Below are 230,686 nucleotides of genomic sequence, written 5' to 3'. Positions count from 1 at the left end.
CGATATGCCCAATCCGGCCAATATGCCCACCGGCTGCCGTTTCCATACCCGCTGCGCCTACGCCACCGACGAATGTCGACTGGTTGAACCTCAACTTGAAACCGTTACTGATAACCGCATGGTGGCCTGCCACCGCTGGAGCGAACTGCAACGCGACCGCACCTCGGTGCTGGTTCCGCCGCCGTCCGCTGCTTTCACCTTACGGCGTGCGCTGTTTGAACAAGCAAGCCAGACGCGGCTTTCACTTTCCATCCCAACCTCAACCCAGGGAACCCGACCATGAGATTTGCACCCCGCTTAACCGCCTGCCTTCCGGCCTTAATGTTGCTGACATCTGCGGGCCTTGCCCATGCGGAAAGTACCCTGCGTATCGGCCTTGGCAGTGATCCTGACATGCTGGATCCGGCCACGGCGCGCACCTATTACGGGCGTTTCGTGTTCAGCGCCATGTGCGAACGCCTGGTGGATGTCGATCAGCATCTGCAAATCGTACCGGGTCTGGCGAAAGACTGGGCCTACAGCGAAGACGGTAAAACGCTGACCATGAATTTGCGTGAAGGCGTGACTTTCCAGGATGGCGAAAAATTCGATGCGCAGTCGGTCAAATACAACATCGAACGCTATCTGACGCTGCCGGGTTCTTTGCGTAAAAGTGAGCTGTCCTCGGTTGAATCCGTGGAAGTCACCGCGCCCTACACCGTGGTTTTCCATCTGAAAACGGCGGATGCCGCGCTGCTGATGCAACTGACTGACCGCGCGGGCACCATGATGGCGCCGGAGGCGACCGCGAAAGGCAACGTGGCGGCGCATCCGGTCTGTTCCGGCCCGTACGAATTCGTCAGCCGCGTTCAGCAGGACCGCATCGTGCTGAAACGGTTTGAAAATTACTGGAATAAAGCGGCCTATCACTTCGATAAAGTGGTGTTCCTGCCGATCCCGGATGCGTCCGTACGCCTCGCTAACCTGCGCGCGGGTGATTTAGATCTCACCGAAGGTATTGCCGCCAGTGATACCGCCACGGTGAAAGCCGACAGTAATCTGCAACTGGCCAGCACCACCGGTCTGGGGTACATGGGGCTGACGATTAACATCGCCAACGGCACCGCCAATACCAATACTCCGCTGGCGAAAGATGCCCGTGTGCGCCAGGCGCTGTCGCTGGCAATTGACCGCGACGCACTGAATCAGGTGGTGTTCCAGGGGCAGTACACGCCGGCGAATCAGGCCTTCTCGCCTGCCAGCCCGTATCACGCTGACATTCCGGTGCCAAAACGCGATATCGAAAAGGCCAAAGCGCTGCTGGCCGAAGCCGGTGTGAAAACGCCGCTGACCATTGATTTCCTGGTCGCCAATAACCCGACCTCCCAGCAGGTTGCGCAGGTGCTTCAGGCGATGGTCAGCGAAGCGGGCATTAACCTGAATCTGCAAATGACTGAATACGCCACGCTGCTGGATCGCCAGCAAAGCGGTGAATTCAAAATGAGCATGTCCGGCTGGTCAGGACGCCCGGATCCGGACGGCAATATTTTCTCGTTCCTCAACACCAAAGGTGGCCTGAACGACGGCAAATACAGCAATCCGCAGGTCGATCAGTGGTTGCAGGAAGCCCGTCTGACCAGCGATGTGGAGAAGCGTAAAGCCCTCTACAAACAGGTCGTCGTCCAGGAAAACCTCGACGATCCGCTGGTGTATCTGTACTTCGAACCGCGCATTTTCGGTATTAACAAGAAAGTGACCGGTTTCGTGCCTTACGCCGACGGGCTGATCCGTTTGCAGGGTCTGGCGCTGAACAAGTAATTGCCTGAGGAAAGACGATGTTAGAACTGGTGGTGAAACGGCTGATTTCAGCCATACCGACGCTGTTTCTGGTCACGCTGATGGTCTTCTCCCTGCAGAAATTACTGCCGGGCGATCCGATCACCGCGATGGCCGGCGAGGAACGGGATCCGGCGGTAATTGCGCAGTTACGCGAGCAATATCATCTGAATGACCCGATCCCCAGCCAGTATTTCCACTGGGTCGGCAACGCACTGCGCGGTGATTTCGGCACCTCGTTGCGCACACAGGAACCGGTATTACAGCTGATTGCCAGCAAACTGCCGGTGACGCTGGAACTGTCGCTGCTGGCAATGATTGTCGCACTGGTCATCGGCATCACCATGGGCGTGCTGGCGGCGGTCAACAAAGGCACCTGGATAGATAACGGCACTAATTTTCTGGCGCTGTCGGGGATTTCGATCCCCCATTTCTGGCTGGGTGTGCTGCTGATTATGCTGTTCTCAGTGAAACTGCACTGGCTTCCGGCGTCCGGTTACGTGCCTTTCTCAGAAGACCCGCTGCAAAACCTGAAAACCATGTTGCTGCCTGCAGCGGTGCTCGGTACCGGACTTTCTGCCACACTGATGCGCCACACCCGTGCGGCGATGATCGCGGTGCTGAAAGCCGATTACATCCGTACCGCGCGCGCCAAAGGGCTTCTGCCGAAAAAAGTGATCATGAAACATGCGCTGCGCAATGCGCTGGTGCCGATCATCACCCTGACGACGTTGCTGTTCGGCGAACTGCTGGGCGGCGCGGTGCTTAGCGAGCAGGTTTTCACCATTCCGGGCTTTGGCAAAATGATTGTCGATTCAGTGTTTAACCGTGATTACGCCGTGGTTCAGGGCGTGGTGATGGTGGTTGCGGTCGGTTTTCTGCTGATGAATCTGCTGGCCGACGTGCTGTATGTGCTGGTCAACCCACGTATGCGGAGAGCCTGAGATGAGCGTTTCTGTGATTTCCGTGACAACGTCACTTCCTGCACGCGAACCCAGCCGCGTGCTGCGCAAATTTTTGCGTAATAAAAGTGCGGTGACTGGCGCGGTACTGGTCGTCACCTTCGCCTTGCTGGCTTTACTTGCGCCGTGGATTTCACCCTTTGATCCGATTAAGGCCGATTTCATGGCCGTGCGTAAAGCGCCATCCGCCCTGCACTGGCTGGGTACCGACGAACTGGGCCGCGACATTTTATCGCGCCTGTTCTGGGGGGCGCGCACCTCGCTGATGGCAGGTTGTGTGTCGGTGATGATTGCGATTGTGATTGGCGTGCCGCTCGGCCTTATTGCGGGTTTCTGGCAGGGCTGGCTGGACAGCGTGATTTCACGCGTGGTGGAAGCATTGCTGTCATGTCCGTTTCTGGTGCTGGCGATTGCGCTGGGTGCATTTCTCGGCCCGAGCCTCGGCAATGCAATGATCGCCATCGGTCTTTCTGCGATGCCGATTTTCGCCCGCCTGACGCGAGCGCAGGTGATGAGTATCCGCAATGAGGAATATATCGAAGGCGCGCGGGCGATTGGTCTGCCCGACCGCTGGATCCTCTGGCGCTATGTGCTGCCGAACGTGCTGTCACCGATTCTGGTGCAGGCAACACTGGCCATTGCCTCGGCGATCATCACCGAAGCGAGCCTGTCGTTTCTCGGCCTCGGTCAGCAACCACCGGACGCGTCCTGGGGGGCGATGCTCAATACTGCACGCAGCTTCCTCGAGCAGTCGCCGTGGATGTCGATTTTTCCCGGTCTGGCGATTTTCCTGACCGTACAGGGTTTCAATTTGCTGGGTGACGGGCTGCGTGATGCGCTCGATCCGCGTTCTGAATAAAACATTTGCCGCTTTTTTAAGGAAGAAACATGTCTGAGAATTACGATTTTAACGTAGCTTATCCGACCCTGCGTCCGTCAATGATGGGTGCCAGTGCGGTGTGTGCTTCGCAGCCGCTGGCCGCGCAGGCCGGTATGAAAATGCTGATGCTGGGCGGTAACGCTGCCGATGCCGCCATCGCCACTGCTATCGCGCTGACCGTACTCGAACCCAGCGGTAACGGCGCAGGCAGCGACGCGTTCGCCATTATCTGGGACGGTAAAAAAGCGCACGGGCTGAACGCCTCAGGCCGTTCACCCGCAGCGTGGACACCCGAATATTTCGCGGACAAAGGCTTAGATGCCGTACCGACTTACGGCTGGGACGCCGTCACCGTGCCTGGCGCAGTCTCGGGCTGGGTGGCACTGGCAAAACGCTTCGGCACCTTGCCGCTGACCACGCTGGCTCAACCGGCGATTGATTATGCCCGCAACGGCTTCCCGGTATCACCGCTGATTGGCCGCCTGTGGCAAATCGCGGTCAAAAAGCTGCATAACCAGCCGGGCTTTATGGCATGTTTCGCGCCCGAAGGTCGTGCGCCGAAAATCGGGGAAATCTTCCGTAATCCGGCGCTGGCGGATTCATTAGAGCTGATCGCCAAAACCGAAGGCGAAGCGTTTTATCGCGGCGAACTGGCCGAAAAAATGGTGGCGCATTGTCAGGCTCACGGCGGCGCGCTGACGCTGGATGACCTGGCGAATCATAAAGCCGACTGGGTGGAAACCATGCAGCAGTCTTTCGCGGGCGGCTCGGTTCACGAACTGCCACCGAACGGTCAGGGCATCGCAACGCTCATCGCGCTGGGGATCCTCGACAAACTGGATATCGGCAGCCAGCCGGTGGATTCGGTAGAAACCACGCACCTGTGTATTGAAGCGATGAAACTGGCGCTGGCGGATTTGGATCAGCACGTCACCGACAGCGAGCATATGTTCTTCGATCCTCAACTGTTCCTGAATGATGATTATCTGGCAGAACGCGCGAAACTGATCGACCGCACCAAAGCCAGCGACGTGACCTACGGCGCACCGCGTCCGGGCGGCACCGTCTATCTGACAGCGGCCGATGCCAGCGGCATGATGGTCTCTTTCATTCAGTCGAATTACATGGGCTTTGGTTCCGGCGTCGTGGTGCCGGGCACCGGTCTCAGCATGCAAAACCGTGGCTGCGGATTTACGCTCGACACGGCGCACGCCAACTGTGTCGCACCAAACAAGCGCACGCTGCATACGATCATTCCCGCCTTTGCACAGGACGCCAAAGGCAAACCGCTGATGTCATTCGGCCTGATGGGGGGGCCGATGCAGGCACAGGGACATCTGCAACTGGCGTTGCGCGTGATGCTGTATAAACAAAATCCGCAGGCGGCCATCGATGCGCCACGCTGGCGGATCAACGGCGGCCGTCAGGTGGCCATCGAATCGACGTTCAGTCACAACACGCTGGCTGCACTGCGCGCGATGGGTCATGAGCTGATCGTCGAAGACCCGCTCGGCGGCCATTCGTTCGGTGGCGCGCAGGTGATTGTCACCAATCCGGCAGGCGGCTATCTGGCAGGCACCGAATCACGCAAAGACGGTCAGGCGCTGGTGATGTAAGTTTTGGTTTTACTCTGCACCGCGAGTGTGTTTTGCCCTGCTCCTCCCCCTGCAAAGGGGGAGGACGTTACCCCCGCCTTTGTGACCTCCCTTCCAAATCTACGCTAAATCTATGTAATTCGATCCCATCGCTATAAAAAATTGAAACAGCGTTCTATAAATGGAGTGTTGAATACTTTGCACTTTTATATGGAGAACGAATGTATGACCAGTCCACTGTTTCATGGCGTGATCCCACCTGTTGCGACAATCCTGAATGAGAACGAGCAGCTTGACCGTCCGGGCATGGCGCGTCTGATTGATTTTGTCATTGAAGGCGGCGTTAACGGCCTGTTTTTCCTCGGCAGCGCGGGGGAATTTGCCCATATGTCTCAGGCGTTGCGTCATGAAGTGGCAGAGTTTTGCACGAAGCACGTTGCCGGGCGCGTGCCGGTGCTGATTGGTGCTGCGCATCCGGGAACGGCAGAAACGCTGGCGTTCGCACAGCATGCGAAAAGCGTCGGTGCAGACGGCGTGGTGGTGGTGAATCCTTATTACAATCCGGTGACCGAAGAGGCGCTGTATCTGCATTACCGCACGATTGCTGAAAGCGCGGGTTTACCGGTCATCATGTACAACTACCCAGGGCTCACCGGCCAGCCGTTGCCAGTGAGTTTGATCAAACGCCTGGCACTGGAATGCCCGAACATTGTCGGCCTGAAAGACACCGTTGACAGCCTGAACCACATCCGCGAAACGATACAGGCCGTAAAACCTGAGCGCCCTGATTTCGCCGTATTCTCCGGGTACGATGAATATCTGTTCGGTACGTTGATCCTCGGTGGCGACGGCGCCATTCCTGCCAGCGCCAATTTCGCCCCGCAACTGACCTGCGGGATTTATCGCGCTTTTAAAGAGAAAGATTTTGCCAGCGCCGTCGGACTGCAACAAAAGCTGTCATTCCTGCCGCCGCTCTACACGCTGGATACGCCGATTTACAACGTCATCAAATACGCCATTTCACAGGTCATCCCTGAAATGCCGGTGTATTCACTCAAACCGGCGTTGCCGCTGAGCAATGACAAACAGAAAATGGTGCGTGAGATTTTGAAACAGGCTGGCGTCAGCGTCATCTGCTAACCCGCCTCAGACCTCCTCCTTCGCAGAGGGAGGAGTAAACCCGACACAGTTGCCTCAATCTAAATCGAAATCATTACTATTCCGCTTTAATATTCGTTACTCTATTCCCATGATTTACCAAGCCGAATGACTTCATAACGCAATGATGCAAACATTCCTCGACAGTTTCCGCGAAACGCCTGTGAGCTGGGTCGCAGACACTTTCAAACCGATGTCGCCGCTGGTGACTAACGCCGTGCCGATGTCGCATCTGACAACGGTGGAAGGCTGCGCCAGCGTGCTCAAACGCTATCTGGACGCCAATGCGGCCGATGCCGCGAAGTGCGATACGCGCCGGGCACGGATCTCGATGTGGTCACAATGGTATTTCGCCACCCTGCTGCCAGCCTGGGTGATCGTCTCATTGCGCCATGGCTGGCAGTTACCTATCGCCGCTGAAAATGTCTACCTGTGTATGCAGGAAGAAGGCTTACCGGCGCAGATTTATCTGGATGGCGAAGGCGAAGCGCTGACATCCACCGAGCCTATGGCGCGTTTCGATGTGATGATCGAGCAGCAATTGCGTCCGGTTTGCGAAGCGCTGGCCGAATTCTCCGGTCTGAAACCGGGCATTTACTGGAGCAATGCCGCGATACGCGTTGGCTGGGGCGTAAAACAGGCAGAACTGGCCAATGCCGATATCTCTGACGGTATGCAACTGATGGAATCGCGCGAGCTGCGTTATGGCGGCAAAAATCCGTTATTCCAGCCGCTGCGCGCGGAAGATCCCTCCGACCCCGACAGCCCGCAGTACCGCAAACAATGCTGTCTGCGCTACGATCTTGCCGATCACGCCATGTGTCCTTCCTGCCCGTTATTGCTAGCAGAGCGGAAATCCGGCAAAAGACGCAAAACTCTCGCGGAGTAATTTGCAGATCTGCCAGCCACTTACAAAACCTGAATAAACTTAGCGTAAAAAATGATTGGATCTTAGCAGCGGATAATTATAAGAATTGGGTTATATAGACCAACGAGGTATTTATCATGACTATGAAAACACCGAAGAGCTGGCCCTCCGCTCTTAACTCGCTGGCCTCAGAGGTGATTGATTCTCTGGCGCAACCCGTTAACCGCGTATGGAATACGTTAACCGGCAAGCAACAACCGCTCAGAGCAAGGATTGTTCATCGCTACGCGATTCCGTCTTCCCGTACGATCAGCGTCACGGAAGGATTCTTCGGGTTTATTCCGGTGGAATCTTATGAGAACGAACGTTTTATTCTGGAAGTCGCTTACGCTGACAAACAGTATCAGGTAGAAGTCCCGCGGGCTTACTACCAGAAAAGCAATATCGGCGACGGCATCGACATCCACACGCTGTAATCGCTGTGCGTTAACAGGCTGCTCCTTTCGAGGCGCAGCTTTTTTTATGCCAAAAAACCTGCCTGACCCCACACTTCCCGCTTTTATTTTGTTCAATTCATGAAAATTATTGACATAATAATCACCGAAATTTAGAAAATTATTTACATCTTATTTTGCCCGCCCTTTCCTTTTTCTTGTGAGGTTTATGATGACCCGCCAGGTTTCTCCCGCAATGCCCAGCGCCAGCCAGTCACGTCGCGCGTTAATCGCCGGTTCGGTCGGCAATTTTATTGAATGGTATGAATTCGGTGTCTACGGCTATCTGGCGACGATCATCGCCGGTAACTTTTTCACGCTGGAAGGCCAGACCGGCATGACCGGTTTACTTCTGACATATGCATCATTCGCTCTGGCATTTTTCTGCCGCCCGGTTGGGGCGATTATTTTTGGTCGCATCGGTGACCGCATTGGCCGCAAGCCGACGCTGATTGCCGTCGTTCTGCTGATGACAATCGCCACGGCGATCATTGGTTTACTGCCGACGTACGCACAGATTGGCGTGGCTGCGCCTTTACTCTTAACGCTGATGCGCATGTTCCAGGGCTTGTTTGCGGGCGGTGAATTTGGCGGTGCAGTCTCCCTGATGACCGAGTTTGCACCGAAAGGTAAACGCGGTATTTACGGTGCGTGGCAGTCTTTTACCGTATCGTTGGGTTTGCTGACCGGCGTGGCGCTGGTGGCAATTTTAGTTCAGACACTGCCTGAAGCGCAGATGAAAGACTGGGGATGGCGTATTCCGTTCCTGCTGGCGCTGCCGATGGGCCTGGTGGCGCTGTATCTGCGCCTTAAACTCGACGAAACGCCCAACTTTGTCGCCAGTAAAAAAGCCGAACCTAAAGTGCAAAAAACGGCGGCAGAAAAAGCCTCTGCCATTGCGACCGCGAAGGCCATCGCACTGGGGATTGGCCGCATGATGGGCTGGTCTGCGGGCGGTTATACTTTCCTGGTGGTCATGCCCTCTTATCTGCAAACCTCGCTGCACGCCACGTTTTTACAGGCGCTGGTGGCCACCGTGCTGGCGAACGTGGGGTTCGCGCTGGCTATTCTGCCTTCCGGCTGGCTGAGCGATAAAATCGGCCGTAAAAAAGTCATGATGATCGCCGTTTTTGCAGTGATTGTGCTGAGTTTCCCGCTGCTGCATCTGCTGCAAAACCCTGAAAGCAGCCTGCTGGCAAAAGGCATTGCAGTGCTGATTGCCGGTGCGACGATCGGGATGATTGCCGGTCCGGGTCCGGCGATGCTGGCGGAAATGTTTCCGACCCGCGTGCGTTATACCGGTCTGGGATTATCCTATTCATTGTCGAACGCTGTGTTCTCCGGCTGTGCGGGCCTTATCATCACCGGCCTGATTAAAGAAACCGGCAATCTCGATATTCCGGCGTATTACGTGGTCGCCACCTGCGTGGTCAGCCTGTTTGCACTGATGTCGTTGCGCAAAGACGACCATTTACGCGATCTGGACGAATAACCATGAGTGACACTCATTTGCAGGCGCGACTGAACGCATTACAGGGCAGCTTTTCTCCGGCGGAAACGCGCATCATCACGATGATCCGGCTCGACCCACCGGGCGTCGCCAAAATGGGGGTGACGGAGCTGGCAAAGTACGCACAAACCAGCACCGCCACGGTGGTACGCACCAGCAAACGGCTCGGTTTTACCGGCTATCCGGCGCTGCGGCTGGCGTTAGCGGCAGAATCTTCCAGCCCGATGCCTGTCGATATGCCGCTGGCTGCGAATATCGGCGAGAACGATTCCCCCAAACAAATCCTGCAAAAGCTGCTGGAATTTGAAGTTAAAGGGGCGAATGAAACGACGCAATTACTGAGCGCGGCGACGCTCGAGCAGGCTGTCAGTGTTCTTTCGCAGGCCAGACGGATTGATATTTACGGTGCCGGTGCGTCGGCGCTGGTCGCGCAGGATTTCTGCCAGAAACTGCGGCGCATCGGCGTTGTTGCCCAGACTTACGGAAGTACCGATGAAAGTCTGGTGAGCGCCTGTCAGCTTGCTGCCGGGGACGTCGCGCTGGCAATTTCTCACTCCGGTAAGACCGCCGGAGTGGTGGAAGCCCTGTCACAGGCCAAAGCCGCCGGCGCAACCACGCTGGCGATCACCGCCAATGGCCGTGCTGCCCTCGCCCGCAAAGCCGATGTTGTGTTGCGAACCAGCAATCGGGAAATGGGTTTTCGTGCCGCCGCAATGGCCAGCCGTACCAGCCAGTTACTGATTATCGACTGCCTGTATATCGGCGTGGCGCAGCGTCTGCCGGGCGCGCGTGAGGCATTGCGCAAAACTCACGATGCGGTACAACAGTACCGCCGCTGATATTCTTCCGTTCCGCGGCGCGCCTTCTATACTTCATAAAACACTCCGGTTTATGAGGGCATGCATGTTCACCCATCGTTTGGTATTCCCTGCCAGCGTCCTGCGCGGACGCGGCGCCATTAAACATCTGGGCGCGATGTGCGGGCGTTTAGGCCAGCGGGCAATGTTAGTGGGCGGCAAACGCGCCATTGCCAGCGTCGAGGCGAAAGTCGCCGATCAGCTTGAGCAGCAGATGGTCAGTTATCTCGGCAGTGAAATCTTCGGCGGAGTGTGTTGTCAGGATGAAATCAACCGGCTGGCCGACGTATTCCGCACACAAGGTGTGGAAGTGATTATCGCCACCGGCGGCGGTAAAGCGCTGGACACCGCCAAAGCGGCAGGCGTGGCCTGTAATATTCCGGTGGTAACATTACCGAGCATTGCGGGCACCTGTTCAGCAGTGACATCGCTGGCGTTCCGGTATCATCAGGACGGTGAATTCCGCGACATGATGCCGTTGCCCTGCGGCCCCGCAGCAGCGGTCATCGACGCAGATTTACTGGCGACCGCCCCGCTGCAATGGCTCTCGGCGGGTATCGGCGATACGCTGGCAAAATGGTATGAATATCGCGCCATCAGCGATCTCAGTCAGCTCACCGGCCTGGCGGGTGTCGCCAGAACCAACAGTGAACTCTGCTATACGCTCATCGAACACTTCGCTGCCGACGCCTGTTTCGCGGTGCAAGACGGCAAAGCCAACAACGCTCTCGAACAGGTGCTCGACGCTATTTTCCTCTACGCCGGACTGACTTCCATCATGAGCAACGGCGCACACACCGGCGCTTCGCATGCATTATATGAAGGTTTCACCGCCTGCCCGAAAACCCGCCACCTCGCCCATGGTTTGCTGGTCGGCTACGGAAACCTGTGCCTGCTGGCTCTGGAAAAACGCAGCGACGAGGAGTTACTCACGGCTATCGCCCTCGCCCGCGCCAGCGCCGTTCCGACACAGCTTTCGCATATCGCGACAGGGCTGACCGATCAGGATCTGGCGGTGATTATCGACCGGAGCCTGAGCACGCCGGATATGGCGAACATGCCAGGCGATATTACATTTGAAGATGTCAGGAAGGGAATTGAGAGGGTTGAGGTGCTCGGGGCAAAAATTAATTAGTTTTTTTGCGCATGCTGTGCAAACTGGCCTTAAGGTCAAGGTCATGGGCGTCGTCCCACACCGACCAGAGACCCGGTAACGCGCGGGCCTCTGGACTCCGCGCTTTTTTCACTGCGCGCTATCGCAGGTAAAAGGGACATGTCCTGTTGCATCAGTGAGTGGCGCAAATCCAGGTGCTTCGCACTGCCTTCTCTCGGTCTTCGAGACCAGAGGCTCGAAGACCGAGAGAAGGAACCGCGCAGCGGCAAGATTTCCAGCCTGTCGCCGTGCTATCTGAAACATAGCCAGCGAGCGGAGCGCGCAGTGAAAGAGCCGGAGATTCCTAAGAGGCGCGGCGATAGGCGCCTCTTAGGGCCAGTTTGGGTGGCAACCCAAGGTTTGAATTTGAATTTGAATTTGAATTTGAAATTAAAAACCTAAACGGGATTTAAAGGCCCCCTTTAACTCCCCCACTTTTTGTTTTATCAGCTGCCTCAGCCTCAGCGAGGCCTGCGATGCCGGCTGGTCCCGCCTGCTCAGCAGAATCACCTCAAACGGCAGCGGTTCTGCCACCGGCACAATCTTCAGCTGATCGACATACCGCCGGGCGGTAAAGGTATCGACCACGCCGACACCGCCGCCGGCCAGCACCATATCGGCGATCACCGAGTAGGTTTTGATGAACAGCGCAGAATGCGGCATCAGGCCGTTTTCGCGCAGGACGCGGTTGAGCACCTGACCCAAGGGATCCTGCTGCTGCAACATCAGCAGATCGTTTTCACACAGCCACGCCAGTGAGACCGGCCCTTCAACGTCCGCATCTTTTGGCAGCAGCGCCACCATATTGCCCTGATAAATCGATTCGGCGACCAGTTCCTGCGTGGCCTGCTCGCCGAATGCCAGCGCGAAATCCATTTTGTATTGCAGCAAATCCTGACTCAGCGTGTTGAAATGTCCGGTCACCAGTTCGACGCTGCCGCCGGGCGTCTGACGGCGAAAATCCACCAGCACCGGTGCCATCACACTGTGCCCCAGCGCGTGCGCCGAGCCGATACGCACATGCTGGCCTTCGCCCTGTCGCAGCTGTTCCGCCAGTTCGCTGATGGCCTGTATATGGCTGAACAACGCCTCGACCTCCGGCATTAACCGCCGCCCTTCCGGCGTCACGATTAATCCCTGCGGCGTGCGGTCGAACAACGTAAAACCCAGTTGTTGCTCAGCGTGATTCAGTACGCGGCTGACGTTGGGTTGCGACACGTTAAGCAAACGCGCCGCGCCGCTGACGCTGCCCGCCTGTAAGACAGCCTGAAACACTTCGATATGGCGTAAGCGCATTCCTGCCCTATTTCTGCGTGGTTGCTAAGTACGAGAAGGCACTTAACAGGCTGATAATTCCGGCAACGGTCGGGCTGTGATAGCCGACAGTGACCGCATCAAGACGCTCAACGCCCGGAATCAGGCAGAATAAATCCGCCAGCACCGGTCTGGCGGTCATCAGCTCGAGATGATAGGGAGCACTGAATCTTGCGGCAGTGAGCGGCGCAGGTTTGCTGACGGCAATCGTTGCCTGTTTGCGGATTTTTGCGCAGGCGATAGACGGACTGTCAGACTCAGCCGCATTGGCGGAAATCGCGCGTTTGACGCAGACGTATTGGGATTCAGGGTAATAGCGGCGGATCCAGGTTTCGAGGTGATCGTCGCCCGTCACCAGCCATAACGGCACATTCAGTTCCGCACCGGCAGCGGCGTATAAATCGCTTTCGCCCACTACGTTGCCGTTAAGTTTGACGCGGTAAAAAGCGCGGCCATTAATGGTATGCGCCAGTACGCCGTTTTCGCCCGCGGCGGTGTGATAGCCGACAAACATCAGGCCGTCGTATTGCTGTTGTTGCAGCCCTTCCACCATCGACAATCCGCGCGGTTTGCCCTGTACCAGACGGGCACGCGGATCGATTTTATCAGCGCGCAGGTTTTGCATCATCGCGTGGCTGTCTGCCACCGTCACTTCCATCGCACCACCGGCAAATGCGCCGTCGATGGCGGCGTTGACTTCCCCTTCCATCAGCGCGCGGGCGGCGTCGTAATCGGGATTTCCAGGGCTGCACTGCTCCGGACGCATGACGCCGGCAATGCCTTCAATATCCGCAGAGATAAATACTTTCATCAGTCGTTCCCTTTTTGGTTTGGTTACCAGACGGAGGCTAAACCCACACCCCATCCCAGCCTTCCCCTCGTGAGAGGGGAAGGTGCCAGGCTAGTTCGCCAGATTATCTAATATTTCACTCAACCCCAGCCGGTAATGTCCGTCGAATCCGCAGACGGTTTCTGCACTCATCAAGGCATCAATAATAGCGTGTTCTGTGGCATCTGCCGCCAGCGCCAGTAAAGGTTCCAGTTCGGCATCCGGTAATGTGACACCGTCACGTTGGGTGGAAAACGCCAGCGCGATATCCCCTGAGCCATGCCCCCAGTAACTGCCGAGACGGCCTAACCCGGCACCGGCGCGTTTGGCGATGCGTCCGAGCTGGCGGCTGTCGAGATAATGGTCGCAGGCCATCACAATAATGATTGAACCCGCATCAGCCTGCGGGGCCAGTTGCGTCTGGATTTGGGCGACAGCGTCTCCGGCACGTACGCCATCGAGGGTCAGTTCAGAGAGTTTGCCAAAGTTCGCCAGCACCAGTACGCCTAATGTCGCGTTAAGCGTTTCACACCAGCGCGAGGCCGTGCCGATCCCCCCTTTTAATCCGAAGCAGCTCATGCCCCGTCCGGCACCCACGCTGCCACGGGCGAAGGTTTTTGTCGCGCCGTCGAGTGCGGTCAGCGCATCATCTTCACTGACGGCCATCGCCTGAATATCGTTTAAATAAAAATCGTTGCACTCGAGGATAACAGGATTGATGGTCGAGTCCGGGCGGCCGATTTGCGGAAACTGCTGGCAGCTGCGTTTTACCAGCGCATTGAATAATGTACCGGTGGCGAAGGTATTACTAAGCAGCACCGGCGTTTGCAGTTCGCCCAGCTCCATCACCTGAATCAGCCCCATCGGTTTGCCGAAACCGTTTAGCACCGCCACGCCGCACGGCAGCGGTTTTTCATACAAATTGTCGCCCGGCGGCACAATGGCGGTGACGCCGGTCTGCACATCTCCGGCGGCCAGCGTGCTGTGTCCGACCGTCACACCCGCAACGTCAGTCAGTGAATTGCTGGCGCCACAGGGAAAACGCGGGCGGAATATCTGGCGCGTGGTGCGCCAGCGTTGCAGCAAAGCAGACAGCGCCTGCTGCTGAAATTCATCTTCATGTTGTTGCGGATGCATCAGTTTTCCGTTTCAGCTGTTCAGTGACTGTTACTTTTTCAGTTTAGGATCCAGCGTATCCCGCAGCGCGTCGCCGAGCAGATTAAATGCCAGAACCGTGAGAAATATCGCCAGCCCCGGGAACACGCTGACGTTCCATTTGCCCGCCATCATCATATTGCGGCTCATCGCCAGAATATTGCCCCACTCCGGCACATCCGGTTCCGGCCCCAGACCGATAAAACTCAGGCTGGCGGCCGTCAGAATACTGGTGCCGATACGCATGGTGAAATAGACGATCACATTCGACAGCGTACCCGGCAGAATATGGCGCAAAATCACCACCCTGTCCGGCGCACCAACGCAGCGAACCGCCTCGACATAAGCACTTTGTTTAATCGATAACGTGGCGGCTCGCACGATGCGGGCAAATACCGGCACGCTGAATACCGCGACCGCGATGATCACGTTGTTCAGCCCCGGACCGAGAATAGCCACGACGGCGATTGCCAGCAACATGCCCGGAAAGGCAAATAAGACGTCGGAACCGCGCATAATCAGCATGTCGAGCCAGCGGCCATAATATCCGGCCAGCAGTCCGAGCAATACACCGGCGATCATGCCGAGCGTCACGGAAAAAATGCCGACGTAAAGAGATATGCGCGCGCCATAAATGATGCGGCTGAGAACATCGCGACCTAAGTCGTCGGTGCCAAACCAGTGCTCCGGCGTGGGGCCGACACCGAGCGCCATCCAGTCCGGCGTCATCGGATCAAAGGGTGCCAGCCACGGCGCGAATATTGCCACAAGCACCAGCAGCAGGATAAATCCGCCGGACACCAGCGCCATCGGATGGCGAAGAAACGTGTGGAAAAAGTCATACCACGGCGAACGGATATCGTGGTTTTGCGAGGCTACCGCAGCCGGTGTAGTTTCTTCCAGCACAGAGACAGGATCGGTCATGAGCAGCTCCTAACGCAGACGGATTGCCGGATTGACCACCGCATAAAGCAGGTCAACCAGCAGGTTTATCAGAATAAATTCAAATACAAACAGCATCACCAGCGCCTGGATTACCGGCTGATCCTGCGTCTTGATCGATTCAATCAGTAACCAGCCGAGGCCCGGCCAGCTGAACACACTTTCGACGATAATCGAACCGCCAAGCAGAAAGCCAAACTGTAAGCCAAGCATGGTGATTATCGGGATCAGCGCATTGCGCATGATGTGTTTCCACGTCACCAGGCGCGAGCGTAATCCTTTGGCGTTGGCGGTACGCACGTAATCCTCCTGCGCCACATCGAGAAACGCCGAGCGGGTGAAACGCGCCATCACTGCCGCCACCGAAGAACCGAGGGTGATCGCCGGTAAGATAATGTCGGCGGGCGAATTAAAACCGCTGACAGCGAAGATCCCGAACGGCATAGCGACAAACTGAATCAGCAGCAATCCGAGCCAGAACGGCGGCATGGAAATTCCGCCGACCGCCATGCTCATCAGTGTCCAGTCCTGCCATTTTCCACGTTTGAGCGCAGACACCACGCCAATCACCAGCCCGAGCACCACCGACCACGCGAAGCCTGCCAGCGCCAGCAGCAATGTCGGCATAAAACCGCTTTCAATCACACTGAATACCGGCTGACGGGTTCGGTAAGTCGTGCCGAGATCGCCGTGAACCATGCCGTTCAGCCAGTGCCAGTACTGCGCAGGCAAGGGATCGTTGAGGCCAAGCAGTTGCCGTGCTGACTCAACCGCCTCAATCGGCGCATCCTGACCGGCGTAAATACGCGCAGGGTCACCCGGCAGCAGCTTGATAAAGCCAAAAACCAGTAACGATACCACCAGTAAAACGGGGATCATTTCCAGTATCCGGCGGATAAAGTAGGTCAGCATAAAAGTGATTCCCTGAATTCGGTAAACTCCCTCCCCTGCGAAGGGGAGGGTTGGGGTGGGGTATTAATGACAACTCTGGATCTGGTGTTGCCTGCTAAACCCCCTCCCAGCCTCCCCCTTCGCAGGGGAGGAGCAAAAAATTACTTGAATTGTGCCTGATTAAAAATCAGCGAGCCGTCGGCCAGCATGTAGACGCCGGAAAGGGATTTGCTTTTACCGACCAGATTGTCCGGTACGCCGAGATAGGCCACCGGTGCATCGGCCCACAACAATTTTTGCGCGTCGGCATAAGCCGCTTTGCGTTTTTCGATGTCAGCGGTTTGCAGACCGGCGGTGATCGCCGCATCCACCTGTTTGTTGCTGTAATAAGAGACGTTATACGCCGACGGGATCCAGGATTCGGTGGCGAACAACGGACGCAGCGCCCAGTCTGCATCGCCGGTGGAGGCCGACCATGCGCCGTAATACATTTCCACTTTCGCATCTGCCGGTTTTGGAGTGCTCCACAGACGCTGCGTCAGCGTGCCAGAATCCATCGGCACCAGTTTGACGCGCACGCCAATCAGGGAAAGCTGTTGTTTCAGGAACTGCGCGCTGCGGATACGGTCGGTCTTGTTCGAGCTCCACATTTCAACGTCAAAGCCCTTTTCATATCCGGCTTCTTTCATCAGCGCTTTGGCTTTGGCGATGTTGTAGCTGTAATCCGGCGTGGTTTGTTTCTGATAAAACTGGACATTTTTCGGCAGCGGCGAAGTGGACGGCGATCCCAGACCGGCGAAACCGACTTTCAGCCACAGATTGCGGTCGATAGCGTAGTTAATCGCCTGACGGACGCGCACATCCGAGAACTCTTTTTTCTGCGTATTAAAGGCGATGTAATACAGGTAGATGCCCGGATCCTGCGCGATATCCAGCTTCGGATCGCTTTTCACGGTTTCCACCAGATCGGACGGCAACGGGTAGACCGCGTCCACGCCGCCGGATTTCAATTTTGCTACCTGTGTGGAATCTTCCGGCGTCGGATACAGCGTGACGGAATCCACTTTCGGCCAGCCTTTCTGCCAGTAGTTGTCGTATTTCACCAGCTTGACGTCTTTACCCTGCTGCCATTCGACAAACTTGAACGGGCCGGTGCCGACCGGATGCACACTCAGATCCTGCTCATTGGGATATTGTTTCAGGGATGCCGGGCTGTGCATGGCCGCAGAAGGATGCGCGAGGGTGTTGATCATCGCGCCGAAAGGCTTGTTCAGGGTGATTTTCACCTGATACGGGCTGACGGCTTCAACGGATTTAATCATGCTGAACAGCGAGTTACGTTTCAGGTGACTGGCAGGATTGGCCAGACGATCAAGGTTAGCTTTGACAGCATCGGCGTTGAACGGTGTACCGTCCTGGAAGGTCACGTCGTGGCGCAGATTGAGGGTGAATTCGGTGGCATCGCTGTTACTGGTGTAATCGGTCGCCAGCACCGGCACGACGGCCATCTTGCTGTCGAACTGGAACAGGCGTTCAAAGATGCCGCTCTGAATGGAATAACTCAGCGTATCGGTGGTGTCGTGCGGATCGAAACCGGTCACGTCGGCATACATGGAAATACGCAAATCTTTGGCCTGAGCCGACGCCGCGAAACATAGCGCCAGTCCGGCGGCAAGCAGGCTCTTACGCAGTAAAGTCGAATGCATGGTGTTCTCCTGTGTGTCCCAAAAAAGAAAGTTGAGTTATCCCTGTGCGACCCAGTGATGTTCACTGACGCGGGAATATTTGAGTTTTTCTATCTGTATACCCGCCGGATGCACCGGCGATTTCACTTCCACATCATCGAACTGATGCAACGCACGCTGCGTCGGATCCGCCACCGGCACCGAACTGAGCAGGCGCCGGGTATATGCGTGTTGAGGATTGCTAAACACGTCGTCACGCGGACCAATTTCGACAATCTGCCCGCTGTACATCACCGCAACGCGGTTGGCGATACGCTCCACGACGGCCATATCGTGCGAAATAAACAGCCACGCCACGCCGGTATCGCGTTGTAAATCCATCATCAGATTGACCACCTGCGCCTGAATCGACACATCCAGCGCTGACACCGCTTCGTCAGCAATAATCACCTGTGGTTGCAGCGCCATCGCGCGGGCAATGGCGATACGCTGGCGCTGGCCGCCTGAGAATTCGTGCGGATAACGCCGCGCATGGGAAGGTTCCAGCCCGACACTTTTCAGCAGCTGATTGACCACCGGCGTGGCGTCGGCCAGCGACTTTTTCAGGCCATGCAGTAATAAAGGTTCTGCTATGGAAAACCCGACAGTCAGGCGCGGATTGAGTGAAGCGTAGGGATCCTGAAACACCATCTGGATCTGACGACGCACCGCCTGAAACGGCGTGTCGCGCATCAGGGTAATTTCTTTGCCTTCGAGATGAATACTTTCGGATTCGCTGCCAACCAGCCGCAAGATTGCGCGACCGGTGGTGGATTTGCCGCAGCCACTCTCGCCCACCAGCGCCAGCGTTTCGCCCGGCCAGATGGAGAAGTCGATTTGTTCGACGGCGTGCACTTCTTTGGTCACGCGGGACAAAACGCCGGAACGGATCGGATAACAGACGCGCAACCCGCGCACATCCAGCAGCGGCGGCGCAGCGTAATTGGCGGTTTTCTGTTCGTCATCCGCAGGCAGAGTGTTAGGGAGATCACCTGCAACCGATTGCTTTTCGGGTGAAATATTTTGACCGGTTTGGGCGGCCAATAACGGGAAACGGCGCGGCCATTTCAGCCCCTGCATATCGCCCAGTTTCGGCACGGCGGCCAGTAATGCGCGGGTATAAGGATGCTGCGCGTTGGCGAAAATCTCGTTCACGCTGCCCTGCTCCACCACTTTGCCCTGATACATCACCACCACGCGATCGGCGATTTCCGCCACCACGCCCATGTCATGCGTAATAAACAGAACCGACATATCAGTGCCCTGTTGCAGGTCGCGCAGAATTTGCAAAATACGCGCCTGCACCGTGACATCCAGCGCGGTTGTCGGTTCGTCGGCAATCAGCAACGCCGGATCGCAGGCCAGCGCCTGCGCAATCATCACGCGCTGACGCATGCCGCCTGAAAGTTCGTGCGGGTAACATCTGAGGATGCGTTCGACGTCAGGAATACGAACCTGTTTCAGCAACTCGCGGGCTTTATTCAGCGCCGTGGCTTTACTGGCGATGCCATGGTCCCGCAGTCCTTCGGTCAGCTGATCGCCGACGCGCAGCACCGGATTGAGCGAGGTCATCGGCTCCTGAAAGATCATCGACATTTCCTGACCACGCAGCTTGCGGCGTGATTCTGCTGACAACGCGGTCAGCGCATGACAGGTGCCGTTACGGCCAAAAAATTCGATACTGCCCGCGTCAATGTGCGCCGAATCCGGCAGCAGCCCCATGACGCTCAGTGAGGTCACGGACTTACCGGATCCGCTTTCGCCGACCACCGCCACCACTTCACCTTTATTCACCGAGAAGGAAACGCCTTTCAGCGCCTGCGTTTTGCCTTGCCGGCCGGAGAATGTCACCGACAAATCGTTAATCTGCAAAATGGGCACTGTCATCAATAAACGCCTCCTTAATAGGCTGAACTGTTAAAGCCAGACTTCACCGTTTTCATAGCGCAATGCCGGTTCGGCGTCCTGCGCCAGCCAGATTGGCCCGTCGAGATCGACACGTTCCGCCTGCACCGCCACCGGCAGCGCGGCTTCCATCGCAATGGAAGAACCAAGCATACAACCGACCATGATCCGCAAACCGGACTGCCGCGCCACGTCAGTCATCGCCAGCGCTTCGGTCAGGCCACCGCATTTGTCGAGCTTGATGTTGATCATCTCGTAACGGTCGCGCAGCCCTTCAATATCGGCACGCTCATGACAGCTTTCGTCGGCGCAGACTGGAATGGGATGCAAACAACGCACCAGATCGCTGTCATTACCGGCAGGAAGTGGCTGTTCGATCATCGCCACATTGAATTCATGCAGCGCCTCAAACACACTGCCGAGATCTAAACCGAGCCAGGCCTCGTTAGCATCTACCACCAGCGTGGCGTGAGGCGCAGCCGCGCGGATAGCCGCCACTTTCCCGAGAATCTGCTCACGGTCGAGTTTGATTTTCAACAACTGCGCGCCAGCGGCGACGGCCACTTCTGCCGCTTTCGCCATGTTTTCCAGCGAATCCAGGCTCAGTGTTTCCGCGGTAATGACGGAAACAGGCTTCGGCATATCAAGCAGTTGCCACAGGTCTTTGCCCTGTTTTGCCGCATCGAGACGCCACATTGCACAATCGAGGGCATTACGCGCCGACCCCGCGGGCAACGCCTGCTGTAATGCCTCCCGGCTCAGCCCCTGCTCCACCTGCGGGCGGATCAGCTCGAGTTGTTCGCACACGCTTTGCGGCGATTCCTGATAACGGGCGGTCGGCGTACATTCTCCGACTGCGGTAAATTCACCGTCGGTCAGGGAAACGCGCACCACCGTGACGGCAGTGCGTGTACCACGGGAAATCGCAAACGGCTTTGCCAGCGGCAGTTCAACGGACTGGAAAGTCATCTGAGTCATCAGCCGTTATCCTTAATCCATTGCGCGATATTTTTGATACCGAAACGCACCGGATCAGTGGCAGGCACGCCAAATTCTTCGCTGATTTCTGCCAGCGCAATTTTTGCTTCTTCTTCACTGACCGCCGAGGTATTCAGCGAGAAACCGGCGATTTTGACCTCCGGGCTGGTCAGGCTGGCAGCGGCCAGATTGGTATCAAGGCACTGACGCAGCGTTGGCATAAACTGATGGGGCAGATGGCGCATGTGCGGACGACCAAGCTCATGACACATCACTAATAAATGTGCCTGAGCGCCGTGGATAAGCCCCATGCTCACGCCGGCAAAAGACGGGTGATACAGCGAGCCCTGACCTTCAATGATGTCCCAGTGATCGTCGTCATTGGCCGGAGACAGCGCTTCAACCGCACCGGAAATAAAATCGGCAATCACCGCATCAATCGCAATGCCTGCCCCCGCCACCAGCACACCGGTCTGACCGGTTGCGCGGAAATCGGCTTTTAAATCCAGCTCACGCATGGCCGCTTCCAGCGCCAGCGAGGTATACATTTTGCCAACGGAGCAGTCGGTACCGACGGTGAGAATACGTTTGCCGCTGCGTTTTTTGCCGGTGCCGGTATCAAGTTCCGGTTGCATATGACGCACGTCAAACAGCTCTACGTGATGTTCTTTAGCCAGCTCAACCAGTTCAGGGATGTCGTTCAGCCCCTGATGCAGGCCGTTGGCAACGTTAAGCCCGGCGCGGATCGCCGCTTTGATCGAATCCAGCCAGTGTTTCGGTAATTTGCCGCCGGAGTTCGCTGTACCCAGCACCATGGTTTTTGCGCCCTGCGCTTTGGCCGTTTCGATGTCGAGTTCAGGCAAGCCCAGTGACACAGAATCCGTCGCCAGACGGATTTGCCCGACGCAGGCTTCAGGGCGCCAGACGTGAATGCCGCGCGCGGTTTTCGCGGCCAGCGGATCCATCACATCACCAAGGAATAAAAGATACGGCTTTGGAATTTGCTGCATGTCAGTTTCTCCGGGATTCTTTTTTTAATGAGTTTTAATAAGACACGGTCAATATTCCACGGGAGAAAGCGGCTGACGAATACTTGTTTGGCTTTGGGGTATAACCTGCGGCTATAGGTTTAGCTGCATGAATTTATTGTGGTTATTTGGAAATGAGGAACACGGTCAGGGAGGGACAAATGACAGGCACAAAAAAAGGCAGAGCCAATGAAACTCTGCCTTTGCGATTACCTTTTTCAGACACAGAATGGGGTAATAATTTAGTTCACTAACTTAGAAGCGGTAAGTCAGTGCGACAGCAACGATGTCATCAGAGCTTACGCCCAGTTTGTTGTTGTCATCGATCTGGTTGATCATGTAGTCAACATAGGTGTACATGTTTTTGTTGAAGTAGTAAGTCGCACCGATTTCGAAGTATTTAACCAGGTCTACATCGCCGATACCGTTTTCAACATCTTTCGCTTTAGACTGAACGTAACCGATTGACGGGCGCAGACCGTTTTCGAACTGGTACTGTGCAACTAACTCATAACCCTGAGTTTTGTTCGCGTAGCCGCCTGGGATTGGTGCCAGATTACGGGTTTCGTTATACATTGCAGACAGATAAATCTGGTTAGCATCGTATTTCAGAGCGGTTGCCCATGCAGACGCTTTATCACCGCCGCCGATAGCGGAGTCAGTTTGTGCATTAGTACGGTCAGATGAAGAACCTGCGATAACAGCACCGATGCCGGAACCTGCGATATCTTCATAATCGATGGATGCGCCGTAACCGTCGCCGTTCGCTTTAGTAGATGCACGACCGTCGCCTTCGTTTTTACCCTGGTATTGCAGGGCAATGTTCAGGCCAGTGACCAGACCGAAGAAGTCCTGGTTACGGTAAGTGGCCAGGCCGCCTGAACGACCTACCATGTAGTTATCAGAGTTCGCGGTATCACCACCGAACTCTGGCAGCATATCGGTGAAGCCCAGTGCGTCGTAAACCACACCATAGTTGCGGCCGTAGTCGAAAGAACCGAAATCTTTCACTTTCAGGCCAGCAAAGCCCAGACGGGTTTTGTTACCCAGGTCGCCCTGAGATTCTGCGTGGTTAGCCTGAATGTTATATTCCCACTGGCCATAACCGGTCAGTGTGTCGTTAATTTGAGTTTCGCCTTTAAAGCCCAGACGCGCATAGGTCATGTCGCCGTCAGAACTTTTGTCATCGGAGAAATAATGCTTAGCGGTTACGCGACCGTAGAGGTCCAGTTTGTTACCGTCTTTATTATAAATCTCAGCTGCATTCGCGGTAGAACCCACTGCAATTAAAGAGACCGCTAAGGCCAACACACTGCGCTTCATCATTATTTAAGTTTCCTTGATTTTTTTATAAAGGAGTTCTCATGCCCGTTCTTTTATAGGACTGAAATATCGGGCTGTGAGTATTTGTACATGTTTTAAAATGCGTCTGTCTGTAAAACGATTTGAACCTTAACACTGAGCACGAAAAGTTAAAATGGAAAAGTTCGCCTCGATAAGTCTTTTTTAGGTAAAGAGTTGTAACATTATGTTTCTATCATAAGACGCTAACCCCCTGATTATATGCGGTTTTCGCATAACAATTTGCACCACCACGGTGCAATGCACCATTTGCGTGCAAATTGTTTGCAGGTTTGTAAAGTAGTTGCAAGCGAGATCACCTTTATCAAAAGGTTTTTAACTGTTAACAATCGTTAAGGAATTCGTGCTATCTGAAAAGGCATTGCATTTAAATAGTGCATAGCATGGTAATTATTTTGATGTGAAGCTCGTTATCTAATAAATAGAAAAAGCAGCCATAAGATTTTTGTACTACGCAATTTTTTAGCGTTTAGGATTATTAATAAAGATATTGAACAAAATAAAACCAAATTCAGAGAGAAAATAATTACCTGCGTGATTGAATTGAACGTAGTTGAATATTATAAATTGACCGCATTGAGTTATTTTTATTCAAAACGGGCTTAAATTAAAAAAGGGAGAGATTAAAGGCAACAGCCTGCCTGAAGGGGAACTGGACATTTCGGGGAGTAATTTACTGTCGGGTGACGATTTAAACCGCAATCCGGTCCTCCCCGTTACCAGGGAGGACGCTGAAGATTAGCGGAACTGCGCGGCGTGAAGTTGTGCGTAACGGCCCTGCTGAGCAAGCAGAGACTCATGCGTGCCCTGTTCAACAATACCTTCTTTATCGACCACGATAATGCGGTCGGCATTCTGAATCGTTGCCAGGCGATGAGCAATAACCAGCGTGGTACGCCCCTCAGAAAGTTCCGCCAGTGACTGCTGGATGGCCTGTTCGGTCGCCGTATCCAGTGCAGACGTCGCTTCGTCGAGGATCAGGATCGGCGGGTTTTTGAGGAATATCCGCGCGATCGACAGACGCTGTTTCTGACCGCCGGAAAGCTTCACGCCACGCTCACCAATCACGGTGTCCATCCCCAGCGGCAGCGCGTCAATTACGTCATCAAGGCGTGCGCGACTGGCGGCCAGGCGAATTTCCGCTTCGCTGGCATCCAGTTTACCGTAAGCAATGTTCTCGCGAATTGTGCCTCCAAACAGAAACACATCTTGCTGCACAATGCCGATGTTATGACGCAGCGAGGTCTGGGTCATGTCGCGGATATCAATGCCATCGATGGTAATGCTGCCGCTGTCCAGCTCATAAAAACGGGGCAGCAGCGAACACAAGGTGGTTTTCCCCGCACCGGAAGGCCCGACGAACGCCAGCGTCTCACCGGCATTAATAGACAGCGTGATGCCGTTGAGGATTTTTCCGGCGGGCGTGTAGCCAAACGTCACGTTGTCGTAATGAATGTCGCCACGCAGATGGCTGACGTTCTGCGCGCCGGGGCGATCCACGATATCCGGGGCGGTATCGATAAGTTGCGTAAAGCGTTTAAAACCGGCAATCCCTTTCGGATAGCTTTCCAGTACCGAGCTGATTTTCGCCACTGGCCGGAAAAACACTTCCACCAGCAGCAGGAAACCGACGAATCCGCCGTAGGTCAGCTGGTCGTTAATCACATACCAGGTTCCGGCGATCATCACGATGATCTGCACCAGACGGGTACTGAGGTAACTGAGCGTCAGACTTGCGGTCATGATTTTGTAGGCTTTCAGCTTAGTGATGCGGTAGTTATTGTTATCCGACGCAAACAGCTTTTGCTCATGATCTTCGTTGGCAAAGGCTTTCACCACACGGATACCACCGATGCTTTCTTCTATACGTGCGTTGAAATTACCCACCATCCCGAACAGGCGCCGCCAGGTGTCGGTCATCTGCGCACCATAACGGCTGACCATCCAGGTCATTGCCGGAACAATAATGATGGTCATCAGCGCCAGCTGGACATGTACCGTCGCCATCAGGATAAACGCACCGATAAAGGTCATCACTGCGATGAACACATCTTCCGGGCCGTGATGCGCAATCTCCCCCACTTCTTCCAGATCTTTGGTGACATGGGTAATGATGTGGCCGGTTTTAGTGTTGTCGTAATAACGGAAAGACAGTTTCTGTAAATGGCTGAACGCCTGAGCACGCATGTCAGTTTCAATCCCGACGCCCAGTGCGTGTCCCCAGTAGTTCACAATCGCCATCAGTAAGGTATTGATCACATAAATCAGCAGCAAACCGACGGTCGCGCCAATGATCAGCACCCAGTCGTGTGCGGGCAGCAACTTATCAATAAAGGTTTTGATCGCCATCGGGAAACCCAGTTCCAGCAACCCGGCCAGAATGGCGCATCCGAAATCGAGGAAGAACAGCTTTTTATAAGGAACGTAATAAGAGAAGAAACGGCGGAGCATCAGGCATCCTCACAGAAACGACCCGAAGGCGGGCAAGTCCGTCAGTCTAAATGAAAATGGTTATCGATAAAGATAATTTTAGACCCGCCCCGCCGGAAGACCGTTTTCACACAAGTTTGCGTACACCGTTCAAAATTACGCTAAAGGCTGCATTCAGTGCCTGCCAGGCGATTTCCTCGGTGATCGCTTCGTAGGTCGCCAGCACCGCCACAAAGGTGGATTTCTGAGTCGCCAGCAAAGATTCATATTCTCCCGACCGGAAACTGCCTTTACCTTTTTCAATCTCCCAGGTCAGCTGAAGTAAGGCTTCAATCTGCGGAACGGCACTGTTTGCCACCGTATTCCAGTTTGTCCCCAGTGAAGCTTTTGCCGCATTGATTGCGCTGTCTCTTAAATCGAAAATATCACTCATCCTGTTCACCCTGAATATTATTGTGATGTGCCTGTACCATTTTCTAATACCCCTTCATACGTCAGCATCGACTGCATAATCACAGCAACCTGTTTACGCTGAAGAGTGATATACGCCGGAGAATCCTGCTGCGAACAATGCTGCCTTTTATATTTAATCTGATAGAAGATATTTCTGAGGCCAGATATCTGCTGATCAATAGCAGGATTGTTATTTAAGATTTTGGTGCGGGATTCAATCAGCGCTAAATCCGTTTCAGCGGAATTAAAGAACGCACTGTCGGGTTCCGAAAGGGGTGAAATCAGCAAAAGCGGTTGCCCTGCGACCACGGGCGCCGCCTGACAGGCGACAACCGGCGAGGCGGCTTGCGTATTGTCAGTCATTGCCTGCGCAGTCCAGGCTACAAATTGACGGTCGGCTTTACTCTGGAAGTCAGTAATTTGTTTATCTAAAGCAGGGTCATACTGATGCGTGGAACAACCGGTCATCGTCACCGCGACAATAAATATCGCGATCCCGGCTTTCATTATTGATTTCAAAATGCCTCTCCTGTGACTGATTCCGAAGGTGGACATTATTCCATTGTCCCTGCCATCAGAAATTAGTCACAAGAGAAGACTGGCGCAATAAACCGGTAAATCATTTTCGATAAAACAATCAGGTCATTTTTATCATTAAAATAAAAAACCTGTGGATGATTATTTTAATTTCTGGCTGGCTTGCCATCGCGTACCATTATCATTGATAACGTCGTATTCCACTTTATCTGACAGGTTTTTCCCTGCCGGAATTTCCACCCGCTCTGAAGTGAAAGGCGCCACCATCACACCGGATAACTCCGTCTCTCCCGAGCGAAGTGAAGAAAGCGTCAGGTGCCACGGCGTCGGATTTTGTATCAACAGTGTTTTACTGCCCGCCTCACGGTCGATGCTGAACTGCAATTTCTGTGCATCACTTTCCTTAAGCTCCCCCACTTTTTCCGGCCTGACAAACACCTTCATGCGGATTTTTAACGGCAGCACGACGCGTTTTTCACCTTTATGCTGCGTTTCGGTATTTGGCGGAATTTGATAAATATTCAGCCAGTAAAGACTTTCGCGATCCTGTGGCAGACTTCCGGCTGAAACCATCAACAGCCGGATATTGCGCATTTCCCCCGGTTTCATTTTAAATACCGGCGGATTGATCACAACCGGCGTATGGACCTTATCCGGGCTCACCGTCGGGTCACCGTTATCCGTCCAGACCTGCACTACCACCGGTTCTTTCTCTGAATTCACTAATGACAGTGATTCCGCGATGCTTCCCGAGTTGAACACCACGCGGGTCTTTTCTGCATTAACCACCGCGCTGGCGTGAAACGCCGTGCAACAGAGCATAATCCCCGCCGAAACGGTAACTTTATTGAAAACTGACCACCACTTGTAACTGCGCATTGACGCTCCCCGCTGTCACTGTTTCGCCACTGATTGCCTCCAGAGACGCCGTAAAATTTCCGGTGTACGTTGTGACACCGTCCGTAGAATCGCCCTGACTGGTGGTCAGATCTTTATAGGCGTACCAGCCGCCCGCATTTCCAGTCGCGGTAGTTGTTTTCGACAACAGATTCAATGCCGTGCCACTTTCGTTATAAATACGAATCCCCACACCGGATGCAACACCAGAGCTACCATAATTGGTATCAAGTAAATAAGTCACACCGTTAGTTGACGTCAGGCCTAAATTACTCGCGGCTGTAACCGCTGTAGCCTCATTAACTAAGAATCCCATCGCAACATTGGCTGATGTCGTTGTAGATGCACTCACACTGGATACGGCTGTATCTTCACAGCTTAAAGTTATACTAAATGACTGTTGGCTGACCTCACCATTAACTATTTCCGGGACACTGATTGAGGGCAATATAACTATGGTTGGATAATCTTTAACAGAACACATTGCTCCCCTGACAAATGTAACCCCCCGATAGAGTGAAAAGGCACCAGGCCAATTTGCATACCATCCGGAAGTTCCACTGCCGCCATCGGATGAGAGACCATCAGCAAGTGAAGCGCTAATCCCTGGCCCTTGAAATGCAATATATCCAGCCGGGCCAGCATAACTATAATAATACGCATTTCGGGAGTTAGTAGAATTCCTATAGTAAGTTGTATCGTTGATTTTAAATAGTTCAGCGTATACATCACTGAAAGCACTGGCTGGAATATAAATATAAGTACTATCTTGCACCCAGTCGTCGGACGTCAACGTTCTTGACTGCCAATATTTTGAGAAGTAATTTCCAGTTTTAACGTTAGTCAGACGAATTGCAACATTTGCCATGGCTGTATAATAAGCCCCCTCAACTTCTTCCGTTTCGTATCGACCGCCAGTGTCATCATCACCATTCGTTGCGTAGAATTCCAGCAGGGAACCTGCATCGGCAAGTGCACAGCGATATAATATTTGGTTGGCAGCATATCCCGTACTGTAGCCACCGGTGAGGAACGTTGCCGTACTACTTGCGAGCAGTGTTCCGGAAGGCGTGAAGGATGAAGTACTTAAACTAATCGTTGCGGGGAATCCCAGATTGCCTGAATTAGCATCTGATCCCCCGGACCAACTCGTGGCAGTATATCCCGCAGCAATAATTTCACTGGATAACCATGAGGTGCTTGTAACTCTGTAACAGGTAGCATTAGATGGAATGGATACCGTTAACAGCATAAGCATAAAAAAAATTTTTAATTTAAGCATAAGTTTATTCCAGAATCACATTTCACATGGCAAGGTTAACTGAACAAATTCATTATCTTCAGTTGCTGCTGGCAGCTGATAATTAATACGACATTGTTCTAAATCACTTTCCCCCCAGGAAACAAATAACACTCCTGAACGCTCGTTAATTCGTGCATAAATTTGCCCTGCCTGTCCGACCATGCCTAAATTCGTACCGTCCTTATCAGTTACATCTGCACCCATCGGGATCATTCGATTATTTTTCAGCGTTGAATTAATCAATACCTGCTGGCCAAACACGGTTTCAAAATTAATCTGCACGATGGCTCCGGCATAGGGTACAACACGCTGGCTTCCTCCCTGAATATCCACTTTGGAATCTAAGCCTTTAGGATCCAGACTTACCTGGTTATAACGGTAAGGGGATAAAGACGGCATAATGGCGTAGCCAAAACTGTCTATTTTTGCGCCCTGAGCGTTTTTAATCTCTGCCCCTTTGGCGCCTTTGGCTTTCACCAGCGCAAACGTATCACTGACATAAGGTCCGTAGGTTACTCCCCCCGGATGAATAAGCAGCGTACCCGATGAACCCAATCCATACTGTTTATAACCCGTGCCCTGCGAATAAGATCCCCGGAACGTTCCTTTAGAGGTATTTTGTTGCAGTGAACCACCCCAGGTCATTTTATTACCGTTTTCCTGGTAATTTTCTACACCGCTGTATACAGAATAAGAAGAATTACTTTTCTCACCGAAGCTGCCCGATACGCTGGTAGTCGCGGACTCAGAGCTTTTATTTTTCGCCACGTTGAATGCTACATTCGAACGTGAATCCCCCCAGTCCAGCGGCATTGAGAAACCGATTGAAATGGTGTTCTCTGTATATTTCTGACGATTATCACTGTTATCCACTTCACTGTAGTAGTTGCTGCGGGTACTGTAACTGGTGCGCTGTCTGCCAATGTTGATGTTATAACTGATCTTTTTAAAGCTATTGCTGTAGCCCAGCTGCATCTGAGTAATACGTGAATTATTACTGTAATAATCTGAAGTGCTGGCATTCAGCGAAAGTGACCCGAACGTATTAAAACTTTGGGCGATGGTCGCGCTGAACTGATTTTTCTGATTCAACGTATCCGAATAGTAAGTGGTGGTATTTTCAGCGGCCCGCCTTACACCCAGCACATCCTGCAAATCACGGAAACCTTTAGTCGAGTAGCGGTATGCCGCCAGCGTCAGATTAGTGCCGGTTGTAAAGGTTTTGCTGTAACTGGCTTCCGCACGCCAGCCGGATTGGGTTTTATTATTTTCAGCGACGGCATATGAATAAGTGGTATTGAGTCCGATAGTCCCAAATTGTGTTGCCATGACGCCACCCAGCAAATATGCCTCGTAGTCTTTCGCCAGACGAATACCGGCATTACCCGTGAATCGATTGCTTATCCCCCGTTGCAGGACACCTTCTACAAATTCATTATCCACACTGTAATACTGCCGCACTTTCCCAAGGGCAAGTTCATAGTTCCATGAGCCAGGGCGAATAGAATCTGGCACCGCAGAATAGGGAACGGTAAAAGAGGATGTCTGCCCGTTAGCTTCAATGACCGTGACCTGAAGATCGCCCTGGCCTTTGGTATTAGACAAATCGTCGATAATAAAGGGACCTGGCGAAACCACGGTTTCATAAATGGTTTTTCCGAGCTGGCTGACCACAACGCGCGCAGTGGTACTGGCAACGCCGCGAACTTCTGGCGCATAGCCGCGTTTACCCTGAGGCATCATTCGGGTATCACTGGCGAGTTTGACGCCATTGAAAGACAGGCTGCCAAACAGGCTGCTGTTGGTATAACTGTCACCCAGCGTCACCAGGGAATTAATTGATGGCAGAGGTCGCTGTGCATTGGTGCGCACGCTGGTCCATTTATGACTGGTGCGACCGTTATTATCGGTATAGCGCAGATTTGACTGATTTCTTAATTGCCAAAGACCAATATTGGTGCCGCTGTTCAGTCCGCTCCACAGATTTTTAGTTTTATAACCACCGGTGCTACTGGTCTCATAATAGTTGGTATTGTGCTTAACAAATAACCCCAGGCCGCCGCTGTCCCACTGAGATACCGGAATATAACCGCGTGGCTGACGGTAAAGTAAGCTCTGCGGGATCAGCAGTTTCAGTTTCTGCGTTGACTGTTCCAGTTCCCATGATGAGGCTTTTGAGAGATCGGAAAACCACATACACTGTTTACCAACAGGTATTAAGCTGACTGCGTCCACTTTTAACTGAATCAGTTTTATATCTTCAGCATTCAGGCAAGGCTGAACAGCGACATTATCACCCTCAGATTTACGGCTAAAGGTGATCTCAGTATTTTCTTTAACGAGCTTATTATTGACATAGAGATCTACGCGATAGGTTCCCGCATCCGCCGAGACAATTTTTTCGTTAAGTTTATCCAGATTCACTGATACGCCAGAACCCTGCAGCAAGCTGGGATCAAAATAGAAATCTTCCGCTAACGCCACGGGACTGTAATTAGAGAGAATACATAAAGTTAATAGCGATGGCGTCAGTATTTTATGATTAGTGACTAATTTCATATTCGTGGCTCATCCTTGCACCCTGATCATTGAGATAATCAACAATAACTGTCGCACCTTTAATATCCTGGATTTTTTTGAACAGAACGCTTCCTTTAGAAAACGGTGCAATCATTTCCGCTTTTTGTTTATAAATCTGTTTTCCGTGTTTAATTCTCACATCAATCACTGATGCATAAAATGGAGAGTGATTTTCAATATTGATGACTGTCCCGCCATTTTTTAATTGAGAAGTGACATTAATTTCATCAAAAAATGTTTTACTTCCGGAGGCAATGGCAACGGGTCTGTAAAAAACCTTCACACGGTTTTTTAACATGATTAGCATTTTATTCTTTTGTTGAGCACTTACTTCACCCGCATTCACCGGGGGTATTTGCAGAAAATTAAAGTAAAAAACAGATTCCCGGTCCTGCGGCAAATTCACGCTGCCATTAAAGGCAATACGGAGCACCTGTCCGCCGTTTGCTGCAATTCGAAAGAGTGCCGGCGAAGCAAAAAACGGAGCCTTACCTGTTGTGGGTGTTGACTCAGTATCTCCATCATCCAGCCATGTTTGCACCGCATAAGGAATGATATCTTTATTACGAAATTCAACGTCTACTGAAGCGTTATCTGAGGGATAAATAATCCGGTTGCCAATCATAGTGACACTGGCAGATGCCATTACAGAGAGTAGTGATAATATTAACAACAGAAATAGACCAGTTGTTTTTCTAATCAGATTGCGATTATTAAACATATGAACATTAAACTTATAATTTTATCGGATATTAGTAGCACGCCGAATGATATAAAATAAGATGGCAGCGTTCTGCCATCTTGCGATTATTTAACGATTACTGATAAGTCACTGCATATTGCAGTGAAGCCGCAACAGTACCTGCTGTAGCAACATCAGTCGCATAATATTGAGCGGTATATGTCGCGGTCGAAGCAGTGTCACCTGCAGCTAAAGTCAGATCGCCTTCGGCCGTATAGGTTGAACTTAAGTCAATCTCAGTGCCTTTAGTATCCAGAATTTGAACTGTTACGTTTTCTGCTGTACCGGTATTACCTAAAGTGCCATTGGTCGTTTCAACCAAATTGCCGACAAATACCGTGCTAATAGCTGTTGAGTCAGTACTACCTGTGCAACCACTGACACCCATTTCGAACGTCGTCGCGCCCGCTACGTCACCTGACGCAGATAAATCAGACGTTGAGACAGTAGGTAATAAGATAATTGGCGCAGTGTCATTACCATTTACGGTCAATGAACAGGTTTCATCAGTGACTTCACCCTGAAACGAAATAGTGTTATCAGATACAGCAGACGCTGTCATTGAATAACCCGCCACCAGCAAACCACAAGCCACTAAAATTTTCTTATTCACGCGTCTTTTCTCCGTTAGATTAATTTCCTTCTGGCAGGTCCCATCGCCGGGTACGCTGCCAGTGCTAGTCACTATAAAGTCACGACCTTTTTCGGCAATCAATCTCGTCAAAAACGCATAAATTAGTGAATTATTCTTCTGATATGAGTTATTTCATGCACTAATCCACTAAATTGATGTAGATCCGTTTTCCTGCCAGAGAAATAATCTGCAATTTTCATTAACATCTCGAAAACATATTCCAGCCTTACGATTTCTTAACTAGGAATATTCTAAATATAATTAAACGCTCGCCTATAAACTGCGCCATTAAGATGATTAACAGATCGCAAAATAATCATTCGGCGTGTTATTTAACCGGAAAATATCAATTACCACCCGATTAAATATTTTCAGAATGATATTTATGTCAGTACTGAGTAAATATTGATGTCGCTCAAGAATCACTAAAAACGTTCAAAAGGGAAAACCATGGCGACAGTGATGTGCTTTAGACAAGCAGATGCGAGATAGAAGATGGAAATCATGAGAGATGAAAATAAAGCGGATTGACCTGATGGTGAAGATACAAAGAAAAAGGGGCACAAGGCCCCTGTCTGACACGCTCAGGAAGTGATTTTATCAATATCCACCGGCCTGCCGTAAAACCAGCCCTGTCCGACAATGCGGGGATATTCTTTCAGGAAGAAGTCCGCCTGATGCTGTTCTTCTATTCCTTCCACAATAATGGTCGCACCGGTCTGGGCGAGCATTTCCAGCATCATTTTCAACATTTTGAAACTGACTGACTGGCTGCCAACAGAATCGGTGAAGATCTTGTCAATCTTAATAAAATCAAACGATAACTTGCTCAGATAATCCAGATTGGAATAACCGGTACCGAAGTCATCCAGCGCAATGCGGTAGCCGTAATCTCTCAGCCGGGCTAATGACTCTTTGAGCAGCCGATGGTCTGCCGTCGAACGTTCCGTGATTTCTAAGACGATTTGCTTACGGTGAAGCCTGCTTTTATCGACCTCTTCTTCGAGAAACATCCTGAAATCTGCCTCAGTCACATCCGCGGTAGTGATATTAATACTCACAAATAGAGCTTTATTCTCCCGCAGGAGTGGTGCGATTTCTGTCAGCGTCCGCGTGACGACAGACCGGGTGAGCGCCCTAATCTGATGTGTCGACTCAGCCAGTTTGATGAACACATCCGGTGATATATTGTCGCCGTTTACCTCTTTCCAGCGGGCCAGCGCTTCGTACCCAATCACCCTGCCGGTATCAATATCCACAAAGGGTTGATAGTTGATATAAATGTCATCCCGGCTGATCGCCATCCTGAGTTTATTCTGTAATGAACGGGTATTACTGATGTATTGCAGGAGTGCGAAGGTAAACATTCCACCGGCTGCTAATGCTGCCAGAATAATAAAGACAGTCGCCGTGGCTGAAAGAGAGAAAAGTCCGATCTGAGTATTTCTGGCCATCACGCAAATATCATATCGATTACTGCATTCCGTGAACCGGGCTTTGTGCCACCACGCAAAACCCTGGATTTCGTTAACATCCCGCACCAGTCCATCGGTGTCGCCAAACAGCCTGAAGACATGGTCGTGCCGGTGGTTGATCAGCACGGCACCGAAGCCGTTGTATGGAACATAAATGTCACGAAATGCAGCCGGTGTCGGGAAAAGCAGAACGTTCTTCGATTCCATCATATCGGCGGTGATCCGCGGGTCGACAATGCCGCTGAAGGATGTCCATATGCGCTGACCATAACGGGTGATGGCATCGGGCACCGACATCGTCACCGGCTCCGGTAAACGCCCGCGCATCGCCGTACATTTCAGCTGGTGATCACGGGTATAGCCAATGTCTGAGATAAATACCGAGGTAAATGAGAGATAACGAATTTCATCAAGAAATTTATCACTGCATGTTTCATCGCGTATGGCATTCACTTTACTGACGATTTTACCGGACTCATCAGCAACTTCCAGTCCGCGCGTCATGATGTGTCGGGCATAGGAAGCCAGATAGTCGCGATCATACGTCGCGATGACGAGATGTGTGACAATCAGGATAAATGTGGCTATCAGCAGTGTACCCGACAGGAATAATAAAGGCTGGCCAACAGATTTTGCGGTTTTCATGGTGTGCCTGAAATGAAAGTGTTGATGCAATATTATTTTAAAGAAACCGGCGGATAGTCGCCAAATTTGCTTCCGGCAAGTGCCATGAACTGACTGAATGCCACATTATTACTCACTTTCAGTTTATGCATAATGATGTGCTTCACCCGACTGATGCGTCGATATTGGGTTTTCATTTTCGTCGCAATTTCAGTAATGCTCATTTGCTGGCTGAACATAATCAGCACTTCCCATTCATAGTCACTCAGCATTTCGAAATCGTAACGAAGTTTTCTGTCTTCGTAAAAGAGTACGCTCACCATACTCGTTGCGTTAAGGATTTGCGCTGCAGAAGCGCGGCAGCCTTCAACACCTAATTGTTTCATATAGATAGCATCTGCATTACTTTGAATCAGCAAAGCAGGAATTTCAATTTCAGTATGAATAATCATATCAATGGCGGGGAATTGCGCTTTAAGTTTTCTTAAGCAATCCAGGCCTTCAATAATAGACGTATTGGCATCATAAACCTCACTGAAAACCACATCTAATTTTCGTAATTCCAGCAAAGACTTGAGGGATAAGAAATTAGAAAGTGCCCCTTCAATAATAATGTCACCCTCTTCCCTCAGGATCTGCGACATTACATCGCTGACCATAGAAAGTGGCTCCATAATTGCCACTTTCTCTCTTCTTTTCCACGCCATTAATTATTCCTTACTTTGATTAATTCCTCGCTTTATTTTATCAAGCCACTTTTGGAAATTTGATCTGGGAATAAATTTTAAGATTAGGTTAATAATTTCGAAAAAACCAGCGACCGTGGGCAATATTCTGAATAATGTCAGTTGTTTGTATTATTTCAGGACAAAAATCTGCCGGGATCCTGACAAAACAAAGTTTAAACAAGATAGCAATAGATTAGCAACTAAGAATATTCTTATTGAAATTAAACCAGAGAGAATTTTTTTCTGAGCAAGCTGGCCTCAGCAGGCCAGTTTGGGTGTGAATCTTGACAGTGAGCGGGTCGGCTGACCCCTCAGCGAATTAACTCAGAACAACTCCCTTTGCCATATGTACAGCTCTGTCGCACATATGGTCAATCACGTCTGCATCATGGCTCACCAGAATCATGGTCAGGTCACTGCTGGCTTTAAGGTCATTGAGCAGGTTAAGGATTTCTGCCTGCACTGACATATCGAGCGCTGATGTGGGTTCATCGAGCAGCAACAGCTTAGGTTTAAGCAACAGCGCCCGCACGATCGCCACGCGCTGACGCTGGCCGCCGGAAAGCTGATGCGGATAACGGTGCATCAGCGCCGGATCCAGCCCGACCTGTCGGAATCCTTCGGCAATCTTTTGTTCGATATCCTGCTCTTTGAGGATTTTTAATGGTTCAGCCAGCGTACGCAGCAACTTGTGTTTTGGGTGCAGCGAGGCGTACGGATCCTGAAACACCATCTGTACGTCACGGCGCAGACTGCCGGTGAACGGCTTGCCGGGTTTTACTTTATGATCAAGCAGCGTCAGGCCGCCGTCCCAGTGACCGTTCAGCCCTGCCAGTACCCACAAAAGAGAAGATTTACCACAACCGGACGGCCCCACCAGCCCGAAGCACTCACCTTTATTAATCGTCAGGTTGACGTTATGTACCACGGTGCGGACTTCTACGCCCTGACGGTGGGACACGCTCAGCTGATGCAGTTCAGCAATTGCCTCACTCATGATTCGGCTCCTGTTTTAAAGAGGCCAGCAGCGCGCGATCCAGCACCGGCAGGCGTTCGCCGTGGGTAAACTTGCTCGGTCTGCACGACCATAACGTGTGGGTATACGGATGCGTGGCATGTGCCAGCTGATCCGCAGGCAGTTCATCGAGCAGTTCGCCTTTGTACATTACCAGCACGCGCTCGCAGTAGTGCGCCACCTGTTGCAGGTCGTGGCTGATCAGGATCAGTCCCATGTTGCGCTGTTCGACCAGACGCTCGATTAAGCCCAGCACCTGTTCGCGCATGTCAAAATCCAGCGCTGACGTCGGTTCATCGGCAATCAGCCACTGCGGATCGTTGATCAGCGCAATCGCCAGCATCACGCGCTGGCCCATCCCGCCGGAAAGCTGATGCGGATATTGCTGTTGCAGAAAAGCCGGATTGGGCAAACCGACGGCATTCAACATGTCGGCTACTTTTTCCTGACGCTCTTTACGCCCGAGACGGGTATGCAATCGCAGCGGTTCTTCGACCTGCTTGCCAATTTTTTGCGTCGGATTCAGCGCATGTTTCGGATCCTGCATCACCATCGAAACACGGTTGCCGCGAAGTTTGTTCCATTCGCGTTCCTTTAACGTCGTCAGGTCGTGATCGCCCAGCGTCAGTTGCGAAGCACGCAGCTGACACGGATGCGGCAGCAGCCCCATAAGCGCGCGCGCGGTCAGGGATTTACCGGAACCGGATTCGCCAACCAGCGCCACGCGTTCCTGCCCGACGCTGAGTGAAAGGGATTTCACCAGTTCCAGCGGACGTTCCCCCGGCAGGTAAATGGTGAGATCTTTCGCGACAAGTTTGTCGGTATTTAAGGAATCAGTTGCCATGTCGTGGATCCATTTTGTCACGCAGGCCATCGCCCAGCAGGTTGAAAGCCAGACTGGCAAACAGAATCGCCCCGCCCGGTGCAGCGGCGACCCACCACTGGTCGAAAATGACTTTACTGCCTTCGGCAACCATCGAGCCCCATTCCGCGGTCGGCGGCTGAATACCCATGCCGAGAAAGCCCAGACCGGCGGATGCCAGAATAATGCCGCCGAGGCTAAGCGCCGCGCGAACCACCGCGCTTGGCAAACACAGTGGAAGAATGTGGCCGAACATCAGGCGCAATCCGCCGATGCCCTGCATACGCGCGGCGGCCAGATAATCACTGCGGCGCAGTGCCAGGGTTTCCGCTCTTGCCTGACGTGCAAACGGTGGCCAGCTGGTAAAGGCCAGCGCCAGCGCCCCGTTCATCAGGCCGGGACCGAGAATAGCCACCAGCGCCAGCGCCATCACCAGACTGGGCAATGACATCACGATGTCGGTCAGACGCATCAGAATGCGCTCGAACCAGCCACCGATATAACCGGCGCTGATGCCGATCAGCAGGCCGACCGGAATGGTCAGTACCAGAATCAGTGACACCAGCAGCAGCGTCGGACGCGCGCCGTAAATCACACGGGACAGCAGGTCGCGGCCAAAACCGTCGGTGCCCAGCCAGTGCGTATGTGAAGGCGGCAGTAAGCGCAGTTCGATATGCTGAATGTTCGGATCAAAAGGTGCCAGTAAAGGGGCGAGCAGCGCGGTCAGCACCAGAATGGCGACCAGCACCAGACCGACGCTCAGCGTGGTAATACGACGCGCAGGCTTCCAGACGTGAGTCTCGATTTCGACCTGCGCAGGTTGTTCAGGGATCATTTGTTGTGTCATAAGCAAAAACTACCGGGTCCGCGGATCGAGCAAATAAGTAAGGGCGTCAGCCAGTGCGTTCAGCAGCACGAAACAGGTACCAATCAGCAGCGTCGCGCCAAGGATAGCTGGCGTATCTGCCGCGAACAGCGCGGTAGTCAGATAACGTCCGACGCCCGGCCAGGCGAATACGGTTTCGGTCAGTACTGCGCCTTCGAGCAGGCTGGCGTAAGAAAGCGAAAGCACGGTGATCAGCGTTCCAAGCACATTCGGGAAGACGTGGCAGAGTAAAACCCGCGCCCTGCCCGCGCCTTTGGAACGCGCCAGAATCACGTATTCTTTGTTCATTTCACCGAGCATGGAGGCGCGCAGCAGGCGGGTAATGCCCGCCATCGACAACATCGCCAGCACGGTCACCGGCAGCCACAAATGGCTGATGGCGTTGTAGAACATCTCGCGGTCACCGGAAAGCCAGGTATCAATCAGCACAAAACCGGTGCGCGGCGTCATGGTGTACATATACAAGTCGTCCAGTCGTCCCGGACCGCCCGCCCAGTGCAGCACGGCGTAAAACAGCAAAAGACCGAGCAGGCTCAGCCAGAATATCGGCACGGAATACCCGAGCAGCGACACCATTCTGGCGACGTTATCCAGCCAGCTGCCCGGTTTCCAGACCGCCAGCAGCGCCAGCAAAATGCCGAGCGATCCGCCAAGCAAAATGGCACAGGTGGCCAGTTCGACGGTCGCCGGGAATGTCCGCATTAAATCGCTGGCAACAGGCTGCGCGGTGATGCGGGAAATCCCCATATCACCGTGCGCCAGGTGATCCAGATAACGGGCGAACTGTACCGGCACCGACTGGTTGAGACCTAAATCACGACGCACCTGCGCATAGGTGGCTTCACTGGCGTGATCGCCCGCCACCTGAAGTGTCGGGTCAATCGGTGCCAGATGGGAAAGTGTAAAGGTGAACGCCAGCAGGCCGAGCAACGTCAGCGCCAGCGAAATCACGCCGGTCAGCAGACGGCCTGACCAGCGCCAACCCTGCCGGACGAATCCGGCGGGTGTTGAACTGTCTGTCATTACTTGGTGACCTTGCTGTAGAAGACCATGTCAGGGTTGATGCCCTGCACATAGCCCTTGATGTTGTCACGCACGGCAATCAGGCTTTTGGCCTGTAACCCGATGACAAACGGTGAGTTTTTCTGCACTTCCAGCTGCAGCTGACGATAATCTGCCACGCGTTTAGACTGATCCGGCTCGGCAATCGCCGCCAGCGTCAGTTTATTGAGCGCAGGAATCGACCAGTTGGCGCGCCATGCCAGCGTTTTGCTGCCATCTTCCGGGTTGAAAGCAAACGCGGAAGCATTGGTGTTCGGGTCAAAATAGTCCGGGCCCCACGAAGACATATAGGCGTCGTAATCGTGCGATTTCACTTTGGTGGAAATTTGCGAGCTTAAACCCGGATCCAGTTTTACCGTCACACCGCCCTGCGCAAAGCTGGCCTGCAACGCCTGAGCAATGTCCAGATACGGCGGCTGGTTGGCGGTAGAGAGCGTGAAGCTGACGTTGGTCAGGCCGGCTTTCGCCAGAATCGCTTTCGCTTTGCCCGGATCATAGGTATATGGCGTGTCGTTCAGCGCGCCCAGATAACCTTCCGGCAGGAAGGCCTGATGCACCTGGAACTGGTTTTTCATCAGGTCATGCGCGATGTGGTTGTAATCGAAGAGATAACGCGCCGCTTCCCAGAACGCCGGATTCCCGAGCGCCGGAGAGGCTTTGGCGTTGAACTGCATGAAATACAACGAGGCGTATGGCACGGCCAGCGGTTTGACACCTTTTTTGCCTTCAAGCGCCGCCATCTGGTCTGAACCCAGATTACGCGCCATATCCGCATCGCCCTGCTCAATCAGCAGACGGCGCGCAGCCGGATCCGGTACGTTTTTAATCAGAATGGTTTTCAGCTTCGGCGCGCCTTCAGGAGACGTCGGGTTAGCGGAGAGGATCACCACTTCATGCGGAATGTAGTTACGGATCTGATACGGACCGGAACCGGCAGAATGGTTGCTCAGCCACTGATGACCAAGGTCGTCGGCCGTCGCATTAGTTTTCACCAGTTTGCTGTCAACAATCGAGGAAACCGGCGCTGACAGCAGGCTCAGCACGAAGGACGGGCTGACATCGGCGGTCCAGCTGACTTTCACATGCTGATCGTCGATTTTCGTCAGGAAGGTATCGACGTTTTTATCGGTCCAGCCGAGCTGGGTCAGAATGAAAGAAGGCTCGAGATTGAGTTTCACCACGCGCGACAGCGAGAAAATCACGTCGTCGGCAGTCAGCGGATTACCGCTGGCAAAGGTCGCTTTTGGCGACAGCGTAAACGTCAGGCTGCGGTTATCTTTGCCCGCTTCCCAGGAGCTTGCCAGCGTCGGTTTTAAATCAATCGGATTATTAGGATCGGACTGGACCAGACGCTGATAAATATTGTTGAAAGCCTGAACCGTGGTCAGCTCAAAGCCCTGCGCCGGGTCAAAGCTGGAGGTGTCATCAATGGACTGGGCAATGACCAGCGTGTCCGGCGGTGTGGCGGCCTGAACCGCGAAAGTAGCCGCAATAGCCGTAAACAGGACGGACGGTAATAAAGCTTTCATCAGGTCAGACTCTCCAAAGTAGCGAAATTGCTAAAGTTTTGTTGAGTGTAAAGTTTCTTCAACTTCCCAGAAAGTCTGATAAATACTATCGTTATGCGAATTTTGAATAACGTTATCTGATTGGTTATTAAAGCCGCAGGACGGGCTCTGGCGGGGCATTGTTACTGTACAAAGGGCGAGGCGACAGGGCAAAGTACAGACGCCGGTACGGCTGCCATCAGCGGCTGATTATACGGGGGACCTGAGTGATTTCAGCAGCCAAATCCTGCGTTTTTGGCATACACTTCATTCCTAAATTTCATACTGAGTTATGTGGCGCAGATCACATCTTAATTGTATGATGAATGCATCATTCAACTGGGTGAAACACCATGAGCAATGCAACTTCTCTGGCATTCCAATATATCCGGGCATTTATTCTGATTTATCTGTGTTTATTCGCCGGGAATGCCATTTCATCTCTACTGCCGCTGACTATTCCGGGCAGCATTATCGGAATGCTGATCTTATTCGCCCTGCTTTCCACACAAATTCTGCCGTTTAAATGGGTTAAACCCGGCTGCAACGTGCTGATCCGCTATATGGCGCTGCTGTTTGTGCCTATCGGCGTCGGGGTGATGAACTATTACGAGCAGCTGCGCACGCAGTTCGGCCCGCTGGTGGTGTCCTGTCTGGTCAGTACGATTATCGTGTTACTGGTTGTCGCGTATTGTTCCCACTATATCCACGGTGAACGCGGCGTGGTGACAGACAAAGCGGAGAAAGAAAATGATTGATATTTTGTGGTCGCTGCCGCTGACCCTGCTGGTCTTTTTCGCCACCCGCAAACTGGCCATCAAACTCAAAATGCCGCTGCTGAATCCGTTACTGATGTCGATGGTGGTGATTATCCCGTTGCTGCTGGTGACCAATATTCCTTACGCCCGTTATTTCGCCGGCAGTAAAATTCTCAATGATTTGCTGCAACCGGCCGTCGTGGCTCTGGCGTTTCCGCTTTACGAGCAACTGCATCAGATCCGCGCCCGCTGGAAATCCATTATCAGCATCTGCTTTATCGGCAGCATGGTGGCGATGACCACCGGCACCGCCATTGCATTATGGATGGGGGCAACGCCGCAGATTGCCGCCTCGGTCCTGCCGAAATCCGTTACCACACCCATTGCCATGGCGACCGCCCAGTCGATTAACGGCATTCCGGCCATCAGCGCGGTCTGCGTGATTTTCGTCGGCATCCTTGGCGCAGTATTTGGTCACACGATCCTGAATATATTAAAAATCACCACCAAAGCTTCACGCGGACTGGCGATGGGCACCGCCTCACACGCCCTCGGCACCGCCCGCTGCGCAGAAATGGATTATCAGGAAGGCGCATTCAGCTCCCTGGCGCTGGTCATCTGCGGGATCATTACCTCCCTCCTCGCCCCGTTCCTGTTCCCCGTCCTTCTCGCCCTTTTCGGTCATTAAAAAACGTACTCATCTTCCCCTAAATAGTTCGTGCCGGATCAAAGCGGCAAGTCTGTAAGTCCCGATGAGCTGACAATAAGTCAGTGATTCGGGCGAGCAGACGCAGCCAACGCAGAGACAATTCGAAGCAGGACGAGTAAAGATTCCTCTAACTGTTTCGGATTGTATCAAGGCGGTAAGTCTGTAAGTCCCGATGAGCTGACAATAAGTCAGTGATTCGGGCGAGCAGACGCAGCCAACACAGAGACAATTCGAAGCAGGACGAGGAAAAAGTGTATGTCGCCAAACCTTAGAAAGACGACATACAAAGCTGAAAGTACCCGGTTTAAGTACAGTCAGAAAAATGCCTGCCTGCCCGCATTTTTGCGAACTGGCAGCAGATGAGGAAGAGGGTAAAACAGGCGCGCGATGCTGGCGCGCCGGGGGATTACGAGTTCATCTGGAACAGCGACATGCCTTGCATGGAGCTGTAGGTCTTGTACGACGCCTGAAGTGCCACCTGTTGCAGCGTGTAGGTGGAAATCGCTGAAGTCCATTCGGTATCGACCAGATTGCTGAGCTTGGTGGAGTTCGTCACGTCGCGGTTATCGCCCAGCGTATCAAGGCTGTCGAGCTCACTCATTTGCGTACCGAGCTCAGAGCGCACGGACAACACGTTGTTGAGTGAGTTGCTCAGGCCACGGTTAGCTTTATCAATAGCGTCGGAATATTCGGTATCCGACGTGTAATCCGCTGAAGGCGTTTTCAGTGCAGTCAGCGCGCCGTCAATGGTCTTGAAGATGTCCGATTCGCTGGCAGAACCATCAGGCTCTTTCTTCGCATCACCGGTTAAGGCGTTGAAAATCTGATTACCGTTATGGTTGATAGTCATGGTACGGCTGGCGTCAACCTGCTGGGTGATCGCCGTGTCTCCGCCGGAATAGGTCACCGCACCGGTGGTCGGATCCTGCGTGTAAGGCGCGGTATCACTTTTATAACCGGCAAAGATGTAGCGCCCGTTACCGTCGGTGCTGTTTGCCATATTCACTAACTGCGATTTCAGACTTTCCAGCTTGGTGGCCAGAGAAGAACGGTCGTCATCACTGAGCGAGCCATCACCGGCCTGCACGATCAGCGTCTGCGCATCCTGAATGGTGGACGTCACGCTCGACAGAATCGATTCTTCCTGACTCATGCTCTGGTTAGCAAAGGTACGCGCAATAGAAAACTGGCTGTTTTCAGACTGCGCCTGACGCACCAGCACGGCCTGTGAAGCCGCCAGCGGATCGTCAGAAGGCTTACTGACTTTGGAGCCGGTAGACAACTGTAAACCGGTCGCCTGGAAACGGTTCTGCCCATCCAGCACCGCATCCATGTTTTGTTGGTAAATTATATTGGTACTAAGGCGCATGGCATCAGTTCCTTATCAGTTCAAAGATCAGCGAAGATTAATAATGGCGTCAAAAATGGTGGATGCGGTCTGCACCACCTGCGCGTTAGCCAGATAATATTGCTGATAACGTTGCAGGTCGCCGTATTCCTCATCGAGGTTTACCCCGGAAATAGACTGCTGTTGCGTCGTCAGTTGCGTCACGATATTGCTTTGTGCGGTATTGGTGGTCGTCAGCGTCGCCACCTGGTTCCCGACGTTGCTCACCAGACTGGCGTAAGCGCCGGACAGCGTTGACTTGCCTTCCACCACTTTAGCGGTCTGCAAATTCAGTAATTTCTGCGCGTTGGTATTATCACTCACACCGCTGTCTGCTGCGCTGGCAGCGGCAATCAGTGAGGAGTCGGTAATAGCCACACCCATACTTCCCGCCACGTTGCTGACGGTTTTGACGGTGAAGCTGTCATTGGTGGATGGCGTGCCGGAGACGGAAACCGATAACCCGTCGAATTCCATGGTCGGATTGCCGCTGCTGTCAGTGCCTGCCGTTGGCGTGATTTTGGCGCCATCGGATACGCGGGTCACATCCCAGCTGGTACCGTTATAGGCCATGGTGTAATCGCTGGCTTTTACCGCAGTGGTGTCTTTGTATGCCACGCTGACATCAGCGGTGCCGGTGTTTTTGGTGTTACCTACGGTTGTAGCGCCGGTATAAGAGAAGAAATCTGTCCCTGCGTCACCGTTGAGGTCAAAACCGGCTTTGTTGGTGCTGTTGAACGCGTCGGAGAAGGTCAGCGCCAGTTGCCCGAGCTGGTTAATGGCCGGTTCGAGGTTGTCTTTGCGAAATGCCAGCGTGCCGCCGAGAGATCCGGTGGTCAGACGGCTTTCCTGAATTTCAGAAACGGTGCCGTCAGGCTGGGTCATGCCAACAGTCAGTTTGGACGGATCTTCGCTTGAAGCCACCGCCACGACCGTTTTAGAGTTGCCGCCGCTCACCAGTGGCGTGCCGTTAGCAAAGGAGACGTTGTACGTATCGCCGTCCTGCTGAGTCACGGTCACACCGGTAATGTTGTTCAGCTGGCTGACCAGCTGGTCACGCTGATCGAGCAGTGCGTTAGGTTCCTGACCGGTGCTGCCACGGGTTGCCGTGATCTGCGTGTTCAGTTTGGCAATCTGCGCCGCATAGGTGTTGATCTGATCAACGTTTTGCGTGATCTGCTGATTCACCGCCGTGTTCATGTCGTTCAGGTATTTCGCTGAACTGTTGAACTGCGCGGTTAAGCCCTGCGCTTCGCCCAGTACCGCCTGACGTGCCGAGCTGTCGCTGGCATTGCTGGTCAGGGTTTGCAGGCCTTTGAAGAAGGTGGACATGGTGGCGTCGATGCCGGTGGAGCTGTCGCCCAGCAGGTCATCAATCGAGCTTGCCTGATCCAGTTGTGTTGAGAGCGCGCTGCCGGTGGCGCTGGCGCCAAGCAACTGAGTCACCACAAAGGAATTGTATTCACGGTTCACACCCGTCACCGTCACACCGTTACCGATGTAACCGGCAGAAGTGGAGTTGCCGTTACTTTGGGTGATGATCGCCGTCTGACGGTTATAGCCCGCCACACTGACGTTAGCGATGTTGTTCCCGGTGGTACTGAGCGCGGCCTGCGCTGCGTTCAGTCCGCTCATTGCGGTATTAATTAAGCTACTGGACATGAGTGACCTTTTGTCTGCCGGTGACTTTTTTTACCACCGTGTAATTAAGGGAACTGAATCGGGGCTTTCCCCTTTTCCCATTCTGATCTGGTTATCGGCCTGCACCGCCAAAACTTGAGAAAAAAAACGAGGATTTGGGGATCTAAAAGATATCTTTTAAATCATGGCCATACGCCTTAACCGCCTGCTCGCCTGCCCCTTTAATTTTCTGAATAACGCTGACCAGTTTGTCGGCATAATTCGGGTCGGTGGCATAGCCTGCTCGTTGCAGTTCATGCGCGGCTTGTTCAGGGGTATTGGCGGAGGCGACCTGGGCGTAACGCGGGTTGCTGGTCAGCAGTTTGATGTAGTCGCTGATGGCTTCCACGTAAGAACCGTAAACGCGGAAACTGGCCTGGACTTTTTTCGCCACGCCGTTGGTGTATTCGGTGGTAGTGATATTGGTGGTCGGGCCGTCCCAACTGCTGCCCGCTTTGATGCCAAACAGGTTGAAGCTGCGTTTGCCATCGGAGGTCGGAATTTCGCGCTGTCCCCAGCCGGATTCCAGCGCGGCCTGCGCCATGATCAGCTGATGTGAAATCCCGCTGTCTTTACTGGCCACCTGCGCCGGAATACTCAGGCTGGACACAAACTGTCCGCTGTCGGCAGGTAAAGGCGCACCGCCGGTGGTCCGGTCCGGAGCAGACGGAATGACTTTACGCAGATACTGTTCCATCGCCTGCACCGGCATGCTTTTCAGCACTTCACCGTCAAGCGCCATCGGCACCGTACCGGACAGTTCGGATGGCTGTTTAGAGCCGCCGGTCAGCTGTTCCACCATCATATCGGCCATGCCCAACCCTTTGTCGGACATGTCCTGCGCAATTTGCTGATCGTACATCGATGTATAAAGTTTGGTGGACTGGTTGTCGAGGATCCCCCCCTGCGGCAATGCCTGACGCATACTTTTCAGCATCATCTGGACAAATACGCCTTCAAACTGTTTCGCTACTTCTTTGAGATGCGCCTGCGGATTTTGCCCCACATCCCGCTTCAGTTTGTTGAGGGAATTGGCATCGTACGCCGCTCCTTGCGGGTCGAAAGCACCGGACATCGACATCAGATCGCTCATCAGATAATTTCCAAATCAGCACGCAGGCAGCCGGCTGTTTTCATGGCCTGCAGGATGGACATCAGATCGATAGGCGTGGCGCCTAACGCGTTCAGGGTACGGACCACGTTGTTCAGGCTGGCGCTGGAGCGCACCTGCTGAATAGAACCGCCGGACTGACGCACGGAAATATTGGTGTTAGGTGTCACGACGGTCTGACCGCCACCGAACGGTGTGTTTGGCTGGCTGACATCGTTCTGACGATCTACCACCACAGAAAGATTGCCCTGAGCGACCGCACAACTGTCGAGCGTCACATCACGGTTCATGACCACCGAGCCGGTACGGGAGTTGATGATGACTTTCGCATCCATTGGCCCGACGTTGACTTCGATATTTTGAATCTGCGCCAGAATGCGCACCTGAGAAGTGTTACCACGCGGCACGATAACCTGAATATTACGGGAATCGAGCGCTGACGCCGTGCCCATCCCCTGACGGTTGATGGCGTCGCTGACCTGCTGCGCCAGATTGAAATCTTCATCATTAAGTTGCAGGTTGATCACGCCTTCCGTGCCGAAGGTACTTGGCAGTTCGCGCTCGATGGTCGCACCGCCGGTAATTCGACCGCCGGACACCTGGTTAACCGTCACGCTGCTGCCACCGGCAGACGCACCCGCCCCACCGACCAGCACGTTACCCTGTGCCAGTGCGTAAACCTGGTTATCCACGCCTTTCATCGGCGTCATCAGCAAGGTGCCGCCGCGAATACTTTTGGCGTTACCCATGGAGGAAACGACGACGTCAATCGCCTGACCGGCGCGCGAGAATGCCGGCATTTTGGCGGTCACCATTACAGCGGCCACGTTTTTTAGCTGCATGTTGGTCCCGGCCGGAACGGTTATCCCTAACTGGGACAACATGTTGGTCAGGGTCTGAGTGGTGAACGGTGTCTGCGTGGTCTGGTCACCGGTTCCGTCGAGGCCGACCACCAGGCCGTAGCCGATCAGGGCGTTATCACGCACGCCTTGTACCGTCGTCAGATCACGAATACGGTCGGCGGATGCGGGCAGTACCACCAGGGCGGACATCGCCAGACAGATAACACCGGAAAGTAGTTTTCGCATGATTGCCTCGTTATAACGGCGATAAGTTTAGGAAGAACCGCTGCAACCAGCCCATGTTCTGCGCTTCATTGATGTAGCCGTTACCCACGTATTCGATGCGCGCATCTGCCACCTGCGTGGAGATAACGGCGTTTGAACCACTGATGGTGCGCGGGTTGACCACACCGGAGAACCGGATGAATTCGGTTCCCTGATTAATTTCGATTTGTTTTTCACCGACAACTTTCAGGTTGCCGTTAGCCAGCACTTCCGCGACCGTCACGGTCAGCGTGCCGCTGAAGGTGTTATTCGCCGCTGCGCCACCTTTACCGGCGAAGGTATTGCCGCCGGACATATCCAGATCGGCGCGGGCATTGCCGAACAGCCCTTCCAGATAACGCGGCGTAGTGGCCGCACCAAAGGTGGTTGATCCGTTGCGGCTGGCGTTCGCCGAGGAGCTTTTGCTCGCACTGACGTTTTCCTGTAAGACGATGGTCAGAGTATCCCCGACGTTACGTGGACGGCGGTCTTCAAACAGAGGCTGATAACCATAGTTCATCGGCTGAACGGACTGGAAAATCGAACCGTTAGGCACCGGCGGTGCGGCGGGCGCAGGGGTCGCTGTGGTGGTTCCGGGTACCAGCGGGGTATGCGGCATATACGCGCAGCCGTTCGCCAGTAACGTGATTAACAGCGGCAGCACCAGCTTGCCTGGTCGGTCTGTATAAGAAGTCATTACCGACGTTATTTTTTTGCTCACCACAGTTTCGCCTTAAAAAAATCGACCTGGTAGGGATCTGAACCGGTTCAGGACTGATGCCGTCAGGCCCCAGTCCTCTTGTTTTTTGTGGCTGCCCGAACCTGCGACAGCCACTTTCACTTTGTTATTACGTACAAAAAGAAATGACGTACTAGAAAGTTATGACGTACTAAACACTTACAGCTGCGAAAGTTTCTGCAGCATTTCATCCGAAGTCGACACGGCTTTACTGTTGATTTCGTAAGCGCGCTGCGTCTGGATCATGTTGACAAGCTCTTCCGCCACGTTGACGTTCGAGGTTTCGACATAACCCTGATACAGCAGGCCGGCACCGTTAAGTCCCGGAGTACTTTCGGTTGGCGCGCCGGAGCTCTGGGTTTCCTGATAAAGGTTTTCACCCATGGATTCCAGACCGCTGTTGTTGATGAAGGTGCTCAGCGTCAGCTGGCCGACTTGTTGTGCCGCCGTCTGGCCCTGCTGGGTCACGCTGACGATACCGTCACGACCGACCGTCATGCTCAGCGCATTGGTCGGAATAGTGATCGCCGGGATCACCTGATAGCCGCTGGATGTCACCAGCTGACCGTTCTGATCCACCTGGAAAGAACCGTCGCGGGTATACGCGGTGGTACCGTCCGGCAGCTGCACCTGGAAGAAACCTTCGCCTTTGACAGCGATGTCTTTACTGTTGCTGGTCTGCGACAGGTTGCCCTGCGAGAACAGACGTTCAGTCGACACCGGACGCACACCGGTACCAATCTGCAAACCCGATGGGAGGTTGGTCTGCTCAGAAGACTGCGCACCTGGCTGGCGGACAGTCTGGTAAAGCAGGTCTTCGAATACCGCACGCTGGCGTTTAAAGCCGTTGGTGCTGACGTTCGCCAGGTTGTTGGCGATGACGTCCATGTTGGTCTGCTGGGCATCCAGACCGGTTTTCGCAATATACAGCGATGGGATCATGTCATTACTCCTCTGCCATCATCAGCTCATTGACAGCAGATTGTTGGCACTCTGTTCATTTTCATCGACGCTGTGGATGACTTTCATCTGCATCTCAAAGCGACGGGCGTTGGCAATCATGTCAACCATGGTCGACACCGGATCCGCGTTACTGCCTTCAAGTGTTCCCGGCATCACGTGAATGGTCGGGTCGGCCTGTAAAGCGGCACCACGCGCCAGCGCCGTGGCCGGGGTCGGACGGAACATGCCGTCGTCGCCACGGGTCACTTCGCTGTTCGCGGCTTTCACCAGCTTGAGCTTACCGAGCTGCCCCATGGTGTTCGGGTCAGCGCCGGCTTCGAGCACGGCGATAGTGCCGTCCGCAGAAATCGTGAGCTGTGAATTCGGCGGAACCTCGATCGGGCCGTTGTCCCCCATTACCGGATGACCTTGTACGGTCAGCTGGTTAGTCGGTGACACCTGCATGTCACCGTTACGGGTATAAGCTTCAGTGCCATCAGGCATCTGCACCGCAAGGAAACCGTCCTGCTGTAAAGCCACATCCAGCGGACGGCCGGTGTAGTTAAGTTTGCCTTGCGTCATATCAGCGCCCGGCGTGGACGCCGTGACCAGCGTACGGGTCGGCAGGCTTTGACCTTCCACCGGCACCGCGCGCATGGCTAAAAGTTGCGAGCGAAAGCCGGGTGTATTGGCGTTAGCAAGGTTGCTTGACGTGACCGACTGCTGAACCAGTGTCTGGCTCGCGGCGCCGCTCGCGGTGTAGATAGCGTGATCCATAGTGCTGCCCTGTTCTCAAAGTAAAAAAGAGCGTCTTAACGCAGGTTAACCAGCGTGTTCAGGATGGAGTCCTGAGTTTTGATGGTTTGCGCATTCGACTGATAGTTACGCTGAGCAACGATCATGTTCACCAGTTCGGCACTCAGATCGACGTTGGAAGATTCCAGCGCGCCACTGGTCATGCTGGCGAAACCACCCGCACCCGCCACGCCGTTCACGGCCTGACCGGAGGAAGAGGTTGCCGTCCACACGTTGTTCCCTTCAGATTGCAGACCTTCCGGGTTAGAGAAGGAGCTCAGGACAATTTGTCCCAGCAGCTGCGTTTTCTGGTTGGAGTAAGTTCCGGTGATGGTGCCGTCATCATTGATGGTGTAACCGGTCATCTGACCTGCGGCGTAACCGTCCTGCGTCAGGGAACCGATGCTGTCGCTGCCGGTGCTCTGCTGGATACTGCCGGTGAAGTTCAGGCCAACAGACTGCGGCGTCACGGTGCCGTTGGTGGAGGTATTCATCACGATTGGCAGAGAACCGTTGGCGTTGACCGTACCGTCAGCCTGGGTTGCGCTGGCGAGTGCGCCGCTGGTATCAAATTTCAGCGTACCCATTTTGGTGGCGGCAGAACCGGCCACGCTGCTGTCGAGGGAGTACAAATCCCAGGTGTTAGACGCGGTTTTCACGAAGTACACGTTGTTATCGTGCGCGTTACCCTGAGAGTCATAGGTGGTGATGCTGTTGACGTAGTTGTACGTGGTGTCGTCGTTAGCATTGAACGTCTTCGCCGCCGGAATAGCCGTGTCGGTAGAGTTCAGGTTAGCGACCATGGTGGCTGCGGTAGTGGCTTTCGCACTCATCATGGTGGTCGGAACGCTCAGCGCGGTAGGCTGCGCACCGGCGGCGATGGTCGGTGGTGTACCCGTTGCCGGATAACCCGTCACGCTCAGACCCTGCGCGTTCACCAGATTGCGGTTAGCATCAAGGGAGAACTGGCCGTTACGCGAGTAATAAACTGTGCCGCTGCTGTCGGCCAGACGGAAGAAACCGTTGCCGCTCAGAGCCACGTCCAGGCCACGTGAGGTGTTGGTCGTGGTGCCATCGTTAAAGTTTTGCGTAACAGCCGCGACTTTAACGCCCATGCCTGCCTGAGAACCGGCAAACATATCGGCGAATGAAGCGGTCGCTGTTTTGAAACCCACGGTGGCGGAGTTGGCGATGTTGTTACCGATCACGTCCAGGTCGGTGGATGCCGCGCTGAGACCGCTGACTGCTTGTGAAAAGCTCATGTTAGCTCCATTTACTGTGTGTAGTGTTTTCAGCTCCTCTCCCTGCAAAGGGGGAGAGAGCGGTCTTAGTGTTTCGCTTACAAGATCTGGCGAACTGAATCGACGGAAGCGGTTCCCCGCACCCCGAGATCCAGCGCTGTGGTGCCTGATGAACTGGTGGTGACACCATTGACCAGCGCATAGTTAAGCGGTGTCGCGACCATTTGCTGACCGTTGTTCAGGGCATTGATGCTGAAGGTGTAGCCGCCATCCGGTGCTTTGGTGCCATCGTCCTGCGTGCCGTCCCAGGTATAACTGTGAACACCGGCGGTCTGACCGCCCAGCGAGATGGTTTTCACCACTTTGCCGGTAGAATCGCTGACGGTGGCCGTGGTGGTATCCGAGGCTGTTTCCAGCTCGAAACCGAATGGTGTGGTGCTGACGGTGCCGTCTGTATCGCTGCCGACCAGAATGGCGCTGCCGGAAACCATCACGCCGTGACCAATCAGGGAGCTGGCCTGTACGGAAGAACCGCTGGTGATTTGTCCCGAAATGCTGCCGAGTGTGGTATTGAGTTTTTCAATCCCGCTCACGGTGCTGATCTGTGCCAGCTGGCTGGTCAGCTGACTGTTATCCATCGGGTTGGTCGGATCCTGGTTTTTAAGCTGTGCAACTAACAGCGTCAGGAAACTGCTGGATAAATCATCGGCAGAACTGGCACCTGTGGTGGACGAACCGCCGGAACTGGTGCCGGTGATCGTGGTGTTGTCTGTGGTGTCATTAATCGACGTGGTTATGGCCATGGTTCGCTCCGCTATTGCCCCAGAGTGAGGGTTTTCATCATCAACGACTTGGTGGTGTTAAGCACTTCGACGTTGGCCTGATAACTGCGGGAAGCGGAGATGGTGTTCACCATTTCGCTGACCACATCTACGTTTGGCATCTTCACATAGCCCTTGGCATCCGCCATCGGATTGCCCGGCTGGAAGACCAGGCGATCCGGAGACGGATCATCAACGACCTGCGCCACTTTCACGCCGCCCGTTTCCTGACCAGGTGCCGCATCCACCTGAAAAACCACCTGCTTCGCTTTGTACGGCTGGCCATCAGGGCCGGTCACACTGTCGGCGTTGGCCATGTTACTGGCGCTGACGTTCAGGCGCTGAGACTGCGCGGCAAGCGCAGAACCGGCGATATCAAAAATACCGAGCATTGACATGGGTTATTATCCTTGCAGCACCGACATCATCCCTTTGATTTGGCCGCCGAGGACGGTCAGATCGGTCTGATAGCGCACGCTGTTATCCGCGAAATTAGTACGTTCACGGTCCATATCGACCGTGTTACCGTCGGCTGATGGCTGGTCAGGGATCCGGTACATCAGATCCATATCTGCAGGCTGGACGTTCGAAGCCGGAATATGGCGATCGGATGTCAGCGCTAAAGACATACCGCTGCCACTCGCGCGCCCCTGCTCCATCACCTTCTGCAACTGACTGGCGAAATCGATATCGCGCGCCTGATACCCTGGGGTGTCGGCGTTGGCAATATTGGCTGAAAGTATTTCTTGCCGCTGGGCACGCAGGTTGAGCGCTTCCTGTTGGAACTGTAGTGCGGCGTTCAATTTGTCGAGCATGCGCCCTCCGCAAAGTGAGATTTTGGAGTCGACAGCATAAATGCGAGTGTCAACTGCCTATCGTCTGAATAAGCGCAAAATCGTCCGCTATTTGTTCCTTTAGGAATTGAAAAGTACGCGTAGACTTGTCGCCAGTAGTAAGTTGGCACAAAGGTAAATTGCGTATGAACAGGCAGAGAATCCGTCGTTTGGGTATCACACTGGGCTGCATCTTTCTGGGTGCGACATCCGGTGCGGTGAGCTATGCACAGTCTTTGCCCGTGAAAAACGAGCAGGTCAAAAACGTGCCAGCTTCGGCACACAGCGATACACTGCTGTCTTCGCAAATCCAGCAGTTCTTCCGCCAGCAATATGCGCAAAGCGGAATGCAGGTGACGGTGCTGATAAGCACTCCCGCGGCGCGGCAGCCACAGTGTTTGTCACCACAATTTATGCTTTCGCCTAACAGCCGTACCTGGGGCAATGTTTCAGTCGCGGTGAACTGTAACGGGCAAAAGAGTTACGTGCAGACCAAGGTGCAGGTCAGCGGCACCTACTGGGTCGCGGCGAAGAATGTGCCGTCAGGTGCGCATCTGGCAGAAACGGATTTGCAGCAAAAAACCGGACGTTTGGATTTGTTGCCACCGAAGGCCATTCTCGACAGCAAACAGGCGATTAACGGGATTACGCTGCGCAATATCAGCATTGGTCAGCCGTTAACGCTTTCGATGTTACGGCGTCCGTGGATGGTACATGCAGGACAGGAAGTGCAGGTTCAGGCAACAGGCAGCGGATTTAATGTGTCGGGTTCCGGAAAGGCGATGAATAATGCAGCAGCGAATGACTCGGTGCGGATCAGAATGCCGTCAGGCGTGATTGTGAACGGGATGGTCGGCCCGGACGGCTCTGTGACAGTGGAGATTTAGCCCTGTATTGCAACTCCTTTTAGACAAGAAGTTGCAATAAAGACTAAAGTTATTTCGCCACATGTCGATAACAAACGTATCAGAGTCGTCTCACGACGGCATTTTTAGGGTTTTTGTGTTAATTAACCGCCCTGAATACCCTAACCGGAGAAAAGATTATGGCTATCGATCGCACGCAAGGTGTTTCACCTTTAACTTCGATCCAGCAGCGCGACCCTTCTGAAGCTTCTGTTCAGACCGCGCGCAAAGAAGGTACTGTTTCTGGCACCACCACCAGCGGTACGGCGGTGACCCTGAGTTCAGCGCAAGCGTCTCTGACTCAGTCCAGTGCTCAGGACATCAACACGGCACGTGTCGACGAACTGAAACAAGCTATCCGTGATGGCAAACTGACCATGGATACCGGCAAAATTGCCGATGCTTTGTTGCAGGACACGCAGGATTATCTCAAAGGTCTTTAAACTGAGGCTTCAGGATTAAAGACGATAGTTGGAAGGTATTAAGGCCCGATGAAGAACTTTATCAAGACCATGACTACCTTGGTTGAAACGTTGCAAGCTCTGGATCAAGTGATTAATCACGAACAAACGATACTTTGCTCGGGCCGCGTTAATGGTGCTGCCCTGCAACATATCACCGAGCAGAAAAGCTCACTGTTAGCTACGGTAGACTATCTTGATAAGCAGCGTCGTCAGCATGACGAGCGCCTGAAACAAAATGCGCCTTACTTAGATCCACAAGGGCACCGTCAGCCGGAAATCACGGCAATGTGGGAAGAAGTCGTGCAACTGACCAGTAAGCTGAGTCAGATTAACCGCCATAACGGCATGTTACTGGGCAAACAGATTGTCTATAACACCGAGGCTTTGGCTATCCTCAATGCCAGCCAGACGCAGAAATTCTACGGACCGAACGGGCAGGAAACCGTGTCGGGGCAAACCGTACGCAAGATCTCTGTGTAGAGCATAACGGGGGGAACGCTTTCCCCTCAGCACTTCTTCCGCACTCTCATCCAGATACGCGATATCTATACCAAACCCGCCAGCCGCTCTAATGTCGCCGGGTCTTTTTCGACCAACTTTATCAGCAAAATGGCCTGCCGGTTAGGTTTCGCTCTGCCCTGCTCCCAGTTCTGATAGGTTGTCAGTGCTGTTTGCAGGTAATAAGCAAAAACCGCCTGCGAAATATTCAGGGGGTATAAGATTGCGCGGAGGACCCGCGCAGTTTGAATGAGGCAGAATTCTTTAACTCAGGCCGGGCACATCAAAGCCGGGAGTGACCGACAGCAGCATCCGCACCTGTTTCACCAGTTCGCTCATACAATCATCACGCATTCCGTAATTGTTGAGCTCTTTTTCCAGGGCAAACAAATACTGCGCGTTGGTGCCAAGCGGGCCACTGGCCTGAGCAATCAGAGGGGCAATAACCTGATAATCGGTATCCGCTTCATACTGAGGGTGTGAGGAGTCCATGATAAACACCAGCGCGGTCACCGTGCGGCCATCATCGAGCTCTAACTCGCACCAGGTCGGACGATAGCAGCCGGTCAGCATTTCACGCTTCCACAGCAATTCGAGTTCTTCGTGAAGTTTGTCTTCCGGCAGACGGAACGCCAGCCCGGTGGTCTGACCGCCATCACGCAGCGCCAGCATACGGCCCGGTTGCGCATGAGTTCCCCGCCCTGAAGTCAGACGTAAACAGAAAGCACGGTGATAGCCGCGCAAAATGGCAGGCCGCGCCTCTTCGGAATCGAAAACCGGATTCCACATCAGCGAACCGTAGCCAAAGATCCAGACCGGGCTGTTATCGGGGCGACGCGCCAGCGTACAGCTCAGTGAGGCGGCACGTTGTTCAGGGGTCAGGAGCATCGATTCGTCAATGCTGCCAAATGCTGTTTTACAATCTGCGTTACGCAGGAAATCTCGAGTTAACATTCATTCCCCCTTCGGTACGACTTACTTTTGAACATGCCATGCTGTTGACGCTGTGTTCTCCGCTATCGTGGTTTTGGACTGATCAAGTTATCGGACGGTTTTCGCCTTAACTTGAGGCGCTGGCAGGCTTGATTCGGAATTTTGTTATCACCCTGCCTGATGAAACCTTATTCGTTTCTTTCGTTGCAATCAAGATTGAGAGCGATCACAAAACGAAAATAAAATGATTATTTTATGAACATTGTAAGAACATTGACATTTAAGAGGGAAATAACACCAAAACAGACAGAATAAATGCGGGGGATGTGAGAGATAACGGGTCAGGCGTCCCCCGACCCGCGGCGGATATCAGGATTTTTTAGGATGCCATTTGTCGTCATCGCCTTTTTTATAGCTGTGTTTTACCGCGGCCCACGCCACTTTATGCGCGGTCTCTTCGCGGGAATCATCGCCCTGACGATCTTTTGGCTTTGCATACTCATCCCAGGCGCTGTTAAAGGCTTCTTTATAAATGTCCTGGGCATGTGCCGGCAGGACATTGCGAACAGAGTCAGGCAACGCTGAGCGGTTCTGATAAGGCATAACTTACTCCTTTTTCATGACGTTCATGATCGTTACATTTTAAGTGTGCGCTGCGGGCACACAGGCCTAAGTCTAGCTGCTAACCTCAAAACACTCAGCCAGATTATTCCAGATCTCAGCCATCAGACGTAAAAACGCCAGATTCATCCGATTTTTCATGTGGGTATAGGGATGATTTACAAAAATTGACGGATCATCCACATAAAACCATTATTGAAAATTAACTTATTGTTTTTATGTATTTTAAATAATTAACAATGAAAATTAAGTTGAGTGTAAACTGACATTTTTTTGATTCATGCAATAAAAAACAGCTGTCATATCAGTTTTTATTGATGAGTCATGATAATAAACTGTTAACAGATTAATTTATCTACTATACTTAACGAGTTACAACTTTATGCTGCTATGCATTTTGCTTACAACCGACAGACAGGCGGTTGTAAATTCGTGAGTGTTTATAAGGAGAATAATCATCATGGTGTCTTCACAGGAACATCCAAAAGTAAAAACCCGCCATCAGGAATACTCCCTGATTTTCCCTATTGCTGCACTTATCGTTCTCGTCCTCTGGGGCAACAGCAGTAATTTTGCCTCAGTCGTCGGCATCAATTTAATCGCGCTGGTCGGTATTCTCGCCAGCGCCTTCAGCGTGGTACGTCACGCCGACGTACTGGCACACCGTCTGGGCGAACCTTACGGCTCACTCATCCTCAGCCTTTCAGTGGTCATCCTCGAAGTCAGTCTGATTTCGGCCCTGATGGCGACAGGTGACGCCGCTCCGGCGCTGATGCGTGACACCTTATTCTCTATCATCATGATTGTTACCGCAGGTCTGGTTGGCGTTGCGCTGCTGCTCGGCGGCCGCAAATTCGCCACGCAGTATGTCAATCTTGGTGGTATCAAACAGTATCTGATGGCGATTTTCCCGCTGGCGGTGATCGTCCTCGTTCTGCCAGCCGCGCTGCCCGCTGGCAACTTCTCCACGCCACAGGCGTTGTTCGTCGCGGTAATTTCAGCGGCGATGTACGGGGTGTTTCTGCTTATCCAGACCAAAACCCACCAGAGCCTGTTTATTTACGAGCATGAAGACGAAGGCGAAGAAGACGGCCATGGAAAACCGTCATCGAAAAGTAATCTGACGCACACGCTCTGGCTGATTGTCCATCTGGTGCTGGTCATTGCGGTCACCAAATTCAATGCCAACCCTCTGGAAAGTCTGCTGACCGAACTGAACGCGCCTGCGCAGTTCACCGGCTTCCTGGTCGCGTTGCTTATCCTTTCACCGGAAGGTCTGGGGGCACTGAAAGCGGTACTGAAGAATCAGGTACAGCGCGCCATGAATTTGTTCTTCGGTTCCGTGCTGGCGACGATTTCACTGACCGTTCCTGCGGTCACCGTGATTGCCACTCTGACCGGTCAGGACCTGATTTTCGGCCTGGCGCCAGCCAACATTGTGGTCATGCTGGCCGTCATGATCCTGTGCCAGATATCGTTCTCGACGGGGCGTACCAATGTACTTAATGGTACTGCGCACCTGGCGTTGTTCTGCGCGTATATGATGCTGATAATGCTGTAATAATAAGACCTTGGGTTGCCACCCAAACTGGCCTTAAGGTCAAGTTCAAAACCTTGGGTTGCCACCCAAACTGGCCTTAAGGTCAAGTTCAACACCTTGGGTTGCCACCCAAACTGGCCTCAAGGTCAAGGTCGTGGGCGTCGGCCCACACCGACCAGAGACCCGGTAACGCGCGGGCCTCTGGACTCCGCGCTTTTTCACTGCGCGCTATCGCGGTTATGACGGACATGTTCTGGTGCATTGGTGAGTGGCGCAAATCCAGGTGCTTCGCACTGCCTTCTCTCGGTCTTCGAGCCTCTGGTCTCGAAGCCGCTCCGTTCAGCTGAATTTTGAGCACGCCAATCAACTTTTCTAAAAGATGAAAAACAGTCTGCCGTTGATTTTAAGGTCGTGCGGGCGATTCAGAAATCTTGCTGAACGGAGCGGCCTGGAGACCCAAGGCTCCAGGACCGAGAGAAGGAACCGCGCAGCGGCAAGATTTCCAGCCTGTCGCAGTGGTCACTGAAACATAGCCAGCGAGCGGAGCGCGCAGTTAAAGAGCCGGAGATTCTTAAGAGGCGCGGCGATAGGCGCCTCTTAAGGCCAGTTTGGGTGGCAACCCAAGGTCTTGTCGGTGTGGGCCGACGCCCACGACCTTGAATTTGAATTTGAATTTGAATTTGAATTTGAATTTGAATTTGAAGTTGAAGTTGAATTTGAAGTTGAATTTAAGGTTAATCAACCTCAACTTCAACCTCGCCCTCAGAGCTCCCCTTTCTTCTTCTTGTTCCTGATCACCAGCCAGCTGATCAGCGCCATCACACAGCCGATAAAGATAAACCAGATGCCCAGCATCAGTTGGGGTGCCATTTCTCCCGGCGGGGTCTCAGGGCTGCCGACCACTAAACCGTGGAGGGTGGCAACAATGCCGATCACCAGCAAAATCAGGCTGTTGCGAAGTAAACGACGGGCTACGGTCATGGGTTGTCTTGGGGTGGCCATCAGATGCGTCCTTGAGCAATAAAAAAAAGATAAGGGCGCATCATAGCGCCCTTCGTTTTTATGTCAAAACCGTCAGTTCATAATCCGTGAAGGTCAATCAGCGACGATTACGTACCAGCTGATAACGACGGGTCAGATATTCCACCGGCGCGCTCCAGATGTGTACCAGACGGCAGAACGGGAACAGCAGGAATAAGGTCATCCCCAGCACCAGATGTATGCGAAAGATAAATGCCACACCGTCCAGATGCGCGGCCGCACCGCCACGGAATGTCACGACTGACTGCGCCCAGCCAACCAGTTTCATCATTTCACTGCCGTCCATATGCTGCGCGGAGAAAGGAATGGTGCTCAGTCCCAGCGCACATTGCACCACCAGCAGAATGATGATCATGATGTCGCCAAAACTGGAGGTCGCCCGCACGCGCTCGTTGCTCAGACGGCGCCACACCAGCATACCGCCGCCGATCAGCGTCATCACACCGCACGCGCCGCCCGCCCACATCGCCATCTGCTGTTTCACCGGCACCGGCAGGAAGGATTCGTACATCCAGTGCGGCGTCAGCATCCCGAAGGCATGACCGGCGAAAATGCCGAGGATACCCACGTGGAACAACGGCGAAGCGATGCGCAGCGTTTTCTTCTCCAGTAACTGGCTGGAGCCCGCGCGCCAGCTGTACTGGCCATAGTCGTAACGCAGCCAGCTGCCGACCAGGAATACCGTGCCGCACAGGTACGGATAAATATTGAAAAAGAAGTTGTTGAGGAAGTCGGTCATTTGCGTGGTTCCCCCGCAGGCGTTTCATCAAGGTTCAGATACTGTGGTGCGACCGCACCGGCAAAGCGTTTCTGGTGCGCGGCTTCTTCACCCGACGCACAACTTTGCTCACCGAGGAACTTGATTTGCTCCTCTTCCCATACCGCGTCCAGCGCAGCAGGCGTGTCATCACGGGCTTCCTGTTTAATTCCTTCGCGCACCGTTGCGGTGGCGATATCACTGCCGGACAGCGCCAGCAGTAAATCAAACAATTCGGCGTAATGGCTGTCACGCTCCTGCAAACGGGCACTCAGTAAAGCCAGGATCGGCGCGATATCCCGCAGGCCCTCGCGGGCCTGATGTTCGTCACGCGCGGTAAGATATTCCAGATACAACGGCAGATAATCCGGCAACTCACGGCTGTCAATCTCCAGCCCGGCCTCGCGGTATTGCTCCATCAAATCAACCATCGCCTGACCACGGTCACGGGATTCCCCATGCACGTGTTCGAACAACAGTAACGATGTCGCGCGGCCACGATCGAACAAACCGGTATACGCCGACTGCACATCCAGCAGATCCCTTTTACAGAAATCTGTGATGTACAGCGCCAGATCCAGACGCTGTTCTGCGTTCAGTTCAGCAGACTGGGTGACCGCCTCGAGAAGCTCCATCTTGTGTTCCCACAAGTCTTCGGACGGATAATCCAGCAGCAGGCCGATGATGCGTAAACTGTTCATTAGCCTTTCCTTTCTGTTTTCGCGCCGATGTCGATGGCATCAATGCGTTTGCTGTTAAACAGGTTGAATTTGCTGTCGCTGCCATGACAACCGTCACCGAAGCTAAAACCACATCCTTTAGCTTCCGGGAAGGCTTCCCGCGCCTGTTCACGATGGCTTGAAGGCACCACGAAACGGTCTTCGTAGTTGGCGATCGCCAGATAGCGATACATTTCTTCCGCCTGCGCCGCAGACAATCCAACCTGTTCCAGCGCGCTGGTGTCCGTGATGCCATCCACCGTTTCAGCACGTTTAAAGTGACGCATCGCCAGCATACGCTTGAGCGCTCTCAGCACCGGTGCAGTGTCACCCGCCGTCAGCAGGTTCGCCAGATATTGCACAGGAATACGCAGGCTCTCGACGTCCGGCAGCACGCCGCTGTGCGGTAAGGCACCGGCGTCAGCAGCAGACTGAATCGGAGACAGCGGCGGCACGTACCAGACCATCGGCAGCGTGCGGTATTCAGGATGCAGTGGCAGTGCCAGCTTCCATTCAATCGCCATTTTATAGACCGGCGACTGACGCGCAGCGTCCATCACAGAAAGCGGAATGCCGTCCTTTTCAGCCTGAGCGATCACTTCAGGATCGTTCGGATCCAGGAAGATGCCCATCTGGCTTTCGTAGAGGTCTTTATCGTTCTCAACTGACGCGGCTTCAGCGATACGGTCGGCGTCATACAAAACCACGCCAAGGTAACGAATACGACCAACGCAGGTTTCGGAACAGACCGTTGGCTGGCCGGCTTCGATGCGCGGATAACAGAAAATACATTTTTCTGACTTGCCGCTTTTCCAGTTGAAGTAGATTTTTTTGTACGGACAGCCGGTCAGGCACATGCGCCAGCCGCGGCATTTGTCCTGGTCGATCAGCACGATGCCGTCTTCGCCACGCTTATAAATCGCACCGCTCGGACAGGTCGCCACACACGCCGGGTTCAGGCAGTGTTCGCACAGACGCGGCAGGTACGCCATAAAGGTGTTTTCGAACTCGCCGTACATCTCTTTCTGCATGTTGGCGAAGTTCTGATCGGCTGAACGTTTGCTGAACTCGGTGCCCAGATCGTCTTCCCAGTTCGGGCCGCCGGTAATTTTCTTCATACGCTTGCCGGTCAGCAGCGAACGCGGACGGGCTACCGGCTGATGTTTGCTGTCTTTCGCGGTGTGCAGATGCTGATAATCAAAATCAAATGGCTCGTAATAATCATCGATTTCCGGCATGTGCGGGTTAGCGAAGATTTTATGCAGCAGGTTGGCTTTGTTGCCCATACGCGGCTGCAGTTTGCCGTTGATTTTGCGGATCCAGCCGCCCTTCCATTTTTCCTGGTTTTCCCAGTCGTGCGGATAACCCAGACCGGGTTTGGTTTCCACGTTATTGAACCACGCGTATTCCATCCCTTCACGGCTGGTCCAGACGTTTTTACAGGTCACGGAACAGGTGTGGCAGCCAATGCATTTGTCGAGATTCAGCACCATGCCGACTTGTGAACGAATTTTCATTTGGCTTTCTCCTGTTGCACGGCGTCCTGCACGTAGTCATTGCCTTCATCGTCTAACCAGTCGATGCGGTTCATTTTGCGCACAATCACAAATTCATCGCGGTTAGAACCGACCGTGCCGTAGTAGTTGAAACCGTAGGCCAGCTGCGCGTAGCCGCCGATCATATGGGTCGGTTTCGGGCAAACGCGGGTAACGGAGTTGTGAATACCGCCGCGCTGCTGACTGATTTCCGAGCCCGGAATATTCACGATACGTTCCTGTGCGTGATACATCATGGTCATCCCCGCCGGTACGCGCTGGCTGACCACCGCACGGGCGCTCAGTGAACCGTTGGCGTTGAAGGCTTCGATCCAGTCGTTATCTTCGATGCCCAGTTTTGTCGCATCGTCTTCACTCAGCCAGACAATCGGGCCGCCGCGACCTAAGGTCAGCATCAGCAGGTTGTCGCTGTAAGTGGAGTGAATGCCCCATTTCTGGTGCGGCGTCAGGAAGTTCAGCGCCATTTCCGGATTACCGTTCGGTTTCGCATTCAGCAACGGCTGCGCCGCGCGGGTGTCGATTGGCGGACGGTACACCAGCAGGCTTTCACCGAAAGCACGCATCCACGCGTGATCCTGATAAATCTGCTGACGGCCGGACAGCGTGCGCCACGGGATCAGCTCGTGTACGTTGGTGTAACAGGCGTTGTATGAGACGTGTTCATCTTCCAGTCCGGACCACGTCGGGCTGGAGATGATTTTGCGTGGCTGTGCCTGAATATCGCGGAAACGGATTTTTTCGTCTTCTTTATTCAGCGCCAGATGCGTATGGTCGCGGCCGGTATTTTCACTCAGGGCCGCCCAGGCTTTCACTGCCACCTGACCGTTAGTTTCCGGTGCCAGCGTCAGGATGACTTCTGCCGCATCAATCGCGGTGTTAATCATCGGCTGGCCTTTGGCGGTGCCATCCGGTTTGGTGTAATTCAGTTTTTTCAGTAAACCGACTTCGCTGTCGGTATTCCAGCTGATGCCTTTACCGCCGTTACCGAGTTTTTCCAGCAACGGACCCACCGACGTGAAGCGCTCGTAAGTATTCGGATAATCACGTTCAACGGCCATCAGATGCGGTGCGGTACGCCCCGGGATCAGGTCGCATTCGCCTTTTTTCCAGTCTTCCACGCCAAACGGCTGCGCCAGCTCAGCAGCGGAATCGTGCTGGATAGGCAATGTCACCACATCGGTTTCGACGCCAAGATGACCGACGCAGACGCGGGAGAATTCTTTGGCGATGCCTTTGTAGATTTCCCAGTCGCTTTTCGAATCCCATGCCGGGTCCACAGCCGCAGACAACGGATGAATGAACGGATGCATATCCGACGTATTCATGTCGTCTTTTTCGTACCAGGTCGCGGTTGGCAGAACGATGTCGGAATACAGACAGGTGCTGGACATACGGAAATCAAGCGTCACCACCAGATCCAGTTTGCCTTCGCCGCCCTGCGCCTGCCATTCGACTTCTTCCGGCATCACGCCGCCCTGAATGCCTAAATCATCGCCCTGGATACCGTGTTCAGTACCCAGCAGATATTTCAGCATGTACTCGTGGCCTTTACCGGAAGAACCCAGCAGGTTGGAGCGCCAGACGAACAGGTTACGCGGGAAGTTCTGCGGGTTGTCCGGTTGTTCTGAGGCGAAACGTACGCTGCCTTCTTTCAGCGCCGCCACGGTGAAATCTGCCGGAGATAAACCGGCGGCTTTCGCCTGTTCTGCGATGCGTAACGGGTTAACGCTCAGCTGAGGCGCAGACGGCAGCCAGCCCATGCGCTCGGCGCGCACGTTGTAATCGATCATGCTGCCTGTGAATTTGGATTTATCCGCCAGCGGGGAGAGCAGTTCCTGCGGCGCGACGGTTTCGTAACGCCACTGGCTGGAATGGTTGTAGAAGAACGAGGTGCTGTTCATCTGGCGTGGCGGACGCTGCCAGTCGAGGCCAAATGCCAGCGGCTGCCAGCCGGTTTGCGGACGCAGTTTTTCCTGTCCGACGTAGTGGGCCCAGCCGCCGCCGCTCTGACCGACGCAACCACAGAAGATCAGCATGTTGATCAGGCCGCGGTAGTTCATGTCCAGGTGATACCAGTGGTTCATCCCGGCACCGACGATGATCATCGAACGACCGTGGGTTTTGTTGGCGTTATCGGCAAATTCATGGGCGATACGCTCGATGTTCTGCTGAGAAACACCGGTAATTTTCTCGGCCCAGGCTGGCGTATACGCTTTGATTTCATCATAGCTTTGCGCGCAGTTTTCATCGTTCAGGCCGCGTTCAATGCCGTAGTTCGCCAGCGTCAGGTCATAAACGCTTGCCACCAGACCGGTGCTGCCGTCTGCCAGTTGCAGGCGTTTGACCGGCAGTTTGTGCATCAGGATTTCATCCAGCGCTACGCTGTTGAAATGCTCACTGACCGCGCCACCGAAGTACGGATAACCGACGTTGACCACTTCATCGTGATCGTCGAGCAGGCTCAGCTTCAGGCTGACGTCTTTATGATCTTTCCCTTCGCGGGATTCCAGATTCCACTGACCTTTTTCGCCCCAGCGGTAACCAATAGAACCTAACGGTGACACCAGTTCGCCGGTGTTTTCGTCAAAGGCGATGGTTTTCCACTGCGGGTTATTTTCCTGACCAAGATTATCCACCAGATCAGACGCACGCAGCATACGGCCTGCCGCATAGGAACCGTCTTCGCGGGGTTCGAGCATCACCAGCATCGGCATGTCGGTATAGCGACGCACGTAGTCAGTGAAGTACTGGCTTGGATTATCGATATGGAAAGATTTGAGGATCACATGGCCCATTGCCAGCGCCAGTGCGCTGTCGGTGCCTTGTTTCGGTGCCAGCCACTGGTCGCAAATCTTAGCGATTTCGGCGTAATCCGGCGTAATGGCGACCGTTTTTGTGCCTTTGTAACGCACTTCGGTAAAGAAGTGAGCATCCGGCGTACGGGTCTGCGGAACGTTAGAACCCCAGGCGATAATATAAGAAGAGTTGTACCAGTCTGCCGATTCCGGCACGTCGGTCTGCTCGCCCCAGGTTTGCGGAGAAGCCGGTGGCAAATCGCAATACCAGTCGTAGAAGCTCAGACACACACCGCCGATCAGCGACAGATAACGTGCGCCGGACGCATAAGACACCATCGACATCGCCGGGATTGGCGAGAAACCAATGATGCGATCCGGGCCGAAAGTCTTGGCGGTATAAACGTTGGAGGCTGCAATCAGCTCATTCACTTCCTGCCAGCTTGAACGTACAAAACCACCGCGTCCGCGTGCGGCTTTATATTCTTTGGCTTTTTCCGGCTGATTAATGATCGAGCCCCAGGCATCCACCGGATCGCTGTGTTTCAGTTTGGCTTCACGCCACAACTGGATCAGCTTTTTACGCATCAGCGGATATTTCAGGCGATTGGCGCTGTAAAGATACCAGGAATAGCTGGCACCACGCGGGCAACCACGCGGCTCGTGATTCGGCAGGTCCGGACGGGTGCGCGGGTAGTCGGTCTGCTGGGTTTCCCAGGTGACCAGACCGTTTTTAACGTAAATCTTCCAGCTGCATGAACCGGTGCAGTTCACACCGTGGGTGGATCGCACCACTTTGTCGTGCTGCCAGCGGCTGCGGTAGCCATCTTCCCAGTCACGATTGGTATCCAGCGTCTGGCCATGGCCGTCAGCGAAAGGTTCAGCTAGCTGTTTGAAATAGCGAAACCGGTCAAGAAACTTGCTCATCCGGAACTCTCCTGTGCAAAGGCTTATTTGCGCTTTGTCATTATGTGAATGGCGGGGAATACAACTTCATTGCTCGTGCCCGAAGTAATTGGAATTGCAGCAAGGCAGCAAACGAAGGAATCCCGATGAGCTGACACAAGTCAGTGATTCGGGTGACTGAGTGCTGCTAACGCTGCTGCTATTTCAAGTACAAAGGGGAAATTGGCCTCAGGGTATGCACGCGCGGGAGCGGCCTACTTGATTGCGATCAAGGCCGCTCCGTCGTGTATTTTTTTACATAACGATAAATACCCCCAAAGAGGTATTAGCGAGAGGATTTCTATCTTATTGATTTACAATATTTAATTTTAAAACGGGTAAGGCATTTAACGCAGGAAGAAAGGATATGGAAAATGAGGGGTATTTCAGAAAGCAGCCGGTTTTCTTTGAGAAAACCGGCTGTAAGTCAGAGGAAATCTTTGGCTTTATTCAGCAATGAGGCTTTGGTGATCACGCCAAGTAACCGCCGCGATTCGGCATTTTCCAGCACCGGTAAACGTTCGAGCGGCGAGTTGCTGAACATCGCCCACGCCTGTTCGTAGCTGGCTTGCTGGAAAATCGTCGTGAACTCCTGTTCGATAAACGGGTCAATCGGGCTGTCGGATTTCACGCTGCCATCAATAAGACCAGCCGCCACCACGTTAGTCGGCACCACGCCAAGAAAACGCTCTTCCCGATCCACCACATACACATAACGCGTGCGCTGTTTCAGCCCTTCGCTGACCACTTCAGACAGCGAAGCATCAACGTACATTTTCGAGCACGGCGAAATCAGCGAGGCAACGGTACTGTATTCAAAGGCATTTTTCGCTGCAAACCGTGCATTGTGCCGCGTCAGCACCGGATAGGTTCCGCCGACTTTAAGACGTGAAGCAACCACATAAGAGATCGCCGTTGCCAGCATCAGCGGGAACAGCAGCGAACTGTTGAGGGTCATTTCGAACGCCATCATGATCGACATCAGCGGCGCGTGGCTGGTCGCCGCCAGCAGCGCACTCATGCCAATGGCCGCATACAGGCCGACCGGACCGGGATCAAACCCCAGCCATTGCAGGAAAGTACAGACCAGCGCCCCACCCGCCGCACCAATCAGTAACGATGGCGTAAACAATCCGCCCACCGCGCCGGAACCGATGGTGATGGCCGTGGCGACAATTTTCAGGATCAGCAGCACCAGCAACGATGTCTGTAAATCGCCGTTGTTAAGAATTAAGTCGATCACCTCAAACCCGTTACCGAGCACCAGCGGCGACATCATTGCAATCAGCCCGACACCCAGCCCGCCGAGCCCGAGACGCAGCGCAGGGTGCGAAATGGGTTTCATCCACTGACGGACTTTATCGATAGACGAGAGGAATAAGGGCCCGAGAATACCCGTCGCCACGCCAATAATCAGCACGGTTAATGTGGCACCCAAAGACGGAGTGAAAGAGACAGAAGAATAGAGATAGAGCGGCGCGTAATCCGTCAGTGAACGCACGGTGAGCACGGCAACCGACGCCGAGATAAACAGCGGGATCAGCCGCTGCACGGCAGTGACGCCAAAGGCGATTTCGGCCACAAACAGCGCACCGGCAAACGGGGCGTGATACACCGCCGCCAGCCCGCCAGCAGCGGCCATCGCGATAATGTCCGACTGATGAACGCCTTTAAAACGTGAAAAGCGCCCGAGCAGACTGCCGCTCAATGCCGAAAGCTGCACCATCGCCCCTTCCCGACCAATTGAACCGCCGCTGGCGATACTGGCCAGTGACGACAAACCACGCAGCACAGTGCTGATAACCGGAATGCCCGGCAAACGCTGATCAATCACATCCAGATAATCGGGCATCTTGCCGTGTTTGTTTTCGTAACGCAGCGCCAGGATCAGGATAAAACCCGCAATCACGCCACCGGCGGTGGTGATCAGCGGCCAGATGAGTTTCGGGTATTCGTTGAAAGCTTTGGTGATGTCACTGCCGTCCGTGAACATCAGGCCGTTGACCCCCGAAATGGCGCCGCGAAAAGCGATCGTTACCAGCGCGGCGACTATCCCGGCAGGAATGGCAATCAGCAGGTTTATCAGATCGCTCTTTTGCAGGGATTCAGGATTAAGGGCTTTCAGCGTCATAAAATCTCATCATGGAAACAAGGGGCGCGGATAAGAGTATCAATTTACAACAGAACTGTGAAAGTTTAGGTCATCGGTGATGAGAACAGAGGGAGGCCGTGCACTGGAAGCGGATTACCCCCAGCGGTCTGCAAAGGGAGCAGATCAGACACTCTGTGGGTTTGCTGTACCCCTCCCCCTGCGCGAAGGGGGAGGCTGGGAGAGAGTTTTAGTTAGTGGGCCAAAAACTTCTCGAGGAACTGTTTTGTGCGGGCGTGTTGTGGATTCGAGAACAGCTCTTTCGCGGGTCCCTGCTCCACGATCCGGCCCTGATCCATAAAGATCGCCCGGTCCGCGACATCACGTGCGAAGCTCATTTCATGGGTCACGATCACCATGGTGCGATGCTCGAGCGCCAGTGCGCGGATGGTGTTCAGCACTTCGCCGACCAGCTCCGGATCCAGCGCAGAAGTCGGTTCATCGAACAAAATCACTTCCGGATTCATCGCCAGCGCGCGGGCAATAGCCACTCGCTGCTGCTGACCGCCGGAAAGGCGTCGCGGATAGGCGTTTTCTTTGCCGTTTAATCCGACCTTTTCCAGCAACTGACGTGCGGTGGCAATGGCCTTTTCTTTCGGCTCGCCCTTCACAATCACCGGACCTTCAATGATGTTTTCCAGCACCGACCGGTGCGGGAACAGGTTGAAGTTCTGGAAGACAAAACCAACCTGTTTGCGCAGTTCGCGCACTTTATCTTTTTGCTTGCTGATTGGCTTACTGGCATCAATTTCAATATTGCCGACTTTGATGGTGCCGCCATCCGGCTCTTCCAGCAGATTAATACTGCGCAGTAACGTGGTTTTACCGGAACCGCTCGGCCCGATAATCGCCACGACTTCTCCGGCGTTCACCTGCAAATCAATACCGTGTAACACCGTCTGCTTGTTGAACTTTTTAGTCAGTTGCTTTACGTCGATAGTACTCATGAAGGCTCCTGATCCTGACGGTTAACACGGTCTTCCAGACGGTTTTGCAGGAAGGATAAAACGGTTGCCAGCACCCAGTAGATAACGGAAGCGGCCAGATACATGGTAAAGACTTCCAGCGTGCGCGAGGTAACCAGCTGCGCCTGACGAAACAGTTCCGGCACCTGAATGGTGGCGGCCAGCGAGGTGTCCTTCACCAGACCGATAAAGCTGTTGCCCAGTGGCGGAAGTGCCGTTCGCGCGGCCTGCGGTAAAATCACGCGGCGCAGCGTCTGCCACGGGCTCATACCAATACTTGCTGCCGCTTCCCACTGCCCTTTTTCGATGGACGAAATCGCCGCTCGCAGGGTTTCAGAGGTATACGCCGCCGTGTTGAGTGACAGGCCTATCATCGCCGCCGGAATAGGATCCAGCTCGATACCAAATTGTGGCAGACCGTAGTAGATCATAAACAGCTGAGCGATCAGCGGCGTGCCACGGAAAACCGACACGTAAAAACGTGATAACCATGACAGCGGCCAGAAATGCGAAAGGCGCATCAGCGCCAGTATGAAGCCCAGAATTAACCCGAACACCATCCCGCCCAGACTAAGCTGAAGCGTAAACAGTGTCCCTTTCAATAAAAATGGTGCTGAATCCAGCACCAGTTGAATACTTTCTTGCATCTAAGACCTTTAGATTTTCTGGATCTTTGAGATATTCACATATGCTCTAAATAAATGAACTTGCATCAAGGCAGCAAGTGCGCGAGTCCCGATGAGCTTACACAAGTAAGTGATTCGGGCGAGCAAGCGCAGCTAACGCCGGGGCAAGTTCAGTTATGACGAGCATTATTTTGTGACGTCAGCGCCGAACCACTTCTGTGAGATCTTCGCGAGCGAGCCATCTTTCTGCATTTCAGCAATCGCTTTGTTGATTGCGGCCAGCAGTTCAGGGTTGTCCTTGCGGATCGCTACGCCGGATTCCTGACGGGAGAACGGTGCGCCTGCAACCGCTAAGGTATCACCGGTTTTCTTCACCAGATCCAGTGCAGCCAGACGGTCAACCAGAATCGCGTTGATACGGCCTACGCGCAGATCCTGATATTTGGTCGGGTCATCATCATAAGTACGGACATCAACACCTGGCACGTTCGCACGCAGCCATTGTTCATAGTTAGTACCCAGACCCACGCCGACTTTTTTGCCTTTCAGATCTTCAGGTTTGGTAATCGAGCTTTCTGCGCCCTTCTTCACCAGCGCCTGAATACCGGATACGGTGTATGGCGTAGAGAAATCGTATTTTTTCTGGCGCTCAGGAGAAATGGTCACCTGGTTGATAACCACATCAATACGCTTGGATTCCAGTGAAGCCAGCATACCGTCCCATTTGGTCGGTTGCAGTTTAGCTTTCACGCCCATGTGCTGTGCCAGCGCATCAGCGAACTCCACTTCAAAGCCGGTCAGTTTGCCGTCTTCACCCTGGAAACTGAACGGAGGATACGTGCCTTCAAGACCGACGATCAATGTGCCGCGATCTTTGACTTTCTTCAGTAAACCTTCATCCGCAAAGCTGTTGCTGATAAGCCCGGTGGATAATGTCACGGCCACTGCCCCGAGGACTAAACGACGACGTAACGCTGAAAAACCCATATTCACCTCAATTATTGTTCATTATAAAAAGTTATATGCCTTACTGATTTGCGCACAGTAGCACCGGTCGCATCAGTTATCAGGAATATAATTCTATAATCTTAGCTCAAAAAAGCATAAGCGCATTTTAGGCGATCAAACTTGCGGATGATATGCAAACAGTGCCGGTGCGCCACCGGTATGAATAAACAGGATCGGGCCTTCATCAGGGAATAAACCGCGCTCTATGCCGTCGAGCAATCCGGCCATCGCTTTGCCGGTATACACTGGATCCAGCAGCATGGCTTCCTGTTCGGCCAGCAATTTTACTGCCGCCATACCTGCTTCATTTGGTTCACCGTAACGCGGAGCAAAATACTCATCCCACAAAATAACCGGCGGCGCTTTGTCATCTGACTGAAGGTTATCAAAGTGAAGTTCATCAAACTGTAGCGATGTTGCCACTTCACGGGCAATGGCTTCCACTTTAGGACGTTGGTCCTGCGCACTACGTGACACCGTCACGCCAATCAATTGGGTGTCCGGCATTAAATGATGCAGTGCCACCGCCAGCCCGGCGTGCGTACCGGCACTGCCGGAAGCCACCACGACGGCGCTGAAATCAACAAAATTGGCTGAAGACTGCTCGGCGATTTCGAGCGCGCACTGCACATACCCCAGCGCACCCAGCGAATTCGAGCCGCCGACCGGCACAACATACGGACGGAACCCTTGCGCTTCCAGACGTTCGGCCTGTTCTGCCAGCTGCGCCATCGGGTCATGCAGTGCGTCGCACATCACCACTTCCACATTAAATAAATCGAGCAGAAGACGGTTACCGTTGGTCAGATAATTGGCTTCGGTGGTGCCAATTGGGTTTTCCAGCAACGCCACGCATTTCAGACCCAGTTTGGCTGCCACGGCTGCCGTCTGACGCACATGGTTAGACTGGATCGCACCGGCGGTCACCAGCGTATCCGCGCCTTCTGCCAGCGCAGCGGCAGCCAGATATTCCAGCTTACGCAGCTTGTTGCCGCCCAGCGCCAGCGGGGTGATGTCGTCGCGCTTAATGTAAATGTCGCGTCCGGTGAATTCCGAGAGACGATGAAGTTTCTCCAGCGGCGTCGGGCTGCTTAAGAGTTCGAGACGGTCAAAGGCTTCCAGCCGGGTTTTAAGCAATGAAATTTTAGCAGGCACAATGTTCCCCTGACGCACAGACGTGTCGCCGTGCGAAGTCGTTATAGTCGAAGTTGGGTAGAGTCTGAAGAATGGTAATAAAGTCAGTATATGAAGAATTTATACTTTGCGCAGAGCGGGATGCAAGACAAAAAAACAGGCCCCCGCAGGAGCCTGTTTGTGTGTTGCGTTATGCAGATTTCTGCCAGGCCAGATACTGGTCGTATTTGCGCAGGGCAATACGGTAGTTGTCATGGCCCGCCACCGGCAAATCACTGATGATCCGCTGGTGGATACTGTCCCCGGAAAGTTTATCCAGAGGATAGTTATTGGCAGAAAGGATTTCATCCAGACGGCGGAGGCGGACAACGTACTCGCGCACCGTGCTGTGATTCATCTCAGTCTGTTCGAACAGATATTGCTTAAACGCCATAATGTCGAAATAAGACGAATGGCTGTTACAGCTTATCTCACTGCAAAAACGACACAGTGCGGTCAGTTCCTGCGACAGGTTGTGCCACACGTCATCATCAATAGGCTGGTCCATCTTGGCGATGGCCTCTTTATTGATGATTTGCCCGCGAAACACCAGTGCCATCCTGTCGAGTTCTTTCGCACACTGTGAGCAGTGAGTCTGACTGTGTTTAAAATCTTTAAGATAACGGCTTAAAGGCCTTGTTTTGATTCCCGCTGGCATAAATTTATTCCTGATAAGGGATATAAAATGTATAACCGGCCAGGAAAAAGCGGATCAGTGGTCGTTTGCCAGGCGCGTGCGCAAGCGCTTAATCGCCTGACTGTGGAGCTGGCTTACCCGGGATTCCCCGACATCCAGCACCGCCCCGATCTCTTTTAAATTCAACTCTTCCTGGTAGTAAAGCGTAAGTACCATCTTTTCCCGTTCTGGTAACGCATCGATAGCTTCCATCACCCGGTGGCGTAAATTGCCCTCCAACAGATGATGTAACGGGTTGGCCTCTTCGTGCCCTTCCATCAATGCCTCGGCAGAATCGCCGTGCTCTTCACGCCATTCGTCATAAGAAAACAACTGGCTGCTGTTCGTATCCATTAATATCTGCCGGTATTCCTCAATGGGAATATCCAGCGTCTGCGCCACCTCTCCTTCACTCGGTGGTCGCCCTAATTTTTGTTCTGCGCTATGCATCGCCTGAGACACTTCGCGCGCGTTACGTCTGACGCTGCGTGGTACCCAGTCGCGGCTACGCAATTCATCAAGCATCGCACCGCGGATACGCTGGACGGCATAAGTGGTAAACGCCGTTCCCTGCATCGCATCAAAACGCTCAACCGCATTTAACAGGCCGATCCCTCCCGCTTGCAGTAGATCATCAAGCTCTACGCTGGCGGGAAGCCGCACCTGCAAACGCAGGGCTTCATGGCGCACGAGCGGAACATAGCGCTGCCACAAAGAATTTTTGTCTATCACGCCGTCGGCGGTATACAGATCGCTCACTGTCGTAACCTGGCAAATTGAGGGTCAGTATCATTGTGCCAGTGCTATTTGCTGTTCAATCGGCTGAATAAGGCCAGAAAAGCGCGGTTATTTTGATTATGTCTCGCACATTCTGTTTTTGACTGCCCATCACGACGCGCAAAGGATTGTATAAAAATCAACCATAACATAAAGATTATCCTAAATTATACCAGCGAATGGTTTTCATTTATCCCAGAGAATCGTAAATTTTAGTTAAAAAAAACCCCGCCGAAGCGGGGTTTAAGCTGTTTATGACCGGACTGCGTAATTTGTCTGCGAAGACAATTATTGCAGCAGGGACAGTACAGACTGAGGAACCTGGTTAGCTTTAGACAATACTGAAGTACCCGCCTGCTGCAGGATCTGTGCTTTAGACATTGCTGAAACTTCTGTTGCGTAGTCAGCATCCTGAATACGGCTCTGTGCAGACTGCAGGTTAGTGGTGGTGTTCGCCAGGTTAGTGATAGCAGAATCGAAACGGTTCTGAATCGCACCCAGTGAAGAACGGAAATCATCAACCTGGCTGATAGCTTTGTCGATAGCTGCCAGCGGATCAGTGGTAGAAGTTTTGATAGAAGTCAGCGTCTGAGTTTGCAGGTTTGCGCCAGACAGGTCAGATGCTTTATAGGTTTTGGTATTTTCACCAGAACCGACAGTCACAACTTTAGTCAGACCATCAGTGCCACCCAGAGTCACGTTTGCACCGGTCACAGTAGCGCCATCTGCATCAGTGTAGTTCACTTTATCAAGAGTCACTTTACCGGCAGTATCAACAGAAGCTGAGTACAGTTTGTTATCAGTACCTTTAACCGCATAGGCAGTGTCGCCTGCAGCATTGGTAACCTGATAAAGTTTAGCGCCAGAAACAGCGGTGACAGAAGCATCAGTCATATCGATAGCTTTGTTAACAGTTACAGCAGTCTGTGCAGTGGTATCAGTTGCTTTAACAGAAGACTGATCTGTGATCTGGGTACCCAGTGTAGTTACGCCAGTGCTGTTATCGATAGTGACAGAATAATAACCATTTTTAGTCGTATCAGTTGAAGCAGCCAGTTTCGCGTAGTAGCTTCCGTCGTCTGCTTTAACAATACTTGCTGTTGCTGTTGCATCGATTGCAGTTGCAGCAGTTGCCAGAGCGGTGTTATCCAATGTTACACTTGTAGGCACAGTAGTCAGTGCTTTACCGGTTGACACGTTGGCAGTTTGTACGTTCAGACCGTTCAGACCCAGGGTGTTAGAGTCAATTTTCTGCAGGTCGATGTCGATGGTTTCGCCGTCGTTTGCGCCAACCTGGATAGACATAGTCTGGTTTGAAGCCAGTACTTTTACGCCGTTGAACTGAGTCTGACCTGATACACGGTCAATTTCGTCCAAACGGGAAGTGATTTCGTCCTGGATTGACGCCAGGTCAGAATCGGAGTTGGTGCCGTTAGCAGCCTGAACCGACAGCTCACGAATACGCTGCAAGTTGTTGTTGATTTCGCTCAGTGAACCTTCAGTGGTCTGCGCAACGGAGATACCGTCATTGGCGTTACGTGAAGCCTGGGTCAGGCCGTTGATGTTAGAAGTAAAACGGTTAGCAATCGCCTGACCAGCAGCGTCGTCTTTTGCGCTGTTGATACGCAGACCGGAGGACAGACGCTCGATAGCGGTGCTCAGCGCGGACTGGGATTTGTTCATGTTGTTCTGAGTCATCAGAGACAGCGTGTTGGTATTGATAACTTGAGCCATGAGTGTATTCCTTCAAATCTGGTTAAGGGTTCGGGCTTATTGCCCACGGCGTTCATCACCGTCCAAACTTGTATCGGCGCTACACCCGCAACCTTTAGAATTATTTCTCAAAAAAGATCGATTTCTTACTTTGAGAATTACCCTTCCTTATACCGCCTATTCACGCCATTACTTTTTGTTGCATTCCATTAAACTTTTTCTCCGTCGTGCCGATAGGGCTTAAAGACTCTTTTATGCCTAACGTGGTTTGAGTTGCAGTAAAGCGGCGAGTGAATCCTCCCTTAAGCTGATATTTATCAGTGAAGGCGGTGAACAAAGCATGTGCGGCTGCAAATTCAGATCTTCAAGGCAATCAAACGGTAAAGGATAATTATGGCTACTGTATCTACAGGCACTGTTTCTTCATTAGGTATCGGCTCAGGTTTACAACTTTCTGACCTGCTGGATAGCTTGACGACTGCAGAGAAAGCGCGTTTAACCCCGATCAGCACAGCACAGACCAGTTACAGTGCTAAACTGACAGCATATGGCACGTTGCAAAGTTCCTTACAATCCTTTGCGGATGCGACGGCTGCGCTTAACAGTGCGGATGTCTACGCGACAACTACCGCAACATCCAGCAATACTTCCGCGTTTACTGCCACCACCGCGGCAGGGGCGGCAGCCGGTAAATATACGGTTAATGTGACGCAACTGGCGCAGGCGCAAGTTTTAGTTTCTGGCACCGCCACTAACACCAGCACTGCGCTGGGTGCGACTTCCACCTCAGGTACTCGTACCCTTTCGATTACTCAGGGTGATGGAAAGCCGGTCACGATCTCTCTGACCGATGCTCAGACATCGTTAGCTGGGCTGCGTGATGCAATTAACGGCGCAGATGCAGGCGTAACAGCCAGTATTTTAAAAGTGTCTGACGGCAGCTATCAGCTGATTGTTTCTGCTGACGATACCGGTACTGATTCCCAAATGACCCTGAGTGTGACCGGTGATGACACACTGAATGCTTTTATTGGTTATGACTCAGCAACAAATACCGGCGGCATGACGCAAAACGTTGAGGCAAAAAATGCCCAGTTAAGCGTGAACGGTATTTCTCTTGAACGTCAGAGCAATGAAGTCACTGATGCGCCAGAAGGTATTACGCTAAACCTGCTGGCGACCACCGACAGTGCAGCAACGCTGACAGTGAAAAAAGATACCAGCGATGCAAGCACTAAAATCCAGGCTTTTGTTACTGCCTATAACGCATTGCAGACCACATTCTCAAACCTGACAAAATATACAGCGGTTGATAGCAATACCGACGCACAAGATACGAGTAACGGTGCGTTATTAGGTGATAGCGCAATGCGTACTATCCAGACTCAGTTGAAATCGGCAATTTCATCCGCATTCAACTCAAACGGTATCAGCACTCTCTCAAGTTTAGGGATTACTACTGACCCTGATACCGGAAATCTTGAAGTGGATACCACCAAGCTTGATGATGTTCTGGCAAATAGTACCAGCGACGTAAAAACCATGTTGCTTGGTGATGGTTCGACGACCGGTGTGATAACAAAACTCAATAACCTCAATGTCAGTTTCCTCGATACAGACACGGGTACCATTGCTAACGCAAAGACCTCGGTCAATACCACACTGAAAAGCCTCACTGAGCAGTACAACAAGGTTAATGACAGCATCAATACCACCATCGCCCGTTACAAAACGCAATTCACGGCACTTGATGTCTCAATTCAGAAGCTCAACAGTACGGCTGATTATCTGACGCAGCAGTTCGAAGCCATGTCCTCATCAAGTTCAAGCTAGTAAGGAAACTGATTATGTATAACGCTAAAGGAACTCAGGCCTACGCACAGGTAGGTCTTGAAAGTGGCGTCATGAGCGCCACACCATACCAGCTGGTCACCATGTTATTTGACGGGGCGCGCAGCGCCCTGATCCGTGCCCGTATTTTTATCCAGCAGGGCAGCATTGCCGAAAAAGGCAAATCATTGTCTATGGCGATCAATATTATCGACAGCGGATTAAAAGCCGGATTAAGTCGTGAGAAAGGGGATCCTGAATTAGTGGATAACCTGGAAGCGCTTTATTCCTATATGGTCCGTCGTTTGTTGCATGCCAATTTACACAACGATCAAGAGGCCATCACGGAAGTGCTGGCCTTGCTTGAAAACATCGCCGATGCCTGGCGGCAAATCGGCCCAAACTATCACCCGTCGCAGGACCAATATAATGGATCAACATCAGTATCTGGTTAATGAATATCAACTGATCCTGTCTTTAAGCGAGCAGATGTTGCGGCTGGCGAACGAAGAAAAATGGGATGAGCTGGTCGAGCTCGAAGTCAGTTACGTTAAAGCAGTAGAAGCAACGACTAAATTGCCGATGTCAGAACAGACATCGATAATGGTTCAGAATGATATCCGCCGTTATCTGCGTATCATTCTGGACAATGAAAATGCGGTTAAAATATTATTACAGGCCCGGATGAAAAAACTCACCGAGCTTATTGGCCAGTCGGCAAAACAACAACAAGTGAATATGACTTACGGAAAGATTGATCTCCGTACGATCGCATTTGGCGATCGCCAATAATTATTAATATCTGCAAAACGTAAAGTTAAGTTTGTTTTATTTTTTTCAATATTTCTTGTGCGAAAAGTTTTCAGAGGCAGAGAGCGCCTGGCTGCCAGGGCTGGCACTCTCTGGTCTTCTCTTGTGACACACGTACCATCCGGCAGCCTGTTTGTATCAGCATAAGCGGGAAACTTTATATCAGGCAGCAAGCAAAACATTGCGGTCGTCTTTTTTCGGGCATCATCAACATGGTTCGTAAAATAAAAGTGACACCAGGGATAGGAACTATTTCACTGCTTATTCAGCACAGTGAACTTTTTATTCATGATGTTTATATTAATAAGCCACAGTTGATCCTTGTTCAGAATGGCAGTCTTTCAATACACTATCAGGAACAACAGGTTACGCTGCAATCCGGCGAAATGCTGGTCCTTAACAGCGGACAAACCCTGAGCCTGACACACCATCTTTCCGATAACGGCCCGTTTAGCTGCGCCATCATGGCGTGGGATCATCAGTTACTCAACGATGCAGGACTCCATGCCACAGGCTTCAGTCCGCCGCTTATCTCTGTCGAAAACTTGCAGGTTATTCCGCATATCCCCACCGCCTTTAAACAAAGTTTCACCGACACGCACAGCGCCATTCTCTGGCATCACGGCCTGCCCGCAGCCATTACCCGCCACCGCATGATCGAACAACTCTTATGGTTATCACAGCTCGGCGTGCGTTATTCGCTGCAACACCCTGAAACCGTCACAGAACAGGTACGCGAACTGCTGATCAATAATCTGCATAAATCATTTACAGCGGCAGAAGTGGCCGAAAATTTGATGATGAACGAGGTGATGCTGCGAAGGCGTCTGGCGGCAGAAGATTGTGTCCTGAGAAATCTGATGATTGATGTACGCATGACCCATGCCCTGCGGCTTTTGCAATGTACAGATCTGGCGATTTCGCATATTGCCCATCAGGTCGGCTATGAAAGTGCTTCACGTTTTGCGGAGCGTTTTCGGAAACGTTTTGGCTTCGCCCCGACCGCCATTCGCGGACATTTGCGCCCTCTTTCGGCGCATACGCAAGGCACAATCGAAGAAATATAACAATTGACACCAAAGCGCCACACAATAAAACCTTGAGTAACATCACACAATAATTGATTACCAGATGTTAACGGAATATCATACCCGCCGTCATTTTTATCCATATTCAGGGGTTGGTTGTGCACGTTTGGTGGGAAGTTATTAAGACGATTTACTGGGGCGGCCTGGGCATTGCGGTGCTGTTTACCCTTCTGGTGAGCCGTGACACGATTAAAATAAGATTGTTAACCTCCGGCATTATCGGTTTCACCTGGCCGATGAGCCTGCCCGTGGTGATGTTGTTCTCTCTGTTCTGACTGTTTTGAACACTTCGCGGCTTCGCAAGACTGATGCCAAAAGAAAACCCGGCCTGACCTGAAAAGGTCTAAACCGGGTTCTGATTAAGTTTTGAATAAAGCGCTGTTTATTGACGGGTCTGGCAGGCTCTTTACGGGTCATAGTCATAACTGAAAAGAACCGGTCATAACCCAAAAGCTTATTTACGCGTCTGAACCCAAAAGCCGTGGATCAAGCCCGGCAGATAACCACACAGTGTCAGAACGATGTTCAGCAGAAACGCACCGCCAAAACCATTACCTATCAGCACGCCCAGCGGCGGCACCAGAATGGTGATTAACACTCTCCAGAATCCCATACTTATCTCCCTTTGGTTATCATTGACTTAATGATAGACCATTGCCGTGCACCCCGGACATCAGATGAAACCTAATTGATCAGTTCAAGCATGATTTCTACGTCACGGCGTGCTTTATCCAGCAACTGTACATCCCCGTCGCGATACTCCGCGTCGGTGACCTGATGAATCTGACGCATCTGCCATCTCACCTGATTTTTTTGTTCTTCGGTCATGCTGCGGCACATCACGATGATAAAATTTCTCAGCATCATTTGTTGCATGGCAGTTTCTTCGGCGTGTTTGTTGACCGTCATGACCAAATCTATAACATGTTTTTCTGCCATTGCGGGATCCTGCCGGGTTCAGTGAATCAGTCAGGTCAGATTAGCACGCGGGCATTGTTGCTAACGGCTGAGCTGATAGGGTTTGACCCGCTATTTCACCGTGTAGATTTTAAACGGACAAATGACGATGTTTTCCATTGATCCAGTTTTTCAGCGTCTGGCGGCCTCTCCTTTTCGCCAGCGCTTCCATCTTGGCCCGAAAGAATACGGGTATTGTCAGGATAAAGGTGCGGCAGATATCAGTCGCCACGCTGCAGATTTCGTTGCCAGCCGGCTTGCGCCATCCGAACCGCAAAATGATGGGAAACAGACACCTATGCGCGGCCATCCGGTATTTATCGCGCAACATGCGACCGCAACCTGCTGCCGTGGATGCCTGGAAAAATGGCATCACATCCCCGCGCATACCGAAATGTCAAAAATACAGCAAGATTATACCGTTACGATAATCATGCACTGGCTGAATATCGAAATGCAGCGCCCTGCTCCGGTCGCTAAGCCGCGAAAACCTAAGCAGAAAAAGCCCGATCACGGCGATGAATCACAACAACTCAATTTGTTGTAAGAGGAATGTCACACTCAGAGAAAAATAAAAAGTGACTTTCATCACATATTTTTAGCTTTCACCAGCCAGTCCCGCATCGTGCTCTATAATTTTAAGGAATTTAAAAAAGTGTCACGGGTAGCCCTTAGTGCACCCTTTCAGCAGTGCTTCTTGTGCAGTCTTTGAGATGGTCTTTTCCAGGTGAAACGAGTTTGAAACTTGTTGTCAGGATAATTGCCCACATTGGGAAAAGGAGCATGTATGTCTGAGTATCATTATTTACTGGTTGGAGGAAGTCGCAACGGACAACGGCATGTCGATAAATGCCATCAGTTTTCGTTGTGCTTCTGGGAAGATGCATCTAAGCACGCAGAGCGCGAATTTTACGGTAAGCAAAACGAGCGCTACAAAGTGAATCCGGAAAAAGGGGCTGACGGGAACTGGTATCTCGTTGGCTATTGCGGAAATTGTTCGAAAATCAAGGCAGATGAATTAACAACTCAGGCGCAGACCAAGCACGTCAAGCCCCTGATGTAACCCGCAACACATTATGATGAAGTCATCAAACCCCGCCCGTTTCGCGGGGTTTTTGCTTTGTATGTCCGCCAGACATTTTTGTGCTCAGTTACGCTGCCATACCCTGAATGTTTCTGGCAAAGAAAGCGACGTGACCACCCAGCGTAAAGTGCGCTTCATGATGCCCCAGCCGGCCCAGGGGTGCGATGCGCAGGATTTCGCCTTCAAATTCGCCGTCCTGAATGCTGGTGATCATGACATCCAGCTGGTAACTGGCCGGATGAACGCCCACCGGAAACGTAAGTAATTTTACCCGGTCGCCAACCTGAAAACGTGTAAGCAACGGCAACGGCGCCTGTTCAAACAGATCCTGATCCATATGTGACTCCTTGTTTTCCAGTGAGATTAATTAAAGGATAGAATATGTCACCGCGTCCTGCCGGATACCGGCGTGAAGCACTTCTCTCTTTCAGCATTTATTGTGCTTATAAACATCATAAGGATTGGCCGTGAAAAAATTAACGCCACAGCAATGCATCATACTGACCGGTTTTACCGGCATTCTGCATGGCGAATTTGAGTGGTTTCACGAGGATTTGGAAAAACGTCTGGGCCGCGAAGTTCAGACGTCTGAACTGGGGTACCCGGAATTTATGCAAGAATGCCGGAGTCTCTACGAAGAAGATTTTAACAACCTGATGCCTGATTAACTTTTTATCCTGTAAATAAGAAAGGCCGGACAGTGTTGCCTGTCCGGCCTCTGATTTTTTAGGTTTAATGTGTTGAAGTTTAGGGTTTTATAATTCCCCGAATGAAGTTTTCATTCACCCGGATCACATTCCCGGTCTCCACATTCATGACCTGATATTGCACCGGCGTAAGCTCATCCAGCACAGCGATAACTTCAAATAAACCTGGTGTAAAAGTAAGCGTGACAAAAACGCCAACAGGATAGACAGCCATATTTTTATCCTTAGAATCAATTTCTTATATTTTACTTCTTCACACCCTGAGTGATCATGCGCCTTCTATTAATCACACAGAGTTATTTCATTGTATACATTAATCACATCGGATAAATGTTACTGAAATGAATTAGGTATAACGTATAAAACGAGCGCACTGGTTGAAAATCAGACAACTCTGGCAGACGTTTCCAGAACATCATTAAATTTTACAATCTTCCTCCGCCAGTGCAGCGTTCAGGCCACAGTTCCCTCCTTTGCTCCCTTGTTTTTGGTGTAATTCCGGTTAAGAATACTTGTCCATTTTGTTGCAATGAGAGCCCACGCTGTGAGTGCCCAGATTTTTGAAACCGATGCCACCCACCCGCATTTAACCCGGCTTATTGCAGAGCTGGACGCGTATCAATACCCGCTTTATCCGCCTGAATCCTTTCAGGGGATTAACATTACTGAGCTGGATGAAGGTGAAATCACCTGTTTTATGGCGAAGGTGGATGACGACTGGGCCGGGTGTGCCTGTTTGTACATTACTCGACAGGGCCTGGCTGAAATGAAACGGGTTTATGTGAGTCCTTTGTTTCGCGGGCAAGGTATCGCATCACTGCTGATCGCCGCAATGGAAAAGAAACTGAAAGCGCTGGGGCACCGGGAGCTGTTTCTGGAAACGGGAGTATTTCAGGAAAAGGCCATTACCCTGTATGAGAAACTGGGTTATTCGCGTACGCAGCCATTTGGGGATTATCAGCAGGCACCGGATCCGCTGAGTGTCTATATGATGAAAGCGGTGGCGTAAAGCGTTACAGGCAGGAAAACAAATATCTCCATAACGCTGCCTTCTGACAGTGTTATGGAGACGCGAGAAGCCATTACATCAAGACGTTGCTTTTCGTTGCAGTGAGATCATTGGAAGGAATGGCCCACTTTTTAAAGGTGATGACAAAGTATTCTTTGCCCTTGGTGATTTTCGCACCCCGGTCACCGCATTCCAGCGCGAGTTTAAAAAACTCATCACTGTTAATATTAAAAGCCAGTTCGACTTTTTTCACTATACCGGAATTAAGCAGGTCTTCGGCTTCGTGCAATGATTTGGCCTGAATGACTGACATAAATACCTCGTGAGAACGGATTGGATTGGTGTTTGCCCCAATAGGTTATTTCACTTTTGTTTCGTAATTATGACAGTCCTGTGAATATTAAGAATTTTGCCCATTCATTGCACAAAAAATGTTCATTACGTGCAATTTGTCACATCTAGCTAAGACGGAAATGTTTGTCCGGCACTGGCGTATCCGGCAACTGTGTCTGGTTGTTCATTTCAAGCAGGTTAATCTCGATATTGGTACACATTGCATCCATCGGCAGGTGGTTATTGGCATAACCAAATGGCATTTCCAGCTCTTCGGCCAGCGTGTCCAGCGACAGGAACGAGTACGAAATAAAGCCTGACACCAGCAACGTCATGTAATGCAGATCAACGACCAGCGCGAACGGCAACAGACTACAGAACAAATAGACCGTGCGGTGCAGCAACAGACCGTAAGCAAAAGGGATTGGCATGCTGACGATGCGCTCGCACCCGCCGACTACCTGAGAAAGCTGTAAAAGCGTGGTATCCATGTGCGCATACACGACATCTGACAGCTCGCCGGTACGGCGACGTTCAGCCAGCCATTGAGACAGACGCAGCTGCACCATATTGGTCGGGGCGCGACGCGAAAGAATGTCTTGCGCATCCTCACCCAGCAAACGTTCAAGATCCGGACGCGGATCGCTGTGGCGCAGCTGATGTTTTAGGCTGAAACAAAATGCCAGCAAGAGTGCCGTTACACGTTGCGCCTCCCCCGGACAAACGGCCATCACCTGGCTTTGCAACGTACGGCAGGCAATCAGCAACCCGCCCCATAGCTGCCGCGCTTCGATATAGCGTGAATAGGCCACACTATTTCGAAAACCCAGGAAGATAGCGATGGAAACCCCGAGCAGGCTGAAAGGCGCAAGCGTGAGCTTAACACCCAGCGTCTCGTACCAGGGCAGACTGAGGATGGCAGCCAGTGACATCAGTAAATTAAGACTCAGGCGGAACAAAATACTGGGCAGGACTGAGCCATGCCAGGCGAACAAACGCAAGAACCAGTGACGGGGAGGACGGATTATCATTTTGTGCAGGTGCTTTAAGCAGGTGAAGCGATTTTTTTTGCGATTCTTGCAAATAAACCCGCACATGCAAAGGACAATTTTGTGACATCGGTAACATTTTTTCTTGAAAGCACTAACATCACATTACACTGTAATAATAACGTAACTAAACAATTTGCAACAATTCTCCCCCGCCCCTCACGTTGTGGTTACTTCGTGCCGATAATAGTATTGAGCAACGATGAGTATATTCCCTGAAGGGTGTTCATTTGCCGCTGTAGTGGTTCAACTGCCGCTCTGGTTGGATCACCGGTTCAGTAAATGGCGACAGTCCACGGCGACCTTCCAAATACAATGAAGGATGAGGGCTTTGACAATTTTACTTATTACTCTGGTTGTCTTTATTCTGCTGGCAGCGCTGGTGGCATGGAGAGTAATGAAATCAGCGGCTAAAGACGCTGAGGACAATTATTAATCGTTTTTACCGACTTTTTTCAAATACGTGTTTTGAGACATTCATTTTCAAAATTTAAACCACTGTATTGGGTGGAATTAAATCATTTTCATTCCCAAATACAAATAAACTGCCCCTGCGAATCCTTTCGGATTACAGGTTCAATTTAGTTAATGGTATTGAGAAATTTGAAAAAATAACTTAAACCGACATATTCATCACATCCTGATACGCCGCCACCAGTTTGTTTCTGACCTGAATCCCCAATTGCAGTGAAATCGACGATTTTTGCAGATCGACCATCACATCGTTCAGGCTGACGCCGGGAACGCCCATCTCGAGCTTTTCAGATTGCAGTTTCGCGTTGTTCTGCGTTTCGCTGATCTTACCTAATGCCGCTTTTAATTCGCTGGCGAAACCGGCTTCTGAAGCGGTATCGGTCTGCGGTGCCGCGCCTGCCTGGATCGCCGTGGCCTGCATCTGCTGTAAAACGCTCTCAATGCCTTGAATTGACATGTTTTCTCCGTCTTTCGGGGTGTCACGGTACAAATGGCCTATTTCATGGAATGACACCCTATCACATCAGTTTTTTCCTAAACGCGATAATTGAACCTAAAAACCATGGCTTATCGGGCCATTAACTTTGCCTTGAGGGGCAAATAATGGCTCACCTAGAAAATAGGCCTGCCTTTACGGAGGACTGAAAAATGTCACGCTTCAACGATTGCGCCACCTGGGAGTCTGTTTTGTTAAGAGACAACATGAACACCACCATCCAACAGCTAAATAGGGATCTTGTATGAGTTCCGCAATAGCCGGCGCAGAAACCCCTCGAAGCGGTTTTACTGCGTTGCTTAATCGCCTGCGCGCCAACCCAAAAATTCCTATCGCCATCGCTGCTGCGGCCGCCGTGGCTATTGTTGTTGTTATGATGCTGTGGGCCAAACAGCCTACTTATAAGGTGTTGTTTAGCAACCTCGGTGACCAGGATGGCGGCGCCATCGTCACCCAGCTGACTCAAATGAATATTCCTTATCAGTTTTCTGATAATGGCGGCGCGCTGCTTATTCCTGCCGATAAAGTGTATGAAACGCGTCTGAAACTGGCGGCTGCCGGTTTGCCAAAAGGCGGCGCAGTCGGTTTTGAACTGATGGATCAGGAAAAATTTGGTATCAGTCAGTTCAGTGAGCAGATCAACTACCAACGCGCGCTGGAAGGTGAACTCTCCCGCACCATCGAAACACTCGGTCCGGTGTCCAGCGCCCGTGTGCATTTAGCTATTCCTAAGCCTTCCCTGTTTGTCCGCGAACAAAAAAATCCTTCAGCTTCCGTGACCCTGAATCTGCAACCGGGCCGCGCGCTGGATGACGGTCAGATCAACGCCATCGTTTATATGGTGTCGAGCAGCGTTTCAGGATTGCCCCCGGCTAACGTCACCGTCGTTGACCAGAGCGGTCACCTGCTGACGCAGTCCGACAATAACGGCCGCGACCTTAACGCTTCCCAGCTGAAATACGCCAACGAAGTGGAAGGCCGCCTGCAACGTCGTATCGAATCCATCCTGCAACCGGTGGTGGGTAACGGTAATGTTCACGCGCAAATCACCGCGCAGATTGATTACGCCAGCCGCGAACAAACGGATGAGAATTACCAGCCGAACGGTTCACCGGATAAAGCGGCGGTGCGTTCACGTCAGTTAAGCACCAGTGATCAGATTGGCGCTTCTGCTGTTGGTGGCGTGCCGGGCGCACTGAGCAATCAGCCTGCACCGGCTGCAACCGCGCCGGTGACCAATCAGCCAGCGGCTAATAATGCCAACGGCACACAGAATCAGGCCGGTAATAACGCGCAGAACACTGCCAGCAATACCAGTTCTTCCGGTCCTTCTAACCGTCGTCGTGATGAAACGACTAACTATGAAGTGGATCGCACTATCACTCATACCCAGCACAGCGCCGGTGCGGTTCAGCGTCTGTCTGCGGCAGTCGTCGTTAACTATCAGGTCGGTACGGACGGTAAAGCCAAACCGCTGACTGACGATCAGCTGAAGAAAATTGATGATCTGGTGCGTGAAGCGATGGGCTTCTCGCAGGAACGCGGCGATACGCTGAACGTGGTGAATACACCGTTCAATGAAGCGGCAGATGACACCGGTGAATTGCCGTTCTGGAAACAACAGGCGTTCTTCGATCAGTTACTCAATGCCGGTCGCTGGTTACTGGTGCTGATTGTGGCCTGGCTGCTGTGGCGCAAGATGGTTCGTCCGATGCTGCGCAAACAGCAGGCAGAAAAAGATGCCGCAGCTGCAGCCGCTCTCGCAGCGTCCTTGCCGCAGCCTGAAGGCAGCAAACCGGTCAAACTCAGCAACGACGAGCTGGAGAAACGTAAGCGTTCACAGCAACGCGTCAGCGTCGAAGTGCAGACTCAACGTGTTCAGGAGCTGGCCGATAAGGATCCTCGTATCGTCGCCCTGGTTATCCGCCAATGGATGAGTACCGAACAACCATGACTATGACCGGAACCGAAAAAAGCGCCATTTTGATGATAACCCTGGGCGAAGACCGCGCGGTGGAGGTGTTCAAGCACCTCTCCCCTCGTGAAGTCCAGCAAATCAGTGGCGCGATGGCCAACATCCATCAGATTTCTAACAAGCAACTGGCGGAAGTCCTTAACGAGTTTGAAGACGAATCCGAGCAGTACGCGGCGCTGAGTGTGAACACCAGCGAATACCTGCGTGCCGTTCTGACCAAAGCGCTCGGCGAAGAACGCGCCTCGAGCTTGCTGGAAGACATTCTGGAATCGCGCGAAACCACCAGCGGCATGGAGACACTGAACTTCATGGAGCCGCTGATGGCGGCCGATCTTATCCGCGACGAGCATCCGCAGATTATCGCCACCATCCTTGTCCACCTCAAACGTGGTCAGGCGGCGGATATTCTGGCGCTGTTCGACGAGCGTCTGCGTAACGACGTCATGCTGCGTATCGCCACCTTCGGCGGTGTCCAGCCGGCAGCGCTGGCGGAACTGACCGAAGTGCTGAACAACCTGCTCGACGGCCAGAACCTCAAACGTTCGAAGATGGGGGGTATTCGTACTGCGGCAGAAATCATCAACCTGATGAAAACGCAGCAGGAAGAAGCGGTTATCGAAGCGGTTCGCGGTTACGACGGCGAACTGGCACAGAAAATTATCGACGAGATGTTCCTGTTCGAAAACCTGGTGGATGTGGACGACCGCAGTATCCAGCGCCTGTTGCAGGAAGTCGAAGGCGAATCGTTACTGGTGGCACTGAAAGGGGCGGAACAGCCGCTGCGCGACAAGTTCCTGCGCAACATGTCCCAGCGTGCAGCCGATATCCTGCGAGACGATCTGGCGAACCGCGGCCCGATGCGTATGTCTCTGGTCGAGAACGAACAGAAAGCCATCCTGCAGACGGTTCGCCGCCTGGCAGAATCCGGCGAAATGATGGTTGGCGGCGGCGAGGATTCCTATGTCTGATAACCCGATGTCCGACAAACCTGCGCCGCAAAAGAAAACTTCTGAAGAGCGCAATGCCGAACGTATTAATGCATTGCCATGGCAACCGTGGAGACCGGGCGACCTTGCAGTTCCTGTTTTCAGCAAACCCGATGAACCTTTGCTGGCTGACAGCGAAGAGGAACCGGACAACACACAGCCCAAACTTCAGGTCGATCAGAATGAATTGCTGAATCTGCAACGTCGCGCTGAACAGCAGGGTTTCCAGCAGGGTCTGGAAGCCGGGCAAAAACAGGGCTACGCCGCCGGTTTCCAGCAAGGTCAGGAAGCCGGACAGCAACAGGGTTTACAGGAAGGTCAGCAACAGCAAGCCGTGCTGACCGAACACTGGCAGCATATGGTGTCGGATTTCCAGCAAACGCTGGATGCACTGGACAGCGTGATCGCCTCGCGTCTGATGCAGATGGCGCTGACCGCCGCGAAACAAATCATCGGTCAGGCGCCGATCTGCGACGGTTCTGCCCTGCTTAATCAGATTCAACAGCTGATCCAGCAGGAGCCGATGTTTAAAGGCAAACCGCAGCTGCGTGTAAATCCGGCCGATTTCGAGCGCGTAGAGCAACAACTTGGCGCCAGCCTGAGCATGAACGGCTGGCGTTTGCTGGCCGACAGCCAGATCCACAGCGGTGGCTGCAAAGTCAGCGCGGAAGATGGTGATATGGACGCGTCACTGGCTACCCGCTGGCATGAGCTGTGCCGTCTTGCGGCACCGGGAGATCTCTGATGACCGCCCGCCTGAGCCGCCTGCTGAAAACGCTGGATGACGCGGAAAAACGCATGGCCCGCACGCCTTCGGTTCGCCGTTACGGTCGCCTGACGCGGGCAACGGGTCTGGTACTTGAAGCCACCGGCCTGCAGTTACCGCTCGGCGCGACATGCCTGATTGAGCGTCACGACGGGCCAACGGTGCAGGAAGTCGAAAGCGAAGTGGTCGGATTTAACGGACAAAGTCTGTTCCTGATGCCGCTGGAAGAAGTCGAAGGAATTTTGCCGGGTGCGCGGGTTTATGCCCGTATCGCCGCGGATGGTCAGAGTGCAGGCAAACAATTGCCGCTGGGTCCGCAACTGCTGGGCCGGGTACTGGATGGCAGTGCCAAACCGCTCGATAGTTTGCCGCCGCCGGACACCGGCTATCGTGCCGCACTGATCACGCCGCCGTTTAACCCGCTGCAACGTACACCGATAACCGATGTTCTCGACGTCGGCGTGCGCGCCATTAACGCCCTGCTCACCGTGGGTCGCGGCCAGCGTATGGGTCTTTTTGCCGGTTCGGGTGTAGGTAAATCTGTGCTGCTCGGCATGATGGCGCGTTACACCAAAGCCGACGTGATCGTGGTCGGGCTGATTGGCGAACGTGGCCGTGAAGTAAAAGATTTTATCGAAAACATTTTAGGTGATGAAGGTCGCGCCCGTTCGGTGGTTATCGCCGCACCGGCTGACGTTTCACCTCTCCTGCGTATGCAGGGTGCGGCCTATGCCACGCGTATCGCCGAAGATTTCCGTGACCGCGGTCAGCACGTGTTGCTGATCATGGATTCCCTGACTCGTTATGCGATGGCGCAGCGTGAAATCGCGCTGGCCATCGGTGAACCGCCGGCCACCAAAGGCTATCCGCCTTCCGTGTTTGCCAAACTGCCTGCGCTGGTTGAACGCGCGGGTAACGGCATCAGCGGCGGTGGTTCGATCACCGCATTTTATACCGTACTGACCGAAGGCGACGACCAGCAGGATCCGATTGCCGACTCCGCCCGCGCGATCCTTGACGGGCACATCGTGTTATCACGCCGTCTGGCGGAATCGGGACATTACCCGGCGATTGATATCGAAGCATCAATCAGCCGCGCCATGACATCGCTGATTGATGACGCGCAGTACGGGCGCGTGCGTAATTTCAAACAACTGTTGTCCAGCTACCAGCGCAACCGCGATTTGGTCAGCGTCGGCGCTTACGCCGCAGGCAGCGATCCGATGCTCGACCGCGCGATCAAACTGTATCCGCAAATGGAGAACTTCCTCCAGCAGGACATCATGGAACGCAGTACCTACGAAGACGCCTGTCTGGAACTGAACATGTTGTTCCCGGGCTAACTTTTTAACCGATAAAGGTAAATCAGATGGAAAACGCATCACCATTGATCACCCTTTGTTCTCTGGCGCAAAAAGCGCTGGATCAGGCCACCAGTCATCTGGGGCAAATCAGGCAGTCACATCTTCAGGCTGAAGAACAGCTCACCATGCTGCTCAATTATCAGCGTGAGTACCGGGAAAAGCTCAATACCACCATGACCGGCGGGATTGCGGCGAATACCTGGCAGAACTACCAGCAATTTATCGGCACGCTGGAAGTGGCGATTGACCAGCACCGCAAACAATTACAGCAGTGGGATCAGCGGCTCAACGCCGCCGTTAACCAGTGGCAGGACAAGCAGCAACGGCTCAATGCCTACCAAACGTTGCAATCCCGGGCCAGTGAGCAACAGCGTTCCCTGGAAAACAAGCTCGATCAAAAGCAGAACGATGAGTTCGCCCAGCGCAGCGCACACAGGAAGAAACAATCATGAATCTGAATATTTTGCCTGCTGCCGTGAACACGGCAAAGACCACCGCGAGCGCGGCGTCCGGCAGTTCCTCAACGGCAACCGCTTCCGGTGCTGACACATCAGTGATCAGTGATGCAACAGCGACCTCTCCGGCCGGTTTCGCCAGCCAGCTTGAAGCGCAGCTTGGTTCGAAACTCGACCCTAAACTGACCAGCACGTTAGCCAAACTCGGCCAGCAAATTTCAGCCAAAGGTGAAACCGTCGATAAAGCCACGCTGACTCAGGCGGTCACCACCGGCGAGAACGACGGCAGCCTGATGCTCGATGAAAGTGATTTGAGTAAAATGATCGCCGCCATCCAGGTATTGCCGAGCGGCAGTCTGAAAGGCAGCGATGCATCGGCGGTAAAAAACGCCGGGCTGAGCGATAAAGATAAAGACAGTCAAAAAGACGATGCTAATACACTGCCGTTGCAGGCACTGTTCGCACAGTTAGCCGCACAGCAACAACCGGCACAGCAGGTGCAAACCGCCAGCGCCGTGGCAACGCAAACCAGCAGCGATGACGCCACCAGTGCAGACAAAAAAGCCTCGCTGCTTTCCGGGCTGACGGCCTCTTCTTTACTGACCGGTGATGGCAAAACTGCTGTGACGGATACCGATCCTAAAGCGGCAGCTGCTGCGAATGCGACGACAGCATCATCGCAACATGCCGCCAGCAAAGCCACGACTGCCAATACGCCTGATTTCAGCAGTGCGCTGGCTTCAATGAGCGCCGCCAGCGGCAATGCCGCAGCGTTACAGCAGAACGACAACAGCGCGCTGGATCACAGCACACAGTCACTGAATCAGCTGAACACCGCCGCCGTTGCCGTTTCTTCTGCGCCGGTGTCCACCACACCGACGACAACCACAGCCGTTACCGCCCCGTCTACCCCGCTGCTCAACGCGCAGCTCGGCACGCCGGAATGGCAGCAGCAACTCGGTCAGCAGGTGATGATGTTTAACCGTCAGGGACAACAAACCGCCCAACTTCGCCTGCATCCTGAAGATTTAGGTTCGATACAAATCAGCATGAAGATTGAAAACAATCAGGCGCAACTGCACTTTGTTTCCGGCCACAGCGCCGTGCGTTCTGCGATTGAAGCCGCGTTACCTGATCTGAAAACGGCGCTGGCTGACAACGGTATCAGCCTTGGTCAGAGCAGCGTCGGCAGCGACAGTTCGCAGTGGCAACAGGCACAGCAACAGAGCGGGCAGTCCGGTTCACAACAAGGCAATGCAGCCAGCTGGGCGGCATTTAATGGCGGCGGTACGGCATCTGCCAGCGACGCCCTGCCGGTTCCCGCCTCTATTGCACAGCGGATCGGTGGCAACAATAGCGTGGATATCTTCGCATAATCGTTACCTGATGTTTCAGCCCTGCCTGCGCGAACTTAATTCAAACGGCAGAGCTGACCTTATTTTTCCCGCCTATTCTGACTATTGAACAACAGGATAAGCGGGATAATCATTGTCAGAATTGACTCAGCAGCTTCGCGGTTCCCTCGCAACTCTGCTCATACTTACAGGAAATCGCCCCATCCATGTCTGACTCTGCTCTCTCGGCGTCGCGTAAGAAAAAGCGCCCGTTAATGATGATTCTGCTGTTACTGATTGCCATCGGAGCCTGTGGTGCAGCCGGTTACGCCTGGTGGATGTTGCACAAACAACAGTCCGGAAATGGAGCACAGACGGCGGAAGTCAAAAAGAATGAACCGCCTGCGGCCCCGATTTTCCTGGCGCTTGACACCTTCACCGTTAACCTGCAAACGCCGGATAACGACCCGGATCGCGTGCTGTATATCGGCCTGACCCTGCGTCTGCCGGATGAAAAGAACCGCGCTACGCTTAATGAATATCTGCCTGAAGTCCGCAGCCGCCTGTTGTTGCTTCTGTCACGTCAGAAAACGTCTGATTTAGTCAGCGAAGCCGGTAAACAACAGCTGGTTCAGGACATCAAACAGGTTCTGGATGCGCCACTGGTCAAAGGTCAGCCACCTCAGGTGATCAACGACGTGCTTTTCACTGCTTTCATACTGCGATAAACAAATTATGGGCGACAGCATTCTTTCACAGGCCGAGATCGACGCGCTGCTCAATGGTGACAGTGACAGCGCACCCGATAATACGGCAACCGCACAGGCCGCCGCGTCTGATGACGGTGTAAAACCTTTTGACCCCACGACACAACGCCGCGTTGTTCGTGAGCGGTTGCAGGCGCTGGAAATCATTAACGAGCGATTTGCCCGTCATTTCCGTATGGGGCTGTTTAACCTGTTGCGCCGCAGCCCGGACATCACCGTAGGGCCAATCAAAATTCAGCCTTACCACGAGTTTGCCCGCAACCTGCCGGTACCGACGAACCTCAACCTGATCCACCTGAAACCTCTGCGCGGCACGGCTTTGTTTGTGTTTGCGCCAAGCCTGGTGTTTATCGCGGTGGATAACCTGTTCGGCGGCGATGGCCGTTTCCCGACCAAAGTCGAAGGACGCGAGTTCACCCATACCGAACAGCGCGTCATCAAACGCATGCTCACCCTGGCACTGGATGCCTACGAAGATGCCTGGAGCGGTGTTTACAAGCTGAGCGTGGAATATGTCCGTGCGGAATTGCAGATTAAATTCACCAACATCACCTCTTCACCGAACGACATCGTGGTAACGACGCCGTTCCACGTGGAAATCGGTGCACTGAGCGGTGATTTCAACATCTGTATTCCGTTCAGCATGATCGAACCTTTGCGTGAGTTGCTGACCAATCCGCCGGTTGAAAACTCACGTAATGAAGAAAGTCAGTGGCGCGAAAACCTGGTCACTCAGGTTCAGCAGTCCGAGCTGGAACTGGTGGCGAATTTCGTCGAAATTCCGCTGCGCCTTTCGCAGATCCTTAAGCTTCAACCGGGCGATGTTTTGCCGATTGAAAAACCAGATCGTCTGATTGCCCATGTCGATGGCGTGCCCGTGCTGACCAGCCAATATGGCACCTTAAACGAACAATACGCCCTGCGCGTTGAACATTTGATCAACCCAATTTTAAATTCTCTAGATGAGGAACAGCCCCATGAGTGACACCAATAAACCGTCTGACGCCGGATCGGATAACGTTGACGATTTATGGGCTGATGCGTTTAACGAACAACAGTCTGCGGGCGGCGCGAAAGCGTCAACTGACGGTGTTTTCGCCGCGCTGGGTGCCCAGGACGGAACCGGCAGTTTGCAAGATATCGACATGATCCTCGATATTCCGGTGAAACTGACCGTGGAATTAGGTCGTACCAAAATGACCATCAAAGAACTGCTGCGCCTTTCGCAGGGTTCCGTGGTGGCCCTCGACGGTCTGGCCGGTGAGCCGCTGGATATCCTGATCAACGGCTATCTGATTGCGCAGGGTGAAGTGGTTGTCGTCGCCGATAAATACGGCGTACGCATCACCGACATCATCACGCCATCCGAACGTATGCGTCGTCTGAGCCGCTGATGAGCCAGAATACCGCGACGGATTCACCGTACATTTCCGGCCCGGTAAACCATGCCACCGCGCAGGCAACGCCTCAGGCAATGCCCGCCGGTTCGGTGCTGACGCAGGTCAGTTCCGTGCTTGGCGGCATTCTGTTGCTGATCCTGTTTATCGGCTGGGTGGTGAAGCGCGCCGGTTTCGCGCCACAGTCTAAAAATAACAAGCTGCTGAAAGTGACTGCCAGCGTGCAGGTCGGCCGCAGCGAAAAAGTGGTGATTGTTGAAGTGGATAATACCTGGCTGGTGCTGGGTGTGACTGCGCAAAACATCACCCCGCTGCATACCCTGAGCGCGCCGCCGGTTGAACAGACGCCGGATTCAGGCAATCCCAATAACGCGCCCGCTGATTTCCGTCAGCTGATGCAGAAAATGTTGAAACGTCCGGGAAAGCAGGCATGACTCTGTCCGTCGTGAAGAAAATAATGAAATCCCCTCTTACCTTTTCCCTGCCGCTGCTGCTGTTAATCAGCCCGGCGGCGTTCGCGCAACTGCCCGGGATCATCAGCCAGCAGATGTCCAACGGCGCACAAAACTGGTCACTGCCGATCCAGACGCTGGTGTTTATCACCACGCTGACGCTGTTACCGGCAATGTTGCTGATGTGTACCAGTTTCACCCGAATCATTATCGTGCTTGGCCTGCTGCGAAATGCGCTGGGTACGCCCTCTGCGCCACCGAACCAGGTATTGCTGGGACTGGGTCTGTTTCTGACCTTTTTCGTCATGGCGCCGGTATTCGACAAAATTTACAGCGATGCCTATCAGCCGTTTACAGAAAACAAAATCACCATGCAGGAAGCGATGGACAAAGGCGCTCAGCCTTTACGCCAGTTTATGCTGCGCCAGACCCGTGAAAGCGACCTTGCGCTGTATGCACGACTGGCTAACATCCCTCCGCTGGCCGGTCCGGAAGCGGTGCCGATGCGTATTTTGCTGCCGGCCTACGTGACCAGCGAACTGAAAACGGCGTTCCAGATTGGCTTCACCGTTTTCATTCCGTTCATGATTATCGATCTGGTGGTTGCCAGCGTGCTGATGGCTCTCGGGATGATGATGGTGCCACCGGCCACCATCTCGCTGCCGTTCAAGCTGATGCTGTTCGTACTGGTCGATGGCTGGCAACTGCTGCTCGGATCACTGGCGCAGAGTTTTTACAGTTAATTCAAAACGCAAAATTTAATGGGCGTCAGCGTCGCAGCCAGTTTGTTCGCCGCCAGCGCGGAGCACCCGCAGCGTACATAAGTACGTGAGGAGTGCGAGCACTGCCGGAGGACAAAATGGCAAGTGAGCTAGCCCAGGCAGGTTCGCATTTTACGAGAATCTTATGACTCCTGAATCGGTAATGGCATTAGGCAATGAGGCGATGAAAGTGGCATTAGCCGTTGCTGCGCCTTTGTTGCTGGCGGCGCTGGTGACCGGACTTATTGTCAGCCTGTTGCAGGCAGCGACGCAGATCAACGAACAAACGCTGTCTTTCATCCCTAAAATTCTGGCCGTGGTGGCGACTATTGTTATCGCCGGTCCGTGGATGCTGAATCTGCTGCTCGATTACATGCGCACGTTGTTTTCCAACCTGCCGTATATCATCGGGTAATCTATGGTTTCCTTCGACAGCACCCAGCTCGCCGGATGGCTGAGCATGTATTTCTGGCCTCTGCTGCGAATTCTGGCGCTGATCAGCACTGCGCCGATCACCAGTGAAAAGTCAGTCCCAAACCGGGTAAAACTCGGTCTGGGGATGATGATTACCTTCCTGATTGCCCCCTCTCTGCCACCGGTGGACACGCCGATATTTTCCACGCCTGCGCTGTGGCTGGCGATGCAGCAAATCATGATTGGCACGGCGTTAGGCATCACCATGCAGCTGGCGTTTGCGGCTATTCGTATGGCGGGTGAGATTATGGGTTTGCAGATGGGGATTTCTTTTGCCACGTTTTATGACCCGAGCAACCGCCTGAACACCCCGCTGCTGGCGCAGTTTTTAAACCTGCTGGCGGTGCTGTTGTTCCTGACGTTTAACGCGCATCTGTGGCTGATTTCGCTGCTGGCCGACAGCTTCCATACCCTGCCCATCAGCCATAATCCGGTCAATGCAGAAGGGTTTATGGCTGTCGCCAAAGCCGGCAGTATCGTGTTCAGCGGCGGCATGATGCTGGCATTACCGATCGTGACATTATTGCTGACACTGAACATGGCGCTCGGCCTGTTAAACCGCGTCACGCCACAGCTTTCCGTTTTCGTTATCGGTTTCCCGCTGACCCTCAGTATCGGTATTCTGGCTATCGGGCTGATGATGCCGATGCTCGCCCCGTTCAGCGAGCATCTGTTCAGTGAGATCCTGGATAAGATCGTGCTGATTATGAATCAGCTGGCGATGGATTAAGCATCTTAACGACGGGTCAGCAGCGCCATTACTTCGTAATGCGCGGTATGCGGGAACATATCGAAAAGCTGGACGCGCAGAATGTGATAATCCGGCAGTAACGCCAGATCCTGTGCCATGGTTTTTGCGTTACAGCTGGAATAGAGAATAGTGTCGGGCGCCATGTGGCTCAGGTACTCACACAACGCTTTGCCGATGCCGCGACGTGGCGGATTCACCAGCACCAGATCCGGCACCTCGCCTTTGCCGGTCGCAAAACCGGTAGAATCCAGCGCCTGAAATTCAACATTTTGCAGGCCAAGACGTGCCGCTGATTCTTTTGCACAGGAAATAGCTTCGGCGCTGATTTCGATACCGGTCAGTTTCATCTGCGGCGTTGCGCAGTGCAGACCAAAACCGCCCACGCCGCAGAACAAATCCCACATGCTTTGAATATCACCCCGCGCCCTCACCCAGTCACGCGCCGTGGCATAGAGTTTTTCAGCCACCACCGGGTTGGTCTGGAAGAAACTCTGCGGACGGATAAACAGCGGCACATGGTTAAACTCCTCTTCCAGACGCTGTACGTCCGTCAGCGGAATTTCGGTATCGCCTTCGAGGATCGCCATATGTACCGGCTGGATGTTGGCGGAAATCACCCTGAGCTGCGGCAACTGTTGTTGCAGCCACGGCAGCGCGGCGTGCAGTTGCGCCAGTTTGGTTTCCGAACGCAATACGAAACGCAGCATCATGCCGCCGTCTTTCTGGCTTTCGGTCAGTAACAGGAATTTGAGCTCACCACGTTTACGCGCGACGTTATAAGGCGTAAGTCCGGCGCGTGCAATAAAGGTTTTGAGGACAGAAAATACCGCGGGAAAACTGGCCGGATACAGCGGACATTCGCACAGATCGACCGGCGTACCGTCGCGGTGCAACATCCCCAGTAAAGGACGTTCAACGCTGCCGCTGACCACCATTTTGGCTTTATTACGAAAGGCACTTTCCGCGCCGGTGACCGGTTCACACCATTCACCCACCGGCAAATCTGACAGCAAATCACTGAGATCCTGCTGCTTGTCGGTTAACTGTTGTGAATAAGGTTTGTCGAGCCACTGGCAGGAACGGCAGGTTCCTGCGGTGTAAAGTGCGCAATGCATGAAAAAGTCCGGTCAGATTATGCGAAAAAAACTGGCGCGCAGTTTACCACTGCGCGACGGGAAAGGCTCACTTACGCTTTGGCTATTTGTGACGAGCTGCTTTTCTCGTTCGCCTTTTTACGCGAGAAATATCTGCGGCTGCTGGCAGGCGCATACAACAGGAAAAGCACCACGATATCGGGGATTTTTTGCATCAGCAGCGCGTAGAGAAATTCGCCCTGGGTTTCGACGTTAAAGCGAAAGATGCGTGGTCCGAACCAGTCAAATGACGCCAGCAGCATGTAACCGACCACAATCACCTGACAACCGATAAACGCCCGGCGCCCCCAGCGGCGGCCGCGCATCATGGCATAGGCAGCACGACATTCGACCAGAATAATCAGCAAGCTGGCCAGCATGATGAAACAGTTCAGCCAGGACTCTGCACTGACTTCGATAAAACTCATCAGCCCTGAAAAGCCCATCGCGTCGAACAGTAATATGAATTCGAGTAAGCGCGTCGCGACAATTGCCGACGCACCTATCATCACGGGAACAGGGATAAATGCCAGTTTCATAAATCCGTTTGGGCTCTCCATTTACGTTCAGGGCGGAATACATCCGCCCTGAAAATTATCTTAAAATTTAAGCTCGTTGAGCGCGCTGTATTTCTTTACGCCGTTGTTTCTCGGCACGCGCCATAAACCACCAGGCAATCATGCCGATGATGCCAACCACCAGCAGGATCAACGTCGCCAGCGCGTTTATTTCAGGGTTGACGCCCATACGTACGCTGGCAAAGACCAGCATCGGTAACGTGGTCGAACCCGGTCCGGCGACAAAACTGGCAATAACCAGATCGTCGAGCGACAACGTAAACGCCAGCAGCCAGCCGGAAATCAGCGCCGGTAAAATCATCGGCAGCGTGATAATAAAGAACACTTTCAGCGGCGCTGCACCCAAATCCATTGCCGCTTCTTCAATCGACCGGTCCAGTTCACGTAAACGCGCAGAGACCACCACGGCAACGTACGCGCTACAAAACGTCACGTGCGCCAGCCAGATGGTGAACATGCCGCGCTCCGCAGGCCAGCCAAAAGCATGCCCCATCGCCACAAACAGCAGCAGTAATGCCAGACCGGTAATGACATCGGGCATGACCAGCGGCGCGGTCAGCATAAAGGCAAAACCGGTTGAACCACGAAACCGCTGAAAACGCACCATCACTACCGCTGCCAGTGTGCCGACAATCACCGCCATGGTGGCAGCCGCGGTGGCAATGGTCAGACTGGTCCCGACCGCACTTATCATCGCGGAATCGTGAAAAAGCTGAGTATACCAGCGGGTAGACCAACCCGCCCAGACCGTTACCAGCTTGGAGCTGTTAAACGAGTAAATAACCAGCATCAGCATCGGGGCATACAAAAACGTAAAGCCGAGCACCAGAATAAGAATTCGCCACGGCGAACGGACAACCGGTAACTGATTCATTCTTTGTCTCCCAGCTCTTTGTTTTGGTATTTCTGGAACCACAGGATGGGCATGATCAGCAGTAACAGCATGACCACTGCCACGGCTGAAGCCACCGGCCAGTCGCGGTTATTGAAAAATTCCTGCCACAGAACACGACCAATCATATTGCTGTCCGGGCCGCCGAGCAGTTCCGGGATCACGTACTCCCCTACCGCCGGAATGAAGACCAGCATGGAACCGGCAATAATCCCGCCTTTGGTCAGCGGCATAATCACTTTGAAGAAAGTTTTCATCGGACGAGCACCCAGATCCTGCGCCGCTTCCACCAGCGAGTAATCCATGCGGGTCAGCGCGGTATAAATCGGCAACACCATAAACGGCAGATACGAATACACAATGCCGATATAGACCGCCAGATTAGTGTGCAGAATCACCAGCGGCTGATCGATAACATGCAACCAGAGCAGCACGTTATTCAGCACGCCGTTATCTTTGAGGATCCCAATCCAGGCATAGACGCGGATCAGGAACGATGTCCACGACGGGAGGATCACCAGCAACAACAGAATATTACGCGTCGAGGTACGGCTGTGCGCCACCGCCCACGCCAGCGGATAACCGATCAGCAGACAAAACAACGTGGAAATCGCCGCCACTTGCAGGGATTGCAGATAGGCATCGATGTACAGCGGGTCCTGCGTCAGACCGATGTAGTTGGCGATGTTAAGCGCGATATCCAGCATGCCGTCTGACCAGGTGACCAGATCGGTGTAGGGAGGAATAGCCCGCGCCATTTCTGCAAAACTGATTTTGAAAACAATCAGGAATGGCAGCAAAAACAGCAGCAGGAACCAGACCAGCGGCAGCAAGATAACCAGTTTGCGGCCATGGCGTTGTTGCAGACGACCGGTGAACGCTTTAAATCCGCCCGGAGGTTTACTGGCCGGCGCTTCGGAGATTACAGACATTTTCATCCCCCTTAAACAGTCAGCACGACACAGCTGTCGGCTTCCCAGCACAGGCGCACTTCGTCGCCCCAGGTTGGCATGCCTTTGCGGAAACGATGACCGTTCTGCAATTGCGCGGTGATCATCTGCCCGCTGTGCAGCCGGACGTGGTAAATCGACAGGTCGCCGAGATAAGCGATGTTTACCACTTCACCGACCGCAAAGTTGCAACCGTCTTCCGGCACCTCCTCGCACAACATGATTTTTTCCGGACGTAGTGCGACAAACACCGGCACACCGTCGACCACGGAGACATCCGGATCCACTTTCAGCGGGTGTTTAAGCCCCGGCGACGTCAGTACCAGCGCATCATCCAGACGCTCTTTCAGCACGCCCTCGAAAACATTTACAGAGCCGATAAATTCGGCGCTGAAGCGGCTGGTCGGATGCTCGTAAATTTCTTCCGGCTCGCCAATTTGCACGAACTTACCGCGGTTCATGATGGCAATACGCCCGGCCATGGTCATCGCTTCTTCCTGATCGTGCGTAACCATGACGCAGGTCGCGCCAACGCGCTCAAGAATATCCACCACTTCCAGTTGCATGCGGTCACGCAGCTTTTTATCCAGCGCGCCCATCGGTTCGTCGAGCAGCAATAATTTTGGCCGTTTTGCCAGACTGCGGGCTAACGCCACACGCTGACGCTGTCCGCCGGAAAGCTGATGCGGCTTACGTTTAGCGAATTCCTGCATGTGAACCAGCGTCAGCATTTCTGCTACGCGGCTTTTGATTTCTGCCGACGGCAGTTTGTCCTGCTTGAGGCCGAACGCGATATTTTGCTCGACCGTCATGTGCGGGAACAAGGCGTAAGACTGAAACATCATGTTGATCGGACGCTGATACGGCGGCACCTGCGAAAGATCTACGCCATCCAGGACGATTTGGCCCTGCGTAGGCTGCTCGAAACCGGCCAGCATACGCAACAGGGTCGATTTCCCACAGCCGGACGCGCCGAGCAGTGCGAAAATCTCGCCTTTATAAATGGTCAGGCTCACGTCATCAACGGCGGCCTGGCCATCAAAAGATTTGGTCAGATTACGGATTTCCAGCAAAGGCGTGAAACCCTTCTGGGACTTAGGCTGCGGGCGGGGGATAGCGTCGTTCACTCAGAGAAATCTCCGGTATCAAAATGAAGCAATTCAAATAAGCATAACAGTCAGGGGGAAAAGTGCCTGATGTGTATGCCCAAAATACAGCCGGAAGCAAAACGTCAGCGGCCCCGCCATGATTCTGCGGAGCCGCTTACGATTGAACCCTAAATAATTCGAGTTACAGGAAGGCGGCAAGTGAGCGAATCCCGATGAGCTTACACAAGTAAGTGATTCGGGTGAGCGAACGCAGCCAACGCATCTGTAGCTTGAAGTATGACGGGTTTATTTGCCGGTTTTAACCTTGGTCCATGATCTTGTGATCACACGGTCGATCTTCGGATCCTGAACTTTCAGGGTGAAAAGCTTCGCCTGAACGTCTGCCGGTGGATAAATGCCCGGGTTGTTACGCACGTCTTCGTTCACCAGTGGCGTCGCAGCTTTGTTGCCGCTGGCGTAGTAAACGGTGTTACTGATTTGCGCGATAACTTTTGGTTCCATCAGGTAGTTCAGGAACTGATAGGCTTCATCGAGATTTTTGGCATCCGCAGGAATAGCAAATACGTCGAAGAAGGCCAGTGCCCCTTCTTTCGGAATGCTGTACGCCACGTTTACGCCATTTTTCGCTTCTTTCGCGCGGTTAGACGCCTGCATCACATCCCCTGCCCAGCCGATAGCTACGCAGATATCGCCATTCGCCAGATCGTTGATGTACTGGGAAGAGTGGAAATAACGAATGTTAGGACGCAGTTTCAGCAGCAGATCGTTGGCCGCACCGGTGTAATCGGACGCTTTGGTACTGTTCGGATCCAGATGCAGGTAGTTGAGCACTGTGGCGTAAATTTCCGCCGGTGCATCAAGGAAGGAAACACCGCAGCTTTTCAGTTTCTCTAAGTTTTCAGGTTTGAGGACTAAATCCCAGCTGTCGACCGGCGCATCTTTCCCCAGAACCGCTTTCACTTTATCGACGTTATAGCCGATTCCGGTGGTCGCCCAAAGATAAGGAATTGCGTATTTGTTGCCCGGATCGTGCTGCGCCACCATCTTCAGCAGATCAGGATCCATATTTTTGTAATTAGGCAGTTTGCTCTTGTCGAGTGGCTGGAAGACGCCTGCCGCCAGCTGACGCTCAAGGAAACTGGCCGATGGCACCACCAGATCGAAACCGGTGCTGCCTGCCATGAGTTTGCCTTCCAGCACTTCGTTGGAATCAAACACGTCGTAAACCACTTTAATGCCGGTTTCCTTCTGGAAATCAGGCACGGTATTTGGCGCGATATAATCGGACCAGTTATAGATGTGCAGCGTTTTTTCTTCCGCAGACGCTGTGACGGACGCAGCCATAACCAGGCCGGCGACAACACCCGATAACCACTTTTTACGCAGGGTGAACATCCGTTACTACCTCCAAGACAGGGGAATATAAAATTGAATTTGTATCACTGGAACGGATACAAAACCTTTCACACTAAAGCCAACTGCCGTCCACGAATGTGCATAGGCATTCAACGTTGACGCATACGCTGCCTGCGAATTAACCGTTTGGTTTTACGACGTAATCACGCGTGATGCAGAGTCAGAAGCATAGCGCCTGCAACACCCGCGCACCAGCCTCCTGAAGCAAAACCGGCGTTTATCGATTAATTATGCAGATTTAGTCTATACCGTCTGGCATTTTGCCTTTTAACAAAGTGAAATATCTGGCAACAATGGCACCCTGCCAGCATAACTTATGGCGAAAGCGAATAAAGGCAGCGGAGCCGCAATAAACACGGCTCGCAGAAAAGGATCTTCACAGGGGAAAATGTCGTTACAGAAATAACCGCCATCAGGGAAATGGCAGATGACACAAAAATCAGTGCAGCAAAGGTAAATTCACGGAAGTGACCGGCGTACCTTCTTCTTCATCACCCAGGAACAGCAGGTCATTGGCGTGCGCTTCGAGAATAATCATCGACATCTGCTCTTCTGCCTGTTGCAGGAAGAAAGCAAACTGCTCTTCGGTCACGCCGACCGCAATAGTCAGCGACTGGCAGACAATCAGTTTCGGCAGATTATCATCCTGAATATCGACAAACGCTTTGATGGTCAGCGAGCTGGCATTAATTGAGCTCAGGTCAGCGACCAGCGGGATGAGCGCCGTCGGTTTTACTTCGGCCAGCGCAGAGAACAAAATAACGTTGTCTACGATATCGAGTTTGGCATCAAAAATGCCATCAAAATTCTGCATATGCGGCAGATGGAGAGCCTGACAGGAATCACACTCGAAAAAAGAGATGCCCAGCTGATCCAGCCAGCGCCGGAGCTGCGCTAAATCAGGGACGATGAGCGAATCCATAGAATGCCTCACGAGTTCAACACAACGGAAAAAACAAACCCTTCGTAACGCTATCGGCATTACGAAGGGGTCATAGCTTACGGAATAATGCCGGTAAGCGCTACAATCAATACCGGATTGATGGACATTAGCGCGGCTAAATAAGAATTAGCCGCCGGATTTCAGACGAAATCCGGGACGTGCCCGCTGCTCGATGTAATCAATCATCATACCGGCGATATCCAGCCCGGTCGTCGTTTCGATACCTTCCAGCCCTGGCGACGCATTGACCTCCATCACCAGCGGACCCCGGTGTGCCCGCAGAATATCCACACCGGCGACGTCGAGCCCGAGCGTCAGTGCAGCTTTTACTGCAATTTCTTTCTCTTGTGACGTAATTTTTACATGGGTCGCCGTGCCGCCGCGATGAAGGTTAGATCGAAAATCACCCGGTTTGGCCTGACGCTCAATCGCCGCCACCACTTTCTTCCCCACAACCAGACAGCGGATATCGCGCCCCTGCGCTTCGCTGATATATTCCTGCACCAGAATATGCGCGTTCAGGCCACGAAATGCGTCAATCACGCTTTCCGCCGCCTGACGGGTTTCCGCCAGCACCACGCCGATGCCCTGCGTGCCTTCCACCAGTTTAACCACCAGCGGCGCACCACCGACCAGCGCAATCAAATCCGACGTATCATCCGGAGCATTGGCAAAACCGGTAATCGGCAAATCGATACCTTCGCGGGCCAGAATCTGCATAGAGCGCAATTTATCCCGCGCACGGGTAATCGCCACCGATTCATTAAGCGGAAAACTGCCCAGCATTTCAAACTGGCGTAAAACCGCGGTGCCATAAAAAGTGATCGCAGAACCGATACGCGGGATCACCGCGTGGTAAATATCGAGCTGACGTCCGCGATAATGCACACTGGGCGCGGCCGGATTAATATTCATATAGCAGGAAAGCGGGTCAATAATGTCTATCTCATGCCCGCGGGATCCCGCTGCTTCCTTCAGACGTTTACACGAATACAAAGACCCGTCACGGGAAAGAATTGCAATTTTCATCCGACACTCCGTCGCCGTTTTAGCGTTTTGCCCAACCTTGCTTATGCAACGCGTCCAGCATAAACGGACGCTGTTCCTTTTTCAGCGTGCGCATAATCAGGTCGCTCCAGGTATCGCGACGCGCATTGCTGTCCCGTTGCAGATAATACTCGCTTAATTGTTCGTCGTACTCTGCCAGTACCGCTTTATCCAATGGCTGATAACTGTTTTCGTGAACCAGCATAGACTGTGGCATACGTGGCTTCACCTGATGATCCTGCGCTGGCGTACCGATGCAAAAACCAAACAGCGGCATGACAAATTTTGGTAATTTCAGCAGCGTGACAACATCTTCGACCTGATTACGGATCCCGCCAATAAATACGCCACCCAGACCGAGCGATTCTGCCGCCGTCATGGCATTTTGTGCCATCAGTGCGGTATCCACGCAACCCAGCAGCAACTGCTCGGCCAGCCCGAGTTCTGCCTCAGGATTAATTTGCAAATTACGGTTGAAATCGGCGCAGAAGACCCAAAACTCTGCCGCACTGGCGACATATTTCTGGCCGCCAGTGTACTGGACTAACGTCTCACGAAGCGAAGGATCGGTAACGCGGATAATCGACGAGCATTGCAGAAAGCTGGAAGTCGACGCGGACTGGGCCGCGGAAATAATAGCTTCGCGTTGCTCATCCGATACCGGTTGGTCGGTAAAAGCACGGATGGAGCGATGTGAGCGCAAAAGATCGATAGTCGGCGTCATTAAAAAATTCCTGAGCGTTATAAGTAAGTAGAAATCTGTGCCAATCATTCATGCAGTGAGCACCGTTTGCAAGGTTTGCGGCATCAATTGGTGCAACAATGTGTGGCAGCCAAAAACAGTTGCAGGTTCATTTGGATAGGTCAAAGGTATCGGACTGACAGGTAATTCCTGCTTTTTTTTATGGTTTGCAACAGGCATAGTAGCGACATCAAAAAGGTGATGTGGATTACAAAAAAATCACTCCCCTTTCATTTTATCTTGCTGGTATTAACAAAGGAGTCTCCATGTTTGCAGTAATTTTCGGGCGTCCTGGCTGTCCTTATTGCGTTCGTGCTAAAGAGTTGGCTGAAAAACTGACTGAAGAACGTGATGATTTCAACTTCCGTTACATCGACATCCACGCGGAAGGCATCACCAAAGCCGACCTGGAAAAAACCGTAGGCAAACCGGTTGAAACGGTTCCTCAGATTTTCCTGGATCAGAAACACATCGGCGGTTGCACTGATTTTGAAGCCTATGCGAAAGAGCATCTGGCGCTGTTCAGCAACTGATCCGCATAAAAATAAAGACATACACACAGCAGAAAGGCGCTCAATGAGCGCCTTTTTTATGGCTTCAACATCATCACCTGTCAGTGTTGCCGGAACTGCCGGTAAGCAATGACCAGCAGTTGTACGAGCATGGCTCCTAAAACACACCAAAATATCGCGCTGGTGGCATAAGCCAGTTCCTGAACAAGCGGACGAACGCGCGGATAAAAGGCCATGCGTAATAAGAAACAGACAGGTATGGACACCAACCCTCCGACAAAGGACGAAAATATCGCCGAGTCGCGGGAAATCAGTGACGTTACCATGCCGGGGACTAAAAATAATAGCAGGCCATATTCCGGGCCCGGCGCTACATTTCTAACAATAATCCAACTATTCTTTAATAAGAGAAATATAATTAAGAATATTATGCAACAAATTAAGGGCGCGACCACTTTTCGCCAAATTGCCATTTTACTTCCTCCTTAAAGTTGGCGAGATTTCACAGGTTATCTGCAGCATAAATGTGTACGTTCTTACCTGTCAGAGCCTTCTGGCTCATTTCCCTGAAGTGTCACGCAATCCCGCGAAACACAAAAAAAGCTTTCGGAACATTTATACGGGCATTTCTCTGGCTGAACTGGCGTTCTGTGACTAAAATGACGCCCGAAACCCAATTTCCACTTCACCGGGCTGTTCAGACAGTGCCAGCCGGAGTAGGAATTTTCCGTTTCTGAATTTATCCTTTACATTCTCCTATATCAAGAATTTGTTGGTAAACAATAAGTTATCCTTGTGAATATAAACGTCGCTAGTTTGTTAAACGGGAATTACATCCTGTTATTATTTGTGGTTCTGGCACTCGGTTTGTGTCTCGGAAAAATTCGTCTGGGTTCTGTCCAGCTCGGAAATTCTATTGGCGTATTAGTGGTTTCGCTGCTTTTGGGTCAGCAGCATTTCAGCATTAATACCGAAGCCCTGAACCTCGGCTTTATGCTGTTTATTTTCTGTGTCGGTGTGGAAGCCGGACCGAACTTTTTTTCGATTTTCTTCCGCGACGGCAAAAATTATTTCATGCTTGCACTGGTGATGGTCGGCAGCGCCATGTTACTGGCTCTCGGACTGGGGCGCTTGTTCGGCTGGGACATCGGCCTTACCGCCGGTATGCTCGCCGGTTCCATGACCTCAACGCCGGTTCTGGTCGGCGCGGGGGATACGCTGCGCAACACCATGGGCGGTAATAATCTTCTCGGTTCTGAGCTGGATAATCTGAGTCTCGGTTACGCCCTGACTTATCTTATCGGACTGGTCAGCCTGATTTTCGGCGCGCGCTATCTGCCGAAACTACAACATCAGGATTTACCGACCAGCGCCCAGCAAATTGCGCGCGAACGCGGGCTGGATACTGACAGTAAACGTAAAGTCTATCTTCCGGTGATCCGCGCCTATCGCGTCGGACAGGAGCTGGTGGCCTGGGCGGATGGCAAAAACCTGCGCGAACTGGGTATTTATCGTCAGACCGGATGTTATATCGAACGTATCAGACGTAATGGCATTCTGGCGACACCAGACGGCGACGCGGTATTACAGGTCGGCGATGAAATCTCACTGGTGGGTTATCCGGATGCGCATTCGCGCCTGGATCCGAGTTTCCGAAACGGTAAGGAAGTGTTTGACCGCGACCTGCTCGACATGCGCATTGTGACCGAAGAAGTGGTGGTCAAAAACAACCACGCCGTCGGTAAACGTCTGAGTCAGCTGAACCTGACCGATCAGGGCTGTTTCCTGAACCGCGTGATCCGCAGCCAGATTGAAATGCCGATCGACGACAGCATCGTACTCAATAAAGGTGATGTTTTGCAGGTTAGCGGCGATGCAAAACGCGTGAAAAGCGTGGCAGAGCGTATCGGTTTTATCTCCGTACACAGCCAGCTCACCGATTTGCTGGCTTTCTGCGCCTTCTTTATCGTCGGCCTGATGATTGGTCTTATCACCTTCCAGTTTAAAAACTTCAGCTTTGGTATCGGCAATGCGGCAGGCCTGCTGTTCGCCGGTATCATGCTGGGCTTCCTGCGGGCCAACCACCCTACTTTCGGCTATATCCCGCAGGGTGCGCTGAATATGGTGAAAGAGTTTGGCCTGATGGTGTTTATGGCGGGCGTCGGCCTGAGTGCCGGGGCAGGTATCAATAACGGCCTAGGCGCGGTTGGCGGCCAGATGTTGCTTTCCGGCCTGATCGTCAGCCTGGTGCCGGTAGTGATCTGCTTTCTCTTCGGGGCGTATGTCTTGCGCATGAACCGCGCGCTGTTGTTCGGCGCCATCATGGGCGCACGAACCTGCGCCCCTGCGATGGAAATCATCAGTGATACCGCACGCAGTAACATTCCGGCACTGGGCTACGCAGGAACTTACGCCATTGCTAACGTATTACTGACACTCGCCGGTACATTGATCGTTATCATCTGGCCAGGGGCATGACGTAACTCGTTGAACTGTAATGTGTCAAAAAAAAATCAATAATTTTTTTAAATTTTTGCCACATAGAACGAACTTTTAAAGTGAGCAGTAGTCTTAATTAGTGCCACTGCTTTTCTTTGAAGTCCCCAAATTTGGAGAGCCCGTCAATCCCGCCTCGTTAGGTTCAAGATTGCCGGGTTTTTTCTTTTCTGCTTTATGAACAACCGTCTACAACCCCACCACTTGCTCAACCTCATGCTGAAACACATAAGGGTCGGACAGCAGTTCAAACTGTTCATCGTCCTGATAGGTCAGGGCAACATGATAGTCTTCACCAGCAAACGCTTTCACCGCGTCGATGTCCTGCCAGTAGGTTGCCAGGAAAAAATGCTCCCAATTGCCTTGTGAAACTCTTTTAATCAAAGCGCCCAAATTGCCTTCGATACCCTGAGAATGTTGTACTCCGGTCATTTGCAGATGTTCAGCAAATCCTTCTGCGTGTTTTGCGGGCACACATCCGTGCCAGGTTCTTACAATCATGTCTTCATCTCCTTAATGGTCGTCACATCAATAACATAACGAAGATTTAGCACGAGATGAAGAGCATAAAGACAGATGCTATTGCTTATTTATCATTCTCAATCACCCGCACCAGCGTGCCATCGATATCAATCATCACTCCCATCTTCATCCCGTCCGGATGAGTTTGAGGCAGATGGACGCAGGGACGTGAATGGGGATCTTCGCCGATACCTGCGGCCGTAAAGGCAGCGAACATGGCATCGGCATCATCGACGCGTATACAGCAGCTGAACCAGCTTGTCTGCGGATCAAGATCTGTGTGCAGGAAGAATTCCAGCGTCAGGGTTCCGCGGGTCATGATCAGCCAGCCGTCATCGACATAGGTCGTGGTGAAGCCAAAACTGCCATAGAAATCTTGTGTCGCGCTGAAGCTTCGTGAAGGAAGATTGGGTGTGGCGAAATCGGTCATAGCGGCTCTCTGTCGTCGGAGGATGTCGTTAAACGTTCACGCCATCATGCCTGAGCCATTAATGTGAAGAAAGGAAGAACTTAAACGAAAATCCCCCACCTTTCGGCAGGGGATCCAGACACATGAGACGCAGGTGCCCTCAATAAGGGCAGCGTCGGTTTATCAGAACTGATAAACCAGACCAACAGCCACAACGTCATCGGTATTGATGCCGGCATCGCGGGTCAGACGGGTGTCGTCCATCAGGTTGATTTTGTAATCAACGTAAGTAAGCATGTTTTTGTTGAAGAAGTAAGACGCGCCAACATCAACATATTTGGTCAGGTTTTGGTTGCTGTAACCCGGGATATCACGTGCGTGAGAGTGAACATACGCGATAGACGGACGCAGACCGAAGTCGAACTGGTATTGCGCAACAGCTTCAAAGTTCTGCGCTTTATCCGCGTAACCGTAAGCGGTGCTGCCTGCTTTACCGAAGCGGTTTGCGTTGTAGCTCTGGGTGTACATCGCGGCCAGATAGATGTTGTTCGCATCGTATTTCAGACCACCGCTGTAGGCCGTTGCTTTATCGCCGTTACCAATGATTGCCGGATTGTTGCGGCCATTTTGCTCGTTGGTACGGTCGGAAGCCATCATAGCGGCTGCCGCGCTGAAACCTTCGCCCAGGTCATAAGACAGGGACATGCCGTAGCCGTCACCGTTTTGAGCCAGAACGTCACGGCCGTTGTTGGATTCGGTCGCGCTGCCGTTTTTGCCCTGATACTGAACAGCAACGTCCAGGCCATCAACAACACCGAAGAAATCTTTGTTACGGTAGGTCAGCACGCCGTTAGCACGCTGGAACATGAAGTTGTCTGCACCGTAAGTATCGCCGCCGAACTCAGGCAATACGTCGGTCCATGCCGCGACGTCGTACATCACGCCATAGTTACGGCCGTAATCCAGTGAACCCCACTGGCCGAATTTCAGACCTGCAAAACCAACACGGGTGAAGTTGTTATTATCAGCGCTTTCCGCAGAATTCAGGGCGGCCTGATATTCCCACTCACCGTAACCGGTCAGTTCGTTATTAATTTGAGTTTCACCGCGGAAACCAAAACGCATATATGACTGGTCGCCATCCGTGCTGTCATCGCTGGAGAAATAATGTAAGCCATCGACTTTACCGAACAGATCAAGTTTGTTGCCGTCTTTATTATAAATTTCGGCAGCGCCAGCAGTGCCGGCCATCATCAGAGCAGGAATTACCAGAGAAAGTGCGCGTAATTTCATCATCAATATCCTTGATTATTTGGAAGCTATCTAAATTGCCATCCGGCAAGTTAATTCTCAGCCCGCCGTGAAGTTATATTTCTTCTTAGGGTCTGGAACTGATGGGCGTCAAAATAATCCAGGATAAGTTCCGTTGCAACCGGAAAAAATTTGGAATAGTTTTCGTTTGGTATTTGTTTAAGTTTAAAAAATCATCACACATTAATAATAAAACCTTAAAAAACAGATAATTAATAAGACTTACCCCCTCCTAAGATTACTATTATCTGCGCACTAATATCTGATGATAATAATGATTTCACTGCGGGACTATGGCATGAAAACATAACCTGGATATTGAAACACCTAATGTAATGTTTTGTATATCTGCGGAAGCAGGGTTGCAATTTTATCCAAAAAAAAGCCTCCGCAATGGAGGCTGATGCGTTTATTTGTACAAATGTTTATTACATTATACGTTCGAGATGTTGATCTTTACCGCCTAAACGTCCGTCGGTCTGACTCCATTCATTTTGGTACGCCTGATAGGCAAATACAAATGCCTGATGCCCGTCTTCAAATAACTGATCCGGGCGTTTATGCCAGCCAGAATATGCGTCGTAACGCAAAATTTCATAGCCGCCTTCTACCGGATGGAAAAGGTAAGTGTAATGTTCACAATATTCCGGTGCGTAAGGAATATCTTCTCCCGCTTCCAGTGTAATAAACAGGCCGCCCAGGCGTATTTTAATCATTGATATCCTTTTTCATTACCCATAATTTAGTCGTCTGTGTAGCCGTCACATAGGCGATCTCAGCCACCTGATGCATCCCCTGCCGTTGATAAAATCCGATGGCAGGCCGATTACTTTGCAGTACGTCCAGCCAGAGAACCGGTTGCCGGTGTTCTCTGGCAACGCGTTCTGCAGCTGCGAAAAGTTTCGCCCCAAGTCCCCGCGAGCGGCTTTCAGGCAAAAAATACAGTTTGCATAGTTTTGCGCCAGCCTCGGTCGGCGCGACGCTGTCGGGCTGAGTATTAAAGTCGAGCCGCGCAAATCCGACCGCCCCGCCGTTTTCCTCCGCCACCAGCCAGCAACTGTGCGGACTGTTCAGACTGAGGCGCATCACGTCATCACCAAAATCATCTGCCAGAAAAGCATCCAGCTCGTCACTATTTTGTCACAAGCTACCAAAATAATGGCGATAGGTCTCGCACGCGAGACGCTGTAATACGCTTAAATCGGCATAAACGGCCTCACGAATCTCCATTTCATTGCTCTCTCATAAAATAATTCACTACACTATTCAGGCCAAAATGAATTGGCAGTTAAGACTATTTTTATAGGAGTCATTCTCATGACGCAAAATATTTACGATGATCAGGCCTTTTTCGATGGCTATGCCCAGCTCGGACGCTCGCAGTTCGGGCTGGACGGCGCCCCTGAATGGCCTTCCCTGAAAGCATTGCTGCCGGACATTAAAAACGCCCGCGTGGTGGATCTCGGTTGTGGCTACGGCTGGTTTTGCCGGGCTGCACGTGAAAGGGGCGCAGGTGACGTTCTCGGCCTGGATGTCTCGGAAAAAATGCTGGAAAAGGCCCGTGCCATGACCCCGGATACGGCTATCCGCTATGAAAGACGCGACCTGGAAACGTTGATCTTACCCGAAGCCGCTTTCGACCTTGCCTACAGTTCCCTGACCCTGCATTACATCGACGCCCTGCCCGCGCTGTTCCGTACTGTTTATCAGGCGCTGAATGCAGGTGGTCATTTCGTATTCTCAGCAGAACATCCGGTATATACCGCGCCTTCTGAGCCGGGCTGGAAGCTGAACGGACAAGGTCACAAAACCTGGCCGGTGGACGGTTATCAGCGCGAAGGCCAGCGCGTCACCAACTGGTTTGCAGATGGCGTGATTAAGCAGCACCGGAAGCTCGGCACTTATATCAATTTGTTGATTGAAGCCGGATTCGTTATCCGTCATCTGGATGAATGGGGCCCTTCTGCTGAGCAAATTGCCGCTTATCCCGACCTCGCTGAGGAAGCCGAGCGACCAATGCTGTTCCTGATGTCAGTGCAAAAACCGCGTTAACTCTTAACCGCTAACTTCCCCTCGTTCAGAAATCTTTTCTTTCATTTTTCCAGTCAGGCATCGCTGCCGGGAGGCTCGTCCTCCCGCCTGCTTAAGGCTTCCTTAAGTTCTTCTGTTTACACTTCATTTCATCGCGAAACTATACCGTTGCTCAATGACTGCGGATATTCAGACGACGTCCACTTTACCTCTGTGGCGACGCAATTTAACGTATCCGGCGTTTATGAAGGTTTTGTGACGGATTGATAGGAATTTTTTGAAGGCTATTTTGGCCTGTTTATTCGAGGGTAGTTTAATGGAACAGCTGAACCATCTGGTTTTTCTCTGGATTAACGCTACGCCGGCCTCGCCGGAGACGCTGATCAAGTTTGCCTCATTTCTGGCAAATGATCTGATCATCATTGTCCCCCTGATGATTGCCGGATTATGGCTTTGGGGGCAGCGCGAGAACATCGGCCAGCAGCGTGTTCTGGTCAGCAAAACAGCCATTGCCCTCCTTTTTGCGATGGCGACAGCGAAGTCGTTATCTTTGTTATTCCCTCATGCACGCCCTTTCGTGGAAGGCTTCGGACATACCTTCATTCAGCACGCCCCTGACAGTTCGTTCCCGAGCGATCATGGCACCGCCATCTTCACCTTCGCCCTGTCATTCCTGTTCTGGCATCGCCTGTGGTCCGGCGCATTACTGATGGTGACCGCTGTGGGCATTGCCTGGTCACGTGTCTACCTGGGCGTTCACTGGCCGCTGGATATGGTCGGCGGTTTCCTGGTGGGAATGCTCGGCTGCCTGTTTGCACAACTGGTATGGAACCTGTTCGGTGAACAGATTAACGCGCTGATGTGCAAGGTTTACCGCTTCGGATTTGCCTTCCCGATTAAGAAAGGCTGGGTGCAGAACTAACAACGGAAACAACCCTCTGAATCATTCGGGTTGCATCAAGGCGGCAGGTGTGTGAACCCCCGGAGCTTACATCAGTAAGTGACCGGGGTGAACAAACGCAGCTAACGCAGGGTCAGCCTGAGGGATGACGGGGTTTTATTTCCCAAAAATACTTGCCCATAGACCGCTGATTTTCATCATCACGAAGTCCCAGATACGGCCAATAAAGCCGGTTTCCTTCACTTCCTGCAATGCGACCAGCGGACGCTGTTCAATCACTTTCCCGTCCAGACTGAAATCTACTGTCCCTACCACCTGATTTTTCGCCAGAGGCGCTTCAAGCTGTTTATTGGTCAGATTAAAGCTGGCTTTGAGATTCTTCAGCTGGCCTTTCGGCATGGTCAGCGACGCATTTTCTGCGACACCCAGCGGTACCATTTTTTCGTCACCAAACCAGACGCGCTGGCTGGTAAATGCATCACCGGCTTTAATCGGCGTCAGCGTCTCATAAAAGCGGAACCCCCAGGTCAGCAGGCTTTCGCTTTCGCTGAAACGGATACGGTCGCTTGGCGCGCCCATGACAACGGCAATCAGCCGCATGCCCGTTGAATCACTGGCCGAGGACACCAGATTATAGCCCGCGCCTGAGGTGTAGCCGGTTTTAATCCCGTCAACGTTCAGGTTTGAGCTCCACAACAGACGGTTACGGTTAATCTGTTTGATATGGTTAAAGGTAAATTCTTTCTCTTTGTGCAGTGCATATTCGTCCGGCGTATCACGGATCAATGCCTGTGAAAGCAGCGCCATATCGGTGGCGGAGGTGTACTGACCATCCGCATCGAGCCCGTGAACCGTTTTGAAATGCGTGTTTTGCAGTTTCAGCTGTTCTGCGTAACGGTTCATCAGATTAACGAATGAATCCTGGCTGCCCGCGACGTAATCGGCCAGCGCGATACTGGCGTCGTTACCCGACTGAATGACGATACCTTTATTGAGTTCGGATACCGGCACGCGGTCGCCGGGTTTAAGGAACATCAGTGAGGAGCCACGCAATACCGGATTGCCGGTCGCCCAGGCATCATTGCCGACAGAAACCAGATCGTCAGATTTAATTTTGCCGGATTTGATTGCCTGCCCGACCACGTAGCTGACCATGATTTTACTCAGGCTGGCCGGATCAAGACGGGCATCAGGGTTAGATTCGGTGATGATTTTTCCGCTGTTGTAATCCATTAACACCCAGGATTTGGCGTTAATCTGAGGGGCGACGGGGCCGTTATCCGCCTGTGCGGCGGGAAGCGCCAGCAGGAATATTCCACTGCCCAGCGCGTAAATGAAAGTCCGTTTGAATTGGGAAGAAATTGTCATAGGTATCAGCGCTTTTGTCCGGGTAACTGAAATTTATCTTATCTTTCAATCAGATTGTGCAACTCTGTCAGGTGTAAAACCTACTGCTTTCCGGGTCGGGAATAAACCTAAATAGTGTAAAGATCTTAAGAATAGTAGAGTTTTCCGCTGGTTGCGCAGATTCAACTGGCGATAAAAACAGCAGTCAGTGCTTGACCATTTCACGCATGTGCGGCAGTTTGGCATAGCAATGCATATAAAATATCTATAACAATAAACGGTTTATTCACAACGGGACGTCAACGTTTTGAACTGATGGCAGGGGCAGAAATGGCAGGTTTGATTTTTAAAGCGCTGATCGGCGCGCTGGTCGTGATCCTGATCGGAATACTCTCGAAAACACGTAACTATTACATTGCCGGTCTGGTGCCATTGTTTCCCACCTTCGCCCTGATTGCCCATTATATTGTCGGCACTGAACGCAATATCGAGGCACTGCGTACGACCATCATTTTTGGTCTGTGGGCCGTCATCCCCTACATGGTGTATCTGCTTTCTTTATATTTTTTCATTGCTTCGATGAAATTACCTTACGCTCTGATTGCCGCCGTCGCCTGCTGGTCGCTGGCCGCCTGGGCACTGATTAGCCTGTGGAGCCGTTTTCACGCTGGATAAAACGCTTTATTAAGTTTACGTGGCAATTCGGTCACAAAAAACTCAACCCCAAAAATTGCGCTACGCTGAATGAAGACTGTCAGATGAGGGAATCTGTACCATGGATCTCGCAATTTTTGAGCTCGACCATACCCTGATTTGCGATGACAGCCACAACCTGTGGCTGCACTGGCTGATTTCTCAGGGTTATGCCTCTTCGGATGAACTCACTCATTACCGTCTGCATGCCCTGCCTGCGCAGTTTTCCCCGCACAACATCGCGCATTACAGTGATTACCTTACCCGTGCCTTTGTACCGATGAGTGGCCTGAGCTGCCCGACCGTGGCGAACTGGGTTCAGCGGTTTATTCACCGCGATATCCTGCCACGTGTTTATCCTCAGGCACGTGAAAAGCTGGAGTGGCACCGGACTCGGGGGGATGAAATCCTGATTATTTCGGCTTCTGGCGAACATCTGGTGAAGCCGGTGGCCAGGCGTCTCGGCGCACATGCAGGTATCGGGCTGCAGGCCGGCGTCAGCAACCAGCGTTTCAGTGGTGCAGTGGAAGGCAAACTGACGTTTCATCAGGGTCGCGTCGACCGTCTGAAACTCTGGCTGGAAACCCGCAGGTCCCCTGCTTACCAGCAAATATTTGCCTACTGCCACACGTTATACGATCAGCCTTTGCTGGAATTCGCCGACGTATCAACGGTCATCAACGCCAGCGAAGCGCTGCAAAATATCGCGGCCGCACAGGGCTGGCATTCTCAGCACTGGTCGCGTTATCCGCATCTGCAACAGGCCGCCTGCTGAGGAAAGAGGTTTTCCGCTATAAACCAAAATCACGAATAAATGCCTCGCTTTCACGCGCTATTTCATCACGGACAAACTCGATGAATTGTGTCAGTGCAGCGGAACGCCGTTTTCCCGCTGGTGATTGCAACTGTAACGTTCGCTGATTCAGCTGTTCAATGTTGACCGGTTTGACCCGCAGATTGTCGCGGCGCGCTTTGTACATAATTGAAAAATGGCTGCATGCCGCAATCGCGCCGGGGGTATGCACCATAAAATCGTATAACACAGAGAAACGGTTACAGCTCACCGCCGGTTCGAGAAAAACTCCGCTCATCCTGCATGACAAATCAAACAGCTGACGGATGGTGCTTCCCTGCTCGGTCATCGCCAGCGGATAGGGATGCAAATCCGTCAGCTGCACATGGCTTTCAGCCAGCGGATGGTCCGGTCGCATAACCATCCGCACCGGCGCCGGGAAAGAAGCCATGATATCCACGCCCCGCTCGGCCACCAGGCTGAACTGCAGGGCGAAATCCACTTCGCCGTTATGGATCATTTCTGACACTTCCACCGCCGTGCCGACATTGAGATAAAACATCACGCCGGGGTGATCGTGCCTGAACTGTGAAAACAACTGCGGCAACAGGTCAAACGCCAGACCGTCGGTGCAGGCCATGCGGATCACCGTGCGACGTACCGCATTCAGCCCCTGAATTTCCGCTATCGCATGTTCCATATCCATCATGCTTTTACGCACGTGGTTTTCCAGTATCTGCCCGGCGTCATTAAGTACCATTCCGCGCGCATGGCGTTCAAACAGCGGTGCGCCGATGCGCGCTTCGAGACGCTGGATCTGACGGCTGATGGCAGAAACGGCGACGAATAATTGCTTACTCGCCCCGCTCAGTGACCCCGTATTCGCAACCGCCAGAAAATAGCGGATCTCTGAACTTTGCATGACCTTATTGCCTCATAACTGTGCAGATGAGCATTACAATAAAAGCAACGCTAAGTTGCAATTATTATTATTGTGGCAACGCTTGCACAGCGCTTAGAGTGAAACTGCTAAAAAAACCAACAATAAATCCTCAAAACAATTACAAGCAGGTTTCATATGACAGCGGAAAATATCGTTGAACAGGCGTTAGCCTGGTTCGATCAGGGTGAATATAAACGAACGCTGGCACGCAGGGTCGCTATTGCGACTGAAAGCCAGAGTAATCAGCGCGACGCAGAACTGGCGCGCTATCTCGATGAAGAGATCAAACCGGCACTTTCCGCGATGGGTTTCAGCCTGCTCAGCGTGGAAAACCCTCATGCCGCCAGCCGTCCTTTTCTGATTGCCACGCGCATTGAAGACCCCGAACTGCCTACCTTACTGAGTTACGGTCACGGGGATGTGGTGTTTGGTGACGATGAAAACTGGCGTCAGGATTTATCGCCATGGGAGCTTAAAGAAGAAGGTGACCGCTGGTACGGACGCGGCAGCGCCGACAACAAAGGCCAGCACAGCATCAATATTGCCGCGCTGGAGCAGATTTTCAAAGTACGCGGCGGTTACCTGGGGTTTAACTGCAAACTGCTGTTTGAAATGGGCGAAGAAATCAGCTCTCCGGGGCTGGCTGAACTTTGCCGTGATTATCATGAAGAACTGAGCGCCGATATCTTTCTGGCTTCGGACGGTCCGCGTCTGAGCGCAGAACGCCCGACATTATTTCTCGGCTCACGGGGCGCGGTGAATTTCCGTCTGACGATTAACGCACGCGACAACGCTTATCATTCCGGCAACTGGGGCGGTTTACTGACCAATCCGGGTACGCAGCTGGCGAATGCGCTGGCGTCGCTGGTCAATCAGCACGGTCAGTTACAGGTTACGGCACTGAAACCGCCTGCGGTCAGCGAGGCTATTCGTGAAATTCTCAGTGATGTGGATGTGGGGGGTAGTGCCAGCGATCCGCAAATCGATCCGAACTGGGGCGAAGCGGGCCTGACGCCAGCGGAGCGTTTATACGCGTGGAATACGCTGGAAGTGCTGTCGTTCCTGACCGGCAATCCGCAGCGCCCGATGAACGCTATTCCCGGCCACGCCACGGCGGTCTGTCAGCTGCGGTTTGTGGTCGGTACCGACTGGCAGAACCTGGCGGAACACGTGCGCGCACATCTGGATGCTCACGGTTTCCCGCAGGTCGGTGTGGAGTTTGTACGCGGTTCACCGGCCACCCGTTTTGATCCGACCGATCCGCTGGTCGGCTGGGCGCTGGATATCATGCAGCAGACAACCGGTAAAAAACCGGCACTGCTGCCCAATCTGGGGGGATCGCTGCCTAATGATGTCTTTGCCGACATTCTCGGTTTGCCGACGCTGTGGGTTCCGCACTCTTATCCGGCTTGCGGCCAGCATGGCGTCAACGAACATATGCTGATTTCCGTGGCCCGCGAGGGTCTGGCCATCATGACTCATCTTTTGTGGGATCTCGGTGAAAGCGGTACCCGCTTGCTGGAACAGCATCTTGCCCACGCCGGAGGTGCCCAATGAGCCAGTTAAGCGCCGCATCTCAACACGCAGGCACGGCGGCAGAAAAGCCCAGCCTGATGAAAACCCTGTTCGCGACCTGTATCGGCAACGCACTGGAATGGTTTGATATCGCGATTTACGGCTTTTTCGCCAGTTATATCGCCCATGCGTATTTCCCGACGTCCGACCCGACCGTCTCCCTGTTGCTGGCATTTGGCAGCTTTGGCGTGTCATTTTTGATCCGCCCGCTTGGCGCCATTGTTCTGGGCGCTTACGCCGATAAACACGGTCGCAAAGCCTCGTTGCTGATGTCCATCAGCCTGATGATGGCCGGCGGCCTGATTATCGTCATCACGCCGTCTTACACCACTATCGGCATGGCGGCACCGCTGCTGATACTGGCCGCCAGGCTGATTCAGGGGTTTTCCGCAGGCGGGGAATTCGGCAGTTCGACGGCGTTTCTGGTGGAACATTTCCCGGAGCGTAAAGCGTTTATCGCCAGCTGGCAGTTCGCTACGCAGGGTGCCAGCACGCTGCTGGCCTCGGCTTTCGGGCTGGGATTATCCGCCGTTCTGAGCGAAACGCAGTTACAGGACTGGGGATGGCGGATCCCGTTTATTTTCGGCCTGCTGATCGGTCCGGTCGGGTTGTATATCCGCCGCCATATCAAAGAATCCGAAAGCTTCAGTAAAGCTGAAAAGACCGCCTCTCCGCTGAAAGAAATTGTGCGTTCACAGAAGGGGTTGTTCTTTACAGCCATCGGTCTGATGGTCGTGTCTACCGCCATTAACTACATGCTGAACTATGTTCCGACGTACGCGACCAAAACGCTGCATCTGCCTGCTTCTGCCGGATTCAGTGCCACGCTGGCAGCCGGAATTATCCTGACCGTCGTCACGCCGTTTATGGGTCTGTGGGCGGAGAAAATTGGCCGCCTGCCGCTGATGTGGGGCTCATTGATTCTGTTGCTGCTGACCATTTATCCGGCGTTCTGGTTGATGCTGCAATACACGTCGGCGATGTCATTGCTGCTGCTGATTAGCTGGCTGGCACTGCTGAAATCGGTATATTTCTCTACCGTGCCTTCGATGATGGCAGATTTGTTCCCGATAACCACCCGCGCCAGCGGCATGGCGATCAGCTACAACGTTGCGGTGACTGTTTTCGGTGGTTTTGCACCGTTCATCTGTACGCTTCTGATCTCCGCCACCGGCAGCAGTCTGGCACCGGGTTATTATCTGATGGTTGTCGCCCTGCTCAGCGTCTGGTCACTGTTTAAAGCGCAAAAAACTCAGCGCTGATTTCCTCACAATGACATTCAGCGACAGAACCTGCTGTTGCTGAGTGTTACTTTTTTCACTTCGCTTAATCACTGGCCGTGGCCTATAGTCTTAGCCAGAAAGATGTACGCCTTCTGTTTTCCCGTATTAAAAACAAGGAGTTCCGGATGCTCACCCTATGGGGCCGCGAAAATTCAAGCAACGTGAAAAAAGTGCTGTGGCTGCTCGATGAACTGAATGTGACCTTTCAGCACATCAATGCCGGCGGCGTGTATGGCAAAAACAATGAACCGCTTTATCTGTCACTTAACCCGAACGGGCTGGTGCCTTGTCTGCAGGACGACGATTTCGTGCTATGGGAATCCAACGCTATTCTGCGCTATCTGGCAGAACGGTCTGGGAAAGAAACCTTCTGGCCGGACAATCTGCAACAACGCGCGGCGGCAGATAAATGGCTGGACTGGTGCAGTAACTCGCTGACCGTGCCGTTTCGTCAGGTGTTCCTGACGCTGGTGCGCACGCCGGAAGCAGAACGCGATATGTCGGTGGTCGCGGCGGGTATGGCGGCATTTGAGAAATACTGGGCAATTGCCGACGCCGTGCTCGCGAAGCAAAAATGGTTCTCCGGTGAACAATTCGGCATCGGGGATATTCCGGTTGCCTGCTACGCCGATACCTGGTTCCGCCTGGATATTGAACGTCAGTCGCATCCGAATCTTGAACGCTGGTATCAGCAACTTCAGCAGCGTCCGGCCTTCTGTAAACGCGTGATGCTGCCCCTGAGCTGACCGGTCTTCGCGTCGGTTAATCCTGCAATGCAAAAGGCGGTCATTTCTGACCGCCTTTTCTCATCAAATGACCTCAGCTTTGCGGTGCAATTTTCAGTAACTTGCCATCGCTCTCATCCGTCAGCACATACACAAACCCGTCGCTGCCGACCTGCACCTCGCGGATACGCTCTTTACGATCGCTGAGCAGCCGTTCTTCATGGGAGACTTTATCGCCCTCAAGCGTCAGTCGGATCAGGGATTCCCCTGCCAGCGCGCCGACGAAAAGCGAGTTTTTCCACTGCGGGAATTTCTGCGCGTTATAGAACGCCATTCCGCTTAGTGCAGGCGAAATCTCCCAGTAGTAAACCGGATCTTCCGCGCCCGCCAGCGTCGACCCTTTCGCTTCAGGGATTGGCTGACCGGAATAGTTAATCCCAAACGTTGCCAGAGGCCAGCCGTAGTTTTTCCCCGCCTGCGGCAGATTAACTTCATCGCCACCGCGCGGTCCGTGCTCGGTTTCCCAAAGCGCGCCGCTCCACGGATTAATTGCCAGCCCCTGCGGATTGCGGTTGCCGTACGTCCAGATTTCAGGCTTTGCATTCCTGTCGTGCACAAACGGATTATCCTGCGGTACGCCGCCTTCCGGCGTCAGGCGCAAAATCTTGCCCTGTAACTGATTGAGATGCTGGGCGTTGATGCGCTGATTGTTATCGCCGCTGGAAAGAAAGATATTGCCCTTATCATCAAACGCCATGCGACCGCCAAGATTGATACCGCTTTGCAGGGCCGGTTGCTGAATGAAAATCACTTTAAAATTGCTCAGCGCTTTATTATCCGCCGACAATGTACCGTAGCCGAGCGCCGCATGAGGTTCGCCCTTTTCACCCGGCTGCGCAAACGTCAGATACACCCGACGATTGCTGGCAAAATCTGGCGATAAACGCACATCCCACAAACCTGCCTGTCCGCTGACCCAGACGCGCGGCACGCCTTTCAGCGGCGCCGAAAGTTCACCCTCCGGTTTCCACAGACGCAACTGCCCGCTGCGTTCGGTGATCAATGCGCCCTGATTATCGGGTAAAAAGGCCAGCGACCAGGGATGATCCAGTCCTTTCGCCAGCTCCGTCACTTGTGCGCCAGTCGGGGGTGGAGGCACAGGGGATTTCGGTGCGGCACCCGCCTGACCGGTCATCAGGGCAAGGATAAAAACAGGCAATAATGTGTCGCGGAAAGAAAAGGACATAAGGCTTCTCCCGGAGGCTGTATTGGGGTGAACGTTCGACGTAAATATCACAGACAAAAACTCAGTTTAGGCCATGTGCCTGTTTTTGCTCACAGGCTGCGCATCCACTATAACCAACAGGAATAACAACGGGGCTAAATATAATAACAACAAAGCATTCCCTCTTTCGTAACATACCGGTAAACTGCCCCGACAGAATAGACGTCTGGACAGACAGACTTCTGTACATCCTCAATTAAAAATGACACCAGAAAAAATCGCGTCCGACGGACCTCTTTAGTCACCAGAGCAATATAATGAGAGCAGTATAATGAAAAAAATATCCGCATCCTTGCTGGCATTGAGCCTGTTTTCAGCTGTACCCGCCTTCGCTGCCGGTGAAACGCCCGCCCCCGTTCCGGCGGCCATTGCCCAACACAACGGCCCTGTCCGCATCGCTATCGTGCGCAATCTTGGTTCTGACGACAACACCACCCAGTTTCTGGCCGGTGCCATCAAACAAGGCCGTGCGCTTGGGTTTAAAGTCGATACCTTCCTGAGCAACGGTGATGACGCTAAATTCCAGGATTTCGTCAATCAGGCCATCAGTCAGAAATACGACGGCATCATCCTTTCTCAGGGGCGCGGACCTTATTCCGAAGCGCTGGTTAAACGCATCGCCGCGGCAGGTATTGCGGTTTCTGCCTTTGATACTGAAGTACCGGAAGATATTCCGGGCGTGACGGTCACCCGTCAGGACGATGCTTCGCTGGCAAAAGCCTCTGTGGGTCAGCTGGTGAAAGATTTCAACGGTAAAGCCAATATCGTCAAATTGTGGGTAGCCGGTTTCCCGCCAATGGAACGTCGCCAGAAAACTTACGAAGCCATTCTGAAAGAGAATCCGGGTATTCATCAGCTGGAGTCTATCGGCGCGGTGTCTTCTGACGTTCAGGGCGATACCGCAAACAAAGTCGGCGCGATACTGGCGAAATACCCGAAAGGTCAGATTGATGCGATCTGGGGTGCATGGGATGCGTTCAGCCAGGGTGCGTATAAAGCCCTGAAAGAGAATGGCCGTACTGAAATCAAACTCTACAGCATTGACGTGTCGAATCAGGATCTTCAGCTAATGCGCGAAAAAGGCAGCCCGTGGCAGATGACCGCCGCTGTCGATACTCAGCTGATCGGCGCCGTGAACCTGCGTATCGTGGCACTGAAAATTGCCGGCGAGAAAACGCCTGCCACTTACGAATTTCCGGCGCAAACCATCCCTCAATCCCTGCTGCTTAGCCAGCCGGATGGCGTCAACGTGACCGGCCTGAGTAAAATCATTCCAGGCTGGGGAAAATCTGAAGATTTCAGCGCGCCGTGGTTTGCGACGCTGGAAGCAAAATACAAAAAGTAACCGCCTCACAGACCTCCCGGTAACGGGAGGTTTTTACTCCGCTGTTCAGTCCTTCGCCCGTTTGTTCCGCTCAACTTTTCCCCGTTTGCCCCGCGCGATCACAGAAATAAAGAAACATAATTTCAGAAACAAAAATCTCAATAGCCCCAACGCCTTGTAAACGTTAAAACCTGTACTCTCCCATTTCATACGGACATTGAAGCAATGAGTACTGAGATCCTTTCGGTCAAGGAAAAGATTGGATATGGATTAGGCGATGCGGCCAGTCATATAATTTTCGATAACGTCATGCTTTACATGATGTTCTTTTATACCGATATCTTCGGCATACCGGCCGGTTATGTCGGCACCATGTTCCTGCTCGCCCGCGCGCTGGACGCAATTTCTGATCCCTGTATGGGATTACTGGCCGACCGCACCCGCACCCGCTGGGGGAAATTCCGCCCTTACGTACTGTTTGGCGCCATTCCATTCGGTATTGTCTGCGTCTTTACCTACACAACGCCAGAGCTCAGCATGACCGGCAAAATGATTTACGCCGCCATCACCTATACGCTGCTCACGCTGATGTACACCGTGGTGAATATTCCGTACTGCGCGCTGGGCGGCGTGATCACCTCTGACCCGACACAGCGTATTTCGTTGCAATCGTACCGCTTCGTGCTGGCCACCGCCGGCGGGATGCTGAGTACGGTGCTGATGATGCCGCTGGTGAATTATATCGGCGGTGAAAACAAGGCACTCGGTTATCAGGGCGGGATCGCGGTACTGGCGATTGTCGCCGCCATCATGCTGGCGATTTGTTTTGCGACCACCAAAGAGCGTATTGATCCGGGTAAACCGACCGGCACCATGCGCGAAGATTTGCGCGATATCTGGCACAACGATCAGTGGCGCATTGTCGGCCTGCTGACCATCCTCAATATTATGGCCGTCGCGGTTCGCGGTGGCGCCATGATGTATTACGTCACTTATATTCTCGGAAATCCGGTGCTGTTCGCCTGGTTCCTCGGCGTCTATTCCGTCGGCAACCTGTTCGGCAGCGCACTGGCTAAGCCACTCACCGACTGGAAATGCAAAGTCAGCGTGTTCTGGTGGACCAACGCCATTCTGGCGGTACTGAGCATGGGTATGTTCTTCCTGCCGGTGAACGGCAGCGTGCTGATGTTTATCTTCATCTTCGTCATCGGCGTTCTGCACCAGCTTGTCACTCCGATCCAGTGGGTGATGATGTCCGACACCGTCGATTACGGCGAATGGAACGACGGCAAGCGTCTGACCGGTATCAGTTTCGCCGGTACCCTGTTTGTGCTGAAACTCGGTCTGGCACTGGCCGGCGCGATGATCGGCTGGATGCTGGCGGGTGCCGGTTATCAGTCCGGTGCCACGACTCAAAATGCGGCCACCATGACCAGCATTATCGCGTTATTCACTCTGGTTCCGGCAGTCTGCTATCTGCTGAGCGCCATCATCTGCAAACGCTATTACATTCTGCGCACCCCGCTGCTGCGCCGCATTCTCGATGAAGTGGCTCAGGGCATCCGCCGTAATCAGCAAGAGTTTATGAAATGAATTTGTTTTTTAAAAACTGAAATTGATTTAACTGAACATGCCCAAAATCATTCGTGCTGAATCAAGGCGGCAACTGAGTAAATCCCCGGGAGCATACACAGGTATGTGACCGGGGTTGGCGAAGGCAGCCAACGCAGAGTCAGTGCGAAGGATGAAGGGCTAAAGGAGGAATTCATTATGAAGATCAGTGACGGTAACTGGTTAATCCAGGACGGTCTCACACTGACGCACCCGCTTCAGGTGTTTGAAGTACAGCGTTCCGGCAACGAAATGGTAATTTACGCCGCGCCGAAAGATGCGTCAGAGCGCGCCAGCCAGCTGGATTCACCGCTGTTTACGCTGCGATTTTTCTCGCCGCAAACCGGTGTTATTGGTGTGCGTATTACTCACTTTGATGGTGAAACAGATAAAGGCCCGCACTATCCGCTGCTGCAATCCGACACACCCGAATTGCGGTTTGAAGACAACGAGGAATTCGCTGCTTTGCACAGCGGTGACCTCTGCGTACGCGTCACCAAAGGCAATAACTGGACGCTGGATTTCCTGCGCAATGGCCGCCGTATAACAGGCAGTGTCGCCAAGTCTAACGGCTATGTGCAGGATGCAAACTCGCAAAAAACCTACATGATGGAACGTCTGGATCTCGGCGTCGGCGAAACGGTCTACGGTCTGGGTGAGCGTTTCACCGCACTGGTTAAAAATGGTCAGACTGTCGAAACCTGGAACCGCGATGGTGGCACCAGCACTGAGCAATCCTACAAAAACATTCCGTTCTATCTCACCAACCGCGGCTATGGCGTGCTGGTGAATCATCCTGAATGTGTCTCTTTTGAAGTGGGATCAGAGAAAGTCTCTAAAGTTCAGTTCAGCGTGGAGGGCGAGTATCTGGAATATTTCGTCATTGATGGTCCGACGCCAAAAAAAGTGCTCGACCGTTACACCCGTCTGACAGGCCGCCCTGCGCTGCCGCCCGCCTGGTCATTTGGCCTGTGGCTGACGACCTCCTTCACCACTAATTACGATGAAGCCACAGTGAACAGCTTTATCGATGGCATGGCGAAACGTCAGTTGCCGTTGCATGTTTTCCACTTCGACTGTTTCTGGATGAAAGCCTTCCAGTGGTGCGATTTCGAGTGGGATCCGCAAACCTTCCCGGATCCGCAGGGCATGTTGCAGCGCCTGAAAGCGCGCGGGCTGAAAATCTGCGTGTGGATCAACCCTTACATCGGCCAAAAATCACCGCTGTTCCATGAAGGCAAAGAAAAAGGCTATCTGCTAAAACGGCCGGACGGTCGGGTGTGGCAATGGGACAAATGGCAGGCCGGAATGGCCATTGTCGATTTCACTAATCCACAGGCCTGCGAATGGTATGCAGGACATCTGAAACGTCTGGTGGATATGGGCGTGGACTGTTTCAAAACGGATTTCGGCGAGCGCATTCCAACCGACGTGGTCTGGCATGATGGCTGTGATCCACAAAAAATGCACAACCATTACGCGTTCGTATACAACAAACTGGTATACGAAACATTGCAGGACAAACTCGGCGCATCGGAAGCCGTGCTGTTCGCCCGCTCAGCATCGGTCGGTGCCCAGCAATTCCCGGTTCACTGGGGCGGTGACTGTTACGCCACCTACGAATCGATGGCAGAAAGCCTGCGCGGCGGGTTATCTATCGGATTGTCTGGCTTCGGTTTCTGGAGCCACGATATCGGCGGATTCGAAAATACTGCTCCGGCGCACATCTACAAACGCTGGTGTGCTTTCGGTCTGCTTTCAAGTCACAGCCGTCTGCATGGCAGTAAATCCTATCGTGTACCCTGGGTCTATGACGATGAGGCCTGTGATGTTGTGCGCCAGTTTACGCAGCTTAAATGCCGCCTGATGCCGTATCTGTATCCCGCGTCTTCACAGGCGGCCAGCCACGGAACGCCGGTCATGCGCGCCATGATGCTGGAATTCCCGGAAGATCCTGCCTGCGACTATCTCGACCGCCAGTATATGTTGGGTGATGATTTGCTGGTTGCGCCGGTCTTCAGCGAAGAAGGCGACGTCGATTTTTATCTGCCGCAAGGGCGCTGGACGCATCTTCTCAACAACGACGTGGCAGAAGGTTCGCGCTGGCATCGTCAGCAGCATGGCTTCGACAGCCTGCCGTTGTATGTCCGTCCGAATACCTTGCTGGCGCTCGGCAGTAACGACCAGAAGCCGGATTACGACTACAGCCGGCAGACCGAATTCCACCTGTTTGAGCTGGAAGACGGTGCGGTGGCAGAAAGCGTCATTACGGACCTGAGCGGGAAGACAGTCTTCACCCTGCGTGCTTGCCGCAACGGCAACAACATTAGCCTGACCAGTGAAGGCAACGCGCCTGACTGGACCCTCTGTTTGCGCAATATTGGTCACATAATCGGTTTCAGTCAGGGTACGTTCTCGGCTCAGGCGCTGGGTGTGGTTCTTACCCCAGAAGCAGGGTGTCGCGAATTAAGTATTACGCTATAAAAATTATCATTATCCTGCCCCACGGTCTTTATTGATCGTGGGGCTATTTATTAACTCACTACCCTCTGCATAACACCGCCCCTCACTATTCTAAAATACCTCATTACTTTACTACTCAGCCTATTTTACGTGTACAAAAAACAGATTAAGAAAAATAATAATCAAGACGGAATAAGATATTCAGAAAATAATCAAACGCGGTCAATTCCGTCCTGTGGTGTACTACAGGACATGGATGAATATCATTTATGAAGAAAGAAATTAAAATGCAATGATTAATTTCGGATACATAAAACCTGTCTGAATATATAGCCCACGTTATTTAAAGGATAATAAAATGAAACCTCTTCTGTATTCCTCAGTGTTGCTCGCCTGTGCAGCGGGATTACCAATATCTGCAGCACAAGCCGCTGATGCACAAGCCAACGTCGACTGTAACTTCAGTCATATGAAGCCCGATGATGCCATTTTGATGCCCGATATGCCGGGCATGGCAATGTCGCATGATTTTGTAGGTAATCGCTCAACGGATGCCTTTTCTACCGCCGAAAGCCTGTTGCTCCATTCCGGTACGACCTGCGACAACGCCGCCGACAGCACCGGCTACTGGGTGCCCACCATGTAATTACCCGATGGTGAAATCGTCAATCCGACTTATATCAACAACTACTATCAGGCTGACAATGTCGAACAATACCCGATTAGCGGATTTCCCCATGGTCTGCAACTGCTGGCCGGTGACCACCGGGGTTCAGGACCCAATCCGCGGGTGAGTTTTTTGTGCGCCAACGGCAACGGCTACACCAATACAGCAGATCAGATCTGCGGGTTACGTTCCAAAGGGGATGCGGTGCAGTTCAACATCGGGATCATGTTCCCCGACTGTTGGGATGGTAAAAACCTGAAAGCCAAAGGCACCAAAAATGCAGTATACAGCGACAGTAATGGCCAATGTCCCGCAGACCATCCGGTGAAACTGGCGAAAGTGAATATGAACATCGCCTACGTTTTACCCCAGTTAACCTCTCTGGATGTTAGCAAAATTCAGCTTTCGCTGGACCCTCAGATGATCGACGGCCAACTGACACCGCTGTGGGGGAGCATTTATACCGCACATGGCGATTTCATGAACGCCTGGACTGATGATGCAGCTAAATTCATGGCTGAACGTTGTATGAATTACACTATGGATTGTGGCACAAACATTCCTTACAGCTATTCCGATGCTGAAGCAGATACTTATGTCAGTAACCAGAATGATGCTGATACCAATTATGGCACTGCGCCCGTCTTATTAGTGCAAGATGACTGGCGTAATTCCGGGCGAGACCAGAACAAACAAATACTGGCATTAATGAAATTCAAGATCCCTGCACTTCCTTCAAATATTGAGGATTACCCTGGTGTTACCTTCCAGTATAAAATACGCGTATACAATGGCAATACCAGTGATAATACGGGAGTCTCTATCTTCTTCTATCCTACCGACCCTGATTCATGGGAAGAAATACTGTAACCTGGAATAATAAACCGTCCTTTAAATACTCCGCAGACGGCAGTATTTACATGGATAATATTCAACAATTCCGTTATGTAGATGTCGACAGTGCCGTTCGGGCAGCCATCGCAGCAGGAAAAACCGAAGTAGCATATTACATCGGTGGCGAACGAAATGGCCGGACGATCACCGTTAATTCAAAAGAAAGTGGTAAAACCCCGGTCCTGATGTTAACCGGTTATCAAAAGGTGATTGAACCTTAATAACATCGATTCACTTGTCTGCTCAAAATAACTTTTTGAGCAGACATTATCTGGCACAAAAAAATAAGGATATAACATGACTAATATCAGTAACTGGATTGAAAAAGGTCAGATAGTATCTCAGTCTGATGCGATTTCCGGAGAGAGAGTTAATGTATTTGCAATTAACCCTGATGAAGACTTTGAAGCCAGTATCTTGTGTCCTATCCCTGAGGATAGGCTCGATATGTATTCATGGCCAAAATACCTCGCAGATTTTATAAATGGACGTGCAGATGTGCATTTGAAAGCCGGTGAGCGAAGTGAAAACGGGGAACTGAATACACTCGGAAGTAGTTACCGTAATTTCATCTGGGTTCCCGCAGAAGACAGCGAGCTGAAAGTATTTACCACCTGTCCATACCTCGACAACTGGATATCAAATCAAAACATTTCTTCAGCAGGAGATTTGCCATCAGGAACAACTGTTAAAATCATTATCGAAAGTGCGTCTGGAAGAAAAAAATATGAGGAGTTAACCTTAAATATTAATTCCCAAAACAATACTATGTATGACTGGCCATCTAGAATAGCTAAAAAAATCAACCAGGAAAGCAACTTCCTTAAAGCTGGCGAAAAAAAATAAAGAAACCAGTCTGATAAGCCCCCTCGGTTCGAGCTACAGGAATATTATCTGGACTCCTGCCAACTCCGATCTTCTTGTTAAGTTGGAGTATAACTATCCTGAGGAATTTCTTAAAGATATAGAAAGTACATACTCAAAAGTTAAAAATGCAAACCTTTCATCGCCGATCCCCAGTTCGAGTGATGTTGCACATTGGTATTCTCTGTTTAATAACGGTAAGTTTTCTGATATTACCTATCCGGATAAAAACCAAAAAGTGACAAATAGTACGCCTTTGTACTCTCATTTATCCCGTACTAAATCAATAGCAAGCTATTTAGTTAAATCATCAGTGCAAGATGCAAATTATATAAACATGGCTTTTAGCGCACTTAATTTCTATGCGTCCCAAAAATACAATATAAGCAGCTGGTGGGACAGGCAAGTTGGACTTGCGAAGGATGCAGCTATTAGTGCAATGTTGATTTGTAAAATGATTCCAAAAAACAACCTTTCAGATGTGTTTTTACCTTACATAATAGAAACCACGAATACAACTATGGGCGAAACGGGGGCTAATCAGGCTGATTTCGCTACCATACAATTATTTTGGAGTCTAGCGGGATGGGAAAATACACAAGAGGATAAGTACATTCAGTACATGCTGGCGTCTTTGTCAGCAATGAATGAGCTATGTTACATTGTCGACCGCACCGGGGTTGAACACGGAGAAGGAATTAGCAGTGATTACTCAATCAGCCAACACAATCCGAAGAATGGTACAGTTTATTGTTCACAATTATATACATGCTCCTATGGAACAGTATTACTGTCCAATATTTTCAGTTTTATTAAAAACTTAAGTGGCTCACTGAACTTAGCTGAAGATGCAATTAGTAATCTGATTGATGAACTCACGGAAGGTCTGGGGTGGCATACCTACGCCGGAATGATCGATATACATCCTCAGGGAAGAGCGATTAGTCGCGGTACCATGAGCCAATCGGGATGGGCTAGCTGGACTGATATCCTCATGCCATATTGTTCTTCTGCTAAACAACCTGCGCTGTTGGAGCTGAAAAAACGTTTACAGACGAAGGATGAACACAACAATAATATCTTTATCGGGGCCAGAGCCTTTTGGGTAAATGATTATCTTGTGAATTTCTCAGATAAATTCTGTTTCTGGAATAAAGCGATTTCTACCCGTACAGCGGGTTCAGAGACCGGGAATGGCGAGAATACTAAAGGATATTATATCGGTAATGGCAGTTATTGGGTCACTTCAAAGGGTAATGAATATTATAATATTCAGCCGGTTTGGGATTGGGAAAGAATACCGGGCACGACAGTAGAGTTGCATGCCTACCCTGGTTATCCAACCTGACCTAAAATGGAATGGGGTTCCGGAAGTTGGGGAAGTCATGATTTTGTTGGTGCTATCAGTGATGGAACAACGGGCGTGCTGGCAATGACGCTATCTAAAGTTCATATCTCCGGCGCCAGAAAAACAAATATTGTTAGTTCTTCACAAGTAAATTGTCTGGCAACCTGTATCGATACGTCTAAAACGTCGAATACTGTACTCACGAGCGTTGCTCAGGATCTTTTTTGCGGGCAGGCGGTCATTACATATTTTGACAGTACACAACAAGTTGTTTCAGATAACGAAAACATTACCAGTAAAACTATACTGTCTGTAAGTCATAATGGTCTGACCTATGATTTTTCAGAGTATCCTGGACAAAATATTACTGTTAAAACGGCTAATCAGACGGGGCGTTGGTCAGATATAAACACGTCAGGAAGTACAACGCCCATTACACAGAACATTTTTTCAGTCTGGATAAATCACGGCAAGAGCACAAGTGAAAGCTATGGTTACAGGATATATGCGCATGATGAGATGAATATTGATGATATCCTCACCTCCAGGAGCGAAAATCACCATCTCATATCATCGAATGACAAAAAATTGCTGGCAGGAACAATTTATCAAATTGATCCCGGCACAAAATTTTCTCTCTATGGGGGTATTACTTTGGAGCCTTTATCTGCCACTTCTTTCGTGGCAAAAGCTGATGACTCTGAGCTAAAAATTACCAGTACAGATATTTCTCAAAAAGGAAAACAAATTGAATTCAATGTTTCATGGCAAAAGAACTTTTCCATGGTAACTCAAAGAGTTTGTTTCCCTGTACAAACTGGAAATGAGGCAGGCAGAAGCACCACATTAACGATTAATTTCCAGTAATAATAACAACTCCCTTAGCCTAAACATTGGCTAAGGGAGTATCAATATTCTTCTGAATTATGTTTAATTACTAGCCAGGCACCCTGCATAAACGGTTGATAAGATATTTTATCGTGTCACGATACTCTTCAGATACCTTGATAAACACTTTCACCATGAATACTGCGGTATTCCTTTGGCGTCATTTCGTAGCCTTTCTTGAACACCGAATAAAAATATTGCAGCGATGGATAGCCACACATCTGCGAGATCTCATTAATTGATATCGACGTCGCCGCCAGCAGGTTACGCGCGCGATCAAGTTTTTCTTCGTGGATCACGCCATGAATAGTTTGCCCGGTTTCATCTTTAAAACGTTTTTCCAGATTGGAACGAGACATGCCAATGGCGTCGAGAACCTGTTCAACCTTGATGCCCTTACAGGCGTGATAACGGATGTAATGCATGGCCTGGATGACCGCCGGATCGCGTAAAGAACGGAAATCTGTTGAACGGCGCTCAACCACTTTCACCGGTGGCACCAGAATACGCTGTAACGGTAAATCGCGCTGATCCAGCAACTGATGGAGAAGTTTTGCCGCCCGGTATCCCATCTGCCGCGTACCCTGAACTACGGAAGACAGCGCCACGCGCGACAAATACCGCGTCAGTTCTTCGTTATCAATGCCAATCACACTGAGCTTTTCCGGCACCGGAATATTCAGATGCTCGCAGACCTGCAACAGGTGCCGCGCGCGCGCATCCGTCACCGCGATAATTCCGGTTTGCTGCGGGAGTGTTTGTATCCAGTCGGCCAGCCGGTTTTGCGCGTGCTGCCAGTTTTCCGGCGCGGTTTCCATTCCCTGATACACCACGCCCTGATATTGCTCTGCTGATACCAGTTTTTTGAAGGCATATTCGCGTTCCTGCGCCCAACGCTTTCCGCCCGCATCCGGTAAACCGTAAAATGCGAAGCGGTTGATGCCCTTCTCTTTAAGGTGCATAAAGGCCGCTTCAACCAGCGCGTAGTTGTCTGTGGCGATATAATGTACCGGCGGATAATCCTCTTCCTGATGATAAGAACCGCCAACGCCGACGATCGGAACGTTAAGATCCTTAAGCAACGTCTCGATTTCCCTGTCGTCAAAATCGGCAATGACACCGTCGCCAAGCCAGTCTTTAATATTATCTATGCGGCAACGGAAATCCTCTTCAATGAAGATATCCCAGTCGCTTTGTGAGGCCTGCAAATACTCACCTACTCCTTCTACTACCTGACGGTCGTAGACTTTATTAGCGTTAAATAACAGAGTGATCCGATAACGTTTCTCAAACATGCCTGTCTCTCACCGGTTTCTAATAGACTAAGCCTCATTCATTGCGCTAACTGAATGAGGCTGATTGCGTTGGTCAATAGCACACCGCAATGGCTTAGGTTGATTTGGCATAGTGATTATGTGAGGTTCCTCAGGTTTTCCCTCACCGCTCTTCATAATCACCGCCACAGCGGCGGATTTATGCGCGTCTTTTGGTGGCAGAATCCATCCACACCGCCAGCAGCAGAATCGCGCCTTTAACGATGTACTGCCAGAACGTAGGCACGTCCAGCATACTCATGCCGTTATCCAGAGACGCCATAATGAATGCGCCCATTACGGCCCCCGCCACACTCCCTACCCCGCCCGCCAGGCTGGTTCCGCCAATGACGCAGGCGGCAATAGCATCCAGCTCAGCAATATTTCCCGCCGATGGCGAACCTGCACCCAGACGTGAACTGAGGATCAACCCGGCGATTGCCACCATCAGACCGTTTATCGCAAATACCGCCAGTTTGCTGCGCTCAACGTTAACTCCGGATAACCGCGCTGCTTCAATGTTGCCACCAATGGCATAAATACGACGACCAAAAGAGGTGCGGGACGCCATAAACATGCCGCCGAGCATCAGCGCGACCAAAATCAGTACCGGTGTCGGCACGCCGCGATAATCGTTAAGCAGATATATCGCACCCAGCGCAATGATGGCCGTCAGCGCCTGACGGGTGACATCATTTTTTGCCGCAGTTACCGGCAGCCCGAGAGCTGCACGCTGTTTGCGCCGCCGCCACTGCCAGCCAATAAACAGCGCCAGAGCCACTGCACCAATACCGAAGCCGAAAGAATCCGGCAGATAGCTTTGACCAATCAGCGACATCGCGGGCGTTGTCGGTGACACCGTGGTCCCGCTGGTGATGCCGATCAGAATGCCGCGAAACGCCAGCATCCCGGCCAGCGTGACGATAAATGATGGCACTTTGCGGTACGCCACCCACCAGCCGTTCCATGCGCCAAGCAATAATCCGAGCGCCAGCGTCACCACGATGGTCAGTGGCAACGGCCAGCCGAGCCAGACGTCAAAAATCGCCGCCACGCCACCGAGCAACCCCATCATAGAGCCGACGGACAGGTCGATTTCAGCAGAAATAATCACGAATACCATGCCGACGGCCAGAATGCCGGTAATGGCGGTCTGGCGCAGCAGATTAGATACATTACGCGCGCTGATGTACGCGCCGTCGGTGGTCACGCTGAAAAACACGATAATCACCGCGATGGCCGCCAGCATGACAAAAACCTGCAGGTTGATACTTTTTAGTTTTTTGACTGATAGCATGGCCTCTGACCCGTTCTCATTGACGGCGGCGGCAGGGGTTCCTGGCTGGGGAAATTTAGACATAAGCTTCACTCCTCAATGCGGCTTCCATGACCTGTTCCTGACTTAAATTGTTATTTTCCAGGCAGGCTTTCACCTGCCCAAGATGCATCACCACGACGCGATCACTCAGCCCGAGCACTTCGGGTAACTCTGATGAGATAACGATGATTGCCATCCCCTGTGCCGCAAGCTGGCCGATCAGTTTGTAGATTTCATGTTTTGCCCCCACATCAATTCCGCGCGTGGGTTCATCAAGAATTAAGATTCTGGGTTTAAGCAGCAGACAACGCGCCAGGATGGCTTTTTGTTGATTGCCGCCGCTGAGCCTTCCAATTGCCAGCTCGGGAGAGGAGGTTTTGATTTTGAGTTGTTTTACCGATTCGCTGATGGTGTGCTGTTCCTGTGCTTCGCGCAGAACGCCGCCACCGCTGAACTGGCTCAGGGCTGCCAGCGTGATATTGCTGCCCACCGCCATCATCGGCACGATGCCGTCACGTTTTCGGTCTTCCGGTACCATCGCCAGGCCACGGCGCATAGCATCGCGACAATCAGTTATCTGCACTTTCTGACCTTCCAGCCAGACCTCTCCAGACCAGCGCCCGGGATAAACCCCGAACAGACACTCCATCATTTCTGTTCTGCCTGCACCGACTAAGCCTGCGACGCCCAGCACTTCGCCCTGACGCAGGGTAAATCCGGCGTTATCCACCCGCTTTATGTGGCGGTTCACCGGATGCCACGCGGTGAGGTTTTCAATACGCAAAATTTCATTGCCAATCTGCCGCTCACGCGCAGGAAATAACTCCGTGAGTTCACGGCCCACCATCATGGCGATGATTTCTTTTTCTGACGTTCCGGCCGCATTGCATGTGGCGATATGACGTCCATCACGAATGACACAAAGCTTGTCGGAGATAGCTTTCACTTCGTTCAGTTTGTGAGAAATGTAAATGCAGGCGATATCGTGATGGCGTAAATCGCGAATAATATCGAGCAAAATAGCGGTTTCGCTTTCAGTGAGAGACGCCGTGGGTTCATCAAGCACCAGCAAACGCACCTGCTTGTTGAGGGCTTTAGCAATTTCAACCAGTTGCCGCTGTCCTAATCCCAGTTCGCCCACCAGCGTGTGCGGGTCAATATCGAGTTTGACCTGCGCCAGCATGCGCTGACAACGAAGGTACATTTTATCGGTATCGAGCATGCCAAAACTGCCCCATTCGTTACCCAGGAACATGTTTTCCAGCACGCTCAGCTGTTTCACCAGCGCCAGTTCCTGATGAATTATCGCAATCCCTTTTTGTTCTGTATCACGAATCCCTTTTGCCGTAAGTCTTTCACCTGAAAAATAGATTTCCCCGTCAAAAGATCCGTGAGGGTATATTGCGCACAGCACTTTCATCAATGTCGATTTTCCAGACCCGTTCTCTCCGCACAGGGATAACACTTCGCCCGCGGCCAGTGTCAGACTAATATTATCAACCGCTTTTACCGCACCAAATTTCTTGGTAATATTTCGCATATCCAGCAGGGGTAATTTTTCATATTGTTCTGGCATCTTTACCTCCAGAAAAAACAACACCTCAAAAAGAAGCGTTGTTTTTCTAGAAAAATATTGAAAAATTAGAGATCAGATTTCTTATGGAAACCGTCAGCTACTACGGTGCTATCAATATTATTTTTATCCACCTGAACAGGTGTTAATAAATACGAAGGCACTTCTTTTTTACCGTTATTTAATGTCGCATTAGATTTTGGCGTTTCACCTTTACCTAACTGCACGGCAATTTCGGCAGCGTCATTAGCCAGTTTAGTGATAGGTTTATAAACGGTCATGGTCTGTGTGCCGGCTTCAATGCGTTTAATTGCCGCAAGGTCGGCATCCTGACCCGAGATCGCCACTTTACCCGCCAGACCCTGCGCAGATAACGCCTGAACCGCACCACCGGCGGTCGCATCATTGGAAGCGACGACGGCATCGATTTTGTTGTTATTCGCGGTCAGTGCATTTTCCATAATCTTCAGGGCATTTTCTGGCAACCAGCCATCCGCCCATTGATCACCCACCACTTTTATCTTGCCGTCTTTAATTAACGGATTGAGCACCTTCATCTGACCGGCGCGGAAAAGCTTGGCATTGTTATCTACCGGCGAGCCACCCATCAGGAAATAGTTGCCTTGTGGTACGCGTTCAACCAGGCTTTGCGCCTGAAGTTCGCCCACCTTTTCATTATCAAAAGAGATATAAAAATCAATGTCGGCGTTGTTAATCATGCGGTCATACGCCAGCACTTTTATGCCTTCCTGTTTGGCCTCGGCAATCACATTACTTAGCACTTGTCCGTTATACGGAATGATCACCAGCACATCGACGCCACGGTTGATCATGTTTTCAATCTGCGCCATCTGAGTTTCTTCATTACCATTCGCAGACTGAACAAAAACATCTGCACCGAGAGTTTTGGCTTTAGCCACAAAAATATCACGGTCTTTTTGCCAGCGTTCTAAACGTAAGTCATCAATAGCCATACCAATTTTAATTTCTTTCGCCAACCCTGACTGGCTGAAAAGCACTAATGCGGCACAGGCAGAAAGAATTATTTTATTCATTTTCATCATGTCAGACCTTTTATAAGAATAAGTAGAGGCAGATACAGAAGAGTTCGTACAGCAATGACACAAGGATTGTTGTCGCTGGATAATTAATCGGCAATTGCAGATTTTAATCACTCCATTATGATTTTTTGTTTATTTCAGGAATTATGATGGGGATCATGGTTTGTCTGTAATACGCGCACGATAAGACTTTTTATTATCGAGGCATCGTGGAAGTTGAATAAAAACCCAGAAGAAAACGGCTTATTTATGCGATCTACCGCACACTTAATAATTCTATTAAATTGAGTGTGAAATAACGTAATTGTGGGATTTAACATCTCCTCCGAAGATAGAGCCTCAGCCTCCCAGTCCCGCTGGGCCCGTTTTCAAGGAGTTTTCAATGCACGCATATTTCGACAAGCTTGACGCCGTTCGCTACGAAGGTGCTAACAGCACTAACCCGCTGGCATTCCGTCATTACAATCCTGAAGAAGTAATCCTCGGCAAAACGATGGCTGAGCATCTGCGTTTCGCAGCCTGCTACTGGCACACATTCTGCTGGAACGGCAATGATATGTTCGGCGTGGGCGCATTTGATCGCCCGTGGCAACAACCCGGCGATGCGCTGGAGCTGGCGAAACGCAAAGCGGATGTAGCTTTCGAGTTCTTCCAGAAACTCAATGTTCCTTACTACTGCTTCCACGATGTCGATGTCTCGCCGGAAGGCGCAACGATTAAAGAGTACGTGAATAATTTTGCCGCGATGACGGATGTTCTGGCGCAAAAACAAGAATCCAGTGGCGTAAAACTGCTGTGGGGCACCGCAAACTGCTTTACTAACCCACGTTACGGTGCGGGTGCGGCAACCAACCCAAATCCTGAGATTTATACCTGGGCTGCAACGCAGGTGGTTCATGCGATGAACGCCACCAAACAGCTGGGCGGCGAAAACTATGTGTTGTGGGGTGGCCGTGAAGGTTACGAAACCCTGCTCAATACCGACCTGCGTCAGGAACGCGAACAATTAGGTCGCTTCATGCAAATGGTCGTTGAGCACAAACACAAAATTGGTTTCCAGGGTACCCTGCTGATTGAGCCAAAACCGCAGGAGCCGACCAAGCATCAGTATGATTATGACGTTGCTTCGGTTTACGGGTTCCTGAAACAGTTTGGTCTGGAAAAAGAGATCAAAGTAAATATCGAGGCAAACCACGCGACGCTGGCAGGTCATTCCTTCCATCATGAAATTGCCAACGCCATTGCCCTCGGTATCTTCGGCTCCGTCGATGCGAACCGCGGCGATCCACAATGTGGCTGGGACACTGACCAGTTCCCGAACAGCGTGGAAGAAAATGCGCTGGTGATGTATGAAATCATCAAAGCGGGCGGTTTCACCACCGGTGGTCTGAACTTCGACTCTAAGGTGCGTCGTCAGAGTACCGACAAATATGACCTGTTCTACGGCCATATTGGTGGCATGGACACCATGGCGCTGGCGTTGAAAGTCGCGGCCCGTATGATTGAAAGCCGTGAACTGGATAAACACGTTGCACAGCGTTACGCAGGCTGGAATACCGAACTGGGTCAGCAGATCCTGCAAGGCAAAATGTCTCTGGAATCCCTGAGCAACTACGCGCAACAAAACGCGCTGGCACCTCAGCACCAGAGTGGTCAGCAGGAACGTCTGGAGAATCTGGTTAACCGTTATCTGTTTGGTTAATCTTGTAAAATAAGCTGACGCCCTGCCCGCTTTATGCGGAATCGCAGGGCGTAAATCTTTCTGGAAACGGGTTAACAGATAAGGGAAAAATATGTATCTCGGAATAGATCTCGGTACGTCTGGCGTCAAAGCCATTTTGCTTAGCGAAGAAGGTCGGGTGGTCGCCAGCCACAGTGAGGCGTTAACCCTTTCCCGTCCCCGTCCTTTATGGTCTGAGCAAAATCCGGCCGACTGGTGGGCTGCAACCGACCGTGCGGTTTCTGCATTGTCTAAGCAACATGCACTGCAAAGCGTAAAAGCCGTCGGTCTGACGGGCCAGATGCATGGCGCCACGGTTCTTGATGCAAAGCATCAGGTTCTGCGTCCGGCAATTTTATGGAACGATGGCCGCAGTTTCAGCCAGTGCGGGAAACTGGAAGCGGATGTCCCTGACTCCCGCCAGATAACCGGCAACCTGATGATGCCCGGTTTTACGGCACCAAAACTGCTCTGGCTACGTGAAAACGAACCAGAGTTGTTCGTGAAAATAGATAAAGTATTACTGCCCAAAGATTATCTGCGCTGGCTGATGACCGGCGTTTTCGCTTCTGATATGTCTGACGCGGCAGGCACGATGTGGCTTGATGTGGCGAAACGCGACTGGAGCGACAAAATGCTCAGCGCAACCGGCCTGGAGCGCAAACACATGCCGGATCTGTTCGAAGGCAATCAGATTACCGGTCAGTTACTGCCGGAACTCGCTTCCCGCTGGGGAATGGATTGTGTGCCGGTAATTGCCGGTGGCGGCGACAATGCTGCCGGCGCAGTGGGAGTCGGACTATACAAAACGGGTCAGGCGATGCTGTCCCTGGGTACTTCCGGCGTGTATTTCGCGGTCAGCGACGGATTCCTGAGTAATCCGCAGCAGGCGGTACACAGTTTCTGCCACGCGCTGCCGGACACCTGGCATCTGATGTCGGTGATGCTCAGTGCTGCATCCTGTCTGGACTGGGCCGCCAATCTGACCGGCACCGCCTCAGTGGGTGAACTGATCACTCTGGCTCAGAAAACTCAACCGGCGGACTCTCCGGTCTGGTTCCTCCCGTATCTCTCCGGTGAACGCACGCCGCACAATAATCCGAATGCCAAAGGAACGTTGTTTGGTCTGACACATCAGCACGGCCCTGCCGATATTGCCCGCGCGGTACTTGAAGGTGTGGGATTCGCCCTGGCAGACGGTATGGACGTGCTCCACGCAACCGGTCTGAAACCGCACAGCATCACTCTGATCGGTGGCGGTGCCCGCAGCCCTTACTGGCGGCAAATGTTGGCAGATATCAGCGGTAAGACGCTGGAATACCGCACCGGCGGCGATGTCGGTCCGGCATTGGGCGCAGCACGTCTGGCGCAAATTGCAATGAATGCAGGTAAACCGCTGGAACAGTTCCTGCCGGAGCTGGCACTTGAGCAAGTGCACCAGCCAGATGCAGAACAACATGCTGCCTATGTGGAGCGAAGAAAAGTGTTCAGGGAGTTATATGTGAGGCTCGAGGGGTTAATGTAATTGCCCCTTACAGGGGAGATTTAATCAACATTAGATCGAGAAGATTTCGGTTTCTCAAGTGCAGCGGTCACCTGACGCGCAGTGCCGAAACCGACCAGAGGGGAAAGGCTTTTCCCCTCTGAACTCCCCTCGCTTTTTCAAACACGTGATCCGCGCGTTGACTATGTTTCAGGTATCGCAGCGACAGGCTGGAAATCTTGCCGCTGCGCGGTGCCCTCTCTCGGTCCTGAAGCCTGAGGTCTTCAGGCCGCTCCGTTCAGCAAGATTTCTGAATCGCCCGCACGATCTTTAATTCAAAAGAGGACTCTTTTTCATCTTTTAGAAATGTGGATTGGCGTGCTTAAAATTCAGCTGAACGGAGCGGCTTCGAGACCTGTGGCTCGAAGACCGAGAGAAGGAAGTGCGAAGCACCTGGATTTGCGCCACCCACTTATGCACCAGAATATGTCCTTCATACCCGCGACAGCGCGCAGTTAAAAAAGCGCGGAGTCCAGAGGCCCGCGCGTTACCGGGTCTCTGGTCGGTGTGGGCCGACGCCCACGGTTTTGAATTTGCAGTTGCAGTTGCAGTTGCAGTTGCAGTTGCAGTTGCAGTTGCAGTTGCAGTTGCAGTTGCAGTTGCAGTTGCAGTTGCAGTTGCAGTTGCAGTTGCAGTTGCAGTTGCGGTTAGAAATTACAGGTCAAGGGTAAATCCCCTTGAAAGTTGTCTTCTTCCTCGGCTCCGACATAATCCCCTCCAGCGCTTCAACGCATTTCAGATAATGCGGTGTTTTCTTATGCGCCAGCACGGCATCATTATCCTGATAGGCTTCGTAGATAAAGAATCGGGTCGGCACCTTCTCGTCCTGCAACACATCAAACCTTAGGTTTCCCGGCTCTTTCACCGCACCTGAATGATTGGCGTGAAACACTTCCAGGAACTCATCCACCTTTTCCGGCTGAACATTAATTTCCACCAGTGTCACTTCCATGGTTTACCCCTTTTCGCTAAGGAACAATTCGTATGCGTGCGCTACGCTGGCGTTTTCATGTACCACCGCTTTCACGGCTTTCAGCATGGCGACCGGCGATTCGGACTGGAAGATGTTACGCCCCATATCCACACCGGATGCGCCCTGATCTATGGCTTTAAAACACATTTCCAGCGCTTCGCGTTCAGGCAGTTTTTTACCGCCCGCTATGACAATCGGTACCGGACAGCCCGCCGCGACGCGCTCAAAACCTTCATCGACGTAATAGGTTTTGATGATGTTCGCCCCCATTTCAGCGGCAATGCGGGTTGCCAGCGAGAAGTAACGCTGGTCACGCGCCATGTCTTTTCCGACGCCGGTTACTGCCATGGTCGGCATGCCGTAGCGCATCCCCTGATCGACCAGCTGAATAATGTTTTTGATCGACTGATGTTCGTATTCACTGCCGATATACACCTGCGCAGCCATTGCTGCGACGTTCAGGCGCAGCGCGTCTTCTATCGCGACAGCGACGGTTTCATTGGAAAGCTCGGTCAGAATCGAGTTACCGCCTGAGGCACGCATCACCACTGGCTTATTGACCGCCGCCGGAACCACGCTGCGCAGCACGCCACGGGTACACATCAGTACATCGGTATGGGCAAACAGCGGCGCAATGTTGATATCGATACGCTCAAGGCCAGTGGTCGGGCCCTGAAAGTAGCCGTGGTCGAACGCCAGCATCACCGTACGCCCGGACTGCGGATTGAAAATACGCGCCAGTCGCGACTGCATGCCCCAGTCCAGCTGACCGCTGCCTTTGAGGAAGAACGCATGATTATCCTGTGGAGTGCCGATGCCGAAGTTCTTACCGTCTCTGATATCGTCCAGATCTGCCATTTTCCTTTCTCCTTAATCGTCAGAAGTCATATTTGCCAATGTTGTCTTTGGTGAAGACCACGCGTTCCGGCAGTAATACGATGCCGTTGCCTTTGGCCTCATACTGGTAGCCCTGTACGCTGTTCGGCACCACTTCCACCGTTCCGACGTTTGGCACATCCAGTTTGTCACCCACGTTGAGTTCGCCTTTTTTCAGTAACTGATCGGCGACGTAAACCGAAATTTTGCCCTGACTGACCACGTCCCACAGACCGAACTGTTTGACCGTGCCGCGCTCAACATACGGGCGCATGACGTTTGGTGTACTGAAGCCGACGATGGTCACGTTGGTGCGTTTGAGGTTTTCCGCCGCCTGTGCGGCAGCCGGTAAGGCATTGGCGTCCGGCGCAATAATGGCGTCAAGATCGCCATAAGATTTCAAAATTCCTTCGGCGGTTTGCAGCGATTTTGTGGCGTCGTTATAGCCGTACTGCGTGGTCACGATTTCCCAGCCCGGATGTTCTTTGGCGATTTTGGCTTTCGCCTCTTTCACCCACTGGTTTTGGTCAGTCACCGTCGGGCTGGAATAGAAAAACGCCACTTTGGCTTTTTCTTTCTTCACCTGGCTGGACGTCATGTCTACCAGCATCGACCCGAGCTGTTGCGGCGTGCCCTGGTTGATGTAAATCGAGCGGCATTCTGGTTTGGTGTCAGAATCCCAGGTCAGCACTTTCACGCCGCGTTGCATGGCGCGTTTAAGTGCGGGGCACAAGCCATCCGGTGATACAGCCGCGACCACAATCGCGTTGTATCCCTGATTGACGAAGTTGTTGATCATCTGCACCTGCCCGGAAACACTCGGTTCGGTCGGACCGTCATAAGTCACGTCCACACCCAGTTCTTTGCCCGCAGCCGTCGCGCCATTGCCGCCGCTGGTGAAATAACCGACACCCACAAGTTTGGGGATAAAGGCGATACGTTCAGCCGCCTGCGCACTCAGGCAGGCGAGGCTTACGGCACTGGCAATCAATAAGGTTTTCATTGTGTTGGCTTTCATCATTAACCCCGGCTTATTTAGAAGACGTCAAGGAAGGAGAAGGCGCAGACCAGCGCTGGCGATAACGCTGGAAAACACTGCGGATAAGACCCCGGTTGAGGCTGGCGGAACGGCCAATGACGACCAGGATCAACAACGCGCCGGACAGCGCACTGGAAACCTGGCTGGAGACGCCGACCATCTGCAAGCCCTGCTGGAGATACCCGATCAGCAGCGTCGCCAGCGCTGTGCCGAGAATGGAACCCGAACCGCCATAAATATTGGCACCGCCGAGCACGACCGCTGTGATAGCGGGCATCAGTAAAGCGTTGCCGAGATCAGAACGGGCTGAGCCGAAATAAGACGTCATCAGGATGGCGGCGACCGCGGAGGCCAGCCCCGTCATACCGTAAAGGGCAAACACCGTACGGCTGACCGGCAGTGCGCCATAACGTGCCACACGGGCATTCTGGCCGATGAGGAAAACGTTGCGGCCGGTACGACTGCGGTGCATCAGCAGCCAGAAAAACAGCGTCGCCAGAAGGAATATCATCAGCGGCATTGGCAGGCCCAGCACCAGCTGATTGGCAAAATTGGTAAACGCATCGGGGAAATTACCGATACCCTCGAAACCCGTCGCGCCCGCCAGTCCGGAAAGCAATAAGGCACTGCCGCCGAACAGATAGAGCGTGCCCAGCGTGATGACCAGCGGATTCACGCCGGTATAGAGAATCAGCGCGGCATTGAGCAAACCACAGGTTGCGCCCAGCGCCAGCGTGAGGATGATCGCCAGTGCCAGCGGAACGCCAGCCTGACAAAGTACGCCGAGTGCGATAGCGCACAGGCCGATGGTCGAACCGAAGGAAATGTCGATGCCGCCGCTGACAATCACCAGCGTCAGCGGCAATGCCACAATCCCGATGGTGATGAAATCGCTGGTACTGAACAGCAGCGTATTCGCATCCAGCATGCGCGGATTGGCAAAACCGAACAGCAGGATTTCGATAACCAGCAGTGCCAGCAGCGCGGCCTCCCAGCCATATTGTTGGAGTTTGTTCATCACACTACCCCGCTCTTTTTGCCGGTACTTAGCCGGCGTGTGAGATTTTTTTGCTGCTGAGATTTTCGTTCAGCGGGTTTCTTCTGAGACGGCGGACTGGCCGCCAGGAAGCGTGAATACTTCTGACGCCGCAGGTTTTTCTCCAGCGCCTGTCGCAATCGGCCATCGAAGACCAGCACCGCCAGCAGCACCAGTCCGGCAATAAAATCGTTCCACCAGGCCGGAAGGCGTAACAGCACCAGCACGCTGTCGATTTGGGTCAGGAAATACGCCCCCAGCACCGCGCCGATGATTGAACCGGTACCGCCCAGCAGGCTGATCCCGCCCAGTACGCAGGCGGCGATGGCTTTCATTTCCAGCCCGCTGCCGGTCTGGTTAGGCACGAAGCCGATTTGCGACGCGAAGACAATCCCCGCGATGGCTGCCATCATGCCGTTGATGCCGAACGCCAGAATTCTTACGCGATTAACGGCCACGCCAAGCTGACGCGCGCCCTGCAAGTTGTCGCCCACCGCGTAAAAACTGCGGCCAAATGCGGTGCGGCTGAGCATCCAGAACATTGCCACCAGTAAAACAATCACCAGCCAGCCAAGCGATGAAACGCTGAGAAACACCGGTTCGGACAACGATTTCAGTCCGGCAGGTAAGCCTTCAATCCATTTGCCGCCGGTCATCAGCAACATCAGACCGCGGTATAAACCCAGGGTGCCCAGGGTGGCGACAATCGCAGGAATGCGCAGCCAGGCCACCAGCACGCCGTTGAATAATCCCGCCAGCAATCCGGCGCCAAGTGTTGCCAGGCAGGCCAGTGGCAGGTTCATGCCGCTGTTAAGCAAAACCCCCAGCGTCACGGCGCACAGGCCGGTAACAGAACCGACGGAAACGTCAATATTGCGGGTCAGCATCACCACCGTTGCGCCCATCGCCAGCAACATCAGAATTTGGGCGCTGCCGAAAATCATGCTCAGCGTCTGAAAGCTGAAAGACTGGCGATCCATCACGCCGAGCAGGGCAAAGAGCGCAATAATCGCCATCAGCGCAGTCAGTTCACGGTTATTTTGTATCCGCTTCAGCATGAGGATCCTCCGGTTGCCGCGCTCTGGGAGTGATTACCAAACGCGATGTGCATAATGTTGCTGACGTTGATATCGCTGCCCTGCAACTCCCCGCTCATTTCGCCCTGATGCATGACAAAGACCCGGTCGGCCAGCCCTTCTATTTCATCCAGATCAGAAGAAATCAGGATCACCGCCACATTCTGTTCAACGACATTACGCAGCAGCTGATAAATATCCGCTCGCGCAGAAACATCCACACCGCGCGTCGGTTCATCGACGATCAGTACCGCGGGCTGGGCTTCCAGACATTTAGCGATCAATAATTTCTGCTGATTCCCGCCGGAAAGCGTGCGGGCAGTTTGCGACCCGTCGCGATATCTGATACCCAGTGCACGGTGATAACGCTCAAGCACCGCCGCCTCACGTTTGATATTCAGCCACCAGCTCTGCCGGTTAAAAGTCAGGGAGGTCGTGTTCCAGCTCAGCGGCGCATCCAGATAAAGGCCCGACGCCTGCCGGTCTTCCGGCAGATACACCAGCCCTTTTTTCAGGCGTTGTAAGGTGCCCAGCCCGCTGATGTCTTGCTGCATCAGGAAAACCTGACCGCTTTGTGCTTCCCGCAGGCCATACAGGGTTTCAGCCAGTTCGGTTCGCCCTGCCCCGACAACGCCTGCCAGCCCGACGATTTCCCCGGCGCGGGCGCTGAATGAAATATTGATAAAGCCTTCACCGGTGAGGTTTTGCACCTGCAATACCGGCTCGTTTCCTGACGGATTACGCCGTGCTCCCGGCAAATCCAGCCAAAGTTTTTGTTCAGCAGGCAGCGCCGTTACCTGTGCCTGCGGCGTGATAGCAGCAATCAGCGCATCGTTATCCAGCGCCGAAAGCGCGCCGCTGAGCGCAATTTTACCGTCGCGCATTACGCTGACCCGGTCGGCAATGGCGCGGATTTCCGGCAGCTTGTGCGAGATGAACACCACACCGACACCCTGCGCCGTAAGATGGCGAACCTGGGTAAACAGCCGGGCAGATTCAGCAGGTGTCAGGGAAGCTGTCGGCTCATCGAGGATCAACAGTCGTGCATCACGCATCAGCCCGCGCAGGATTTCCACCAGCTGCTGATCGGCGACTTCCAGCGTACCCGCCAGTGAACCGAGAGGCAGATTGCAGCCCAGTTCAGTGAGCGACTGTTGCAGTTTTTTCTCGCTGGCCTGATGTGCGGGCAGACGAAAAAGAATGTTTTCACGCACGCTGAGGCTCGGAAACAGCATCGGCTCCTGCGGCACCAGATAGATACCCGCCTGATGCGCTTTTGCTGGCGTCAGCGCCACCAGCGGCGCGCCGCTGAGGAACATTTCACCACGATCGGCAATCTCGACACCGGCGATGATTTTCATCAGTGTCGATTTCCCCGCGCCATTCCCGCCCAGCAGTGCATGGACCTCACCGCGTTGCAGGCAGAAATCGATATCTTTCAGCACCGCAACACCAGAAAAGCTTTTACTGACACCACTGACCTGCAACAGCAGTTCAGTGGCTGGCGCGCCTGCTGATGAGTTTTCGCTGGACGGCATAGGCTGGCCTCGGGTGAGATACATTAAATGAACAAATGTATTTATTGTTTAACAATGTTCATAAAGCTAGTCTGTGGTGACGCGGAAAACTTTTGCCCTGATCACAGTTTGTTCAACTCATATACTCTGCGTTATGATTCGGGCAGTAATCATTTGAAATTTGCCAAACACATCACAGTTAACAACATTTCGTTAACGAACAATTGATCTACATTTTGATAAGTGTTCACTATGAATGACAAAACAACGCTTTCCGATTTGACTAACCATCCGGAATTCAGCATGGGTGAAGAGGAACTGCTGGCACGCACCGCGTGGTTCTATTACCACGACGGCCTGACCCAGAATGAGATTGGTGAACGGCTCGGACTGACGCGGCTTAAAGTGTCACGTCTGCTGGAAAAAGGCCGGCAATCCGGGGTGATCCGCGTACAAATCAACTCGCGCTTTGAGGGCTGTTTGTCGCTGGAAAACACGCTGCTTGAGCGATTTGGTTTGCAGCAGGTTCGTGTGCTGCCCCAGCTTGCCGATGGTTCCCTGAGCGCACGTCTGGGCGTCGGCGCGGCGCATATGCTGATGACGATGTTAAAGCCTGCGCAATTACTGGCCGTGGGATTTGGCGAAACCGCCATGAGTACCTTGCAGCATCTGAGCGGGTTCATCGCCTCTCAGCAGATCCGTATGGTGACCCTTTCCGGCGGAGTCGGTCCTTATATGACCGGCATCGGACAACTCGATGCCGCCTGTGGTGTCAGCATCATTCCGGCACCGCTGCGGGCTTCATCAGCCAGCGTGGCGGCCATATTTCGCCAGGAGCGCAATGTACACGACGTGATGCTGGCGGCCTGTGCTGCGGATATTGCGGTGGTCGGTATTGGTTCGCTCAATCAGAAGCAGGAAGCGACCATTTTGCGCTCCGGTTATATCAGTGAAGGCGAGCAGTTGTTATTTGGCCGTAAAGGCGCAGTCGGCGACATTCTCGGATTCTTTATGCAGCGCAATGGTGAGCTGGCAGAAAACATGGCGATCCATGACGAACTGATTGCCGTAGCGCCGGACGAACTGGCGAGCATTCCGACCGTATTAGGCGTGGCGGGCGGCGTTGAGAAGGCTGAAGCGATTGTCGCCGCACTGAAAGGTAAACGAATAAACGCACTGGTTACTGAAGAGAGCACAGCAAGAGCCATGCTGGCGTTGCTCGGCTGACCCGCAGGGAGTGAGGGGCGTGGCGGTCAGGTAAACGGTGCCCGATAAACTGGCACGAGAGAACATCACGATGACCTCTACCCCGAACTCTGACGACGATCGTAGCTATTTAATGGCACTGGATGCCGGTACCGGCAGCATCCGGGCGGTAATTTTCAATCTTGAAGGTGAGCAGATTGCCGCCGGACAAGCTGAGTGGATCCATCTGGCCGTGCCGGATGTCCCCGGTTCAATGGAGTTTGATCTGCAAAAAAACTGGCAGCTGGCCTGCCAGTGTATTCGTCAGGCGCTGCATGAAGCGCATCTTCCTGCTTCCGCTATCCGTGCCGTCGCCGCCTGTTCTATGCGCGAAGGCATCGTGCTGTACGACAAATCCGGAGAACCTATCTGGGCGTGTGCCAATGTTGATGCCCGCGCCAGCCGTGAAGTCTCCGAATTAAAAGAAATCCACGATTTCGAATTTGAACGTGAAGTCTATGAATGCTCCGGCCAGACGCTGGCGCTGAGCGCAATGCCGCGTCTGTTGTGGCTGGCGCATCATCGTCCGGACATTTACCGACAGGCTGCCACCATCACTATGATCAGCGACTGGCTGGCGTATATGCTCAGCGGCGAGCTGGCGGTGGATCCGTCCAACGCGGGGACTACCGGCATGCTGGATTTAGCCACCCGCAACTGGCGCCCTGAACTGCTGGATATGGCCGGTCTGCGCGCCGATATGCTTTCTCCGGTGGCAGAAACCGGCACTCGTCTCGGATATGTCACTGCCCGCGCCGCGGATGCCTGCGGACTGAAATCAGGTACGCCGGTCGGTATGGGAGGGGGCGATGCGCAGCTTGGCACGCTCGGCCTCGGGCTGGTGCGCCCCGGCCAGACCGCGGTTCTTGGCGGGACATTCTGGCAGCAAATCGTCAATCTGCCGCAGGCGGTCACAGATCCGGAGATGAATATCCGCGTTAATCCGCACGTCATCCCCGGCATGGCGCAGGCTGAATCCATCAGTTTCTTCACCGGCCTGACGATGCGCTGGTTCCGCGACGCGTTTTGTACAGAAGAAAAAACCATGGCGCATCGTCTTGGCGTTGATGCCTACAGTTTGCTGGAAGACATGGCGGCACGGGTGCCTGTCGGTGCCTGGGGCGTAACGCCGGTATTCTCCGACGCGATGCATTTCAAGAACTGGTATCACGCCGCCCCGTCGTTCATCAATCTTTCCATCGATCCGGAGAAGTGCAACAAACCGGTACTGTTCCGCGCACTGGAAGAGAACGCCGCCATCGTCTCGGCCTGCAATCTGGATATGATCGCTGCATTCTCCGGCGTAAGAGCCAAATCGCTGGTGTTCTCCGGCGGCGGTTCGAAGGGGAAATTATGGTGTCAGATTTTAAGTGATGTGACCGGCGTTCCGGTCAATGTGCCGGTGGTTAAAGAAGCCACCGCGCTGGGTTGTGCGATTGCCGCGGGTGTCGCGGCAGGCGTGTATTCGTCTCTTGCCGACACAGGAGAAGCGCTGGTGCGCTGGGAACGGGAATATCAGCCGGATGTGGCGAACCATGCAAAATATCTGGTGCAGAAAGCCAACTGGCAGGAAGTGTACGCGGATCAACTGGGGCTGGTGGACCGGCAACTGACGACGTCGATGTGGAAAGCGCCAGGACTTTAGGGATAATTTCGGACTGCTCCCCCCTGCGAAAGGGAGGAGTAATTCAAATCTGGCGTTATTTGACACTCGCCATCGGCGGGTCCATCGCCACTTTGCCTTTCACTGCTTTGTTTTTCACTCTCCTTGACCACATCGCTGTCAGGATGGGCACCAGTACAGAGGTGACAATAACCGAGGTAGCGACCAGCGCCGTGGCAGCAGGAGCAATAGGTTTGAACTGCGGGACCATTTCGGCAATCAGTACCGGCGTCGCCACGGCGGCACCCGCGGAGCTGGAGGCGGCAATCCCTGCTGTGCCGTCACCGCCACCGATGAATTTGTCAGCCAGGATCAGCGGGATGCCGGTGATCACAATGACTGACACACCCAGAAGCACGCCTAACAGACCGGTTTGTGCAATGACAGTCAGGTTGATGGTGTTACCGAGGGCGAAGGCGAAGAACGGGATCAGCGTTTGCACCGCTTTGCTAAAGAACTCGCGCAGTTCAGGATCCAGATTGCCTAAGCCGAAACCGACCAGGAATGGCAGCACGGCACCAACGAAAACATGGGGCTCAAAGGACGCAATCCCTGCGGTGCCGAGGATAACCATCGTCATCAGCGGGCCGGACTCCAGAGACATCAGGACGAAAGCGCCCGCCTCTTCTTTTGTCCCGTATTGCTGCATTACTGACGCATACAAACCGCCATTGGTCATGTCCATCGACGCGACCAGCGCCAGAACCGACAGCCCGGCGAAGAAGCCAAACTCCACACCATTTTCAGGCATGAAACGCGAAACCACCGCCGCGACAATCCAGGCCACCGCGATTTTCGTGACCACCAGCGTGCCGGACTTGCGTAAAACAGTTCCGGTCGCACTCAGTTTGATCGAGGCTCCCATGCAGAAGAACCACACGGCCAGGATCGGTACGGTGCCCGTCATCAGTCCGTTAGTGAAAGAGCCAAAATACTTGCCCGAATCAGGCGCGAAGGTATGGCACAGCGCACCCAGAAAGAGAGGCACTAACATCATCCCGCCAGGGATTTTTTCTATCGCTCGTTTAATGTGCATGTTTTTCACCTGATTAAATGTAACGGACCACTGAATGCCGCTACGTTATCCATTTATCAGGTGTATAAAAGTGATTCACTTCATAAAATGAAACGATGTTTCTATTTTTTAGATCGGTAGTTTTAATAATTTACACCGTCAATATTTAATTTCTGAGCGCAATCACATTTTCAGTTTTTATTATCCTGACTGAATCTTTTAAAAAATAAAAAACCCGCAGCAGTTACCTGTGCGGGTTGGGAATTGCAGGATTAAAGTCAGCTGATTGACGTAGTTCCGAAAGCCTGGCGCCAGTCGGCATCAAATTTTTCAACTGCCGCCTGCACCGCAGGTGTATCGAGCAGTTGTTCCGCAACATCAACCGGAAGAGTGATTGACTGGCAACCGGCCAGCAGGCAATCCATCGCCTGTCGTGGCGTTCTGAAACTGGCGGCCAGCACTTTTGAATGCGGCGCATGAAGATTGAGCAGGGTCTGCAACTCTTTTACGACGGCAATACCATCACCGCCCTGCGCGTCCAGACGGTTAACATAAGGCGCGACATATTCAGCGCCAGCCAGTGCCGATAACAGCCCCTGGCCCGCCCCGTAAACTGCGGTGCCGAGAGTCGGAATATTCATCCCTTTCAGTTTTTTAATCGCAGCCAGACCTTCACGGGTTACGGGGACTTTTACCACTAAACCTGAAACGCGCTGCGTCAGTAACAGCGCTTCGGCTACCATCTGTTCAGCGTCAGAGGCCATCACCTGCGCGAATAATTTGCCATTCCCGCCCAGCGCATCCCGCAATGCAGGCAACACTTCCCACAGCGGTTTACCTTCTTTCGCCACAATGCTGGGATTGGTCGTCACCCCCTGCAACGGCAATATGCGTGAAAGACGTTTGACCGCAGCCACATCAGCAGTATCGAGATACAACTCCATAACCTCTCCTTAAAACTTGTGAGCAAATGCAAAGTTCAGTGAGTGTACGCCTGCAAGCAGAAGGTTTGTTGATCATCATCAAAATCACTTTCGAATGAAAGCATGTAAATTACGAAAGAAGAAAAAGACACAAAGGAGTGTCGAGATGATTTTCAATGTGCAGCGTTATTCCACACATGATGGTCCTGGGATCCGTACGGTCGTGTTTCTTAAAGGCTGCTCCCTGGCATGCACCTGGTGCCAGAACCCGGAAAGTCGCTCCGCCAGCCACGATATTTTGTTCGATACCCGCCTGTGCAGCAGCGGCTGTGACTATTGTGCGCAGGTATTCCCGCATGCAGTCAGCGTTGAGGAGGGCAGGATCAGCGTCCGGCAGGAAAATTTTACTGCGGCAGATTTATGCCAGATAGAACAAACCTGCCCTTCCGGCGCGCTGAGCGTGTGCGGCAGTGAGGTGGATGTTGATGCACTGATGCAGCAAATTTTGCGTGATAAGCCTTTTTATCAGCGTACCGGCGGAGGCGTAACGCTTTCCGGTGGTGAACCTTTTATGCAGCCGCAAACGGCACGCACGTTACTGCAACGCTGCAAACAGGAAGGCTTACACACGGCAGTGGAAAGCTGTCTGCATGTGCCCTGGAAATACATTGAACCCTCTCTTGGTGCACTCGATCTCGTGCTGGCGGATTTAAAACATGTCGCCAGTGAACCCTTTAAACGCCTGACCGGCGGCTCGGTAAAACGCGTGATGGATAATTTTCATCGGCTGGCCGCTGCCGGGCAACGGCTTATCGTGCGCGTTCCGTTAATTCCCGATTTCAATGCTGACCGAACGTCCATCCGTCAGATTGTGGATTTCGCAGCGGCAGAAACCGGCTGCGAAGCCATTCACTTTTTGCCGTATCACACACTTGGCATCAATAAATACGCCCTGCTCGGGCAACCTTATCTGGCTCCGCGCCAGCCATTAAATGACCCTGACCTGCTGACGTTTGCCGAAGAATACGCCGCACAAAAAGGGCTATGTTCACAGTTAAGAGGATAAGAATAATGACCCAGCTGAATCTGATTACCCTTTCCGCCCGGATCCGCTCACACAAAGAAGCCCTGATCCATATCGTAAAACCGCCGGTCTGTACTGAACGGGCGCAGCATTACACGCAGATTTATCAGCAACATGCCGACAAGCCGCTGGCCGTGCGTCGCGCACTGGCGCTGGCTGAACATCTGTGCCAGCGAACTATCTGGATCAAGCATGATGAGCTGATCGTCGGTAATCAGGCCAGTGAAGTCCGCGCCGCGCCGATTTTCCCGGAATACACCGTCGGCTGGATCGAAAGTGAAATAGATGCGCTGGCGGACCGGCCGGGTGCGGGGTTTGCCGTCAGCGAAGCCAACAAAAAAATTCTGCATGAAATCTGTCCGTGGTGGCGTGGTCAGACGGTTCAGGATCGTTGCTACGGGATGTTTACCGACGAACAGAAAGCGCTGCTCGAAAGTGGGATCGTGAAAGCTGAAGGCAATATGACTTCAGGTGACGCGCATCTGGCGGTGAATTTCCCGCTACTGCTTGACCTCGGCCTTGAGGGTTTACGTCATAAAGTCGACGAACGCCGCAACCGCCTTCAGCTAACGGACTGGGCAGATCTGCATAAAGAACAACTTCTGAAGGCCATTGATATCACGCTGAACGCCGTGAGCAGTCATATTCTGCGCTTCGCAGAGCTGGCACGTGAAATAGCCATGTCGGAAACCCGTGAGAACCGCCGGGCGGAATTACTGACAATGGCAGCGAACTGCGAAGTGATTGCCCACCGGCCACCGGAAAATTTCTGGCAGGCACTGCAGTTATGCTATTTCATTCAGCTGATTTTGCAGATTGAATCCAACGGTCACTCCGTTTCGTTCGGGCGTATGGATCAGTATCTCTATCCGTTCTACCGTCGTGATGTGGAACTGGAACAGACGCTGGAACGCAGTCAGGCCATTGAGCTGCTGCAAAGCTGCTGGCTGAAACTGCTGGAAGTGAACAAAATCCGTTCGGGCACACACTCAAAAGCGTCGGCGGGTAGCCCGCTGTATCAGAACGTCACCATCGGCGGTCAGACTTTGCATAACGGCGTGGCCGCCGATGCGGTCAATCCGCTGTCTTACGCGGTGCTGGAATCATGCGGACAACTGCGTTCGACCCAGCCGAACCTCAGCGTACGTTATCACGCCGGAATGAGTAATGATTTCCTCGATGCCTGCGTACAGGTGATCCGCTGCGGCTTTGGGATGCCTGCGTTCAACAACGATGAAATCGTGATTCCGGAATTCATCAAACTGGGCGTCGAAAAGCAGGATGCCTATGATTATGCAGCCATTGGTTGTATCGAAACCGCCGTCGGCGGCAAATGGGGATACCGCTGCACCGGCATGAGTTTCATCAACTTTGCCCGCGTCATGCTGGCAGCGCTGGAACAAGGTAAAGACGCGAAAAGTCATACCCGCTTCCTGGCCCAGGAACGCGGTTTGTCGCAGGGTAATTTCGATAACTTCGATCAGGTCTTTGCACAGTGGGATGAACAGATCCGTTATTACACCCGCAAATCTATCGAGATTGAATGCGTGGTGGATACGGTGCTGGAAGAAAACGCGCAGGATATTTTGTGTTCCGCGCTGGTAGATGACTGTATTGAGCGCGGCAAAACCATTAAGCAAGGCGGCGCGAAATATGACTGGGTATCCGGTTTGCAGGTTGGGATTGCCAACCTGGGTAACAGTCTGGCGGCGGTGAAAAAACTGGTCTTTGAACAAGGGACTATCGGTCAGCAGGAGCTGGCTGACGCGCTGGCTTCCGATTATGAAGGACTGGACGGCGAACGCCTGCGTCAACGCCTGATTAACGGCGCAGAGAAATACGGCAACGATCATGACGGGGTGGATAATCTGCTGGTGCGCGCGTATCAGTGTTATATCGACGAGCTGTCGAATTATCACAATACCCGCTTCGGACGCGGCCCGATTGGCGGCACGTATTATGCCGGCACGTCGTCAATTTCCGCGAATGTGCCTTTCGGGGCAGCCACGACAGCAACGCCGGATGGTCGCAAAGCCTTTACCCCGCTGGCTGAAGGCGCAAGTCCGGCATCGGGTACCGATCATCTCGGTCCGACCGCTGTATTTAACTCGCTGGGTAAATTGCCGACTGAAGCGATTCTAGGCGGGGTATTGCTGAATCAGAAGCTGAATCCGGCCTCGCTGGAAAACGAAAATGACCGCCAGACGTTAATGCTGATGTTGCGTACGTTTTTCGAAGAGCATCGCGGCTGGCATGTTCAGTACAATATAGTTTCCCGCGAGACATTGCTGAAAGCCCGTGAAGAGCCACAGAACTATCGTGACCTTGTGGTTCGTGTGGCCGGATATTCCGCTTTCTTTACGGCCTTATCGCCGGAGGCTCAGGATGATATTATCGCCCGTACTGAACACTCACTTTAATGTTCTCAACTGATTTTTCTTTTTTTTGGGCGGTTCCGGCCGCCCTTACTTTCGGGCGATTATGAACGACAGACAACAAATTATTCTGCAATGGGTAAATGACAAACAACGTATCAGCGTTTCTGAGTTGTCACAGATTTGCCAGGTTTCCGAAGTCACGATCCGCCATGATCTGACCCAACTGGAACAGCGTCATTATCTGCGCCGCGCCCACGGTTTTGCCGTCGCGATCCAGACTGACGACGTGGACACCCGCATGATGTCTAATTTTGCGCAGAAACAGAAACTGGCGAGATTTGCTGCATCATTGATTCAGGACGGGGAAACGGTATTTTTTGAAAGTGGCAGCAGTATCGCCCTGCTGGCGCAATATCTGGCTGACAAAAAGAATCTGACCGTGATTACCGTCAGCAGTTATGTGGCGTCATTATTGAAAAGTATGCCGTGCGACGTCGTTCTGCTGGGCGGAATGTATCAGAAAACCAGTCAGACCGTGGTCGGTCCGCTGACCAGACTGTGCCTGCAACAGATGAATTTCAGTAAGGCATTTATGGGGATTGACGGCTTCACAGTGGCGACGGGTTTTACCGGTCGCGACATGTTGCGCGCCGATGTGGTGAACGCGGTGGTAGAGAAAGGCGCGGAAAATATTGTCCTGACTGATTCATCGAAATTCGGCCAGATCAATCTCAATCCGCTCGGCCCTGTCAGCGCGTTCAGCCGGGTGATCACTGATGACAAACTTACAGAGGAGTACCAGCAACAGCTTTCTGCCGCTGGCATTCAGGTCAGCCTCGTTGGCTGACCTTTGGCATCAAAAGGTTTACTGCCCATAATAGGCGTTTTTTCCATGCTTGCGAAGATAGTGCTTATCTAATAGTTGCGGCTGCATATCCGGCAGCTGCGGCGATAACTGGCGCGAGAAAATCCCCATATACGCGATTTCTTCCAGTACGACGGCATTATGCACGGCGTTATCTGCATCGGTTCCCCAGGTAAACGGTCCGTGTGAATGCACCAGAACCGCCGGGATATCCGCCGGTGACAGGTTTCTTTCCGCAAAGGTTTTGACGATCACTTCGCCGGTTTCCCATTCATAACGCCCTGCGATCTCCTCTTCCGTCATCCGGCGTGTGCAGGGAATATTGCCGTAGAAATAATCCGCATGAGTGGTTCCCCAGGCCGGAATGTCCAGACCCGCCTGCGACCAGATGGTCGCGTGGCGTGAATGCGTATGAACAATACCGCCCGCTTGCGGGAAATTAAGGTACAGCACCCGATGGGTATCGGTATCAGAAGACGGCTTTTTGCTGCCTTCTACGATTTTGCCGGTTTCCAGTTCCACCACCACCATGTCGTCTGCGCCCATGTGGTCGTATTCCACCCCTGACGGTTTAATCACGACCAGCCCGAGCGCGCGGTCCACTGCGCTGACATTTCCCCAGGTAAAGGTCACCAGATTGTGGCGCGGCAGTGCCAGATTGGCCTCTAATACCTGCTCTTTCAGTTGTTTCAGCATCTTGGTTCCCTCATATTGCGATGCTTTATTGTCTGGGGCGCGGAGGTGTGCAGGTATGGGGCAAATCGCTAAAGAGTGCGTACAGATCTGCTGCAAACGCAAAAGTGCCAGGCGGGCGAGATTTGGGATGAAATGTCACCAGGCTTTAGTCTTTTGTGCTCCGGTGAAGCTGCGCGCTGGTGAATTAAGATTATTCACCTAGTTTATGAATGGTGGTTTCACTATTTTAATTCAACGGATGCAAAAGTGCGTCCGGATGATACGAAATATAAATAAAGGTTCCGAACAGCCAAAAAATTTGTAAGTAGTGTGAAGGATTACAAGGTGAAATTCGGTGAGAACGCTGCAACTTACCTATACTTATAAATGATGCTGAACGTTAATCCTTTGAGGAAGATAACTATGATGCTCGTAAATAAACGCGTTGCCAGTATTGCACTGGTTCTGACTCTTGCGATGTCTGTTACCGCGTGCGGTAACTGGTCTAAACGTGACCGTAACACGGCAATTGGTGCCGGTGCCGGTGCATTGGGTGGTGCGGTTCTGACTGATGGCAGTACTTTAGGTACATTAGGTGGCGCAGCAGTCGGTGGTATTGTGGGTCATCAGGTCAGCAAATAAAAAACAAAATCAAAAAACAGTAAGACGCTGCGCTGTCGACCGGCGCAGCATCTTGTTTACATGAGCCTTGTTTACCTCAGCCGCCAGCCAGCTTCACTTTCATTCCTTTCGCTTCCAGCAACTGTTTCAACAGGTCACGTTTATCGCCCTGGATCTCAATCACGCCCTCTTTCACCGCCCCGCCGCAACCACATTTCTTTTTCAGTTCTGCCGCGAGCTTTTCCAGCGCTGCATCGTCAAGATCAACGCCTGTGATCAGACAAACGCCTTTGCCTTTACGACCGCTGGTCTGGCGCTGAATACGCACAATACCATCACCTTTCGGGCGCGCGACGACGGCTTTCGGCTCATCAATCCTGCCGCTGTCGGTTGAATAGACCAGACGGCTGTTATTGTCATTACTCATAGATTTCCCTCTTAACGCAGTGATGCGCGGATATCACGCAGGGTCTGCGCCGGATCGGCTGACTGCGTAATCGGACGGCCAATCACCATATAATCCACACCCGCGGCCAGCGCTTCCTGCGGTGTCATAACGCGACGCTGATCATCCGCTTTGCTGCCCGCCGGACGAATGCCCGGCGTCACCAGTTGGAACGCCTGCCCCAGCGCGGATTTGAAGCGCGTCGCTTCCTGAGCGGAACATACCACGCCGTCCAGGCCACAATCGCGGGTCAGACGTGCCAGACGCTCAGCGTGATCCGCAGGTGAAAGTGTAATACCTAAATCGGCCAGATCACTGCTTTCCATGCTGGTCAGCACGGTCACCGCAATCAGCAGCGGGGCATCTTTACCAAAGGGTGCCAGCGCTTCACGGGCGGCGGTCATCATGCGTGCACCGCCGCTGGCGTGCACATTCACCATCCACACACCCAGATCTGCCGCAGCGGCAACGGCACGCGCGGTAGTGTTAGGAATGTCATGAAATTTCAAATCCAGAAAAACGTCGAAGCCGCGGCTTTGCAAATCTTTGACCATCTGCGGACCAAAATGCGTGAACATCTCTTTGCCCACTTTCAGGCGGCAATCACGGGGATCAATCTTATCGGCAAACGCCAGCGCTGCGGATTTATCGGCATAGTCAAGTGCGACAACAATCGGTGATGTATTTAAGTCATTGTTGTTAATATTATTTTCAGACTTCATATCGTCAGCCTCTTGTGTAAATTCAAGTCAGTAAGGGGAAATAATTTTTTTGCCGCCCGCATTTTACATGGCAAGACGCTGAATTCACAGCTACACATAATGTGACAGATTTATTAAATTTTTGTGAATCACTAGACGATGTAACAAGGCTGGCATAGCTTGTTACTTTTACTCTAAGGAAAGGCTGAAAAATGAGTGAGATAACAACCCTGACCGTTAAAATCCCGGTTGAATTGAAAGAATTAATCAAAAACGCCGCTGCTGAAGCGGAACATTCATTAAGTGCAGAAGTCGCAGCACGCCTGGAACAGAGTTTTAATCCCGCCGCACCAAAAAGCAAAAAGGCCGCCAAAGCGACCGAACACGAGATTGATAATCAGCATCTGGCTGAAGACAGCGAACCTGCGCTGACGGCCAAAGAAATCAAGAAATTACGCACCTTACTGAGCACCCGTAAGACGAGCAGCAAGAAGAAGTAACACTGATAATCAGAACAAGACAGCCGGAGGGACAGCGAGTCAAAAGATCACTGTCCGTCCAGTCCTCTGATAGGCTTGATCGTCGCCCAGCCACGGCATGACGGGCAATGCCAGTACAATGAATGCGCGGTGAAGCCGCATTTATGGCACCGGTAACGCGGTTTGGTACGGATTTGCTCGCCGACCATGTCGCGCAGTAAGACCAGGCTTTCCTTCGCACGTCCCTCTTCTGCATCAGCCAGATGGTAATCCATCAGATGATGAAACACGCGCATAGTCGGATGACGTTGCAACTGGCGGTTAATGTAGTTCTGCGCCGTTTCACGCCCTTCCTCATTATGAATGATTTCAGCCAGCATCAGCTCAGCGGCCGCGCCGGTATTCTCATCCACACAACGTTTGAGGAACTCCGCCCAGCCGAGCGTATCTTTCAGGTTCTGGTAGCATTCCTGAAGCATTGGCAAGGCTTCGCTGACCAGCTCTTTATCCTGCTCCAGCACGCGCTGCAAGGCTTCCGTCGCTTTACGGTATTCACCCTGCGCCAGTAAAATCCGCCCTTGCATGATAGAGACGCGGGCGCAGAGTTTATCCGCAGTCGCCGCTTTCTTCAGCAGTCCCATCGCTTTATCAAAATCATCGGCAACTATCGCCTGTAAGGCCAGTTCGCACCAGAAATGCGCAATTTCTTTACGGCGGTTTTCTTTGCCCAGTTTGACCAGCCGCTCAGCCACGTCGATGGCATTTTGCCAGTCGCTGGTTGCCTGGTGGATGATCAACAACTGCTCAAGGGCAAACAGCTGGAAATCCTGCTCTTTAACCAACTGATTGAACATGTCTTCGGCGCGGTCATAAAAACCGGCAGCCATGTAGTCACGTCCCAGTTGCTGAACGGCAAGCAGGCGTTGTTCGAAGGTCAGTGAGGCGCTTTCCATCAGCGACTGGTGGATGCGGATTGCGCGATCCACTTCGCCACGGGAGCGGAACAGGTTGCCCAGAGTCAGGTGCGCTTCGACTGTGCTGCTGTCCTCTTTTAACATCTCAAGGAACAGGTCGACCGCTTTGTCCTGCTGATTGGAAAGCAGGAAGTTAACCCCCGCTACGTATTCACGCGACAGGCGGTTAGCATTTTCCTGTTTATCCTGCTGAGAACTTCTGCGCCCCATGTACCAGCCATAGGCGGCCGCAACGGGCAACAACAGAAACAGCAGTTCTAACATAGAGGATTATTCCTTGCTGACATCATAAGATGCTGCTGGCGGCGTAACGACAGCCGCAGGCTCAATTTGTTGTTCAAGACGTTTGATTTTACGTTGCGCGCGCCCCAGTGACAGACGGACGCGAAGATAGAACAACCCGCAAATGACCCAGCCGAGGATAAAACCGGTGGCAAACAACACAGCAAGCAGTGTGGAAACGCGATAGTCACCCTGCGCCAGCAAATAGTTGAAGGTCACAGTCTGATCGTTATGGGCACCCAGAGTGATAGAAATCACAACGATGACCAGCAAAAATAAAAAAATCAGCAGATATTTCACATTCGTTCCTGTAATGCCGGATGTTCCGGATGAATTATGCCAAAAACTCTCGTCCCGACCTAATAAGTTAGCATTTCCGAACAAAGCTGGGAAATATTGCAGCGGCTTTAAATGCAGTCTGTATCAACTTCGACCAATTTTGATGAACATATCCGAAGTTGCGCTTATCACTGCAATCAGGCCAATGAGATGTATATGGGGATTAAGTAGGTGGAATTAAAGGGGCGCGGCGAACGCCCCCCTTTTGGTGACAAAGGCTTACAGGTTTTGTCCGATCATTCGCGCTCGCGAATTTCCTGATTTTCTGCCGGCGGTGGCGTCAGCGGGCCGACATATCGCTCCGTCAGCCAGCAGCCCAGCGTCACCAGTATCCAGCTGATCCCCACGGATGCCAGCAGGTCGCGCGGCCAGTGCATACCCAGCATCAGACGACTACCCATGACCACCATCGCCCACACCATCAGCACCGTGACCGTTTTGTAGTGCTTACGGCGCCATAACAGCCCGATGCCTAACAGAGCCCAGGTAGCGGCAAACATGGTATGACCAGAAGGAAACGCGTAACCGGTATCGTTCTGCCAGCTTTTGTTCAGCCAGTGCGGAATTTGTACGTCATCACCGAGAATTTCTTTCACCTGTTTGCCACGCAATTTGCTTTTCTGCGCATAAAACTCACTGACGTTCATTTGGTGATCGGTACCCAGCCACGCCACATAAGGCCGCGGCTCACGCACTTCGCCCTTGATAAAATCTTTGACGTATTGCCCGACCAGCAGCGAGGCCACAATAATCACCCCCAGCCCGATGGCGGGTTTAAGACGAAAGCGCAGGCACCACAGGAACCAGCCGCAAAGAATGACCGTCGTGAGAATACCCCAGGGCTCGCTCACCGTTTCCGTCACCCAGAACAGCGGGCGCAATAAGGCAGGATTTTGTCCCGGCACCCAGAGCCAGCCGCTTATCCATACCGCTGCGGGCATCAGCATTAAAATGACAGCCCCGAGTGCGGTGCGTTTGGCGATATCAAACATAGTTGTCCTTTCCGTCAGTCGTAAAAAAGAGTTGGAGTGTAGCAACGTTGTCACCGCATCACATTCTCAACGCTTCGATTGTTGAGGATGCAGTTATAATTCATATCTTATGAACTAATCGTTCAAATATTCCCGCTAAAATGAACAGCAAACTGTGGCAAAATGGTGCCCTGGCATGATGGAAAGGCACCGATTCCCTATCCACAGGCCGCATCCGAACGTAGGATGCGCATCAACAAGTAAAATACTCACTGTGAATAAAGACTATTTGTGGTTTTTTTGGAGCATAAAATGCAGCTGAAACGGGTGGCAGAAGCCAATCTGCCAACACCTTGGGGCGATTTCCTGATGGTGGGTTTTGAAGAATTGGCCACCGGGCACGACCACCTGGCGTTAGTTTTTGGTGACATCAGCGGTGAAACACCCGTTCTTGCGCGAGTTCACTCTGAATGTCTGACCGGTGATGCTTTATTCAGCCTGCGCTGCGACTGTGGTTTCCAGCTTGAAGCAGCACTGAATCACATTGCTGAGGAAGGCCGCGGTATCCTGATGTATCACCGTCAGGAAGGCCGTAACATCGGCTTGCTCAATAAAATCCGTGCTTATGCGCTGCAGGACAAAGGCTACGATACCGTCGAAGCTAACCATCAGCTTGGGTTTGCCGCTGACGAGCGTGACTTCACGCTGTGTGCGGACATGTTCAAATTGCTCGGCGTTGATTCCGTTCGTTTGCTGACCAACAATCCGAAGAAGGTCGAAATTCTGACTGAAGCCGGAATAAATATTACCGAACGTGTCCCGTTGATCGTGGGCCGTAACCCGGAAAACGAACGCTACCTGTCGACTAAAGCGGCCAAAATGGGTCACCTGCTCGAGAAGTAAGAGTTCTATAGTCCGATGAAAATATTAAGGGCACCTTAAGAAGGTGCCCTTTTTTAATGGCAGAAGACCAGGTTTACAGCATTTTGCGGATCACGTAATGCAGAATGCCGCCGTTCTGGAAGTACGTCAGCTCGTTGCCGGTATCGATACGGCAACGGGCATTAACCGTTTCTTTATGGCCGTCCGCGTAAACGATATGCACCGCCACGTCCTGCCCTGGCGTCAGGGTTTGCAATCCGCTGACACTGATCTGCTCGTCGCCGGTCAGTTTCAGCGTTTTACGGGTGACGCCCTGCGGGAATTCAAGCGGTAGAATCCCCATCCCGATCAGATTCGAACGGTGAATACGTTCGAAAGATTCGGCGATAACCACCCGTACGCCCAGAAGACGCGGCCCTTTTGCTGCCCAGTCACGGCTTGAACCCGAACCGTACTCTTTACCCGCAATCACCGCAGTCGGCACACTTTCATGCTGATAACGCATCGCGGCATCGTAAATCGCCAGTTGATCCTGCGACGGAATATGACGGGTATAACCGCCCTCGACGCCCGGCACCATTTCGTTTTTGATACGGATATTGGCAAACGTCCCGCGCATCATCACTTCGTGGTTACCGCGTCGTGAACCGTAAGAGTTGAACGCTTTTGGTTCGACACCATGCTGTTTAAGATACAGACCCGCCGGACTTTCCGCCTTAATATTACCGGCTGGCGAGATGTGGTCGGTAGTGACAGAGTCCGCCAGAATCGCCAGAATACGGGCATCTTTGATGTCTTCGAGTGCATCCGGCTCGGCTTTCATATCGCTGAAGAAGGGCGGATGGCGGATGTAAGTAGAATCTTCCTGCCAGGTGTAGGTCGGCGTGCCATCAACCTGAATCGCCTGCCAGCTGGCATCACCGTTGAAGACTTCGGCATATTCTTTGTGGAACATTTCCGTCGTCACCTGCCCGACCGCGTTGGCAATGTCATTGGCGGAAGGCCAGATATCTTTCAGATATACCGGGTTGCCGTCTTTGTCCTCTCCCAGCGGATCGGTCGTCAGATCGACATTCATGTTCCCCGCCAGTGCGTAAGCCACCACCAGCGGCGGTGAAGCCAGCCAGTTGGTTTTAATCAGCGGATGAATACGTCCTTCGAAGTTACGGTTACCGGAAAGTACCGCCCCGACGGTCAGATCACCGGCTTTAATGGCCGATTCAATCGGTTCAGGCAACGGCCCTGAGTTACCGATACAGGTCGTACATCCATAACCCACAAGATTAAATCCGAGTTGTTCCAGATACGGCATCAGACCGGCGGCATTAAGATAATCGGTCACCACTTTAGAACCCGGCGCCAGCGAAGTTTTCACCCAAGGTTTACTGGTGAGGCCTTTTTCTGCGGCATTTTTAGCGAGCAAACCGGCCGCCATCAGCACGCTTGGATTCGAGGTATTGGTACAAGAGGTGATGGCAGCAATGACCACCGCACCGGTGGTCAGGGCATAATGCTGGCCGTCCAGTGTGAATGTCTCTTTATCGCTGCGCCCTGCTTTATTGTGACCCAGCTCCAGTTCCGTTGCCGCTTTAAACGCTTTAGGGACATTGGGCAGCGCCACGCGATCCTGCGGACGTTTAGGCCCGGCCAGGCTTGGCTCGACTTCCCCCATGTCCAGCGCCAGCGTACTGGTAAAGACCGGCTCATCACCGGCATTACGCCACAAGCCCTGCACCTGAGAATAGGCTTTCACCAGTTCGATTTGCTCGTCGCTGCGGCCACTGAGTTTCATGTAGCTCAGGGTGACGTCATCCACCGGGAAGAATCCGCAGGTTGCGCCGAATTCCGGCGACATATTGGCAATGGTGGCGCGGTCGGCCAGCGGCAGGTCAGCCAGTCCGTCACCGTAGAATTCAACAAATTTGCCCACCACGCCGTGTTTGCGCAGCATCTGTGTGACCGTTAACACCAGGTCTGTCGCGGTGATGCCTTCGCGTAATTTACCCGTGAGTTTGAACCCGACAACATCAGGGATCAGCATGGAAACGGGTTGTCCGAGCATTGCTGCTTCTGCTTCGATACCGCCGCAGCCCCAGCCTAAAATGCCCAAACCGTTGATCATAGTGGTATGCGAATCGGTGCCGACCAGTGTGTCGGGATAGGCGACCGTTTTGCCATCCTGTTCTTCGTGCCAGACAGTTTGCCCGAGATACTCAAGGTTGACCTGATGACAGATACCGGTGCCAGGCGGGACCACACGAAAACGGTTGAAGGCTTTTTGTCCCCAGCGCAGGAACTGATAGCGTTCGTTATTACGCTCCATTTCCAGCCGGACGTTTTCGTCAAAGGCCTGATCATCACCGAATTCATCGACCGTTACGGAGTGGTCGATGACCAGATCAACCGGCGATAAGGGGTTGACCTGTTCGACATTGCCGCCAAGCCGTTTGACCGCCTGACGCATCGCCGCCAGATCGACCACAGCAGGGACACCGGTGAAATCCTGCATCAGAACACGCGCCGGACGGTAAGCAATTTCCCTGTCCGCATGGCCGGTTTTCTGCCAGCTGACCAGTTCCTGTAAATCACTTTCCGTGACGGTATCGCCATCAACATGGCGCAACAGATTTTCGAATAACACTTTGAGGGATTTGGGCAGACGCTGGATATCACCCAGCGTTTTGGCTGCGAGTGGCAGGCTGTAGTAGTGGAACTCCTTGTTCTGGACCGCCAGCTTATCCAGACTGTTCTTGCGAATAGACGACATAGCTTCTCCTTTAGCGCTCAGCGTGGCCGTAAGGAATAACCCGCTGGCTTATAAGTGCATAGTTAAAGATAACACAAATAATTGTTAACATTCCGATAACAGCTCAAAGTGTTCAACAGGCAAAAAAAATCCCGCAGCATCATCAGAGGCGGCGGGACTGGCGGTCAGCAAAGAAAATGTTGCGGTTTATTTCACCGGCAATTTGATGTCTTTAAACATCTCTTCAATATCTTCGTTTGAGCGCAGGGAAATGGCGGTGTCCACCACATCACGCGTCAGATGCGGTGCAAAGCGCTGAATGAAATCGTACATGTAACTGCGCAGGAAGGTGCTGCGGCGGAAACCGATTTTAGTGGTGCTGTAGGTGAAGATATCACGCGCATCTACGGTGACCAGATCCGGATCCTGCACCGGATCCACCGCCATACTGGCGATCACCCCAACGCCGAGCCCCAGACGTACATAGGTTTTGATAACGTCGGCATCGGTGGCGGTAAAAACAATGCGCGGCGTCAGACCTGCACGGTTGAACGCGGTATCAAGCTCTGAACGGCCGGTAAAACCGAAGGTATAAGTGACGATAGGATAAGCGGCCAGTTCTTCGATGGTGACTTTTTCTTTGCCCGCCAGCGGATGATCCGGCTGAACCACCACCGCACGGTTCCAGTGGTAGCACGGTAACATCACCAGGTCATCGTACAGATGCAGGGCTTCTGTCGCGATAGCGAAATCGGCATTCCCTTTGGAAACGGCTTCAGCGATTTGAGTCGGAGAGCCCTGATGCATATGCAGCGAAACGCGCGGGTAACGCTCAATAAAGCCTTTAATCACATTCGGCAGAGCATAACGCGCCTGCGTGTGCGTGGTCGCCACATACAATGAACCTTTGTCGGGATAGGTGTGCTCACCGGCCACGGCTTTAATGGCATCAACTTTAGACAAGACTTCACGGGCGATACGGATAATTTCCTGCCCGGCGGGTGTGACCTGCGTCAGATGTTTGCCGCTGCGCGAAAAAATCTGGATCCCCAGTTCATCTTCCAGCATGCGAACCTGTTTACTGATACCCGGCTGCGACGTGTACAGGCCTTCTGCCGTCGAACTGACGTTCAGATTGTGATTAACAACCTCTACGATGTAGCGCAGTTGCTGCAATTTCATATCTCATACCACCCTGGTTTCAAACCCTGTCGCCATCCCTGTTCATCCGTTGGCTGAACAGACTGGAAATGATTTTTATATCGAATACCGGAAGTCTGTGAACGCACCGTTTTTATGCCCCAGACGCATTAACTTATTACTTAAGTGCATAAGAATAAATTTTATATAACAATTATATCAATTATTAATGTCATGTATACCCGAAGAACATAACGATAATCGCGGCCTGTCTCAGACTGATAATAAAAACACGCAGAACTCAGCGATGATAGATCTTAATGCAATAAAAAAACCAGCCCGGAGGACTGGTTTTTTACAACTGCGCAACAGAATGCAGTAATTCGGTTATCGCCTAAATAATTCAAATTGCAGGAAGGCGGCAAGTTGAAGTATGACGGCGATAATTATTTTTTGCCTTCGACCCATTTACCGTCAACAAAGAACGCCGTCCAGCCAGTGGCTTTACCGTCTTTCTCGGAGGAAACGTACTGCTGTTTGGTCTTGCGGCTGAAACGTACCATCGATTTATTGCCTTCCGGGTCTGCGACTGGTGCATCGGCCAGATAGCTCAGTTTTTCCGGCAGACGATCTTTAAAGCGTTTCAGTTCTTCCACCAGCGGCGCACGGGTTTCGCGCGATTTTGGGAAAGTGTTGGCAGCCAGGAAGACACCGGCCGCACCATCACGCAGAACGAAATAGGCGTCTGACTTCTCACACGGCAATTCTGGCAAAGGAACCGGATCTTCTTTCGGCGGTGCAACGTCACCGTTACGTAAAATCTTACGGGTGTTTTTACACTCGTCGTTGGTACAACCCATGTACTTACCGAAACGTCCCATTTTCAGGTGCATTTCAGAACCACATTTTTCGCACTCAACAATCGGGCCGTCATAGCCTTTGATGCGGAACTCACCCTGCTCGATGTCGTAGCCATCGCATTCCGGGTTATTACCACAGACATGCAATTTGCGCTGATTGTCGATGAGGTAGCTGTCCATCGCCGTGCCGCATTTGCCGCAACGACGTTTTGCACGCAACGCATTGGCTTCGGCTTCGTCGCCTTCCAGAATGTTAAGCACTTCTGCATCAGCAATCAGGTTGATGGTGGTTTTGCAGCGCTCTTTCGGCGGCAATGCATAACCGGAACAACCCAGGAACACGCCGGTGCTGGCGGTGCGGATCCCCATCGGACGGCCACAGGTCGGACATTCGATGCTGGTCAGTACCATTTGATTCGGGCGCATACCGCCTTCTTCAGGATCTTTCTCGGCGGTTTCTAACTGTTTGCTGAATTCACTGAAGAATTCATCGAGAACCGCTTTCCATTCCGCCTTGTTATTGGCGACCTGATCCAGACCGTCTTCCATGCGTGCGGTGAAATCGTAGTTCATCAGTTCGCGGAAGTTTTCTTCCAGACGATCGGTGACGATTTCACCCATTTTCTCGGCGTAGAAACGGCGGTTTTCAACGTGAACGTAACCGCGGTCCTGAATGGTCGAAATGATCGACGCATAAGTGGACGGACGGCCAATGCCACGTTTTTCCAGCTCTTTTACCAGAGACGCTTCGCTAAAACGCGCTGGCGGTTTGGTGAAGTGCTGAGTTGGCAGCAGTTGTTGCAGTTCCAGTTCCGTGCCGACTTCTATCGCCGGTAACGTTCTGTCTTCGTCGCCTTTACGCAACGCAGGCATCACTTTGGTCCAGCCATCGAAACGCAGCGTACGACCTTTAGCGCGCAGGGAATAATCACCGGCTTTAACCGTCAGCGTAGTGGAATCGTACTGGGCTGGTGTCATCTGACACGCTACAAACTGGCGCCAGATCAGCTGATACAGACGCTGTGCGTCCGCTTCCATATCTTTGAGCTGTTCGGAAACAACCGCCACATCAGAAGGACGAATCGCTTCGTGCGCTTCCTGAGAGTTCTCTTTGTTGCTGTATTGCAGCGGGGCTTTCGGCAGATATTTATCGCCGAAATTCTCGCCAATATAGCCACGTACCATTTCCACCGCGTCCTGGCTCAGGTTAGTGGAGTCAGTACGCATATAGGTGATATGACCGGCTTCGTACAGACGCTGGGCCATCATCATGGTTTTCTTCACACCGAAGCTCAGACGCGTACTGGCCGCCTGTTGCAACGTGGACGTAATGAACGGCGCACCCGGTTTGCTGCTGGTCGGTTTGTCTTCACGATCAACAACGGTGTAGCGCGCTTTCTCAAGCAGCGAAACGGCTGCATGAGTCTGTTCTTTATTGACCGGCTTGAACGGTTTTTCCAGGTGATGCGTCACTTCCATTTGCAGCGCAGTGTCTTTCTTCGCCAGCAAATCTGCATGCAATTCCCAGTATTCTTCCGGAACGAACGCTTTGATTTCTTTCTCGCGTTCCACGACCAGACGCACTGCCACGGACTGAACACGGCCAGCGGATAAACCACGGGCAATTTTCTTCCACAGCAGCGGGGACACCATGTAACCCACCACGCGGTCCATAAAGCGACGCGCCTGCTGAGCATTCACACGATCAATATTCAGTTCGCCGGGTTCTTTAAAGGCGTTCTGAATCGCGTTTTTAGTAATTTCGTTGAATACCACGCGGCTGAAACGCTTGTCATCACCGCCAATCACTTCCCGCAAATGCCAGGCAATCGCCTCTCCTTCGCGGTCAAGGTCGGTTGCGAGATAGATGTGGTCAGCTTTTTCCGCTAACGCTTTTAACTCAGCAACAACTTTTTCTTTACCCGGAAGTATTTCGTATTGGGCAGCCCAGCCATGAAACGGATCGACACCCATGCGATTAACCAGCGCAGTTTTCTCATCCTTTTTTACTTTTTTCTTTGTTTTTTCTTCGGTTGAGGCGGCGGTCTTTTTAGCAGCGGATCCACTGGTCGGTAAATCACGGATATGACCGACGCTGGACTTAACCACGTAGTCATTTCCTAAATATTTATTAATCGTTTTGGCTTTTGCCGGGGACTCAACTATTACGAGAGCTTTGCCCATAATTACCTTTACCTGAATGATTCTTCATCAGCTGAAGAAGATTTTGTCTAGTTATGCCGCGGCACAATATCACGTCTTTTTTTATATTGCGGCAGTGAGTCAGAACGTCAACCTATTTCTTTCAAACAAGGCGAGAACTGACTTCCAGAGGTTCAAAACACTGATTTTGCGAGGGATTAACCAGACAGGGCTCAGCAGAATGCGCCCGTTTTTAAGTCAAATAATGACCAAGCGTAAACAAAACATTCCACCTGAAGCCACAAAATCCCACACTCTACCTGATAAAAATCGTCACGCAAACTAATTAACACCTAAACGCTCTTTTCGCCAATTCACGTAAACCCTTTACTGTTTCGCACAATTAATAATCAACCGTCCGGGCGGATTACCCACAGCAGATTTGCGGTTTTCTCCGTGGCGGGATTACAATAACGTCAGCAATTATAGTGGGGAGTAAATATCATGCACGAAAATACATCGGCAATTAGTCGTGAAGCTTTACTGATCGAAGCGAATAAGGTTATCCGTGAGCATGAAGATTACATGCACGGAATGCTGGCGACAGAGGTTGAGCAGAAAGGCAATGTGCTGGTTTTCCGCGGAGAGTTTTTCATGGATGAGGACGGTTTACCGACCAGAAAAACCACGGCGGTATTTAATATGTTTAAACACCTGGCTCATCTTTTTTCAGAAAAATACCATCTCGAAGACTAAGCATAAAAAAGACTAATAAAGGTAAGCGTTCCCGATAAACTCTTGCAGTAAATCGGGACAGTAAAAAAGGGACATCAGTCCCTTTTTTACTCTTCATGCTCGGCCAGAACGTCATGCTCCGCCAGAACGATTCATGCCCTGCCAGTTTCGCGTTACAGCAACGGTTTCTGGCTGCGCTGCAACCAGCGCAGGAACAGACGATCCGCGCTTTCTGCTGCGCTGCCGGTAAACCGGTCCATCATGCGTTTACGGCGGCTGTAACGCACCGCGATCACTTCATGATTTTTCATTTCGGCAATCAGCAAATCGTCACTAGTACCAATCGCATCAATCAGACCATTTTCTCGTGCCTGGGTACCGAACCAGTGCTCACCTGTCGCTACCGCATTAATATCAAGTGAAGGACGGTTTTGATGTACAAACTCCTTGAACAGAACATGCGTTTCGTTCAGGTCTTCACGGAATTTTTCGCGCCCTTCTTCGGTGTTTTCACCCAGCAACGTCAGCGTGCGTTTAAACTCACCCGCCGTATGCAACTCAATATCAATGTCGTTCTTTTTCAGCAGACGGTTAAAGTTCGGGATTTGCGCCACAACACCAATGGAACCAATGATGGCAAACGGTGCGGCAACAATACGGTCTGCCACGCAGGCCATCATATAACCGCCGCTGGCGGCCACCTTATCCACGGCAACGGTCAGTCGGATCCCGCTCTGACGCAGGCGAACCAGTTGAGAGGCAGCCAGGCCATAACCGTGTACCACCCCGCCAGGACTTTCGAGGCGCAACAGCACTTCGTCTTCCGGTGTCGCCACCGCCAGCACCGCCGAGATCTCTTCACGCAGCGAAGTCACTTCATGAGCGTCCATACTGCCTTTAAAATCGAGCACATACAGGCACGGTTTGCTTTTCGTGCCACCCGTTTTTGCCTGCAGTTTTTTCTGTTTAGCTTCCGCTTTATCTTTTTTCTTCAGTTCCTTGCTACGAATTTTCTGCTCAGCCGGATTCATACGCGCACTGCGCATTTCACGTTGCATTTCGCGATATTGCTCGCCTAAGTCGATCAGCTGTAACTCACCTTTACTGTGAGATTTACGGTGACGAAGGCCAACCACCAGAATTACCAGCGCGCCGATGGCGATCACTACGGTCACAACTTTGGCCAGAAACAGCCCATAAAGAGAAAGTAAATCCACAAAACCGCCTTATCTATGTGGTCATAAAACCGTGGTCAGAAAGATGTTGAACATTCTAGTCAATCGCCGCCGCGACGTCTTGTTTGAATATGACATTGTCAATCGTACGTAAAACTGAGTGCGTCCGTGTTCCAATTTTGTTACAAAAGAGCTGTCCGTTTTTCGGTTAATCATTGAAACTCATGCCCATTTGAGGCATATAACCGGTGATCACTGCCGAAATACCCCAAATTTTCACCAAAATGTCGGACTCCGGTCGAGCGCCACTTCTCCCGTTCCCTGCATTTTTTGATATTAAGAGCGCCAGATGTGATGACGGCCATTTGCCGCTACATCGCGCCCCGTATGAGAGGACTGACTGTGCATTACCATCCTAAATCTGATTTGCTCAACAACCGCATTATTCTCATTACCGGTGCCGGCGACGGCATTGGTCGCGAAGCTGCTCTGACCTATTCCCGCTTTGGTGCGCAGGTGATTTTGCTGGGGCGTACTGAGAGCAAGCTGGCCAGCGTGCAGCAAGAAATTGCGGCGAAAAATCTGCGCCCGGCTTTCATTTATTCTCTGGATTTACTGACCGCCAGCCAGCAGGATTGCCAGCGCGTTGCCGATCAAATCGCACAATGGGTACCGCATCTCGACGGCGTATTGCACAACGCCGGTTTGCTGACAGACATCACGCCAATGGCGCAGATTAAGTTGCAGGACTGGATGAACGTTATGCAGGTCAACGTCAATGCGACCTTTATGCTGACGCAGGCCTTACTGCCGTTAATGCTGAAATCCGCCAGTTCTTCGCTGGTCTTCACCACCTCCAGCGTGGGTCGCGAAGGTCGCAGCGGCTGGGGTGCATACGCGGTATCCAAATTTGCTACCGAAGGCATGATGCAGGTGCTTGCCGAAGAACATAAACATACCGGTCTGCGCGTGAACTGTATCAATCCCGGCGGCACACGCACCAGCATGCGGGCCTCGGCGTTCCCCGATGAAAACAAAGATAAGCTCAAAACACCGGCTGATATCATGCCGTTGTATCTTTACCTGATGGGCGATGACAGCCGCCGTAAAACCGGTATCAGTTTTGATGCCCAGCCGGGGCGTAAAGCCGGTCCGGCAGAATAATCACGGAGTCACTGATGACCGAAGATCGCCACAAGCAGCGCCAGCAAAAGCTGAAAGAACAGGTTGATGCACGTATTGATGCTGCCAAAGAACAACGCGGCATTTTAATTGTATTTACCGGCAACGGTAAGGGCAAAACCACGGCGGCCTTTGGTACCGTCACCCGTGCTGTCGGACACGGCATGCGTGCGGCGGCGATCCAGTTTATCAAGGGTGAATGGCCGAACGGTGAGAAGAATCTGCTTGAGCCGCATGGCGTGGAATTTCAGGTGATGGCAACCGGTTTTACCTGGGAAACGCAGAATAAAGAAACCGATACCGAGGCCTGTCAGGCCGTGTGGCAGCACGGAAAACGCATGCTGGCCGATGCCTCGTTAGATCTCGTGGTGCTTGATGAACTGACCTACATGGTCAGTTTCGGCTATCTGGATTTACAGGACGTGGTGGATGCCCTGAATGCCCGTCCGGCGCACCAGACTGTGATTATTACCGGACGGGGCTGTCATCGTGATCTGCTGGAAATGGCCGACACCGTCAGCGAACTGCGGCCGGTAAAACACGCCTTTGACGCCGGTATTATGGCGCAACAGGGCATCGACTGGTGATCTCCTGTTTTGCGGGTTAAAGCTCTATCTGGCATTCCGCCAGCGTTGCCATTTCGTTATGAATAGCGCAGGCGGCATCAATCAGCGGTAACGCAAGCGCAGCGCCGCTGCCTTCTCCCAGCCGCAGATTCAGATCAAAATACGGCCGGAGGCCCAGCGCTTCCATTGCCAGTGTCGCGCCCTGCTCTGCCGAAAGATGCGAAGGAATGAGATAGGGTTTGAGCGCAGGTGCAATCTGACACGCGGCCAGTGCCGATGCGCAGGAAAGAAAACCATCCAGCACCAGCGGAATACCGGCAGCCGCCGCACCAATCATTGCACCTGCCATCGCCACCAGTTCAAAACCACCTACTTTTGCCATCACATCCAGCGCATCAGACGGGTCAGGCTGATTAACGGCAATAGCTTTTTCAACCACGCTGATTTTATGTGCCAACCGGTCCGGCGGCAGATTCGCGCCCAGCCCGACGGTTTGTGCAGGCTGAGCGCCGGTCAGCACCGCCACCATCGCCGCTGCGGGCGTGGTGTTTGCCATACCGAGTTCGCCCACAGCCAGCAGCGATAAACCGCTTTCAGCTTTGGCGATTACCCGTTCCGCACTCCAGACCAGTAATGACTCAGCCTGTTCACGCGTCATTGCCGGACCGGTGGCAATATTGCCGGTCCCCTGCGCGATTTTATGGTTGAGCGTGCCGGGGATATCCGGGCCGATTATTCCGCAATCAATCAGCGTAACTTGCGCGCCGGCAGCCCGTGCCAGCACAGAAACTCCGGCTTTCCCTTGCACAATATTCACAGCCTGAATGGCCGTTACGACCTGCGGAGACGGCGTGACACCTTCCTGCCATACGCCGTGATCGGCCGCCATCACCAGCACTTCTTTGCTGGGAAAATGCAACGGCTGATTGCCACGAATTGAGGCCAGCTGGACTGCCAGTTGTTCCAGGCGGCCAAGGCTGCCCAGCGGTTTGACCAGACTGTCGAGCCGTTCTGCCGCTTTCTGCGCGGCCTGCGCATCGGGTTCAGCAATCTGACGGAGGATATTTGCCAGCGAAGCCATCGGGTTTTCCTTACTTGTTTAAAAAGTTAAATACCGCTGTCGTTAAAACGCTGAATCACACAGGCGCCGTGACTGAGGTCAATTTCACACAGGCAGCCCTGCTTAAACGGGAAGCGCCACATGTCGGAAGGCGCCAGTTTGAGCATCATCGCCAGCAACAGGCTGAGCGATCCCTGATGTGCGACGATCGCTAACCGGCTTTCCTGCGGGCGAAGATGCAGCTGCTGCAAAGCCTGGCGGATACGCCGGGTGAAATCTGTAAAAGACTCGCCCTGCGGGACATCGGCCTTTTGCCAGTCCTGACACCATGCCTGATAACCTTCAGCCTGTGAGGCTTCCAGCTCCTTGTGATGGCGCATTTCCCATTCGCCAAACGCCATCTCCTGTAACAGCGGCTGAGTTTCCATCGTCAGCTCGCGCCCGTGAGCAATAATAGCCGCCGTGTCCCGGCTGCGGCGCATATCTGTGTGGATCAGCGCATCGAGCGGCACAGACGCCAGCTGGCGGCCGACGTGCTGCGCCTGCTGCTCACCTTCGGCAGTCAGCGCAATGTCGCTGCTGCCGCAAAAAAACCCCTTAACGTTAGCCTGAGTTTGTCCGTGCCTTATCAGATACAGTTTCATGATTGTGTCCTTTATCTCAGTGCCATAGCAGGAAAAACAGGAAGACCAGTTCGCTTAATTCACATGCTGCGCCCAGGGTATCACCGGTCTGCCCCCCAATGCGGCTGGCGACAAAACGCCGGAAACCTAAGACAAACACCAGCGTCATCAGCAATGCAAACAGGGATGATAACCCGCCAATCAACAAGACCAGCGCTGCCATCAGCAGCAATGTGATATAAAACCGCCCTTCACTGATTTTACCGATAAATAAGTTGCCCATTCCCGACTCGCGGGCATAAGCCTGACGGTACATCATTACCGCCATCATGCCCCGCCCGACAACCGGCGTGACGATAAGTAACGCCAGCACCGGCAATACGTCAGCGCTCATCTGATAGATCAGCGCTGTACGCAGCACAACGGCCACAATCAGCGCCAGCGCGCCATTTGTGCCGATGCGGCTGTCGCGCATGATTTCCAGGATCCGCTCACGGCTGCGCACGGAAAACAGACCGTCGCAACTGTCGGCTAATCCGTCGAGATGCAGACCGCCGGTCAGCATGATATGTGTGATGACCACGGCGACTGCCGCGACAAGCGAGCCAACGTGTGGGATGAAAATCCACCCTGCCAGCGCGGTCAGCAGACCAATCACCAGCCCGACCAGCGGAAAACAGACAATCCCGCGGGAATAGTCTTTCAGTTCAATGCCGTCGCACCATCTTTCCCTGACCGGAATGCGGGTAAGAAATTGCAACGTCGCCAGAAACAGACGCAAAAAACCCATAATCAATTCCCTTTCTGAATGGTTTTATTCCGATGTTTTCACCGGTAACGGAATACCGGAGACGATCAGGTAGACATCGTCCGCTGCAGAGGCCAGTTGCTGATTCACCCGACCGGCGATATCACGAAAACGCCGCGCCAGCTGGTTGTCCGGCACAATGCCCATGCCCACTTCGTTGGTGACAATAATCACTTCAGATTCAGGATGTTGCGCAGCTTCCATCAGTTGTTCAACTTGCGCAAAAATATGCCGCTCTATGGCGTCAAAATCCATATTTTCCGGGGATGTTTCACCGGCAATATCAAACAAAAGATTGGTGATAAGCGTCGTAATGCACTCGATAATAATGGTCGGAAACTGCGCCTGATGCGCACGCACGACGTCTCCCAGATCGCGATAGCTTTCAAAAGTATGCCAGTGAGCCGGACGTTGTTGCTGGTGATAGCGGATCCTCTCCGCCATTTCTGCATCGGTCACGATTGAGGTGGCGATATACAGCACCTCGCCGCCACGTTTTTCAGCTATCTGCTCGGCAAAACGGCTTTTGCCGCTGCGGGCACCGCCGGTGATCAGCATCATAATCGGTTCCTTGCTTTCCGTTTGTTAATTCAATATTCGTCTGAAATGACGTTATGCCCTGAATTTTGAGCAAAAAAAACCGCAGTCACTGACTGCGGTTTATGAGCATAGACGCAAGTGCCTCGCTTGTCAGCGATTAACCCCGTTTTGCCGGTCCGGTTGTACGACGTGCCGGAGCAACCTGAGTGTGGCGCTTAACAGCACGACGGATCTGGTTAGCTTTCACACGACGACGGTCACGTTCAACCGGCAGTTTGCTGACGGTTTCTTCGGTCATATCAACCAGTGTGCGCAGATAGTTGATGTCTGGCAGATCCAGCTCTTTATAGCCGCCACGAGGCAAGCCTTTAGGCAGATTCAGATCACCATAACGTACACGGATCAGACGACTCACCTGCACGCCAACGGCTTCCCACAAACGGCGAACTTCACGGTTACGCCCTTCTGTCAGGGTCACGTTGTACCACTGGTTCAGGCCTTCCCCGCCCTGGAATTTGATCGAGCGGAAGGCCGCAGGACCGTCTTCCAGCTGCACACCACGGCTCAGTTGTTTGATTTTTTCATCATCAACCTGACCGAACACACGTACGGCATATTCACGCTCAACTTCACGGCTCGGGTGCATCAGGCGGTTAGCCAGTTCACCGTCGGTGGTGAATAACAGCAGGCCGGAAGTGTTAACATCCAGACGACCTACCGCAATCCAGCGTGAACCGCGCATTTTTGGCAGGCGGTCAAAGACGGTCGGACGGCCTTCCGGATCGCTGCGCGTACACAACTCGCCTTCCGGCTTGTAGTACGCCAGCACGCGGCAAACGGTGTCCTGCGATTCCATCACTGACAGAACGTGGCCATCAAGACGAATTTTGGTGCCGCCGGTGACTTCCACGCGGTCGCCCAGTGTGGAAATCTTACCGTCAACGCTGACGCGGCCAGCCTGAATCATTGCTTCGACTTCGCGACGTGAACCATGACCTGCACGCGCAAGGACTTTTTGCAGCTTTTCGCTTTGCCCTTCGGTGCTGTCCAGTGCGTTCTTCGGCTTCTGGTATTTCACTTCTTCTTCGTCACCGTTTTCATCAAACAGTGTTTCAGCTTTAGGTTTGGTACCACGCGGTTTCAGCGGCGCGCGAGGTTTTTCTCCGCGGGCATTTTCCGGACGACCCGGTTTGCCTGTACGTGGTTTTTCTATACGGGAGTTTTCGGTGCGTGAATCGCCGCGGCCTGCGTCAGAACGTGGTTTGTCTGAACGCGGCTTGTCGCTGCGTGGTTTATCTGTACGTGGTTTGTCAGTACGTGGCTTTTCGCCGCGTTTTTCAGCCCGTGACGGTTCCGGACGGCTTTTTGCTGCGCCGGAATTTCTGCCACTTTTTGGCTTGTCACCAGATGGACGTGCCGGTTTGGCTTTATCGCTGGTGTGCTTCTGGGAATTATACTTCTCGCTCATTGAGCAGCCTCATTTGTCGCCTTCACAGGCGTCGGGGGGAGCCGGCAGCATGACGTGATTCGCCATCTGCCCGCCAAAATTCAGTTATTGCGTAGTGATACAACGACTTACAAAAAAGTCAGCCCGCCATTATACACATTTATCGGTAATTTGTATCCCGCTAAGGACTTTACGGGCTGATTATTTTTCAAACAAAATGCAAAAAATGTCTCACGGAAAGATCAGCGGAAAGGCGCCGGATCCCCCGCACCTTCACGAATCACTTCCGGTGACGCTTCGGTCAGGTCAATCACCGTCGTCGGTTGCTGCCCCAGGGATCCGCCATCAATGACCAGATCCACCAGCTTGCCTAAATGATCTTTGATGTCTTCCGGATCAGATTCTGCAAAGTCATTGCCCGGCAGCATCAGCGTGGTGGACATCAGCGGCTCACCCAGTACGTCCAGTAATGCGACAGCAATCGGGTTTGACGGCACGCGCAGACCAATCGTTTTACGTTTCTCACTCATCAGGCGACGCGGCACTTCTTTGGTCGCTTTGAGGATGAACGTGTAGTTGCCTGGCGTGTTATTTTTGATCAGACGAAATGCCGAATTATCAACGTAAGCGTAGGTGGACAGCTCAGAGAGGTCACGGCACATCAGGGTAAAGTTGTGGTTTCCGTCTAACTGACGGATGCGGCAAATGCGCTCCATCGCGTTCTTTTCTTCCAGACGACAACCCAGCGCATAGCCTGAGTCCGTCGGATAAACGATCACATTCCCCTTGCGCAGTAATTCAACCGCCTGATTAATCAGACGTGGCTGCGGATTCTCGGGGTGAATATAAAAATATTGACTCATTGTTCCCTCTTAATTCTTCTTCTGCGGTCGGGCTTCAGACCGGTTCAATTTCAGGCTGTTTCCCGGCGACCGGCCAGTGTTGCCATACCGGTTCAACGCCTGCGGGTAGCCAAAGTTTGCGCCCCAGCTCAATCCACGAACAGGGCTGATGGAAATCAGAACCCTGCGAGGCGAGCAGATTATAGTCACGGGCGTAAGTCGCCAGTTGCGCACGCTCATTGGGGGCCTGCTGACACTGCGCGACTTCCATGGCATCGCCGCCCTGTTCTGCAAAGAACGCGAGCAGGCGTTTCAGCCATTTTGTGGACAAGTCATAACGCCCCGGATGGGCGACTACGGCCTGTCCGCCAGACTGATGAATTGCATCAATCGCTTGTTCTATTGTACACCACTGTGGCGGAACGTAGCCGGTCTTGCCTTTAGCGAGGAATTTTTTGAACACCTGGGCGATATTGTCAGCCACACCGAATTCCACCAGATAGCGGGCAAAGTGCGCCCGGGTGACGGCACCGCCGTCGGCCAGACGCAGCGCGCCTTCCCATGCACCTTCGATACGCGCTTTTGCCAGACGGCGGCCCATTTCCTGCGCACGTTGCTGGCGCAAATCGGCCTGCACTTTCAGCAGTTCGATCATCGCCGGATGCGAAGGGTCGATGCCCAGTCCGACAATGTGAATTTCATGGTTTTCCCACAATGTAGAAATTTCAACACCGTTCACCAGTTGCAGCGGCAGCTGATTTTCAGCAATGGCCTTTGCCGCCCGCGCCAGCCCTTCCGTGCTGTCGTGATCGGTGATCGCCAGAATGCCCACCCGCATTTCTACCGCACGCGCGACCAGTGCTTCAGGGGATAAATAGCCGTCCGAAGCCGTGGTATGGCTGTGAAGATCGTAGATCGTGAATGCAGTGCTGGTGGTCTGATCGTCTGCTGAAGATGAAGTGTTTATGGGTAAAGTCGTCGTCACGTGGGGAATTAACCTGTTTTGAATGCAGCACTCATCATAACGCGTTAGTGCTTCTCACGTTAGGGATGATTTCCCCCCTGATGCTACGCACTGTAACGGTGCGATAACACTTTTTGCATAATACAGCCGCACTAAAGGGGGGAAGTGCATGAAAAAGAGGGTTGACTTTACATCGCTGAACTAGTTTACTAGTACGCAAGTTCACGGGACAGTTCAGCAATGAACAACGTGACAAACCGATTCAGAAAGCTTACGTTTCAAAGACGTTAGCTTCATAAACAAACAAGAGTGTCTGATGATGAAAACACACATGATGGCGGTTCTCAGCGGGTGGCGTACTTCCCTTTGGCGGGCGGAATAATCACGCATAGCTGTCATCAGACGCTGCAAGATTTCCGAAGCCCGCATAATGCGGGCTTTTTTGTGGCCGTCTATTTGAAATCCGTTTTACAGAAACGTTGAGAAAATTTCAGGAAGCAAAATGACTATTCAGAAACCACGATTAGAATTGCTGACCGCAGAAGGATGTTACCGCGGCGACCCGACGGCCATTTTCCACCAACTTTGCGGCGCGCGCCCGGCCACACTGCTGCTCGAGTCCTCCGAAGTGACGAGCAAAGAAAACCTGAAGAGCCTGTTGATTGTCGACAGCGCCCTGCGCATTACCGCGCTGGGTTCCCGGGTTTCGATTCAGGCACTCACCCCCAACGGCGCTTCTTTACTGTCACTGATTGACGCCGCGTTACCGGCTGAAATTCGCAATGATGTCCGCCCGAACGGTCGCGAACTGAGCTTCCCGTCTATTGATCAAATGCAGGACGAAGATGCGCGTCTGCGTTCGCGTTCTGTGTTTGATGCACTGCGCAGCATTCTGACTTCGGTTGAAACGCCTGCTGATGAGCGCGAGGCCATGTTCCTCGGCGGTCTGTTTGCTTATGACCTGGTCGCCGGTTTTGAAGATTTGCCACAACTGCCTTCTGACCAGCGCTGCCCGGATTTCTGTTTCTATCTTGCAGAAACCCTGCTGGTGCTTGACCATCAGCACCGCTCCTGCCGTCTTCAGGCCAGCCTGTTTACGCCTTCCGCTGAAGAGAAACAGCGCCTGCACGAGCGTCTGGAACAGTTGCAACATCAGCTGCAGTTACCGGCGCACACCATTCCGCATCAGAGCGTGCCGGAAATGCAACTGAGCGTGAACCAGAGTGATGAAGTGTTCGGTGCCGTTGTTGAGAAAATGAAAGTGGCGATCCGCGCCGGTGAAATTTTCCAGGTCGTGCCTTCACGTCGTTTCTCACTTCCGTGCCCTGCCCCGCTGGCCGCGTATGAAACGCTGAAAAACAATAATCCGAGTCCGTACATGTTCTTCATGCAGGACAACGATTTCACGTTGTTCGGCGCATCGCCTGAGAGCGCGCTGAAATATGACGCGACGAATCGCCAGATTGAAATCTATCCGATTGCCGGAACCCGCCCTCGTGGTCGCCGTGCTGACGGCTCGCTGGATTTAGATCTCGACAGCCGTATCGAACTGGAAATGCGTACCGATCATAAAGAACTGGCTGAGCATCTGATGCTGGTGGATTTAGCGCGTAACGATCTGGCACGTATCTGCGAACCGGGCAGCCGCTACGTTGCCGACCTGACCAAAGTTGACCGTTACTCTTTCGTGATGCATCTGGTGTCCCGCGTGGTCGGCACACTGCGTCATGACCTTGATGTGTTGCATGCTTATCAGGCCGTTATGAATATGGGCACGCTGACCGGCGCACCGAAAGTACGCGCCATGCAGCTGATTTCGGGTTCCGAGCAGACCCGTCGGGGTAGCTACGGCGGCGCGGTAGGCTACTTCACCGCTCACGGTGATTTAGATACTTGCATCGTGATCCGCTCTGCGTATGTCGAAGACGGCATCGCTACCGTGCAGGCCGGCGGCGGCGTAGTGCTGGATTCCATCCCGCAAGCTGAAGCCGATGAAACCCGTAATAAAGCCCGTGCAGTGCTGCGCGCCATCGCCACCGCCCACAATGCGAAAGAGGTATTTTAAGATGGCCGATATCTTACTCATCGATAACGTCGATTCCTTTACTTACAACCTCGTCGATCAGCTGCGTTCAAGCGGTCACAATGTGGTGATTTACCGCAATCAGATCCCAGCTGACGTGATTATTGAAAAACTCAGCCAACTGGAAAAACCGGTGCTGGTGCTTTCTCCGGGTCCGGGTACGCCTTCCGAAGCAGGTTGCATGCCTGAACTGCTGAAACGTCTGCGCGGCCAGCTGCCGATTATCGGCATCTGTCTGGGTCATCAGGCGATTGTGGAAACCTATGGCGGGTTTGTGGGTCAGGCGGGTGAAATCCTGCACGGTAAAGCGTCTTCAATTACGCATGACAACGAAGCAATGTTTGCCGGTATGAATAACCCGCTGCCGGTGGCCCGCTATCACTCGCTGGTCGGCAGCCAGATCCCCGACGGTCTGACCGTTAACGCCCGTTTCGGTGACATGGTGATGGCAGTGCGTCATGAAGAAGATCGCGTTTGCGGTTTCCAGTTCCATCCGGAATCCATCTTAACTTCACAGGGCGCCCGTCTGCTTGAGCAGACACTGGCCTGGGCTTTGGCGTAAGGAGAACTGTCATGCAAACGCAAACTATTCCCGGCATTCTCGAAAATCTGTTTCGCGCTCAGACGATGACGCAGGAAGAAAGCCAGCAGTTATTTACCGCCATCGTGAATGGCGAACTGGAACCGGCGCAGCTGGCCGGTGCATTAATCAGCATGAAAGTGCGTGGCGAGCAACCGGCTGAAATCGCCGGAGCAGCTAAAGCCTTACTGGCACACGCCGAACCTTTCCCGCGCCCTGATTACCCGTTCGCAGACATCGTCGGCACCGGTGGCGACGGCACCAACAGCATCAACATTTCTACCGCCAGCGCCTTCGTGGCGGCGGCGTGTGGCGCTCGTGTTGCAAAACACGGTAACCGCAGTGTATCGAGCCGTTCGGGCTCGTCGGATTTACTGGCTGCTTTTGGCATACGTCTGGATATGCCTGCGCAAGAATCCCGTGCAGCACTTGATGACCTGAACGTGTGTTTCCTGTTCGCACCGCAATACCACACCGGCTTTCGCCATGCGATGCCGGTACGAAAAACGCTGAAAACCCGCACGCTGTTTAACGTGCTGGGCCCGCTGATTAATCCGGCACGTCCGCCGCTGGCGCTGATTGGCGTGTACAGCCCGGAACTGGTGCAGCCGATTGCTGAAACTTTGCATGCGCTGGGTTATGAACGTGCGGCAGTGGTTCACGGTGGCGGAATGGATGAGGTTGCTATCCACGCAGCCACACAAGTTGCCGAGCTGAAAGACGGTAAAATCACCACTTACGAACTGACGCCACAAGACTTTGGTCTGGATAATTATCCGATTGAATCCTTGCTGGGCGGCGAGCCGGAAGAAAACCGTGACATTCTGGCACGCTTATTACAAGGTAAAGGAGATCCGGCCCATGAAGCCGCGGTAGCCGTCAATGTGGCGATGTTACTGCGTCTGTTCGGTCAGGAAGATTTAAAGCAAAACGCACAACAGGCTTTGGCCGTCATGCGCAGCGGTGAACCTTACCAGCGCGTGCTGGCATTGGCAGCAAGAGGATAAGTGATGCAGCAGGAAACCGTGCTCCACAAAATTGTTCGCGATAAGGAAGTTTGGGTCGCGGCACGCAAAGAACAACAACCACTGGCCAGCTTTCAGAACGAAATAACTCAGAGCCAGCGTAATTTCTACCATGCCCTGCAAGGTGCAAGAACCGCCTTCATTCTGGAGTGCAAACAAGCCTCTCCGTCGAAAGGCAAGATCCGCGAGAATTTCGATCCGGTAGAAATCGCCAACGTTTATAAAGATTACGCTTCTGCCATTTCGGTATTAACCGATGAGAAATACTTCCAGGGCAGCTTTGATTTCCTGCCACTGGTGAGCAAAACCGTCACACAGCCAGTGCTGTGCAAAGATTTCATTATCGACCCGTATCAGATCCATCTGGCCCGTTTTTATCAGGCCGATGCAATTTTACTGATGCTGTCAGTGCTGGATGACGATCAGTATGTTCAGCTCGTCGCCGTCGCTCACAGCCTTAACATGGGCGTGCTGACCGAAGCCAGTAATGAAGAAGAACTGGATCGCGCTGTTAAGCTGAAAGCTAAAGTGGTAGGGATCAATAACCGCGACCTGCGCGATCTATCCATCGACCTGAACCGCACCCGTGAACTGGCACCGCGCGTGCCGCATGGTGTCACCGTCATCAGCGAATCGGGCATTAATACTTACGGGCAAATCCGTGAGCTCAGCCGCTTCGCGAATGGTTTTCTGATTGGCAGCGCGCTGATGTCGGAACAAGACTTGTCCGCTGCCGTGCGTCGTGTGCTGCTCGGCGACAATAAAGTGTGCGGTCTGACCCGCGCGCAGGACGCCAAAGCGGCGTACGAAGCCGGTGCCATCTATGGCGGTCTGATTTTTGTCGAAACCTCACCGCGTTTCGTGACACAAACGCTGGCTAAAGACGTGCAGAACGGCGCACCGCTGAAATATGTCGGCGTGTTCCGCGATGATGCCGTCAGCAATGTGGCACAAACCGCACAGGCACTGGAACTGACCGCCGTGCAACTTCACGGCGATGAGAATCAGGCATATATCGATGAACTGCGCGAAACGCTGCCGGAAGCAGTGCAGATCTGGAAAGCGCTGAGTGTCAAAGACACATTGCCAGCCCGCGATCTGAATCATGTAGATCGTTACGTGCTGGACAATGGCAAAGGCGGCACCGGTCAGCGGTTCGACTGGAGCAAACTGGCTGGCCAGGATTTAGGCAACACGTTACTTGCCGGTGGCCTGAGCGCTGATAACTGCGTCGAGGCCGCACAACTCGGTTGTGCAGGACTGGATTTCAACTCAGGTGTAGAAAGCGAGCCGGGCATCAAAGATGCCGAAAAAATTACCGCCGTATTTCAGACATTGCGGGCGTATTAAGCCGCACGCAATGACGCAAAAATTGACAGACAGGACGGAATAACATGACTTTACTTAATCCCTACTTCGGCGAATTTGGCGGCCAGTATGTTCCGCAAATTCTGATGCCTGCGCTGATCCAGCTGGAAGAAGCCTTTGTCAGCGCACAGCGCGACCCGGAGTTTCAGGCTGAATTTATTGATTTGCTGAAAAACTACGCAGGTCGTCCGACAGCCCTGACCTTGTGCAAAAACCTGACCGCGGGCACCAAAACCAAGCTTTATCTAAAACGTGAAGATTTGCTGCACGGCGGCGCTCATAAAACTAACCAGGTGTTGGGTCAGGCATTGCTGGCAAAACGTATGGGCAAAACAGAGATTATTGCTGAAACCGGTGCCGGACAGCACGGCGTGGCATCGGCTCTGGCCTGCGCCCTGCTCGGTCTGAAATGCCGCATTTATATGGGCGCCAAAGACATTGAGCGTCAGTCGCCAAACGTGTTCCGTATGCGCCTGATGGGTGCGGAAGTGATCCCGGTACATAGCGGTTCATCCACGCTGAAAGATGCCTGTAATGAGGCACTGCGTGACTGGTCCGGCAGCTATGAAACAGCCCACTACATGCTGGGCACCGCAGCAGGCCCGCATCCATATCCGACTATCGTGCGCGAATTCCAGCGCATGATCGGCGAAGAGACCAAATCCCAGATGCAGGAACGCGAAGGCTGTCTGCCGGATGCAGTGATTGCCTGTGTCGGCGGCGGTTCCAATGCCATTGGCATGTTTGCTGATTTCATCGACGATACCAGTGTGAAACTGATTGGTGTTGAACCGGGCGGTCTGGGCATTGAAACCGGCCAGCACGGCGCGCCGCTCAAACACGGTCACGTCGGTATTTATTTCGGCATGAAAGCGCCAATGATGCAGACGTCAGAAGGTCAGATTGAAGAGTCCTACTCGATTTCAGCCGGTCTGGATTTCCCGTCCGTTGGCCCGCAACACGCCTTCCTTAACAGTATCGGCCGTGCAGAATATGTGTCGATTACCGATGATGAGGCGCTGGATGCCTTTAAAGAATTGTCCCGTCATGAAGGGATTATTCCTGCACTGGAATCCTCACATGCGCTGGCTTATGCGTTGAAACTGATCAAGGAAACGCCAGAGAAAGAACAAATCCTGGTCGTGAATTTGTCAGGTCGCGGCGACAAAGACATTTTCACCGTACACGACATCCTGACTGCCCGGGGAGAAATTTAATGGAACGTTATCAGCAATTATTCAAACGTCTGGAAAGCAAAAAAGAAGGCGCGTTTGTTCCTTTCGTTACGCTGGGCGATCCGGGCGTTGAGCTTTCACTGTCCATCATCGACACGCTGATTGAAGCCGGTGCAGATGCGCTGGAACTGGGTATCCCGTTCTCTGACCCGCTGGCTGACGGCCCGACGATTCAGAATGCTAACCTGCGCGCTTTTGCGGCAGGCGTGACGCCGACACAGTGTTTCAACATGCTGGCACGCATCCGTGAAAAGCATCCGGACATTCCGATTGGCCTGCTGATGTACGCCAATCTGGTGTTCCATAACGGTATCGAAACGTTCTATCAGCGTTGCGCTGAAGTAGGCGTCGATTCTGTGCTGGTAGCCGATGTACCCTTTGAAGAATCTGCGCCGTTCCGCGCCGCTGCATTGCGCCACGGTATTGCGCCAATTTTCATCTGCCCGCCCAATGCGTCTGATGATTTGCTGCGTGAGATTTCTTCTCATGGTCGCGGCTATACCTATCTGCTTTCCCGCGCTGGCGTGACCGGCACGGAGAAGCGCGCGCTGACGCCGCTGAATCACATGGTTGATAAGCTGCGTGAGTACAATGCCGCGCCACCGTTGCAGGGCTTTGGTATTTCCGAACCTTCACAGGTGAAAGAAACGCTGGCCGCAGGGGCAGCCGGTGCTATTTCCGGTTCAGCGACGGTGCGTATCATCGAAAACAATCAGCATCAGCCTTCTGAAATGCTGGCTCAGCTTTCGCGTTTCGTCAGTGAAATGAAAGCCGCGACCCGCGCTTAATCCTCTCTCAAACAGAACCTCAGTCATACAGGGACTAAGGTTCTGTTTCTTTTAATTTCTTACTTTTTTTTGCCCCGTTAAATTTGTATTACCCATTTCAATAATCCAAACTAAAATTACTCTGCAGATCAATGATACCGTATGTGAGAGAGATATCATCTGCTCAGCTAACAGGTTGTTTCTTTTGGTTTTATAACAAATCATGGAGAGTTATTTTATGAAGCTATTCAAAACATTGTCCGCATTCTGCATGGCAGCCGTTGTGGTCATGGCTGTTGCCGCTTGTGCACCGACTAAAAAATCAGAAGGAACCGGTGGTTACATCGATGACACTGTCGTCACGACAAAAGTTAAATCAGCCCTGCTGGCCGATAAAACGATTAAATCCACTGAGATTAGCGTCGAGACCTTTAAAGGCCGCGTGCAGTTAAGTGGTTTTGTGACCTCGACAGCGGATGCGAACCGCGCGGTAGAAGTGACGCGTGGCGTGGCAGGTGTACGTTCGATTGAAAATGATATGCGGGTGAAATAGTCCGCTAATACAGCAAACTGAAATGTGAAGAGGCGCCGAAGCGCCTCTTTTTTTGTGTTCTTTTTTTAAATCAGAAACGATAGCCGACGCCAAACATAAAGACCCACGGATCGATCCGGGTGTTGATGTTTTGCTGCTCGCCACCGGCTTTGAATTTAACTTCCGTATCAATATCCATCCACCACACAGACATGTTGATTAACCAGTTGTCATCCAGGTTGTAATCCAGACCCGCCTGCGTTGCCACGCCCCATGAATCTTTAACGCTTAAATCAGACAGCCCGGCATCGCGTCCGGTCTGGTTGAAATCCGTATCATAGAAAGTGGTGTAGTTGATACCCACACCGAGGTACGGGCGAAGTTTGTCCTGCCTGTCACCGAAGTAATACTGCGCCATCAGAGACGGCGGCAATTGTTTTACTTCTGCGATTGTCCCGGTACTTTGCAAACCGACTTTGTGCTGGAACGGCGTCGCTGCCAGCAACTCCATGCCGATATTGTCGGTGAACATGTAGCCCAGAGTTAAGCCCATCTGAGTGTTGTTGTTGATGTTAAATGACCCCAGACCCAGCACATTATCCGATCCTTCTGTCGGACGTACCGTGGCTGTGCCTACGCGAAAAATCACATCCCCCGCCTGATGTGCGCTCGCGACTGCCGGAAATGCCGCTGCTGCGACTAATGCCCAATATGCTGCTTTCATTGTCCCTTCCCTTTGTGTGGATTATTTATCAACCGCGCGAATGATACCTACTCTTTGGTATGGTTTGATCAATGCGAGATCACATCTTTAAAACAAAAAGTAAGAAAATGCATCTTCCGCAAAGCGATCTAAATCTATAAAAACAAAGGAATTGATCTACATCAAAAATGAGGAGATTTTGTAGATTTGTTAACGGGTGTAATTTCAGTTGCTAAAAAAAGTGACGCTGCGTAATTTGCATACACATGTTGGTTTTGGTTTGGTGCCGTAAGGAGTCGGTAGCTTCCCAAGATGAGCGAAATTAACAATCCTTGTATGACCTGTGGCGCATGCTGCGCCTATTTCCGCGTTTCATTTTATTGGGCCGAATCTGAAGAAGCTGGCGGCATTGTTCCTCAGGCTTTCACAGAACAAGCCACCCCTTTTCTGAGCTGTATGCAAGGCACGAACAGCAAGACGCCACGTTGTATAGCGCTGGAGGGCGAAGTGGGACAATCGGTTTCCTGCTCCATTTACCTTAACCGCCCGACACCTTGTCACGAGTTTGATCAGTCAGGTCTGAATGGCGTTGCCAATCCGGCCTGTGATCGCGCCCGTGCACACTATGGTCTGCCACCACTCGATGTGGATTTACCGGCAATTGATCTCAGCCTCCTTAGCCTTGTGCAGGCAGAGATTCATCAGGCAGACTGACAGGAAATCAGCGCAAAACTATCGGCGGAGTGTATTTAAAGGGTACAATCACCGCCTTATTGATTTTTGCTTTTTGCCAAGGAGCGTCCATGTCTATCACGGCCAGTACGTTGTACCGTGACAGTTATAATTTTATGCGTAATCAGATGAGTAGCGTTTTGGCGCTCTCGGTTCTGGCCGCATTGATTACCGTCATATTGAGCTGGGTTTTAAGTCCTTCCGCTGAGCAGATCGATGCTATCGGCCAACTGATGAACAACATGACCGGCATGAGCGTCGGCGATATGATGGGTTATATCGAACAGCAAATTACTCCGGAGCAGCAAAGCGCCATTTTCCGCTATAGCCTGGCAGCACTGTTTTCCACGCTGGCCGGTAACGTCATTCTGGTCGGCGGCGTATTAACGCTTATTCAGCTGGTTTCTCAGGGCGTACGCGCCAGTGTCGTTCAGGTGCTGACCGCTTCCCTGCCGGTTCTGCCGCGTCTGGCTATTTTGCTGTTCATTTACAGTGTGATGTTCCGTATCGGGCTGGCACTGCTGTTTGTCCCTGCTTTCCTGATTGCGATTGCGTGGGCGTTGTCCCCGGTTATCGCCTGCAAAGAGAATACGGGTGCCTTCAGGGCGATGCGCCTGAGTACGCGTCTGGCCTTCTCAAATGTACGTCTGGTGGCCCCGGCGGTAATGTTGTGGATTGTGGCACAAGTGGTTCTGATGCTGTTTGTCGGCGTTCTGAGCGCACTTAATCCGATGATTGGCGCCGTCATTCTCGGGGCAGTCAGCAATATCATCAGTGCATTTATGCTGATTTATCTGTTCCGTCTTTACATGAAATTACATGCATAATATAGACATACGTTTTTAAGGGGCGCTCAGGCGCCCTTTTCTTTTGTCCGTGAAATGATTCCGGTATAGTCATCCCATACATAAAACATGGAATGAAGTATGAAGCAGCTCCTCGATTTTCTTCCCCTGATTGTCTTTTTTGTGGTTTATAAGCTTTACGACATCTTTGTCGCATCAGGCGCGTTAATCGCTGCCACCGCGTTAGCGTTAGTGATTACCTGGGTTCTGTACCGTAAAATCGAGAAGATGACATTAATCACCTTCGCGATGGTGGCGGTTTTCGGCACGCTGACCCTGGTTTTCCATAATGATGAATTCATTAAATGGAAAGTGACCGTGATTTACGTCCTGTTCTCCGGCGCACTGCTGATCAGTCAACTGGTGCTGAAAAAGCCGTTAATCCAGCGTATGTTGGGTAAAGAGCTGACATTGCCGGATCACGTGTGGAATAAACTGAACATCAGCTGGGCGATCTTTTTCCTGCTGTGCGGCCTGGCGAACATCTATGTCGCCTTCTGGTTACCCCAAAATATCTGGGTCAACTTTAAGGTCTTTGGCCTGACCGTCCTGACGCTGGTATTTACGCTGTTAAGTGGTATCTATATTTACCGGCATATGCCGGATGAAGAAAAAAAATAAGCATTCTTTTGCACGGGCCTTTCTTTGAAAGGCCTTAATCTTTAGACAGTGTGAAGCCCAATAAATGAATGAAAAACATAGCTTACCCAATGGTGAAATGGTGTTGCGTACGCTGGCAATGCCCGCTGACACCAATGCAAACGGTGATATTTTTGGCGGCTGGCTGATGTCACAGATGGACATGGGCGGCGCGATCCAGGCGAAGGAAATCGCTAAAGGTCGCGTCGTGACCGTTCGCGTTGATGGCATGACATTCCTCAAGCCGGTCGCGGTCGGTGATGTTGTGTGCTGTTATGCCCGTTGTATCCGTACCGGCAACAGCTCGATTACCATCAATGTTGAAGTCTGGGTGAAGAAAGTCTCTTCTGAGCCAATCGGACAGCGTTACAGAGCCACTGAAGCGGTCTTTACCTATGTCGCCGTGGATGACGAAGGAAAATCGCGTCAGTTACCGGATGGACGCAGTAATTTCAGCGTTGATTCAGACGGTGTTTCTCAGGACTGAGTCATTTCCTGAAACGCTGAAAAACGAAAAGGTCGCCTTACGGGGCGACCTTTTTTATTGCGCTGAATGTCAGAACCCGCAGCAGGTGTTACTCCACGCTGCTGCCACCTTTGATTTTGAACACCAGATTAACAATCAGGTTACTTGCCGCTTTAGGCTCATAACGCCATTTGTTCATCGCCTGCTTCACTTCGCGCTCAAACATGTTGCGCGGTTCGGCTGACAACACGCGGATATTCTGCACGCGACCGTCGCTGTCTACATCAAATTGCACCCGTACACGACCTTCGATACGCAGGGCCAAAGCTCGTGCCGGATAACCAGGCTGTCCGCGCTGCAGAGGGCGCGGCCCGCTGTCACTTTTTGCATTGGTTGACGCTGGCGGCTGACTGAACGGTTTGTTTACCGGCTGACTGCTGGTTACCGGCGCGGTTTGCACAGTTTGCGTCGGTTTTTCTACCGGACGTTCAACAGGCTTAACCTTCGGTTTCACCACGGGTTTTTTAACCGGCTTCGGTTTTGGTTTCGGTGGTTCAGGGATCACCACGGCTTCTGGCGGAGGTGGTGGCTCAGGCACCACCTCCGGCTCAGGTTCGGGTTCAGGTGGCGTCGGTTCGGCCTGAGGCGGCGGCGGAGGTGGCGCAAAGTCAGCGGGATTGACCATCGTCACGCTCATCACTTTTTGTTCCTGCGTCGGTAACTTGATCGACTCACCGACTGTCATATACAAAACGCCGGCGATAACAGCGACATGCAAACTGACAGCTAACGCAACCGGAATCGTAACCTTGCGGATAAATCTAAACTTTTTTAGCGGCATAATGATTCATTTTCCCCGTGAAGCCGCAAGTTTAAATGTAAATAGCAATCATATTCAACACCGAGATGACAACTATTCTCAAATAACCTTTGCTTTGATCCTACGCAAAGCACTTTCCCCCGGCTTCAGGTTTAGCTATGTTAATTCTGTAAAACGCTCTGACAGCATCCGGATGCTGCAAATTGCTCTGTAAAATCCAATTAAAGGTGACTCATGCTTTACGTTATTTATTCTGAAGATGTTTCGGATTCACTGGAAAAACGTGCAGCAGCCCGCCCTGCTCACATCGAACGTCTGAAAAAATTGCAGGAACAAGGCCGGGTATTGATCGGTGGCCCGACTCCGGCCATCGACAGTGAAGATCCGGGCGCTGCCGGAATGACCGGCTCCGTACTGATTGTTGAATTTGAAACGCTCGAAGATGCCAAAGTGTGGGCCGATGCAGACCCTTATGTCGCGGCTGGCGTTTATAAATCAGTCACCGTTAAACCTTTCAAACGCGTATTCTGATATTTCGCGGGCAGCCTTCGGGCTGTCCGTCGTTTCTGCAGCACTGTCCTCCCCCCTGCTTTAATCAACTTTACTTTTGCTTACGCCAGCTAACTGTCTAACTCTACGGATAGCAACTCATTTACCTGCGCAATTATTTTCTCAATAAGCGAACGGAGAACCGGATATGCAATGTCCTGTATGCAAAGAAAGCCAGCTGGTGATGTCTGAACGTCAGGGGATCGAGATCGATTATTGTCCGGACTGTCGTGGCGTCTGGCTGGATCGCGGTGAGCTGGACAAAATCATCGAGAAGTCCGCCGCGCATCAACAGGCGGCTCAGGGACAAGCTCCTCAGGAACAACGGCCTCAGCCTGAACGTTATGTAGAGCGAGACCGCCGCGACGACAACCGTCATCATGGCAATTACGATAACCGGGGTCATTACTCGTCGCATAAGCCCTACAAAAAGAAGAGTTTTCTTTCAGAGCTGTTCGACTGATTCCTGACTGCCAAAAACTTTTGCGTCATGACGATGATGTCATGGCGCGATTTCCCCGAATGTCGTCACATTGCTTTCATCGCTTCTGTGTTAGGATGCCTACCCCTGCCCACGAGGTATATCCTATGTCATTCTTCGACGGATTGAAGTTTCTAACCAGTACGACCACGAAGGTCACATGCCCTGAATGTGGTTACGTTTCAGAACAGATGACCGCAAAAGTTCGCAAAAACTCGACGCTGGTTTGCAAAAAATGCGGCGCACTGTTTCAGCCGAAATCCCGCTAATCAGGAATTCCATTCGTAATTTACGGCATATAATGACAAACGCTGGTGCTGCTGATGGTGGATCTGGCGAATGCGGTAGATGTGACGATAGCGTCTTGACTGACCTTCCAGCCAGCGGCTTCTGCGGCGCTGAGTCTGGCGTAGCATACGCCACCGGCCAACTTCATTTTTACTGCGTTTCATTCACTTATGTCCCGTGATGCCCGTCACTGCTTCTTTAACGGAAGAGTTTCTTTTACAGAAAGTGTCTTAAGCGGAAAAACTGCGGGGTCATTATAGGCCGATGACGTTGTGATCCAAGTCTTGTTTTTTCCTTCTTCCCCGTTATCGTCTAACCTTGATGTCAGAGCAGTGACATTTTTATTATCGGATACAGATTTAAGAGGTAGCTGATTGATTGCTGGAGTAAAGTTAGTTAAAAAAATGCCCCTTTCACGTACACTCACGCCGACGGCTTGCGAACAGGATTTTTCGCCTTTATGACAACATTTTATACGGTAATCAGCGGACTTCTGGTTTTCGGTTACTGGTTACTGATTGCCGGCGTGACTCTGCGTATTCTGATGAAACGCCGGGCCGTTCCTTCAGCAATGGCATGGCTGCTGATCATCTACATCATTCCTCTGGTCGGTATCATTGCCTATCTTTCGTTTGGCGAATTGCATTTAGGCAAACGACGTGCAGAGCGTGCTAAAGCCATGTGGCCTTCCACGGCGCGCTGGCTGAATGATCTCAAAGACTGCAAGCGTATTTTCGCTACGGAAAACAGTGAAATTGCTGCGTCTCTTTTCCAGCTTTGTGAACGCCGTCAGGGGATTGCGGGCGTCAAAGGCAACCAGCTGCAACTGCTGACCACCAGTGACGACGTGCTGAAAGCCATGATGCGCGATATCGAACTGGCGCGCAGCAACATCGAAATGGTGTTCTATATCTGGCAGCCTGGCGGTCTGGTGGATCAGGTCGCTGAGTCGTTGATGGCCGCTTCACGCCGCGGTATTCATTGCCGTCTGATGCTCGACTCCGCAGGTAGCGTGGCCTTCTTCCGCAGCCCTTATCCGGCCATGATGCGCAATGCCGGTATCGAAGTGGTCGAAGCCTTACAGGTAAATTTATTCCGTGTATTCCTGCGCCGTATGGATTTGCGCCAGCACCGTAAAGTGGTGCTGATCGACAACTATGTCGCGTATACCGGCAGTATGAATATGGTCGATCCGCGTTTCTTCAAACAGGATGCTGGCGTCGGTCAGTGGGTTGATCTGATGGCGCGTATGGAAGGCCCGGTCGCCACGACTATGGGCATTGTGTATTCCTGCGACTGGGAAATTGAGACAGGCAAACGTATTTTGCCGCCGGAACCGGATCTTAATCAGATGCCGTTCGAGCAGGAAAGCGGCCATACCATTCAGGTGATCGCCTCAGGTCCGGGCTTCCCGGAAGATATGATCCACCAGGCACTACTGACCGCCACATATTCCGCCCGTGAACAACTGGTGATGACCACGCCTTATCTGGTGCCAAGCGATGACCTGCTGCACGCCATTTGTACGGCCGCACAGCGCGGGGTCGATGTGAGTATCGTTCTGCCAATGAAGAACGATTCGATGATGGTCGACTGGGCCAGCAAAGCCTTCTTTGGCGAGTTACTGGAAGCCGGCGTAAAAATTTATCAGTTCGAAGATGGCCTGCTGCATACCAAAAGTATTCTGGTAGACGGGCAGCTCAGTCTTGTTGGTACCGTGAATCTCGATATGCGCAGCCTGTGGCTGAATTTTGAAATAACACTGGTCATTGATGACGCCGGATTTGGTGACGATTTGGGTCGTGTACAGGAAGATTATATTGCCCGTTCGCATCTGCTGGATGTCGAAGCCTGGCTTAAGCGTCCCTTCTGGCATCGCATCGTTGAACGTTTGTTCTACTTTTTCAGTCCGCTGCTGTAAAAGCCGCGACGGGCATGATGTAATACGCTCAGTAGCGGCTGGTTTCAGCCTGAACACACTTATTTGTAAACGAGAATGATATGGACCTTAATAATCGCCTGACCGAAGACGAAACGCTTGAGCAAGCCTACGACATCTTTCTGGAACTGGCCGGAGATAATCTGGATCCAGCGGATATCCTGATCTTCAATCTGCAATTTGAAGAACGCGGCGGCGCTGAATTATATGATCCCGCAGAAGACTGGGTTGAGCATGTGGATTACGATCTGAATCCTGACTTCTTCGCTGAAGTGGTGATTGGTCTTGCTGACGCTGAAGATCAGCCGATTAATGATATTTTTGCCCGTGTTCTGCTGTGTCGCGAAAAAGATCACAAGCTGTGCCACATTCTCTGGAAGGAGTGATTCAGGGAAGGCGGTTAAAAAAAAACCTGCCATTGGCAGGTTTTTTTATGCTTTCCGTCTGAGGATATTGATCAGAGCGGATCGACTTTCAGGCAGGATACCGCGTGGCGGAAACTGCCTTCCAGCAACGGACGGGTGATCGCGCATTCAGGTCCGGCAATCGGGCAACGCGTACGGAACACGCAGCCTGACGGCGGATTGATCGGCGAAGGTAACTCCCCTTCCAGCAGCTGAATGGTCTTGTTGCGCTCTTTATCCGGATCCGGCACAGGCACTGCAGACATCAGGGCACGGGTATACGGATGCTGAGGATTGTTGTACACCTCATCATAAGTCCCCAGCTCGACGGCATGCCCGAGGTACATCACCAGTACGCGATCGGAAATATGCTTCACCACCGCCAGGTCATGCGCGATGAAAATCAGCGACAAGCCCATTTCGCGCTGCAACTGCTGCAACAGGTTAACAACCTGTGCCTGAATAGAAACGTCCAGAGCAGAAACCGGCTCATCACAGATAATCAGTTTCGGTTCGAGGATCAGGGCACGGGCAATGCCGATACGCTGACACTGACCGCCAGAGAATTCGTGCGGGTAACGGTTAATCAGGTTAGGCAACAGCCCGACCTTTAACATCATTGCCTTCACTTTCTCTTTAACCTCAGTACGAGGCATTTTCGGATTATAGGTTTTCAGCGGCTCTGCAATAATTTCGCCGATCGTCATACGTGGATTCAGAGACGCCAGCGGATCCTGGAAAATCATCTGGATATCGCTGCGGGTCTGGCGCCACTCATTATCAGACATATTGAGCAGATCTTTACCTAACCAGGCAACGCGGCCATCGGTCGCTTTGACCAGACCTATCAGCGCACGGGCGAAGGTCGATTTACCGCAACCAGATTCGCCAACAACCCCCAGAGTTTCACCTTCATACAGGCGCAGCGTGACACCATCAACCGCTTTCAGGGTTTTTGATGGCTGCCAGAACCACTGTTTGCCGTCTTTGATATCGAAATGGACTTTCAGATCAGCCACTTCAAGCAGGACTTTTTTCTCAGGTGCGTTGGTGTTCATTGCCGCGCTGTTCATTACTGTGTTGTCAGTCATACCAGTTCCTCCAGCGGCTTGTAGCAGGCGCGCAGGCGACCATCACCGAAACGCTCAAGCGGCGGTGCCGATGAGCAGATATCCATCGCATGCGGGCAGCGAGGCTGGAAAGGACAACCTTTTGGCAGGCGCAACAAGTTTGGCGGGTTGCCAGGAATGGTGAGCATCGCCCCGCCCTCGGCATCCAGACGCGGAACCGCGTTCAGCAGGCCGATAGAATACGGATGACACGGATCGTAGAACACATCGCGCGCACGACCATATTCCATGGTACGGCCGGCATACATCACCAGCACTTTATCGCAGATACCTGCCACCACCCCCAGATCATGAGTAATCATGATGATGGCGGTGTTGAACTCGGCTTTCAGCTCATTCAGTAACGTCATGATCTGTGCCTGAACGGTCACGTCCAGCGCGGTCGTTGGTTCATCAGCAATCAGCAATTTTGGACGGCACAGTAATGCCATCGCGATCATTACGCGCTGGCGCATGCCGCCGGAAAATTCGTGCGGGAACATTTTCATGCGCTTGCGGGCTTCCGGCATTTTTACCGCGTCCAGCATGCGTACGGACTCTTCAAACGCTTCGCGACTGCTCATTTTTTTATGCAGGATCAGGACTTCCATCAGTTGCTCACCCACGCGCATGTACGGGTTAAGAGAGGTCATCGGATCCTGGAAGATCATCGAAATCTGTTCTGCACGCAGCTTGTTGAGCTGCTGCTGTGGCAGGTTCAGGATTTCACGGCCGTTAAATTTCGCAGAACCGCCAATACGGCCGTTGCTGGCCAGCAGTCCCATCAGGGCAAATGCAGTCTGTGATTTACCGGAGCCGGATTCGCCCACGATGCCCAGCGTTTCACCGGCACGTAAGTCGAAGTTCAGGTCATTTACCGCAGTAACGTCACCGTCCGGTGTCTCGAAAGTCACGCGCAGGTCTTGTACGTCCAGCAGGATCGGAGGAGCTTTACCGTCAACCGCAGCGGGCGATGCAAAAGTGGAATGTTCAATGGTGCTCATGGTTGCACTCCTTAACGATCTTTCGGGTCGAGGGCATCACGCAAGCCATCGCCGATAAAATTGAAACAAAACAGAGTTACAACCAGGAAGCCTGCCGGGAACAGCAGTAACCAAGGTGAAACTTCCATCGAGTTGGCGCCATCACTTAACAACGCGCCCCAACTGCTCAGCGGTTCCTGCGTCCCTAACCCAAGGAAGCTCAGGAAAGATTCAAACAGGATCATGCTTGGTACCAGCAGCGATGCATACACCACTACGACACCCAGCACGTTCGGGACAATGTGACGCAACACGATATTTCGCGTATTCACACCGCTCACCAGCGCCGCTTCGATGAATTCTTTACGTTTCAGGCTAAGGGTCTGGCCGCGCACGATACGCGCCATGTCCAGCCAGGACACCATCCCGATCGCCACGAAGATCAGCAGGATGTTTTGTCCGAAGAAGGTCACCAGCAGGATAACGAAGAACATGAACGGGAAGGAGTTAAGGATTTCCAGCAGACGCATCATCGCTGAGTCAATTTTACCGCCCAGATAACCGGACAATGACCCGTAAAGCGTACCGAGGATCACCGCAACCAGAGCTGCCGCTACCCCCACCATCAGGGAAATACGCCCACCGATCGCCACACGCACCAGCAAATCACGGCCAGATGAGTCTGTACCGAAAAAGTGATGTGAAGCCATATCAGGGGCGGCTGACATCATATTCCAGTCAGTATCATCGTAGGCAAACTGCGATAACATCGGCGCGAAAGTCACAAACAAGGCGATAAACGCCAGTACGATCAGGCTGGTTACGGCCGCACGGTTGTGCATAAAGCGGCGTCGCGCATCCTGCCACAGACTGCGGCCTTCAACTTCCAGTTTCTCGCTGAAGTTTTCGACGACGTTGCTATTTTTCTTACTTAACATCATTGACGTACTCCGGCATTAATAACGGATTTTCGGGTCGATGACGGCATAAAGCACGTCGACGATCGCATTGAATAAAATGGTCAATGCGCCCACTAAAATGGTCAGGCTCAGAACCAGTGAATAGTCACGGTTTAAGGCACCGTTAACAAACAGCTGGCCAATACCTGGCAATCCGAAAATGCTCTCGATGACCATCGAACCGGTGATGATACCTACGAAGGCCGGCCCCATGTAAGACAATACCGGCAGCAGCGCGGGTTTCAATGCGTGACGCAAAATGATGCGACGCAATGGCAAACCTTTAGCACGTGCTGTACGGATAAAGTTGGAATGCAGAATTTCGATCATTGAACCGCGGGTGATACGCGCGATACTGGCGATATACGCCAGAGACAGCGCCACCATTGGCAGGATCATATATTTGGCGCCCCCACCGTTCCAGCCACCACCAGGCAGCCATTTCAGCGTGATCGCAAATATCAGCACCAGCAACGGCGCCACCACGAAACTAGGTATGACCACCCCGGTCATCGCGATGCCCATCACCGTGTAATCCCATTTGGTGTTTTGGTTCAGGGCGGCAATAACGCCCGCACTCACGCCAAACACAATCGCCATGATAAATGCCGCCAGACCGAGTTTCGCTGAAACCGGGAACGAGGCCGCAACCAGATCATTAACGGTGTAGTCTTTATATTTGAACGACGGGCCGAAATCGCCTTTCGCCAGCTGTTCTAAATAGTGGAAATACTGCTTATACATAGGGTCATTGAGGTGATATTTCGCCTCAATGTTCGCCATCACTTCTGGCGGGAGATTACGCTCACCCGTAAAAGGGCTGCCCGGTGCGAGACGCATCATAAAAAATGAAATGGTGATCAGAATGAATAGCGTCGGAATCGCTTCCAGACAGCGGCGTAAAATAAACTTTAACATTGCCCGTACCTGTTTCTAAGCCTGTCACTACAGCTTTATAGTTTTGGCTTGGTCACGGCGACCATCAGATGCTCGTCGCCGTGGTGGCTCTTTGTTTTCATTCCGAAATCCGGAATAAAAAACATTACCTTCATCAAAATAGGATGAGCAAGGCAGCTCGGGGATGCCTTGCTCTGATATCCGTAACTTAGTGTTTGATGATGTACAAGTCTTTCACGTAGACGTTATCCTGTGGATCTTTACCGGTGTAACCGCCAACGTAAGGTTTCACCAGACGCGCGTTCACGTAGTAATAAACAGGAACAATGGCTGAGTCTTTATCCAGCTGGGTTTCTGCTTTCTGATACAGCGCCGCACGCTCTTCATCAGTTTTCGCTGTCAGAGTGTCCGCGATGTCTTTATCAAACGCCGGGCTCTTATAGTGAGCAGTGTTGTTACTGCTGTCAGACAGCATGGTGTTCAGGAAGGAAGAAGGTTCGTTGTAGTCAGAACACCAGCCCGCACGTGCCACATCGAAGTTGCCCTGATGACGGCTGTCGAGGAAGGTTTTCCATTCCTGATTAACGAGTTTCACGTCAACACCCAGGTTTTTCTTCCAGATAGCGGCAGCAGCGATAGCCAGTTTCTTATGCAGATCTGAAGTGTTGTACAGCAGATCGAAAGTCAGAGGCTTAGCAGAGGTGTAACCTGCTTCGGCCAGCAGTTTTTTAGCCTGCTCATTACGTTGTTCCTGAGTTTCTTTGAACCAGGCTGGCGGAGTCAGTTTCGCGCCATCGGTGTAAGGAGGGGTGTAACCATAGGCTGGCAGGTCGCCCTGTGCTTTTACTTTGTTCACGATGATATCGCGATCCAGACCCAGTTTCAGAGCTTCACGAACGCGTGAATCGGTGAACGGCGCTTTCTGGTTGTTGATTTCGTAGTAATAAGTACACAGGTACGGGTCAACGTGAACTTCGGTTGGGATTTCTTTTTTCAGTTTCTGGAACAGTTCGATCGGCATGTTGTTATAAGTCATGTCGATTTCGCCGCTGCGGTAGCGGTTAACGTCTGTTACTTCAGAAGAAATTGGCAGGTAAGTGACCTGATTGATCACAGTTTTTGCGTTATCCCAGTAAGTCGGGCTACGTTCCAGAACGATACGTTCGTTAACGGTCCAGGTTTTCAGTTTATACGCGCCGTTGCTCACATAGTTTTCAGGCTGGGTCCATTTGTCGCCAAACTTCTCAACTGTTTTTTTGTTTACCGGCTTCATCGCGGTGTGAGACAACATTTTAACGAAATAAGGAACAGGTTCGGTCAGCGTCACTTGCAGGGTGTGGTCATCCAGCGCTTTTACACCCAGAGTATCCGGGCTTTTCTTGCCAGTAATGATGTCATCGATGTTTTCGATGTGACCATATTGCAGGTAGCTTTCGTACGGGGATGCTGTTTTAGGGTCAGCCAGACGCTGCCAGCTGAAAACGAAATCTTCAGCAGTGACAGGATCGCCGTTAGACCATTTTGCTTCCGGACGCAGGTGGAAGGTCCAGACTTTAAAATCTTTGTTTTCCCAGCTGGTTGCTACGCCCGGAATAACGCTGCCGTCTTTGCTGTCGGTATTCACCAGACCTTCCAGCAAGTCACGGATTACGTTCGATTCCGGCACGCCTTCAACTTTGTGCGGATCGAGAGACTGAACTTCTGAGCCATTGTTACGAACCAGTTCTTGTTTGGCTGCCAGAGTGACACCTGCCGGCACATTAGCGGCAAAGGCATTATTCACAGACACCGCGCCAACCGCAGCCATAATGCAGGCAGCCAGCAGATTTTTTTTTGTGATGTTGGTCATTTTTATTCAACTCCAGTTTTTATTATGAACTTGCACGCCTAAGTGCAAGATAAACCCTTGCTGGGTCAACGGATTTCAAGAGCAGGAACGAATTGCTCTTGAAAAGCCCCATGTAGTTACCACCCGCAGATGGCTGTCCCCTACTACTGCATGTGTTATCTGGTAAGTCCGTTAAACCTCTGGCTGTTATTCGCCTTGTGGTTTCTGAGATCGTTAAGGATGATCCCCCTCCATTTGATTCACCCCGTGCGCCACAAAAGAGTGTTCTGTGGCAAACCGGGCAATCACATACTGTTATTCCTGCACTTAACAATATTATTTTCTTATTCACCCGACTTAAGGCGACAGAAAATCCTTCGCCATTAAATGCGAACCATCAAATTATTAAGAAGAAGATCTGAAGATTTGTTTAGCTGATCATGAAAATTCAGCATGAGGCAGTCTGATGTCGTCAACGTAATGCCTGGTTTTCTTTTTGCAGAAAACACTTGAGGATAAACTTGCAGTAAGCATTGCGGCACGACACTCTCCAAAAACAAATAAAATGGCTTCAATCTTTTTATCACTAGCAAGATTCGTACTCACCGGGAGCATTGCTCTGAACAAAAATCCATTTTTGAAGGCGATTTGAAAATTATCAGAACCCTGTTACGCGCGCCAATAAATTTTGCAAATTTGTTACGCAATTCTCTTTTACTCGTAACAGTCTTTAAAGCAAGTCAATCAGGGTTCCGGCAAGAAACACCATTAACACATTGGTTTTAAAAAAATTTATAGTGAAATTTCTCACCATAGCCGTACCGGAGACTGTTCAAGAACTCGCCTGATACAATCAGTTAACATTGTTAGATTTATAAGAATAAACACCTGTTAACTGCTGTGTTAACACTAATAACATCTCGATACAGCCTGCACAAGCCTTACAGAATGATGTGGGCAAATTAGCGTCAATACGGGCAATAAACAACAGTAATTAGCGAATAATTAGCTAAGTTTATTTAAAGAAATGAGGACTTGGATTGAAAAGAGGAGTGAGACGAGGGTTTGCGCCACATTAGGGTGCAATCGCTCTGAATTAAGTCATTAGCTGCACTATAATAAGGCATTCGATTATAAGAGTAGGTAATAATTATCACGAAAACGCTTAAGCGTTTCCGTGATAATTTGGCCGCTAATAGATTAAAGAAGGCCAGGGAAAATCGCTTTTATTCCCGTCACAATAAATTCAATGCCCAGTGACATCAGCAACAATCCCATAATACGGGTGATGACGTTAATGCCGGTTTGCCCCAGCAGGCGCACCAGCAAAGGCGCCGCCCTGAACAGCAGCCAGCAGCAGAATGCGAAGAACATAATCGCGACGGTAAGACCCAGCAGATTTGGCCAGCTGTGATAACGAGAACTCCAGACAATTGTTGAACTGATTGCACCGGGCCCTGCCATTAAAGGCAATGCAAGTGGAACCACACCGACGTTTTCGCGGATCGCCGTTTCTGACTTTTCCTGCTTGTTCTGTTTATCTTCCCCGAGCTTTCCGCTGATCATCGACATCGCAATGGTCACCACCAGGATCCCGCCGGCAATACGGAATGAATCAATTGAAATGCCGAACAGGTGCAGAATCGCATCGCCAAGGAACAGCGCGGTCGACAATATAATGGCCACCGACAGGTTGGCCGTCATATTGGTTTTGTTACGCCCTGCCGCCGCCTGATAGCTGGTCATGCTGATAAACACGGGCAAGATCCCCACCGGATTGACCAGTGCAAACAGCCCGACAAAGAATTTGATATAACCAGAAAAATCTAACAAAGATTGGCTCACGCAGAACTCCGCACAGTTACGCCGGTAGATGAAGGTTTTGATGGGCGCTAATGTACTGGAATCGCAGTAAAGGCGCCACGCCGTTTCATAGTTTTTATCACCAGATTTCCAAATAAAGGCAGTGAATAAGACTTTTGTTAAAAATCAGTTTTTTTATTGATAACTTTAGATACAAAACTGTATTATCCATGGGCTGATTTGATAATTATTCTCAACAAATCACTGCTGAAAGGTGTCAGCTACGGTATTTAGTGATCCAGATCAAATTACGCCTGCCTACAAATAGGTAAGCTTTGTGCATAGTCACTCAACGTTAGTTTGCAGAACAAATATTCGTCAAGCCACGTTGAATGAGGAGTTATCTACTACCTTACGTGCTTCACTACTGGAAGCTCTTTAAGCAAATAAAGAGACAAAGACAACACTTTGAGAATCATAGAGTTAATTAGTTTCTCACGGTGACTGATAGCAGGTCTATACTAGTCTTTGGCAGGTTATTTACTAAAAGAGTTTAACTTTATCAGGAGAGCATTATGGCTGTAACAAATGTCGCTGAACTAAACGCACTCGTTGCTCGAGTCAAAAAGGCACAGCGCGAATATGCCAACTTCACTCAGGAACAAGTAGATAAGATTTTCGCTGCCGCCGCCCTGGCTGCTGCCGATTCTCGAATTCTGCTCGCCAAACTGGCTGTTGAAGAATCCGGAATGGGTATTGTCGAAGACAAAGTGATCAAAAACCACTTCGCCTCTGAATATATCTATAACGCTTATAAAGACGAAAAAACCTGTGGCATTCTGGGCCAGGATGACACTTTCGGTACCATCACTATCGCTGAACCTATTGGCCTGATTTGCGGTATCGTCCCTACCACCAACCCAACTTCTACTGCGATTTTCAAAGCCCTTATCAGCCTGAAAACACGTAACGGTATTATCTTCTCTCCACACCCACGTGCTAAAAATGCGACCAACAAAGCGGCAGACATCGTTCTGCAGGCTGCTATCGCTGCTGGTGCGCCAAAAGACATTATTGGCTGGATTGATGAACCAAGTGTAGAACTTTCTAACCAACTTATGCACCACCCTGACCTGAACCTGATTCTGGCAACCGGTGGTCCGGGCATGGTTAAAGCAGCATACAGCTCCGGTAAACCAGCAATCGGCGTGGGTGCAGGTAATACCCCGGTCGTTGTTGATGAAACTGCTGATATTAAACGTGTTGTTGCTTCCGTTCTGATGTCTAAAACCTTCGATAACGGCGTCATCTGTGCGTCTGAACAATCCATTATCGTGGTTGATTCTGCTTATAATGCGGTTCGTGAACGTTTCGCATCTCACGGCGGCTACATGCTGCAAGGCAAAGAGCTGAAAGCTGTTTCAGATATCATTCTGAAAAATGGTGGCCTGAACGCGGCTATCGTAGGCCAGCCAGCGACCAAAATTGCCGAAATGGCCGGCATCAAAGTGCCAGCTCATACTAAAGTGTTAATTGGTGAAGTCAGCGTTGTTGACGAATCAGAACCATTTGCACATGAAAAACTGTCCCCTACCCTCGCGATGTACCGTGCGAAGAACTTCGAAGACGCGGTAGCTAAAGCTGAGAAACTGGTAGAAATGGGCGGTATCGGCCATACCTCTTGCCTGTACACAGACCAGGATAACCAACCAGAACGTGTGAACTATTTTGGCAACAAAATGAAAACCGCACGTATCCTGATTAACACCCCGGCTTCACAGGGTGGTATCGGTGACCTGTACAACTTCAAACTTGCTCCTTCTCTGACGCTGGGTTGCGGTTCCTGGGGTGGTAACTCCATCTCTGAAAACGTCGGTCCTAAACACTTGATCAACAAGAAAACTGTAGCGAAGCGAGCAGAAAACATGTTGTGGCATAAACTTCCAAAATCTATTTACTTCCGTCGTGGCTCACTGCCAATCGCACTCGAAGAAGTGGCTACTGATGGAGCAAAACGCGCATTCATCGTCACTGACCGTTTCCTGTTCAATAACGGCTATGCAGACCAGATCACCAGCGTTCTGAAAAGCCACGGTATTGAAACAGAAGTGTTCTTTGAAGTGGAGGCTGATCCAACGCTAAGCATTGTGCGTAAAGGTGCTGAGCAAATGAACTCCTTCAAACCAGACGTGATTATCGCGCTGGGTGGTGGTTCTCCGATGGACGCGGCTAAAATCATGTGGGTTCTGTACGAACACCCGGATACTCAGTTCGAAGATTTGGCGCTGCGCTTTATGGATATCCGTAAACGTATCTACAAATTCCCAAAAATGGGCGTGAAAGCGAAAATGATCGCCGTCACCACCACTTCCGGTACCGGTTCTGAAGTCACTCCGTTTGCAGTTGTTACCGACGATGCAACAGGTCAGAAATATCCGCTGGCTGACTATGCTCTGACTCCTGATATGGCTATCGTAGATGCCAATCTGGTGATGAACATGCCTAAATCACTGTGTGCTTTCGGTGGTCTGGATGCCGTAACTCACGCACTGGAAGCTTACGTTTCTGTACTGGCTAATGAATATTCCGACGGTCAGGCTCTGCAGGCACTGAAACTGCTGAAAGAAAACCTGCCAGCCAGCTACAACGAAGGGGCTAAAAATCCGGTAGCACGTGAGCGTGTTCACAATGCGGCAACTATCGCGGGTATCGCGTTCGCTAACGCCTTCCTTGGGGTTTGTCACTCAATGGCCCATAAACTGGGTTCAGAGTTCCACATTCCACACGGTCTGGCTAACGCAATGCTGATTTCTAACGTCATCCGCTACAACGCCAACGACAACCCAACTAAGCAGACTGCCTTCAGTCAGTATGACCGCCCACAAGCGCGTCGTCGTTACGCAGAAGTGGCTGACCATTTAGGTCTGAGCGCTGCAGGCGACCGTACTGCACAGAAAATCCAGAAACTGCTGACCTGGTTGGATGAAATCAAAGCGGAACTGGGTATCCCAACCTCTATCCGTGAAGCAGGCGTTCAGGAAGCTGACTTCCTGGCAAAAGTAGACAAACTGTCTGAAGATGCTTTCGATGACCAGTGTACCGGTGCTAACCCACGTTACCCGCTGATCTCTGAACTGAAACAGATTCTGATGGATACTTTCTACGGCCGCGAATTCAGCGAAGAAGAAGCAACAGAAGTTGTTGTTGCCGCTCCTAAAGCTGAAAAGAAAACCAGCAAAAAGTAATCTGCTGAGTTTCTGATAGTCAGAAAGTAAAAAACCCGCTGAAAGGCGGGTTTTTTTATGGCTTCAGGATAATCGAAGCAAAATCTGATAATGCCTTAAGTAGCTAATGCATCCAGTCCTCAGTAAAAACTCTGGGACTCACTCTGGCTTGTCTTCGCCCGCAGTATCAAATGCCGCCATCGCTTCTTTATAGTGCTTCCGGCAGACGGAAACATAACTTTCGTCACCACCTATAACGACCTGTGCGCCATCGTGTAAAGCGTTTCCCTTCTCATCCAGCCTCAGGTTGCGGTTAGCCTTGCGCCCGCAGTGACAGATGGTTTTAAGCTCAACCAGTTTGTCCGCCCATGCCAGCAAATATTCACTGCCTTCAAAAAGCTCACCACGAAAATCGGTCCGCAGACCATAACAAAGCACCGGCACGTCCAGATCGTCCACAACGTCGGTGAGTTGCGATACCTGCGCCTTAGTCAGGAACTGGCATTCATCTATCAGAACGCAGCTCAGACGCTGTGAGCGGTTCTCCTGGGCTATCAGATTGAATAGTTCAGTGTCCTTATTGTAAAGCTCTGCCGGCGATGACAAACCGATACGGGAACTCACTTTACCGACACCAAAACGATGATCGAATTCTGCTGTTAACACCAGCGTGCGCATACCACGTTCTTGATAATTATATGAAGATTGCAACAGCGAAGTGGACTTCCCGGCATTCATCGCCGAGTAATAGAAATAAAGCTGAGCCATGAAGGCGTGACCCCATAATGTAAATGGATGGCATAAATTTTCGGCGTGGATTGTACCACAGGCCTGACAATCTATAACAACGCCTGACCCGCGCAGTTATCGGGTACAGTTCAAAGAATCATTACATTTGAAAAAATCACAGAAACTTACAATCAAAGATTATAATTGCAAGAGTCGATAACCCGTAATCGTTAGACGGCAATACTCCCAGACATGGCTCATGTTATATACCAGCGCCGCTTTATTGGTTTGTCTATACAATATCTGACTGGGTGGACACACAGAAAAGTAAAAAATTTAGTATCCCGCTGCGAAGCCGCATCCCCAATTTCCCCTACCTTTACATTAGTTAGCTTCACTTCTGCTTTAATTTTGGGAACATTCGCATGCTTATAAAACTACTTACGCATCGCAACAATAGCGCACAAACGTGTATTGAAATTAGGGTTATAGACCTCAGATTAATAGTGTGAATTGCCCTACCTATATTTTTAGGACAGATTCACCATTTGCTTTAAATGCGTAAATTAAGGTCAGGCAAACAAATTGGCTATTGCAGAATACTGAAGAGCATTCTATTATTAGCCAAACGCCCCCCACCAATATAATTTGAGACTAGTATAATGAGCGAAGCATTAAAGATTCTGAACAACATCCGTACTCTGCGCGCGCAAGCAAGAGAATGCACTCTGGAAACTCTGGAAGAGATGCTGGAAAAATTAGAAGTTGTTGTGAACGAGCGTCGCGAAGAAGATTCTCAGGCAGCTGCTGAGATTGAAGAGCGCACTCGTAAACTGCAACAATATCGTGAAATGCTGATTGCAGACGGTATTGACCCTAACGAACTGCTGCAAACTATGGCTGCGACTAAAGCCACTGGCAAAGCAAAACGTGCAGCGCGTCCTGCTAAATACAAATACGTTGATGAAAACGGCGAAAACAAAACCTGGACTGGCCAGGGCCGTACTCCAGCTGTAATCAAGAAAGCAATCGAAGAGCAAGGTAAATCACTGGACGATTTCCTGCTGTAAGTGCCCTTATTAACATTATTGTTAATACTAAAAAGCCCATCTTTATGATGGGCTTTTCGTTTTCTAATTCCGCAGACAGATGCTTCTTGACGCTAATACAAACGAAACAGGTGCATCTTAAAAAAGCATTACATTCAGACTGCTATAGGACTTAACTGATTCAATAAAAAAAGGCTGCATGAACAGCCTTAAACATTACACAATTTAAACCTAAATTTCAGACCTGATAGAAATCCCGATACCAGTCAACAAACTTCTGTACGCCCTGCTCTACGCTGGTTTCAGGCGCAAAACCAACGGCCTGCGACAATGGCTGTGTATCCGCGCTGGTCTCGTGTACGTCACCTGGTTGCATTGGCAGCATATTTTTATCTGCCTCCATTCCTAATGCTTTTTCCAGCGCACTAATATATTCCATGAGTTTTACCGGATTGTTATTGCCGATATTATAAACACAATAAGGCGCGGAACTGCTGGCCGGTGATCCCTGTTCCACAGTCCAGTTAGGATCAGGTTGCGGAATGACATCCTGTAAGCGAACAATGGCTTCTGCAATATCATCGATATAAGTAAAGTCTCGACGCATTTCACCGTGGTTATAAACGTCAATACTCTGTCCCGCCAGCATTGCTTTAGTAAACTTAAACAGTGCCATATCAGGGCGACCCCAGGGACCATATACGGTAAAGAAACGTAATCCGGTCGTTGGTAATCCATAAAGATGTGAATAGGTATGAGCCATTAATTCATTGGCTTTTTTCGTCGCTGCATACAGTGAAACCGGATGGTCAACAGAATCATCGGTTGAGAAAGGTTGCTTTTTGTTCAGGCCATAAACTGAGCTGGAAGAAGCATAGAGCAAATGCCCGACTTTATTATGGCGACAACCTTCCAGAATGTTTACAAACCCTACAAGGTTGGAATCAGCATAAGCCAGAGGGTTTTCGATGGAATATCGGACACCAGCCTGCGCGGCCAAATGGATCACTCGTTCGAAACACTGCCCGGCAAACAATGAGGCCATGCCTTCACGATCGGCTAAATCCAGCTTAATAAACTCAAAGCCGTCTTTATTTTCCAGCTGAGCAAGCCGCGCCAGTTTCAGGCTGACATCATAATAATCATTCAGATTATCGATCCCGACAACCGAATGACCCGCTGCTAACAAACGCTGCGACACATAGAAACCAATAAAGCCCGCTGCGCCGGTAACCAGATATTTCATGAAAACTCCTTACAGAACCGGATTGATTGAAGCACCGCGGCCAATGCCGTAGTAAGTAAACCCGCGTTTCTCCAAACGTTCAGGATCGAATAAGTTCCGACCATCAAAGATAACCGGCTCCTTTAATGCTTTTTTGATCACATCAAAATCAGGGGCACGGAAGTTCTGCCATTCAGTACAAATAATCAACGCATCGGCATTGTGCAACGCGGATTCTTTAGTGCCCATTAATTCTAAATCTTCGCGATGACCATAAATACGCTGTGTCTCATTCATTGCTTCAGGATCATAAGCTTTGATTTTCGCACCAGCAGCCCAGAGCTGTTCCATTAATACACGGCTTGAGGCTTCACGCATGTCATCGGTATTAGGTTTGAAGGACAGCCCCCAAAGAGCAAAGGTTTTACCTTTCAGGTCATCACCAAAGTGGCGCTGAATGAAAGTAGGCAATTTATATTTTTGCTGATAATTGACCTGTTCCACCGCCTGCAGAAGTTTCGGCTGATAACCGATGTGCTCCGCGGTCCGGATTAATGCCTGAACATCTTTAGGGAAACAGGAACCGCCATAACCGCAACCTGGATAGATAAAGTGGTAACCGATACGGGAGTCAGAACCAATCCCCTGACGCACTTTTTCAATATCAGCACCCAGCATTTCTGCCAGATTGGACATTTCGTTCATGAAGCTGATTTTAGTTGCCAGCATACAGTTGGCCGCATATTTGGTCAGCTCAGCACTGCGGATATCCATCAGGATCATACGGTCGTGATTACGGTTAAACGGTTCGTAAAGCTCACGGATAGGATCGATGGCATCAGGATTATCTGTACCGATGACGATACGCTCAGGGCGCATACAGTCAGCGACCGCAGCACCTTCTTTCAGGAATTCAGGGTTGGATACGACATCAAAAGTGATATCCACGCCGCGTTCTTTGAGTTTTTCGCTCATTACCGCACGCACTTTATCGGCAGTCCCCACCGGCACGGTAGATTTATCGATGACCACTTTAGGTTCGGTCATATGCTCGGCAATGGTGCGCGCCACAGCAGTCACATATTTAAGGTCGGCAGAACCATCTTCATCTGGCGGAGTACCGACAGCGATAAACTGAACGGTAGCATGGGCAACACCTTCAGCCGCATTGGTGCTGAACAGCAAACGCCCTGCTTCGTAATTGCGTTGTACCAGAGGAGTTAAACCTGGTTCAAAAATTGGGATCTGCCCGTTCTTCAGGTTTTCCACTTTTTTTGCATCAACATCGATACACAAAACTTCATGCCCGACTTCAGCAAGAACCGCCGCCTGAACAAGTCCGACGTAACCAATACCAAAAACTGTTACTTTCATCAGCGAATTCCTATTTGTTATTTTTTAAACAACGTGAAACAGACAGCCAAAATTCCGGAACGCATTATACCAGTTTCAGCCGCAAGTTCGCCTGCAAAGGCATATTTTGCATAAGATAGGTCTTAGAAGAATGAATTAAAACGAAGACTGGTAATAACACGCCGAAAAAATGCTCAATGTTTTTAAGGCATTATTATCAATGACATTAAGTCAGTTCACTCTGTGGACAGCATTAATCTCAGACGTCCACCCGCTCCCCATACCTGACACTGCCACGCATCGCATTTCTGACTGATTTGATTAGAATATGTCGCACCCGTCGTGCCCAGCGGAACACCGTTACTGAGCTGGATCATATTGGTGCCGGTATTGACGTTGGCATGCAATCCCGCAGAAACCAGAATGAGATTTTTAAAACCGGCGTGATAATAGCCCAGCAGCAAAGGAAATTGCCCTTCCAGATTAGCCTGTCTGAATAAATGATTGACTTGTTTAAGCAACGTTGACATCTGCGGTAACCGCTGTTGCTGATTACTCAAATGCTCACGTAATAAGCTGTTAAAAATAGCCCGCAATAATAATGCCGCCAGAACGCCATTCTCATTGGCGCGGGTCACGTCAAGACAATAAAACCCAAGGTCTTTGGATGAAAGCGCGGCAATATCGAGCACCAGGCCCGGGCGATCCGCCGTTGTCAGCTGCCGGTAATTGATGCGGCAACTGGCCAGCGTCTGCTGGACCGGCGGTTGCAGTTCCTGCAATAACCGCTGGGCTTCATTGGGATTACGGCACAGCGCTTCCCAGTCCTGTACCAGCGAGCTTTCTTCCATCGCCTGCGAGGAAAAAAGCTTTGGGTACAGTGACGAAAGCAGCGCCTCACGTAAACGTTGCAGATCGTTAATCGGTTTAAGCAGAACATCTTCGACGCCCAGCCGCAGCATAGAAGCGACATCGGTCATTTTGTCAGTGGCAGAAATCACCAGCACCGGGATTTTGTTGCCCTGCAATCGCAGATTTTCGACAAACTCCATCCCGCCCATTTCTGGCATCGCTAAATCACAGAGGATCAGGTCAGGCGGGTAGTCTTCGAGCAGGGATAACGCTTCAAGACCATTCTCAGCTTCGGTAAAGGTGGCACCCAGGGAACTTACGTAGCCAGCAAGAATAGATCGGAAAACGGCTTCGTCTTCAACGATGAGAATATGCTTGCTTGTAAGTGGCTTGTCCATCAGGGTCCCCCAGAATTTCTTATTCTAATAGTGGCTCATAAAGCCTGTTTTTGCTTGGCAGAATTGTCAGATTCGACCAAAGACGTTTTAAGCCATTCAGAACTGTCTATTTTTAATCAGGGGCAACAACTGTTCTCTTTGCTTTTCAACCGCAAGCCGGCCCGCCTCAATGGCTTCTTCCGCCCGATGAAAGTCCAGCGTCGAAATCTGCGGACAATACGGCTGGATCAGCACATCCGGCGGGTCACCTGCCATACGGTTACGCTTAAGCCGGTTCTCCAGCACCTGAATAGAAGTAGACATGATCTCCATCGCCGAAGGACTGACATTTGGCTTTCTGGCATTTGGACGGGTTAAGCGCTGGCGGATTCTGTCACGCCAGCTGACTTCTTTCTCAGTATTTAGTGCTTCTCCGGTCGGTTGTACGGTAAGCAAATCTTGCTGCATCAGATGTGCGTCATGCTGGAGATCGACAGCAATCACAATATCGGCACCCAGAGCCCGGGTCAGCGACACCGGCACCGGATTCACCACGGCGCCATCAACCAGCCAGTAACCGTTATGCCAGACCGGTGCCAGCAGGCCAGGCATACTGCATGATGCGCGAATAGCCTGATGCAAATCGCCTTTAGTCAGCCACAACTCACGTCCGGTACTCAGGTTGGTCGCCACGGCACCAAACTTCTTCGAGCACTTTTCAAATTCATCGATGCGTATCAGTTGACCGACGGCATTGAAAACTCGTTCTCCGCGCAGTAAACCTCCGCGCCGCCATGAAAAATCCATCAGCCGCAGCACATCCCAGTAACTGAATGAACGCACCCAGCTTTCTATTGCCGGTAATCTGTTACTGACATACGCGGCGCCGACCAGCGCACCGACCGAGCAACCGGCCACCACATCGACTTCGATATCCATTTCTTTCAGGGCATTGATCACGCCAATGTGCGCCCACCCTTTTGCCGCTCCCGACCCCAGGGCAAGACCGATGGTGACTTTTCTGCTCATCTGATGACCTTAATATTTCGCATATCTTAAAATTGGGCCGGGAAGCGCGTTGTCACCCGGCGAGTTTGTTAGGTAACATAACACTTTGGTGCATTCAATAGCGCTGACCGCGCGCCGGATGTCGATACTCTGCCTATTCAGGAGTTTGTGTGTCTGAACTTTGCCCTTGTGGCAGCAGCTTTTCTTATGAAGAATGCTGCCAGCCCTACATTATTGAGAATAAAGTGGCGCCTTCTCCGGCAGCATTGATGCGCTCGCGCTACACGGCTTATGTTTTGAAAAATGCGAGTTATCTGATCGCCACCTGGCACCCGGACTGTCAACCAGAGCAATGGCGCGACAGTTTACAGGAAGGCTTTACCAGCACACACTGGCAAGGACTTCAGGTGATTAGTGAAACCGGCGGGCGTGACAATAATGAAGGCTTTGTCGAGTTTGCTGCGCGGTTCACAGAAACCGGCGATGAACACATTCACCTCATCCATGAACGCTCGCGATTTCTTCGTTTAAAAGAACGCTGGTACTATATTGACGGAATTAAGCCGCAGACAGGTCGCAACGATGCTTGCCCGTGCGGTTCCGGCAAAAAATATAAGAAGTGCTGCGGTAAATAATTCAACCGTAATATTGATAAGTCTTGGACAGGATCCACACCCTCATGCCGCAACAGAACGTACAAACCAAGGTGTTACGCACCATTTGCCCTGACGCAAAAGGTCTGATCGCCAAAATTACCAACATTTGCTACAAGCACGAACTCAATATCGTGCAGAACAACGAATTTGTGGATCACCGAACCGGCCGCTTCTTTATGCGTACTGAGCTGGAAGGGATTTTCAACGACACCACCCTGCTGGCCGATCTCGACAGCGCGCTGCCAGCCGGCTCTGTCCGTGAGCTGAACAGCACCGGACGTCGCCGCATTGTTATTCTGGTCACCAAAGAGGCGCATTGTCTCGGTGATCTGCTGATGAAAGCGGCCTACGGTGGTCTGGATGTTGAGATTGCTGCGGTCATTGGCAACCATGACACCCTGCAGACGTTAGTTGAGCGTTTCGATATTCCGTTCCATCTGGTCAGCCACGACGGTCTGACCCGCGAACAGCACGACAGTGCGATGATTGCGCAAATCGACCAGTATCAGCCAGATTACGTGGTTCTCGCGAAATACATGCGTGTGCTGACGCCGGGCTTTGTGCAGCATTATCCGCATCAGGTGATCAACATTCACCACTCGTTCCTGCCGGCATTTATCGGCGCGCGTCCTTACCATCAGGCCTACGAGCGCGGCGTGAAACTGATTGGTGCCACGGCGCACTACGTGAATGACAATCTGGATGAAGGCCCGATCATCATGCAGGACGTCATCAACGTGGATCACACTTATACTGCCGAAGATATGATGCGTGCAGGCCGTGACGTTGAGAAAAACGTGCTCAGCCGGGCGTTATATCGCGTGCTGGCGCAGCGTGTATTTGTTTACGGAAATCGCACGGTTATTCTGTAAACCTCATTCTGGCGGTGCTTTTCGTTCAGAGAAGCACCGTTAAGAACAAAAAACCCGCAAACAAACTTTTTTATCGCTTTCAGCGCTTTACACCTACGAATCATTTGGTATTATGCGCCCCGTTCGCAGCTAACCGCTGTAACGATAAATCATCCATGTAGCGCATGATGATTTAAGGCCAGGAAGTATGTAGTAAATGCCACAAAAAATTGTGGTGGGGTTCCCGAGCGGCCAAAGGGAGCAGACTGTAAATCTGCCGTCATCGACTTCGAAGGTTCGAATCCTTCCCCCACCACCATCTTCCAGACTCATCCCTGAGTCACTTCTTAGTAAACTTTCCTGTATGCCCCATCAAATCTGAACAAAATGTCCTGCTGATACCTCCTGATATTGCCGTTGCGGCGGAATAAAACCGTTATCGCGCACCGGGCTTTTCAGCTCATCCACCTGCATTTGCCGTTTAAGCATTCTGCGTGAAGGATCCGGCACCGGGACTGACGCCATCAGTTTTTTGGTATAAGGGTGTTGAGGATTATCAAATATTGCCGCACGCGGCCCGATTTCCACGATTTCCCCCAGATACATCACCGCCACGCGATGACTCACCCGCTCGACCACCGCCATGTCATGCGAAATAAACAGATATGAAAGATTCATGCTTTCCTGTAAATCAAGCAGCAGGTTCACCACCTGGGCTTTCACCGAGACATCCAGCGCCGACACCGATTCATCAGCCACAATCACTTTTGGATCCAGCGTCAGGGCGCGCGCAATGCAAATGCGCTGACGCTGACCACCGGAAAACTCATGCGGAAAACGGCGCAGCATGTCCGGTGACAATCCGACCTTTTGCAACAGGGATGCCGCCTTCTCTTTCGCGTCCCTGCGGTTATGCAGTTTGTGTTGCAGCATCGGTTCAATCAGCGCGTCGCCAATTCGCATGCGCGGATTAAGGCTGGCAAACGGATCCTGAAATATCATCTGAATTCGCTGCCGCATTTGCAAAATGTCGCGTTTACCCAGATTAATGACATCAAAACCGTCGAAATCAATCGCACCGCTGTGCGGTTTCAGCAGACGTGTTACCGCGCGGCCGGTGGTGGATTTACCGCAACCGGATTCTCCGACCAGCGACAACGTTTCGCCCTGAAATAAATCAAAGCTGATGTTTTCCACCGCATGAACCGCGCCTATCTGACGGCTGAAAATGCCGCCATATACCGGAAATCGCGCGCTGAGGTTTTTCACCGATAACAACGGTGTCAGCCCTGAATCTATGGTTCCCGCCACTTCCTGCGGCACACTGGCTTCGCCGGTTTGCAGATTGATTTGCGGAAAACGCAGCGGCCAGTCGCGTCCCTGCATCGACCCTAATTTTGGCACCGCCGCCAGTAATGCGCGGGTATAAGGATGTTGCGGGCGGTGGAAAATATCTTCCGTCGCCCCGCTTTCCACCGCTTCTCCGCGATACATCACCAGCGTGCGGTCAGCGATTTCCGCCACCACGCCCATATCATGCGTGATGAACAACACTGCCATCCCTTCTTCTTCCTGCAACGTCTTAATCAAATCCAGAATCTGTCCCTGAATCGTCACATCCAGCGCGGTCGTGGGTTCGTCCGCAATCAGTAATTTCGGCTTCAATGCCAGCGCCATGGCGATCATTACGCGCTGGCGCATACCGCCGGAAAACTGATGCGGATATTCATCAAAACGCGCTTTGGCATTCGGAATACGCACCTTTTCCAGCAACCTCAGGGTTTCAGCCCGCGCTTGTGCAGAAGACATTCCGCGATGCCGCTTCAGGCTTTCAGCAATCTGGCGACCAATACTGAAAGTCGGATTGAGCGACGTCATCGGTTCCTGAAAGATCATCGCCATCTCATTGCCGCGGATATCGCGCATCTGTTTGTCTGACAGCCGCAACACGTTGCGCTGATTGAGCCAGACCTCACCTTCAATACGGCTGCTTTGCGCTTTAAGTAAACGCATCACCGATAACGACGTCACGCTCTTGCCTGACCCGGATTCACCGACAATCGCCAGCGTTTCACCGGCATAGACGTCAAACGACAAATCACGCACCACCGGCAGCCAGTCGTCCTCGCTGGGAAATGAAGTGGTCAGATGCTTCACGCTCAGCACGGGCTGACGTTTTTCCTGCTGTCCGGCAGTCTGATTCATCTTATGGCTCCTGAATTATTTGCTGCGCGCGGAAATCTGCACCTGCGGCGTATAGCTGAAATCCCGGTCAAACGGGAAGGTCTTGCGTGCTTTGCGGTTTCGCGGCAGGCGCTCTACAAACTGATCCACCACACCGTTAGACAGCGCCATCAGATTTGGACTGGCAATCGGCGCCAGTTCCGGCGACAGATAACCGGATTTCACCACCACGATATCGGCGCTATGCAGATCGAGTTCCAGCACAGTGAAATCGCTGATGTTGTGATACGGACGACGACGGGCGGACACCACCACATCAATTCCGCCAGTGCGCAGAACCGCCTGACGGTCAGAAGGTGTCAGTGCATCGAGCAGGAAAACCACCTCAAAATCACCTTTCACCTGCGGGCTGGAATGATCCAGCGAAGCCCCTAACGTCAGCGTCAGCACTGATCCCACGCCAGCGTTGAATGCCGCGTCCGTTGCCGGTGCATCGGCAATACCTGCCACGATCGTATTTTGCGCATACTGTTTGATAAGCTCCTGCAACACATCTGCACGATCGCCCACGCCGCCGCCGGTCGGGTTATCGCCGGAATCGGCCAGCACCACCGGGCGAGTTTCACAGGCAATCGCGTTTTTCACGCAGGCTTCGACGGTGTCCGTCTCACAACCAAAAACGAAATCTTCTCGCGCGTCCCAGTACGCCTGCGCCAGTTGCGTGCCCTGCTGTTCCAGCGCTGCACGGTCAGTGCCGGTCATGATCACCGCGGCAGTAGCACGTGGCTCATCTGCCCAGACATAACCGACCATCAGCGAGCTGTCCCACACGCCCTCCACTTCATCCATTTCCGGCAAACGGGCATACAAGCTTTTCGCCGGTTCATCTTCTGTACTGGTGCGCTCGCCCGGTAATACCACCGGCACCGGCACCCACAGCAAGGTCGGTTTCACGCCAGTTTGCAGATGTTTCACCAGCATGGCGACCGAACGACGCATGGTTTCCTCCACATCAATATGCGGGGCGGTGCGGTAGGTCGAAAACATATCAATGGCATCAATTATCCGCTGCGAGACATTGCCGTGCAGGTCATAACTGACGCTGATCGGACAATCCGGACCGACGGCTTTACGCGCCGCAGCAATCCAGTCGCCTTCCGCATCTTCCAGCCCTTCGACATACATCGCGCCGTGCATCGCCAGATATAAGCCATCAAACGGTTTTTGCGCTTCCAGTCCCGCCAGCATTTCCGCTTTGAATTTATCGTACGTCGCGCGGGCTACCGGGCCACCGGCAATGGCACGGGCGTGGATGGTCGGCAAAAACGTCGCCGGGTAATCCTGCAAAAATCGAAAACGCGGGGACGCCAGTAACTGGGCGTCACGCACGACGGTGAAATCCTTTTCCTCATTCAGCACCGGGTTATAAGTGCTGCATTCAATGTGGATACCGCTGACAGCTATACGCATGTTGATGATTCCTCAGACAGGCTTCAGACCGACCAGAAAGCGATGTGCAGCAATACTCGCCGCCGCGCGCGCCCAGGTGTCGTCATTTAGGGTAAAAGTGCGAACCGGCGTTTTTCCGGCATTACCCGGCAAAACATTGGCTTCGATAGACTGATGGACAACCGTGCCGAACAGCCCGGAAAAATCTGCGTCCTGATGAGCGATCAGGATCAGGTCCGGGTCATTAATTTGAATCAGATGGGATATCGCTAAACCGAGCGCCGAACCGGCACGGTGCAGAATACGCACCGCTTCGCTGACACCCTGCATCGCCAGCTTTTCCAGGCCACCGATGGTGGTCGCATCAAGCCCGCCGTCTCTGGCCATTTCCGCAATGGCATTCAGGGAAGCCAGCGTATCCAGACAACCGCGCTTGCCGCAGCGACAAGGCAAACCGTTCATTTCCAGCGTGCAGTGAGCGATTTCCCCTGCGCCGCCGTGCAGGCCGCGATGCAACTGGCCGGCGACAAAATGCGCGCTGCCGATACCTGCGCCATGACTGACCAGCGTAAAGCTGCTCAGATCCCGCGCCTGTCCGAAATTTTTCTCACTCACCGCCAGTGCTTTGGCGTCATTTTCGATGGCCACGTCCATGCCGGTTGCCTGAGATATCAGGCGGGCCAGCGGCACATCGCGCCAGCCAAGCAGCGCCGACTGCACGCAGGTGGACTGATGTTCATCAATAAGGCCGGATAATGTCACACCCAGCCCGACCAGCTTTTTTGCCGCTTCGGGATGCGGTTGCAGCAATCCCGGTAACGCGGTGGCGATGTTTTCTGCCAGACGTTGCGGACTGGGATCAGCGTCGAAAGACACGCGCGAAAGGATTTCGCCATGCAGATTAATCAGCGCCATCTGCGCCGGATTTTGCAGCAAAGAAACGCCGGCAAACCATGCGCCATCAGGATGAACCACCAGCCGTACCGAAGGTCTGCCCTGTCCGTTCCCCGGCACGGTTTCCGCTTCGTGCAGGAAACCGGCGTCAATCATTTCACGCACCACGCCGCCAATCGCCGCTTTGCTCATTCCTGAAAGCTGCGCCAGTTCGGTACGGCTCAGACCGCCGGATGCATTGACGGCACCCAATATCTGACGTTGCAAAGTTGTTAGCATATTCGTTTCGGCGCTCTCAGTTTTCGGTCATCTGCATTGACATTAAACGGTAGAAATGGATATATCAATGCCAATTAGTTCACAAAATAAACTAAATGTTGGCATATAAGTATTTCATATGAACTATTTGTTAAATCTCTTTGTTAAAACAAACTGTCAGTAAAACCGGCGATTGACCGAACCGGCAGAAGCAGCCAGAGCCACTTAATCCGATTTTCACGCAGAGGGCAGAACATGAAGATTACCCGTTACATCCGGCGTCCCATGCAGTTAACGTTGCTGAGCAGTGCACTTCTGGCGGCGTTTTCGCTGCCGGTTTTCGCCGCCACACTGAACGTGATGCAAAACGAAGCTCCGCGCAGTATGGATCCGGGCAACCAGACCGCGACCTTTACCGGTACCGTGCTGGATCCGATGTATGAAGGCCTGCTGCGCATGTCGCCGCAGCTGAAACCCGAAGCGGCGCTGGCGACTTCCTGGAGCAGCGATGACAGCGGACTGGTGTGGACATTTAAACTGCGCAGCGGCGTCACCTTCCATGACGGCACACCGTTTAATGCCGATGCGGTAGTCGCCAACTTTGCCCGCCATCTCGACACAAAACGCGGTCTGGCGGCCAGCGGACGTCTGCGCACCTTCCTCGACAGCGTGACCAAAACCGACGATTCCACCGTTGTCTTTAAACTGAAAAAACCTTATCCGGCGTTCCTGAATTTACTGACGACCGGCGCCTGTCTGATGGTCAGTCCGGCAGCCGATAAAACCGGCACGCTCGACAGCAAAGCCGTCGGTACCGGGCCGTACAAAATGGTGCAATACAAAACCGGTGAATTCGTGCTGGAAGAAAAATATCCCGGTTACTGGGGCGACAAAGCCGCCGGTCCGGATGACATCAAATGGACGTGGAGCGCCGAACCTTCCGTCATGAACATGGCGCTGCAGGCGGGCGAAACTGACGTGATTAACCCGGTGCCGCCGCAGTTTGCCCGTGTACTGAAAAACAATCCGAAGTTCGACCTGCATGAAAGCCCGGGCGCCTCCGTATTCTGGGTGGCGCTGAATACCGATCTCAAACCGCTCAGCGACGTCCGCGTGCGTCAGGCGTTGAACTACGCCACCGACCGTGACGGTCTGGTGCGCGCGATTATGTCCGGCTTTGCGCAACCAGCGAACTCTCCGCTGGCGCCGGTCACCGCCGGTTACGACAAAAGCCTGAATCCATATCCGCTGGATCTGGCGAAAGCCAAAGCTCTGCTCAAAGAGGCCGGTGTCGCTGACGGATTCACCATGTCGATTGCGGTGCAGGGTCAGGACGCCCGTATCGGTCAGGTGCTGCAAAGCATGTGGGCGAAAATAGGCGTGAAACTGGACGTGAAAATCATGGAAAGCGGCGTGTGGACCAAAGCGGCATTTGCCGATCAGGCGGGTAAAAAAGCCGATAACACCGGTGCAGTTCTGGCTTCCTGGTCTTCCGGTGCAAACGGCGCAGACCTGCAACTTCGTCCGCTGTATTACAGCAAAAGTTTTGCACCGGGCGGTGCGAATCTCGGTTTCTTCAGCGATCCGAAACTGGATGAGATGTTAGACAAAGCCGCGTCAACGCTGGATGAAAATACCCGCAACGCGATTTATGTCGATGCCCAGAAAGAGATTAACCAGCAGGCACCGCAGGTACTGTTGTATTACCAGAATGATTTGTATGCCACCGGCAAAAACATCTCAGGTGTCACGATGATCCCGGGCGGCCAAATTGTGGTGAAAGATGCTCAGAAGAAATAAACGCATTCACAGTGGGAAATAGCCATGAAAGCCTATCTTGCCAAAAAACTCATCGCCTTCCCGATCATCCTGATCGGGGTTTCGATGCTGATTTTTGTGTCCATCCGCGCGCTGCCGGGCGATCCGGCGCGTCTGATGGCCGGGCCTGAAGCCACGCAGGAAGCCGTAGATGCCATGCGCGTGCGCCTCGGGCTGGATCAGCCGCTGGTCACGCAGTATCTGCATTTTGCCGGTGATGTTTTGCATGGCAATCTCGGCGTCTCCTTGCAGTCACAGCAACCGGTGACGCAGGAAATCGGTGAACGCATGCCTTACACGCTGATGCTGGCGGTACTGTCATATTTTCTGGCGGTGGCGATTGGCGTGCCGGCGGGCATGATAGGCGCGGTGTATCGCAACCGCTGGCCAGATTTTGGCGTGATGTTACTGGCGATTGCCGGTGCCTCTATCGCCAACTTCTGGCTGGGGCTGATGGCGATGAACACCTTCTCGGTCAATCTCGGCTGGCTGCCTTTACTGGGCGCTACGTCATGGAAAAGCTACATTCTGCCTTCCGTAACGCTGGCCGTTTTGCCGATGGCGGTGATGGCGCGCATGACGCGTTCCAGCATGCTTGATGTGCTCTCGGAAGATTATATCCGTACCGCCCGCGCTAAAGGGCTGTCGGCGACCACGGTCTATTGCAGCCATGCGTTTCGTAATGCGCTGATCCCGATTGTCACCATTGTGGCGCTCAATTTTGGCAGCCTGATTGGCGGCGCGGTGGTCACAGAATCTGTCTTTAACTGGCCGGGCATTGGCCGCTTACTGGTAGATTCCGTGCGTTATCGCGATTATCCGGTGATTCAGGGCGTTGCGCTGGTCGCGGTCTGCGGTGTGGTGGTAATGAATCTGCTGGGTGAATTACTGATCGCTTTCCTGAATCCAAAAATAAGGTTCGATTAATGTCTGCCATTATCACGCAATTACCCCGTCGCAAACCGCGTACGCTGCGGTTTTTCCGCTGGTTGTGGCGACATCCGGCAGTGTCCATCGGCGGCTTTATCGTCAGCCTGATCGTACTGATGGGCCTGTTTGCCCCGCTGATTGCCCGTCATGACCCTTACGCTCAGGACCTGATTAACACCCTGCTTTCCCCGGATGCCGGTCACTGGTTTGGCACTGATGATTACGGGCGCGATATTTTTGCCCGTGTCATTTACGGGGCGCGCATTTCTATTATTGAAGTGGTACTGAGCGTCGGTCTGGCAATGATTATCGGTATTCCTCTCGGCATTATTGCCGGTATGGCAGGCCGTTATACCGATATGATCATCATGTGGTTTATGGATATGCTGTTCGCGTTTCCGGGCATTGTGCTGGCAATTCTGGTGGTCAGTATCCTCGGCGGCGGTCTGGTGAATCTTTTAATCGCCATATCGCTGTTCGCGATCCCGGTTTATGCGCGCCTCAGCCGTAACCTGACGCTCGGTTTAAAGCAGATGGAATATGTCGAAGCGGCGCAGGCGCTTGGGCTGTCGAATTACCGGATCATCGTGCATTACATACTGCGCAATGCCATCGGGCCTATCATCGTGCAATCGACGCTGACCGCCGGTACGGTCATTCTTGCCGCTGCCAGCCTGTCATTTCTGGGGCTTGGCGTGCAGCCGCCGATGCCGGAATGGGGTACCATGATGAGCGATGGCCGCAACTTCCTCGGCATTAATATCTACCTTTCGCTGTTCCCGGGTCTGGCCATTATGCTGACCGTGCTGGGTTTTAACGTACTGGGCGACGGGCTGCGAGATTTACTGGACACACGCTCATGACTTCTGCTGTTTTTTGCGCCGATATCGGCGGTTCATTTATTAAGTTTGGTGTTTCACGCCATCCCGGCGAGATGGAAGAATGCGGCAAAGTCCCGACGCCGGTTTCTTCATGGGACGATTTTGTGCAGGCGATGCAAAATCTGATCTTCAAATTTGGCGCGGATTTGCCCGCTGGTACACCGCTGGCGATTTCTACTGCCGGACTGGTTTCGCCACAAACCGGCGAAATGCTGGCAACCAATATTCCGGCATTTACCGGACATTCGCTGGCGAGAGATCTCAGCGTCGCGCTTGCACGTCCGGTCACGGCGGCGAACGACGCTGACTGTTTTGCCCTCGCCGAAGCTCACGCGGGCAACGCACAGCATCAGCCGGTGGTCGTCGCCATTATTCTCGGCACTGGCGTCGGTGGCGGACTGGTGATCAACGGTCAGCTGGTGCGCGGTCACGGCGGTGTCACGTGCGAATGGGGTCACGGCGCCATCACCCGCACAGAGCTGATGATTAATGGCGAGAACTACTCCGTTCCGCGGCTGAAATGTGGTTGCGGTCAGACGGGTTGCCTCGACATGCTCGGTGGCGCTCGCGGGATGGAGCGTTTGCATCAGCATTTTCACAGCCAGGAAATTACCAGTCTGGAGATTGTGACTGGCTGGCTGAACGGCGATGCCAACGCGGCTCTCACCGTCAACGCCTGGCTTGAACTGGTGGCCGAACCTCTGGCGCTGCTGGTCAATATTCTGGGACCTTCGCGGATCGTCGCCGGTGGCGGACTGGCTTCTGCCAGAGAACTGATCGCCGCGCTGGATGTAAAAGTACGCGGCGGCGTTCTGCACAAATATGAACAAACGTTGTTGGTACCGGGGAAATTCCTGACCGACGGCGGCCTGGTCGGCGCATCGGTGATGGGAAGGCTGGAAAGTTAAGGTGTTGCCCTCTCCTACGGGATGAGGGCAACGTGCCGTTTCAGCTCGCAACCAGCATCGGTTCCAGAACCGGTGCGGTTTGCTCGAAGACCAGCGACAGCAGAATTTTCTTCACCGCCATCGCTTCCTGCGATAACGCCAGCGTTTCTGAAACACAAAGTGAAAGCGGAACCTGAATCGCCGGGCTGCTGATGCAAGACATCCAGGCTTTCGCAGGACCGGTCATGGCCCTGGCGGCGGATTCCGGCAGAATGGTGACGCCAAGACCGCTGGCGACGGCCGCAGTCAGCGTGGCGGAAGATTCAATTTCGCCGATGATATTCGCGCTCAGGCGGCGCAGAGCCATGGCGTCATCCACAAGACGGCGGGTCACATTATGCGAGCGCGGCATGAACAAATTCATTTTTGCCACATCGCTCAGCTCGACATATTTCCCCGGATTTATCACAGAATGCGCGCCAACAAGATACAAATCTTCTTTCATCAGCGGCTGGCTGCTCAGTCCGGCAGTCATATTGGTACCGTAAAATACCGCCATATCCATACGACCGTTGAGTACCAGATCGCCGAGCGCCGTGCCAAAATTTTCATTCAGATACAGCAAAATGCCCGGATGCTGTTTGCGCACCGCCTGTAACAGTGGCACCGCCAGCTGAGAGGCGGCGGTACCTGGCGCAAGCCCAACCGAAACCGGACCGCTCAGTGACTGACCGGCATTGTTAACTGCGCTGTGGATCTGGTCGCACTGGCGCAAAATTGCCTGCGCATGCGAATAAAGAATATTACCTGCTTCAGTGGGAGTGACGCCGCGCTTGGTGCGAATCAGCAATTGTTGCTGCAGTTCTCCCTCCAGTGTCGCCAGTTGCTGGCTCAGTGCCGGTTGGGCGATGTGCAGAACATCAGCGGCCTGCGTCAGGCTGCCGATATCGACGATTTTCACAAAGTACTTCAGACGTCTGAGATTCATCTCTGTCTCCATCTTGCGCGAAAAGGGATAACCCTGGACTGGTGTTATAAATGTCAGCGTGTTGAAGATATATTTTCAGCACAAACTATTAGCTGGACTGATAAAAGCAAGATTTACGCCAATCTCCGGCACAATGATAAAAATCCCGGCTTTAAGGCGCTAATGCCACAAAATATAAGAGAAAACTATTACGCAGACATGCCGCGAATCCAGCGATGATGTGACAAATTAAGGAAATGAAATGCGCTGTAGAGGAGGGATGCACCAATATCATGCATTCTTATAGGTCATCCTTATAAATTAGCAGGGTTAATAACAAACGCAGCTATAGCACACATTCTTAGACGATTTTGACGTAATGGCTGGTAAGACCTTTGTCTATCAAGGCGAGGATTTCCTTTTGTTACATCCGCTTTTCCGGGATATCTCGCAAAACGAGCAATGACTTTTTTATGTCCTTGCCATCGCCTTTCGACGTATATACCTTTGCACTATATTTTTCAGGCGAGTATTATTTAAGCAGGTTTTCGGCTTAAACAACTTACTGAGGAATAACGACATGCCTAAAGGCACCGTATTTTTAAATAACAGGACGCAAAGCGTACGTATTCCGGCAGAGTGCCGTTTTCCAGACGAGGTAAAAATCGTGACGATAAGAAAAGTAGGGAATTCACTGGTTTTAACGCCAGCTGATAATACATGGGATAATTTTTTCCTCAGCGAGCTGCGCGTGACGGACGATTTTATGGAAGAACGCGCCTCACAGGAGCAGTCTGAACGGGATACCTTTTAATGCTGACCTATCTGCTGGATACCAATATTGTCATTTATATACTCAAACGCAGACCGGTAAGCGTGCTGGCGAAATTCAACCAGCACGCCGAACAGCTGGCGATTTCAATGATCACCTATGCTGAATTACTGCATGGCATTGCCAAAAGTAGCAGCCCGACTAAAAACAAACTGGCGGTCGAGGAATTCGTCTCTCATTTGCGTATCGTGGACTATGACAAGAAAGCCGCCGCACATTACGGACATATTCGCGCCTGCCTCGAAAAATACGGCAATCTGATTGGGGTGAACGATATTCATATTGCCGCACAGGCACGCAGCGCAGGTATGGTGATGGTGACGAATAATATGAATGAGTTCAAACGCGTTGACGGACTCCTGACGGAGAACTGGGTTGGCCCTTCTTTAACTGCGCTTTGAACCTGCCGCTTTTAAAAACGCAATCAGCAGCGGATGCGGTTTCACACGCAGTAAAGACAGCTCCGGATGCCCTTGTACTCCGGGATAAAACGGGTGGTGTATGAACTCAATGCCATCAGCAATTTGTCCGTTGCGTCAGTCAGACGAGCTGCCGTGCTATTCCGTGCGATGCAACCACGCTAAAACGCTATCACTACTCAGTTTAATCGCGAAAACGTGGAGCGCAAAAACAGGCCCTTTTGACTCTATTGTCAACAACTTGACCAAAGTATCAGCAAACGAACGCATTTATAGAGTTTCCCCTTTGACATGCCACGGGGCAGTCGCTATTATTCGCCCCGTTCCAACGATTCCTCTGTAGTTCAGTCGGTAGAACGGCGGACTGTTAATCCGTATGTCACTGGTTCGAGTCCAGTCAGAGGAGCCATATTAGAAACGCCCGCTTAAGGAAACTTAAGCGGGCGTTTTGCTTTGGTGTTTTCACTACCTTCATCTGCCTGACGGGTCGCCTCCGGCTTTAAAATTCGTTATCATCCGCTCCCACTCTTCCTCCTGGTACCCTGATGTCAGTCATTATTGATACCTTTATTGCCCCGCCGTGCCATGAAACGATTGAGATCCTCTTTCAGGACGAGCATCTGGTGCTGATCAATAAACCCTCAGGATTACTTAGTCTCTCGGGAAAAAACCCGCAAAATCTGGATTCTGTTCATCACAGGCTGGTAAAGCTATTCCCCGGCTGCACCCTGATACATCGTCTGGATTTCGGCACTTCGGGGCTGATGGTCATCGCTCGCAATAAAGCGATGAATGCCGCCCTGTGCCAGCAGTTCAGCCAGCGCGCCGTGACCAAAATCTACAGCGCACTGCTCTGCGGACATTTGCCAAATGATGAAGGAGTGATAGATGCGCCGATTGCCAAAGATCCGGCGCTGTTTCCACTGATGTCTGTTTGTGCAGTCAGCGGCAAACCTGCCCGTTCCGGCTATCGGGTGGTGGAACGCTTTTATCAGGAGCGGGAGGACGGAACGTCACTGCCACTAACCCGGGTACAGCTGACGCCGGAAACCGGGCGCACTCATCAGCTTCGCATCCACTGCCGGCAACTGGGGCATCCTATTTTAGGCTGTGACCTGTATGGCGGCCGCCTGCTGCCCGGTACAGAACAGACTCCGCGGCTGATGCTGCACGCCAGTGAACTGCACTTTGTTCATCCCGTCAGCCTGGAGCGGATCGAAGCCCGCAATGCCAGCCCGTTCTGAAAACGAAAGTCTCCGTAAAGCCCTTATCCACTCAGTTACCCGCGTTAAATTCTCCTTCACTTTGCAAAAGCGTTTTTAACCTGACGGTTGACGCTGTAGTCTCAGTAGCGGTTTTATTTAGCTGTACGCCAAATGAACCCCGCTTAACCGATTTAATTAATAAAAGTTTAATAACTATAAAGTTTAGAAATCTGAGGAATAGACAGGACAATTATGGACTCCATGCTCACCGCCCCCCGCCCCGATGAGGAGATAATTTCACATAGCCGTGCCCGCCGGGCTGCCTGGGGCAGCTTCGTTGGCGCAGTCGTAGACTGGTTCGATTTTTTACTTTACGGCATCACCGCAGCCCTGGTGTTTAACAGCGAGTTCTTCCCTCAAATCGACCCGGCAATGGGCACACTCGCCGCATTTGCTACTTTCGGCGTCGGCTTTCTCTTTCGCCCGCTCGGCGGCATTGTCTTCGGCCATTTCGGCGATCGTCTGGGCCGCAAACGGATGCTGATGATGACCGTCTGGATCATGGGCATCGCCACCGCCTGTATCGGTATTCTCCCCTCTTTCGCGACGATTGGCTGGTGGGCTCCGGCGCTGCTGGTCACGTTGCGCGCTATTCAGGGCTTTGCCGTCGGAGGGGAATGGGGCGGCGCAGCTTTACTGGCCGTTGAAAGTGCGCCCTCCGGCAAGAAAGCCTTCTACAGCAGCGGTATTCAGATGGGTTATGGCGTCGGCCTGTTACTCGCAACCGGCCTGGTGTCTTTGATAAGCAACCTGACAACGGATGCACAGTTCATGAGCTGGGGCTGGCGTTTGCCGTTCCTGTTCAGCGTTGTGCTGGTACTCGGCGCGCTGTGGGTGCGTAACGGCATGGAAGAGTCTGTCGAGTTCGAACGCGCTCAGGAAGAGCAACCCAAAGAAGCAAAAAAACGCTTACCGGTATTCGAAGCACTGTTTCGCCATCCCGGCGCATTTCTGAAAATCATCCTCCTTCGCCTGTGTGAATTGCTGACGATGTATATTGTCACCGCGTTCGCACTTAACTATTCGACCCACAATCTGGGGATGTCGCGTGAACTGTTTCTGAATATCGGACTGCTGGTCGGCGGTATCAGTTGCCTGACCATTCCCCTGTTTGCCTGGTTTGCAGACCGTTACGGGCGGCGCCGCATTTACATTACCGGCGCACTGGTTGGCGCACTGAGCGCCTTCCCGTTCTTTATGGCGCTTGAAGCCCGATCCATTGCCGGCATAGTGATCTTCTCGCTGCTGCTGGCAAATATTGCCCATGACATGGTGGTCTGCGTCCAGCAACCGATGTTCACGGAAATGTTCGGCGCGGGTTACCGCTACAGCGGAGCGGGTGTGGGTTATCAGGTCGCCAGTGTGGTGGGCGGTGGATTTACGCCGTTTATTGCCGCTGCGTTGCTGAATTTCTCCGGAGGCGAATGGCATTCTGTCGCGATCTATCTGATGGCCGGCTGTGTGCTCTCGGCCCTTACGGCGATGTTTATGAAAACGGCTAAACCACACTAAGCCAGAAGTCATAAAAAAAGCCCGCTTAATAATGAAGCGGGCTTTTTAGCATTTGAAACAGGGTTACACCACCCGCAACTCGTCATAAGACACCATGACATGCTCCGCAAATGCCGGGCGCTGTGTGAGCTTTTGATAATATTGCTCAATCGCCGGATACGACGGTCTTTCTATTGCGATATCAAAGTAGCGGAACAGACTGTGACCAAACTGAATATCGGCCAGCGAGAAGGCATTTCCGGCAAGATAACCCTGTTGTGCAATCTGCGCCTCGGCAATCACCAGTTTCTTATTCAGGTTCTGCAATGATTTTTCTAACGCCTGAAGATCCTGATCTTTGGCGGCAGTTCTCACCACCATCCAGAAGACCGGTGCAGTGAAGTTCATCGCAACACCGATTTTTGCCCATTCCGTCCACTTATCGATTTGAGCCCGCCGCTCACCATCCTTCGGCCAGAATTCGCCAGCGCCATATTTTTCTGCCAGATAACGCAGAATGGCGCCGGTTTCCCACAACGGCTGGCCCTCGCCATCACGGATCACCGGAACCGTGCCATTAGGGTTCATCGCCAGAAATTCCGGCGTGTCATTGCCACCATATTTATGGCCAATGTCAAAACGCTCATACTCAAGCCCCAGTTCCCCGATACACCACATCAGCGCCTGGACATTTGACGACGTTTTTCTGCCCCATACCCGAATCATTCACTTTCTCCTGTTCGTTCATAAAAGCGCCATCCGGCTTTTCTATCCTAATAAAACATTGGCGGCACGGGCCAGACAAGCCATATTTAGAATGAATGATGACGAACGAAGCACAAAGGAAAACGTATGGATAACAAATCCCTCACCGCTTCACAGGCGATTGAGAAGCTCGAAGAGATGTACAACAGCTCTGTGGCCGCATTGCGGGTGGCGATTAAAGATTTCATCGTTGAGGGGACGCTGCCTGACATCAGTGCGCGTGCCGCCGGGCTGTTTGTTTACCCGGAATTACGTGTCACCTGGGACGGTGTAACGCCCGCTAAAAATCCGACCCGCGCCTATGGTCGTTTTTCCCATCCAGGCCGTTATGCCAACACCATCACGCGCCCTGAATTGTTCCGTCACTATTTGCTCGAACAGCTCTCCCTGCTGGAAGATGAATATGACGCGGTAATTGAAGTCGTCCCTTCCCAGCAGGAAATCCCCTATTCCTACGTGATTGACGGCTCTGATCTGATGCTTGACCGCTCAATGAGCGCGGGTCTGGCGAAGCATTTTCCGACCACGGAACTCTCGCAAATTGGCGATGAAACCGCAGATGGCCTCAGTTATCCCGGCGATATCTTCCCGCTGTCGCACTTTAATGCCCTGCGGGCGGATTTCTCGCTGGCGCGCCTGCGTCATTACACCGGCACACTTATCGAACACTTCCAGCCATATGTACTTTTCACCAACTACACCCGCTACGTGGATGAATTCGTCAGCTGGGCGTGCGCGCAGATTGCCGATCCTGAAAGTCCTTACGAGGCGCTGGCCTGCGCGGGCAGTGTGTTCATTACCGCTGAGACGCAGAATCCGGAACAGGCAGTGTCTGATCTGGCCTGGAAAAAGCATCAGATGCCAGCCTATCACCTGATGGCCCGCGACGGCTCAGGCATTACGCTGGTAAATATCGGCGTGGGTCCGGCGAACGCCAAAACCATTTGCGATCACCTTGCCGTCTTACGGCCGCACGTCTGGCTGATGATTGGTCACTGCGGCGGATTGCGTGAAACGCAGTCGATTGGTGATTACGTTCTGGCACACGCTTATCTGCGTGACGATCACGTTCTGGATGCGGTTTTACCGCCGGACATCCCAATTCCAAGTATTGCCGAAGTGCAGCGCGCGCTGTACGACGCGACCAAAAAGATGAGCGGGATGCCGGGTGAGGAAGTGAAGCAACGGCTGCGCACCGGTACGGTTGTGACTACCGACGACCGTAACTGGGAATTACGTTACGCCGCGTCGGCACTGCGCTTTAATCTCAGCCGTGCCGTAGCCGTCGATATGGAAAGTGCGACGATTGCCGCGCAAGGTTACCGTTTCCGGGTGCCTTACGGCACGTTACTGTGCGTATCGGATAAGCCATTACACGGGGAAATCAAACTGCCAGGCCAGGCGAACAAATTCTATGAAGGCGCCATTTCTGAGCATCTGCAAATTGGCATCTGCGCTATCGACCTGCTGCGCGCCGAGGGCGATCATCTCCATTCACGCAAATTACGTACATTTAATGAGCCGCCTTTCCGCTGAAAACCGCGCCGAACTCCCCTGAATAGTTTGTGTTGCAGGCAGGCGGCAGGTTTGATCATCCCGATGAGCTTACATTAAGTCAGTGATTCGGGTTCTTAAATCCAGCCAATGCATCTGCGGCATGAAATATGACGGGGAATTA

Annotated in this window: 217 protein-coding genes, 2 tRNA genes, 4 pseudogenes and 1 other annotated feature (1 of these 224 only partly in view); of the genes and pseudogenes, 98 read left to right on the top strand and 125 right to left on the bottom strand. The window is 52.3% G+C overall.

What is annotated here, in order from left to right:
- The 11 genes from J1778_RS24300 to J1778_RS24250 form a co-directional block, all read left to right on the top strand.
- Positions 1-283, top strand: the 3' end of a protein-coding gene (locus tag J1778_RS24300; RefSeq protein ID WP_217175313.1) for an ABC transporter ATP-binding protein. 833 nt of this gene lie to the left of the window's left edge; only the last 283 of its 1,116 coding nucleotides appear in the window; the start codon falls outside the window, past its left edge; its stop codon occupies positions 281-283.
- A complete protein-coding gene (locus J1778_RS24295; RefSeq protein ID WP_217175312.1) occupies positions 280-1,797 on the top strand; it encodes an ABC transporter substrate-binding protein in 1,518 nt (505 codons plus the stop codon). Before J1778_RS24300 ends, J1778_RS24295 begins: the two co-directional genes overlap by 4 nt.
- Before the next feature lie 17 nt (positions 1,798-1,814).
- The gene (locus J1778_RS24290) at positions 1,815-2,759 is read left to right on the top strand and encodes an ABC transporter permease (RefSeq protein ID WP_217175311.1); all 945 of its coding nucleotides are present in this window, start codon (positions 1,815-1,817) and stop codon (positions 2,757-2,759) included.
- Between the two features lies 1 nt (position 2,760).
- A complete protein-coding gene (locus J1778_RS24285; protein WP_217175310.1) occupies positions 2,761-3,636 on the top strand; it encodes an ABC transporter permease in 876 nt (291 codons plus the stop codon).
- Between the two features lie 29 nt (positions 3,637-3,665).
- Positions 3,666-5,273, top strand: coding sequence for a gamma-glutamyltransferase family protein (locus tag J1778_RS24280; protein ID WP_217175309.1), 1,608 nt, complete (start codon positions 3,666-3,668; stop codon positions 5,271-5,273).
- Positions 5,274-5,477: 204 nt separating this feature from the next.
- Entirely contained in the window at positions 5,478-6,392 is a 915-nt protein-coding gene (locus J1778_RS24275; RefSeq protein WP_217175308.1) for a dihydrodipicolinate synthase family protein, read from the top strand.
- 142 nt (positions 6,393-6,534) lie between these two features.
- A complete protein-coding gene (fhuF, locus tag J1778_RS24270; RefSeq protein WP_217175307.1) occupies positions 6,535-7,299 on the top strand; it encodes a siderophore-iron reductase FhuF in 765 nt (254 codons plus the stop codon).
- Between the two features lie 116 nt (positions 7,300-7,415).
- A complete protein-coding gene (locus J1778_RS24265; protein WP_217175306.1) occupies positions 7,416-7,754 on the top strand; it encodes a hypothetical protein in 339 nt (112 codons plus the stop codon).
- 190 nt (positions 7,755-7,944) lie between these two features.
- The gene (locus J1778_RS24260; protein ID WP_217175380.1) at positions 7,945-9,264 is read left to right on the top strand and encodes an MFS transporter; all 1,320 of its coding nucleotides are present in this window, start codon (positions 7,945-7,947) and stop codon (positions 9,262-9,264) included.
- 2 nt (positions 9,265-9,266) lie between these two features.
- Complete coding sequence (locus tag J1778_RS24255; protein WP_217175305.1) at positions 9,267-10,121, top strand: MurR/RpiR family transcriptional regulator; 855 nt, start codon at positions 9,267-9,269, stop codon at positions 10,119-10,121.
- Between the two features lie 64 nt (positions 10,122-10,185).
- Positions 10,186-11,274, top strand: coding sequence for an iron-containing alcohol dehydrogenase family protein (locus tag J1778_RS24250; RefSeq protein ID WP_217175304.1), 1,089 nt, complete (start codon positions 10,186-10,188; stop codon positions 11,272-11,274).
- A 408-nt stretch (positions 11,275-11,682) separates the two neighbouring features.
- Here the strand turns inward: J1778_RS24250 and J1778_RS24245 are convergent, their stop codons facing one another.
- The 25 genes from J1778_RS24245 to J1778_RS24125 all read right to left on the bottom strand — a co-directional run bounded on the left by J1778_RS24245 (position 11,683) and on the right by J1778_RS24125 (position 41,177).
- The gene (locus tag J1778_RS24245) at positions 11,683-12,588 is read right to left on the bottom strand and encodes a LysR family transcriptional regulator (RefSeq protein WP_217175303.1); all 906 of its coding nucleotides are present in this window, start codon (positions 12,586-12,588) and stop codon (positions 11,683-11,685) included.
- Between the two features lie 7 nt (positions 12,589-12,595).
- The gene (locus J1778_RS24240; protein WP_217175302.1) at positions 12,596-13,417 is read right to left on the bottom strand and encodes a M55 family metallopeptidase; all 822 of its coding nucleotides are present in this window, start codon (positions 13,415-13,417) and stop codon (positions 12,596-12,598) included.
- A 90-nt stretch (positions 13,418-13,507) separates the two neighbouring features.
- Positions 13,508-14,572 (bottom strand): DmpA family aminopeptidase, encoded by a 1,065-nt coding sequence (locus J1778_RS24235; RefSeq protein ID WP_217175301.1) that lies wholly within the window; start codon positions 14,570-14,572, stop codon positions 13,508-13,510.
- Between the two features lie 30 nt (positions 14,573-14,602).
- Positions 14,603-15,514 (bottom strand): ABC transporter permease subunit, encoded by a 912-nt coding sequence (locus J1778_RS24230; protein WP_238484866.1) that lies wholly within the window; start codon positions 15,512-15,514, stop codon positions 14,603-14,605.
- Between the two features lie 9 nt (positions 15,515-15,523).
- Entirely contained in the window at positions 15,524-16,444 is a 921-nt protein-coding gene (locus J1778_RS24225) for an ABC transporter permease subunit (protein WP_217175300.1), read from the bottom strand.
- Positions 16,445-16,584: 140 nt separating this feature from the next.
- Complete coding sequence (locus J1778_RS24220) at positions 16,585-18,129, bottom strand: glutathione ABC transporter substrate-binding protein (protein WP_217175299.1); 1,545 nt, start codon at positions 18,127-18,129, stop codon at positions 16,585-16,587.
- A 36-nt stretch (positions 18,130-18,165) separates the two neighbouring features.
- Positions 18,166-20,034, bottom strand: a complete 1,869-nt coding sequence (locus J1778_RS24215) for an ABC transporter ATP-binding protein (RefSeq protein WP_217175298.1) — start codon at positions 20,032-20,034, stop codon at positions 18,166-18,168.
- Positions 20,035-20,064: 30 nt separating this feature from the next.
- Entirely contained in the window at positions 20,065-21,030 is a 966-nt protein-coding gene (dgcA, locus tag J1778_RS24210; RefSeq protein ID WP_217175297.1) for an N-acetyl-D-Glu racemase DgcA, read from the bottom strand.
- On the bottom strand, positions 21,030-22,040 hold the full coding sequence (gene dgcN / locus J1778_RS24205; RefSeq protein WP_217175296.1) for an N-acetyltransferase DgcN: 1,011 nt from the start codon (positions 22,038-22,040) through the stop codon (positions 21,030-21,032). Before dgcN ends, dgcA begins: the two co-directional genes overlap by 1 nt.
- Positions 22,041-22,313: 273 nt before the next feature.
- Complete coding sequence (locus J1778_RS24200) at positions 22,314-23,384, bottom strand: porin (RefSeq protein ID WP_274388786.1); 1,071 nt, start codon at positions 23,382-23,384, stop codon at positions 22,314-22,316.
- A 774-nt stretch (positions 23,385-24,158) separates the two neighbouring features.
- The gene (locus J1778_RS24195) at positions 24,159-25,871 is read right to left on the bottom strand and encodes an ABC transporter ATP-binding protein (protein ID WP_217175295.1); all 1,713 of its coding nucleotides are present in this window, start codon (positions 25,869-25,871) and stop codon (positions 24,159-24,161) included.
- Between the two features lie 106 nt (positions 25,872-25,977).
- Complete coding sequence (locus J1778_RS24190; protein WP_217175294.1) at positions 25,978-26,283, bottom strand: hypothetical protein; 306 nt, start codon at positions 26,281-26,283, stop codon at positions 25,978-25,980.
- Between the two features lie 17 nt (positions 26,284-26,300).
- On the bottom strand, positions 26,301-26,822 hold the full coding sequence (locus tag J1778_RS24185) for a hypothetical protein (RefSeq protein WP_238484865.1): 522 nt from the start codon (positions 26,820-26,822) through the stop codon (positions 26,301-26,303).
- A gap of 159 nt (positions 26,823-26,981) precedes the next feature.
- On the bottom strand, positions 26,982-27,719 hold the full coding sequence (locus J1778_RS24180; RefSeq protein ID WP_217175292.1) for a fimbria/pilus periplasmic chaperone: 738 nt from the start codon (positions 27,717-27,719) through the stop codon (positions 26,982-26,984).
- Positions 27,685-29,019, bottom strand: a complete 1,335-nt coding sequence (gene stbD, locus J1778_RS24175; protein ID WP_112289833.1) for a fimbrial usher protein StbD — start codon at positions 29,017-29,019, stop codon at positions 27,685-27,687. Before stbD ends, J1778_RS24180 begins: the two co-directional genes overlap by 35 nt.
- Positions 29,020-29,034: 15 nt before the next feature.
- Positions 29,035-31,572, bottom strand: a complete 2,538-nt coding sequence (locus J1778_RS24170) for a fimbrial outer membrane usher protein (protein WP_420804102.1) — start codon at positions 31,570-31,572, stop codon at positions 29,035-29,037.
- A gap of 10 nt (positions 31,573-31,582) precedes the next feature.
- Positions 31,583-32,341, bottom strand: a complete 759-nt coding sequence (locus J1778_RS24165) for a fimbria/pilus periplasmic chaperone (RefSeq protein WP_217175290.1) — start codon at positions 32,339-32,341, stop codon at positions 31,583-31,585.
- Positions 32,342-32,438: 97 nt separating this feature from the next.
- On the bottom strand, positions 32,439-32,924 hold the full coding sequence (locus tag J1778_RS24160) for a fimbrial protein (RefSeq protein ID WP_112289852.1): 486 nt from the start codon (positions 32,922-32,924) through the stop codon (positions 32,439-32,441).
- 656 nt (positions 32,925-33,580) lie between these two features.
- The gene (locus tag J1778_RS24155) at positions 33,581-35,116 is read right to left on the bottom strand and encodes an EAL domain-containing protein (protein ID WP_217175289.1); all 1,536 of its coding nucleotides are present in this window, start codon (positions 35,114-35,116) and stop codon (positions 33,581-33,583) included.
- A gap of 32 nt (positions 35,117-35,148) precedes the next feature.
- Complete coding sequence (locus tag J1778_RS24150; RefSeq protein WP_217175288.1) at positions 35,149-35,802, bottom strand: helix-turn-helix domain-containing protein; 654 nt, start codon at positions 35,800-35,802, stop codon at positions 35,149-35,151.
- 340 nt (positions 35,803-36,142) lie between these two features.
- Positions 36,143-36,820, bottom strand: coding sequence for an ABC transporter ATP-binding protein (locus J1778_RS24145; protein ID WP_159281092.1), 678 nt, complete (start codon positions 36,818-36,820; stop codon positions 36,143-36,145).
- Entirely contained in the window at positions 36,813-37,682 is an 870-nt protein-coding gene (locus J1778_RS24140) for an ABC transporter ATP-binding protein (RefSeq protein ID WP_132966070.1), read from the bottom strand. Before J1778_RS24140 ends, J1778_RS24145 begins: the two co-directional genes overlap by 8 nt.
- Positions 37,672-38,535 carry an ABC transporter permease gene (locus J1778_RS24135; protein ID WP_217175377.1) on the bottom strand — a complete coding sequence of 288 codons (864 nt, stop codon included), beginning with the start codon at positions 38,533-38,535 and terminating at the stop codon, positions 37,672-37,674. The genes J1778_RS24140 and J1778_RS24135 overlap by 11 nt, the downstream gene beginning before the upstream one ends.
- A gap of 21 nt (positions 38,536-38,556) precedes the next feature.
- On the bottom strand, positions 38,557-39,609 hold the full coding sequence (locus J1778_RS24130; protein ID WP_217175287.1) for an ABC transporter permease: 1,053 nt from the start codon (positions 39,607-39,609) through the stop codon (positions 38,557-38,559).
- Positions 39,609-41,177: an ABC transporter substrate-binding protein gene (locus J1778_RS24125; protein ID WP_217175286.1), complete on the bottom strand. Its 1,569-nt coding sequence runs from the start codon at positions 41,175-41,177 to the stop codon at positions 39,609-39,611. The genes J1778_RS24130 and J1778_RS24125 overlap by 1 nt, the downstream gene beginning before the upstream one ends.
- 371 nt (positions 41,178-41,548) lie before the next feature.
- On the opposite strand from J1778_RS24125, the gene J1778_RS24120 reads away from it, so the two are divergent.
- Both J1778_RS24120 and J1778_RS24115 read left to right on the top strand, forming a co-directional pair.
- A complete protein-coding gene (locus J1778_RS24120) occupies positions 41,549-41,953 on the top strand; it encodes a CidA/LrgA family protein (RefSeq protein ID WP_217175285.1) in 405 nt (134 codons plus the stop codon).
- Entirely contained in the window at positions 41,946-42,641 is a 696-nt protein-coding gene (locus tag J1778_RS24115; protein ID WP_217175284.1) for a CidB/LrgB family autolysis modulator, read from the top strand. Before J1778_RS24120 ends, J1778_RS24115 begins: the two co-directional genes overlap by 8 nt.
- A 427-nt stretch (positions 42,642-43,068) precedes the next feature.
- Here J1778_RS24115 and flgL read toward each other — a convergent pair whose 3' ends face one another.
- From flgL to flgB, 11 genes are all read right to left on the bottom strand, one after another.
- Positions 43,069-44,031: a flagellar hook-associated protein FlgL gene (gene flgL, locus J1778_RS24110; protein WP_217175283.1), complete on the bottom strand. Its 963-nt coding sequence runs from the start codon at positions 44,029-44,031 to the stop codon at positions 43,069-43,071.
- Positions 44,032-44,058: 27 nt separating this feature from the next.
- Positions 44,059-45,711, bottom strand: coding sequence for a flagellar hook-associated protein FlgK (gene flgK / locus J1778_RS24105; protein WP_217175282.1), 1,653 nt, complete (start codon positions 45,709-45,711; stop codon positions 44,059-44,061).
- Positions 45,712-45,853: 142 nt separating this feature from the next.
- Positions 45,854-46,822, bottom strand: coding sequence for a flagellar assembly peptidoglycan hydrolase FlgJ (flgJ, locus tag J1778_RS24100; RefSeq protein ID WP_217175281.1), 969 nt, complete (start codon positions 46,820-46,822; stop codon positions 45,854-45,856).
- Positions 46,822-47,928, bottom strand: a complete 1,107-nt coding sequence (locus tag J1778_RS24095) for a flagellar basal body P-ring protein FlgI (protein WP_217175280.1) — start codon at positions 47,926-47,928, stop codon at positions 46,822-46,824. The genes flgJ and J1778_RS24095 overlap by 1 nt, the downstream gene beginning before the upstream one ends.
- Before the next feature lie 10 nt (positions 47,929-47,938).
- Entirely contained in the window at positions 47,939-48,643 is a 705-nt protein-coding gene (locus J1778_RS24090) for a flagellar basal body L-ring protein FlgH (protein ID WP_217175376.1), read from the bottom strand.
- Between the two features lie 201 nt (positions 48,644-48,844).
- Positions 48,845-49,627: a flagellar basal-body rod protein FlgG gene (gene flgG, locus J1778_RS24085; protein ID WP_217147966.1), complete on the bottom strand. Its 783-nt coding sequence runs from the start codon at positions 49,625-49,627 to the stop codon at positions 48,845-48,847.
- A 21-nt stretch (positions 49,628-49,648) separates the two neighbouring features.
- Positions 49,649-50,404: a flagellar basal body rod protein FlgF gene (locus tag J1778_RS24080; protein ID WP_112289805.1), complete on the bottom strand. Its 756-nt coding sequence runs from the start codon at positions 50,402-50,404 to the stop codon at positions 49,649-49,651.
- Positions 50,405-50,439: 35 nt separating this feature from the next.
- Positions 50,440-51,684, bottom strand: coding sequence for a flagellar hook protein FlgE (gene flgE, locus J1778_RS24075; RefSeq protein WP_217175279.1), 1,245 nt, complete (start codon positions 51,682-51,684; stop codon positions 50,440-50,442).
- A 77-nt stretch (positions 51,685-51,761) separates the two neighbouring features.
- A complete protein-coding gene (flgD, locus tag J1778_RS24070; RefSeq protein WP_217175278.1) occupies positions 51,762-52,466 on the bottom strand; it encodes a flagellar hook assembly protein FlgD in 705 nt (234 codons plus the stop codon).
- A gap of 11 nt (positions 52,467-52,477) precedes the next feature.
- Complete coding sequence (flgC, locus tag J1778_RS24065; protein ID WP_112289801.1) at positions 52,478-52,882, bottom strand: flagellar basal body rod protein FlgC; 405 nt, start codon at positions 52,880-52,882, stop codon at positions 52,478-52,480.
- Between the two features lie 6 nt (positions 52,883-52,888).
- Entirely contained in the window at positions 52,889-53,299 is a 411-nt protein-coding gene (gene flgB, locus J1778_RS24060; RefSeq protein WP_112289799.1) for a flagellar basal body rod protein FlgB, read from the bottom strand.
- A gap of 164 nt (positions 53,300-53,463) precedes the next feature.
- Between flgB and flgA the strand changes: the two genes are divergently transcribed.
- The 3 genes from flgA (at position 53,464) to J1778_RS24045 (ending at position 55,166) form a co-directional block, all read left to right on the top strand.
- Positions 53,464-54,204 (top strand): flagellar basal body P-ring formation chaperone FlgA, encoded by a 741-nt coding sequence (gene flgA, locus J1778_RS24055; protein WP_217175277.1) that lies wholly within the window; start codon positions 53,464-53,466, stop codon positions 54,202-54,204.
- A gap of 158 nt (positions 54,205-54,362) precedes the next feature.
- Positions 54,363-54,665, top strand: a complete 303-nt coding sequence (gene flgM / locus J1778_RS24050) for a flagellar biosynthesis anti-sigma factor FlgM (protein WP_112289796.1) — start codon at positions 54,363-54,365, stop codon at positions 54,663-54,665.
- Positions 54,666-54,713: 48 nt separating this feature from the next.
- On the top strand, positions 54,714-55,166 hold the full coding sequence (locus J1778_RS24045) for a flagella synthesis protein FlgN (protein ID WP_217175276.1): 453 nt from the start codon (positions 54,714-54,716) through the stop codon (positions 55,164-55,166).
- Between the two features lie 65 nt (positions 55,167-55,231).
- Here J1778_RS24045 and J1778_RS24675 read toward each other — a convergent pair.
- The 3 genes and pseudogenes from J1778_RS24675 to chaB form a co-directional block, all read right to left on the bottom strand.
- Positions 55,232-55,396, bottom strand: a pseudogene (locus tag J1778_RS24675) (helix-turn-helix domain-containing protein); the annotation flags it as partial.
- A gap of 52 nt (positions 55,397-55,448) precedes the next feature.
- Entirely contained in the window at positions 55,449-56,138 is a 690-nt protein-coding gene (locus J1778_RS24040; RefSeq protein WP_112289793.1) for a gamma-glutamylcyclotransferase, read from the bottom strand.
- Positions 56,139-56,486: 348 nt separating this feature from the next.
- Positions 56,487-56,720, bottom strand: coding sequence for a putative cation transport regulator ChaB (gene chaB, locus J1778_RS24035; RefSeq protein ID WP_217175275.1), 234 nt, complete (start codon positions 56,718-56,720; stop codon positions 56,487-56,489).
- 478 nt (positions 56,721-57,198) lie between these two features.
- Between chaB and chaA the strand changes: the two genes are divergently transcribed.
- Positions 57,199-58,299 carry a sodium-potassium/proton antiporter ChaA gene (gene chaA, locus J1778_RS24030; RefSeq protein ID WP_217175274.1) on the top strand — a complete coding sequence of 367 codons (1,101 nt, stop codon included), beginning with the start codon at positions 57,199-57,201 and terminating at the stop codon, positions 58,297-58,299.
- A gap of 741 nt (positions 58,300-59,040) precedes the next feature.
- On the opposite strand, the gene J1778_RS24025 is transcribed toward chaA, so the two are convergent.
- The 13 genes from J1778_RS24025 to J1778_RS23965 form a co-directional block, all read right to left on the bottom strand.
- Positions 59,041-59,280: a hypothetical protein gene (locus tag J1778_RS24025; protein WP_217175273.1), complete on the bottom strand. Its 240-nt coding sequence runs from the start codon at positions 59,278-59,280 to the stop codon at positions 59,041-59,043.
- A gap of 97 nt (positions 59,281-59,377) precedes the next feature.
- Positions 59,378-60,058 carry a respiratory nitrate reductase subunit gamma gene (gene narI, locus J1778_RS24020; RefSeq protein WP_217175272.1) on the bottom strand — a complete coding sequence of 227 codons (681 nt, stop codon included), beginning with the start codon at positions 60,056-60,058 and terminating at the stop codon, positions 59,378-59,380.
- The gene (gene narJ / locus J1778_RS24015; RefSeq protein ID WP_217175271.1) at positions 60,055-60,777 is read right to left on the bottom strand and encodes a nitrate reductase molybdenum cofactor assembly chaperone; all 723 of its coding nucleotides are present in this window, start codon (positions 60,775-60,777) and stop codon (positions 60,055-60,057) included. The genes narI and narJ overlap by 4 nt, the downstream gene beginning before the upstream one ends.
- Positions 60,777-62,312 carry a nitrate reductase subunit beta gene (gene narH / locus J1778_RS24010; protein WP_217175270.1) on the bottom strand — a complete coding sequence of 512 codons (1,536 nt, stop codon included), beginning with the start codon at positions 62,310-62,312 and terminating at the stop codon, positions 60,777-60,779. Before narH ends, narJ begins: the two co-directional genes overlap by 1 nt.
- Positions 62,309-66,073 carry a nitrate reductase subunit alpha gene (locus J1778_RS24005; protein WP_217175269.1) on the bottom strand — a complete coding sequence of 1,255 codons (3,765 nt, stop codon included), beginning with the start codon at positions 66,071-66,073 and terminating at the stop codon, positions 62,309-62,311. Before J1778_RS24005 ends, narH begins: the two co-directional genes overlap by 4 nt.
- Before the next feature lie 445 nt (positions 66,074-66,518).
- Positions 66,519-68,222, bottom strand: coding sequence for a chloride channel protein (locus tag J1778_RS24000; protein WP_217175268.1), 1,704 nt, complete (start codon positions 68,220-68,222; stop codon positions 66,519-66,521).
- A 212-nt stretch (positions 68,223-68,434) separates the two neighbouring features.
- Complete coding sequence (gene tcyN / locus J1778_RS23995; RefSeq protein ID WP_120163022.1) at positions 68,435-69,187, bottom strand: L-cystine ABC transporter ATP-binding protein TcyN; 753 nt, start codon at positions 69,185-69,187, stop codon at positions 68,435-68,437.
- Positions 69,184-69,852: a cystine ABC transporter permease gene (gene tcyL, locus J1778_RS23990; RefSeq protein WP_217175267.1), complete on the bottom strand. Its 669-nt coding sequence runs from the start codon at positions 69,850-69,852 to the stop codon at positions 69,184-69,186. Before tcyL ends, tcyN begins: the two co-directional genes overlap by 4 nt.
- Positions 69,853-70,017: 165 nt before the next feature.
- Positions 70,018-70,818 carry a cystine ABC transporter substrate-binding protein gene (tcyJ, locus tag J1778_RS23985; RefSeq protein WP_217175266.1) on the bottom strand — a complete coding sequence of 267 codons (801 nt, stop codon included), beginning with the start codon at positions 70,816-70,818 and terminating at the stop codon, positions 70,018-70,020.
- 135 nt (positions 70,819-70,953) lie between these two features.
- On the bottom strand, positions 70,954-71,994 hold the full coding sequence (locus tag J1778_RS23980) for a D-cysteine desulfhydrase (RefSeq protein WP_217175265.1): 1,041 nt from the start codon (positions 71,992-71,994) through the stop codon (positions 70,954-70,956).
- Positions 71,995-72,163: 169 nt separating this feature from the next.
- A complete protein-coding gene (gene fliZ, locus J1778_RS23975; RefSeq protein ID WP_095922218.1) occupies positions 72,164-72,670 on the bottom strand; it encodes a flagella biosynthesis regulatory protein FliZ in 507 nt (168 codons plus the stop codon).
- A 54-nt stretch (positions 72,671-72,724) separates the two neighbouring features.
- Positions 72,725-73,447, bottom strand: coding sequence for an RNA polymerase sigma factor FliA (locus J1778_RS23970; RefSeq protein WP_217175264.1), 723 nt, complete (start codon positions 73,445-73,447; stop codon positions 72,725-72,727).
- Positions 73,448-73,753: 306 nt separating this feature from the next.
- A complete protein-coding gene (locus J1778_RS23965) occupies positions 73,754-75,199 on the bottom strand; it encodes a flagellin N-terminal helical domain-containing protein (protein WP_217175263.1) in 1,446 nt (481 codons plus the stop codon).
- A gap of 372 nt (positions 75,200-75,571) precedes the next feature.
- Between J1778_RS23965 and fliD the strand changes: the two genes are divergently transcribed.
- The 5 genes from fliD (at position 75,572) to J1778_RS23940 (ending at position 79,181) form a co-directional block, all read left to right on the top strand.
- On the top strand, positions 75,572-77,011 hold the full coding sequence (gene fliD, locus J1778_RS23960) for a flagellar filament capping protein FliD (protein ID WP_217175262.1): 1,440 nt from the start codon (positions 75,572-75,574) through the stop codon (positions 77,009-77,011).
- A 14-nt stretch (positions 77,012-77,025) separates the two neighbouring features.
- Positions 77,026-77,463, top strand: coding sequence for a flagellar export chaperone FliS (gene fliS, locus J1778_RS23955; RefSeq protein ID WP_159281084.1), 438 nt, complete (start codon positions 77,026-77,028; stop codon positions 77,461-77,463).
- Entirely contained in the window at positions 77,438-77,800 is a 363-nt protein-coding gene (gene fliT, locus J1778_RS23950; protein WP_217175261.1) for a flagella biosynthesis regulatory protein FliT, read from the top strand. Before fliS ends, fliT begins: the two co-directional genes overlap by 26 nt.
- Before the next feature lie 230 nt (positions 77,801-78,030).
- Positions 78,031-78,885 (top strand): helix-turn-helix transcriptional regulator, encoded by an 855-nt coding sequence (locus tag J1778_RS23945; protein ID WP_217175260.1) that lies wholly within the window; start codon positions 78,031-78,033, stop codon positions 78,883-78,885.
- A gap of 119 nt (positions 78,886-79,004) precedes the next feature.
- Entirely contained in the window at positions 79,005-79,181 is a 177-nt protein-coding gene (locus tag J1778_RS23940) for a GhoT/OrtT family toxin (protein ID WP_112291764.1), read from the top strand.
- A 179-nt stretch (positions 79,182-79,360) separates the two neighbouring features.
- Here J1778_RS23940 and J1778_RS23935 read toward each other — a convergent pair whose 3' ends face one another.
- Both J1778_RS23935 and J1778_RS23930 read right to left on the bottom strand, forming a co-directional pair.
- Entirely contained in the window at positions 79,361-79,519 is a 159-nt protein-coding gene (locus J1778_RS23935; RefSeq protein WP_217175259.1) for a YqaE/Pmp3 family membrane protein, read from the bottom strand.
- A 71-nt stretch (positions 79,520-79,590) separates the two neighbouring features.
- Positions 79,591-79,845: a hypothetical protein gene (locus tag J1778_RS23930; protein WP_217175258.1), complete on the bottom strand. Its 255-nt coding sequence runs from the start codon at positions 79,843-79,845 to the stop codon at positions 79,591-79,593.
- Between the two features lie 127 nt (positions 79,846-79,972).
- Here J1778_RS23930 and J1778_RS23925 point away from each other — a divergent pair, with 127 nt between their 5' ends.
- Together J1778_RS23925 and J1778_RS23920 are read left to right on the top strand one after the other, a co-directional pair.
- Positions 79,973-80,410 (top strand): DUF4186 domain-containing protein, encoded by a 438-nt coding sequence (locus J1778_RS23925; RefSeq protein ID WP_217175257.1) that lies wholly within the window; start codon positions 79,973-79,975, stop codon positions 80,408-80,410.
- A 240-nt stretch (positions 80,411-80,650) separates the two neighbouring features.
- Positions 80,651-80,926: a hypothetical protein gene (locus tag J1778_RS23920; RefSeq protein WP_217175256.1), complete on the top strand. Its 276-nt coding sequence runs from the start codon at positions 80,651-80,653 to the stop codon at positions 80,924-80,926.
- 88 nt (positions 80,927-81,014) lie between these two features.
- On the opposite strand, the gene J1778_RS23915 is transcribed toward J1778_RS23920, so the two are convergent.
- Positions 81,015-81,284, bottom strand: coding sequence for a hypothetical protein (locus J1778_RS23915; protein WP_120131018.1), 270 nt, complete (start codon positions 81,282-81,284; stop codon positions 81,015-81,017).
- A 130-nt stretch (positions 81,285-81,414) separates the two neighbouring features.
- Between J1778_RS23915 and J1778_RS23910 the strand changes: the two genes are divergently transcribed.
- A complete protein-coding gene (locus tag J1778_RS23910; RefSeq protein ID WP_217175255.1) occupies positions 81,415-81,615 on the top strand; it encodes a DUF7736 domain-containing protein in 201 nt (66 codons plus the stop codon).
- 79 nt (positions 81,616-81,694) lie between these two features.
- On the opposite strand, the gene J1778_RS23905 is transcribed toward J1778_RS23910, so the two are convergent.
- Positions 81,695-81,868, bottom strand: a complete 174-nt coding sequence (locus J1778_RS23905) for a hypothetical protein (protein WP_217175254.1) — start codon at positions 81,866-81,868, stop codon at positions 81,695-81,697.
- Positions 81,869-82,198: 330 nt separating this feature from the next.
- On the opposite strand from J1778_RS23905, the gene J1778_RS23900 reads away from it, so the two are divergent.
- A complete protein-coding gene (locus tag J1778_RS23900; RefSeq protein WP_217175253.1) occupies positions 82,199-82,663 on the top strand; it encodes a GNAT family N-acetyltransferase in 465 nt (154 codons plus the stop codon).
- 73 nt (positions 82,664-82,736) lie between these two features.
- Here the strand turns inward: J1778_RS23900 and J1778_RS23895 are convergent, their stop codons facing one another.
- From J1778_RS23895 to fliE, 3 genes are all read right to left on the bottom strand, one after another.
- Positions 82,737-82,976, bottom strand: coding sequence for a hypothetical protein (locus J1778_RS23895; RefSeq protein ID WP_217175252.1), 240 nt, complete (start codon positions 82,974-82,976; stop codon positions 82,737-82,739).
- Between the two features lie 145 nt (positions 82,977-83,121).
- Positions 83,122-84,027 carry a bestrophin family protein gene (locus tag J1778_RS23890; RefSeq protein WP_217175251.1) on the bottom strand — a complete coding sequence of 302 codons (906 nt, stop codon included), beginning with the start codon at positions 84,025-84,027 and terminating at the stop codon, positions 83,122-83,124.
- A 634-nt stretch (positions 84,028-84,661) separates the two neighbouring features.
- Entirely contained in the window at positions 84,662-84,976 is a 315-nt protein-coding gene (gene fliE / locus J1778_RS23885) for a flagellar hook-basal body complex protein FliE (protein WP_217175250.1), read from the bottom strand.
- Positions 84,977-85,259: 283 nt separating this feature from the next.
- On the opposite strand from fliE, the gene fliF reads away from it, so the two are divergent.
- From fliF to fliR, 13 genes are all read left to right on the top strand, one after another.
- The gene (fliF, locus tag J1778_RS23880; RefSeq protein ID WP_217175249.1) at positions 85,260-86,969 is read left to right on the top strand and encodes a flagellar basal-body MS-ring/collar protein FliF; all 1,710 of its coding nucleotides are present in this window, start codon (positions 85,260-85,262) and stop codon (positions 86,967-86,969) included.
- Positions 86,966-87,958: a flagellar motor switch protein FliG gene (fliG, locus tag J1778_RS23875; protein WP_112291784.1), complete on the top strand. Its 993-nt coding sequence runs from the start codon at positions 86,966-86,968 to the stop codon at positions 87,956-87,958. The genes fliF and fliG overlap by 4 nt, the downstream gene beginning before the upstream one ends.
- A 7-nt stretch (positions 87,959-87,965) precedes the next feature.
- A complete protein-coding gene (gene fliH / locus J1778_RS23870) occupies positions 87,966-88,721 on the top strand; it encodes a flagellar assembly protein FliH (RefSeq protein WP_217175375.1) in 756 nt (251 codons plus the stop codon).
- Positions 88,721-90,085 carry a flagellar protein export ATPase FliI gene (gene fliI, locus J1778_RS23865; RefSeq protein WP_217175248.1) on the top strand — a complete coding sequence of 455 codons (1,365 nt, stop codon included), beginning with the start codon at positions 88,721-88,723 and terminating at the stop codon, positions 90,083-90,085. Before fliH ends, fliI begins: the two co-directional genes overlap by 1 nt.
- Positions 90,086-90,111: 26 nt before the next feature.
- The gene (gene fliJ, locus J1778_RS23860; protein ID WP_217175247.1) at positions 90,112-90,558 is read left to right on the top strand and encodes a flagellar export protein FliJ; all 447 of its coding nucleotides are present in this window, start codon (positions 90,112-90,114) and stop codon (positions 90,556-90,558) included.
- Positions 90,555-91,937, top strand: a complete 1,383-nt coding sequence (locus J1778_RS23855; protein ID WP_217175246.1) for a flagellar hook-length control protein FliK — start codon at positions 90,555-90,557, stop codon at positions 91,935-91,937. Before fliJ ends, J1778_RS23855 begins: the two co-directional genes overlap by 4 nt.
- Positions 91,938-92,122: 185 nt before the next feature.
- On the top strand, positions 92,123-92,623 hold the full coding sequence (fliL, locus tag J1778_RS23850; RefSeq protein ID WP_217175245.1) for a flagellar basal body-associated protein FliL: 501 nt from the start codon (positions 92,123-92,125) through the stop codon (positions 92,621-92,623).
- A 7-nt stretch (positions 92,624-92,630) separates the two neighbouring features.
- Complete coding sequence (gene fliM / locus J1778_RS23845; RefSeq protein WP_120163039.1) at positions 92,631-93,647, top strand: flagellar motor switch protein FliM; 1,017 nt, start codon at positions 92,631-92,633, stop codon at positions 93,645-93,647.
- Complete coding sequence (gene fliN / locus J1778_RS23840; RefSeq protein WP_112291796.1) at positions 93,640-94,056, top strand: flagellar motor switch protein FliN; 417 nt, start codon at positions 93,640-93,642, stop codon at positions 94,054-94,056. The genes fliM and fliN overlap by 8 nt, the downstream gene beginning before the upstream one ends.
- A gap of 80 nt (positions 94,057-94,136) precedes the next feature.
- On the top strand, positions 94,137-94,493 hold the full coding sequence (gene fliO / locus J1778_RS23835) for a flagellar biosynthetic protein FliO (protein ID WP_238484887.1): 357 nt from the start codon (positions 94,137-94,139) through the stop codon (positions 94,491-94,493).
- 23 nt (positions 94,494-94,516) lie between these two features.
- Complete coding sequence (fliP, locus tag J1778_RS23830) at positions 94,517-95,254, top strand: flagellar type III secretion system pore protein FliP (RefSeq protein ID WP_217175374.1); 738 nt, start codon at positions 94,517-94,519, stop codon at positions 95,252-95,254.
- A gap of 163 nt (positions 95,255-95,417) precedes the next feature.
- The gene (gene fliQ / locus J1778_RS23825) at positions 95,418-95,687 is read left to right on the top strand and encodes a flagellar biosynthesis protein FliQ (protein WP_104922231.1); all 270 of its coding nucleotides are present in this window, start codon (positions 95,418-95,420) and stop codon (positions 95,685-95,687) included.
- A 3-nt stretch (positions 95,688-95,690) separates the two neighbouring features.
- Entirely contained in the window at positions 95,691-96,476 is a 786-nt protein-coding gene (gene fliR, locus J1778_RS23820; protein ID WP_120163041.1) for a flagellar biosynthetic protein FliR, read from the top strand.
- A gap of 5 nt (positions 96,477-96,481) precedes the next feature.
- Here the strand turns inward: fliR and rlmC are convergent, their stop codons facing one another.
- From rlmC to nfsA, 9 genes are all read right to left on the bottom strand, one after another.
- Complete coding sequence (rlmC, locus tag J1778_RS23815; protein WP_217175243.1) at positions 96,482-97,612, bottom strand: 23S rRNA (uracil(747)-C(5))-methyltransferase RlmC; 1,131 nt, start codon at positions 97,610-97,612, stop codon at positions 96,482-96,484.
- A 71-nt stretch (positions 97,613-97,683) separates the two neighbouring features.
- Complete coding sequence (locus J1778_RS23810; RefSeq protein ID WP_217175242.1) at positions 97,684-98,169, bottom strand: YbjO family protein; 486 nt, start codon at positions 98,167-98,169, stop codon at positions 97,684-97,686.
- 67 nt (positions 98,170-98,236) lie between these two features.
- Positions 98,237-99,082, bottom strand: coding sequence for a putrescine ABC transporter permease PotI (gene potI / locus J1778_RS23805; RefSeq protein WP_112289372.1), 846 nt, complete (start codon positions 99,080-99,082; stop codon positions 98,237-98,239).
- Positions 99,079-100,032, bottom strand: coding sequence for a putrescine ABC transporter permease PotH (gene potH, locus J1778_RS23800; protein ID WP_217175241.1), 954 nt, complete (start codon positions 100,030-100,032; stop codon positions 99,079-99,081). The genes potI and potH overlap by 4 nt, the downstream gene beginning before the upstream one ends.
- Before the next feature lie 11 nt (positions 100,033-100,043).
- Positions 100,044-101,177, bottom strand: a complete 1,134-nt coding sequence (gene potG / locus J1778_RS23795; protein WP_120163044.1) for a putrescine ABC transporter ATP-binding subunit PotG — start codon at positions 101,175-101,177, stop codon at positions 100,044-100,046.
- 267 nt (positions 101,178-101,444) lie between these two features.
- Entirely contained in the window at positions 101,445-102,554 is a 1,110-nt protein-coding gene (gene potF / locus J1778_RS23790) for a spermidine/putrescine ABC transporter substrate-binding protein PotF (RefSeq protein ID WP_112289375.1), read from the bottom strand.
- A 460-nt stretch (positions 102,555-103,014) separates the two neighbouring features.
- Positions 103,015-103,497 carry a type III secretion system chaperone family protein gene (locus tag J1778_RS23785; RefSeq protein WP_217175240.1) on the bottom strand — a complete coding sequence of 161 codons (483 nt, stop codon included), beginning with the start codon at positions 103,495-103,497 and terminating at the stop codon, positions 103,015-103,017.
- A 147-nt stretch (positions 103,498-103,644) separates the two neighbouring features.
- Complete coding sequence (gene rimK, locus J1778_RS23780; RefSeq protein ID WP_217175239.1) at positions 103,645-104,547, bottom strand: 30S ribosomal protein S6--L-glutamate ligase; 903 nt, start codon at positions 104,545-104,547, stop codon at positions 103,645-103,647.
- A gap of 19 nt (positions 104,548-104,566) precedes the next feature.
- Positions 104,567-105,289: an oxygen-insensitive NADPH nitroreductase gene (nfsA, locus tag J1778_RS23775; protein WP_217175238.1), complete on the bottom strand. Its 723-nt coding sequence runs from the start codon at positions 105,287-105,289 to the stop codon at positions 104,567-104,569.
- A 284-nt stretch (positions 105,290-105,573) separates the two neighbouring features.
- Between nfsA and J1778_RS23770 the strand changes: the two genes are divergently transcribed.
- Positions 105,574-105,840, top strand: a complete 267-nt coding sequence (locus tag J1778_RS23770; RefSeq protein WP_013575818.1) for a GrxA family glutaredoxin — start codon at positions 105,574-105,576, stop codon at positions 105,838-105,840.
- Between the two features lie 80 nt (positions 105,841-105,920).
- Here J1778_RS23770 and ybjM read toward each other — a convergent pair whose 3' ends face one another.
- Positions 105,921-106,292: an inner membrane protein YbjM gene (gene ybjM, locus J1778_RS23765; protein ID WP_217175237.1), complete on the bottom strand. Its 372-nt coding sequence runs from the start codon at positions 106,290-106,292 to the stop codon at positions 105,921-105,923.
- A gap of 322 nt (positions 106,293-106,614) precedes the next feature.
- Between ybjM and J1778_RS23760 the strand changes: the two genes are divergently transcribed.
- Positions 106,615-108,297 carry an aspartate:alanine antiporter gene (locus J1778_RS23760; RefSeq protein ID WP_217175236.1) on the top strand — a complete coding sequence of 561 codons (1,683 nt, stop codon included), beginning with the start codon at positions 106,615-106,617 and terminating at the stop codon, positions 108,295-108,297.
- 207 nt (positions 108,298-108,504) lie between these two features.
- Here the strand turns inward: J1778_RS23760 and J1778_RS23755 are convergent, their stop codons facing one another.
- The 5 genes from J1778_RS23755 to J1778_RS23735 all read right to left on the bottom strand — a co-directional run bounded on the left by J1778_RS23755 (position 108,505) and on the right by J1778_RS23735 (position 111,682).
- The gene (locus J1778_RS23755; RefSeq protein ID WP_217175235.1) at positions 108,505-108,816 is read right to left on the bottom strand and encodes a hypothetical protein; all 312 of its coding nucleotides are present in this window, start codon (positions 108,814-108,816) and stop codon (positions 108,505-108,507) included.
- 85 nt (positions 108,817-108,901) lie between these two features.
- Positions 108,902-109,267, bottom strand: coding sequence for a bleomycin resistance protein (locus tag J1778_RS23750; RefSeq protein WP_217175234.1), 366 nt, complete (start codon positions 109,265-109,267; stop codon positions 108,902-108,904).
- A 162-nt stretch (positions 109,268-109,429) separates the two neighbouring features.
- The gene (gene ompC, locus J1778_RS23745) at positions 109,430-110,539 is read right to left on the bottom strand and encodes a porin OmpC (protein ID WP_217175373.1); all 1,110 of its coding nucleotides are present in this window, start codon (positions 110,537-110,539) and stop codon (positions 109,430-109,432) included.
- Between the two features lie 446 nt (positions 110,540-110,985).
- The gene (locus tag J1778_RS23740; RefSeq protein ID WP_217175233.1) at positions 110,986-111,273 is read right to left on the bottom strand and encodes a hypothetical protein; all 288 of its coding nucleotides are present in this window, start codon (positions 111,271-111,273) and stop codon (positions 110,986-110,988) included.
- Positions 111,266-111,682 carry a GNAT family N-acetyltransferase gene (locus tag J1778_RS23735; protein ID WP_274388790.1) on the bottom strand — a complete coding sequence of 139 codons (417 nt, stop codon included), beginning with the start codon at positions 111,680-111,682 and terminating at the stop codon, positions 111,266-111,268. Before J1778_RS23735 ends, J1778_RS23740 begins: the two co-directional genes overlap by 8 nt.
- Before the next feature lie 192 nt (positions 111,683-111,874).
- Here J1778_RS23735 and J1778_RS23730 point away from each other — a divergent pair, with 192 nt between their 5' ends.
- Positions 111,875-112,609: a class I SAM-dependent methyltransferase gene (locus J1778_RS23730; protein WP_217175232.1), complete on the top strand. Its 735-nt coding sequence runs from the start codon at positions 111,875-111,877 to the stop codon at positions 112,607-112,609.
- 295 nt (positions 112,610-112,904) lie between these two features.
- Entirely contained in the window at positions 112,905-113,510 is a 606-nt protein-coding gene (ybjG, locus tag J1778_RS23725) for an undecaprenyl-diphosphate phosphatase (protein WP_217175231.1), read from the top strand.
- A gap of 135 nt (positions 113,511-113,645) precedes the next feature.
- On the opposite strand, the gene J1778_RS23720 is transcribed toward ybjG, so the two are convergent.
- Positions 113,646-114,857: a serine hydrolase gene (locus tag J1778_RS23720; RefSeq protein WP_217175230.1), complete on the bottom strand. Its 1,212-nt coding sequence runs from the start codon at positions 114,855-114,857 to the stop codon at positions 113,646-113,648.
- 309 nt (positions 114,858-115,166) lie between these two features.
- Between J1778_RS23720 and J1778_RS23715 the strand changes: the two genes are divergently transcribed.
- Positions 115,167-115,511 (top strand): GlpM family protein, encoded by a 345-nt coding sequence (locus J1778_RS23715; protein ID WP_217175229.1) that lies wholly within the window; start codon positions 115,167-115,169, stop codon positions 115,509-115,511.
- 100 nt (positions 115,512-115,611) lie between these two features.
- The gene (locus tag J1778_RS23710; protein WP_217175228.1) at positions 115,612-116,304 is read left to right on the top strand and encodes an HAD family hydrolase; all 693 of its coding nucleotides are present in this window, start codon (positions 115,612-115,614) and stop codon (positions 116,302-116,304) included.
- 16 nt (positions 116,305-116,320) lie between these two features.
- On the opposite strand, the gene J1778_RS23705 is transcribed toward J1778_RS23710, so the two are convergent.
- A complete protein-coding gene (locus J1778_RS23705; protein ID WP_217175227.1) occupies positions 116,321-117,244 on the bottom strand; it encodes a LysR family transcriptional regulator in 924 nt (307 codons plus the stop codon).
- A 156-nt stretch (positions 117,245-117,400) separates the two neighbouring features.
- On the opposite strand from J1778_RS23705, the gene J1778_RS23700 reads away from it, so the two are divergent.
- The 3 genes from J1778_RS23700 (at position 117,401) to J1778_RS23690 (ending at position 120,869) form a co-directional block, all read left to right on the top strand.
- Positions 117,401-118,822, top strand: a complete 1,422-nt coding sequence (locus J1778_RS23700; protein WP_217175226.1) for a M20 family metallopeptidase — start codon at positions 117,401-117,403, stop codon at positions 118,820-118,822.
- Positions 118,819-120,102 carry an MFS transporter gene (locus tag J1778_RS23695; RefSeq protein ID WP_217175225.1) on the top strand — a complete coding sequence of 428 codons (1,284 nt, stop codon included), beginning with the start codon at positions 118,819-118,821 and terminating at the stop codon, positions 120,100-120,102. The genes J1778_RS23700 and J1778_RS23695 overlap by 4 nt, the downstream gene beginning before the upstream one ends.
- Positions 120,103-120,248: 146 nt before the next feature.
- Positions 120,249-120,869: a glutathione S-transferase family protein gene (locus J1778_RS23690; RefSeq protein WP_217175224.1), complete on the top strand. Its 621-nt coding sequence runs from the start codon at positions 120,249-120,251 to the stop codon at positions 120,867-120,869.
- A gap of 73 nt (positions 120,870-120,942) precedes the next feature.
- Here the strand turns inward: J1778_RS23690 and J1778_RS23685 are convergent, their stop codons facing one another.
- A complete protein-coding gene (locus J1778_RS23685; protein ID WP_217175223.1) occupies positions 120,943-122,094 on the bottom strand; it encodes a PQQ-dependent sugar dehydrogenase in 1,152 nt (383 codons plus the stop codon).
- Positions 122,095-122,404: 310 nt separating this feature from the next.
- On the opposite strand from J1778_RS23685, the gene J1778_RS23680 reads away from it, so the two are divergent.
- The 6 genes and pseudogenes from J1778_RS23680 to J1778_RS24665 all read left to right on the top strand — a co-directional run bounded on the left by J1778_RS23680 (position 122,405) and on the right by J1778_RS24665 (position 132,171).
- Positions 122,405-123,478 (top strand): sugar ABC transporter substrate-binding protein, encoded by a 1,074-nt coding sequence (locus J1778_RS23680; protein ID WP_217175222.1) that lies wholly within the window; start codon positions 122,405-122,407, stop codon positions 123,476-123,478.
- Between the two features lie 204 nt (positions 123,479-123,682).
- On the top strand, positions 123,683-125,050 hold the full coding sequence (locus J1778_RS23675; protein WP_217175221.1) for a glycoside-pentoside-hexuronide family transporter: 1,368 nt from the start codon (positions 123,683-123,685) through the stop codon (positions 125,048-125,050).
- A gap of 177 nt (positions 125,051-125,227) precedes the next feature.
- Positions 125,228-127,552 carry an alpha-xylosidase gene (gene yicI, locus J1778_RS23670; RefSeq protein WP_217175220.1) on the top strand — a complete coding sequence of 775 codons (2,325 nt, stop codon included), beginning with the start codon at positions 125,228-125,230 and terminating at the stop codon, positions 127,550-127,552.
- 337 nt (positions 127,553-127,889) lie between these two features.
- Positions 127,890-129,313, top strand: a pseudogene (locus tag J1778_RS23665) (CBM96 family carbohydrate-binding protein).
- 76 nt (positions 129,314-129,389) lie between these two features.
- The gene (locus J1778_RS23660) at positions 129,390-129,938 is read left to right on the top strand and encodes a hypothetical protein (RefSeq protein WP_217175219.1); all 549 of its coding nucleotides are present in this window, start codon (positions 129,390-129,392) and stop codon (positions 129,936-129,938) included.
- Positions 129,939-130,020: 82 nt separating this feature from the next.
- A pseudogene (locus J1778_RS24665) lies at positions 130,021-132,171 on the top strand (polysaccharide lyase family 8 super-sandwich domain-containing protein).
- A 128-nt stretch (positions 132,172-132,299) separates the two neighbouring features.
- On the opposite strand, the gene xylR reads toward J1778_RS24665, so the two are convergent.
- The 4 genes from xylR to xylF form a co-directional block, all read right to left on the bottom strand.
- Positions 132,300-133,487, bottom strand: a complete 1,188-nt coding sequence (gene xylR / locus J1778_RS23645) for a D-xylose utilization transcriptional activator XylR (RefSeq protein WP_217175216.1) — start codon at positions 133,485-133,487, stop codon at positions 132,300-132,302.
- A 178-nt stretch (positions 133,488-133,665) separates the two neighbouring features.
- A complete protein-coding gene (xylH, locus tag J1778_RS23640) occupies positions 133,666-134,865 on the bottom strand; it encodes a xylose ABC transporter permease XylH (RefSeq protein WP_217175215.1) in 1,200 nt (399 codons plus the stop codon).
- Positions 134,858-136,399 (bottom strand): xylose ABC transporter ATP-binding protein, encoded by a 1,542-nt coding sequence (locus tag J1778_RS23635; RefSeq protein WP_217175214.1) that lies wholly within the window; start codon positions 136,397-136,399, stop codon positions 134,858-134,860. Before J1778_RS23635 ends, xylH begins: the two co-directional genes overlap by 8 nt.
- A 65-nt stretch (positions 136,400-136,464) precedes the next feature.
- The gene (gene xylF, locus J1778_RS23630) at positions 136,465-137,457 is read right to left on the bottom strand and encodes a D-xylose ABC transporter substrate-binding protein (protein WP_217175372.1); all 993 of its coding nucleotides are present in this window, start codon (positions 137,455-137,457) and stop codon (positions 136,465-136,467) included.
- Between the two features lie 382 nt (positions 137,458-137,839).
- Between xylF and xylA the strand changes: the two genes are divergently transcribed.
- The 3 genes from xylA to J1778_RS23615 all read left to right on the top strand — a co-directional run bounded on the left by xylA (position 137,840) and on the right by J1778_RS23615 (position 141,391).
- The gene (gene xylA / locus J1778_RS23625; RefSeq protein ID WP_217175213.1) at positions 137,840-139,159 is read left to right on the top strand and encodes a xylose isomerase; all 1,320 of its coding nucleotides are present in this window, start codon (positions 137,840-137,842) and stop codon (positions 139,157-139,159) included.
- 91 nt (positions 139,160-139,250) lie between these two features.
- On the top strand, positions 139,251-140,702 hold the full coding sequence (xylB, locus tag J1778_RS23620; protein WP_217175212.1) for a xylulokinase: 1,452 nt from the start codon (positions 139,251-139,253) through the stop codon (positions 140,700-140,702).
- Between the two features lie 551 nt (positions 140,703-141,253).
- The gene (locus J1778_RS23615; RefSeq protein WP_217175211.1) at positions 141,254-141,391 is read left to right on the top strand and encodes a hypothetical protein; all 138 of its coding nucleotides are present in this window, start codon (positions 141,254-141,256) and stop codon (positions 141,389-141,391) included.
- Here the strand turns inward: J1778_RS23615 and lsrG are convergent.
- Genes lsrG through lsrA form a run of 6 tightly spaced genes read right to left on the bottom strand, consistent with a single transcriptional unit; the run spans position 141,382 to position 147,258 of the window.
- Positions 141,382-141,672, bottom strand: coding sequence for a (4S)-4-hydroxy-5-phosphonooxypentane-2,3-dione isomerase (lsrG, locus tag J1778_RS23610; RefSeq protein WP_217175210.1), 291 nt, complete (start codon positions 141,670-141,672; stop codon positions 141,382-141,384). The two genes, J1778_RS23615 and lsrG, sit on opposite strands and share 10 nt — an antisense overlap.
- Before the next feature lie 3 nt (positions 141,673-141,675).
- Positions 141,676-142,551 (bottom strand): 3-hydroxy-5-phosphonooxypentane-2,4-dione thiolase, encoded by an 876-nt coding sequence (gene lsrF, locus J1778_RS23605; RefSeq protein WP_015697598.1) that lies wholly within the window; start codon positions 142,549-142,551, stop codon positions 141,676-141,678.
- 19 nt (positions 142,552-142,570) lie between these two features.
- Positions 142,571-143,572 (bottom strand): autoinducer 2 ABC transporter substrate-binding protein LsrB, encoded by a 1,002-nt coding sequence (lsrB, locus tag J1778_RS23600; protein ID WP_420804101.1) that lies wholly within the window; start codon positions 143,570-143,572, stop codon positions 142,571-142,573.
- A 28-nt stretch (positions 143,573-143,600) separates the two neighbouring features.
- The gene (gene lsrD, locus J1778_RS23595; RefSeq protein WP_217175208.1) at positions 143,601-144,626 is read right to left on the bottom strand and encodes an autoinducer 2 ABC transporter permease LsrD; all 1,026 of its coding nucleotides are present in this window, start codon (positions 144,624-144,626) and stop codon (positions 143,601-143,603) included.
- Positions 144,626-145,702, bottom strand: a complete 1,077-nt coding sequence (lsrC, locus tag J1778_RS23590) for an autoinducer 2 ABC transporter permease LsrC (RefSeq protein ID WP_217175207.1) — start codon at positions 145,700-145,702, stop codon at positions 144,626-144,628. Before lsrC ends, lsrD begins: the two co-directional genes overlap by 1 nt.
- Positions 145,696-147,258 (bottom strand): autoinducer 2 ABC transporter ATP-binding protein LsrA, encoded by a 1,563-nt coding sequence (lsrA, locus tag J1778_RS23585; RefSeq protein ID WP_217175206.1) that lies wholly within the window; start codon positions 147,256-147,258, stop codon positions 145,696-145,698. Before lsrA ends, lsrC begins: the two co-directional genes overlap by 7 nt.
- 231 nt (positions 147,259-147,489) lie before the next feature.
- Here lsrA and lsrR point away from each other — a divergent pair, with 231 nt between their 5' ends.
- Positions 147,490-148,464 (top strand): transcriptional regulator LsrR, encoded by a 975-nt coding sequence (gene lsrR, locus J1778_RS23580; protein WP_217175205.1) that lies wholly within the window; start codon positions 147,490-147,492, stop codon positions 148,462-148,464.
- 70 nt (positions 148,465-148,534) lie between these two features.
- Entirely contained in the window at positions 148,535-150,127 is a 1,593-nt protein-coding gene (gene lsrK, locus J1778_RS23575) for an autoinducer-2 kinase (protein ID WP_217175371.1), read from the top strand.
- 55 nt (positions 150,128-150,182) lie between these two features.
- On the opposite strand, the gene kdgT is transcribed toward lsrK, so the two are convergent.
- Together kdgT and fsa are read right to left on the bottom strand one after the other, a co-directional pair.
- Entirely contained in the window at positions 150,183-151,181 is a 999-nt protein-coding gene (gene kdgT / locus J1778_RS23570) for a 2-keto-3-deoxygluconate transporter (protein WP_217175204.1), read from the bottom strand.
- Positions 151,182-151,438: 257 nt separating this feature from the next.
- Positions 151,439-152,104: a fructose-6-phosphate aldolase gene (fsa, locus tag J1778_RS23565; protein ID WP_217175203.1), complete on the bottom strand. Its 666-nt coding sequence runs from the start codon at positions 152,102-152,104 to the stop codon at positions 151,439-151,441.
- Positions 152,105-152,249: 145 nt separating this feature from the next.
- On the opposite strand from fsa, the gene J1778_RS23560 reads away from it, so the two are divergent.
- The 3 genes from J1778_RS23560 (at position 152,250) to J1778_RS23550 (ending at position 156,392) form a co-directional block, all read left to right on the top strand.
- Positions 152,250-153,149 carry a glycyl-radical enzyme activating protein gene (locus J1778_RS23560; protein WP_217175202.1) on the top strand — a complete coding sequence of 300 codons (900 nt, stop codon included), beginning with the start codon at positions 152,250-152,252 and terminating at the stop codon, positions 153,147-153,149.
- Positions 153,150-153,154: 5 nt separating this feature from the next.
- The gene (locus tag J1778_RS23555; protein WP_217175201.1) at positions 153,155-155,587 is read left to right on the top strand and encodes a formate C-acetyltransferase/glycerol dehydratase family glycyl radical enzyme; all 2,433 of its coding nucleotides are present in this window, start codon (positions 153,155-153,157) and stop codon (positions 155,585-155,587) included.
- 61 nt (positions 155,588-155,648) lie between these two features.
- Positions 155,649-156,392: a DeoR/GlpR family DNA-binding transcription regulator gene (locus J1778_RS23550; RefSeq protein WP_217175200.1), complete on the top strand. Its 744-nt coding sequence runs from the start codon at positions 155,649-155,651 to the stop codon at positions 156,390-156,392.
- Positions 156,393-156,410: 18 nt separating this feature from the next.
- Here J1778_RS23550 and araD read toward each other — a convergent pair whose 3' ends face one another.
- The gene (araD, locus tag J1778_RS23545) at positions 156,411-157,106 is read right to left on the bottom strand and encodes an L-ribulose-5-phosphate 4-epimerase (protein WP_112288857.1); all 696 of its coding nucleotides are present in this window, start codon (positions 157,104-157,106) and stop codon (positions 156,411-156,413) included.
- Positions 157,107-157,508: 402 nt separating this feature from the next.
- On the opposite strand from araD, the gene osmB reads away from it, so the two are divergent.
- Positions 157,509-157,727 carry an osmotically-inducible lipoprotein OsmB gene (osmB, locus tag J1778_RS23540; RefSeq protein ID WP_056780657.1) on the top strand — a complete coding sequence of 73 codons (219 nt, stop codon included), beginning with the start codon at positions 157,509-157,511 and terminating at the stop codon, positions 157,725-157,727.
- Between the two features lie 76 nt (positions 157,728-157,803).
- Here the strand turns inward: osmB and yciH are convergent, their stop codons facing one another.
- Positions 157,804-158,133, bottom strand: a complete 330-nt coding sequence (yciH, locus tag J1778_RS23535; RefSeq protein ID WP_112288856.1) for a stress response translation initiation inhibitor YciH — start codon at positions 158,131-158,133, stop codon at positions 157,804-157,806.
- A gap of 11 nt (positions 158,134-158,144) precedes the next feature.
- A complete protein-coding gene (gene pyrF, locus J1778_RS23530; RefSeq protein ID WP_217175199.1) occupies positions 158,145-158,873 on the bottom strand; it encodes an orotidine-5'-phosphate decarboxylase in 729 nt (242 codons plus the stop codon).
- A gap of 191 nt (positions 158,874-159,064) precedes the next feature.
- Between pyrF and J1778_RS23525 the strand changes: the two genes are divergently transcribed.
- Entirely contained in the window at positions 159,065-159,352 is a 288-nt protein-coding gene (locus tag J1778_RS23525; protein WP_217175198.1) for an Arc family DNA-binding protein, read from the top strand.
- A 47-nt stretch (positions 159,353-159,399) separates the two neighbouring features.
- Here J1778_RS23525 and lapB read toward each other — a convergent pair whose 3' ends face one another.
- From lapB to pgpB, 3 genes are all read right to left on the bottom strand, one after another.
- On the bottom strand, positions 159,400-160,569 hold the full coding sequence (gene lapB, locus J1778_RS23520; protein ID WP_217175197.1) for a lipopolysaccharide assembly protein LapB: 1,170 nt from the start codon (positions 160,567-160,569) through the stop codon (positions 159,400-159,402).
- A 6-nt stretch (positions 160,570-160,575) separates the two neighbouring features.
- Positions 160,576-160,887, bottom strand: a complete 312-nt coding sequence (locus J1778_RS23515) for a LapA family protein (protein WP_095925116.1) — start codon at positions 160,885-160,887, stop codon at positions 160,576-160,578.
- Between the two features lie 275 nt (positions 160,888-161,162).
- A complete protein-coding gene (gene pgpB / locus J1778_RS23510; RefSeq protein ID WP_217175196.1) occupies positions 161,163-161,918 on the bottom strand; it encodes a phosphatidylglycerophosphatase B in 756 nt (251 codons plus the stop codon).
- Between the two features lie 291 nt (positions 161,919-162,209).
- On the opposite strand from pgpB, the gene ribA reads away from it, so the two are divergent.
- Complete coding sequence (gene ribA, locus J1778_RS23505) at positions 162,210-162,800, top strand: GTP cyclohydrolase II (protein WP_217150672.1); 591 nt, start codon at positions 162,210-162,212, stop codon at positions 162,798-162,800.
- 73 nt (positions 162,801-162,873) lie between these two features.
- Here the strand turns inward: ribA and acnA are convergent, their stop codons facing one another.
- The 3 genes from acnA to topA all read right to left on the bottom strand — a co-directional run bounded on the left by acnA (position 162,874) and on the right by topA (position 169,709).
- Entirely contained in the window at positions 162,874-165,546 is a 2,673-nt protein-coding gene (acnA, locus tag J1778_RS23500) for an aconitate hydratase AcnA (protein ID WP_217175195.1), read from the bottom strand.
- Positions 165,547-165,732: 186 nt separating this feature from the next.
- Positions 165,733-166,707: an HTH-type transcriptional regulator CysB gene (cysB, locus tag J1778_RS23495; protein WP_120130943.1), complete on the bottom strand. Its 975-nt coding sequence runs from the start codon at positions 166,705-166,707 to the stop codon at positions 165,733-165,735.
- Between the two features lie 404 nt (positions 166,708-167,111).
- The gene (topA, locus tag J1778_RS23490) at positions 167,112-169,709 is read right to left on the bottom strand and encodes a type I DNA topoisomerase (RefSeq protein ID WP_217175194.1); all 2,598 of its coding nucleotides are present in this window, start codon (positions 169,707-169,709) and stop codon (positions 167,112-167,114) included.
- Between the two features lie 462 nt (positions 169,710-170,171).
- On the opposite strand from topA, the gene J1778_RS23485 reads away from it, so the two are divergent.
- Positions 170,172-170,423, top strand: a complete 252-nt coding sequence (locus J1778_RS23485) for a YciN family protein (RefSeq protein ID WP_217175193.1) — start codon at positions 170,172-170,174, stop codon at positions 170,421-170,423.
- A 152-nt stretch (positions 170,424-170,575) separates the two neighbouring features.
- Here the strand turns inward: J1778_RS23485 and sohB are convergent, their stop codons facing one another.
- Positions 170,576-171,619, bottom strand: a complete 1,044-nt coding sequence (gene sohB / locus J1778_RS23480; RefSeq protein WP_217175192.1) for a protease SohB — start codon at positions 171,617-171,619, stop codon at positions 170,576-170,578.
- 360 nt (positions 171,620-171,979) lie between these two features.
- On the opposite strand from sohB, the gene J1778_RS23475 reads away from it, so the two are divergent.
- Both J1778_RS23475 and cobO read left to right on the top strand, forming a co-directional pair.
- Entirely contained in the window at positions 171,980-172,741 is a 762-nt protein-coding gene (locus tag J1778_RS23475; RefSeq protein WP_217175191.1) for a YciK family oxidoreductase, read from the top strand.
- Positions 172,742-172,755: 14 nt separating this feature from the next.
- Entirely contained in the window at positions 172,756-173,346 is a 591-nt protein-coding gene (cobO, locus tag J1778_RS23470; RefSeq protein WP_217175190.1) for a cob(I)yrinic acid a,c-diamide adenosyltransferase, read from the top strand.
- Between the two features lie 16 nt (positions 173,347-173,362).
- On the opposite strand, the gene cobT is transcribed toward cobO, so the two are convergent.
- The 7 genes from cobT to rnm all read right to left on the bottom strand — a co-directional run bounded on the left by cobT (position 173,363) and on the right by rnm (position 179,630).
- Entirely contained in the window at positions 173,363-174,406 is a 1,044-nt protein-coding gene (cobT, locus tag J1778_RS23465) for a nicotinate-nucleotide--dimethylbenzimidazole phosphoribosyltransferase (protein ID WP_217175189.1), read from the bottom strand.
- 26 nt (positions 174,407-174,432) lie between these two features.
- The gene (gene cobC, locus J1778_RS23460; protein ID WP_217175188.1) at positions 174,433-175,029 is read right to left on the bottom strand and encodes an alpha-ribazole phosphatase; all 597 of its coding nucleotides are present in this window, start codon (positions 175,027-175,029) and stop codon (positions 174,433-174,435) included.
- 16 nt (positions 175,030-175,045) lie between these two features.
- Positions 175,046-175,798, bottom strand: coding sequence for an adenosylcobinamide-GDP ribazoletransferase (gene cobS / locus J1778_RS23455; protein ID WP_217175187.1), 753 nt, complete (start codon positions 175,796-175,798; stop codon positions 175,046-175,048).
- Between the two features lie 24 nt (positions 175,799-175,822).
- Entirely contained in the window at positions 175,823-176,377 is a 555-nt protein-coding gene (cobU, locus tag J1778_RS23450; RefSeq protein WP_217175186.1) for a bifunctional adenosylcobinamide kinase/adenosylcobinamide-phosphate guanylyltransferase, read from the bottom strand.
- Between the two features lie 136 nt (positions 176,378-176,513).
- On the bottom strand, positions 176,514-177,434 hold the full coding sequence (gene rluB / locus J1778_RS23445; protein ID WP_233432907.1) for a 23S rRNA pseudouridine(2605) synthase RluB: 921 nt from the start codon (positions 177,432-177,434) through the stop codon (positions 176,514-176,516).
- A gap of 611 nt (positions 177,435-178,045) precedes the next feature.
- Positions 178,046-178,666, bottom strand: coding sequence for an L-threonylcarbamoyladenylate synthase (locus J1778_RS23440; protein WP_217175185.1), 621 nt, complete (start codon positions 178,664-178,666; stop codon positions 178,046-178,048).
- 34 nt (positions 178,667-178,700) lie between these two features.
- Positions 178,701-179,630: an RNase RNM gene (gene rnm, locus J1778_RS23435; protein WP_420804098.1), complete on the bottom strand. Its 930-nt coding sequence runs from the start codon at positions 179,628-179,630 to the stop codon at positions 178,701-178,703.
- 322 nt (positions 179,631-179,952) lie between these two features.
- Positions 179,953-180,055, top strand: a sequence feature (Trp leader region).
- Positions 180,056-180,111: 56 nt separating this feature from the next.
- Here rnm and J1778_RS23430 point away from each other — a divergent pair.
- The 6 genes and pseudogenes from J1778_RS23430 to J1778_RS23400 all read left to right on the top strand — a co-directional run bounded on the left by J1778_RS23430 (position 180,112) and on the right by J1778_RS23400 (position 187,220).
- Complete coding sequence (locus tag J1778_RS23430; protein WP_217175184.1) at positions 180,112-181,674, top strand: anthranilate synthase component 1; 1,563 nt, start codon at positions 180,112-180,114, stop codon at positions 181,672-181,674.
- Position 181,675: 1 nt separating this feature from the next.
- Positions 181,676-183,279: pseudogene (gene trpD / locus J1778_RS24660) on the top strand (bifunctional anthranilate synthase glutamate amidotransferase component TrpG/anthranilate phosphoribosyltransferase TrpD).
- A 3-nt stretch (positions 183,280-183,282) separates the two neighbouring features.
- A complete protein-coding gene (gene trpCF, locus J1778_RS23415) occupies positions 183,283-184,647 on the top strand; it encodes a bifunctional indole-3-glycerol-phosphate synthase TrpC/phosphoribosylanthranilate isomerase TrpF (protein ID WP_217175182.1) in 1,365 nt (454 codons plus the stop codon).
- Positions 184,648-184,691: 44 nt separating this feature from the next.
- A complete protein-coding gene (trpB, locus tag J1778_RS23410) occupies positions 184,692-185,882 on the top strand; it encodes a tryptophan synthase subunit beta (protein ID WP_217175181.1) in 1,191 nt (396 codons plus the stop codon).
- Positions 185,882-186,688 (top strand): tryptophan synthase subunit alpha, encoded by an 807-nt coding sequence (trpA, locus tag J1778_RS23405; protein WP_217175180.1) that lies wholly within the window; start codon positions 185,882-185,884, stop codon positions 186,686-186,688. The genes trpB and trpA overlap by 1 nt, the downstream gene beginning before the upstream one ends.
- 217 nt (positions 186,689-186,905) lie before the next feature.
- Complete coding sequence (locus J1778_RS23400) at positions 186,906-187,220, top strand: BON domain-containing protein (protein ID WP_095921655.1); 315 nt, start codon at positions 186,906-186,908, stop codon at positions 187,218-187,220.
- Positions 187,221-187,290: 70 nt separating this feature from the next.
- On the opposite strand, the gene ompW is transcribed toward J1778_RS23400, so the two are convergent.
- On the bottom strand, positions 187,291-187,923 hold the full coding sequence (gene ompW, locus J1778_RS23395; RefSeq protein WP_112288835.1) for an outer membrane protein OmpW: 633 nt from the start codon (positions 187,921-187,923) through the stop codon (positions 187,291-187,293).
- Positions 187,924-188,214: 291 nt separating this feature from the next.
- Here ompW and J1778_RS23390 point away from each other — a divergent pair, with 291 nt between their 5' ends.
- From J1778_RS23390 to yciA, 4 genes are all read left to right on the top strand, one after another.
- The gene (locus tag J1778_RS23390) at positions 188,215-188,616 is read left to right on the top strand and encodes a YkgJ family cysteine cluster protein (RefSeq protein ID WP_217175179.1); all 402 of its coding nucleotides are present in this window, start codon (positions 188,215-188,217) and stop codon (positions 188,614-188,616) included.
- An 89-nt stretch (positions 188,617-188,705) separates the two neighbouring features.
- The gene (locus tag J1778_RS23385; protein ID WP_217175178.1) at positions 188,706-189,461 is read left to right on the top strand and encodes a YciC family protein; all 756 of its coding nucleotides are present in this window, start codon (positions 188,706-188,708) and stop codon (positions 189,459-189,461) included.
- A 99-nt stretch (positions 189,462-189,560) separates the two neighbouring features.
- On the top strand, positions 189,561-190,100 hold the full coding sequence (locus tag J1778_RS23380) for a septation protein A (protein ID WP_217175177.1): 540 nt from the start codon (positions 189,561-189,563) through the stop codon (positions 190,098-190,100).
- A 64-nt stretch (positions 190,101-190,164) separates the two neighbouring features.
- Positions 190,165-190,605 (top strand): acyl-CoA thioester hydrolase YciA, encoded by a 441-nt coding sequence (gene yciA / locus J1778_RS23375; RefSeq protein ID WP_013575935.1) that lies wholly within the window; start codon positions 190,165-190,167, stop codon positions 190,603-190,605.
- 88 nt (positions 190,606-190,693) lie between these two features.
- Here the strand turns inward: yciA and J1778_RS23370 are convergent, their stop codons facing one another.
- Entirely contained in the window at positions 190,694-191,425 is a 732-nt protein-coding gene (locus tag J1778_RS23370; RefSeq protein WP_217175176.1) for an energy transducer TonB, read from the bottom strand.
- A 213-nt stretch (positions 191,426-191,638) separates the two neighbouring features.
- Here J1778_RS23370 and J1778_RS23365 point away from each other — a divergent pair, with 213 nt between their 5' ends.
- From J1778_RS23365 to J1778_RS23355, 3 genes are all read left to right on the top strand, one after another.
- Positions 191,639-191,935: a YciI family protein gene (locus J1778_RS23365; RefSeq protein WP_217175175.1), complete on the top strand. Its 297-nt coding sequence runs from the start codon at positions 191,639-191,641 to the stop codon at positions 191,933-191,935.
- 166 nt (positions 191,936-192,101) lie between these two features.
- Positions 192,102-192,416, top strand: a complete 315-nt coding sequence (locus J1778_RS23360; protein ID WP_217175174.1) for a TFIIB-type zinc ribbon-containing protein — start codon at positions 192,102-192,104, stop codon at positions 192,414-192,416.
- A 41-nt stretch (positions 192,417-192,457) separates the two neighbouring features.
- Complete coding sequence (locus tag J1778_RS23355; protein WP_338019656.1) at positions 192,458-192,703, top strand: YnfU family zinc-binding protein; 246 nt, start codon at positions 192,458-192,460, stop codon at positions 192,701-192,703.
- Here J1778_RS23355 and J1778_RS23350 read toward each other — a convergent pair whose 3' ends face one another.
- Entirely contained in the window at positions 192,704-192,886 is a 183-nt protein-coding gene (locus tag J1778_RS23350) for a YciY family protein (RefSeq protein WP_101076905.1), read from the bottom strand.
- 296 nt (positions 192,887-193,182) lie between these two features.
- On the opposite strand from J1778_RS23350, the gene cls reads away from it, so the two are divergent.
- The gene (cls, locus tag J1778_RS23345; RefSeq protein WP_217175173.1) at positions 193,183-194,643 is read left to right on the top strand and encodes a cardiolipin synthase; all 1,461 of its coding nucleotides are present in this window, start codon (positions 193,183-193,185) and stop codon (positions 194,641-194,643) included.
- An 80-nt stretch (positions 194,644-194,723) separates the two neighbouring features.
- Positions 194,724-195,047 (top strand): HI1450 family dsDNA-mimic protein, encoded by a 324-nt coding sequence (locus J1778_RS23340; RefSeq protein WP_112288828.1) that lies wholly within the window; start codon positions 194,724-194,726, stop codon positions 195,045-195,047.
- 71 nt (positions 195,048-195,118) lie between these two features.
- Here the strand turns inward: J1778_RS23340 and oppF are convergent, their stop codons facing one another.
- The 6 genes from oppF to J1778_RS23310 form a co-directional block, all read right to left on the bottom strand.
- Entirely contained in the window at positions 195,119-196,123 is a 1,005-nt protein-coding gene (oppF, locus tag J1778_RS23335; RefSeq protein ID WP_217150763.1) for a murein tripeptide/oligopeptide ABC transporter ATP binding protein OppF, read from the bottom strand.
- A gap of 29 nt (positions 196,124-196,152) precedes the next feature.
- The gene (gene oppD / locus J1778_RS23330; RefSeq protein WP_232829873.1) at positions 196,153-197,178 is read right to left on the bottom strand and encodes an ABC transporter ATP-binding protein; all 1,026 of its coding nucleotides are present in this window, start codon (positions 197,176-197,178) and stop codon (positions 196,153-196,155) included.
- Between the two features lie 11 nt (positions 197,179-197,189).
- Complete coding sequence (gene oppC, locus J1778_RS23325; RefSeq protein ID WP_217175172.1) at positions 197,190-198,098, bottom strand: oligopeptide ABC transporter permease OppC; 909 nt, start codon at positions 198,096-198,098, stop codon at positions 197,190-197,192.
- 15 nt (positions 198,099-198,113) lie between these two features.
- On the bottom strand, positions 198,114-199,034 hold the full coding sequence (gene oppB, locus J1778_RS23320) for an oligopeptide ABC transporter permease OppB (RefSeq protein WP_112288826.1): 921 nt from the start codon (positions 199,032-199,034) through the stop codon (positions 198,114-198,116).
- A 187-nt stretch (positions 199,035-199,221) separates the two neighbouring features.
- A complete protein-coding gene (gene oppA / locus J1778_RS23315; protein WP_217175171.1) occupies positions 199,222-200,862 on the bottom strand; it encodes an oligopeptide ABC transporter substrate-binding protein OppA in 1,641 nt (546 codons plus the stop codon).
- 1,179 nt (positions 200,863-202,041) lie between these two features.
- Positions 202,042-202,686 carry a YchE family NAAT transporter gene (locus tag J1778_RS23310; protein ID WP_112288824.1) on the bottom strand — a complete coding sequence of 215 codons (645 nt, stop codon included), beginning with the start codon at positions 202,684-202,686 and terminating at the stop codon, positions 202,042-202,044.
- A 533-nt stretch (positions 202,687-203,219) separates the two neighbouring features.
- Between J1778_RS23310 and adhE the strand changes: the two genes are divergently transcribed.
- On the top strand, positions 203,220-205,889 hold the full coding sequence (adhE, locus tag J1778_RS23305; RefSeq protein ID WP_217175170.1) for a bifunctional acetaldehyde-CoA/alcohol dehydrogenase: 2,670 nt from the start codon (positions 203,220-203,222) through the stop codon (positions 205,887-205,889).
- 138 nt (positions 205,890-206,027) lie between these two features.
- Here adhE and J1778_RS23300 read toward each other — a convergent pair whose 3' ends face one another.
- Positions 206,028-206,636: a thymidine kinase gene (locus J1778_RS23300; protein ID WP_217175169.1), complete on the bottom strand. Its 609-nt coding sequence runs from the start codon at positions 206,634-206,636 to the stop codon at positions 206,028-206,030.
- Between the two features lie 623 nt (positions 206,637-207,259).
- Between J1778_RS23300 and hns the strand changes: the two genes are divergently transcribed.
- Positions 207,260-207,667, top strand: coding sequence for a histone-like nucleoid-structuring protein H-NS (gene hns / locus J1778_RS23295; protein WP_013575950.1), 408 nt, complete (start codon positions 207,260-207,262; stop codon positions 207,665-207,667).
- 217 nt (positions 207,668-207,884) lie between these two features.
- On the opposite strand, the gene J1778_RS23290 is transcribed toward hns, so the two are convergent.
- The 4 genes from J1778_RS23290 to rssA form a co-directional block, all read right to left on the bottom strand.
- A complete protein-coding gene (locus J1778_RS23290) occupies positions 207,885-208,892 on the bottom strand; it encodes an NAD-dependent epimerase (RefSeq protein WP_217175168.1) in 1,008 nt (335 codons plus the stop codon).
- A gap of 9 nt (positions 208,893-208,901) precedes the next feature.
- Positions 208,902-210,245, bottom strand: coding sequence for a UDP-glucose dehydrogenase family protein (locus J1778_RS23285; RefSeq protein ID WP_217175167.1), 1,344 nt, complete (start codon positions 210,243-210,245; stop codon positions 208,902-208,904).
- A 215-nt stretch (positions 210,246-210,460) separates the two neighbouring features.
- On the bottom strand, positions 210,461-211,474 hold the full coding sequence (gene rssB, locus J1778_RS23280; RefSeq protein ID WP_217175166.1) for a two-component system response regulator RssB: 1,014 nt from the start codon (positions 211,472-211,474) through the stop codon (positions 210,461-210,463).
- Positions 211,475-211,570: 96 nt separating this feature from the next.
- Entirely contained in the window at positions 211,571-212,482 is a 912-nt protein-coding gene (gene rssA / locus J1778_RS23275) for a patatin-like phospholipase RssA (RefSeq protein WP_112288818.1), read from the bottom strand.
- Positions 212,483-212,631: 149 nt separating this feature from the next.
- Between rssA and J1778_RS23270 the strand changes: the two genes are divergently transcribed.
- The 3 genes from J1778_RS23270 to J1778_RS23260 all read left to right on the top strand — a co-directional run bounded on the left by J1778_RS23270 (position 212,632) and on the right by J1778_RS23260 (position 214,287).
- Positions 212,632-213,096: a YchJ family protein gene (locus J1778_RS23270; protein ID WP_217175165.1), complete on the top strand. Its 465-nt coding sequence runs from the start codon at positions 212,632-212,634 to the stop codon at positions 213,094-213,096.
- A 44-nt stretch (positions 213,097-213,140) separates the two neighbouring features.
- Complete coding sequence (gene purU / locus J1778_RS23265; RefSeq protein WP_013575956.1) at positions 213,141-213,989, top strand: formyltetrahydrofolate deformylase; 849 nt, start codon at positions 213,141-213,143, stop codon at positions 213,987-213,989.
- A gap of 213 nt (positions 213,990-214,202) precedes the next feature.
- Positions 214,203-214,287 (top strand) — tRNA-Tyr (locus J1778_RS23260).
- A gap of 53 nt (positions 214,288-214,340) precedes the next feature.
- Here the strand turns inward: J1778_RS23260 and J1778_RS23255 are convergent.
- The 3 genes from J1778_RS23255 to J1778_RS23245 are packed head-to-tail and all read right to left on the bottom strand — an operon-like array spanning position 214,341 to position 218,774.
- Complete coding sequence (locus J1778_RS23255; protein WP_217175164.1) at positions 214,341-216,173, bottom strand: ABC transporter ATP-binding protein; 1,833 nt, start codon at positions 216,171-216,173, stop codon at positions 214,341-214,343.
- 15 nt (positions 216,174-216,188) lie between these two features.
- Positions 216,189-217,622 (bottom strand): M81 family metallopeptidase, encoded by a 1,434-nt coding sequence (locus tag J1778_RS23250; RefSeq protein ID WP_217175163.1) that lies wholly within the window; start codon positions 217,620-217,622, stop codon positions 216,189-216,191.
- 12 nt (positions 217,623-217,634) lie between these two features.
- Entirely contained in the window at positions 217,635-218,774 is a 1,140-nt protein-coding gene (locus J1778_RS23245; RefSeq protein WP_217175162.1) for an ROK family transcriptional regulator, read from the bottom strand.
- Positions 218,775-219,008: 234 nt separating this feature from the next.
- Between J1778_RS23245 and J1778_RS23240 the strand changes: the two genes are divergently transcribed.
- Genes J1778_RS23240 through J1778_RS23225 form a run of 4 tightly spaced genes read left to right on the top strand, consistent with a single transcriptional unit; the run spans position 219,009 to position 223,290 of the window.
- A complete protein-coding gene (locus tag J1778_RS23240; RefSeq protein WP_217175161.1) occupies positions 219,009-220,553 on the top strand; it encodes an ABC transporter substrate-binding protein in 1,545 nt (514 codons plus the stop codon).
- A gap of 24 nt (positions 220,554-220,577) precedes the next feature.
- Positions 220,578-221,498, top strand: coding sequence for an ABC transporter permease (locus J1778_RS23235; protein WP_120130905.1), 921 nt, complete (start codon positions 220,578-220,580; stop codon positions 221,496-221,498).
- Entirely contained in the window at positions 221,498-222,364 is an 867-nt protein-coding gene (locus J1778_RS23230; protein WP_217175160.1) for an ABC transporter permease, read from the top strand. The genes J1778_RS23235 and J1778_RS23230 overlap by 1 nt, the downstream gene beginning before the upstream one ends.
- Positions 222,361-223,290 carry an ROK family protein gene (locus J1778_RS23225; protein ID WP_217175159.1) on the top strand — a complete coding sequence of 310 codons (930 nt, stop codon included), beginning with the start codon at positions 222,361-222,363 and terminating at the stop codon, positions 223,288-223,290. The genes J1778_RS23230 and J1778_RS23225 overlap by 4 nt, the downstream gene beginning before the upstream one ends.
- Positions 223,291-223,330: 40 nt before the next feature.
- On the opposite strand, the gene nac is transcribed toward J1778_RS23225, so the two are convergent.
- Positions 223,331-224,257 carry a nitrogen assimilation transcriptional regulator NAC gene (nac, locus tag J1778_RS23220; protein WP_217175158.1) on the bottom strand — a complete coding sequence of 309 codons (927 nt, stop codon included), beginning with the start codon at positions 224,255-224,257 and terminating at the stop codon, positions 223,331-223,333.
- Positions 224,258-224,816: 559 nt separating this feature from the next.
- On the opposite strand from nac, the gene vapB reads away from it, so the two are divergent.
- The 5 genes from vapB to shiA all read left to right on the top strand — a co-directional run bounded on the left by vapB (position 224,817) and on the right by shiA (position 228,264).
- Positions 224,817-225,050 (top strand): type II toxin-antitoxin system VapB family antitoxin, encoded by a 234-nt coding sequence (gene vapB, locus J1778_RS23215; protein ID WP_217175157.1) that lies wholly within the window; start codon positions 224,817-224,819, stop codon positions 225,048-225,050.
- The gene (gene vapC, locus J1778_RS23210; protein ID WP_217175156.1) at positions 225,050-225,469 is read left to right on the top strand and encodes a type II toxin-antitoxin system tRNA(fMet)-specific endonuclease VapC; all 420 of its coding nucleotides are present in this window, start codon (positions 225,050-225,052) and stop codon (positions 225,467-225,469) included. The genes vapB and vapC overlap by 1 nt, the downstream gene beginning before the upstream one ends.
- Before the next feature lie 351 nt (positions 225,470-225,820).
- Positions 225,821-225,896, top strand: a tRNA-Asn gene (locus J1778_RS23205).
- 136 nt (positions 225,897-226,032) lie between these two features.
- A complete protein-coding gene (locus J1778_RS23200) occupies positions 226,033-226,731 on the top strand; it encodes an RluA family pseudouridine synthase (protein ID WP_217175155.1) in 699 nt (232 codons plus the stop codon).
- Between the two features lie 213 nt (positions 226,732-226,944).
- Complete coding sequence (shiA, locus tag J1778_RS23195) at positions 226,945-228,264, top strand: shikimate transporter (RefSeq protein WP_217175154.1); 1,320 nt, start codon at positions 226,945-226,947, stop codon at positions 228,262-228,264.
- Positions 228,265-228,327: 63 nt separating this feature from the next.
- On the opposite strand, the gene J1778_RS23190 is transcribed toward shiA, so the two are convergent.
- Positions 228,328-228,969, bottom strand: coding sequence for a glutathione S-transferase family protein (locus J1778_RS23190; protein ID WP_217175153.1), 642 nt, complete (start codon positions 228,967-228,969; stop codon positions 228,328-228,330).
- 126 nt (positions 228,970-229,095) lie between these two features.
- On the opposite strand from J1778_RS23190, the gene J1778_RS23185 reads away from it, so the two are divergent.
- A complete protein-coding gene (locus J1778_RS23185; protein ID WP_217175152.1) occupies positions 229,096-230,544 on the top strand; it encodes an AMP nucleosidase in 1,449 nt (482 codons plus the stop codon).
- Positions 230,545-230,686: the final 142 nt, after the last annotated feature.

The sequence above is a fragment of the Rahnella bonaserana genome (assembly GCF_019049675.1).
Classification (GTDB): domain Bacteria; phylum Pseudomonadota; class Gammaproteobacteria; order Enterobacterales; family Enterobacteriaceae; genus Rahnella; species Rahnella bonaserana.
The sequence above is the reverse complement of the archived record's forward strand: the minus strand, read 5'-3'. Positions and strand labels throughout refer to the sequence as shown.

What these genes read in the sequence shown, in the direction of transcription:
- rssB (WP_217175166.1), bottom strand. Translation starts at nt 211,474, where the DNA reads ATGGACAAGCCACTTACAAGCAAGCATATTCTCATCGTTGAAGACGAA.
- J1778_RS24280 (WP_217175309.1), top strand. Translation starts at nt 3,666, where the DNA reads ATGTCTGAGAATTACGATTTTAACGTAGCTTATCCGACCCTGCGTCCG.
- J1778_RS23290 (WP_217175168.1), bottom strand. Translation starts at nt 208,892, where the DNA reads ATGAAATATCTGGTTACCGGCGCAGCGGGCTTTATTGGTTTCTATGTG.
- J1778_RS23225 (WP_217175159.1), top strand. Translation starts at nt 222,361, where the DNA reads ATGACTTCTGCTGTTTTTTGCGCCGATATCGGCGGTTCATTTATTAAG.
- tcyJ (WP_217175266.1), bottom strand. Translation starts at nt 70,818, where the DNA reads ATGGGTTTTTCAGCGTTACGTCGTCGTTTAGTCCTCGGGGCAGTGGCC.
- fliQ (WP_104922231.1), top strand. Translation starts at nt 95,418, where the DNA reads ATGACTCCTGAATCGGTAATGGCATTAGGCAATGAGGCGATGAAAGTG.
- J1778_RS23705 (WP_217175227.1), bottom strand. Translation starts at nt 117,244, where the DNA reads ATGCAAAGTTCAGAGATCCGCTATTTTCTGGCGGTTGCGAATACGGGG.
- J1778_RS23555 (WP_217175201.1), top strand. Translation starts at nt 153,155, where the DNA reads ATGACCCAGCTGAATCTGATTACCCTTTCCGCCCGGATCCGCTCACAC.
- fliZ (WP_095922218.1), bottom strand. Translation starts at nt 72,670, where the DNA reads ATGCCAGCGGGAATCAAAACAAGGCCTTTAAGCCGTTATCTTAAAGAT.
- J1778_RS23485 (WP_217175193.1), top strand. Translation starts at nt 170,172, where the DNA reads ATGCACGAAAATACATCGGCAATTAGTCGTGAAGCTTTACTGATCGAA.
- J1778_RS23675 (WP_217175221.1), top strand. Translation starts at nt 123,683, where the DNA reads ATGAGTACTGAGATCCTTTCGGTCAAGGAAAAGATTGGATATGGATTA.
- J1778_RS23525 (WP_217175198.1), top strand. Translation starts at nt 159,065, where the DNA reads ATGAGTGAGATAACAACCCTGACCGTTAAAATCCCGGTTGAATTGAAA.
- J1778_RS23240 (WP_217175161.1), top strand. Translation starts at nt 219,009, where the DNA reads ATGAAGATTACCCGTTACATCCGGCGTCCCATGCAGTTAACGTTGCTG.
- trpB (WP_217175181.1), top strand. Translation starts at nt 184,692, where the DNA reads ATGACTTTACTTAATCCCTACTTCGGCGAATTTGGCGGCCAGTATGTT.
- acnA (WP_217175195.1), bottom strand. Translation starts at nt 165,546, where the DNA reads ATGTCGTCTATTCGCAAGAACAGTCTGGATAAGCTGGCGGTCCAGAAC.
- J1778_RS23810 (WP_217175242.1), bottom strand. Translation starts at nt 98,169, where the DNA reads ATGAAACTGGCATTTATCCCTGTTCCCGTGATGATAGGTGCGTCGGCA.
- purU (WP_013575956.1), top strand. Translation starts at nt 213,141, where the DNA reads ATGCCGCAACAGAACGTACAAACCAAGGTGTTACGCACCATTTGCCCT.
- flgL (WP_217175283.1), bottom strand. Translation starts at nt 44,031, where the DNA reads ATGCGCCTTAGTACCAATATAATTTACCAACAAAACATGGATGCGGTG.
- J1778_RS23560 (WP_217175202.1), top strand. Translation starts at nt 152,250, where the DNA reads ATGATTTTCAATGTGCAGCGTTATTCCACACATGATGGTCCTGGGATC.
- flgB (WP_112289799.1), bottom strand. Translation starts at nt 53,299, where the DNA reads ATGCTCGACAAATTGAACGCCGCACTACAGTTCCAACAGGAAGCGCTC.
- J1778_RS23890 (WP_217175251.1), bottom strand. Translation starts at nt 84,027, where the DNA reads ATGATAATCCGTCCTCCCCGTCACTGGTTCTTGCGTTTGTTCGCCTGG.
- lsrD (WP_217175208.1), bottom strand. Translation starts at nt 144,626, where the DNA reads ATGAACAAACTCCAACAATATGGCTGGGAGGCCGCGCTGCTGGCACTG.
- fhuF (WP_217175307.1), top strand. Translation starts at nt 6,535, where the DNA reads ATGATGCAAACATTCCTCGACAGTTTCCGCGAAACGCCTGTGAGCTGG.
- J1778_RS23360 (WP_217175174.1), top strand. Translation starts at nt 192,102, where the DNA reads ATGCAATGTCCTGTATGCAAAGAAAGCCAGCTGGTGATGTCTGAACGT.
- J1778_RS23720 (WP_217175230.1), bottom strand. Translation starts at nt 114,857, where the DNA reads ATGACAATTTCTTCCCAATTCAAACGGACTTTCATTTACGCGCTGGGC.
- J1778_RS23185 (WP_217175152.1), top strand. Translation starts at nt 229,096, where the DNA reads ATGGATAACAAATCCCTCACCGCTTCACAGGCGATTGAGAAGCTCGAA.
- ompC (WP_217175373.1), bottom strand. Translation starts at nt 110,539, where the DNA reads ATGAAATTACGCGCACTTTCTCTGGTAATTCCTGCTCTGATGATGGCC.
- J1778_RS24260 (WP_217175380.1), top strand. Translation starts at nt 7,945, where the DNA reads ATGACCCGCCAGGTTTCTCCCGCAATGCCCAGCGCCAGCCAGTCACGT.
- flgK (WP_217175282.1), bottom strand. Translation starts at nt 45,711, where the DNA reads ATGTCCAGTAGCTTAATTAATACCGCAATGAGCGGACTGAACGCAGCG.
- J1778_RS24215 (WP_217175298.1), bottom strand. Translation starts at nt 20,034, where the DNA reads ATGACAGTGCCCATTTTGCAGATTAACGATTTGTCGGTGACATTCTCC.
- araD (WP_112288857.1), bottom strand. Translation starts at nt 157,106, where the DNA reads ATGCTGAAACAACTGAAAGAGCAGGTATTAGAGGCCAATCTGGCACTG.
- J1778_RS23740 (WP_217175233.1), bottom strand. Translation starts at nt 111,273, where the DNA reads ATGATTAAAATACGCCTGGGCGGCCTGTTTATTACACTGGAAGCGGGA.
- narH (WP_217175270.1), bottom strand. Translation starts at nt 62,312, where the DNA reads ATGAAAATTCGTTCACAAGTCGGCATGGTGCTGAATCTCGACAAATGC.
- yicI (WP_217175220.1), top strand. Translation starts at nt 125,228, where the DNA reads ATGAAGATCAGTGACGGTAACTGGTTAATCCAGGACGGTCTCACACTG.
- lsrF (WP_015697598.1), bottom strand. Translation starts at nt 142,551, where the DNA reads ATGGCAGATCTGGACGATATCAGAGACGGTAAGAACTTCGGCATCGGC.
- J1778_RS23380 (WP_217175177.1), top strand. Translation starts at nt 189,561, where the DNA reads ATGAAGCAGCTCCTCGATTTTCTTCCCCTGATTGTCTTTTTTGTGGTT.
- J1778_RS24150 (WP_217175288.1), bottom strand. Translation starts at nt 35,802, where the DNA reads ATGGCGTGGAAAAGAAGAGAGAAAGTGGCAATTATGGAGCCACTTTCT.
- J1778_RS23920 (WP_217175256.1), top strand. Translation starts at nt 80,651, where the DNA reads ATGTCTGAGTATCATTATTTACTGGTTGGAGGAAGTCGCAACGGACAA.
- J1778_RS23695 (WP_217175225.1), top strand. Translation starts at nt 118,819, where the DNA reads ATGAGCCAGTTAAGCGCCGCATCTCAACACGCAGGCACGGCGGCAGAA.
- xylA (WP_217175213.1), top strand. Translation starts at nt 137,840, where the DNA reads ATGCACGCATATTTCGACAAGCTTGACGCCGTTCGCTACGAAGGTGCT.
- pyrF (WP_217175199.1), bottom strand. Translation starts at nt 158,873, where the DNA reads ATGAAGTCTGAAAATAATATTAACAACAATGACTTAAATACATCACCG.
- J1778_RS23715 (WP_217175229.1), top strand. Translation starts at nt 115,167, where the DNA reads ATGGCAGGTTTGATTTTTAAAGCGCTGATCGGCGCGCTGGTCGTGATC.
- shiA (WP_217175154.1), top strand. Translation starts at nt 226,945, where the DNA reads ATGGACTCCATGCTCACCGCCCCCCGCCCCGATGAGGAGATAATTTCA.
- J1778_RS23400 (WP_095921655.1), top strand. Translation starts at nt 186,906, where the DNA reads ATGAAGCTATTCAAAACATTGTCCGCATTCTGCATGGCAGCCGTTGTG.
- fliH (WP_217175375.1), top strand. Translation starts at nt 87,966, where the DNA reads ATGTCCGACAAACCTGCGCCGCAAAAGAAAACTTCTGAAGAGCGCAAT.
- rssA (WP_112288818.1), bottom strand. Translation starts at nt 212,482, where the DNA reads ATGAGCAGAAAAGTCACCATCGGTCTTGCCCTGGGGTCGGGAGCGGCA.
- J1778_RS24190 (WP_217175294.1), bottom strand. Translation starts at nt 26,283, where the DNA reads ATGAGTGATATTTTCGATTTAAGAGACAGCGCAATCAATGCGGCAAAA.
- stbD (WP_112289833.1), bottom strand. Translation starts at nt 29,019, where the DNA reads ATGCTTAAATTAAAAATTTTTTTTATGCTTATGCTGTTAACGGTATCC.
- lapB (WP_217175197.1), bottom strand. Translation starts at nt 160,569, where the DNA reads ATGTTAGAACTGCTGTTTCTGTTGTTGCCCGTTGCGGCCGCCTATGGC.
- flgE (WP_217175279.1), bottom strand. Translation starts at nt 51,684, where the DNA reads ATGAGCTTTTCACAAGCAGTCAGCGGTCTCAGCGCGGCATCCACCGAC.
- J1778_RS23190 (WP_217175153.1), bottom strand. Translation starts at nt 228,969, where the DNA reads ATGATTCGGGTATGGGGCAGAAAAACGTCGTCAAATGTCCAGGCGCTG.
- tcyN (WP_120163022.1), bottom strand. Translation starts at nt 69,187, where the DNA reads ATGAGTACTATCGACGTAAAGCAACTGACTAAAAAGTTCAACAAGCAG.
- J1778_RS24120 (WP_217175285.1), top strand. Translation starts at nt 41,549, where the DNA reads ATGAGCAATGCAACTTCTCTGGCATTCCAATATATCCGGGCATTTATT.
- J1778_RS23300 (WP_217175169.1), bottom strand. Translation starts at nt 206,636, where the DNA reads ATGGCTCAGCTTTATTTCTATTACTCGGCGATGAATGCCGGGAAGTCC.
- adhE (WP_217175170.1), top strand. Translation starts at nt 203,220, where the DNA reads ATGGCTGTAACAAATGTCGCTGAACTAAACGCACTCGTTGCTCGAGTC.
- ybjG (WP_217175231.1), top strand. Translation starts at nt 112,905, where the DNA reads ATGGAACAGCTGAACCATCTGGTTTTTCTCTGGATTAACGCTACGCCG.
- trpCF (WP_217175182.1), top strand. Translation starts at nt 183,283, where the DNA reads ATGCAGCAGGAAACCGTGCTCCACAAAATTGTTCGCGATAAGGAAGTT.
- lsrC (WP_217175207.1), bottom strand. Translation starts at nt 145,702, where the DNA reads ATGCTGAAGCGGATACAAAATAACCGTGAACTGACTGCGCTGATGGCG.
- flgM (WP_112289796.1), top strand. Translation starts at nt 54,363, where the DNA reads ATGGCTATCGATCGCACGCAAGGTGTTTCACCTTTAACTTCGATCCAG.
- J1778_RS23245 (WP_217175162.1), bottom strand. Translation starts at nt 218,774, where the DNA reads ATGCTAACAACTTTGCAACGTCAGATATTGGGTGCCGTCAATGCATCC.
- vapB (WP_217175157.1), top strand. Translation starts at nt 224,817, where the DNA reads ATGCCTAAAGGCACCGTATTTTTAAATAACAGGACGCAAAGCGTACGT.
- J1778_RS24285 (WP_217175310.1), top strand. Translation starts at nt 2,761, where the DNA reads ATGAGCGTTTCTGTGATTTCCGTGACAACGTCACTTCCTGCACGCGAA.
- J1778_RS24115 (WP_217175284.1), top strand. Translation starts at nt 41,946, where the DNA reads ATGATTGATATTTTGTGGTCGCTGCCGCTGACCCTGCTGGTCTTTTTC.
- J1778_RS24145 (WP_159281092.1), bottom strand. Translation starts at nt 36,820, where the DNA reads ATGAGTGAGGCAATTGCTGAACTGCATCAGCTGAGCGTGTCCCACCGT.
- J1778_RS23355 (WP_338019656.1), top strand. Translation starts at nt 192,458, where the DNA reads ATGGCGCGATTTCCCCGAATGTCGTCACATTGCTTTCATCGCTTCTGT.
- lsrG (WP_217175210.1), bottom strand. Translation starts at nt 141,672, where the DNA reads ATGGAAGTGACACTGGTGGAAATTAATGTTCAGCCGGAAAAGGTGGAT.
- fliL (WP_217175245.1), top strand. Translation starts at nt 92,123, where the DNA reads ATGTCTGACTCTGCTCTCTCGGCGTCGCGTAAGAAAAAGCGCCCGTTA.
- J1778_RS24160 (WP_112289852.1), bottom strand. Translation starts at nt 32,924, where the DNA reads ATGACAGCGTCTGCTGTATCTGATAACACTATTTCGTTTCAGGGTGAA.
- J1778_RS23255 (WP_217175164.1), bottom strand. Translation starts at nt 216,173, where the DNA reads ATGAATCAGACTGCCGGACAGCAGGAAAAACGTCAGCCCGTGCTGAGC.
- J1778_RS24220 (WP_217175299.1), bottom strand. Translation starts at nt 18,129, where the DNA reads ATGCATTCGACTTTACTGCGTAAGAGCCTGCTTGCCGCCGGACTGGCG.
- fliP (WP_217175374.1), top strand. Translation starts at nt 94,517, where the DNA reads ATGAAATCCCCTCTTACCTTTTCCCTGCCGCTGCTGCTGTTAATCAGC.
- lsrK (WP_217175371.1), top strand. Translation starts at nt 148,535, where the DNA reads ATGACCTCTACCCCGAACTCTGACGACGATCGTAGCTATTTAATGGCA.
- ybjM (WP_217175237.1), bottom strand. Translation starts at nt 106,292, where the DNA reads ATGGCAATTTGGCGAAAAGTGGTCGCGCCCTTAATTTGTTGCATAATA.
- J1778_RS24235 (WP_217175301.1), bottom strand. Translation starts at nt 14,572, where the DNA reads ATGCATCCGCAACAACATGAAGATGAATTTCAGCAGCAGGCGCTGTCT.
- J1778_RS24200 (WP_274388786.1), bottom strand. Translation starts at nt 23,384, where the DNA reads ATGATGAAGCGCAGTGTGTTGGCCTTAGCGGTCTCTTTAATTGCAGTG.
- J1778_RS24250 (WP_217175304.1), top strand. Translation starts at nt 10,186, where the DNA reads ATGTTCACCCATCGTTTGGTATTCCCTGCCAGCGTCCTGCGCGGACGC.
- J1778_RS23895 (WP_217175252.1), bottom strand. Translation starts at nt 82,976, where the DNA reads ATGTCAGTCATTCAGGCCAAATCATTGCACGAAGCCGAAGACCTGCTT.
- J1778_RS23930 (WP_217175258.1), bottom strand. Translation starts at nt 79,845, where the DNA reads ATGGCAGAAAAACATGTTATAGATTTGGTCATGACGGTCAACAAACAC.
- J1778_RS24240 (WP_217175302.1), bottom strand. Translation starts at nt 13,417, where the DNA reads ATGAAAGTATTTATCTCTGCGGATATTGAAGGCATTGCCGGCGTCATG.
- J1778_RS23385 (WP_217175178.1), top strand. Translation starts at nt 188,706, where the DNA reads ATGTCTATCACGGCCAGTACGTTGTACCGTGACAGTTATAATTTTATG.
- J1778_RS24130 (WP_217175287.1), bottom strand. Translation starts at nt 39,609, where the DNA reads ATGACAGACAGTTCAACACCCGCCGGATTCGTCCGGCAGGGTTGGCGC.
- cobT (WP_217175189.1), bottom strand. Translation starts at nt 174,406, where the DNA reads ATGGCTTCGCTGGCAAATATCCTCCGTCAGATTGCTGAACCCGATGCG.
- J1778_RS23700 (WP_217175226.1), top strand. Translation starts at nt 117,401, where the DNA reads ATGACAGCGGAAAATATCGTTGAACAGGCGTTAGCCTGGTTCGATCAG.
- J1778_RS23365 (WP_217175175.1), top strand. Translation starts at nt 191,639, where the DNA reads ATGCTTTACGTTATTTATTCTGAAGATGTTTCGGATTCACTGGAAAAA.
- J1778_RS24140 (WP_132966070.1), bottom strand. Translation starts at nt 37,682, where the DNA reads ATGGCAACTGATTCCTTAAATACCGACAAACTTGTCGCGAAAGATCTC.
- pgpB (WP_217175196.1), bottom strand. Translation starts at nt 161,918, where the DNA reads ATGTTTGATATCGCCAAACGCACCGCACTCGGGGCTGTCATTTTAATG.
- J1778_RS24225 (WP_217175300.1), bottom strand. Translation starts at nt 16,444, where the DNA reads ATGCTGACCTACTTTATCCGCCGGATACTGGAAATGATCCCCGTTTTA.
- J1778_RS23945 (WP_217175260.1), top strand. Translation starts at nt 78,031, where the DNA reads ATGGTTCGTAAAATAAAAGTGACACCAGGGATAGGAACTATTTCACTG.
- chaA (WP_217175274.1), top strand. Translation starts at nt 57,199, where the DNA reads ATGGTGTCTTCACAGGAACATCCAAAAGTAAAAACCCGCCATCAGGAA.
- potF (WP_112289375.1), bottom strand. Translation starts at nt 102,554, where the DNA reads ATGTTCACCCTGCGTAAAAAGTGGTTATCGGGTGTTGTCGCCGGCCTG.
- J1778_RS23440 (WP_217175185.1), bottom strand. Translation starts at nt 178,666, where the DNA reads ATGAGTCAATATTTTTATATTCACCCCGAGAATCCGCAGCCACGTCTG.
- J1778_RS23755 (WP_217175235.1), bottom strand. Translation starts at nt 108,816, where the DNA reads ATGATTGTAAGAACCTGGCACGGATGTGTGCCCGCAAAACACGCAGAA.
- J1778_RS24135 (WP_217175377.1), bottom strand. Translation starts at nt 38,535, where the DNA reads ATGATCCCTGAACAACCTGCGCAGGTCGAAATCGAGACTCACGTCTGG.
- vapC (WP_217175156.1), top strand. Translation starts at nt 225,050, where the DNA reads ATGCTGACCTATCTGCTGGATACCAATATTGTCATTTATATACTCAAA.
- oppB (WP_112288826.1), bottom strand. Translation starts at nt 199,034, where the DNA reads ATGTTAAAGTTTATTTTACGCCGCTGTCTGGAAGCGATTCCGACGCTA.
- J1778_RS23690 (WP_217175224.1), top strand. Translation starts at nt 120,249, where the DNA reads ATGCTCACCCTATGGGGCCGCGAAAATTCAAGCAACGTGAAAAAAGTG.
- J1778_RS23925 (WP_217175257.1), top strand. Translation starts at nt 79,973, where the DNA reads ATGTTTTCCATTGATCCAGTTTTTCAGCGTCTGGCGGCCTCTCCTTTT.
- lsrA (WP_217175206.1), bottom strand. Translation starts at nt 147,258, where the DNA reads ATGCCGTCCAGCGAAAACTCATCAGCAGGCGCGCCAGCCACTGAACTG.
- J1778_RS24195 (WP_217175295.1), bottom strand. Translation starts at nt 25,871, where the DNA reads ATGCTCCGCCGTTTCTTCTCTTATTACGTTCCTTATAAAAAGCTGTTC.
- ompW (WP_112288835.1), bottom strand. Translation starts at nt 187,923, where the DNA reads ATGAAAGCAGCATATTGGGCATTAGTCGCAGCAGCGGCATTTCCGGCA.
- J1778_RS24255 (WP_217175305.1), top strand. Translation starts at nt 9,267, where the DNA reads ATGAGTGACACTCATTTGCAGGCGCGACTGAACGCATTACAGGGCAGC.
- J1778_RS23855 (WP_217175246.1), top strand. Translation starts at nt 90,555, where the DNA reads ATGAATCTGAATATTTTGCCTGCTGCCGTGAACACGGCAAAGACCACC.
- J1778_RS24165 (WP_217175290.1), bottom strand. Translation starts at nt 32,341, where the DNA reads ATGTTTAATAATCGCAATCTGATTAGAAAAACAACTGGTCTATTTCTG.
- J1778_RS24295 (WP_217175312.1), top strand. Translation starts at nt 280, where the DNA reads ATGAGATTTGCACCCCGCTTAACCGCCTGCCTTCCGGCCTTAATGTTG.
- rimK (WP_217175239.1), bottom strand. Translation starts at nt 104,547, where the DNA reads ATGAAAATTGCAATTCTTTCCCGTGACGGGTCTTTGTATTCGTGTAAA.
- cobU (WP_217175186.1), bottom strand. Translation starts at nt 176,377, where the DNA reads ATGATGCTGATCACCGGCGGTGCCCGCAGCGGCAAAAGCCGTTTTGCC.
- topA (WP_217175194.1), bottom strand. Translation starts at nt 169,709, where the DNA reads ATGGGCAAAGCTCTCGTAATAGTTGAGTCCCCGGCAAAAGCCAAAACG.
- J1778_RS23660 (WP_217175219.1), top strand. Translation starts at nt 129,390, where the DNA reads ATGACTAATATCAGTAACTGGATTGAAAAAGGTCAGATAGTATCTCAG.
- oppD (WP_232829873.1), bottom strand. Translation starts at nt 197,178, where the DNA reads ATGAGCACCATTGAACATTCCACTTTTGCATCGCCCGCTGCGGTTGAC.
- fliJ (WP_217175247.1), top strand. Translation starts at nt 90,112, where the DNA reads ATGGAAAACGCATCACCATTGATCACCCTTTGTTCTCTGGCGCAAAAA.
- J1778_RS24045 (WP_217175276.1), top strand. Translation starts at nt 54,714, where the DNA reads ATGAAGAACTTTATCAAGACCATGACTACCTTGGTTGAAACGTTGCAA.
- J1778_RS23550 (WP_217175200.1), top strand. Translation starts at nt 155,649, where the DNA reads ATGAACGACAGACAACAAATTATTCTGCAATGGGTAAATGACAAACAA.
- hns (WP_013575950.1), top strand. Translation starts at nt 207,260, where the DNA reads ATGAGCGAAGCATTAAAGATTCTGAACAACATCCGTACTCTGCGCGCG.
- flgG (WP_217147966.1), bottom strand. Translation starts at nt 49,627, where the DNA reads ATGATCCCATCGCTGTATATTGCGAAAACCGGTCTGGATGCCCAGCAG.
- J1778_RS24025 (WP_217175273.1), bottom strand. Translation starts at nt 59,280, where the DNA reads ATGGCCACCCCAAGACAACCCATGACCGTAGCCCGTCGTTTACTTCGC.
- ribA (WP_217150672.1), top strand. Translation starts at nt 162,210, where the DNA reads ATGCAGCTGAAACGGGTGGCAGAAGCCAATCTGCCAACACCTTGGGGC.
- J1778_RS24040 (WP_112289793.1), bottom strand. Translation starts at nt 56,138, where the DNA reads ATGTTAACTCGAGATTTCCTGCGTAACGCAGATTGTAAAACAGCATTT.
- fliG (WP_112291784.1), top strand. Translation starts at nt 86,966, where the DNA reads ATGACTATGACCGGAACCGAAAAAAGCGCCATTTTGATGATAACCCTG.
- lsrB (WP_420804101.1), bottom strand. Translation starts at nt 143,572, where the DNA reads ATGAAAACCTTATTGATTGCCAGTGCCGTAAGCCTCGCCTGCCTGAGT.
- fliR (WP_120163041.1), top strand. Translation starts at nt 95,691, where the DNA reads ATGGTTTCCTTCGACAGCACCCAGCTCGCCGGATGGCTGAGCATGTAT.
- J1778_RS23785 (WP_217175240.1), bottom strand. Translation starts at nt 103,497, where the DNA reads ATGGATTCGCTCATCGTCCCTGATTTAGCGCAGCTCCGGCGCTGGCTG.
- J1778_RS24275 (WP_217175308.1), top strand. Translation starts at nt 5,478, where the DNA reads ATGACCAGTCCACTGTTTCATGGCGTGATCCCACCTGTTGCGACAATC.
- fliN (WP_112291796.1), top strand. Translation starts at nt 93,640, where the DNA reads ATGAGTGACACCAATAAACCGTCTGACGCCGGATCGGATAACGTTGAC.
- oppF (WP_217150763.1), bottom strand. Translation starts at nt 196,123, where the DNA reads ATGAACACCAACGCACCTGAGAAAAAAGTCCTGCTTGAAGTGGCTGAT.
- fliO (WP_238484887.1), top strand. Translation starts at nt 94,137, where the DNA reads ATGCCCGCCGGTTCGGTGCTGACGCAGGTCAGTTCCGTGCTTGGCGGC.
- J1778_RS23770 (WP_013575818.1), top strand. Translation starts at nt 105,574, where the DNA reads ATGTTTGCAGTAATTTTCGGGCGTCCTGGCTGTCCTTATTGCGTTCGT.
- xylF (WP_217175372.1), bottom strand. Translation starts at nt 137,457, where the DNA reads ATGAAAATGAATAAAATAATTCTTTCTGCCTGTGCCGCATTAGTGCTT.
- yciA (WP_013575935.1), top strand. Translation starts at nt 190,165, where the DNA reads ATGAATGAAAAACATAGCTTACCCAATGGTGAAATGGTGTTGCGTACG.
- narI (WP_217175272.1), bottom strand. Translation starts at nt 60,058, where the DNA reads ATGACCGACTTCCTCAACAACTTCTTTTTCAATATTTATCCGTACCTG.
- chaB (WP_217175275.1), bottom strand. Translation starts at nt 56,720, where the DNA reads ATGCCTTATCAGAACCGCTCAGCGTTGCCTGACTCTGTTCGCAATGTC.
- potI (WP_112289372.1), bottom strand. Translation starts at nt 99,082, where the DNA reads ATGAATCAGTTACCGGTTGTCCGTTCGCCGTGGCGAATTCTTATTCTG.
- J1778_RS23935 (WP_217175259.1), bottom strand. Translation starts at nt 79,519, where the DNA reads ATGGGATTCTGGAGAGTGTTAATCACCATTCTGGTGCCGCCGCTGGGC.
- J1778_RS23235 (WP_120130905.1), top strand. Translation starts at nt 220,578, where the DNA reads ATGAAAGCCTATCTTGCCAAAAAACTCATCGCCTTCCCGATCATCCTG.
- J1778_RS23680 (WP_217175222.1), top strand. Translation starts at nt 122,405, where the DNA reads ATGAAAAAAATATCCGCATCCTTGCTGGCATTGAGCCTGTTTTCAGCT.
- fliM (WP_120163039.1), top strand. Translation starts at nt 92,631, where the DNA reads ATGGGCGACAGCATTCTTTCACAGGCCGAGATCGACGCGCTGCTCAAT.
- dgcA (WP_217175297.1), bottom strand. Translation starts at nt 21,030, where the DNA reads ATGACTCAGATGACTTTCCAGTCCGTTGAACTGCCGCTGGCAAAGCCG.
- J1778_RS23200 (WP_217175155.1), top strand. Translation starts at nt 226,033, where the DNA reads ATGTCAGTCATTATTGATACCTTTATTGCCCCGCCGTGCCATGAAACG.
- nac (WP_217175158.1), bottom strand. Translation starts at nt 224,257, where the DNA reads ATGAATCTCAGACGTCTGAAGTACTTTGTGAAAATCGTCGATATCGGC.
- cls (WP_217175173.1), top strand. Translation starts at nt 193,183, where the DNA reads ATGACAACATTTTATACGGTAATCAGCGGACTTCTGGTTTTCGGTTAC.
- fliD (WP_217175262.1), top strand. Translation starts at nt 75,572, where the DNA reads ATGGCTACTGTATCTACAGGCACTGTTTCTTCATTAGGTATCGGCTCA.
- J1778_RS23685 (WP_217175223.1), bottom strand. Translation starts at nt 122,094, where the DNA reads ATGTCCTTTTCTTTCCGCGACACATTATTGCCTGTTTTTATCCTTGCC.
- flgD (WP_217175278.1), bottom strand. Translation starts at nt 52,466, where the DNA reads ATGGCCATAACCACGTCGATTAATGACACCACAGACAACACCACGATC.
- fsa (WP_217175203.1), bottom strand. Translation starts at nt 152,104, where the DNA reads ATGGAGTTGTATCTCGATACTGCTGATGTGGCTGCGGTCAAACGTCTT.
- potH (WP_217175241.1), bottom strand. Translation starts at nt 100,032, where the DNA reads ATGTCTGTAATCTCCGAAGCGCCGGCCAGTAAACCTCCGGGCGGATTT.
- xylB (WP_217175212.1), top strand. Translation starts at nt 139,251, where the DNA reads ATGTATCTCGGAATAGATCTCGGTACGTCTGGCGTCAAAGCCATTTTG.
- J1778_RS23285 (WP_217175167.1), bottom strand. Translation starts at nt 210,245, where the DNA reads ATGAAAGTAACAGTTTTTGGTATTGGTTACGTCGGACTTGTTCAGGCG.
- lsrR (WP_217175205.1), top strand. Translation starts at nt 147,490, where the DNA reads ATGAATGACAAAACAACGCTTTCCGATTTGACTAACCATCCGGAATTC.
- yciH (WP_112288856.1), bottom strand. Translation starts at nt 158,133, where the DNA reads ATGAGTAATGACAATAACAGCCGTCTGGTCTATTCAACCGACAGCGGC.
- J1778_RS24125 (WP_217175286.1), bottom strand. Translation starts at nt 41,177, where the DNA reads ATGAAAGCTTTATTACCGTCCGTCCTGTTTACGGCTATTGCGGCTACT.
- J1778_RS24155 (WP_217175289.1), bottom strand. Translation starts at nt 35,116, where the DNA reads ATGAAAACCGCAAAATCTGTTGGCCAGCCTTTATTATTCCTGTCGGGT.
- fliF (WP_217175249.1), top strand. Translation starts at nt 85,260, where the DNA reads ATGAGTTCCGCAATAGCCGGCGCAGAAACCCCTCGAAGCGGTTTTACT.
- J1778_RS23350 (WP_101076905.1), bottom strand. Translation starts at nt 192,886, where the DNA reads ATGAAACGCAGTAAAAATGAAGTTGGCCGGTGGCGTATGCTACGCCAG.
- flgA (WP_217175277.1), top strand. Translation starts at nt 53,464, where the DNA reads ATGAACAGGCAGAGAATCCGTCGTTTGGGTATCACACTGGGCTGCATC.
- fliE (WP_217175250.1), bottom strand. Translation starts at nt 84,976, where the DNA reads ATGTCAATTCAAGGCATTGAGAGCGTTTTACAGCAGATGCAGGCCACG.
- kdgT (WP_217175204.1), bottom strand. Translation starts at nt 151,181, where the DNA reads ATGCACATTAAACGAGCGATAGAAAAAATCCCTGGCGGGATGATGTTA.
- rlmC (WP_217175243.1), bottom strand. Translation starts at nt 97,612, where the DNA reads ATGCATTGCGCACTTTACACCGCAGGAACCTGCCGTTCCTGCCAGTGG.
- J1778_RS23965 (WP_217175263.1), bottom strand. Translation starts at nt 75,199, where the DNA reads ATGGCTCAAGTTATCAATACCAACACGCTGTCTCTGATGACTCAGAAC.
- flgJ (WP_217175281.1), bottom strand. Translation starts at nt 46,822, where the DNA reads ATGAGCGATCTGATGTCGATGTCCGGTGCTTTCGACCCGCAAGGAGCG.
- cobO (WP_217175190.1), top strand. Translation starts at nt 172,756, where the DNA reads ATGACCGAAGATCGCCACAAGCAGCGCCAGCAAAAGCTGAAAGAACAG.
- J1778_RS24245 (WP_217175303.1), bottom strand. Translation starts at nt 12,588, where the DNA reads ATGCGCTTACGCCATATCGAAGTGTTTCAGGCTGTCTTACAGGCGGGC.
- J1778_RS23370 (WP_217175176.1), bottom strand. Translation starts at nt 191,425, where the DNA reads ATGCCGCTAAAAAAGTTTAGATTTATCCGCAAGGTTACGATTCCGGTT.
- trpA (WP_217175180.1), top strand. Translation starts at nt 185,882, where the DNA reads ATGGAACGTTATCAGCAATTATTCAAACGTCTGGAAAGCAAAAAAGAA.
- cobC (WP_217175188.1), bottom strand. Translation starts at nt 175,029, where the DNA reads ATGAAACTGTATCTGATAAGGCACGGACAAACTCAGGCTAACGTTAAG.
- J1778_RS24290 (WP_217175311.1), top strand. Translation starts at nt 1,815, where the DNA reads ATGTTAGAACTGGTGGTGAAACGGCTGATTTCAGCCATACCGACGCTG.
- fliI (WP_217175248.1), top strand. Translation starts at nt 88,721, where the DNA reads ATGACCGCCCGCCTGAGCCGCCTGCTGAAAACGCTGGATGACGCGGAA.
- xylR (WP_217175216.1), bottom strand. Translation starts at nt 133,487, where the DNA reads ATGTTTGAGAAACGTTATCGGATCACTCTGTTATTTAACGCTAATAAA.
- oppC (WP_217175172.1), bottom strand. Translation starts at nt 198,098, where the DNA reads ATGATGTTAAGTAAGAAAAATAGCAACGTCGTCGAAAACTTCAGCGAG.
- fliS (WP_159281084.1), top strand. Translation starts at nt 77,026, where the DNA reads ATGTATAACGCTAAAGGAACTCAGGCCTACGCACAGGTAGGTCTTGAA.
- dgcN (WP_217175296.1), bottom strand. Translation starts at nt 22,040, where the DNA reads ATGCAGCAAATTCCAAAGCCGTATCTTTTATTCCTTGGTGATGTGATG.
- J1778_RS23390 (WP_217175179.1), top strand. Translation starts at nt 188,215, where the DNA reads ATGAGCGAAATTAACAATCCTTGTATGACCTGTGGCGCATGCTGCGCC.
- J1778_RS24090 (WP_217175376.1), bottom strand. Translation starts at nt 48,643, where the DNA reads ATGACTTCTTATACAGACCGACCAGGCAAGCTGGTGCTGCCGCTGTTA.
- J1778_RS24265 (WP_217175306.1), top strand. Translation starts at nt 7,416, where the DNA reads ATGACTATGAAAACACCGAAGAGCTGGCCCTCCGCTCTTAACTCGCTG.
- J1778_RS23905 (WP_217175254.1), bottom strand. Translation starts at nt 81,868, where the DNA reads ATGGCTGTCTATCCTGTTGGCGTTTTTGTCACGCTTACTTTTACACCA.
- fliT (WP_217175261.1), top strand. Translation starts at nt 77,438, where the DNA reads ATGGATCAACATCAGTATCTGGTTAATGAATATCAACTGATCCTGTCT.
- J1778_RS23750 (WP_217175234.1), bottom strand. Translation starts at nt 109,267, where the DNA reads ATGACCGATTTCGCCACACCCAATCTTCCTTCACGAAGCTTCAGCGCG.
- J1778_RS24180 (WP_217175292.1), bottom strand. Translation starts at nt 27,719, where the DNA reads ATGCGCAGTTACAAGTGGTGGTCAGTTTTCAATAAAGTTACCGTTTCG.
- J1778_RS23230 (WP_217175160.1), top strand. Translation starts at nt 221,498, where the DNA reads ATGTCTGCCATTATCACGCAATTACCCCGTCGCAAACCGCGTACGCTG.
- flgC (WP_112289801.1), bottom strand. Translation starts at nt 52,882, where the DNA reads ATGTCAATGCTCGGTATTTTTGATATCGCCGGTTCTGCGCTTGCCGCG.
- J1778_RS24000 (WP_217175268.1), bottom strand. Translation starts at nt 68,222, where the DNA reads ATGACGCTGAAAGCCCTTAATCCTGAATCCCTGCAAAAGAGCGATCTG.
- J1778_RS24230 (WP_238484866.1), bottom strand. Translation starts at nt 15,514, where the DNA reads ATGACCGATCCTGTCTCTGTGCTGGAAGAAACTACACCGGCTGCGGTA.
- J1778_RS24095 (WP_217175280.1), bottom strand. Translation starts at nt 47,928, where the DNA reads ATGCGAAAACTACTTTCCGGTGTTATCTGTCTGGCGATGTCCGCCCTG.
- J1778_RS23915 (WP_120131018.1), bottom strand. Translation starts at nt 81,284, where the DNA reads ATGGATCAGGATCTGTTTGAACAGGCGCCGTTGCCGTTGCTTACACGT.
- osmB (WP_056780657.1), top strand. Translation starts at nt 157,509, where the DNA reads ATGATGCTCGTAAATAAACGCGTTGCCAGTATTGCACTGGTTCTGACT.
- J1778_RS23430 (WP_217175184.1), top strand. Translation starts at nt 180,112, where the DNA reads ATGACTATTCAGAAACCACGATTAGAATTGCTGACCGCAGAAGGATGT.
- J1778_RS23635 (WP_217175214.1), bottom strand. Translation starts at nt 136,399, where the DNA reads ATGCCAGAACAATATGAAAAATTACCCCTGCTGGATATGCGAAATATT.
- J1778_RS24080 (WP_112289805.1), bottom strand. Translation starts at nt 50,404, where the DNA reads ATGGATCACGCTATCTACACCGCGAGCGGCGCCGCGAGCCAGACACTG.
- J1778_RS23340 (WP_112288828.1), top strand. Translation starts at nt 194,724, where the DNA reads ATGGACCTTAATAATCGCCTGACCGAAGACGAAACGCTTGAGCAAGCC.
- cobS (WP_217175187.1), bottom strand. Translation starts at nt 175,798, where the DNA reads ATGGGTTTTTTGCGTCTGTTTCTGGCGACGTTGCAATTTCTTACCCGC.
- xylH (WP_217175215.1), bottom strand. Translation starts at nt 134,865, where the DNA reads ATGTCTAAATTTCCCCAGCCAGGAACCCCTGCCGCCGCCGTCAATGAG.
- tcyL (WP_217175267.1), bottom strand. Translation starts at nt 69,852, where the DNA reads ATGCAAGAAAGTATTCAACTGGTGCTGGATTCAGCACCATTTTTATTG.
- J1778_RS23250 (WP_217175163.1), bottom strand. Translation starts at nt 217,622, where the DNA reads ATGCGTATAGCTGTCAGCGGTATCCACATTGAATGCAGCACTTATAAC.
- J1778_RS24005 (WP_217175269.1), bottom strand. Translation starts at nt 66,073, where the DNA reads ATGAGCAAGTTTCTTGACCGGTTTCGCTATTTCAAACAGCTAGCTGAA.
- cysB (WP_120130943.1), bottom strand. Translation starts at nt 166,707, where the DNA reads ATGAAATTGCAGCAACTGCGCTACATCGTAGAGGTTGTTAATCACAAT.
- narJ (WP_217175271.1), bottom strand. Translation starts at nt 60,777, where the DNA reads ATGAACAGTTTACGCATCATCGGCCTGCTGCTGGATTATCCGTCCGAA.
- J1778_RS23710 (WP_217175228.1), top strand. Translation starts at nt 115,612, where the DNA reads ATGGATCTCGCAATTTTTGAGCTCGACCATACCCTGATTTGCGATGAC.
- nfsA (WP_217175238.1), bottom strand. Translation starts at nt 105,289, where the DNA reads ATGACGCCGACTATCGATCTTTTGCGCTCACATCGCTCCATCCGTGCT.
- oppA (WP_217175171.1), bottom strand. Translation starts at nt 200,862, where the DNA reads ATGACCAACATCACAAAAAAAAATCTGCTGGCTGCCTGCATTATGGCT.
- J1778_RS23730 (WP_217175232.1), top strand. Translation starts at nt 111,875, where the DNA reads ATGACGCAAAATATTTACGATGATCAGGCCTTTTTCGATGGCTATGCC.